The organism is Flavobacterium akiainvivens, assembly GCF_001278115.1.
Classification (GTDB): Bacteria; Bacteroidota; Bacteroidia; order Flavobacteriales; family Flavobacteriaceae; genus Flavobacterium; species Flavobacterium akiainvivens.
Genome location: NZ_LIYD01000005.1, coordinates 4,121,078 through 4,283,812, shown reverse-complemented (window position 1 = coordinate 4,283,812; position 162,735 = coordinate 4,121,078). Strand labels below are relative to the sequence as shown.

Sequence of the window (162,735 nt, the reverse complement as noted above, 5' to 3'; positions counted from 1 at the left end):
CGCAGTCCCAGTAGGCAGCTATCTGCTTACTGTTCACTGTGACTGTGAACTGGATTGTGGAGAATATCGGAGTCGAACCGATGACCTCCTGCGTGCAAGGCAGGCGCTCTAGCCAGCTGAGCTAATCCCCCGTTTTTCAGTCAGCAGTTACCAGATAGCAGTTTGCAGTTTGATAACGTGCTCACTCTAACGTGATAATCACTCAACTTCTAAAATTTCCTAAAAGATTCGAGAAACTAGTAGTCCCGGGCAGACTCGAACTGCCGACCCCTACATTATCAGTGTAGTACTCTAACCAGCTGAGCTACGAGACTATGTTTATTTCAAGCTCTCTCTTCTTTTTAATTTTTTGAACTAACAGCGAGAGTAGTATTACTCATCTTTATATCTAAGACTTAGAGACCGTGTCTCTAGAAAGGAGGTGTTCCAGCCGCACCTTCCGGTACGGCTACCTTGTTACGACTTAGCCCCAGTTACCAGTTTTACCCTAGGCAGCTCCTTGCGGTCACCGACTTCAGGTACCCCCAGCTTCCATGGCTTGACGGGCGGTGTGTACAAGGCCCGGGAACGTATTCACCGCATCATGGCTGATATGCGATTACTAGCGATTCCAGCTTCATGGAGTCGGGTTGCAGACTCCAATCCGAACTGAGACAGGCTTTATAGATTCGCTCCCATTTGCATGGTGGCTGCTCTCTGTACCTGCCATTGTAGCACGTGTGTAGCCCAGGACGTAAGGGCCGTGATGATTTGACGTCATCCCCACCTTCCTCACGGTTTGCACCGGCAGTCTTGTTAGAGTTCCCGACATTACTCGATGGCAACTAACAACAGGGGTTGCGCTCGTTATAGGACTTAACCTGACACCTCACGGCACGAGCTGACGACAACCATGCAGCACCTTGTAATATGTCCGAAGAAGGATCTGTTTCCAAACCTGTCATACTACATTTAAGCCCTGGTAAGGTTCCTCGCGTATCATCGAATTAAACCACATGCTCCACCGCTTGTGCGGGCCCCCGTCAATTCCTTTGAGTTTCAGGCTTGCGCCCGTACTCCCCAGGTGGGATACTTATCACTTTCGCTTAGCCACTCAGCATTGCTGCCGAACAGCTAGTATCCATCGTTTACGGCGTGGACTACCAGGGTATCTAATCCTGTTCGCTCCCCACGCTTTCGTCCATCAGCGTCAATCATTTGTTAGTAACCTGCCTTCGCAATGGGTATTCCATGTAATATCTAAGCATTTCACCGCTACACTACATATTCTAGTTACTTCACAAACATTCAAGCCCTACAGTATCAATGGCAATTTGACGGTTGAGCCGCCAGATTTCACCACTGACTTATAAAGCCGCCTACGGACCCTTTAAACCCAATGATTCCGGATAACGCTTGGATCCTCCGTATTACCGCGGCTGCTGGCACGGAGTTAGCCGATCCTTATTCTTACGGTACCGTCAAGCCTCTACACGTAGAGGGGTTTCTTCCCGTACAAAAGCAGTTTACACACCATAGATGCTTCATCCTGCACGCGGCATGGCTGGTTCAGGCTCTCGCCCATTGACCAATATTCCTCACTGCTGCCTCCCGTAGGAGTCTGGTCCGTGTCTCAGTACCAGTGTGGGGGATCTCCCTCTCAGGACCCCTACCCATCATAGCCTTGGTATGCCGTTACCATACCAACTAGCTAATGGGACGCATGCTCATCTTACACCGAAAAACTTTAATAATCACCTGATGCCAGGCAAAAATACTATGGGGTATTAATCCAAATTTCTCTGGGCTATCCCCCAGTGTAAGGCAGATTGCATACGCGTTACGCACCCGTGCGCCGGTCTCAAGGCCCGAAAGCCTCTACCCCTCGACTTGCATGTGTTAGGCCTGCCGCTAGCGTTCATCCTGAGCCAGGATCAAACTCTTCATCGTATATTTTTAATATTTTTACGATCTTTATTCTAAGCCTTAATTCGATAAAAGCAAAGTAATAATTACTCTCTCTTATGCTGTCAATCCAATATGTCTATGAACGTGTCATTCTTATTTCTTTCGCTTAACTTTTTAAACCGTGTGGCTTGTTTCGTTTAGCGGCTGCAAAAGTACAACTCTTTTTGAAACCGGCAAGCTTTTTGAGAATTTTTTTTCTCTTTTTTTTCTTACCGTTTAAAGCTTCACTTTAACCTCTCATTATGTCCCGAACCTCTCAGTTTGGGAGGGCAAAGATAAAATCTTTTCCCCTTTAAATCCAAGCTTTTTTAAAACTTTTTTTTAAACTTTTTGGCTAATTCCAAAACCTCATTCTTTATAGTAACTCAGCTTTTCTGTTAACCAATCCGTCTTTCAATCTTTCTAAGAGCGTCGCTGTTGTAGCGGGTGCAAAAGTAGTAACTTTTTCTTTACTTCCTAATCTTTCAACAACTTTTTTCAAATTTATTTTTTTGAAGACTTTTCTGATGTAAAACCAGCTTTGCCGTTGTTTTCAGTAAGTGTAGAACGTTGCTTGATTGCGGGTGCAAAAGTAACACCCTTTTGCACTTTCGCAAACTTTTAAATAACTTTTTTTAAAACTTTTTCTTAACATTCTGATAATATGAACACTTAGGAAAACAAGGTTTTTACAGATTCACTAAAAATCGTACTTCTTCTCTACGGAATATCGTAAAAGTTCAGTCTTGCCTTGTAGATTGAGTTTTTTAAGTATGTTTTTCCGATGGGTATCTACCGTTGTTTTACCTATATATAATAGGTCTGCTATTTCCTGAGACGTTTTACCTTCCCCAACAAGCTTTACAATTTCAAGTTCGCGCTTACTTAATGGAATATCATCCTGCCCAGGTTTAGCAACCTCTTTAATATTAACATCAAAAAAAGTTCCACCTACAGCTACAGACCGTATTGCCTCAACCAATGTTTTAAGGGAAGCATTCTTCATAACATAACCAGATGCCCCTGCCGCCTACATTTGTTCAACTGCATCATCTTGGTCAAACATGGTAAAAGCCACCACCTTACACTCCGGCACTTCACTCTTTATATATTTAGTAGCAGTAATACCATCCATCTTAGGCATCCTTATATCAGTAAGCACCACATGAGGTCTCTTAAGGCGCACAAGCTCCACAAGCCTTTCACCATCGTTAGCTTCACCTATAACATTAATACCATCTTCATATTCCAGGAATACTTTAATCCCGTCAATTAAGGACTGATGGTCTTCGGCAAGAATAACATTTATCATATATAAGGTATAGTAATGGTAATCATTTTTTCATTGTGAACATCAACCGAAACACCTTCCCGCGAAACATCAACGTCGTTACAAATGCTTTTTAGGGCTAAAATAGTATCAGGCATAGCTGCACTACCCTTTATTTGTAACGATAACACCGCTAAATTACTCTTTTGGGCGATATTAATTTCAACAACTGCCTTTTTTTGAATAATAACAACATCACTTAGCAACCGTTGTATGAGCAAAAAGAGCAAATATTCGCAGGATGAACTGATTTTACCCGAAAAACCAAGCGCCTTAAACTGAATTTTATGACCACTCAAATCAGACGCTTTTCTAACCAACTGCCTGATAATCTCAAATATAGCCTCACAGCTATGGTAGCTTACAGGATTGAGGAGCTTAACCCTGTTGTAAGCATCCTGCATCATGCCTACAAAGTTTAGCGTTTTTTCATCCACAGGCGAATTTCGCTCTGCATTAGACTCAAAACCAAGCCGTAACGCCGTTAAAGTACTGGCAAAATCATCCTGGATTGCACCTATTATTACATTTTTTTCATTATGATGCGCCTGCATCATATGCAATAAACAGATATTAGAAAACTCTGAAAACTGAAAATGCATGGTGTTTACCAGCCTCAAAGCGGTAATATTACGCCTGTAACCGGAGATTTTCTGAAAGGAGAAAACCACTGTTAGCAATAGCAAAATAAGGGCAAAGCCCAACATATATAGCTGATTCACAAAATAATATTTAGCAAATCAAATCTACTGTTGCGCCACGATAAAAAAATCCCCATAAATGGGGATTTTACAATATTTAAAAAATGATTAATCTTTTGTTAGCAACTTGATAGCCAGTAATACACCTATAAACAACAGGAACGCCAGCAAAATCCAGTAGCTACCCTTGTAATACTTCTTGTGCAACGGCAGGTCTTTTCTGTACACATATATCATTACCGCTACAAAAACTACTATAAAAACGCCTGCAAATACAAGCTGTCCGGTTGTAAACATGTTGAAATCTTTTTGCAAAGCTACAACTTTGGGCGCGTAATAACCGTAATTTTAAAAATTAAAATTTAGCATCATGAAAAAACAGTTAGACTCTGTAAATCAATTTCATAGCTCATTTGGGCTGGGCATTAGCGATGTACCTAAAGCCACCCTTGGAGACAACATTAACCTGCTGCGTTTTAACCTTATGAAGGAAGAAAACGAAGAATACCTGGAGGCAGCACAACGCGGCGACCTTACCGAAGTAGCTGATGCTCTGGGAGATATGCTCTACATTTTATGCGGAACTATACTGGAGCACGGCCTGCAATACAAAATTGAGGAGGTTTTTGACGAGATTCAGCGTAGTAATATGAGCAAGCTTGGCGAAGACGGCAAACCGGTATACCGCGAAGACGGCAAGGTACTTAAAGGCCCCAACTATTTTAAGCCCGATTTTAGTAACATACTGAATATGTAACGGTTACATGACCAATATTTTCTTACGCATACAAGAGCAACTGGCCGCAAACCTGCCTTTTGCCGTTTACTCAAAGCCTGGAAGCGAGGCACTTACAGGTGTTTTTCAGGTTACTGAAGGCAACTTCACAGTGACCGACCATACTGAAAGCGGCTTTATATTTGCCCCGTTCAACCAGGGTTCTACAGCATTTATCCCTCATAATCAGTCAGATATAATTACATCTGAGTTAAAACCGGAGGATGCCCCCGCCCTTTCAAACGGACTGGAACCCAATCCGGATTACGGCAAGAAACACTTTGAAAACCTTGTAAACCAGTGCATTACAACTATTAAGTCGGGCGAATTTGACAAGCTTGTCGCATCGCGAACGGAAATTGTTGAAAATGAATCAATTGACATTATCGCCCTGTACAAGCGCCTGCTCTACACCTATCCTAATGCACTCAGGTACTGCTTTTTTAGCCCCGAAACCGGCTTGTGGATGGGTGCCACACCCGAGCAACTCATTAAGGTTGAGGCCAATACCCTGCATACCGTAGCCCTGGCAGGTACCCAGCTTTATAGTCCCGAAAAGAAAGCCGTATGGCAGGACAAGGAAAAACAGGAACAACTATTTGTTACACAATACATTACAAATACACTACAACCATTCACAACAACAATCTCAGCTACAGAGCCTTATACCTTTAGGGCAGGGAATTTAGTGCATATAAAGACTGATATTTCAGCCGAAATAGCCTCACAATCAACACTTAAGGAGGTAATAAGCGCCCTGCACCCCACCCCCGCCGTTTGCGGCCTGCCAAAGGCTGAAGCCATGGGCTTTCTTATTGATAATGAAGATTATAACCGCGAATATTACGCCGGCTACCTGGGCGAACTCAACCATGATTTTGCAACCGGGCAGCCTAAAACCGACCTATTTGTCAACCTGCGCTGCATGAAAGTAACTGATAATAAGGCACATCTATACATTGGGTGCGGCATTACCGCCGACAGCGACCCCGAAAAAGAGTACATGGAAACCGTCAACAAAAGCATGACCATGAAAAAGCTGTTTTAGAAAATCAAAAACACAGTAATTTCTTACACTTTAATATAATTTTAACGCTAATTCTTCACTTTCGGACTTCGAGATTCAAAATCAGGATTCAGGTTTTTAAAAATTATAATGCGCTAAAAAAACACTTAATTTTTCACTTTTGGGTTTTAAACTATTTTCGAAACCCAAAAGTGGAAAAATTTTGAAACCAAAATTTCTTCCCACCTTAAAAAAGTGCTGCCTCAAAAAAATTCACGATATATCGTGAATTTAGTCGAAAGAATGAAAGTCAAAAGTCAAAAGCCGGACATCGGACATCCAACTTTCGACTTTTGACTTTGACACTTTCCTCCTTATGACTTCTTCCGTATCTTTGCACCATGAAATTAGACATACTTGTATTTGGTGCGCACCCGGATGACATAGAGCTTGCCTGTGGCGCCACCATAGCTAAAGAAATAGCATTGGGCAAAACAGTGGGCGCGGTAGACCTTACCCGTGGCGAACTGGGCACACGCGGCACTGCCGAACTAAGGGATGAAGAAGCCGCCGATGCTGCCCGCATACTGGGCCTTAGCGTTAGGGAAAACCTGCGTTTTCGCGATGGGTTCTTTACAAATGATGAAGCCCACCAGCTTGAAGTAATTAAAATGATACGCAAATACCGCCCTGATGTGGTTATTGCAAACGCCATAGACGACCGCCATATAGACCACGCCCGCGCCAGCAAGCTGGTTAGCGATGCCTGTTTTCTCAGCGGCCTGCGCCGTATTGAAACCGGGATTGACGGCACGCAGCAGGAAGCCTGGAGGCCCAAAACCGTATACCATTATATACAGTGGAAAGATATTGAGCCCGATTTTGTGGTAGACGTTACCGGATATATAGATACCAAGGTGGCAGCGGTTATGGCTTACAAGTCGCAATTTTATGACCCAAACAGCGCCGAACCCGTTACACCCATTGCCACAAAAAACTTTCAGGAAAGCATTTTATACCGTGCTGCAAACCTGGGCAGGCTTATAAATACCGAATATGCCGAAGGTTTTACGGTAGAAAGGTATGTGGCAGTGAGCAGTTTAGGAAATTTAATTTAAAAAGTGTAGATTTTGCTTGCAAAACCCGCATAAGCGTTATATATTTGCACTCGCAAAACAAATGGTGATTGTAGCTCAGTTGGTTAGAGCGTCGGATTGTGGTTCCGAAGGTCGTGGGTTCGAGACCCATCATTCACCCTTAAAGCTGAAAAGCCGGAGTATTTACTCCGGCTTTTTTTATATAAAAAAAAACGACTTCTCACTTAATCTCATAGGCTATCAATCACAATTTGATAATATTTTTTATTAATTGAGTCATATTCTAAACTACCTTCTTCTAACTGCATATACTCAGAATAATTTGCACTATACTCGCCCTCCTTATAATCATAATTATAGTAATAAGACTCTATTGGAAAATCAGCTACTTTCCCATCTACTTTCACATCCTCTTTTCCATTATCATCTTGTTTAATTTTATAAGCAAATTTTAGCGCATCTTTTTTAGTTGCCCCTATCGGACTACTTCCCATTAATATTAAAACCTTAGCTTTTTTATATTTTGGCAGCAACTTCTTATATTCATAGATATGCTTTATGTTGGCTATGTAAGGTTTTTGCTCTAAAACGGGCAATTCTTTCTCTGCTCTTTCAGCATAAATACATGCCAGCGAATCTTCCCCCATTTTAAAATAACATAAAGCTAAAAAATATGAGGTTTTTGAATGTTTTTTAATACGATATGATTTTGAAAAACTAATCGCAGCATTTTGATAATCAGACTTATTATACAAGCCTAACCCCTTCTTAAACTCTTGCTTATGATCGTTATCGAACATAGCAAAAAAGATAAAAACATAAAGGATTGATTTCATACATTATAATTTAAATTGAATCTTCAACCGGTTGATCTTTAATAGTTTCATTCGGAAATTGACGTTTTTGTTCATAGTGCGATCCTGATTCCGTATCTAATGAAACAGCCTGTTCAGTCCCCATTGCATAACCTATCAACAAAATACCCAGCAATAAAAACAATAATCCAGGTGAACTACTTACAAGCCCACCTTTTAAGCCTTTATAATCGGCCGAAAACTTAAATTCACCTTTAACACCATCCTTAATAAGTTGATAGCCTAATTTAACGGTGAAAAATCCAAGTGTAAAACAAACTATTTTTATGATGGCATTACACAGCACACCTATAGCCGAAAGAGTAAATTCATCCATTATTTAAGAAATACGTTCATACCAAACTTACAAAACATGAAATCAAATACAATCCCTATAAATAGGTATTTTAACAATACTTTTACTTAAAATCCAAACAATAAACAGTTACTAAACATCTAATTATCAGAAAATAACTTAAAAACAACCATCGCATAATTTTATAAGATTTTTAGTATAAATTAATCAATGTAAGTGGTAATTTAGCAATAACCAAAACACTAACACCATGGACTACACAGCTTTAGAAAATGATTTTGAATGTGCGTGCCAGGATGTAATCACCACATTAAAGAGTAGCTACAAAACCAGTTACAGCGCCGGCGGGGCCGCAAAGCTTGAGGCTTTCCTCAACCTTATAAAAACAGAATTTGATACTGCAGAGGCTAAATTTATTGACACCAACAAGCTTACAGGCAACACCGAAGCGCTTAAGCGTGTGCGCGATATTGCCAAAAAACACGCCAAAACCTGCCTGGAATACTATGCCAGGGTACAATAACCCCCTGTGAGCCTGCAAATTAAACCCATTACACAATTTTAATAATTTTGAGTTTAATTTTATAACTTTCTTACGTCTGCTCTGTTTTTATTTTGTAATCCGAAAATTTTTTAAACGGAATGTAAAATAAATGGAATTGAAATTTAAAGAGTTTGAAAAGCGGCTTGAAAAAGCATGCGGCAATGTGCACCGGGATTTTAGCAAAAAGTACAATAGCGATATTTACCTTTCGGCAGGCGGCTCTAAGCTGGAGGCTTTTATAAGCGATTTACAGCAGGAGCTGGAAATTACCGCCACCACATTCTTAAAAGAAAACAACCTTGAAAAAGATGCCGAAGCCCGCAAAAGGGTTTTTACAATGATTAAGTTTCAGGCAAAAAGGTGTGTAGAAAGTTTCAGCCGCATTTAATTTTAAGCTGCACATCAGGTAATTGAACCAAAAAAAGTTTACATTTGCTTACTATATAAATACCCTTATTAGGGTATTTTTTTTGCGCATGCCCCGGCCAAAAATTTATTGGCACGCTCTTTGTAAACCGATTTTAACAAGTAGACTTTGTTAAATATCAATCAAAAAATCAAATACAAAATTACCATGAAAACACGTACACTATCAATTGCTCTTGCCCTGGCGCTTGCCACTACACTTTCTAACTGCGGTGGCACCAAGGTAGAAAGGGTTAGCGAAAACAGCGTAACCGACCTAAGCGGCCGCTGGAACGAGACCGACTCAAGGCTTACCGCCGAAGAAATAACTGCCGAACTTATGGACCACGCCTGGTACAGCACCTTTGCATCTGAAAATGCAGGCAAAAAACCGGTTCTTATTGTGGGCCTTATTACAAACAAGTCGCACGAGCAAATAGCTACCGAAACCTTTAGTAAAGATATAGAGAAGGCCATTATTAACTCAGGCCGTATGAAACTGGTTCAGGCCGGCAACATGCGCGAGGAAATAAGGGCCGAAAGGGCAGACCAGCAAAACAACGCCAGCCAGAGCACCATGAAAAAATTTGGCCTTGAAAACGGCGCTGATTTTATGATACAGGGCACTATAAACTCTATAGTAGACCAAAATAAGAAAGAAAAAAGCGTGTACTACCAGATAGACCTTGAGCTTACAAACATCCAGACCAACGAAAAAGTATGGATAGGCGACAAAAAAATCAAGAAAATGGTTAGCAAGTAATTGCAGTTACCCCAAACCAGCTTATGAAGGTTTTACAGCACATTGCCGTTATGGGCGCCGGGCTCTTGCTTGCGGGCAGTATTCAGTCGTGCAGTACTTATAATATGAAGTCGGCAGAGATTGAAACAGACCTTTTAGCGGGCAACTATCCCGGCGCGCTTGCCCATGCCGGCAAAAACAAGTTCCTTAAGAAAAAACGCAACGAGCTGCTCTTCCTTATGGAAAAAGGCCGCCTGGAGCACCTTAACGGAAACTATGAAGAAAGCAACCGCATTTTTGAACAGGCCTACATTATAATAGACGACAGGATAAAAACAAACGCCGGGCAGGCGGTAGCCGCAAAGCTTACCAACCCCATGGCCGAGCCTTACAAAGGCGAAGACTTTGAAAAAGTTACCCTGCATTACTACAAGGCGCTCAACTACATTCGCCTGGGGTTGCCCAATGAGGCGCTGGTTGAGGCAAAGCGCATCAACATAAAGCTTGATGAGCTTAACCTTAAGTATCCAGAGGGTAAAAAGAACAAGTACCGTGTAGATGCCTTTTCGCTTATAATTGAAGGCCTGCTGTATGAAAACACCGGCGATATTAACGGCGCGTTTATATCCTACCGCAATGCCTATGAAATTTATGCGGCAAACGGCAACAGTTATTATGGCGTTCCGCTGCCGGAGCAGCTTAAAAAAGACCTGCTGCGCACCAGTAAGCAATTAGGCTTTACACAGGAGTATAACGAGTATGCCGCCAAATTTGGCCTTCCGGCAGAAGTGGCACAAAAACAACCCGCCGAAGCCGTTATTATTTGGGAAAACGGCCTGGGCCCTGCAAAAGACCAGATTATGCTAACGCTGTCGGGCACGGGCGATTTCTTTTATGCCAGCTATATGGAAGACGGCAAGGTGATAGACATACTGCTCCCCATTCCGCTGGGCACAGATTTAGGCACGGTTAACGCCCTTGCCATACCCAAGTACCGCAAGCGTGATAATTATTATACCCATGCTACCCTTGTGGTAAACGGCAACGAGGTGCCCATTGAGCTGGCACAGGATTTTTACCCCATTGCCAAAGAATGCCTAAACGACCGTATGCTGCGCGAAATACTGGATATGGCGTTGCGCTTTGCCGCCAAAAAAGGTGCAAGCATGCTGCTGGGTGCCATTGCCGAAGGCGTGGCCGGCGGCAGTAACGATAAAAAAGAAGAGCGCACCAGCAGTAAGGGCGTAGAAAAAAAGGAAGACAAAACCGATGCCAATGATATAGGCAGGCTTATTGGCGATATTGCCGGTGCCGTTACCGAAAAGGCCGATACCCGCAACTGGCAGTCGCTGCCGGCTACAATAAACTATATAAGGGTGCCGCTGCAACAGGGCAACAACACTTTTACCATAAAAAAGTATGGCAAAAACGGGTATGATACCCAAACCATAACCATACCTTACAAGCCGGGCCTGCAAATTCTTAATTATGCCGATATAAGCCACAGGGCTGTGCCTGCACCTGCAACTGCACAACCTGCCGTTAGTACAGAATAATTGTAAACCAATACCAGACGGATTATGAAAAAGTTAGTATTAGTATTTGCTATACTGTTTGCGCTACCCGCCGTGGCACAAACAGACAACGGCTGGGAAGAATGGCAAAAAACCAGCTGCTACAGCCACATACAGTTCCGCCTTAAGTTTGTAGAGCAGCGCGGCGAGCAGTATGTATGGAAGGTGCAGTTTAAAAACACCTACAGCAACCTTATATCGTTTAGCTACCATGTAACCGATGAGCCCGGCGATTACAGTCTCACAACACACCGCAAGGTTTTAGAAAAAGGCGCCACAAGCGGCGAGGTAGAGGTGTTTACCGCTAAAGAAGATATTTTCCTGGTGGTAGACAAGGTTAGTTTTTCGGCATATCCCACAAATTATGTAGATTGCGACCAGTAACCTAAAGATATTTTTTAAGTAACCGGAAATATTTATACTTTTACACATTGTAAAAATATTTCCGGCCTTAATGAAGATTTTAAAGTATATTTTCCTGCTCCTTATATTATCGGCGTTTGCCGTGGTGGTATTTATAGCCACCCAAAACGGAAAATATACCATTACCCGCCAAAAGGTAATTTTTGCACCAAAGGAAACCCTCTTTGGTTATATTAACGATTACCAGAACTGGGAAAACCTTAACCTGCTTACCGGGGCAGACACCACAGCTACCTATAACTATTCTGATAACACCGCCGGAACAGGCGCTTTTATGTCATGGCAAAAAGGCGATACTGATGGTACCATAAAAACCATTGCTGCAGCTAACGACTCTATATCACAACTTGCAAAAGTAAACGGGCTTGAAAGCGACTTAAAGTGGTTTTTTAAAGATACACTGGGCGGCACTAAGGTATCAGTCACTATAGAAGGCCAGCTTACCTTTGCCGAGAAAGCCCAGGCACTGCTTAACAGCGAGGCCATAAACACCACCTACAGCAACAGCGCGGCAAAAGGCCTTGAAAACCTTAACACCTATTTAGTATCAGACCTTAAAAAGTTTGATATTAAGGTAGCACAGGCATTGGTTAAAAAAACAGGCACATTTTACCTGGGGCATACCGCCACCACCCTGCGCAAAGACATAAGCAAAACAACACAGGAATACTTTAAAAAGCTACAGGGCTTTTCTGCCAAAAACAAGATTGTTACCACCGGAGAGCCTTTTGTCCTGTACAAAAACTACAGCCACCAGCGCGATACGTTAACGTATACTGTTTGTATCCCTATTAAAGATGAACTGTTTACATCGCCGGGCAGCGAGTTTGAAAGCGGCAAGCTGGAAGCCTTTAACGCCCTGAAAACCACCCTTACCGGAGATTATAGCCACCTGCCTAAAGCATGGCAGGCCGCACAAAAGCACATTGCCGAAAAGGCATTGCCCGAAAATACTGCCCTGCCGTATGTGGTTAATTATGCAAAAAACATAAAGCACACCCGCAGACCATCTATGTGGGTAACCGATGTATATGTACCCGTAGGCCCGGCAATAACCCCTACCCTCCCGGCAGATTCTACAGCGGTGGCAGCACCTGTTTTAAGGGTAGTATCGCCCGCAACAAGGCCTGCTACAACTCCGCCAACCGGCACTACCCAAAAACCAAAAACCACAACCGCACCGGCGGGTACTGCCCCAAAACCGGCAACAACAAAACCTAAAACCACACCTCCTGCTACCCCGGCACCAAAACCGGCTACGGAAAACCGTAAAACCGAAAATCCAACTGAAGAGTTCTAAAAACCGACTAAAGGTGTTTTTATATCGGCAAACTACACTATTGTAGGGGTAGTCTTTCAAATATCATTTTTAACATATTAAACATTAGTTAAAGTACGCAATAGTCTATAAATCAATATTATTACTCTATATATTTACGGTCACTACCATAAAAAACATAGAGTATGAAAATGAATTTAACACTCGCCGCCCTCTTGTTTTGCATGATGGGCATTAAGGCCACAGCACAGGACCAAAGCGATGAAGGTGCTACTACAATTACTACCACAACTACAACCGAAACCACTACAGTAAAGAAAAAAAATGCCAGGGAGGAAGAAAACATCCCTACGGTAGCGCACACGGTGCAAATGGGCGAAACCGTAATGCTTATCTGTAAAAAGTACATTGTTGCCCCGGATGACATTTATAAATTAAACCCTGAAGCGGTAGATGGCATTAGCCCCGGCATGGTGCTGCGCGTTCCGTCAGAAAAAAAGGTTGATGCCAGGCCGGCTAAGTCTAAACCGGTCGATACTTCTGTAACATCGCGCACAGCCAAAAGAGATGAGGAGTAGGAATTTACGTGTTTTAACGTAAAATTATAAATACAAAAATACTTTATAAGCCGTTACAAAAGTTACCTTTGTAACGGCTTACTTATTTAAAACACACATGAAATACCTGTTAACTATAGTTTTATGGGCGGCTTTTGCCCTAACACCTGCCTGGGCGCAGGAGTATAAAAAGCACACCGTGGCTAAAGGAGAAACCATTACGGCCATTGCCCAGAAATACAAAGTTACCCCCTATGACATTTACAAGCTAAACCCCGATGCCAAAAACGGCATTAAAGAGGGCGGCACACTGCTTATACCGGGCCTGGCCACAAAGCCTGCCAAAGAAGAAAAAGAACAGCCTACCAAGGTGGCTAACAGCATACACGAGGTTCAGCCAAAGGAAACCCTGTATGGCATAGCAAAAAAATACAACGTAAGCGAAGACGACCTTAAAAAGGCCAATGCAGAAGTACTTAAAGACGGGCTTCAGCCCGGGCAGCAGCTGGTTGTACCTATAAAAGGCAGCGGCGTGGCGGCACAGGTTAAGATTGCCGAAAAGCAGCAGGCTAAAAAGAACGAGCCGTCTTACTTTTTTCATACTGTGGAAGCAGGCGAAACCAAGTACAGCATTGCCAAAAAATACGGCATGACCCTGCAACTGCTTGAAGAGCTAAACCCGGAGGTTAAAGAAACCCTGCCGTTGGGCTTTAAGCTGAAGCTGGATAAAAACTCGGTTATTGAAGAGGCTGAAGTGAGCAGCAAGCCTGCACCTGAGCATAAAACAGAATATGTAGAATATGAGGTTGAAGCTAAAGAAACATTTTACAGCATAGGCAAGGCAACCGGCCTTACCGAAGCCGAGATTGTTGCCCTTAACCCCGATGCTAAAGACGGCCTTAAAGAAGGCATGGTGCTAAAACTGCCCGCTCCACAGGGTGTGGCAGCAACACCGGGCAGCAATGCACCCGCACCGCGCGGCCTTGTGGCTACCCTTAAAAAAGACAACGATAAAAAACTGGCACTGCTTATACCGTTTAACCTTGCCCGTATGGAAAACGATACGGTTAAGAGCAAAATGCTGCGAAACGACAAGTTCCTTAACATGACGCTTGATTTTTATGCAGGTGCCCTTGTGGCTATAGACTCGGCTAAAACGCTGGGGCTGCCGCTTAATGTGGTAATTTTAGATGCTAACGAAACATCTAAAAGCAGCGATGTGGCTACCCTTAAAAGCCGCCTTAACGGTGTAAACGCCATAATAGGTCCGTTTTACCAAAACAATGTAGAGGCTGCCGCCGGGCTGTTTCCGGGTGTGCCGGTAATATCGCCGCTTAGCAAAGACCTGAAGTCGGGTGCTACAAACCTGTACCAGTCAATCCCTTCGGCCGATGCACAGCGCAAGGCATTGCTGGATTACCTTACGGCTAACGGCGCTAATGTGGTTGCCATTACCGATTCTAAGAAAACCAGTGCGCGCGACTTTATAAAATCAAACTATCCTAAAGTAAGGCTACTTGAAGGCAGCATAACGGCCGATAATATTAAGAGCCTGCTGGTTACCGGCAAAAAGAACTATGTGCTGCTGGATACCGAAACCCTTACCTCTATAACCGGCGTTACAAGGCTGCTTATTGAAGCACAGGCTCAATATGATATTCAGCTTGCCGTGCCGGAGTTTACCGATAAGTATGAACACAATGAGGTGCCGCTGGAAAGGCTTATCAAGCTTAAAACCCTGTATGCCGCCGCAACTAACGACAGCCAGGGAGCGCAGTACAACCAGTTTGTAAGGGCTTTCCGTGCCAAAAACGGCCACAACCCTTCGTCTTATGCCACCCGTGGTTTCGACGTTACGTTTGATGTTATAACCAGGCTGTTCCAGAAAGATGATTTTGGCACACTACAGCACAATGTAGTGACCGACCAGGTGGCCAACAGGTTTAACTACATAAACGGTAACCAGAATGCGGGTATTTACATCCTGCAATACAACGAAGGCAATATTATTTCTAAAGTAAACTAACATGACCAGCAAAGTAACCTACCTTGGCGATTTACGCACATCATCTGTACACACGGCATCGGGCAGCGAAATACTGTCTGACGCACCGGTAGACAACAACGGCCGCGGCGAGGCATTCTCTCCCACCGATACCGTTGCCAATGCCCTTGCCAGCTGTATGCTTACCGTTATGGGCATCAAGGCCCGCGATATGCAGGTAGACCTTACCGGCACCACAGCCGAGGTTACCAAAACCATGCAGGCATCCCCAAGGAAAATATCGGGTATTAAAGTAGTCTTTAACATGAAAAGCAATGCCGATGATAAGGCCCGTACTATTTTAGAACGCACCGCCCTTACCTGCCCCGTACACTTAAGCCTGCACCCGGATATAGAAAAAGACATTACTTTTAACTGGTAAGGCTTACAACAACTGTTAAAGAAAAAACGTACACTTTAAGAGTTTTTGTTACAAAAATCACTTTTTTACTCGTGTTGCGTTATAAAAATATTCATATTTTAAATTATTTTATGCCCTACAGGCATATTTATAGAGGTAAATTAAGTTTTTATTAATAAAATTAGTTTACATTTGTCACATCGACAGAAATTTAATGCAACTAAAGACTGCCTTATAAGGTAAGGGGGTTACCTCATAAAGCAATTTAAAGGTTTTTAGAACATTTGTTTATTATATTTCTTCATTCATCCGGCTCCCCTGCAATTAGCAGGGGAGTTTTTTTTACTACTATGGACGCCCAGAAAGAATTCCTTATAAAACTTGCACATACTAAAATGCCCTTTGGCAAATACGAAGGCTATTACCTTATAGATTTGCCCGAATATTATATAGTGTGGTACAGCAACAAGGGCTTCCCGCCCGGCCAGCTGGGGCTCATGATGCAAACCGTGTATGAGCTTAAGCTAAACGGCCTCGAAAACCTGGTGCGCAACATAAAGCAGCAGTACCCAAAGCGGTGAAGTAATGTAGCAATTTATCAATACCTTAATGTAACATATTAAGAACTGGCAAAAAGCCCGGTTAAATTTGCCATATCAAAATCCGGACTGGCAACCAATTGTTACATGAAATAATCGACACATTAAATAATTGCCTGCGGCAAATTGCTACATTGAATAATTGATATATTGGTAAATTAATTTTCGTACTTTTGCCACGTTTTTTAAACAGCAACAACACAACAACAGGAGGAATTATAATGAATCAGACTAAGTACATTTTTGTTACCGGAGGCGTTACATCTTCCCTTGGAAAGGGAATCATAGCGGCTTCGCTGGCAAAGTTGCTACAGGCCAGGGGCTACAGGGCCACAATCCAGAAATTTGACCCGTATATTAACGTAGACCCGGGCACACTAAACCCTTATGAACACGGCGAATGCTACGTTACAGACGATGGCGCCGAAACCGACCTTGACCTGGGCCACTATGAGCGTTTTCTAAACGTTCCTACCAGCCAGGCTAACAACGTTACCACAGGCCGTGTGTACCTTTCGGTTATAGAAAAAGAACGCCGTGGTGAGTTTTTGGGCAAAACCGTACAGGTAGTACCCCATATAACAAACGAGATTAAAGAGCGCATGCAGCTGCTGGGCAACAGTGGCGATTATGATATTGTAATTACCGAAATAGGCGGTACCGTGGGCGATATTGAGTCGCTACCTTATATAGAGTCGGTTCGCCAGCTTATATGGGACCTTGGCGAAAGCAACAGCCTTGTAATACACCTTACCCTGGTGCCTTACCTTGCCGCTGCCGGAGAGCTTAAAACCAAGCCTACACAGCACTCGGTTAAAACACTAATGGAAAGCGGTATTAAAGCCGATATCCTGGTGTGCCGTACAGAGCATGAGCTATCGAGCGACTTAAGGCAAAAGCTTGCCCTTTTCTGCAACGTAAGCAAAGAGAGCGTAATACAGTCTATAGACGCTTCTACAATATACGATGTGCCTAACCTTATGCTTGAAGAAGGCCTTGACAGGGTGGCGCTTAAAAAACTGGCGCTTCCTGAAAAGAACACGCCGGACTTAAAACAGTGGAATGAGTTCCTGTTTAAGCTTAAAAACCCTAAGCACACCGTAAACATTGGCCTTGTAGGCAAGTATGTAGAGCTTCAGGATTCTTACAAATCAATACTTGAGGCATTTATACACGCCGGTTCGGCTAACGAAACCAAGGTTAACGTTATTAGCGTTCACTCAGAATTCCTTGACGAAGATAACGCTGCCGAGAAATTCCGTGGGTTAGACGGTATACTGGTTGCCCCGGGCTTTGGAGGCCGTGGTATTGAAGGTAAAATAGAAACTGTGCGCTATGCGCGTGAAAACAACATACCGTTCTTTGGTATTTGTTTAGGTATGCAAATGGCGGTTATAGAATATGCACGCAACGTGCTGGGCTGGAAAGAAGCCAACTCTACCGAAATGAACGAGCACACCCCATACCCTGTTATAAACATTATGGAGGAGCAAAAAAATATTACCGATAAAGGCGGCACAATGCGCCTGGGTGCATGGAAATGCCACCTTGAAGATGGCTCACTTGCAAGTAACATATATGGCGGCAAAACTGATATTTTAGAGCGCCACCGCCACCGTTATGAGTTTAACGGCGAGTATGTTAACGAGTTTAAAGATGCCGGGCTTACACTATCGGGCATAAACCCCGATACTGGCCTTGTAGAGGTTATTGAGCTTAAGAGCCATCCGTATTTTGTTGGCGTACAATACCACCCTGAGTATAAGAGTACCGTAGCCAACCCGCACCCGCTGTTTGTAGCGTTTGTTAAGGCTGCCGTGGCTAAAAAGAGCGTATAAATTCCCGCCAATTTGGGAATCTGCCGAAAGGCATATAGTAAATTAAAAACTAAATGGAAGAAAAAAAGTTAGACTTAAAAACCATTATCGGGTTTGGTGTAATCATGCTGCTTTTGCTGTGGATGATTTATAACAACACAGCCGATCAGGAAAAAGAAGCCGCTGCTAAAGAAAAACAGGAGCAGATTGACAAGGCAAAGAAAAAGGATATCCCTGAGCCTGCCACTGCACAAATAGCACAGGATTCGGTTTCGGCTGATTCGCTTAAAAATGCAAAGCTTAAAAGTACGCTGGGTGCTTTTGCCTACAGCGCTACCCTGCCATCGGCTAAAGACACGGTTACTACCATTAAGAATGACCTTTTAAGCCTTTCTGTTTCTAACAAAGGTGGTTATATTAAAGTGGCCAACCTTAACTATGAGCAGTTTGAAAAAGGCAGCAACAAAAGGGTTGAGCTTATTAAAAACAATAATGCCGATTTTAACCTGCAGTTTAAAACCGCAGACAACCGCATACTTAACACCCGCGACCTGTATTTTGAGCCTAAGCTAACTAAAGAGGGCAAAAACCAGGTACTAACCATGAGGCTTAAAGCCGGTGAAAACCAGTTTCTGGAGTACCGCTACACCCTTAAGCCAGATGAGTTTATGCTTGATTTTTCTATCCGCACACAAGGGCTTGCTCAGGTTATAGACACATCTAAGCCGGTAGACCTTGAGTGGAAACTGAAATCATACCGCAACGAAAAAAGCATTTCGTTTGAAAACCGTTATACCGACCTGATTTATGAATATGAAGAAGGTAAGGACAACAACCTGGGCCAGGGCAGCAGCGAGAGCGACAGCGCCGAAAAAGTAAGCTACATTGCTTTTAAGCAACACCTGTTTACATCTATCCTGCTTACAGATACACCGTTTAAAACGGCCGACTTTAAGCTGGACAACCTTGTAAAAGACGAAGAAAAAGACACAGTATATACCAAGCAGTTTGCTGCTAAAATGCCTCTTGATTTTAAAGGTGGCGAGCTTAGCTACAACATGAACTGGTACTATGGCCCTACTGACTACAAAATACTAAACGACTACGACAAAAACCTTGACGAGATTGTACCACTTGGCTGGGGTATCTTCGGGTGGATAAACAGGTTTATCTTTATCCCTGTATTTACGCTGCTTGCCAAAATACTGCCTTATGGTATTACCATTATAGTGTTTACCATACTAATCAGGCTGGTTATGTCTCCGGTAACGTATAAGTCGTACCTGTCTCAGGCCAAGATGAAGGTACTGCGCCCTGAAATCCAGGAAATAAACGAGAAGTACAAAAACGACGCCATGAAAAAACAGCAGGAAACCATGAAGCTGTACAGCACTGCGGGCGTTAACCCAATGGCGGGCTGCTTACCGGCGCTTATGCAAATACCGGTATTCTATGCGCTGTTTCAGTTCTTCCCGTCGTTCTTTGACTTAAGGCAGCAAAACTTCCTTTGGGCGGCCGACCTTTCGTCTTACGATTCTATTTACAAGCTGCCGTTCCGCATTCCGTTTTACGGAGACCACGTGAGCCTGTTCCCTATCCTGGCATCGCTGGCCATCTTCTTCTATATGAAAATGACCACAGGCGACCAGACTATGGCAGCGCCACCACAGGAAGGCATGCCGGATATGAGCAAGATAATGAAGGTTATGATTTACATCTCTCCGCTTATGATGCTTATATTCTTTAACAGCAACCCGGCCGGTTTGAGTTTGTACTACTTTATCTCTAACCTTATTACAATAGGTATTATGTATGTTATTAAAAACCACATTGTAAAGGAAGATAAAATACACGCCCTGATTGCCGCTAACAAGAGCAAGCCTAAAAAGCAAGGCCGTTTCCAGGCTAAAATGCAGGAAATGATGGAGCAGGCACAGGAGCAGCAAAAAAACAAGCCTACAAGAAGAAAATAACACACAGATATAACATCCGCCCCGGCGGATGTTTTTCTTTTGTACAATACGGCGGGCTTTGGCACGTTTTTTATGTATACATTTAACAAAACACCAAAAATGAAACTACGCTTAGTAACTGCATTACTTTTATTGGCTTCGGCCGCCTTTGCACAAAACCAAAACGATGCCGCCGGAAAACGCCACGGCCAGTGGAAAGGTACTTACGAAAGCAAGCGCACCCGCTATGAGGGTACTTTTGACCATGGTAAGGAAACCGGCACCTTTAAATTTTATAACGATGATGCCAAAAGCACCCTTGCCGCCACACGTGTTTTTAATGCCGATGGCTCATGCTACACTACTTTTTTTGATGCAAACGGCAAAAAGGTAAACGAGGGCAAAGAGGTTAACAAAGAGCGCGAGGGCGAATGGAAAATGTATTTTAAGGGTAAAGACATGGTTATGCAGCTTGAAAACTACAAAGCCGGAAAGCTTGAGGGCCTTACCAAAATATTTTATGACAACGGAAAAGTAGCCGAAGAAATCAGTTATAAAAACGGCCTGCGCAACGGCAGCTACAAAAAATATATGTCTACCGGCAAGCTTAAGGAAGAAAGCACCTATAAAGACAACAAGCTGCACGGCGCTGCTACTTTTTATGATGATGCCGGTGCTTTAGCCGCCAAAGGCCAGTATACTGAAAATGTAAAAAGCGGCAAATGGCTGTATTACAAAAACGGCAAGGTTGAAAAAACGGTAGACGAAAGCAACAACAAAATACAGTTGCAGCACACAAAGCGCAAATCTGAATAATTTGTTGTAACTTTGCATCGAAGTTTTTAGATATATAAGTATGAAACGTGTAGTGGTTGGGCTTTCGGGCGGAGTGGATAGTAGTGTTGCAGCTTATCTTTTGCAGGAGCAGGGGTATGAGGTTATTGGCCTGTTTATGAAGAACTGGCACGATGACAGCGTTACCATATCTAACGAGTGCCCGTGGCTGGAAGACAGTAACGATGCCCTGCTTGTAGCCGAAAAACTGGGCATACCTTTCCAGACCGTAGACCTTAGCGAGCAATACAAAGAGCGTATTGTAGACTATATGTTTAACGAGTATGAAAAAGGCCGCACACCAAACCCCGATGTGCTGTGCAACCGCGAAATCAAGTTTGACGTTTTTATGAAGATTGCCCTTAGCCTGGGCGCTGATTATGTTGCTACCGGCCACTATTGCCGTAAAGATACCATAATTAAAGACGGGCAGGAAGTGCACCAGCTATTGGCAGGTGTTGATGGCAATAAAGACCAGTCGTACTTTTTGTGCCAGCTGTCCCAAGAGCAATTGGGCAAAGCGCTTTTCCCTATCGGGGAATTGACCAAGCCGCAGGTGCGCGAAATAGCTGCTAAAATGGAACTGGTTACGGCTGAAAAGAAAGACTCACAAGGGCTTTGCTTTATCGGTAAAGTACGCCTGCCGGAGTTCCTTCAGCAGCAGCTACAGCCTAAAGAAGGCATAATATATGAGGTAAATGCCGATATAGATACCTATAACGAGGCCACCCCCGAATTTACATCAGTAAAAGAACAACTGGCTTTTGAAGCCAAAAACATAGCTTACACGCCGCAAATGGCTAAAGTGGTAGGCAGGCACCAGGGTGCGCATTACTACACCATAGGGCAACGCAAAGGCCTTAATGTGGGCGGCACCAAAGAGCCACTATTCATCATTGCTACCGACGTTGAGCACAACGCCATTTACACCGGCCAGGGCCACAACCACCCGGGGCTTTTCCGTAAAGCATTATACATACAGGAAAGCGAAATACACTGGGTGCGCGAAGACCTTGCCCTTAAAGACGGCGAAACCATGGAGGTTCAGGTACGCATTCGCTACCGCCAGCCGCTGCAAAAAGCCACGCTGCATAAGTTTGACAACGGCATGTATATTTCCTTCGAAAACCCGCAAAGTGCCATTACCGAAGGCCAGTTTGCCGCATGGCACATTGGCGAGGAGCTGATAGGCAGCGGGGTTATTTCTTAAGCTCATAAAATATTGTAGCCTCGCTTTACGCGGGGCTTTTTTGTTATATTGCACAACCAACAATCACATCATGAAAAAAATCGCAGTCCTCTCTCTTGTATGTTTTGCGTTTAGTACCCCAAATACCGACTGCAAAAGCGTACATACAGGTAAATTTCAAATTGAAGCTCTTGAAGGCATATACATCATAACCCGCACAAAAGACACTCAAACCGAAGAAGTGACAAATAGGGGGCTAATATCACAATTCAAAATAAAATGGCAGTCAAGCTGCTCTTACATATTGTATGACCGCCAGGTACTTAAAGGCACTGATATAGTTCCGAGAGGTTCGGAATTCGACACGCTTTATTGTAATATTTCTGATGTTAAAGAGTTTACCCATAAAGTAACCTGCAAATTTAAAAACACCGAACCCGGCAGCATTATCCTCAAAAAAGTCAGGTAATATGAAAACAATGCTCTACAACCTCCATACCCATTCTTACACCGCAAACCCCAATGTTTTTGAGGTAGTAAACCGCTACCCTTATGAGGCTATAGACGTGCCCTACTACTCCACCGGCATACACCCGTGGCATATAGATATGGCTCAGGCAGATGCCCACCTCAGCATTATAGAACAGCGCCTGCAAGACCCAGCCTGCCTGGCTTTGGGCGAGTGCGGGCTGGACAAACGCATCGAAATCCCGCTCGAAATCCAGATACAAATTTTCGAAAAACAGCTTTTATTGGCAAAAAAATATAAAAAGCCCGTAATTTTGCACCTCGTTGCCGCTTTTCAGGAATTGGTTGAGATCAAAAAACGGCTGGGTGTAGATGTCCCCATGATTGTACACGGCTTCAGCAAGAATGCACAGGTGGCCAAGCAATTGCTGGACAATGGTTTTTACCTCAGCTTTGGCAAGTATCTGCTGTGCAACCCAGAACTGGGCGAAGTGTTTGCCGGTGTGCCAAGTGACCGGTTCTTTTTAGAGACCGATACCATTGAAGAAGGTATAACTGAGGTATACGCAAAAGCCGCTTTGGCACGAAATATGAATATAGATGCCCTAACCCAACAGGTGGGCAATAACTTTAAAAGCGTTTTTAAAAATGGCTAAATGGCAGGAAAGGGCAGAGCTTTTGTTTAAAACAGAAGGCCTTGAGAGATTGAAAAATGCACACGTAATGGTAGTGGGTCTTGGTGGCGTAGGCTCTTTTGCAGCCGAGTTCCTGGCACGTGCCGGTGTGGGTACCATGACAATTGTAGATGGCGATACTGTAGACATTACCAACATAAACCGCCAGCTGCCTGCGCTGCACAGCACCGTGGGCCAGCCCAAGGTTACCATTGTGGGCGACCGCCTTATGGATATTAACCCGGAGCTTAACCTTATCCGTGTGCAGGAGTTTTTATCGCCCGACAGGGCTTATGAACTGGTTACGCCGCAGTATGACTATGTACTGGATTGTATAGACAGCATTACGCCTAAGCTGAACCTTATCCTTTCGGCACGCCGCCAGAAGGTAAAAATAATAAGCAATATGGGTGCGGGCGGCAAGTATGAAGCCGGTAAGGTGCGCGTAAGCGATATCAGTAAGACCGATGTGTGCCCGCTTGCCAAAACAGTGCGCAAGCGCCTGCGTAAAGAGGGCGTTACAAAGGGTGTAAAAGCCGTATATTCGGTTGAAACGCCGGACCAGACCAGCCTTAAAATGACCGACGGCAGCAACTTTAAGAAGTCGTTCTTTGGCACAAACAGCTGGATACCCGCCGTTTTTGGCCTCCACGCTGCCGAAACGGTGGTAAAGCACCTTATTAAACCATCAGATAAACAATAAAAAAGAGCGCGGGTGGCCGAAAAAAAGAAAAATTACTGTTTAAATTGCTTTTTTTTAGACACAAAGACCACTAAGTTTTTCACAAAGTTCACCAAGTTTTAGTACTGAAACTATTTAGAAGTACACAAAGCTTTGTGGCCTTCCGCCGAATGCGATTTTCATTGTGCTCTTTGTGAAAAAACTTTGTGGCCTTTGTGTTAGAATTTCTCCACTATAATCCTCAGATTGACCGCATTCAACTGAGCCGCTTTTTACATATTTTGCGTGTAGTAGTTGTAGTCTTTTATAATGGTATCAATAAAATCAAGGCTGTTTTTACTTGTTGATTTTATACCTGTTACAGCCTCTACCTTACTTTGCAGGCGCTGCAGCGTGGCAAAATCGGCGGCACGGCGGCTGCTGTCCAGCGTTTCTTTAATAATACGCACATCATTATCCGTAAGCTTTATAACCAGCGGGTACGTTGGTACATAATCGCCCCCCACCTCGCGCAGTATGGTGTGGTCTATAGTAACATCATTTTTAAGCGATATTATGCCCGTACCGGCAGCCATATCGCCCAGGCGCTGTGTTTTTTTTGTGGCTACAAGTGCTATAATGCCCACCACAACCATAAAATAAACAATCTCCAACGGCCTGAACAGCCAGCGGATAAGGTAATCGCCAAAGCCCGCCTGGTAGCCATCGAGCTTTATAACGCGCATTTTCATAAGCTTCTTGCCCACCGTTTGCCCGTCCATAAGGCTTTCAAGCACAATGCTGTAAAACATTACCGGCAAAAACAGCAGCGAGCTTATGGCCATAGCGCTCCACTGGTTTATATCCCTTAAATAATCGCTCAGCCCCGTTTCCTCAATTATTATGTAATACACAAAGGTTATATAGCAGGCTTTTATCACAAGGTCTATAAGCGCGGCCAGTATGCGTTCGCCCACAGTAGCCGTATTAAAATTTATATTAACATTTTGCGTGGTGGTTATAGATAGTTGTGACATATTTTATATTTTAGCCTTTGTATGAGAGAAGTGGCATTCATAAAACAAAATAAAGAAAAATGGCTTGAATTTGAGCAGGCAATTTTTGGTAAAGCTAAAAAAAATCCTGATGACCTTGCCAGCCTGTACATTCAGCTGGTAAACGACCTCTCTTATGCGCAAACCTATTACCCCAAAAGCAAGACGGTAACCTACCTTAACCACCTTGCCGCCATTACCTATCAAAAGATATATAAAACAAAGCGCGAAGACACCAACCGCATTGTGCACTACTTTAAAACCGAAGTACCGCTTATAATGTATGAATACAGGCGCTATGTGTTGTATGCCTTTTTGCTGTTCTTTACGTTTGTAGGCCTGGGTGTATTGTCTTCTACCAAAGACGATACGTTTATAAGGCTTATACTGGGCGACGGCTATGTAAACATGACACTTGAAAATATTAAGGAAGGCAACCCGGTAGCCGTTTATAAAAGCGGTAGCAACTGGGGCAGCGCCATAGGCATAACGCTTAACAACCTGCGTGTGGGTGCCATTATGTTTACAACGGGGCTGCTTGCCGGCCTGGGTACGTTTTATTGCCTGTTTCAAAACTCGGTTATGCTGGGGGCTTTCCAGTATATGTTTTATGAGCAAAAAGTTTTTTGGGCCAGTGTGCGCGGCATCTGGATTCACGGTGCCATGGAAATCTTCGGTATGGTTATAGAAGCCGCTGCCGGGTTTATACTGGGCGCCTCAATACTATTCCCTAAAACCTTCTCAAGGCTTACGTCTTTTAAAACCGGTTTCAGGAACTCATTAAAAATATGGTTCAGCACCATACCGTTTACCATTGCCGCCGGTATGCTCGAAGGCTTTATTACCCGCTACAGTATAGATATGCCCAACTGGCTTAGTGTATTTATAATACTGTCTACCCTTAGCATTATAAGCTGGTACTACCTTGTATACCCGTTTCAGGTAAACCGAAAACTAAAAAAATTATCAGCCGCAGCGTTATAAAACCATCAGCCTTGAAATTTAAATTCCTCATACTTTTATACATTACTTTTCTTTGCGGGCTACCGGCCGGTGCACAGGAATATGCCCCTATAGAGGCAGCTGACACCCTTTATGAAGAAGAATATTATCCTGAAGACGTAGTAGACTCTGTTGTACCAAAAGAATCAGATTACACAGTTATAGATGCACCTGTTTATAAACAGCGCACCTTTAAAAAAGACTATAAAGAAAAATACAACAACAGCGATTTTAATTATACCGAAGAGCAAACCAAAGAACGTTCTTTGTTAATGCGTTTTTTAGAATGGCTGTACCGTGTGCTTAGTGGTGGGTTTATAAGAAATGAAGATGGCTCTACCAGTGGCGTGGGTATTATATGGTATATTTTTGCCGTACTGGTAATACTAGGGGTGGCCTATATCATTGCATGGGCCATAATGGGCAAAGAAAGCGTATGGATTTTTGGCCGTGGCCGAAAAGGCATCAGTGTATATGATGTAGATGAGGAAAACATACATGAAATGGACTTTGCCACACTTATAGACCAAACCCAGCGCGAAGGCAACTACAGGCTGGCGGTAAGGTATTACTACCTGTGGCTACTCAAAAAACTTTCATACCGCGAGGTTATAAGCTGGCATACAGATAAAACCAACAACGATTATTATTACGAAATTAAAGACCCCGCCCTGCGCGATGACTTTAAATACCTGTCCTACGTGTATGACCACAGCTGGTATGGCGAATTCCCGATAGATAATACAAGTTATGCCAAAGCAGAAAAAGCATTTCAGCAAACCCTGAATAAATTATAAGCATGAAAAACAAAGAGCTGATAATAGTAGGGTCGGTTGTAGCATTTTTAGCTATAGTGCTTACCGTGGTTGAAGCCCTGAAGCCAAAGCCAATAGACTGGACACCCACGTTTTCAACCCGCGATAAAATTCCGTTTGGGCTTTATGTGCTGGATGCCGAAGCCAACGATTTATTTAAGGGCGATTCTGTTGAACGCTTCTGGATGTCGCCTTATGAGTATTTCGATCCTAAATACAACTACAACACCAAGAGTTATAACGTAAAAGGGGCATTCCTTGAAATTAGCAATGCCGATGAGATAGACGAGGAATCGGTTAAGGAACTTATGTACTTTGCCGACCATGGCAATACCGTAATGCTGAGCATGAAAAGCTTTCCAAGACAGCTGCTCGATACGTTAAATATTGGTATGTCTTACCTCAACATACTGCGTGATTCGGCCAAAATAAACCTTGTTACCGCCCCGCGCGACCACTACTGGATTAAAGACGGGCTGGGCACCGGCTATTTTAGCAGCCTGCCGGGTGCCGACAGCATTACCGTTTTAGGCCACCAAAGCATAGGCCTTGACGACCTGCCCAACTTTATTGAGGCTAAATTTGGTAATGGCCGTTTCCTGCTGCACACACAGCCATCGATTTTTACCAATTACTACCTGCTTAAAAACGATAATTACAACTATGCCCAGCAGGTGCTTTCTAAAATACCCCGCGGCACTGTTTACTGGAAAAACCAGCAGGCAAACAGCAAGTATTTTGAAGACCCGGGCAGCAAGTTGCGCTTTATCATGACGCAGCCGGGGCTTAAATGGGCCTGGAGGCTTGGCTTGTGGGGGCTTTTATTCTTCATAATTTTTAACGCCAGGCGAAAACAACGCGTGGTGCCGGTTATACCGCCGGTGCACAACACCACTATAGATTTTGCCAAGACAATAGGCAACCTCTACTACCAGGAGGGCGACCACCACAACATTGGCGAAAAGAAAATTGTGTATTTCCTGGAGCACATCCGTACTGAGTATTTAATAGACACTTCCACCCTGGATGATGCCTTTATAGAAAAACTGCATTTAAAAACCGGCAAGCCCGAAGAAGATATAAGGCACGCCGTAGAAGTTATAAAAACATTCCGCCGCAACTTAGAAAATTCAGAAAAAGACCTTGTGGCCATTAACAACGCTATAGAAAAATTAAGGTTATGACAGAAAACGAAAACCTGAACGGCAACCCTGAAGAGGGCAACAACATAATTGAAAATAACGAAACACAAACCCCTGCCCCTGCTGCCCCTGAAACAGATATAACAGCAGGCAGCCTTAACTTTGGTTCAAGGCTTGACCTGGGTGCGCTGCGCACCAGCATAGAGGCCGTAAAGCAGGAAATAAGCTCGGTTATTGTAGGCCAGCACAAAATGATAGACCAGCTGCTGGTAGCCATACTGGCAAACGGCCACGTGCTGCTTGAGGGTGTACCGGGAGTAGCTAAAACCGTTACAGCAAAACTGCTGAGCAAAACCCTTACGCTTGATTTTAGCCGTATACAGTTTACGCCAGACCTTATGCCGAGTGATATATTGGGTACATCGGTATTCGACCTGTCTAAATCGCAGTTTACCTTTAAGAAAGGCCCTGTGTTTGCAAACTTTGTACTGATAGACGAAATTAACCGTGCCCCTGCCAAAACCCAGGCCGCCCTTTTTGAAGTAATGGAAGAGCGCCAGATAACTGTGGAAGGCACTACCTACCCGCTTGAAGCGCCGTTTTTGGTTATTGCCACACAAAACCCTATTGAGCAGGAAGGTACCTACCGCCTGCCCGAGGCACAGCTTGACCGTTTCCTGTTTAAAATCACGATAGACTATCCTAAGCTTGAGGAGGAGATTGCCATACTGCAACGCGAAAATGCCCTGCAGGACCGCAGCAAGCTGGAGAATATTGCACAGGTGCTTAGCCAGGCCGATATTGTAAAATACCAGGGCATTGTAAAACAAATTGTTATAGAGCCACAACTTATTGAATATATAGCCAAGGTGGTTACCGGCACACGCGGCAATGCATTTTTGTACCTGGGCGCTTCGCCAAGGGCATCTATTGCCATACTTAATGCTGCCAAAGGCTATGCTGCCATAAGGGGCCGCGACTTTGTAACGCCCGATGATATTAAAGATGCCGCCATACCGGTACTGCAACACCGTGTTATGGTAGCGCCTGAGCGCGAAATGGAAGGCCTTACCAGCGAACAGATTATAAGGCAGATTATAGATACTGTTGAAATACCCCGCTAATGAAGTGGCTGCAACGCATATACATTAACAACCTTACCTGGTATATTTTTTTAGGCATACTGGTGCTGTTTGCCCTGTCTTATATTTTGCCCATACACAATGCGGTATGGCTGGTGTTTTACCTGTTTTTGGGGCTTACAGCCATAGACTTTATATTGCTGTTTGCCACCAACCAGCGTTTTGCAGGTTCGCGCCAGGCACCGGAAAAGCTTAGCAATGGTGATGAAAACCCCATAACAATCCGCCTTGAAAGCGGCTATGGCTTCCCGGTAACGGTTACAGTTATAGATGAGCTGCCGTTTCAGTTCCAGGAGCGTAATTTTAAGGTAAAGCGCACCATTACACCGGCAGGCAACACCGCTTTTGAATATGTACTGCGCCCGTTTGAGCGTGGCGAATATTTCTTTGGCAGGCTTAATGTATATGTAAGCTCTCCCCTTCGTTTGGTAAGCCGCAGGTTTATCTTTGGCGAAGGCCAGATGATGCCCGTATACCCGTCTTACATACAAATGCGCAAGTATGACCTTATGGCCTTTAGCAACCGCCTTTTTGAATATGGCATCAAAAAAATAAGGCGCATAGGCCACACCATGGAGTTTGAGCAGATTAAGGAATATGTTTCGGGAGATGACATCCGCACCATTAACTGGAAGGCTACTGCCAAGAAAAACCAGCTTATGGTAAACCAGTTTCAGGATGAGCGTTCGCAAAACGTATACATGGCTATAGACAAAGGCCGTGTTATGAAAATGCCTTTTAACGGGCTTAGCCTGCTGGATTATGCTATTAACGCCACCCTTGTACTGGCCAATACCATTATTAAAAAGAACGACAAGGCCGGTATGTTTGCTTTTTCAAGGCGTGTTGAAAACCGTGTGGCTGCCGACAGGCGCAGCGGGCAGATGCAAAAAATACAGGAAACCCTGTATAACATTAAAACCGACTTTTTTGAAACCGACTACGGCCGCCTGTATGCCGATATTAAGCGTAACATTACCCACCGCAGCCTCATACTGCTGTATACCAATTTTGAAACCATGGACGGGCTTAAGCGCCAGCTGCCCTATCTGAAAGGCATAGCCAAAAGCCACCTGCTGGTTGTTATCTTTTTTGAGAATACAGAGCTTGATACCCTTATCCATAAAAAGGCAAACAGCGTACAGGAAATTTATGACCAGGTTATTGCCGAGAAGTTTGCGTTTGAAAAAAGGCTTATTGTTCAGGAGCTGAAGAAATACGGCATACACTCGGTGCTTACCAAGCCGGAGCACCTTACGCTTGATACCATTAACAAATACCTTGAAATAAAGGCACGCGGCATACTGTAGTTAATCATACGGCACCACATCGGGCTTGCCCACCTGGAAATCAGGCAGTATAAAATCGTTATTCTGTATGGTATTAGTACGGAATAAATTATCGCCATGATCGGGTATTGTGGGATAAAACGCAAACGACAGCTGGAAGCTGTTAAATATAAGGTAGTCGTTATACAACAATACCCCAAGCCCAAATTTTGTATACAGGCGGCTGTTGTACAGCTTGTTTTGCTCATCGCCTATTACCCCTGCCGTAAAATTTACAAACGGGTTTACCCTAAAGCCCAGCACATTCCACGGGCTGTAGGTTTGCGCCTGCAGGTTTATCACCGCTTTTTTAGTTCCCACAAGGGTACGGCTGTCAAAACCGGGTATGCCCTTATCTCCGTTAAGGTTAAGCTGGTCGGTATAAATAGGCATACGGTTATCGCCCATAACAATAACGGGGTTGGCAAAAAGGCGGTAACGCCACTCGCCCATATTTTTAATATTGGTAAAGTAAAGCCCTTCAAACCGCAGGGTGGTTTGCTGCGTGAGGTCGCCATAATAAAAGCTGCCCACCTGTAAATTAGCACTCAGGTAGCCCCATTTATAATAGTTACCAAAAGCATACCGCGCCCCCAGGTAAAGCCGGTTCTGGTTGTTTTTACTCTGCACCCCCGCCGTGACGGAATATACCTTACCTATGGGTATATCTTCTACAATATCATAGTTAAAAAGAAATTTATCCTGCACGAACTTTCGGGAGGTTAAACCCACACTGGCCATATAAAAATGCTCGTTGCTGTAAAAGCCAATGGAGTCATACTCAAATGTAGGCACTTCGGTATAGGCGCGTTTAAAATAGCGCGCTGTGGTAACCAGCCTTGTGGTACGTTCGGCTTCGGTATTGCCCTCATAAATTTTAAAGGCATAGCCACCCCAAAAATCCTGCGCCTGGCTTTTAAAGTTTTGCCAGTTCCACTGCTGTTGGGCATTGGGCAGGGTATCGCGCACAAACCGCGACTCATAATAAGCACCACCTGCCCACCGGGTATAGGCTGAGAAAAACTGGCGCTCAAGCCCCACGCTTTTTAAGGAGTTATCAGAATTCCAAATCTGGTAGGTTACCGTGCCGTTTATGTAGCTGTTTAAAATATTGGGCACGGTGTAGCGCGCCAGGTAGCTGGTTTCGCCGGTGCGGAAACGCTTGTCAAAATCATTTTCAAACTGGTGACCCAGGCCAAAAAAGTTACGTTCGGTTAACCGTATAGAGGTGCCCGAGCTTGACGCCGAACCATTGGGTATAAGGCTCCAGGAATCGAGCACACGTATGTAAATATCAACCGAATCGCGGCTTGTAGACACATCACGCGGCTGTATGTTAACACGGCGCACATAGCGCTGCGTACGTATTAAACGTTCGCTATCGAGCACTAAAAGCGAATCGAGTGGTTCGCCCTGTTCAAAAAGCAACAGATTGCGAATGGTAAACTGCTTGGTTTTAAGGTGTATGGCGTTACCGGTTTTGTGTATCCAGGTATCGGGCTTGCGGCTGGCATCTGTAACCGAATAGCCAAACGGGTCGAGGGTTTCAATAATAATCTTCCGCACCGGCCTGCCCTGGTAGTTTTTGTATGTGGTAAGCATTTCGGGCGCTTTGCTCTCAATTTCCTTACGGGCCTTTACAGGGTCTTTTTCCTTTACGGGCCTAAAGATAAGCTTGTGTAAAAACTTGGTAAACCCGCGGCGTTTGCTGTAGTTTTCCAGCTTTTTATACATCTGGTCGTGCCGCACCTTAACCGAATCGGGCACTTTAGGGCTTTCTATTTTAGGCGGCTGGTTTTTATTGGTAAGGGTATCCTGCGCGTGCAGGGGGGCAATGGCAAAAAAAGCCAACAGGAGGAGCAGCCTGAAATGTAGAGCCATTGCGGTGTTACGTTTGTGTTTTACGGGCGAAAAGTATGAAATAATAGCTTAATAAAAGCCTAAAGAATGTGGCAGTAACCGCGTTTTACCACAGTTTTAACAGCAAGGGCCATAAAAACAAAAAGCTCCCCGTTTTGGAGAGCCATTGTTTAATCGTTTATCTTTCTACGTAAGCCAGGCATGCCTGAAGCTCAGGTTTTGATTGTGTAAATTTGTACAGCCATTTAACAAGCTGTTCTGCATCATAAGGCAAAAGTACTTTTAGCGCCTTTTCAACTTCTTTACAAAAAAGCTTTGGGTCAAAACTTACGTTTTCCAGCACTTTTTTTGTATAACCAAACATAGATGTCGGCATGGTAATTAAATGAGGTTTTAAGGTTATAAGGTGGTAAGAACGTTTCGACAAAATTATGGAAAAAATTTTATTTCCCACAAAAATATTCGCAATTTTTAGCGTGTTAAATTTTTATAACCGTATTTTATTAATAAATATTTAATTTTTATACGCACGCAGCATTTCGCGCTTACCGGGTGGGCCGGGCAGTTTTTGGGTTGTAAAACCGGCTGCCTGCATGGCTTTTTTAATCACGGTGCGGCATGCATATGTAACAAGAACGCCATTTTGCCTTAGTGCAGTATACATTTTGGCAAAAATTTCTTCACTCCATAAATCAGGTTGAGACGGGTAGCCAAAAGCATCAAAGTAAATCAGGTCGTACTTGTTGGCAAATGTAATATCCTCAAAGCGCAGCTGCTGCTTGTTTAACACAAAATTGGGGGCAAGTTTAACATCTTCGCCCCAGTTTGCAGCGTGCATTTGCGTAAAAACCTCCTGGTGTTGCGGGCTGAGCACAGCAGCATAGTTCATTAAGGCCACTTCTTTGGGGGAAACAGGGTATGCCTCTACCCCGGTATAGTAAATTTGTTGGTTGTTTTTTTGCGATTCAAGAAAGGTAATAAACGCGTTGAGCCCGGTGCCAAAACCTATTTCTAATATAGATACAGGATTACCCCCGGTAAGCTCAAGGCCATTTTTAATAAATACATGATATGCCTCCTGTACCGCCCCGAATTTAGAATGGTAGGTTTCATTCATTTCGGGCAAAAAAATAGTTACAGAACCATCTTCTGTCTTTATGATTTCCCTTTTCACTACTTAATATACAGTTTCTTTATACGCGGTATAGGCCCTTCGCACTTGCCCTCGTGGCATTTTATACAGGCAGTAACGCCATCGTTAAAATGCTTTTGGGCATTGGCCGGGTCTTTATAAATCTGTTCCTGTGCTGCAATAAATCTGGCTGCCTGCTCCTTAAAAAACGCATCGTTCTCACTGGGGTCGGTCATGGCGGCAGAATGTATCTTGACAATATGCTTGGGGAACTCCCCCACCGGCCGGCCTTTTGTAATACGGTCTTTCAATTGCAGGTTTTCGGCATACATTTGTTCCATAAGCGAAGCCAGCTCGCTCATTTCATACATAACAAACTCCTTTTTATCGGCATTTGCCTTGCAGGCAGCAACGCTGTCTTTTGCAACCGAATCCGTTTTTACAACAGGCTGCTGTGCTTCCTTTTTACACGAAGCCAGCACAAAAAGCGCCGCAATTGCAGCTATACACAGTTTCCTCATTTATTTGCTAATCAAAACACCATCGGCAAGAAAGCCGTACGTAACCTCGGGTTTGGTAATTTTTGCAATTTCTTCTTCGCTCTTGCCACCGTCTTTGGCATAGTGCCTAAGCTGCGACACGCTAATTTCGCTCACAAACGCCTTACCGCTTACCACAGCATCCTGGCCTGCGGCATTAAGCGGCACGAAGAATGCATAGTCTTTAAACTTAACAAAAGACTCTTTACCATCAGGCAGCTCCAGGCTCATCCAGCAGCCTTTCTTTTTGCACACATCATTAATATGTGTAGTAAACTTTACGTTTATAGTATCGCCTGATTTAAGATTGTTGTATCTTTTAAGCATCTGCTCCTTGGTAAGGGCTTTTTCAGCAGAAATCTTATCGCCAAAAGAAGCGTAATCTACCTGGGCAACCTTAACCGGTTCATTTGCTTTTATTACCTCAGCTTTTTCTGCTTTTTTCTCTTCAGTGGCAGGAGCCTCGGGTTGTGGTTCTAAAGGCTCAGCCTTTGTATGCGAAACCGTATCGCTGTCAATATGTGCCGTATCTTTAGGTCCTTCAATTACGGTTTCTTCACTTTTAACTTCGGTCTCATTTTTTTTGCATGAAGCCAGGGCGAGGAGCGCTGCGCAGAGTATGATTGATTTTTTCATTTGTAACGAAAATTAAATTATATGTGACAAATTTATGCAGAAACTTTATTTAACGCAACGCAACAACGGGTTTTATGATACTTTATTTCAGTATCTTAAATTTTTAAAGGGCACTTTTTACCGCTAAAAACCCCCTGCCGATTTTTTTTTGGTTAAATTTGCTAAACACAACTAACTTTTTAAACCGTTGCAACCCTGATGAGTGAAAACAAAACACAAGCCTTTGATATAAAAAAGGCCGCCGAATCGAAAATAGCAAATGTTGATTTTGAAAACCTTGCCTTTGGTAATATTTTCACTGACCATATGCTGTATTGCGATTATAAAGACGGCGAATGGGGCACACCGGTTATTTGCCCTTATGCCCCAATAGAAATGGATCCTTCGTCGAGGGTTTTCCACTATGGGCAGGCCATTTTTGAAGGCATGAAAGCCTATAAAGATGAGCAGGATGACATCTGGCTTTTCCGCCCGGATGAAAACTTTATACGCTTTAATAAATCGGCCACACGCCTTGCCATGCCCGAAGTGCCCGAAGAGGTATTTATGGAAGGCCTTAAGCAGCTGATTAACATTGATAAAGAATGGGTGCGCAAAGGCAAGGGCAACTCGCTTTACCTGCGCCCGTTTATGATTGCCACAGGCCACGGCGTTATTGCCGCACCAAGTGCACAGTACCGCTTTATGATTATACTTAGCCCGGCCAAGTCTTACTACACCGGCGAGGTTAAGGTACTTATTGCCGAACACTTTAGCCGTGCTGCAAATGGCGGTATTGGTGCTGCAAAGGCTGCCGGTAACTACAGTGCGCAGTTTTACCCTACCCGCCTGGCCAACCAACAAGGCTACCAGCAGGTTATATGGACAGACGATGCCACACACACCAAGCTTGAAGAAGCCGGTACTATGAATGTGTTTTTCCGTATTAACGATACACTGTACACCGCCCCTACCAGCGAAAGGATATTAGACGGTGTTACCCGCAAGAGTATTATTGACCTTGCCAAACGCGAGGGCATTAACGTAGAGGTGCGTTCAGTTTTGGTAGACGAGCTTCTTGCTGCTGCCAAAGACGGTTCGCTTAAAGAAATGTTTGGCGCCGGTACTGCTGCCGTGGTTAACCCTATTGTGGGCTTTAGCTACCAGGACACCTACTATGAGCTGCCTAAGCAGGATAAGCCGCTATCGCTTGAAATTAAAGATAAACTGACTAACATACAGTACAAGCTTGCCGAAGACACTTTTGGGTGGACGGTGAAGATATAACTGTTTATGGTTTATAGTTTATGGTTCATTGTTTTTGAACTGAATATAACACTGATAATGAAAAATATAAATCCGCGGGCAACTGCGGATTTTTTATTTATAGCATAAATTATTAAAATTCCAAAAGGCTCAAATAAGAAATATGGTTTACCTTTGAGGTTATTAAATTCTCTACTTATGGTTTATAAATTTAGGGCTATACTTGATGCCGAGGAAGACATTTTCAGGGATATTGCCATCCTGGAAGACGACACGCTGGAAGACCTGCACAATGCACTAATTAACGCTTTTGGGTTTGACGGGCTTGAACCGGGCTCTTTTTACACCTGCGACGACGAATGGACCCAGGGCGAGGAAATTCCGCTGTTTGATACCGGCGATACCCCGGGCGAAATGAAAACCATGGCTGATTATCCGCTAACCAGCATACTGAACCGCGAAGACAACAAAATCATTTACGTATATGATTTTCTTAATATGTGGACGTTCTTTGTAGAGCTTGCCGCTATTGAGGAGCCTGAAACCGGCGTTAGCTACCCCGACCTGCTTTTTGCACACGGGGAAATGCCTGCAAACGCACCAGACCACGCTTTTGGCGCCGATGGCGAGGAAGATGACCTGTATGGCGAATTTGACGATGATTATGACGACGAAGACCTTGATATGTTTAACGACGACAACTTTGAGGATTTTAGTGATGACCATAGGTGGAATTAAAGTAGGTGCTGAGGCGCTTAGGTTCTTAGGGACTTAGGTTTCCACTCATACCTTTAAAAACTCCAAATTCATCAATAGTAATCCCTCCTCAAAAATGAGCAACTTCAGGAATCTGCTTATCTGGCAAAAAGCAATGGCATTGGTTACCCGAATCTATACCGCTACAGGCAGTTTCCCAAAAGAAGAAATGTTTGGGCTTACTTCACAAATCAGGCGTTGCGGTGTATCTATCCCCAGCAATATTGCAGAGGGTTATGGCAGGAGTGCGAATGCCGAGATGATACGCTTCCTGAACATTGCAACAGGCTCGCTTTTTGAATTACAAACGCAGCTTGAAATAGCTTATAATGTAAGCTACATAAGTGAGGAAATATTTAACAACCTTATTCAGGATACGAGGGAATTAGAAATTATGCTCGTATCTTTTACAAATAAAATTAAACAACGAAATTAGGGTATGAGTAAGCGCTAAGAACCTCAGCGCCTCAGTACCTCAGCACCTTTAAAGAATGATCAACTTATTCAACACCCAGATAGACACCCTTTCGGTACACCGCGTAGGGAACAAAAGCCGTAACGAAGAACTTTTTATATCAGAACAGCCGTATAACGTTACAGACGAGATACTGCCGCTTATAAAAGAATATTTTTTCCGCCCGTTTAGGGATAAGGAAGAGAACTACTACCAGTTTGCACACGATGTGCATTTGGATTACCACGATATGTACAACCTTGCCACAGAGGTTTTCAGCAACCCGTCTACAGCGCATGAGGTAAGCAAGAAAATTACACGCCACCTGTATGAGCAGTCTAACCACCCGCACATTAAAAACGGCGAGGTGTATGTGGCTTATCTTACAAACGTATCGATAGATAACACTCCTGTAGACGCTATTGGCATCTTTAAGAGCGAGATAAAGACCGATTTCCTTCAGTTTGAAGAAAAGGGCGCAAGCCTGGAGATGATGCTGCAACAGGGTATTAACCTGAACAAGCTTGACAAAGGCTGCCTTATTTTTAACTATAAAAAAGACGACGGTTACAAAATACTTACCATAGACAACAACCGCTATGATGCCCGCTACTGGCTGGAGCATTTCCTTAGCGTAGATGCGTTTCAGGATGAGAACTTCATGACCAAAAAGTACATGAAGTTTGTTCAGGATTTTGCAAAAGACGTGGTACTTCCGGCAGAAGACAAAAAAGAGGAAGTACTGTTTATGAACCGTTCGGTAAACTACTTTGCCAAGAACGACGAGTTTGAAGAAACGGCTTTCCTAAACGAGGTTATTGATAACCCTGACCTTATACCTGAATTTAAGAACTACAAGGTAGAAAAAGCGCCTAAGTACAGTATTGAAGACGTTACGAGTTTCCCTATTGCCAATGCGGCCGTGAGCGATGCCCGTAAAAAAATCAAGAATGTTATAAACCTTGACACCAACATACAAATTAAACTGGACTTTGTTAACCCTGAAAGCGCCGAGAAATTTGTAGAAAAAGGCTGGGACGAGGAAAAACAAATGTACTACTACCTGGTATATTTTAATAAAGAACAAAAAGCATAATGAAGAGCCGAAAGGCTCTTTTTTTGTTAGCTTTACAGTACAAACGCAATAACCATGACACTACACGAACTTATAACCAATAAAGCCTTTAACAATAAAGTAGCCACGCTTGTCGCACATTACAGCACCCACCATACTGATTTTACACATAAGTATGATAATGATGCGCTAACCGTTTACCTTAACCATGGCAACATACCGGCCACTATTGTTATACATGAAGACGGCAGACTTAACTATAGCTACTTCCATAACGGGATGCCAAAAAAGGCAAACTTTAAAAACTGTACGCCTGAAGATTTTGAGGCCCTGCTGGATTATGCCTTTAACTACCTGAAAGACGGCGGCAACAGCATTATAGAAACCGAATGGTTTGAAGCCCTGGAAAAAGCATAAAACAAAACAGCCGCACTTCAATTGAAATGCGGCTGTTTTTATTTTTAACCACCCCGCCCTGCGGGCACCCCTCCGCTGGAGGGGAATGGTGGACGCAATTAAGCAATCTTAAAACGCTTCCTGTCGTTTTCGTTAAGGTAAATTTTACGAAGGCGAAGGCTCTTAGGCGTTACCTCTACATACTCATCTTTCTGGATGTACTCAAGGGCTTCTTCAAGAGAGAATTTGATAGCAGGGATAATCCTTGCTTTATCATCAGCTCCTGATGAACGTACGTTGGTAAGTTTTTTGGTTTTGGTAACGTTAACCACCATGTCATCGCCACGGCTGTTTTCGCCAATAACCTGTCCTTCATAGATATCCTCGTTAGGGTCTACAAAGAATTTACCACGGTCTTGTAGTTTATCAATAGAGTAAGGAATAGCCTTACCGTTTTCCATAGAGATAAGAGAACCGCTCAAACGCCCAGGAATTTCGCCTTTAAACGGCTGGTATTCAAGGAAACGGTGTGCCATAATAGCCTCACCTGCAGTAGCAGTAAGCAGTTGGTTCCTAAGGCCAATAATACCACGAGATGGTATGTTGAACTTAACAATCATACGCTCGCCTTTAGGCTCCATACTTAGCATTTCGCCTTTACGGATGGTTACAAACTCAACCGCACGGCCCGATAGGTTTTCAGGAAGGTCGATTGTCAATTCTTCAACCGGCTCGCATTTAACACCATCAATTTCTTTGATGATTACCTGCGGCTGGCCAATTTGCAGCTCATAGCCTTCACGCCTCATGGTTTCGATAAGTACAGACAAGTGCAGTACGCCACGGCCAAATACCATGAACTTATCAGCACTGTCAGTCTCGTTTACACGAAGGGCAAGGTTTTTTTCAAGCTCTTTGTTCAACCTGTCTTTAATGTGGCGCGAGGTAACAAATTTACCTTCTTTACCAAAGAAAGGAGAGTCGTTTATGGTGAAAAGCATACTCATTGTAGGCTCATCAATTGCAATAGAAGTAAGTGCTTCAGGGTTTTCGAAGTCGGCAATGGTATCGCCAATTTCAAAACCTTCAAGCCCCACAACGGCACAAATATCGCCGGCTACAACCTCTTCTACTTTTTTACGGCCAAGGCCTTCAAAAACGTGAAGCTCTTTAATTTTAGACTTGCTTATTTTGCCATCGCGCTTAACAAGGCTTATGTTCTGGCCTTCGCGCAGTGTGCCCCTTTGCAGGCGGCCTATGGCTATACGGCCGGTAAAGCTGCTAAAGTCAAGAGAGGTAATAAGCATTTGCGGTGTACCTTCAGAAACTTTAGGTGCAGGCACGTGCTTGATAACCATATCAAGAAGCGGCTCTATATTTTCGGTCTTAACCTTATAATCCTCGCTCATCCAGTTTTGCTTGGCAGAACCATATACTGTAGGGAAGTCAAGCTGCCACTCTTCAGCGCCAAGCTCAAACATAAGGTCAAACACTTTTTCGTGCACCTCTTCAGGTGTACAGTTTTCTTTGTCTACTTTGTTGATAACCACACAAGGCTTAAGGCCAAGGTCAATCGCTTTTTGAAGCACGAAACGTGTTTGTGGCATTGGCCCTTCAAAAGCATCTACCAGAAGGCAAACACCATCGGCCATGTTTAGTACACGTTCTACCTCACCACCAAAGTCGGCGTGGCCCGGGGTATCAATAATGTTGATTTTGGTTCCTTTGTAGGTTACCGATACGTTTTTAGACGTAATGGTAATTCCGCGCTCGCGCTCAAGGTCGTTATTATCCAGTATCAGGTCTCCGGTGTTTTCGTTTTCACGGAAAAGCTGGCAGTGGTACATGATTTTGTCTACCAGGGTAGTTTTACCGTGGTCAACGTGCGCAATAATGGCAATGTTTCTTATGGCTGACATCTTCTGTTTTTTGAAGCCGCAAAGGTACATATTATTTTGACAAAAAAAACTTTAATTATGAGACGGTTAGCTTATTTTACAATAATATAAATAACAGGGCAAAAACAGGTAACATGACACCCCCTTATCGATAGTATTTTTATATAGATATCCTATAGATATGACCCAAAAAGTGTTAAAATATCTACAATTTGAAGATTTGTGCATTTTTTAGATATTAAAATTGCGATACATTTTCTGTAAGTTTAAAAATAACACATTGTTTCACAATGAATTAATACAGTAACCATGCGGCTTCCCAAACAAGGTACTATGCCTGCATAATGTTATAAAAAACAAACAACAAATTATAAATCAACTATTTAGAACCACACAAAACTACCACCATTTTATTTTTTGTTTGGTACGTTTGTTTAATATAACTACCAGGATTATGAACAAAACCAAAAGCGTATTCAATATTAAAGACCTTGAAAACCTTACCGGCATCAAGGCCCATACCATTCGTATCTGGGAAAAACGCTATAGCATATTAACCCCTGAGCGGGGAGATAACAATACACGCGTGTATGACACCCACGCACTGCAAAAACTGCTCAACATAAATACACTTAATAAATTTGGGTACAAAATTTCGGTAATAGCAAAAATGGAAGAAAGTAAAATACCATTAATGGTGCGCGAAATACTTTCTAAAAAAACAGTTTACTCTCATGCCATAAACAGCTTTAAGGTGGCCATGATGAATTTTGACGTGCCGCTTTTTTTTAGCACCTATAATGCCCTGCTCACAAACAAATCGTTTCGCGATATATTTTACGATTGTTTTTTACCCCTGCTGGAAGAAATTGGCGCACTGTGGCAAACCGACACCATAACCTCCGCACACGAGCATTTTATATGCAGCCTGATAAAACAAAAAATAGCCAGCAATACCGAAGTACTACAGGAACAGGAACCCGCCAAAACCGACAGGACCTTTGTACTGTACCTGCCCGATGACGAAATACACGAAATAGGCCTGCTCTTTATCAACTACGAACTGCTGCACCAGGGTTTTAAAACGGTATACATAGGCGAAAGCATACCGGTAGAAAGCCTGGCCGACACCAACAACTATTTTGACAACATAACCTTTGTTACCTATTTAACCATAAACCCGGAACCGGCACTGGTATCGCCCTATGTAAAAGCACTTAAAGAATCGCTGCTTTTAGAAGACAAAGAAAATGAGCTGTATTTTTTTGGAAGGAACACCATGCACATAAGCCCTTCTTTGCTGGACGAAAAGATTAGCACCTTTAACGATATCCGCAAATTTGCCGAAGAGCTGCATTTTATATAATACAACCACACACCGTTTTGCAAGGCTAAGTTTAGTACATTAGCAGCAAAACCCGCCTTATGATTAAAACTTTACTTATACTGGCCACAATACTGTTTGCCCTGCCCCTTTCAGCACAGGAAATTGTGGATTGCAAAACCAAAACCTTTTGGTACATACCCGGCACCGGCACCACTAACTACAGCCTGCTGCTGCCTGCCAAACCCAAGACTACAGACCACCCACAGGTAATTATGCTAAACAACAGCCTTGTACAGTACCTGCTGGTTAGCACCAAAGATTTTATTAAGGCCGGTGAGGATAATGACGAGGTAGACCTGCTGGTGCGCTATGTTACCTATGAATCGCAGTATATGGCCGATACCTATAAAGGCGACTTTAATATGCAGCTGCAAATGGAGCAACTGCCCAACGGAAAAAAGGCGCTGTACTGGTATTTTGACGTACCCAACAGCGGCAAGGACGAAGCCAAAAGGCAGCACTTTATAGAAGTTATAACCGGCGATACTATTTTTGGGCTGGCCGCTACCCAGTTTGAAGGCCAGGAGCCCGAAACAATCAGGAAAAGCCTTGTACAACTAATAAGCACTTTGACAGAGGTTAAAAACAAAGACAGCCTTTGCAAATAAAAAACCCCGCACTTGCGCACGGGGCCTTCACTACAAAAATATAAACACTTTTAAAATACAATCTCGCTATTTAGGGTAACACTGCTAATGTTAGCCTCATTAAGCGTATAGGTATACACGGCGTGGTCTGCAATGGCAAACATTTGGTTACCGCGGATAATTACATCGTGGCACTGTTTATTTATGCTGCCCACCAGGTGCGGATAATCAGGATAGGTAATATCAAAAATTTTAATCTCATCATCGCACACCACAAGGTAGTGGCTGTAGAGCCCCATACCCTTGGGCTGGGTTAGCACGCGGCTGTTTATAAGCTGTGGGTTGGCAGGGTCGGCAATATCATAAATCATAAGGGCATTAATGGTGTTACCGCAGCCGGCATTACTGTGCAGGGTTACAAAGGCGTGGGTTCCGTTGCTCACTACCGGGTCGCACGCTGTTACATGGTGTGCCTCACCCACATACAAAGGGTCTTCAGGGTTGGTAACCGAATAAATATACATACCCGTGCGCGAACCTATATACAGGTTATCGGCATCACTAAAGAGGGTTTCTATATCAAAGCCCACCTGCACCTGGTTTACTTTTACTGGCCCCTGCGGGTTAAGCAGCGAAAATACATTAAGGTAGGAATGGTCTACCGTGTAGAGGTAATCTCCCTTAAGGGCAAATATAGCCAGCGAGCCGCCCTGCCCGTCTCCGGGCATGCCTGCATTGTTTGTTGAATCGTCTGAGCATGATACCGCAATAAAAACGGCCATCATTATTATGTATAGCTTTTTCATAGTTACAGCGGTATCCAGTCTATTATTATTTCATTTTCCTGAAGGCTTGCCCAGCTCCAGTCCGGCGCCTGTTTTTGCGGAAACACATTGGCATTGCGCTTTACCACCGTTACCGTATTATTGGCATACACCATGGTAACAAGGTCGGTTGCCTGGTTTATGTACAGCGTGGTGCCGCGCACGGCAAGATCTGTAGCGCCGGGTACTTTTAAAAAAGCAATTTCGTTTGGTGTGCCGGCATCGTTATAGGCATAGATATGGAAACCCTTGTTTACATCGGACACAAACAGCAGGTTATCTTTTACGTATATCTTGCCCGACTTAACCATGGGCTGCGGCGTGGTAACTTCAACCGAAGCTTCAAGCTGTTGGCGGGTCATGGTAACGGCCTGGTAGTTGCCCTGGTTGTTTGCCACAGGGCCGTCATCGTCAGGGCAGCTCCAGCAGCAACTACCCAGCAGCATTGAGACACAGGTCAACACTAAGAGTTTTAAGTATTTCATAATAAGGTTGGTTTTACTTAAAGATACAAAACAGACATATTGGTTGCGTGGGTGTTAAAAAATTTACAATTACATAACTTTTACACTATTGCAATGCAGGCATAATAATTTTGTAAATTTACCTAAAAACCAAACCATGAATTATACTGATAAGATGCTGAAAGACGGCTCGCTGGCCGATAAGGTAATTATTGTAACCGGTGGCGGCAGCGGCCTGGGCAAAGCCATGACAAAGTATTTTATGGAACTGGGGGCAGCCGTAGCCATAACCAGCCGCGACCTCGAGAAACTGAAGGCCACCGCCGCAGCGCTTGAAACCGAAACCGGCGGCAAGTGCCTGGCCGTGCAGTGCGACGTGCGCAATTATGATGAAGTGGAAGCCATGCTGCAAACCGTTACCACCCACTATGGCAAAGCCGATGTGCTGGTTAACAACGCTGCCGGCAACTTTATATCGCCTACCGAAAGGCTATCGGCCCATGCTTTTGATACTATTATAGATATAGTGCTAAAGGGCTCTAAAAACTGTACCCTTGCACTGGGCAAGCACTGGATAGACACCAAACAACCCGGCACTATACTAAACATTGTTACCACCTATGCCTGGACGGGCAGCGCCTATGTGGTGCCCAGCGCCACAGCCAAGGCCGGCGTGCTGGCCATGACCCGCAGCCTGGCGGTTGAGTGGGCCAAGTATGGCATACGCAGCAATGCTATTGCCCCGGGGCCCTTCCCTACCAAAGGCGCATGGGACAGGCTCTTGCCGGGCGACCTTAAGGATAAATTTGACCTTGCCAAAAAAGTACCCCTGCAACGCGTAGGCGACCACCAGGAGCTGGCCAATATAGCCGCCTACCTGGTTAGTGATTTCTCGGCATATGTAAACGGCGAGGTTATTACCATAGACGGCGGCGAGTGGCTAAAGGGTGCCGGCCAGTTTAACCTGCTGGAGGCCATACCCGAGGAGCTTTGGGATGAGCTGGAGGCCATGATAAAGGCAAAGAAGAACAAGTAAGCCCTTTAAGTCGAAGGTCAAAAGTCTTAAAGTCTAAAGTCAAGGGCCTTAAAGCCGGTAGATGGATAGCCCGCTATGGGCTTTTTGACTTTAGACTTTAAGATCAAATTCACGATATATCGTGAATTTTTTTTGAGGGATACAGAAATCCGGGACAGGTTTTCTTAAGGGCAATCCACAAATATAGCCTTTTAAAAAATTCACGATATATCGTGAATTTCAGGAGTGCAGGTTTCAAAAATCATCCCACAAAAAAACGAAAAATGCCTAATCATTTTTTGCATAAGGTTCAGCCTGCTCAAAATTGCAAAAAAAGTTCTGCCTAAAAATCCAATTTCAAAGTCCAAAAGTGAAATATTAGCCCTTTTTACGGGGTTAAGAAAGTGTTAAAGCGTAATTTTCACACGATTTTTTATCGCCATTTCTTTTTTATTTAGATTTGATTTAAATAAATTTGCACCACAATTCTTAATAAATCTAAATAAACAATCATGAAGAAAAATTTACTTATGGCTGCTGCACTACTTACCGGCGCTATGTCTTTTGCACAAGACTGTCCGGCTGTAGCCACAATAAATGAGGATTTTAGCGATTTTACTGCGGGCACAGGTTGGGCCGGCGAAAACTGCTGGAACAAAATAGCCCTTGGATTTGCAGGCGGCGGCGGTATGGTATATGCTGACGCAACAACCGAACCGGCTAACATATACATTAACTACTATTCAGCTGGTGCTGTCGGTGCGTTTTCATATCTTATTGGCCCTGAGATTTCTACATTTAACGGAGAGCACGAGCTTTCATTCAGCGCATGGAAAACAGGCCAAAACGGCTCTATACCTGCAGGTACAGTTACTATACAGGTAGGTACAATGACCAGCCTTACTGACGCTACTACTTTTGTAGCCCTTGAAGGCGCTTCTTTTACACTAACTTCTGCAGTAGGAGATACAACTGATGAAGTTGAAACATTCAACAACATTGTAATCCCTTCAGCACCAGCAGGAAGCCACATTGCTTTCAGGCTATCTTCTGATACTGCCCACAATGCACTTGCTATTGATGATGTAGTATGGAGCGAAGTTGAAACTACAGAGCCTGAGTGTGAAGCAGTTGCAACCCTTGACGAAAACTTTAACGACTTTACAGTTGCATCTCCCCCATCTGCCCTTGTAGCCCAAAACTGCTGGACTTCAAGCGTTGGCGGCGGCCTTATCTATATGTCTGGCGCTGATGGCGATAACTATGTAACATTCTATACAGCTGGTGTAGCAGGCAACTCTGGTTTCCTTGTAACTCCTGAGCTTACAGCAATCAACACTACATATGCCCTTAAATTTGATGCAGGTACGGTAACCCCTACATCTGAGGTATCACTTCAGCTTGGTACGCTTTCTGCCCTTAACGACTTCGAAAACTTTGAAGAAGTAGGTGAGCCTATTGCACTTACATTCAACGCTGGCGCAGGTGATACTTATGAAAACATTACATTCCCTGCTGTAGATGGCCAAAAATACATTGCTTTCAAATTTACAGGCACAGGCGATCACCATGCTGCATTTATAGACAATGTAACCTGGACAACTACATCATCTTCAGTAGATTTCAACAAATCTGCATTTAGCATCTACCCTAACCCTGCTACAGGCAAAAACGTTACTGTTGCTTATAATAACGACAATGCTGAACTTGTAAGCATATTTAACCTTGCAGGTGCTAAAGTTTTTGAAGCTAAAGCTAACGGAACTTCTCAAAACCTTGACCTTAACGGCCTTTCATCTGGCATGTATATAGTTAAAGTACAGTCTGGTAACGCCAGCACTACCCAAAAGCTTATCCTACAGTAATTCCAACTAAAAATAGCTTTAAAGCCACGCCCTGTGCGTGGCTTTTTTATTTTGGGGTGTTAACAATTTAGGCTTTCACAAACCATAAATAATTGTATTTTTACGGTTCCAAAAAACGAACTCCAAAATGGGTAAAATAATAGCTATTGCCAATCAAAAAGGCGGTGTGGGCAAAACCACAACAACAGTAAACCTTGCTGCCGCCCTGGGCGTACTCGAAAAGAAAGTTTTGCTTATAGATGCTGACCCACAGGCTAATGCAAGCAGCGGACTGGGTATAGATGTAGAAGCTGTAGAGATAGGAACCTACCAGATACTGGAACACAGCAACACCCCTGATGAGGCTACCGTAGAGTGTACCGCCCCTAACGTTTGGGTTATACCGGCACACATAGACCTTGTGGCTATTGAAATTGAACTTGTAGATAAAGAAAACAGGGAATACATGCTTAAAACAGCGCTTGAAAGCGTTAAAGACAAGTATGACTATATCCTGATAGACTGTGCGCCCTCTTTAGGCCTGCTTACACTTAATGCCCTTACAGCCGCAGACAGCGTGGTTATACCCATTCAATGCGAGTATTTTGCACTGGAAGGCCTTGGCAAACTGCTAAATACCATAAAGAGCGTACAAAAAATACACAACCCGGCGTTAGATATAGAAGGCCTCCTGCTTACTATGTATGATGCCCGCCTAAGACTTAGCAACCAGGTAGTTGAAGAGGTACAGAAACACTTTAACGATATGGTGTTTGATACTATTATTCAGCGTAATATAAAGCTAAGCGAGGCGCCAAGCTTTGGCGAAAGCATTATAAACTATGATGCTACCAGCAAAGGGGCCAGCAATTACCTGCACCTTGCAGAAGAAATTATAAAGAAAAACAGTAAAGTAGGTTTATGACAAAAGCAATAAAAAAGCAAGCCCTTGGAAGGGGATTATCAGCATTACTAAAAGATCCTGAAAATGATATTAAATCAGTTGAGGATAAGAATGCAGATAAGGTTGTAGGCAATATTATAGAGCTTGAAATTGAGTCGATTGAAATAAACCCGTTTCAGCCCCGCAGCAACTTTAACGAAGAAACACTGCAGGAACTAAGCACCTCTATTAAAGAACTGGGTGTTATACAGCCTATTACGGTTCGTAAAATGGAGTATAACAAGTACCAGCTTATATCGGGCGAGCGCAGGCTGCGTGCCTCTAAACTTGCAGGCCTTACCCACGTACCGGCATACATCCGTATAGCTAACGATAACGATTCGCTGGTTATGGCACTTGTAGAAAACATACAGCGCCATGACCTTGACCCTATTGAAATAGCCCTTTCTTACCAAAGGCTTATAGACGAAATACAGCTAACGCAGGAGCAAATGAGCGACCGTGTGGGCAAAAAACGCTCTACCATAGCCAATTACCTGCGCCTGCTTAAGCTTGACCCGGTTATACAGACCGGTATACGCGATGGCTTTATATCTATGGGCCACGGCCGCGCCATAATAAACATTGAAGACCAGGAAGCACAGGCCGATATTTACCAGAAAATTGTAAGCAGTAACCTATCGGTACGCGAAACAGAGGCTTTGGTAAAAAACTACCACGAAGGGCTTAACCCTACCGAAGCTGCTAAAGCTATTGAGGCTAAGCCAACAAGCTTTAACATTGCCGATGAAGAGAAAAAGGCATTTACCAGTTTCTTTGGCGCAAAAGTTGATGTAAAGGTAGATCGTAAAGGAAAAGGAAAAATTACCATCCCTTTCAGCTCTGAAGAGGATTTTAACAGGATTATAAAACTGATACAGGGTTAGTGAAAGGCTTTTTATCCATACTTACATTATTACTGCTTATACTTTCAAACAGGGTTAATGCCCAGAATGACAGTATAAAGGTGGAAGTAATAAAGGTGGACTCCACTAATATAAAACCGTATGTATTAGACCCGCTTTCGCCCAGCAAGGCTGCTTTTTACTCGGCTGTAATACCGGGGCTTGGGCAGGTATATAATAAAAAATACTGGAAAGTGCCGCTTGTTTTTGGCGGTATGGGCCTCAGTATTTACTATTATGCTTTCAACAATAAGGAGTACCACCGCTATCGCGATGCCTATAAAGACAGGCTTGCCGGCAGGCAGGTTGAAGGCGTGCTTGCCGGTATAGATAACGACAGGCTGCTGCGCGGGCAGCGTTTTTACCAGCGCAACCGCGATTTATCGGCACTGTGTATTGCAGGTGTTTATGTACTGAATATTATTGATGCCAATGTAGATGCCCACCTAAAGCAGTTTAACGTAAACGAAAACCTCTCGTTTAGCCCGGGGATTGTTCCAAGCGATATAAATTATAACTATGCACCGGTACTCGGCATGAGCTACCGTTTTTAATATTATGAAGATAGCATTATTAGGATATGGCAAAATGGGCAAGGTAATAGAACGTATTGCCCTTGAACGCGGCCACGAAATAGTACTAAAAAAATCATCAGGCAGTGATTATGCCGGCCTTGAAAATGCCGATGCAGCCATTGATTTTAGCATTCCTGATGCCGCTGTGGGTAATATTTCTACCTGCCTTAACGGCAATATCCCCGTGGTTAGTGGTACTACCGGCTGGCTTGAACACTATCACGAAATGGTACAGCTGTGCGAAGAAAAAGGAGGCGCCTTTATTTATGGCAGCAACTTTAGCCTTGGTGTAAACATTTTCTTTGAGCTGAACAGCTACCTTGCCAAAATGATGGAAAACCTTAAAGACTACAAGGTTACCATGGAAGAAATTCACCACACCCAAAAACTTGATGCCCCAAGCGGCACAGCCATATCATTAGCCAAAGACATTATTAACCATTCTGACTATGCCGGCTGGGCTATTGAAAGTCCTAAAAAAGATGATATTTTTATAGATGTTAAACGGATAGAAGGCGTTCCGGGCACACACACCATAACCTATGACAGCGCTATAGACCGTATAGACATTACCCATACCGCCCACAGCCGCGAAGGTTTTGCCCTTGGCGCCGTTGTAGCTGCCGAATGGCTGGCCGGTAAACAGGGGGTGTACAGCATGAAAGATGTACTTGGCCTGTAACAAGATAGCTTATATTACTACATATACTAAAAAAAACAGACATGGATTTATTACAATGGTTTTTATTTTTCCTGGCGGTACAGGTAATACACTTTGCCGGAACCTGGAGGCTGTATGAAAAAGCCGGCCGCAAGCGCTGGGAAGCCCTTATACCGGTATATAACGCTGTTGTGCTTATGCGCATCATACGCCGCTCTCCCTGGTGGACAATTTTACTGTTTGTGCCTATAGTAAACCTTATCATGTTCCCTGTAGTATGGGTACAGATACTTAAGGCTTTTGGTAAAACATCGGCTACTGATTATATACTTGGTGTAGTAACGCTGGGTCTTTACATATTTGTAGTAAATTATGATGACAAAGCCACTTACAACGGCGATTTGGAGAATAAGGAAAGTACGCTAAGCTCGCTGCTTTTTGCCATTGTGGTAGCTACTATTGTGCATACCTATGTAATGCAGCCGTTCCAGATACCTACCCCATCGCTTGAAAAAACACTACTTGTAGGCGACTTCCTGTTTGTGAGCAAGTTTCACTACGGTGCCCGTACGCCTATGACTACCATAGCGGCACCTATGGTACACGATACCATTCCGTTAATCAACAAAAAATCATATTCAGACTGGCCACAACTACCTTACTTCAGGTTCCCCGGCCTTGAAAGGATTGAAAAGAACGACATAGTGGTATTTAACTGGCCTATTGATACCGTTACACGTTTCAGGGACAGGAATACCGTGGGGCTACGCAAGCCTATTGATAAAAAATCAAACTACGTTAAGCGCTGTGTGGGTACACCCGGCGATACGTTCTCACTTAGGGATGGTATTGTATTTATAAACGGGCAGGAACTTAAGCTGAGCGACAGGGCGCAGGTGCAGTACATGCACAAAGTATACACCAAACAAGGTGTGGGTGCTGCCTTTAACCAATATGGTATAAATGAGTCGTACAGGTCTTACCACTTCCCGGCAAACCTTACACAAGAGCAACTGGTAGCCATACAAAGCTATGCCAAAGGCGGCTACAGAGACAACACTACCGGCGAATATGATATTACTACAGGCCCTGACGGTATACCGCAGCAGGTTTTAGAGCAATACAAAATCCCGGCTGCCCAAGGCCAGCTATACAATGGTGTTATTAAGGCCAACATGACGCTTGCCATAGCCGCCGAACTAAAGAAAACTGCGGGTATTGACTCGGTTGTGCGCGACGTATCTAAAGAAGGAGAAGGTTTAAGGATTTTCCCTCACACCCAGCCTACATGGACGGTTGACAACATGGGCGACATTTATGTGCCTGAAAAAGGCAAGACCATACAGCTAACTACCGAAAACCTGCCATTGTACAAAATGGTTATTGAGGAGTATGAAAAAAACAAGCTTGAGGTTAACGGCCGCGAAATTAAGATAAACGGCAAAACCACAAACAGCTACACCTTTGCACAGGACTACTACTGGATGATGGGTGATAACCGCCACAACTCTGAAGACAGCCGCTACTGGGGCTTTGTGCCCGAAGACCACATTGTGGGCAAGCCGGTATTTGTATGGATGAGCCTTGACCAGAATGTGCCGTGGGGACAGATAAACAAAAAATTCCGTTGGGACAGGATGTTTACTACCGTAAACGGTACAGGCAAACCGGTATCTTACTTTAAGTATTTTGTTATTGCCGTTGTAGCCTGGTTTGCTTTTGATTTCTTCAGGAAGAAAAAGAAAAAGACCGCTGAAAACAGTTAATTTGGTTATTTGGTAATTCGGTTATTTGAATTGTAGCTGATGTACATATATTCATTTGAAAAGCTTGAAGTTTGGGTAGAAGTAAAGGAATTTGCAAAAAGAATTTACACCTTAACTTCAGGCTTTCCTGATTCTGAAAAGTTTGGGCTAATTTCACAATTAAGGCGGGCTTCAATATCAATTTGTTCTAATTTGGCTGAAGGCTCTGCAAGGAGTTCTTATAGAGATAAAGCTCATTTTAGTACTCTTGCATTTAGTTCGGCTGTAGAAGTAATAAACCAGTTGATCATCTCTTTTGAATTAGGATTTATTTCTGATGTTCAATATTCTGAAGCCAGATATTATTTAGAAAGTATAACAAATAAACTGAATGCTTTAAAGAGATACCAGATCAGCCAGATCAAATAAACAAATTACCACATCAACAAATAAACTTTAATGAACATACTCATACACCCCACCTATTTTCCGTCAATAAGCCACTATGTAGCCATGGCACAGGCCGATACGGTTACATTTGAAGTAGAAGACAACTTCCAGAAGCAAACCAACCGCAACAGGATGTACATTTACAGCCCTAACGGCATACAGCTGCTTAACATTCCGCTAAAGCATAATCCCGTTGCCGGGCACCAAAAGTTTAAAGATACTAAGATAGAGCAGGCGTTTGACTGGCAGAAACAGCATTTTAAGTCGCTTGAAGCCGCTTACCGTACTTCGCCCTTCTTTGAGTATTTTGAAGACGATATAAGGCCTGTATTTGAGAAAAAACATACTTACATGATGGACCTTAATTTCCAGATAATGGAAATTTTGGCTAACTGTTTAAAAATGGATTTCAGTTACGGCAAGACTACCGAGTATTTTCATGACGTGGATAACCTTACCGACTACCGCATTTTAGCCAATGGTAAGAAAGACACGGCACAGTTTGAGCCTTATACCCAGGTTTTTGAAGAAAAACACGGCTTTATAAACAACCTGAGCATACTCGACCTGCTTTTTAACGAAGGCCGTTACGCACTTGATTACCTAAAGCAACAAACGCTTTAATCTTCCTCTTTTGTAAACCCAAGGCGGGTCATGATTGGGAAATGGTCAGAGTTTATAAACTTTGAGAAGGTTTCGTATTTTTTTACCTCTATATTTTCATCGGTAAAAATATAGTCTATCCGCGCCGGATAATATTTGTAGTTGTACGAACGCCCAAAGCCTCCTCCGGCTTCTTCAAAAGCATCGTTCATATTGCCCTTAACACTGCGGTACACATAGCTAAAGGCACTGTTATTAAGGTCGCCGCAAATAATCATGGGGTGATGGCATTCGTTTTTATGCTGCTGCACAATTTCGGCCTGTAGCTGCTGGCGCTTAAAGGCCTCACTTATACGGTAAAAAATAACCTTGCTCTTTTGCTCATCAATATTTTCATGAATATCAGGGCTGATTTTTATAGATTGCAGGTGCATGCTGTACACCCTTATGGTGTCTTTACCCTTTTTAATATCGGCATATACCACGTTATTGGCAGAGCCGGGAAACTGTATATCACCCGTGCCTATTATGGGGAAACGGGAATATATAGCCTGGCCTGATTGTTTATCGGGTGTATAAATAAAGCTGTGCTTGTATTGCGAGAAAGAGTTATTCCCTACCTTGTTATACTCCTGCAGGCACAAAACATCGGGGTTTTGCTCTTTTACAAAGGCGGGTATTTTTTTGGCAATATCTGTATCGGGCAGCCAGTTATACAGGTTAAACAGGCGCACGTTATAGCTCATCAGTGTAAAATCACCGCTAACGGGTTCCCTGTCTTTAGATGAAAAACGGTACAGCTTACTCACAAACGTAATACCCAGCAAAAGTACAAGGCCGGAAAGCAGCATTTGCCTTTTGAACTGTAGCAGCCAGTACACAAAAAAGATAGCATTAAACACCAGCATAAGCGGCATAACCAGCGTAAATACCGATAGTATAGGGAATACCTTCGGGGCCATAAACGGCAGGATATACGAAATTACGGTTAATACAGTAAGCACTATATTAATCCATAAAACTACCCTATTAAACCACGAAAGCTTTTTCATTTGCTGACAATAACGCTCAAATCTACTTAATTATTTGCCAACTTTAAATAAAAAATCCTTCTCCTCTTTGGTGAGGCTGTCATAGCCCGACTTGCTTATTTTATCAAGAATTTCATCAATTTGCTTTTGTGTCATGTCTTTAGGCTTGACAGTAGAAGCACGTTGCTGTGGCTGCGGGTTTTTATGTACTTTCTTAAACGGTGTTGATTTTCTGGGCTTAAAAAGGTTTACAAAAAAATCAATCACTGCCGATACCCCTTTGCTAAGGTCGGTTCCCTGTTTAAGCAGTACAATATACAGGTAACCAAACAAAGCACCACCCAGGTGGGCAATGTGTCCACCCGTGTTTTCAGCAGAAATATAGATAAGATCCAGTGCCAGGAACACCGCTGCTATGTGCCATAGTTTTACACTACCAATAAGCATAAGCCTAACAGAATACTGCGGAGCATAAACAGCCGTACTAAACAATATAGCCATTATAGCAGCTGAAGCTCCAACCATTTTGCTCATATCGCGCTGAAGTCCGGGCAACACATTGTAGCTTAGTATAAACAACAACCCCGCAAATATGGCTGAAAGTATGTAAAGCCCAAAGAACTGTTTTTGTGTAAAAAAAGTTAAGAACAGCCTCCCCGCAAAAACCAACATCATCATATTAAAGAAAAGATGTAATGGCCCACTGTGTAAAAAAGCATAAGTAAAAAGTGACCAGGGTTTCCATATCAGGTCGGCCGGTTTAGATGATATACTAAAAAAGTCATCCCCGCCAATAATACGCCAGTCAAATGAAGGTAATTGTACCCCTGAAAGCTGCAAAATGCTAAATAAAATTACCGGTATAAGAAACAGCCCTACATTCCAAAAAATAAGGCGCTGCACAATACCACCTATCCTGTATTCTGTTTTAAGTTCGTCTATAAAGCCCATAGTTAATTCCAGCGATTGTGGTTAAAATTACCCTTACTCCAGTTCCACATCATTATAAAGCCTATTAAAGCGCCACCCAGGTGGGCAAAATGCGCCACACCATCGCTCCACCTGCCTCCAAAAAAAGACTGGCCTTTTAAGCCTAAATACAGGTCGAGGCACAACATACCCGGAAGAAAGTATTTAGCCTTAATAGGGATGGGTATAAAAAGCAGCCTGATATCATTATTAGGAAACAGGCAGGCAAAAGCCACCATAACACCGTACATTACCCCCGATGCCCCAAGCATAGTGCCGTTTAAAGCATGAAGAAAATTGAAATATTGCCTCTCAGTAATATATTCCATCCATTCCGGGTTGTATTTATCCTGGGATGCCAATGCAATGATGTCTGCTTTATTAAATCCTGCCTGCGTAAGGGTGCCCATTACATCCTGGTACAAAATATAATCAATACCCAGGTGAAATGCGGCGGCGCCTACCCCACAGGAAAAATAAAAGAATAAAAACTTTTTTGTTCCCCACATATATTCGAGCAGGCTGCCAAACATGGCCAGTGCCAGCATATTGAAAAGAATATGCATAATACCGCCGTGCATAAACATATAGGTAAGGGGCTGCCACACCTTAAAATCAGGCCCTGCAGGAAAATGGAGTGCAAGATATTCTATGGCCGGGCCACCCAAAAAAATGGTGCCCACAAAGAATATGATATTTATAATAATTAACTGCTTAACAGTTTCGGTAACCTGCATCATATAGCAAAACGTTTATCAAGGTCTTCTACGCTTATGGTAATAAACGTAGGCTTATTAAATGGCGATACATCGGGCTCTTTACAGGCAAAAAGGGCGTTAACCATGGTTTCCTGCTCCTTTTCGGTAAGTTGTGTACCTGTTTTTACCGCCAAACTCCGTGCCATAGATTTGGCAATGCTGTCGGTTTGGCTAAAACTACTGTCCGGCACCTCCTGTTGCAGGTCATTCAGCAGTTCTTCCAGCAAGATTGACACCTCGCTTTCTGCCACATTTACAGGCAGGCCATTCACTACAATATGGTCGTTGTTTATTTCGGCAAATACAAACCCCGTGTTTTCAAGGGCCTCTTTAGTATCGGTAATAATTGCAAGCTCCTGCTGGTTGTAGTGCAGCACAAGCGGAAAAAGCAACTGCTGGCTGGCGGCATGCTGTACGGTTATGTTCTTAAGAAATTGTTCATACAACACACGTTGGTGCGCCCTTTTTTGGTCTATAATCACCATGCCCGATTTTATAGGGCTCACAATATACTTCTTGTGAATCTGGTAGGTTTTATATACTGCCTGTTCAACTTCGCTATCATTAAAAAGCGAACCGGTAACTTCTTCCGACTCAAAGTTGATCTCGGCAATCTCCTCCTGCGCCGGGCTGGTAACTATGTACAGGCTTTCCCATGAAGGCTGTCGGTCTTTTTTAAAAGCCGGCACTCCGCTAAATGAAGATGATGATGAAAACGAACGGGAGGCTGCGCTTTTAACCGGATCTTCGGCAGCAAACGGGTTGTAATTACGGTCAACTTCCACCATAGGGATAGAAGCTTCCTTGCCTTCGTAGCTGTAAGGTGTATCAAGATTGGCATCACGATCAAAATCAAGTACCGGGGCAATATTAAACTGGCCTAGGCTGTGTTTTATGGTACTGCGCAGAATGGCATACAAGGCATGCTCATCGTCAAACTTAATCTCGGTCTTAGTGGGATGTATGTTGATATCAATTGTATTGGGCGGTACATCAAGATACAGATAGTACCCAGGCTGGCAACCGTCTTTCAGCAAGCCTTCATAAGCCGCCATAACGGCATGGTGCAGGTAGCCGCTTTTTATAAAACGGTCGTTCACAAAAAAGAACTGCTCGCCCTTGTTTTTCTTGGCAAACTCCGGCTTAGTAACAAACCCGGTAATTTCTACTATCTCAGTGCTTTCCTTAACGGGAACCAGTTTTTCGTTAGTGCGACCGCCAAAGATGTTTACTATGCGCTGGCGCTGGTTTCCGGCAGGCAGGTTAAACATTTCACTACCGTTGTGATACAGTATAAAGCCTATATTATGGTGCGCCATAGCAACACGCTCAAACTCGTCTATTACATGGCGAAACTCTACCGTATCACTTTTCAAAAAGTTGCGGCGTGCCGGTATATTAAAGAACAGGTTTTTCACGGCAAATGAGGTACCTCGGGGCAATACAGCAACATCCTGGCTGGTAAATTTACTGCCCTCTATAACCAAGTGTGTGCCCAGTTCGTCCTGCTCCTGGCGGGTTTTAAGCTCTACATGGGCAATAGCGGCAATGGAGGCCAGCGCCTCTCCCCTAAAACCTTTGGTGTGCAGCGCGAATAAATCCTCAGCATGGCGAATTTTACTGGTAGCATGGCGCTCAAAGCACAGACGTGCATCGGTAACGCTCATGCCCTTGCCGTTGTCTATAACCTGAATTAGGGTTTTACCGGCATCCTTTACAATCAGTTTTATCTCAGTACTGCCGGCATCGACCGAATTTTCGAGCAATTCCTTAACTACCGAGGCCGGCCTTTGCACCACCTCTCCGGCGGCTATCTGGTTGGCAACGTGGTCTGGAAGAAGCTGGATAATACTGGACATTGTAAGTAAATTGCTGTTTTTAATGGAAACTCAAAGATAAGATTTTTTGAGCGACCACTAAAGGCTGTACTCCTAAAGTTATTTACAACAAAAAACCCCGCTTTTCAGCGGGGTTTCATATTCTTAAGCCTGTCCTGCAGGACCAAAACTCAATGGAACTTGCGGGTGATCCGTATCGCTTATAACGCCGTGGGCAGTTTCAAAACGGTGGATGTTCTCGCCTAAAGCCTTCAGCAGGCGCTTAGCATGCTGGGGCGTTAACACAATGCGTGATTTAACTTTCGCTTTAGGTACTCCGGGCATAATGCCCACAAAGTCTACCACAAACTCTGATGCCGAATGGTTTATAATGGCAAGGTTACAATATGTACCCTCTGCCGTTTTTTCATCAAGCTCAATGTTTAACTGGCCCTGTTGTTGCTTGTTATCACTCATTGTTATTAGTAGTTATATTCCTCTTTAGGAGTTAAAAGCTCATTGTACTCTTCTTTAGAACCCACGATAGTGTTATCATAGTCCCTCATACCTGTACCTGCAGGTATCCTGTGGCCCACAATTACGTTCTCTTTAAGTCCTTCAAGGCCGTCAACCTTACCTGCTACAGCAGCTTCGTTCAGTACTTTTGTAGTTTCCTGGAACGATGCAGCCGAGATAAACGACTTGGTTTGAAGCGATGCCCTTGTAATACCCTGTAGTACCGGTGTAGCCGTTGCAGGAACAACGTCCCTGGCTACAACAAGGTTCTGGTCATTACGCTTAAGGATAGAGTTCTCATCCCTTAGCTGGCGCGGCGTAATAATCTGGCCGGCTTTAAGGTTTTGAGAGTCTCCTGCATCTTCAACCACTTTCATACCATAAAGCTTGTCGTTCTCTACAATAAAGTCAGCGGTGTGCGCAAGCTGGTCTTCAAGGAACAGGGTATCTCCCGGATCTTCAATTCTTACTTTACGCATCATCTGGCGGATAACAACTTCAAAGTGCTTGTCGTTAATTTTTACACCCTGAAGGCGGTAAACCTCCTGGATTTCATTAACAAGGTACTGTTGTACTGCACTTGGCCCCTGAATCCTAAGGATATCCTCTGGAGTAATAGCACCGTCAGAAAGTGGCATACCGGCCTTAACAAAGTCATTTTCCTGTACCAGTATCTGGTTAGAAAGCTTCACAAGGTATTTTTTGATTTCGCCAAATTTAGACTCAATCACAATCTCGCGGTTACCCCTCTTGATTTTACCAAATGATACCACACCGTCAATTTCAGAAACCACGGCAGGGTTACTTGGGTTACGTGCTTCAAGAAGTTCGGTAATCCTTGGAAGACCACCCGTAATATCGCCCGCTTTAGACGAACGCCTTGGTATCTTAACAAGTACTTTACCAGCCTTAATTTTCTCGCCGTTATCTACCATAAGGTGGGCACCCACCGGAAGGTTGTAAGAACGGATAAGCTCGCCATCGTTACCATATATAAGAAGCGTAGGGATAAGTTTTTTATTCCTTGCTTCAGAAATTACTTTCTCCTGGAAGCCTGTCTGTTCGTCAATTTCAACAATGAATGACTGGCCCTGCTCGATGTCTTCATAAGCTACCTTACCGGTAAACTCAGATATAATTACACCGTTATACGGGTCCCACTTACATATTACAGCTCCTTTATCTACAGTATCGCCATCTTTTACAAAGATGCTTGAACCGTAAGGAATGTTGTGTGTATTTAGAACTATACCGGTATTAAGGTCAACAAGTTTAAGCTCTGTAGAACGTGAAATCACGATATCTACCTGCTCGCCTTCGTTGTTTTCACCTTTAACGGTTTTAAGGTCTTCTATTTCAAGACGGCCTGCAAAACGTGTAATGATGCTTGATTCTTCAGACATACCACCCGCAACACCACCAACGTGGAATGTACGTAGTGTAAGCTGTGTACCAGGCTCACCAATAGACTGTGCAGCAATAACACCTACAGCCTCACCTTTTTGCGTCATCTGGCCAGTTGCAAGGCTACGGCCATAACATTTGGCACAAATACCCTTAGTAGCCTCACAAGTAAGTGGCGAACGTACTTCTACACTTTCTATAGGAGCAGCATTTATAAGCCTTACTTCGGCTTCTTTAATTTGCTCACCGGCAGCTACCAGAATTTCATTAGTAAGCGGGTTAACTACATTTTGCAGTGCCACACGGCCTAATATCCTTTCGCCAAGCGTTTCAACAATCTCTTCGTTATTTTTAAGTGCTTTAACCTCAATACCCCTAAGAGTACCACAGTCAACAGAGTTTACAATAACATCCTGAGATACGTCTACAAGCCTCCTTGTAAGGTAACCCGCGTCAGCCGTTTTAAGAGCCGTATCCGCAAGACCTTTACGGGCACCGTGCGTAGAAATGAAGTATTCAAGAATCGAAAGGCCTTCCTTAAAGTTAGAAAGAATCGGGTTCTCGATAATTTCACCACCACCGGCAGTTGATTTTTTAGGCTTAGCCATCAAACCACGCATACCTGTAAGCTGGCGTATTTGTTCTTTACTACCCCTCGCCCCTGAGTCAAGCATCATGTACACCGAGTTGAAGCCCTGCTGGTCTTCGCGGATGTTTTTCATGGCAAGCTCAGTAAGCAATGCGTTAGTAGATGTCCACACGTCAATTACCTGGTTGTAGCGCTCGTTGTTGGTAATAAGACCCATGTTATAGTTCATGGTAATACCTTCAACCTGCTCATTAGCTTCAGCAATCAGTTCCTGCTTGCGCGGAGGGATAATAATATCACCAAGGCTGAATGACAAACCACCCCTGAAGGCAAATTTGTAGCCCATGTCTTTCATGTTGTCAAGGAACGCAGCCGTTGTAGGCACGTCTGTCAGGCTAAGAATTTTACCAATAATATCCCTAAGCGATTTTTTGGTAAGGATTTCGTTAATATAGCCTGCCTCTTCCGGCACCACCTCGTTAAACAGTACCCTACCGGCTGTAGTCTGGATAATTTTCCAAACAAGCTCGCCGTTTTCATTAAAGTCTTTTGCACGAATCTTAACACGGGCGTTTAGTTCAAGCCTGTTTTCGTTAAGTGCAATGTTAACTTCTTCAGCAGAGTAGAATGTAAGGCCTTCACCTTTAATAGTAAGCGTTTCTGTAGAAAGACGCTCTTTAGTCATATAGTAAAGACCCAGTACCATGTCCTGAGAAGGAACGGTAACCGGTGCACCGTTAGCCGGGTTAAGGATATTGTGCGACGCAAGCATAAGCAGCTGCGCCTCAAGAATAGCCTCCGGGCCAAGCGGAAGGTGTACCGCCATCTGGTCACCGTCAAAGTCAGCGTTAAACGCCGTACATACAAGCGGGTGCAACTGGATTGCCTTACCTTCAATAAGTTTAGGCTGGAATGCCTGTATACCAAGCCTGTGAAGGGTTGGGGCCCTGTTTAGCAGTACCGGGTGTCCTTTAATTACATTTTCAAGGATATCCCATACTACGGGCTCTTTCTTATCTATTATCTTTTTGGCCGACTTAACCGTTTTAACAATACCGCGCTCTATAAGCTTACGGATAACAAACGGTTTGTAAAGCTCGGCAGCCATATCTTTCGGAAGGCCACACTCATAAAGCCTCATTTCAGGGCCAACAACAATTACCGAACGTGCAGAATAGTCAACACGCTTACCAAGAAGGTTTTGACGGAAACGTCCCTGTTTACCTTTAAGTGAGTCAGAAAGTGATTTAAGCGGCCTGTTAGATTCAGTCTTAACGGCAGATGCTTTCCTTGTGTTGTCAAACAGCGAGTCTACAGATTCCTGAAGCATACGCTTTTCGTTACGAAGGATTACCTCCGGGGCTTTAATTTCCATCAACCTCTTAAGACGGTTGTTACGGATAATTACCCTACGATAAAGGTCGTTAAGGTCTGATGTTGCAAAACGTCCACCATCAAGCGGCACAAGAGGGCGAAGCTCTGGCGGGATAACAGGTATAACTTTAAGTATCATCCACTCAGGGCGGTTTTCCCTGTTAAGGTTACTCTCACGGAATGATTCTACAACCTGTAGCCTTTTAAGGGCTTCCGTCTTACGCTGTTTAGAGGTTTCTGTATTTGCACTGTGGCGCAGTTTATAAGACAATGCATCAAGGTCTATCCTTGCAAGCAGGTCCATAATACACTCAGCACCCATCTTGGCCACAAACTTGTTAGGGTCAAGATCATCAAGATACTGGTTGTCAGCCGGCAGGCTGTCTGCAATGTTTATGTACTCTTCTTCTGTAAGGAAGTCAAGTGCATTAAGTGTTTCTCCATCCGGCCCTTTGGCAATACCCGGCTGTATAACTACATACCTTTCATAGTATATAATCATGTCCAGCTTTTTAGAAGGCAGGCCAAGAAGGTAACCTATTTTATTAGGTAATGAACGGAAATACCATATATGCGCAATAGGCACCACAAGGTTAATGTGGCCCACCCTGTCGCGACGCACTTTTTTCTCGGTAACTTCAACACCGCATCGGTCACAAACAATTCCCTTGTAACGAATCCTTTTGTATTTACCACAAGCACATTCAAAATCCTTTACAGGACCAAAAATACGCTCGCAAAAAAGGCCGTCCCTTTCCGGTTTGTGGGTACGATAGTTAATGGTTTCAGGTTTTAAAACCTCGCCCCTTGATTCAGCCAGGATAGACTCAGGCGATGCAAGGCCTATTGAAATCTGGTTGAACCTTTTTACGGTGTTTTTATCTTTTAATTTTGTCATGATATCAATCTATCAATTTTATTAAAAAGTATAGAAAGGGAATGGCACCATGGGCACCATTCCCGTTTAGGAAATTATTCTTCTAACCTGATGTCTAAGCCAAGGCCTTTTAGTTCATGCATTAATACATTGAACGATTCTGGCAAGCCCGGCTCCGGCATGGTTTCACCCTTAACGATTGACTCGTAAGTTTTAGCCCTACCGATTACGTCATCCGATTTAACAGTCAGGATTTCACGAAGCGTGCTCGACGCGCCGTAGGCTTCAAGAGCCCACACCTCCATCTCACCAAAACGCTGGCCTCCAAACTGTGCCTTACCACCAAGTGGCTGTTGCGTAATAAGCGAGTATGGACCAATAGAACGCGCGTGCATTTTATCGTCAACCATATGCCCAAGTTTAAGCATGTAAATAACACCTACAGTTGCAGCCTGGTGGAAACGCTCTCCTGTACCACCATCATATAGATAAGTGTGGCCAAAACGCGGTATACCGGCTTCATCTGTAAGGGCATTAATCTGGTCTAAAGATGCACCATCAAAAATTGGCGTTGCATACTTCCTGCCCAGTTTAAGGCCTGCCCATCCAAGAACGGTTTCATATATCTGCCCAATGTTCATACGCGATGGTACGCCCAGCGGGTTAAGAACGATATCTACAGGTGTACCATCTTCAAGGAAAGGCATGTCTTCCTGGCGAACAATCTTGGCAACAATACCTTTGTTACCGTGGCGTCCTGCCATTTTATCACCCACCTTAAGCTTACGCTTCTTGGCAATGTACACTTTAGCAAGCTTAAGGATACCGCTTGGCAGTTCATCACCCACAGTAATTGTGAATTTCTCCCTCCTTAGCGCACCCTGAAGGTCGTTAAGCTTAATTTTATAGTTGTGGATAAGGTCGTTAACCATAGCATTGGTTTCGTCATCCGTTGTCCACTGGCCTTTTGTAAGGTGTGCAAAATCTTCAACTGCATACAGCATCTTCTGGGTATACTTCTTACCTTTTGGAAGTACTTCTTCGCCAAGGTCGTTCATTACACCCTGAGATGTTTTACCGTTTACAATTTCAAACAGCTTTTCAATAAGCCTGTCTTTAAGCTCGTTGAACTTCACTTCAAAGTCCATTTCAAGCTTGGTCAAATCATCTTTATCTTTAGTACGCTTGCGCTTATCTTTAACCGCACGTGCAAAAAGTTTTTTATCAAGTACCACACCGTGAAGTGACGGAGACGCTTTTAGTGAAGCATCTTTAACATCACCTGCCTTGTCGCCAAAGATGGCGCGAAGCAGTTTTTCTTCAGGGGTTGGGTCGCTTTCACCTTTAGGGGTAATCTTACCAATAAGGATATCGCCAGGCTTAACCTCGGCACCAATCCTGATCATACCGTTCTCATCAAGGTCTTTAGTAGCCTCTTCAGATACGTTAGGTATATCGTTGGTAAGTTCTTCGTTACCCAGTTTGGTATCCCTTACTTCAAGAGAATAATCGTCTACGTGGATAGACGTGAAGATATCATCACGCACTACCTTTTCAGAAATAACGATAGCATCCTCAAAGTTATAACCTTTCCATGGCATGAACGCTACCTGAAGGTTACGGCCAAGGGCAAGTTCACCGTTTTGTGTAGCATAGCCTTCACATAAAACCTGGCCCGGCACTACCCTGTCGCCTTTCCTTACGATAGGCTTAAGGTTAATGCTTGTGCTCTGGTTCGTTTTACGGAACTTGATAAGCCGGTATGTTTTCTCGTCCGGATCAAAGCTTACGCTACGCTCGCGGTCGGTCCTGTCATATTTAATAGTAATCTCGTTAGCATCTACATACTCTACAGTACCATGGCCTTCGGCGTTAATAAGTACACGAGAGTCTGAAGCTACCTGGCGCTCAAGGCCCGTACCTACAATTGGCGAATCAGGACGTAACAACGGTACGGCCTGGCGCATCATGTTAGAGCCCATCAGCGCGCGGTTGGCGTCATCGTGCTCAAGGAACGGAATAAGCGATGCAGAGATAGAGGCAATCTGGTTAGGCGCAACGTCAGTATAATGTACTGCCGATGGGTCTACAACCGGGAAGTCGCCTTCCTCACGCACAATAACCCTGTCTGTAGTAATGGTACCATTATCATCCATTTCAGTGTTAGCCTGTGCAATCATCTTGCCTTCTTCTTCTTCGGCGCTTAGGTAAACCGGCTCGTTAACAAGGTCTACTTTACCATCGGTTACCTTGCGGTAAGGCGTTTCGATAAAGCCCATCCCGTTTACTTTGGCATATACACCAAGAGATGAGATTAGACCAATGTTCGGACCTTCAGGCGTTTCGATAGGACAAAGACGGCCATAGTGTGTATAGTGAACGTCTCGCACCTCAAAACCTGCCCTTTCCCTTGAAAGACCACCCGGTCCAAGTGCAGACAGCCTGCGCTTGTGGGTAATCTCAGCAAGTGGATTGGTTTGGTCCATGAACTGAGAAAGCTGGTTAGTACCAAAGAACGAGTTGATAACAGACGACAAAGTCTTAGCGTTAATAAGGTCGATAGGTGTAAACACCTCGTTATCCCTTACGTTCATACGCTCGCGGATAGTCCTGGCCATACGGGCAAGACCTACACCAAACTGTGCCGAAAGCTGCTCACCTACCGTACGTACACGACGGTTAGAAAGGTGGTCAATATCATCAATCTCTGCCTTAGAGTTTATAAGCTCAATAAGGTACTTAACAATAGTTATGATATCCTCTTTGGTAAGCACCTGCTTATCCATAGGGATGTCAAGGTTAAGTTTTTTGTTCATCCTGTAACGGCCTACATCACCAAGGTTGTAGCGCTGGTCTGAGAAGAACAGTTTATCTATAATGCCACGTGCAGTCTCCTCATCAGGTGGTTCTGCATTACGCAGCTGACGGTAGATGTGCTCTACGGCTTCTTTTTCAGAGTTTGTAGGGTCTTTTTGCAGCGTGTTGTGGATAATGGTATAATCTGCCTGATTATTATCCTCTTTGTGCAACAAGATTGTTTTTACGTTAGAATCAATGATTTCCTCAACGTTATCTTTATCGATAAGGGTATCACGGTCTAATATAATCTCGTTACGCTCAATAGACACAACTTCTCCCGTATCTTCATCTACGAAATCTTCATGCCATGTATTAAGCACACGTGCGGCAAGCCTCCTGCCTATATATTTTTTAAGCCCTGTTTTAGAAACCTTGATTTCTTCAGCCAGGTCAAATATTTCAAGGATATCCTTATCCCTTTCAAAGCCAATGGCACGGAAAAGGGTGGTTACCGGAAGTTTTTTCTTCCTGTCGATATAAGCATACATAACATTGTTAATGTCTGTAGCAAATTCAATCCATGAACCTTTAAAAGGAATTACCCTTGCAGAGTAAAGTTTTGTTCCGTTAGCGTGGAACGACTGGCCAAAGAATACACCGGGAGAACGGTGAAGCTGCGATACAACTACACGCTCTGCCCCGTTGATAACAAATGTACCGCTTGGAGTCATATAAGGGATAGTACCCAAATACACATCCTGTACAATTGTTTCAAAATCTTCATGCTCAGGGTCGGTACAATAAAGCTTTAGCCTGGCTTTTAGCGGCACGCTGTATGTAAGGCCCCTGTCTATACACTCCTCAATTGTATAACGTGGTGGATCAACAAAATAATCAAGGAACTCCAGCACAAACTGATTGCGGGTATCAGTAATCGGAAAGTTTTCCATGAAGGTGTTATAAAGACCTTCGTTGCCCCTTTCATCCGATTTGGTTTCCAGTTGGAAGAAATCCCTGAACGATTTTATCTGGATATCAAGGAAATCAGGATAACTTGGGATGTTTTTTGTAGAGGCAAAATTTAATCTTTCAGTCTGATTTGTTATCATCAATGGACAAAATTATGATTAAAGTAATTCTAATAAGCGCGTATAAAATGTTATTATACGAAAAATGGTTTAGGCCTTTGAGAGTTCTTCTCAAGGCCTAAACCTAAGGTTTTATACCGATGTAAGCTTATTTAAGCTCAACTACTGCACCAGCTTCTTCTAGAGCTTTCTTAAGGCCTTCAGCCTCATCTTTAGAAACACCTTCTTTTACGTTAGCAGGAGCACCGTCTACAAGGTCTTTAGCTTCTTTAAGACCTAGGCCAGTAAGCTCTTTTACAGCCTTAACAACACCAAGCTTAGAAGCACCAGCGTCTTTAAGAACTACAGTAAATTCAGTTTGCTCTTCAGCAGCAGGAGCATCACCACCAGCAGCAGGGCCAGCGAAAGCTACAGCAGCAGCTGCAGGCTCAATGCCATATTCTTCTTTAAGTATTGTAGCAAGTTCATTAACCTCTTTAACTGTAAGGTTAACTAGTTGTTCTGCGAATTGTTTCAAATCTGCCATTTTTCTATCGTTTTAAATAGTTTGTAATATATAATTTATAAATGCGTTCTCGCGGTGGTTGTTACCTTTCAGATAACGTTTTAACAAGGCCTGCAATAGTGCTACCGCCTGATTTAAGGGCAGAAATAACATTCTTAGCAGGAGACTGAAGAATACCGATGATTTCGCCGATAACTTCTTCTTTAGATTTAAGTGATACAAGGGCATCAAGCTGGTTGTCTCCAATAAATACAGCCTCATGGATGTAAGCACCCTTAAGTACAGGCTTATCAGATTTTTTGCGGAATTCCTTGATAACTTTAGCAGGAGCGTTACCGTTCTCTGCAATAAGTATAGCAGTATTACCTTTAAGGATTGAAGGAAGGTCGCTGTAGTTGTTTTCAACATTCTCCATTGCTTTTTCAAGCAGGGTGTTTTTTACAACCTCTAGTTTAATACCTTCTTTGAAACAAGCCCTCCTAAGGTTTGAAGTAGTTTCTGCATTCAGTCCTGATATATCGGCAATGTAAACAACATTCGACGCGGCAAGCTGTGCAGTTAAATCTTCAATAACTTTTGATTTTTGCTCTTTAGTCATAATAAATATTCTTTAACTACCAATTATACCGCTTTAGGATCTAAAGCAATAGCAGGGCTCATGGTGCTTGATATGTGGATACCCTTAATATAAGTACCTTTAGCCGCAACTGGTTTTAATTTGATTAATGTTTGGATAATTTCGTGAGCGTTCTCAGCAATTTTGTCAGCATCAAAAGATACCCTGCCGATACCAGCGTGTACTATACCGGTTTTATCAACTTTAAAGTCAATTTTACCCGCTTTAACTTCCTGAACAGCTTTACCAACTTCCATTGTTACAGTACCGGTTTTAGGGTTTGGCATAAGGCCACGAGGACCAAGAATCCTACCAAGAGGACCAAGCTTACCCATAACTGCAGGTACAGTAATAATTACATCTACATCTGTCCAGCCGTCTTTAATTTTTTGAAGATAGTCATCTAAACCTACAAAGTCTGCACCGGCAGCTTTAGCTTCAGCTTCTTTATCAGGAGTAACAAGAGCAAGAACCCTTACATCTTTACCTGTACCATGAGGAAGTGTTACTACACCCCTTACCATCTGGTTAGCTTTACGAGGATCTACACCCAGGCGAACCGAGATATCTACTGATTCATCAAATTTAGCAGAAGCAACCGTCTTGATTAATGCAGAAGCATCTTTCAGAGAGTACAGCTTGTTCTTCTCAATTTTAGAAGCAGCGTCTTTTTGTTTTTTTGTCAATTTTGCCATTTTCTCTTGTCTTTTAAACGATTAAAAAGGAGCTGTTCCTGATACAGTTATACCCATAGACCTTGCAGTACCGGCAACCATGCTCATAGCTTTCTCAATAGTGAAAGCATTTAGGTCAGCCATTTTGTCTTCTGCAATAGCCCTGATCTGATCCCAAGTAACGCTTGCTACTTTCTTACGGTTTGGTTGACCTGAACCTGACTTGATTTTGGCAGCATCCATAAGCTGTATTGCAGCCGGTGGAGTTTTTACAACAAATTCAAACGATTTGTCTTTATACACGGTAATTTGTACCGGTAATACTTTGCCGGGCTTATCCTGAGTCCTAGCATTAAACTGCTTACAGAACTCCATGATATTAACGCCAGCAGCTCCCAAAGCAGGTCCAACCGGTGGCGACGGGTTCGCAGCACCTCCCTTAACTTGTAGTTTAACTACTTTACTAATTTCTTTAGCCATTTCTTTAAAGATTTAGCACTTTCTCCAATTGGAAGCGAAGAAGTGATTTATAATATGTGTAACTAAAATTATACTTTTTCAACCTGCATAAAGCTCAACTCAAGCGGCGTCTTCCTTCCGAAGATTTTCACCATAACCTCAAGCTTACGCTTCTCTTCATTAACTTTTTCAACAGAGCCATTAAATCCGTTAAACGGACCATCGATTACCTTAACTGTTTCACCAATTGTAAATGGTATAGAAACGTTATCTGTTTTAACCGAAAGCTCATCAACCTTACCAAGCATCCTGTTTACTTCAGTAAGCCTTAATGGAACCGCGTCTCCGCCTTTGGTTTCACCAAGGAAGCCTATAACACCGGTTATAGACTTTATAATATGCGGAACCTCTCCGGTTAGGTTAGCCTCAAGCATTACATAACCAGGAAAGTATACCCTGTCTTTACTTATTTTTTTTCCATCTCTTACCTGCACCACTTTTTCAGTAGGCACAAGCACCTGAGATACATAGTCAGAAAGTCCGGCTTTGCTTATTTCAGTCTCGATATAGTTTTTAACTTTATTTTCCTGACCGCTTACCGCTCTAACTACATACCACTTTTTGACATTGTTATCAGTCATCGTAATAAAATTAACCTTTTAGTAATGTATATATTTTAGCTACAATAACTTCAAAGCCTTTATCAACTCCAAAAGTAACCAGGGCAAATATTACCGAAAAAACAGCTACAATAATGGTAAGGCGCTGCACTTCTGCCCACTCAGGCCACGTTACATTGTCTTTCAGCTCAGTAAATGCATCTGATATATAATTAGTAATCTTTGCCATTTTCTTTCTGTTTTAAGCACGGGTGGAGGGATTCGAACCCCCATCAACGGTTTTGGAGACCGCTATTCTACCCTTGAACTACACCCGTTTGTTTAAAAGCCAGCCGATACCGAAGCAACGGACTGGCTTTTATATATTTAAAAATAATTAGTCAAGAATTTCAGTTACCTGACCAGCACCTACTGTACGACCACCTTCGCGGATAGCGAAACGAAGACCTACACTTAGAGCGATTGGGCTAAGAAGCGTAACCTCAATTGTAAGGTTATCACCTGGCATAACCATCTCAACACCAGCAGGAAGAGAAATAGTACCAGTTACGTCAGTTGTACGAACGTAGAACTGAGGGCGGTAGTTATTGTGGAATGGAGTGTGACGTCCACCTTCTTCTTTCTTAAGGATATAAACTTCAGCTTTGAAGTGAGCGTGAGGCTTAACAGATCCTGGCTTAATGATAACCATACCACGACGGATATCAGCTTTATCGATACCACGTAGAAGCAGACCTACGTTGTCACCAGCTTCACCACGGTCAAGGATTTTACGGAACATCTCAACACCTGTAATAGTAGATGTAAGTTTTTCAGCACCCATACCAATGATTTCAACCGGATCACCAGTGTTAGCAACACCTGTTTCAATACGGCCAGTAGCAACAGTACCACGACCTGTAATTGTAAACACGTCTTCAACCGGCATTAGGAATGGTTTTTCAACGTCACGAACAGGAAGTTCGATCCAGTTGTCAACAGCATCCATAAGTTGCATTACAGTATCAACCCATTTTGGCTCACCGTTAAGTGCACCAAGAGCAGAACCCTGGATAACAGGACCATTATCACCATCATACTGATAGAATGAAAGAAGGTCACGAATTTCCATTTCAACAAGCTCAAGAAGCTCAGCATCATCAACCATGTCAACTTTGTTCATGAAAACAACCATACGAGGCACACCTACCTGGCGACCTAGAAGGATGTGCTCACGAGTTTGTGGCATAGGACCGTCTGTAGCAGCAACAACAAGGATAGCACCGTCCATCTGGGCAGCACCAGTAACCATGTTCTTAACGTAGTCAGCGTGACCTGGACAGTCAACGTGAGCATAGTGACGGTTAGCTGTAGCATATTCTACGTGTGAAGTATTAATAGTAATACCCCTTTCTTTTTCTTCAGGAGCATTGTCAATCTGATCGAATGATTTAGCTTCAGAAAGACCTGCATCAGCTAGAACTTTAGTAATAGCAGCAGTCAAAGTTGTCTTACCGTGGTCAACGTGCCCGATAGTACCTATGTTAAGGTGCGGCTTTGACCTATCAAAAGTTTCCTTTGCCATGATTTAATAATTTAATCTTAGTTTATAATTAGTGTTCAAATTCTTCTAAACGTTGAGCCAATGACGGGATTTGAACCCGTGACCTCTTCCTTACCAAGGAAGCACTCTACCCCTGAGCTACACCGGCAATCTTAATTTACTTTAACACAGTTTTTAGCTTTAAAGCCGCGCGAAATTAAAACTAATAATTCAATCGTCAAAATAAAATTTTGTGGGGAGAGCAGGATTCGAACCTGCGAAGGTGTAACCAACGGATTTACAGTCCGTCCTCGTTGGCCGCTTGAGTATCTCCCCGCCTTACATTTTGTATTTCAAAAAACATTTTCTTGAGCCGATAGAGGGACTCGAACCCACGACCTGCTGATTACAAATCAGCTGCTCTAGCCAGCTGAGCTACACCGGCAAACTCAATAAAAAAGCCCGCTATTTCTAACGGACTGCAAATGTATATAATTTATCTTTTAATCAAAACATTTTCTTAAAAATTTTTAATCTTAAGAATGTGCCCTGATTTTTTGCTTTCTTTTCATTAGTAAACGCTCCATGCTATCTGCCGCAAGCTCAACTGCCTCCTCAAAACTCTTACATTGTTTTTTTACAACAAACTCATCTCCCGGCACATTAATTTTAATCTCTGCTATCTTATTTTGTTTCAGGTTATTATTATCAACCTTAAAAAATACGTCCGAAAAAACAACCTTGTCATAATACTTATCAAGCTTATCTAACCTGCCTTGTACATAGCTAACCAATTTCCTGTCAACTGTAAAGTTAACTGCATGAACATTCACTTTCATAATAAAAACAAATTTGTGGTTGAACAATCAGGAACCATTTCGGTTTCGCGGATGAGCATCCTTATACACCTCCTTTAACTGAGCAAGACTGCTATGGGTATATATTTGTGTAGATGATAAACTTGCGTGCCCTAATAATTCCTTTACTGAATTTAAATCGGCCCCGTTGTTTAAAAGGTGCGTTGCAAAAGTATGCCTTAGTACGTGCGGGCTCTTTTTTACCTTAGCGGAGACAACACTAAAGTAACGATTTATTAACCTGTACACAAAAGATTCGCTTACTTTTTTTCCACCCGAAGTCAAAATTAACATATCGCGATCCACTATATTTTCAAGCCCTGCCCTTTTATTAAGATACTGCGCCAATAAACCAGCTGTTACCGGCAACACCGGCACTATACGCTCTTTATTGCGCTTACCCAAAACCTTTATTGCAGCATTAGAAACATCATAAGAAGACACCTTAAGACCAATAAGTTCAGCCCGGCGCATACCGGTAGCATAAAACAACTCTATAATTAAGCGATTACGAACACCCTCAAAATCATCAGGATAAGCATTAAAATCGACTACATCAGCCAATTCCTTTTCACTAAAAGGAATCTGCACTTTTTTCTCTGTTTTTAGTGATTTGTGTTTTTGCATGGGGCTAACTTCAATTACCCCTGCCTTTAACAAAAACCTGTAGAATGATTTTAAGGAAGACATTTTACGGTTAACCGACTTGTTAGCAACACCATTATCTACCAAAAGTATTACCCACCCCCTAACCTGCGCATACACCACTTCCTCAAGTAGCGCGCCGGCATCATCCTGCTGTATAAACTGCTCAAAAGCAGCAACATCATCAAGATAAGCCCTGACAGTGAGCGGGGAATAATTTTTCTCCTTAGATAAATAATCGCGATATGCCTGTTTACTTTCAACCATAAAAAAAACCGTTAACAGCAAAATTAAGCTTTTGCGGCTAACGGTTTATGTATTTTAAATACAAAAGTATTAGATTTCTACAGCGTTTCTAAGACCTTGTACATAAGCTGCTTTTTGAATCTCAGCCCTTCTGCTTACAGATGGCTTCGTGAAAGCCTGACGGCTCCTTAGCTGACGAACAACGCCGGTCTTGTCGAATTTACGTTTGTAACGCTTTAGCGCCCTGTCGATATTTTCTCCGTCTTTAATAGGTATAATTAACATAGCTTGACACCTCCTCTCATTAAGGCTGCAAACTTATAAAATTATTTCTATACCAGCCAAATAAATTTTTATTTTGTTGACCATACAGTATAACTGTGCGGTGGCGCCTGTATTTTAACCCAGCTATCGCCCTGAGTAGTAGGCTCCCAGTTAGAATGCCCGGTGTAGTCTTTAATAACAGTATTGTTCCAGTTTGTATCTACCCAGCGCTCCTGCCAGCTGTCGCTATTATTAATGTATACTATAAGTCCCGGCGAACCATTGCGGCGCGCCACATACTCATCATTATCAGCATATAAATAGGTAGTGTTGCCACTTGCATTATTATTATGTATCCAGATCAGGTTGTTGAGCTTGTTTTTATCCAGCCATTCCTCATAATCCCTGTAAAAAATACACGGATATCCCTCATGTGTAAGTATATAGGCATACGCCAGTAACTTGTTGTTATATATCTCATTAGTATCGTGGTTGGTTACAAACGTTACCGATCGCATAGGGTTACGCTTTAGCAGCATGTCGCCATTAAGCTGCGTGAGGTCGTTATTATTAAAGGCATCACGCATTTTGTAGTAGCACGCAAAGTCAAAAGCACTGGCTTCGGCCTGGTTAGCCCACCATTCAAGGGTTGCCGCGTTGCCGTCCCAATATTCACCTACAGAAAAGCCTCCCACTGCATTTTTAAAGTTTTTAACCACCCAGGGTTCAAAGCCTTTAACCATATCAAAGCGCCAGCCATCAAAGCCCATAGTATTCTTATAGTACTTAGCTATAGAGTTGGTATTGTTATACATCCAGTCCTGCACCCAGGTTTTATCATGGCAAAGGTCCGGGAAACCACCAAAGGTACCGGCATCGCTGGCATGGATATCATTAGGATGAAAATCATTATAAGACCGTGCAAACATGCCCGATGCCGGCTGGAAATCAGTCCACGTGTTGGCACCGGTGTAAGGGTTGTATTGTGAAGCACCGCCACTACAGTGGTTTACTACAATATCGGCAATTACGCTCAGGTCGCTGTTGTGTGCCGTGGTAATAAGCGACTGGATTTCAGACAGTGAACCAAAACGGGTTTCGGTACTGCCCATCTGGTTATAACTACCAAAATCAAAATAATCAAACGGGTCATAACCCATTGAATATCCGCCGCTTTGGCCTTTTGTTGCAGGCGGCAGCCAAATTGCATCTATACCTGCCGATGCCCACGAAGGCACCTTGCCGCTAACGGTATTCCACCAGGTGCCACCACCGGGGCAGTCCCAGTAAAAAGCCTGCATCATTACCTTAGTGCCTATAGACCGCTGATTACTGTACTGGCTTTGGCCGGTTTCCTGACGGTTTAGCATTTGTTTTTCGTCTACATCGGCCTCATTAGAGCAGCCCCAAAATAGCATAGCGAGCGCCGCTGTTGTAATTATGTATTTCATAGATAAAAGGTTTGGTTATTACCTAATTTATAAAATACTGCATCACAAAATATTGAATTAACACCCAAAACACAACTACAACGTTATAGTGTTGAAAAGTTTTAAAACAAAAAAGACTTCCCTTAACAGGAAGCCTTTACAGTTGCATTCAATTATTAAATATTAGTCTTTCAAGATGTTACGCGATATTACAAGCTTTTGTATCTCGGTGGTACCTTCGCCAATAGTACACAACTTAGAATCCCTGTAAAACTTCTCAACCGGAAAGTCTTTTGTATAACCATATCCACCGTGAATCTGCACCGCTTCATTGGCCACTTTTACGCATACTTCGCTGGCATACATCTTGGCCATAGCACCCGCTGTAGTAACCGGTTTGTGGTTGTTTTTAAGGTGAGCCGCCTTATGCAGCAACAGTTCCGAAGCCTCAATTTCAGTGGCCATATCAGCCAGTTTAAAAGCAATTCCCTGGAAATTACTTATAGGCTGTCCAAACTGGTAACGTTCTTTGCTGTACTTAAGTGCAGCCTCATAAGCGCCTTTAGCTATACCTAACGATAGCGCACCAATAGAAATCCTGCCTCCATCCAGTATCTTCATGGCCTGTATAAAGCCCTCTCCTACCTCGCCAAGTCGGTTAGCATCCGGAATTCTGCAGTTGTCAAATACCAGCTCTGCCGTTTCACTGGCCCTCATTCCCAGCTTGTTCTCTTTTTTACCACTACTAAAGCCTGGCATGCCTTTTTCAAATACAAAGGCAGTCATGCCACGGCTGTCACCTTTCTCACCGGTACGCACAATAACAACGGCTACATCGCCTGATTTTGCGTGGGTTATAAAGTTTTTTGCTCCGTTTACAATCCAGTGGTCGCCGTCTATTACGGCAGTAGTATTCATGCCCCCGGCATCACTACCGGTATTGTGCTCTGTTAAGCCCCATGCACCAATAAACTCGGCAGTAGCCAGCCTGGGCAGCCACCTGCGTTTTTGCTCTTCATTACCAAACATTAATATATGATTCGTACACAAAGAGTTATGTGCCGCAACAGATAACCCTATCGATGGATCTACCTTCGAAATTTCTTCAATAACAGTTATGTATTCATGATAGCCAAGGCCGGCACCACCATATTCTTCAGGAACCAAAACGCCCATGTAGCCCATATCGCCCAGCTGTTTGAACAATTCAACCGGAAAGTGCTGGGCCTCATCCCACTCCATAATATTAGGTGCAATATTCAGGGCAGCAAACTCCCTGATTGATTCGGCTATCATAGCCTGGGTATCATTATTCTCAAAAACGGTTTGCATTTTAGCTTTAAATTTTAGTATTCCAAATATAAGCTAATTATTTTTGATTTTAATGTAAAAATATCGTTTATTTTTAATAAATCTTCAAAGTTCCGAATTTTACCTTTTGTATTACGCTGTTTAATGATAGCCCGGGCGATTTCCTCATTAAAATAAGGGAAGCGAGCAAGCTGCTCTAAAGTACCTGTATTTACATTAACTTTAGTAACATCCGGGTTAGTACCTACGTTAAAACCTTTTTGCAAACCGGCTATAGCTTTGGCAGAAAATCCTTCAAAATCAGCCATTTGTTCCATGCTCACAAAAGCACCAAGTGCAGCACGGCGGCGTAATATCTTTTTAGCGGTATTAGGCCCAACCCCATATATTTCGGTTAAATCTTCCTCAAGGGCTTCATTGATATCCTTTGGCGGACCGGTGGGCTCAGATTTCTTTTTAGTTGGCTGATAGCCACCATTCTGATACTTCCTTACAACCCAGTCAGGAAATTTAAAATAGGGAGATATTTTGTTCAGAAGGCCATCAGAAACCCCGGTAACCTGCTTAAAATCAGCCACAGTATTAATCCATTTACCCGAATCCCTATACGCTTTAAGGCGGTTTACCTGTTCCTTTGTCATGCCCAGTTCACGGCCTTTTTGTTCACTTATAAAGTTAGGATTAAAAGACTCTATGACACCTTTATTACTTTTAGTCAACTCATAATCAGCAACATCTGTTTTAGCCACATCCTGCCCCTGCTTTTCTACCCAATCAGGAAATTTAAAATAAGGTGCTATTTTTCTCAAAAGACTATCAGAAACACCTGTAACCACCTTAAAATCAGTAGCCGAGTTAACCCACTTACCCGATTTTCTATAGGCCAAAAGCCTGTCAATTTCGGTAGTGCTCATACCCAGGGTATATCCCTTGTAATCAGTAATATAATTAGGATTAAACGGATAAATTGTATCTCCCTTAGTGCGATTTTTAGCTTTGAGGGCATCAATTTTATCTTGGTGCGCAAGCCATTGTTTTTCGGCATCAAAAACATTTGTTGTAGCAGCACCTGCACCCGAAGTAATGAGATAATACCCTAATTGTATGAGTATTACAACCAAAAAAAGCGCTACAATACCTGTGCGCTGGCTCTTGGAATACCGGTAAAAGTGAGGTGATTTCATGAGGAGGCCAATACCGTTACAAATCAAAAACCGAACTGCGCTTTGTGTACACCATATCCTTGAGCCTCAGCCAAAAAGCCAGTGTTATATATACAGCAAACCACAAACCGGCCGTTACAAATGATATGTAAATAAAGAAAAGGCGCACGTTTGTAGCACGCATCCCCAGCTTATCGGCCACGCGCGATGCCACCGCAAACCCGTGACGTTCAAAGAAATGGCGTATGTTTGTTACTAAAGACATTGTTTGTTTCAGGTTTAAAGTTTAAGGTTTAAAGTTGCTCCCTCAAACCTGAAAATCAAAGATATAATAAAATATCATCGCTTCAAAATTTCGAGGCCAATAGCACATTGCATACAGCGTTTATGGTTGCAGTACTCATTTTTAAGCTGTAAGAGCGCCTGGCTGTCATAAGCATTTTCCACAGGCATCTTAAAGTGCTTAAACTTATCCATAACTGTATTATTTTCAGGGGCTAAGAGCTGCATCAGGGCCAGTAATTCTTCAGTTATCTCCTTACCTGTGGCTTTGGCATAGGCAAACTTAAACGGTACTATAGTATTGATAATCAGCAGGTCCATAAACGATTTCGACAGCGCCTTCCGCTTCTTCGGGCTTTCTTTATCAAAGCGGTAATGGGTAGCCCAATACGGTGCCGCCTGAACATCAAACACATCGTAAACAGCTTTTAAATCACTGGTTTCTATTACTTTAGAAAACAGATTTTGACGGCTATGATACAACTGCCCAAACTGGCTCAGGCGTATGGTAGGGAAGTTATCAGGCCGGTGACGGAAAAACTCTACCGGTGTAACATACTCGTTTTCAAGCCTGTGCTTGTGCATAATGTAGGCATAGCGCTGCTGTAAGTCCCTGGCATACAGGTCTTCAAAATCACCGGCCAGCAATCCGGCACGGCCAAAAAGCAATGCCTCAATGTTCTCAGGCTCAAAGCTTTCCTTTCTTATCACACTGAATGGCAACGACTTAACCACCTCAAAAAACGACGGCCCATTGGTATTCAGTCCAAAATTTTTAGCCAGGAAACAGCACAAAACCGCTTCCCAGTCGCCACCTAAATTATTAGCTAACTGCATGATGGGCAATGCTTTGCGCTCCAACCGTTCCAGGAAAAGCCGTTCTTTCCAGTTGTTTACAGTAAAAGCCTCAAGGCCAGCCAATTCCTTCTCACAATTTATCCATGTTTTGGCCGCAGCCAGCACATTATAGTTTGCAACAAGCACGCTATCTACCTGATTTTTAAGCACTAAAACCGGTATTTCACTACCATCTTTGCGTAGCACTTCGGTGTCATATTCCCAAACCACGTATAAGATTACACTGTCATAATTAGGGTCGGTTTCATGATTGTGCAGGTAACAGTCAGATGATTTAAGGTGTATTTCCACGTTGCCTGCCCACTTTTGTTTTCCTACAATTATTTGCGCATTAAAAAAGTCAGGCCCTGCCAGCTGCAAATACTGCCCGGGATGGATAACCTGCAACGCCTCGCCCTGCACAGTATTAAGGTTCAGCTGGTTGAACTTTTTAAATTGCCACACATGGTGCAGAAAATCCTCTTTCATCGGGTTGGTTTAGCCCACTAATGTACAAAAATGCGATTAATATTCGCGCCAATTTTTCACACCGGAAAATTGTAGGAAAACGTAAAAAACAGCAAAATTGATCAAAAAGCTAATCAATTAAAAATAAGCAACATATAAAAAAAGACATGTTTAATATTTCACTTTCGGAGTTTGAGTTACGCTATTTTGCACATAAAAAGTATTGGCAGTTTTGCCGTTCGATTTTTAATCGTTTACGGTGTGAAATATTAAATATGCCATCAGCGCAATTCAAAAAATCACATCCTTTATATTTGTAGTATGAAAAATCTTTTTTACCTGCTCCTGCTGCTGCCCCTTTTTGCCGCAGCCCAAAAAAAACCAAATGCCGTTAAAGTTACCTATAAGCGTTCGTACCTTGGCTCAATCCAGGAGCCTGATAACCCCATAATTATTTATAGCGATGCCAGGCAAACGTTTGTAACGTCTAAAAAAGCAAGCCAGCGCCCCATGCCAAGCCCAACGGAAAGCACCCTGGTTAACCACGCCGACAGTACTTATATCCAGCTGGCCGTTTTAAATAACGAGTATATGCTGGCTACCAAAGACTCGCTTTCGCTGAAGCGCCAGACTTTTGAGCTGCTGCCTGATACAAAAAAAATACTGGGCTACACCTGCCACAAAGCCAAAACCATCATCAACAGCAATACCATTGAGATTTGGTATACCAATGACCTTGGGCTTAAAGGTGCCCCGTCAGTTTTAGGGCAGGAACTGGGCCTGGTGCTGCAAACCGTGCGCAACGGCAACTTTGAGGTACTGGCCACCGAGGTTAAGAAGGAGAAAGATGTTTCAGCCTACCTTGATGTACTGCTGCCCAACCAGAAAATGCTGGATATGCTTACCTACCGCGACCTGATCTGGAAATCACGCTTTACCACCATACCCGTTTTTAAAGATGAGATTATTAACTTTTCTGATGCATCAAAATCTAACGATAGCATACTGCGCTTTGCCAACGGCACCATTGCCCTGCGCAAAATAAAATTCCCAGAGGTAAAGCCCCGCAGCCAGGTGTTCATAGACCTTACCGAACAGTCTAACGGCGATGCTTACGACCGTACCGGCACCGTGTTCCTTATACCCGAAGATCAAAAGCAGTCGTTCCTTGACGGACTCAAGAACGGCGCCGCTATCCTGCCCGCCTACAACAACGGTAACGGCAGCACCTACCCCGGCGTGGTGCGCACCACTGGCTTTACCCCAATCATAGAGCTGATGCGCTTTTTTACCCCTTTTGGCGTAAAGCAGTACAACACCCTGCAGCTTAAAGACAAGGTTTGGCAGGAGGCTGTACCGTACCGCCAGGATGTGAGCGAACTGGCACCGGCCTTTAGCGGGAAAGAACTGTGGGTGGGTGTGTTTATTGGCAATTACGATAAAGGCGGGCACAAAATAAGCCTTAATATTACCCACCATAACGATGAAATCCAGTACAACAAGGCCAACCTGGTGTTGCCGCTGTTTAATACCGTAAACGTTATGGAAATGGCCGGGCAGGGCTACAGCACCATGTTTAGTTCGCCAAAAGGATTGGAAGTAACTTTTACCCTTGATAAGGATGTGAAGAACGCCCGCCTGCGCTACATTACCACCGGGCACGGCGGCTGGGAAAACGGCGACGAATACCTGCCCAAAAAGAACACTATTACCCTCGACGGAAAGCTTGCCTTTGCCTTTGTACCTTGGAGGCAGGACTGCGGCACCTACCGCCTGTACAACCCCGCCAGCGGTAATTTTGAAAATGGCCTTTCATCAAGCGACTACAGCCGTTCTAACTGGTGCCCCGGTACCGTTACCAATGCCGAGTTTATCGACCTGGGCAACCTTAAAGCCGGCACCCATACCCTAACCGTTACCATACCACAAGGCGCACCAGAGGGTACTAACTTCAGCGCATGGAATGTATCGGGGGTGTTGTTGGGGGAGGAATAGTCCTTTTCGATTGTTGGATGGTTCGATTTTTGGATGGTTCGATTTTTGGATGGTTCGATTGTTCGACAGGATATAGGAAGCTATTGGCATTCCCCTCCTCCGGAGGGGCGCCCGTAGGGCGGGGTGGTTTTTATTAAATTGAAAAGAAGCACCGCNAATGATAACAAAATGCTTTTTTAGAAAGAAGCCCACCCCGGCTTCGCCACCCCTCCGGGGGAGGGGAATGCCACTCTGCTATAAAAGAGACCTTCAACAAGCTCAGGCTGACTGATTCAACCCACACTAGTGGTACAGACTCAGGCCTGTCACGCTGTTCCCATAGCTATCGGGAGTCGAAGCACGTCCTCTCGAATAATCCAACAATCGAATAATCGAACCATCCAAAAATCCAACAATCGACTAAACTACACTTTAAGCCTCAATTGCCCATCGCTAAGCAAATACAGCTTGGCACAGGCACGGGCATCGCTGAGGGCTTCGTGGTGGTTAAGGGCAATGCCGTTGCGGTCGCTGCAATATTTAAGGTTGGCTTTGGGATAGCCCTTTGCACGGTATATTTTAACAGTGCATTCCCAACGGTCGGCAAGTTCAAGCTCGTCATAATACAGCCCATACCAGCGCATGGTCTTAGCCAGCACATTACGGTCAAACGATTCGTTATGCGCCACAATCTTACGGCCAAACAACCGCTTTTGTATTTCGGGGAACAGCACATCAAACGTAGGCACTTCTAACGTATCGGCAGGCTTAATGCCGTGCACCATAATATTGCGGTACCAGTACTCGTTATCGGGCGGCTGAATCAGGGTGTGGTATTCTTCGGTAATCAGGCCATCCTCCACCGTAACAATACCCACAGCACACGCACTGTGCGCATGGCCGGTAGCCGTTTCAAAATCTATTGCCGTGAAGGTCATACTACTAACATTGTTTCGTGTGTAACAAATTTACAGCTTTATTGTGAAAAAACCACAGCAGAAAAAACAGTAACGTTACAGGGGTTTACAAAAAACACAGTAAATTTAAGGTTCTTTTTAGTCTATTAAACTACTATACTATGCAAAAGCCAAAATATATAATAAAAGCCTTACGCCTTTTGTGCATAGCCCTGCTGCTTGCCTTAAGTGCGTGCGAAAAATATGAAAGTTCAATACTCGACGGCACTTATACCATAAAACAAATGTCAGTCGACGGTAAAGATATTATGCCCAAACTGTGCTCGTCAAACTTTGGGTTCCGTTCGCGCCCCAGCGAGGCCTGGTTTAACGGTTCGGCACTGTTTGAAAAAGACCACCATGCGCAGTGGGTACAACTTACAGAAGGCAAGGTAGATTCCATCGAAATAAAATCGAAAATCGCAATGCTCAACGGCCGTTACAAAGTAGTAATGAGCAAAAACCACAATAAAGCCCGCCTTGACCTGGTAAGCAAAAATGTGCGGATAGAATCGTATAAGATTGTAGATTGATCGATTGTTGGATTTTTCGATTGGTCGACAGTACGTTTTTCAGGCTCCGTCATTGCGAGCGCAGCCTGCGGAGCGCGGCAATCTTAAGACATAAAAAATCTGCACCGAAGTGATTTTTGTCATTTGCTTTGCCAGTTCGGGTAAACCCTCGTGTCGAACGAAGCGCAGCGGAGTTGAGGAATCTCCCAATAATAAAAAAATCCCGCCGAAGCGGGATTTACTATTTTATAGAACTGATAATATCGTGCTTGGTAATAATATGGTATTTACCTTCACCAAGGTCTACCAATACCGCCTGGTTGTCTTTGCTGAAAAGCTTGCTTACCTCGTCTATAGATGTTGCGCCCTTAACCACAGGGAACGGCTTACCCATAACCTCCCTAACCGGCTTATCGGCAATATCCTTATCCTCCACATAACTACGGAACAGGTCGGTCTCGTCAAGGCTGCCCACAAAACCATCTACATCAACCACCGGAATCTGGCTTATTTTATACTTGCGCAGGCGGTCTATGGCGTGGCTTACCAGCTCTTCGGTACGCACCGTTACAAGCGGCTTATCGCTGTGGTCTTTAATAAGGTCTTCAGCCTTGGTAATTTCATCGTCAAGGTAGCCGCGTTCGCGCATCCAGTCGTCGTTAAACATCTTGCCCACATAGCGGCTGCCACTGTCGTGGAAAAGCACCACCACCACGTCTTCGGGTTTAAAATGCTCCTTAAGCTGTAGCACGCCCTTTATGGCCGCACCGGCAGAGTTGCCTACAAAAATACCCTCTTCAAGCGCCAACTTTCGTGTATACACAGCAGCGTCTTTATCGGTCACTTTTGTAAAGCCGTCTATCAGGCTAAAGTCAACGTTTTTAGGCAGTATGTCTTCGCCTATGCCTTCGGTAACGTAGCTGTAAATTTCGTTCTCGTCAAAAATACCCGTTTCGTGGTATTTCTTGAACACCGAACCATATGTATCCACACCCCAAATCTTCACGTTAGGATTGTGCTCCTTTAGGTATTTCGCTACACCGCTGATTGTTCCGCCGGTACCTACACCCACTACAAAGTGTGTAATTTTGCCTTCGGTCTGTTCCCATATTTCAGGGCCGGTTTGCTCATAGTGCGCAGCGGTATTGCTTAGGTTATCATACTGGTTTACATACCACGAGTTAGGTGTTTCCTCTGCCAGGCGTTTGGATACCGAGTAGTACGAACGCGGGTCGGTAGGCTCTACATCGGTAGGGCACACTACTACCCTTGCACCCACGGCACGAAGGATATCCATCTTTTCCTTACTCTGCTTATCGCTTATAACGCAAATAAGCTTGTAGCCTTTAACAATAGCGCCCAGGGCAAGGCCCATGCCCGTGTTACCACTGGTACCCTCTATAATTGTTCCGCCCGGTTTAAGGCGGCCATCGGCTTCGGCATCTTCAATCATCTTTACAGCCATACGGTCTTTAACCGAGTTGCCGGGATTAAAGGTTTCTACCTTGGCCAGTACGAGGGCATCTATATCCTCTGTAAGCTTATTGAGTTTTACCATTGGCGTGTTGCCTATGGTTTCAAGTATATTTTTAGCGTATTTCATAGTTGTATTATTTGGCTAAAGCCAATAAACGATGCAAAGATACGGTTCTGCGGCGAAAAATGTTATGAAAAGAAATTCCAGATGATACCAAAGCGTACCGTAAAATCACGATACGGGTAGTTTGGCGCCGAATAATAGTTGTACCCCGTCATACTGCTGTTAAAGTGTTCTGCCTTTAAAAACAACCTGAATTCCTGAATTTTGAGGTTCAGGAAGAAATCAACCGTTGGGAAATTACCTATCTTTCGCTCCCTCTGAACGTAAAACTCACTAATAAGCGGATTGTAGTCGTTCATATAATACTCCGTAAAATAATTTAGGGTAAAGCCGCTTTGTATTTGCAGCGCATTCTGGAACCAGCGGTCGTCATAATAAAACGTACTGCGTATTAAAAATTCCGGCACATTTAGCACTGCATCATCCTGCTGCACGTTTTGGTACAGCACGGTATTATCAAGCCCAAAATACTTCAGGAATTTAAAATCCCTGCCGGCTTTAACCGAAAAATAGCTTATGGTATTACCGTATTGTAACGGTTTTACCAGCAATGAATCAAATTTTTCAATACCTGCAACCGGATTGGTATTCTCAAAAAACAGGTGGTCTTTAAGCAGCGTATACTGTGCCGATATATCTACCCACTTAGTCTTTGCCTCTACCTGCAAGCTGTTTATTTTCTCATTATTAAAATTATTGAACCAGTTGTACTGCTCATAATCACTTTGGTAAAGCCTGTAATTCAGGTCGGGCAGCTTGTTCATATTCTGGAAACGTGCCGAAACTTCGTTCCTGTCATCAAATTTATAGCGCGCCTGCAAGTCTATATTAGCCAGGCTTTGGTCGGTAATCGAATTGCTCAGCAAGGCAGTACCCTTCCAGTTTCCTTTCTGGTAGGTATAGCGTGCACCATAGGTATTTATACGGTCGTTAATAGCATTAGGAATTTCCGGCTGCCCGTCTGACCCTAAAATTATGGTACGGTAAAAATAGTTGTAGTTATAGTCTTCAAGGTAAAACTCAATGGCACCAATGGTTTCGTTACTATAAGCCGCCCCCACAAGGTTGTACATACGGTTGTACCTTGTTTTCTGGTAAATGTCAGATGTTATAGCCGGGCCAAAACGGGTGCTGGGCGTGGGCTGGTCAAACTCAAAAAACTTATGCTCATAGTTAAACTGATGATGAAACACAATGCTGTTTAGGTTGGTTTTATTAAGCCTGAAGTAGTGGTCAAAAAAGTAACGGTTACCCTTCATTACAGATGTAGCATCCCTAAAATACACATCAAGCCCCTCGCGCTTGTCATAAGGCGGTTCGCTCAGTTCAAAGTTAGGGATATCCTCTACGGTAATACCGCCGTTTTCCTGGTTACTAAAATCCTGCCCGGTAAAGTGCGCCTTTATACGGTAGCGCATATCGGTAGTATTATAGCTAAAGCCCATCCTGAAATTACCGTTACTGGCAATAGAGTTAAGGTATTTGCCAATAGAGCGTATGCCCTTGTAGCCTATAAAGAGGTTAAAGTTTTGCGACGTGTTAGCCGAAAAAGTTGCATCAAGTATTTGCCCCTGCTGTATTACTGAGCGGTACATAAGGTCAGTATAAGGCGTGGCAACATGGTAGTAGTTTATATCGTCTACTTCCTGATAGGCAAAGTGCTTGGCCTTAAAGCCAAACTCAGGGAAAGGGTTAAACTTGTTAAGCCCATAAAACAGGGTATTATAAGTATGCCCCTCATTAGGGAAAACCAGCAGGCCAAAGTTGTCTTTGCGCAGGTAATTGGTTTTATAATCCTGCTGTATGGTAAGGGTGGTGTCTACCTGTATGGTATCATTTTGCAGCGTAATAATACGATACATATCTATAGTAGCCACGGTATCTTTTGGTACCGGTGCATTAGGCATATTACTTTTGAGGGTATCGTTAGCCCTGTTAGGTAATCCGGCCTGTTGCCTGCGGCCTTTTTGCGAAAAAGCCAATACCGGCAGTAATAAAACAAGCAGTAATATAAGTTTCTTTAACATAGTACCTTTAACTGGAAACAAAGATACTTTTTCTAACCTATTATTAAAAAAAAGACCCGCTTTTTGCAAAGCGGGCCTTAAATATTTAACTTTTGTAAGTTATCTTACTGTTTTGTAAGCTTATAAACCACTTGGTTTGATGGTCCACAGTTACCGGTTACGTCATTTGTAAACGCAAGGTAAAGCACTGTATCATCTTCAGTATCGTAAGCCTCACTTGTTGTAGCCGGGCCAAAAGTATAAGGAGAACCCTGAGTACATACACAGTTACCAGAATTAGTACCTGAAACAACTAAACCACACTTAAGCTCAAACGCAAAGTTATTACGGGTTGTGCTACAGAAGTTAGGGAAGTTATAGGTAGTAAATATCCTTACGTTAGGGTTAGCCGGGTCTACAGTAACTGCACGTACAGCACCATCTTCAAGTACAGGACCATCTGCACCCGCTTCAGTAACCTGCTCAAGAAGGTAGTTACCTACTCCAAAAGTAGAAGGCACAGGGCATGACCTGTAAATAGTAACAATAGTTTCATCCCTGTCTACAGTAAAGCTACCGTCAGTTACTATATTAAGTACAATAGTTTTGTTTTCGCCTTCAGCAAGCTCATCAAAATTACCTGTAATCTTAATTTGTGCATTATACTCGCCTGCAGGTATTACATAAGTAGACTGGTCAATAGTATATTCTACACCAGCTATAGCTGTAGATGACTCGTCAACCTGAACGGTAAACGTTCTTGGCTGGTCTGAAACCGTAGTCGAATTAACAACTACATAGCCAACGTTTTCTCCTTCTGCAGGGCCAACTCCTATATTTTGTGTAGCAACATCAAAAGCAAGCATTGTCTGGCCTCCGCGGTTATCAAATACAACCTTATCCTCTTCGCACCCAGTAAGTACAAGGGCCGAAAAAAGCACTAAAGCAACAGATTTAAATATATTTTTCATTCTTACTAGTAGATTTTAATTAGTTACTGTAACCTGGGTTTTGTACAATGCCCGGGTTAGCTACAGATTCTTCAAACGGAATAGGCATTGTCCACCTATAGTCAGTATTAGGAAGTGTACAGGCGTTGTTGAATGAACAATCCTGAGGATCCCTTGAAACGCTCTTACCTGCTTTAACACCAAGACGCTTAATATCAATATACCTGTGGCCTTCAAAAGCAAATTCCCTCCTTCTTTCGTCAAGAACCATACCCCATGCACCTTCAGATGTTGTAGGAGCAGCAAGGGTTGTAGTAGCGCGGGCTGTCCTTACAAGGTTAACCTGTGCAGCAACATTAGCATAATCGTTAACGCTTGCATAGTATTCAGCCCTTATAAGTACCATTTCACTAAACCTGAAAAGCTGTAAGTCACCATTAAGGTTAGCACCTTCTGTAAGCTTATATTTACCTACAGGAAGAACATCCTGAACAAGATAATCACTATAAGAAAGCTCACTATAGTTAGGAGCTACAATAGCAGACTCATCTACAACCAGAAAACGGCGAACGTCACCCGGAAGGTACTGGTTAAACAGGTCGCGGCCCACTTCAAAGAAAGGAGAACCTGATACTGTATTGTTAACTGATGCCCAGTACTGGTAGAAGTTACCGGTTGTAGTACCAGCAGCAGGAATTCTTTCAAGTTGCCATATAGCCTCGCTGTTAATAGAGTTTGTATCCAGGAACATACCAAGGTATGCAGCAGAAGCAGGAAGAATAAACTGAGGTATAGCATCAAGTTGGTCTACATACTCTTTAGCCTGTGCATACTGCTCCCTGAAGGCAGCTATACGTGCCCTCATGGCAAGTAGCGTATACTGGTTGATGTAGTTAAGGCCACCGGCAGGCTGACCTATTGGAGTAATATTAGCAGTTGCAAAGTCAAGGTCGCTTAATACAAGTGCCCAAACTTCACCTGCAGTAGCCCTTGGAAGTTGGGCAGTACTTTCAGGAACAAAATCAATTGCAATTACACCAAGAGCGCTGTCATCTGCCATATCAGGACAAAAATAGCTCATAAGCTTAAGGTGTCCATAAGCCCTTAGTGCATGTGCCTGTGCAAGTATATCATTCTTATCGGCTTCATCATCGCTACCGGCTTCAACTTCTACAAAATCAGCACCAACAATAAGCCTGTTAGCAGCATTTATAAGAGAATAGTAACTTACCCATATAGTAGCCGGGTCGCCTGTGTTATTGTTAAGAAGGAAAGCAAGGTCGCCACCTGTACCCTGCCCACCGTTGTTAGCACCAATAGATGCTTCATCAGTAAACAGCGATGTAAAGTAAATATCAGATTCACCCGGTACAGCACCATAAACCCCTATAAGGCCAAGTTCAAGGTCCGCCACATTTTCATAGGTATCTTCAGGCGAAAGTTCGCTTGGCTGCGTAATATCAATTGCATCTTCACAAGAAGTGAAAGCAAGAGATGCCAAAACAAAATATAATATTCTAAATTTATTTTTCATTTTTCTTCAATTTTTAAAATTCTACTTCTAATCCAACAGATAGAATACGAGGGGTAGGATATTGATAAACGTCAGCAGCACGGTTACTTTCAGCATCCCATCCTCTCCACTTTGTTAGTGTAAACAGGTTTTCTGCTTGTAGGTAAACCCTTGCGCCAGACAAGAAGGTCTTATCAAGAAGGTCTTTTTTAAACTGGTAACCAAGGCTTGCATAACGTAGCCTTACATATGAAGCATCTTTAAGATACCTGTCAGAGAACTCATCTGTACCCTGGTTAGTGTAACGCAGTGCAGGTATATCAGTTACCCTGTTATCAGTAGTCCATGCATTAAGAAGGTCTGCAGACTGGTTCATCACACCAATATCTGTAGGATCCTGTAGTGAACTAAGGTCATAGTCATACCTCCATATATCAGCTACATAAGAGAACTGAGTAGTTAAGAAGAAGCCTTTGTAGCTTGCATCAAAACCAAAACCACCCTGGAATTTAGGGAAGAATGTCTTACCTGTAAACCTTTTATCAGTTTCCGGATTAGGGTTTTCTGTAAGGTTACCTTCAGCATCATAGAATAAAAGGTTACCGTTAGCAGGGTTAACACCAGCATAAGGAATTGAATAGAACTCGTTTAGCGGGTGGCCTTCTGCAAGAATTTGAAGGTCACCTTCTACACGTCCTGATTCGTTAGCTATATCAAGTACTTTGTTTTTGTTATAAGAACCGTTAAAGTTAAGTGTTAATTTAAAATCATCGTTCCTTAAAACATCATAAGCAAGCTGAAGTTCTACACCCCTGTTTTGCATTGATCCATAGTTACCAGGTATACCATAAGTACCGTTAACACCTGAAAGAGGCAGGGTTAAGAAAAGGTCATCTACAGTTTTGTCATAAAGCTCTACAGTACCCCTAAGCCTTTGCTCAAATACTTCCCATTCAACACCTAAGTTAAATTGTTTAGTAGTTTCCCATTTAAGGTCAGCATTACCCAACTGTGCAAGGCCGTAACCCGGCATGTTAGCATAGCTTGGAGATATAAGGCCATATAGTGTACGAGAATTGTTTGCAGCACTATAAATACTTTGGCCAATAATGTTTTGGTTACCTACAGTACCATAAGAAGCCCTTACTTTAAGAAGGTCGAAACCTGCATCTTCCATAAAGTCTTCCTGGTCTATATTCCACCTACCAGAAACTGACCAGAATGTACCCCAACGGTTAGTAGCTGCAAACCTGTAAGAAGCATCACGACGCACAGTAGCACCTACACCATATTTTTGGCTATAGTCATAATCTGCAGTTGCAAAATATGAGAAAAGACCAGCACTACCTTTACCTGCACCTACACTTGGTATGTAGAAGTTAGGAGTTGCAGGGTTAAACGGTATATAACCGGCACCATTACCCGGCTCAAATACTTTAGGGTCAAGGCCGTTCTGAGTGTAGCTAAACGTTTTGAAGTGAGATTTGTAGTATTCTGTAAATGCAGCTACATCAAGAGAGTGTTCGCCCCAGCTTTTGCTGTAGCTAACGTTTGTATTTACGTTAAACGACACATCGCGAGAGAAAGACTCTCCCTGGAAACCAAGATAATCCTGACCATCAACCTGGTAAAGTAACTCTGTAAATGAAGCAGGGCTAGATACAGTAAGACCATTGATTTCAGTAAAGTCAGTACCAAAACTACCACCAATAGATAGGTCATCAGTAATTTTATACTTACCCTGGAAGTTAGCAAGCGCTTTAATCTCGTTAGACCTGCCTATGTAAGTATCAAGCTGGTTTAAAAGTAAAAGCGGTGTAAGGCTTAAACCTGTACTACCAATAGGGTTAGTTTCATCTGGGCTTGAGCCGGTTTGATACCACTGAAGCAATTGGGCACCACTCTGGTACATACCAGGAGTTAAATATGGCAAACCATTGTTTGCACCCACTACAGGGTTAATGTTTACTGCACCCTCACCTAACCTTGAAGCCGTATTGCTTACAGAGTAGTTGAAAGTAAGAGCGGTAGTATATGTAAATTTATCGTTTTTACTTTTACCACTAAGGTTATTCCTAAAACTAAACCTTTGAAGGCCTGTGTTTTGAAGAATACCTTCCTGATCAAAATAACCTATTGATGTAAAAGAAGCAAGATTTGCACCACCACTGGTTAAGCTAATTGTATGGTTTTGAGAAACACCTGTCCTGAAAAGCTCATCTTTCCAGTTAGTACTTGTGTTATAATTAGCAATTTCCTCATCTGTTAACTGCGTACCATAACCCCTGCCGTATGCTTTTTCAAGACCAAGTAACTGCCTTGAATTCATAGTACGGTATTTGTTATTTTGCATTTCGGTAAAGCTTGTTACACCCTGGTAAGTAACTTTAAGCGGAGCATCAAAACTACCTTTTTTAGTAGTAACAACAATTACACCGTTAGCACCCCTGTTACCATAAATAGCAGTTGCACCGGCATCTTTAAGAACCGAGATAGACTGGATATCATTAGGGTTTAAGCTCCTGAAGTTATCAACATTCAATGGAATATTGTCAATTACATACAAAGGCTCTACGTTACCGTTAATAGAACCATAACCCCTAAGAATTACAGTACTGTTAGCACCCGGCTGACCAGAACCTGTAGAGATGTTAAGACCCGGAACCTGTGCCTGTAGCGTTTGTATAAACGAGGCATTTGGCCTACCACCTATCTTCTCTGCAGTTACAGTAGTAATAGCATCGTTAGAAAGTGGCCTTGAAGTAGTTTTATAGTTAGTAATAACCACTTCTTTCAACTCTTCAACCATTGTCTGGTCATAAGTAGTTAAATCAGTTACCTCAACCGACCTGGTAGTGTTAACATAAGTAAAAACAAGTGTTTGTCCTTTAGCAACAGAAATTTCATAGTGCCCGTTCAAATCTGTCACAACAACAGTAGAAGGACTTTCTTTAACAAGAACTGAAACACCTGGTAACGGCATACCATCACCGTCAGTAATAACGCCCGAAACCGTTTTTTGCTGCGCAAACGCAAACTGAACAAAAAACGCCAGTAAAAGCGTAAAAATCCAAGTAAACTTTGATTTCATATTAAAATTAATTTGAGTTAGTTAAGCTGCAAATCTATTAATTAATTTTAAAATAACAAATATTTAAGACAGCAATATCCTTTAAATTATTTAAATTTTTCTCACTGTAAACAGTAAAACCACAATAAATTTTTAACAATTGCATTCATAAGCATCAATTTTTTTAATAAAAAAAAGCAAACACAAATTTTAACACTTGCGTTTGCTTTTAAGATGCTTAAATATGAAGCAGGTTGCGTAGTTTTTAAATAAAAAGCATAACTTTTTATTTTATAGCAACTTTTTTAACCTGCTGTTGTGTGCCGTTTACTATTTTAACAAAATAAACCCCAGATGACAAGCCTTTAACATCTACAGAAGATTCATTTGTTGTTAAAGCCGCATTTCTAACCTGCCTGCCCTGTATATCATAAACCGAAAGAGAGGCATTATCCTGCAACGAAACATCTGTAACCGATACATTAATTACATCTGTAGCAGGGTTAGGCCATACATTAAACAAGTCTGCCCTGTACTCTGCCGCATTACCTATATTATCTGTAATACCAGAAACAATTACTGAGAATTCCTGAGAAGGAACAGCCCCTGTACCCGGATTTTGAAGTGTAGTTCCTTTATGAGAAACAGTAACAGTATACCACTCAACATCAGGAGAAGCTATTTCAACTTTTTCTATGTTATCTACAGTATTATCTCCTTTTACCGCAGCAGCAGTTGGGCTGCTTCCCAACCTCCATGGCATATAAGTATTATCATTTCTTGTAACCCTTATATCAAGGTCGTTTATCAAAGCCTTGGTATTACCCAAGCCCTGGTTAGCACCTACAAACTTCGCAGGGTCTGTCCAGGCAAGTGTAGCAATTAGCGGTTCGTTACCTGCAGCAAGAACACTAAATGTAAATTCTTCGCCCGGCAAAAGCGTTAACTCCTGAATAACCGAAGTATCACCTGCACCGCTTATAATCTGGGCCATACGCTTTGTATTTAGCAATCCCCAGCCAAAACGCGCATCTGGCCCGTCTGCACTACCACACTCATCAGCAGCATGGGCTACAAGCCCCCTAAGGGTTGCAGACTTCATGAAGTTGCCATCGTTTTGGTTATAGAAATGCTCCTGAACAAGCAAAAGAGAACCTGTTACACCAGGACAAGACATAGAAGTACCACTTATACTACTTGATGCTGTATCGCTTGTATTCCATGAAGAAAGCACGTTTGAACCTTTAGTAACAATATCCGGTTTAATACGGTTATCATTAGTAGGCCCAAAACTACTAAAGCCCGCAAGTGTTACACTTGATGGGCCTGTATAACTGCTTACCTGGTTAACAGCACCTACAACTATAGCATTTTTAGCCATTGTCCTGTCCGTAAGGATATCATAGTTAGAACTGTTAGAGTTATCATTACCCGCAGAAAAACATGGTGTATAGTATTTTGCACCAAAAGTAACCTCATCAACCTGCATAGCTTCTTCACGATATTCTCCCCTCCAGCTTGCAGGTATCAAATCAAAGTTATAACCATAAGAGTGGTTTGAAAGCAACAAGGCTTCTACAGCCGCCTGCTGTGCCATTTCAGCATAGTCATTATCATAACTATACACAAGGGCAAAAGCATCTGTTGCCATACCTTTTGCACCAGGCGTGCTTACACCCGCGCCAATCATAGTACCTAAAACGTGTGTTGGGTGGTAGTGGTTAGGTACCGGTGTACCATCATTAACAGCCAGTCTTCCTACAAAATCGTCGTGCGTAGCCCTTGGGTAATCTCCGTCCCACATACCTACCACCATAATACTGCCGGTAAGGTTAAGGCCAAGGTCTCCGCCCGGCTGTAGTGAATTAGTGCGCGATGTAAGGGCCGACCCAACGTTATCTGTAGTAAGATAAAGAGGGTTACCATCTACAACATCTACTAATAAAGAAACACCTTTATCGTCACTGATTTTTTCAGGCCAGTTATAAATTTTAGCTTGCTTAAGTGCTTCAGCACGCTTTGCTTCATACTTTGCAGTATACTCTGCAGAAAGTTCAAGCAGGCGCTTTACATCTGTGCCCTTCCTTATTTTAGCTTTTTGCTCTTCGGTTTTTTGTGCATAGGCACTAACACCAAAAGACATTCCGGCCATTAACAACAGTACGGAAAGTGTATTTTTTTTCATGACAGTTATAAAAATTATTGATAGTTAATAGCGTTTTAAAACAAATGTTAGAAAAACAGGCAGTTGAATTAAAACAGTTTAGCAAAAATATAAATTATCTGAGATTAACATACAATAATTTTAATTTTAACTTAACAGATTTTAACTTTGTTTACTTTTTAAACAAAAACATTATGCTGGCTCTTAAATATTCTACTCATTTATATGAAACCGGAACAGACGAAGCCGGACGCGGGTGCCTGGCCGGCCCTGTAACTGCAGCAGCCGTTATATTGCCCGATGATTTTGAGATGCCACGGCTTAACGATTCTAAGCAGCTTAACGAAAAAATGCGCTATGAGCTGCGCCCGCTTATAGAAGAAAAGGCTTTGTGCTACCATGTAGTACACATACAGCCCAATGTAATAGATGAGATAAATATACTTAATGCCAGCATACGCGCCATGCAGGACTGCATTAAGCAGCTTACCCCCCAACCGCAGTATATTATAGTAGACGGCAACCGTTTTAAGCCGGTTAAAAACATTCCGCACAGTTGTATAATTAAAGGAGACGGTAAGTACCTAAGTATTGCCGCAGCATCGGTACTGGCAAAAACATACAGGGATGACTATATGGAGCGCCTGCATGATGAATTCCCAATGTATAACTGGAAAAACAACAAGGGCTACCCTACCGTTGCACACCGCAATGCCATTAAGCAATATGGCACCACACCACACCACCGCATGAGCTTTCGCCTGTTACCCGAACAGCTTCAAATTGAATTTGAAACCGGAAAATAACTCCTATATATTATAGTGTGATTTTTTCGGCGGGTTGCAACTTTACAATTTCGGCTTCAAACAGCTGCGAAAAATAAGCCAGTATCTTATTTTTCACTTCCTGCTCATCTACATGGGCAACACCCAGTTCTACATTTAAAGATGTTACACCCTTGCCCCTAATGCCACATGGAATAATATTATCAAAATAACCCAGGTTGGCATTTACATTAAGTGCAAAACCGTGCATAATAACCCAGCGCGATGCCCTTACACCCATGGCGCATATTTTTCGGGCAAAGGGCGTGCCCACATCAAGCCACACGCCGGTTTCGCCATCACTACGTTCGCCTCTAAGGCCATAGTCTGCCAGCACCATAATCATGGTTTCTTCCAGCAGGCGCAGGTATTTGTGTATATCTGTAAAAAAGTTTTCAAGGTCAAGCACAGGGTAACCCACAATCTGCCCCGGGCCGTGATATGTTATATCGCCCCCCCTGTTTACTTTATAGTATACGGCATCTTTTTCGGCAAGCTGCTTTTCATTTATAAGCAGGTTACTAAAATCGCCGCTTTTGCCCAGTGTATAAACGTGCGGATGCTCAACCAAAAGCAGGTAATTAGGGGTTTGGGTAGCAGTACCCTCCCTCCTGTTGGCTATTTTAATATCTACCGTTTGCTGAAAAAGGGTTTCCTGGTAATCCCACGCTTCTTTATAATCCATTACACCCAGGTCCTGTAGCTCTACTATCTTATTCATTGCATTACATCTAAATACATTACAAAGTTACAAAATACTAAGCCTGGTTTTACAAAACAAAAAGCCGCACCTTGTGGCACGGCTTTACATTATTTTTTAATAGGGGGTTATTCAAAAACAACCTCAAGATCCATAGACTTAGGGTTATCCATATAATCTACAAGCTGATACACTACGGTAACAGTCTTTTTATCATCGCTTATTTTACCTGCTTTGTTAGATACTGATTTAATTTTCTTAGGAAATTTGTAGTTAACCGTATATGTAGAGCCTTCAAATGCCTGGTACAACTGGGCCATTATCTCATTCTCCTCCTCTTCTTCTTTCGGTGGCACCTCAGCTACGGTTTTCTTAAACTTTTTACCGTCATAAGAATAGGTAATAGCAGGTTCGGCATCATCAAGGCCCATATCCGGCATACCTTCTTCCTGCATACCCTGGGCAGCGCCTTTTAAAAAGCCTTTCTTAAATTCAGATGTACCGTTCATCATGTTAACAAGTTCACTGGCATTTTTAAACTTGTTGTCAAATGTTATTTTAAGTTCGCCGCTTTCGCTGTCCATAAGCAGGTGCCCTTCAAGGTTTTGAAGCGCCTTAATCCTGTCCTGCTCAGCTTTGGGCAGTTTGGCAATACTATCAGCCTTGCCTTTAAACACCTCACGGAAGTTAAAAGTAGAGTCAATACGCTCTTTTTTATCGCCCATTTGGCCGCCGGCCATAGCCATTAGCTGTTCGCCGTCCATTTCAAGTTTCATAACACCACTGCCGTCTTCGCTAAAAGTAATGGTTTCATTAATATTACATGAGGTGGTTAAAAACCCAACAAAAGCGCCAAGCGCCAGTAGTAATCTTGTTTTCATTATTGATTAGTGTGATTATTTAATGCCAAATATATACTTTTTAAAATTCCTGTAACATATCTGTTTGATAATTTGGCCTCATTGCTTATTTATACGGATTAACATATCTTTGCACGCTTAAAACATTAAATAATCATGCAGCTTTCAGAACAAGAAATTATCCGCAGAGAAAAACTGGACGCGCTGAGGAACCTCGGCATTAATCCATATCCCGCTAACCTGTATCCGGTAGACACTACAAGTAAACAGGTTAAGGAAAACTTTTCTGAAGGCAAGAAGGTGGTTTTAGCCGGCCGTGTAATGAGCATGCGCATACAGGGCAAGGCTTCTTTTGCCGAGCTTCAGGACAGCGATGGCCGTATACAAATTTACGTTAACCGCGATGAAATTTGCACCGGCGAAGACAAAACCCTTTATAACGAGGTGTTTAAAAAACTGGTAGACCTTGGCGACTTTATAGGTATTGAAGGTAAGCTGTTTACTACCCAGGTAGGCGAAAAATCGGTTTGGGTAGAAAACTTTACCCTGCTTAGCAAAACCCTGCGCCCGCTTCCGCTACCAAAAACAGATAGCGAAGGCAATGTATTTGACGGTTTTGCCGACCCAGAGCTGCGTTACCGCATGCGCTATGTAGACCTTGTGGTTAACCCGCAGGTTAAAGAGGTATTTGTAAAGCGTACAAAGCTGTATACTGCCATGCGTAACTTCTTTAACGATAAAGGATACTTTGAGGTAGAAACCCCAATACTACAGTCTATTCCCGGTGGTGCCAGCGCAAGGCCGTTTATAACACACCACAACAGCCTTGATATTCCGCTTTATATGCGTATTGCCAATGAGCTGTACCTAAAACGCCTTATTGTGGGCGGATTTGACGGTGTGTATGAGTTTAGCAAAAACTTCCGTAACGAGGGTATGGACCGCACCCACAACCCTGAGTTTACGGCTATGGAAATATATGTAGCCTATAAAGATTACAACTGGATGATGGAGTTTACCGAAAACCTGCTGGAGCACTGCGCACAGGCGGTTAACGGTACTACAGAAGCCACCTTTGGCGAACACAAGGTAGATTTTAAAGCGCCTTATGCACGCGTAACCATGACCGACGCCATTAAGCAATTCACCGGCTTTGACATTACCGGAAAATCCGAAGAAGAGCTTTATGAAGCTGCAAAAGGTATGGGTATTGCCGTAGACGAAACCATGGGCAAAGGCAAGCTTATAGACGAGATATTTGGCGAAAAATGCGAAGGCAACTTTATTCAGCCTACATTCATTACCGATTATCCTATCGAAATGAGCCCGCTGTGTAAAAAACACCGCGATAACCCTGAACTGACTGAGCGTTTTGAGCTTATGGTGTGCGGCAAAGAAATTGCCAATGCCTACAGCGAGCTAAACGACCCTATAGACCAGCGCGAGCGTTTTGAAGCGCAACTGAAACTAAGTGAGCGTGGCGACGTTGAAGCCGCACAGTTTATTGATAATGATTTCCTTCGTGCGCTGGAGTATGGTATGCCGCCAACAAGCGGGCTTGGTATAGGTATGGACAGGCTTATCATGTTCCTTACCAACAACCCAAGCATACAGGAAGTGCTGTTCTTCCCGCAAATGAGGCCGGAGAAAAAAGGCCCTGAGCTTACCGAAGATGAAAAAGCCGTTGCCGAACTTCTTAAAGCTGCCGGACAGCTGGCCCTTGATGCACTTAAAACCCAGGCTGGCCTGAGCGGCAAGAAATGGGATGCCGCAATGAAAGGCCTTTCTAAACACGGGCTTGTAAAAGTTACCGTAGAGGGCGACAGCAAAACGGTTGAATATAAAGGATAAACCCTTAAGTAACAATACAAAAAAGCCTTTGAGTTTCTGCTCAAAGGCTTTTTTATTTGCTGCAAACCACAGGCATCAAAAAAAATTAACACAACCCGTAATTAAACTTTTTATTTTACTGAATGTCTTATGGATATAACAATTAAAAAATAAAAAATATGAAAACGTGGATTGTAGCAATGGCAATGATGATGGGGTTAACAATGAGTGCACAGCAGCACAACAGGAGGCATGATGGTGAACATGGCCCACGCAAAGAACACCGCGACCCATTTACCCCCGAACAAAGGGCTGAACTTAGGGCTAAAAAACTAACCCTGCAGCTTGACCTTACTGATAAGCAGCAAACCGAACTGCAAAAAGTATTTACCACCCAGGCTAAAGAGAGGCAAACCGCCATGGAGCAGCATAAAGCCAACCGCGAAGCAGGTAAAAAACTTAGCCCCGATGAACGCTTTGCAATGCAAAACAGGAAGTTAGAAAATCAGATTTCGGCTAAGCGCGAGCTAAAGAAAATACTAACAGAAGACCAGTTTGCAAAGTTTGAGAAGATGAAGCACAAGCGCCATGAGAAAATCACAAAGCGTGCTAAAAAAATGAAAAAACACCACAGGAGATAATTTTTTAGTGTTAAAGTTTTGTGATGTTTTACAAAATAGTTAGATTTGGCTTTATAAACACTAAACAAATACCGTTTATCATGAAAAAAATAATTGCTTTATTCGTTCTTATGCTGGGTGTTAGCTTTACGGCAAGCGCTCAGAAAAAAGCCGTTGCCAAACCTGCCCAGACTAAAGAGCAGAGGGCACAGGCAGCTGAAATTCAAAAGGGTGCCCAGGCAGATACAAAAGCCCTTAATGAATTTGTAAAACTATCTGATGACCAGATGGTAAGTTTCAGGGGCCTATTTGAGTACAAATACCGTAACCTTGCAGAAGGACTTAGCGATGAGCGTAAAAAAGCCCTTGCTGAAACTATTGAAATGAAAATAAACGCTACACTTACACCAGACCAGGTTACTAAGCTTAGCCAAAACCCTACGCTGCTAAACCAGCTTACAGGTAAAAAATAATTTCTTTATTAAAAGATAATCTGAGCCGCTTACAAAAGCGGCTCTTTTTTTTAAATTGCCATAAATAATTTACTATCAAACCTTTGCCGCAAGCAACAAAATAATTAGATTTGACTTAATAATTTTTTAACCACCCGCTATGAAAAAGATAATTGCTTTATTTATTGTTATGCTTGGCGTTAGCTTTACAGCAAGCGCCCAGAAAACGGCTAAGCCTGCCGTTGCTGCCAAACCTGCTGCCGTAGCCGACAGCAAAGAATCTAAAATACAGCAGGCAGCTGTTAACGATACCAAAATCCTTAATGAAACCGTAGGCGGCCTTACAACAGCGCAAATGCGGGACTTTAAAAGCCTGTTTGAGCAAAAGCACCGTTCGCTTTCAGACGCTCTCACAGACGAGCGCAAAAGCTCAATTTGGCAGGCTATAGATGCCAAAATAAAAGCCACATTAACACCAGAGCAGCTTGAAAAACTAAACAGTAAGCCGGAAGTGCTTAAAAAAATTACGCACTAAGAAGTTTATTGAATAAACAAAAACACCCCTGAAATTTCAGGGGTGTTTTTGTTATGTATTGCTACAACACTACAATGTATCTGCTACTTTTTCTATTGCCTGCAGTGTAAAGTTAAGGTCATCATAAGTCAATGCATCAGTAATAAACCACGTTTCATAAGCCGATGGTGCTATATAAACCCCTTCAGCCAGCAGCCCGTGAAAGAACTTCTTAAAACTGTCATTATTACCATAGCCTGCCGTTGCAAAATCAGTTACCGGCCTTGCATCAAAATGTACCGATATCATACTGCCCACACGGTTTATGGTAAAGGCAATGCCTTTCTTTTCAAGTATGTTCCTTATACCCGTTTCAAGGTACGATGTTTTGGCATCAAGCCTTATAAATATTTCGGCATCGGCGTCAAGGGCTTTCAGCATTTCAAAACCGGCAGCCATAGCCAGCGGGTTACCGCTTAGTGTTCCTGCCTGGTATACCGGCCCAACCGGCGCCAGGTAATTCATAATCTCGTTACGGGCAGCAAAAGCCCCTACAGGGAGCCCGCCGCCTATTACCTTGCCAAACGCTACAATATCAGCCTTTATGCCAAATAATTCCTGCACACCACCTTTAGCCAAACGGAAACCCGTCATTACCTCATCAAAAATAAGCAATGTACCATTAGCATCACACAGGTTTCTTAAGCCTTGCAAAAAGCCCTCAGCGGGGGGCACACAACCCATATTACCTGCAACAGGCTCTATAATTATGGCCGCTATTTCTTTAGGGTTAGCCTCAAACAATGCCCTTACATTATCAAGGTCGTTATAGGTAGCCAGCAGCGTGTCTTTAGCCGTGCCCTGCGTTACACCCGGGCTGTTTGGCGTACCAAAAGTTATGGCACCACTACCCGCCTGTATCAAAAACGAATCAGAATGCCCGTGATAGCAGCCTGCAAATTTTATAATCTTTTCCCGGCCGGTGTAGCCACGTGCCAGGCGAATAGCACTCATACATGCCTCTGTACCGCTGTTTACAAAACGTATTTTATCAATATTGGGCACCATGTTTACCGCCAGCTTTGCAATCTCGGTTTCAAGCGCGGTTGGCGTACCGAAAGACGTACCTTTTTTAGCTTTTTCAATAACGGCATCTACCACAGGTGCATAGGCATGGCCTAAAATCATAGGCCCCCATGAGTTGATATAATCTATAAGGCGGTTGCCGTCTTCATCATAAAGATAGGCGCCTTTTGCTTCTTTTATAAAAATTGGTGTGCCCCCCACGGCTTTAAAAGCCCGTACCGGAGAGTTTACGCCGCCGGGTATTACCTGCTCTGCTTCGGCAAAAAGGCGGCTGCTGCGTTCGTATAACATAAAATCTTTATTTTACTTTTAAAACCTGCCCTATAGAAAGGGCGTTTGTAGTAAGGCCGTTAAGCTGCATAAGCTGGTCTACGGTCAGGTTGTGCTTTTTAGAGATAGAATACATGGTATCGCCCTTAACCACTTTGTATTCATTTGCGCCTACAGATGCTTCTTCTTTAGCGGCCTGGCTGGCAACAGTAGGCGCCGGTTTAGGCGCACTCACTACCGCAGGCTCGTTCTTAACTTTAGGCTCATATTTTTTACTCAACACCTCAGCGTCATATTGGGCAAGGTCATAGCGCTCAATAAGGCCGGTTAGCTTTTCAGGATATTTTGGGTCGGTAGCATAGCCCGCAGCCCTAAGCCCTTTAGCCCAGCCCTGATAATCGTCTTTATCAAGCTTAAACAAAGCGGCATAGCGCCCGCGTGTGGTAAGGAACTGTGAGTGGTCTTCAAAAGACTCAGATGGCTTTGCATACTTACGGAAACACTCCTGTGCAGAATCATCATCATGGTATACCTTATCCCCGGTCCAGTCGGTATGGCATTTTATACCAAAATGGTTGTTTGCGGTAACGCAAAGTGTACCCTTACCTGCACCGCTTTCAAGTATACCCTGCGCCAGCGTAATACTGGCCGGTATGCCATGCCTGCGCATATTGTCTTTGGCAATATCTTTATAGGTATTAATGTATTCCTTTACAAGGTCGGCATACACGGTGGTTTTAGAGGTAGACTCCAGCACCTCTACCTGCCTGTCGTCTTTTTTATTGTTTGAAGCGGTTTCGGTTTTAGAAACGTGTGTAGTACGGGTTTTTTTAGGCTTATTTTTAGTAGTCTGGATGTGGGCTTTGCGGCTGCCGCAGCTTGCAGATACAGCACCGATGAGTAGTAAAACACAAATTTTCCTTAGCATTATATCACGTTTTTATTACAGGTAGTTTTTTTCTTATTAGTTCGTTATTCATTCCCGCTATGCCCTGCAAGCCGCCCGTATGTATGAGCAAAATGCGCGCGCCCTGCGGAAAAAGGCCTTTGTTAACCCTGTCTATAACGCCAAAAAACAGCTTTGCCGTATACACCGGGTCCAGCAATATGCCGGCCTTCTCAAAAAAATCATTCATAAAGATAATAAGCTCGGGTGTTACCTTGCCGTATCCGCCAAAATGATAGCCTTCAACCAGCTGCCAGTTGCCTATTTGGGCAAATTTAAGGATATCAGCCGATAAACCCGCCCCTTTTAACACCGGAAAGCCCAGTACCTGCTGGTGTGGGTTAGCGCTGTTTATAATACCGCTTATGGTGCCACCTGTACCCACAGCCACGCAAACGTGTGTAAATACATCATCTTCAGGCGTTAGTATTTCTTCGCAACCTTGTATGGCAAGTGCATTAGTACCACCTTCCGACAGGATGTACACATCGCCATATTTGGCTTTAAGCGCTTCAATAAAAACAGGGTCGGTTTTTTGCCTGTAGGCTTCCCTGCTTACAAAGTTAAACGTCATACCGCAACCCTTTGCAAAAGAAAGTGTTGGGTTATCCCCAATTTTATTAACCAGTTCTTCTCCCCTTATTACGCCTATGGTTTTAAAGCCATACTCCTTGCCTGCGGCAGCTGCGGCGGCTATATGGTTGCTGTAAGCCCCGCCAAAAGTGAGCAGCGCAGTTTTACCCTCAGCCTTAGCCTGTAGAATATTATACTTAAGCTTACGGAATTTATTACCCGAAATATGCGGGTGCAGCAAATCTTCACGCTTTACGGTAAGCGTTATGTTGTGTGGGAGTTGTATATCTATCTCCTGGTTCATACTGCAAAATAACACATAATGGCTACCAAAGGCAAGCCCACATATTATTTATTGCCATTTGGTAAATCTTTCAATTTACTTTTTACATACTTTTGATAGCATATTTACTACCCAATGTTTCTATACATACTACTTTCTATACTACTATTGCTTATTGCAGCAGTTTATCTTTTCTTTCAACATCCAAAATTTGGCAAAAAGGCTAAGGGCCAGAGGTTGCAGCACATACTGGCCTCACCACATTATCGGGATAACGAGTTCCAGAACCAAAGCTACACACCCAACCTGAGCGAAGGCGCCACAATGTTTAAAGTATTCGTAAAATTCTTTTTTGGGAGGGATAAGCGTAACAAGCCTTCGCAACCTATACCATCGCAAAAGCATGACCTTAAAAACCTTGACCCCAACCAAAACCTGCTGGTGTGGTTTGGGCATTCGTCTTACTTTATACAAATAGATGGCAAAACAATACTAATTGACCCGGTACTGAGTGGCTATGCTTCACCTATTGCAGCCACAACAAGGGCATTTAAAGGCAGCGATATTTACAAGGCAGAAGACATGCCTGAAATTGACTACCTGTTTATTAGCCACGACCATTGGGACCACCTGGATTATGATACCGTTATTAAGCTAAAGCCAAAGGTTAAAAATGTAGTGACTAGCCTTGACAACGGCGCACACCTGGAATATTGGGGCTATAACGCCGCTATTATTCAGGAAGGCGACTGGAATGATGTTCTTAACCTTAAAGACGGCTTTACGGCCACTGTAGTGCCCGGCAGGCATTTTTCGGGGCGGACGTTTATACGCAATAAATACCTGTGGGGCGGCTTTGTACTGCAAACACCAACGCATAAACTGTTTTTAGGCGGTGACAGCGGTTATGACACCCATTTTAAAACCATTGGCGAACAGCACGGCCCATTTGACCTGGCTTTGTTAGAATGCGGGCAGTATAACGAATACTGGCACCACATACACATGATGCCCGAAGAAGTGGTTACCGCCGCGCAGGAACTACGTACCAAAAAGCTGATGCCGGTGCACTTTGCAAAATTTGCACTTGCCCTGCACGCCTGGGATGAACCTATTATCCGTGTAAGCGCTGAGGCTGAAAAACAGGGCATGCCACTGATTACACCCCTGATTGGGCAGCTGGTTAACCTGGAGCAGGATATTATTTTTGAGAAGTGGTGGGAAACAATGGAACGCGGATGACACAGATTTTTTATTCTTTCAACCTGTTATTGTGCCGCCTGATTCGCAACTTAGCCTCATTCCAGTCTACGTAATCTTCCTCTTTAGCATTAGCCATTCGGTTTAAAACAATGTCCTTATGCCATTCTGGTATATTCTCTTCCATATTTTTAGTCCTTAATAATCAGCACCGGTATTTTAACCTTATGCCTAACAGCATCTACGGTAGTGCCAAAAATAAGGTCTTTAAAGAAGTTGTGGCCATGTGCACCCAGTATCAGGATATCAAAAGTGCCATTTTCATTAATGATTTTTGGTATTTGCTTTTTGGGGCTGCCAAAGCTTAGCTGTACCGAAACCTTGTATCCCTGTTCCTGTAAACTTTGCTTGTAGCGCTCTAAAAATTCTTTATCGGTATTGGTTTCAAAATCCTGTGCCTGCTCGCCGTGCACCATAGCGCCAACGGTTTCTACAATATGCATAAGGGTATAGTTTGCGCCCCTGCCCCCAAGCTGCAATGCCGAAGCCAGCGTTTGGCTGTCGGTTTTACTAAAATCAAGGGCTATGGCAATATTTTGGTACATGTGGCGCTCAGGCAGCTCATGCAGCACGGCAGGTGTAAGGTGCAGGCCGGGCGTATTTTTAGCCCTGCTCTTCAACACAAACGGTTCAATGGCTATATACACCAGCATACCCGCGGTAAAGGCCACTACGGGCACTACAACACCCCAAATAAGCACAGGGTTATCGGTCTCGGTTATCCAACCGTGTAATTCATCATATACAAGGCGGGCATTGAGCCCCACAATAACCAGCGCTATGGCCCAGGCAGCCGCTTTTGTCCACGGGCCTATGGCAAACTCTTTCATACGGGTTTTATCGCTCACAAAATGGATAAGCGGTATTATGGCAAAGCCCAATTGCAAACTCAATACCACCTGGCTAAATACCAACAGACTCCCGGCTGATTCTTCGCCGTAATAGGCAATGGTTAAAAACGCCGGTAATATGGCTATAAGGCGCGTAACAATGCGGCGCACCCACGGCTGTATGCGCAGGTGCAGGTAGCCTTCCATTACAATTTGACCTGCAAGCGTGCCCGTTATGGTACTGCTTTGCCCGGCGGCAATAAGCGCCAGCGCAAACAGTATAGCCGCCCAGTTACCCAGCATAGGTTCCAGAAGTTTATGTGCATCCTGAATATCGGCCACATCGTGGCGGCCTATGGTAAAGAACGTACTGGCTGCAAGTATTAATATAGCGGCGTTTACAAAAAATGCCAGGTTAAGCGCTATAACAGAATCGACCAGGTTATATTTAATAGCCTGTTTTATACCCTGAAACGTGCGGTCGAACTTACGGGTTTGCACTAACGATGAGTGCAGGTACAGGTTGTGCGGCATAACCGTAGCACCAATAATACCTATGGCAATATACAGTGCCTCCATGCTTGGCATGGTGGGTACAAGGCCGGTTACCACTTCACCAATATCGGGCTTGGCAAAAAACATTTCTGCTAAAAATGAAAGGCCAATTATGGCAATAAGCCCTATAATAAACGCCTCCATTTTCTTGATGCCTTTGTTCATAAGGAACAGCAGCAGGAAGGTATCAAACATGGTTATGCCCACCCCCCACAGCATGGGCAGGTCAAACAGCAGCTTAAGGCCTATGGCCATACCCAATACTTCGGCAAGGTCGCACGCGGCAATGGCAATCTCGGCTAAAAACCACAGGAACAGGTTTACCGGCTTGGGGTAGGTTTCGCGGCTGGCCTGTGCCAAATCACGTCGCGCTACAATACCCAGCCTTGCGCTAAGCCCCTGTAGCAAAAGCGCCATAATGTTACTCATGAGCAGTACCCAGAGTAGGCTGTAGCCAAAACGGCTGCCCCCCTCAATATCGGTAGCCCAGTTGCCGGGATCCATGTAGCCCACGCTAATCATGTAGGCGGGGCCAAAAAATGCCAGGAACTTTTTCCATGGCGACTTGGCCTGGTTTACACTTACGCTTTCGTGTACTTCTTCAAGCGAATGGTTGTTGCTGTGTGGTGCCATGCGCTTATACGGTTTTTACAAAAAGGTTAGATGCTATTTTATTAGAAACAGCCACATCGCGACCGTTTACACGCAGTTGCAGCGAGAGGTCAAAATCTTCTTTAGATACCACCTCTAAGGCTGAACCAAGGGCAATTTGCTGTTTGTCGAGATACTGAAGAAAGGCAGACGAACTGTCTTTAACCCCCACACATATTACTTTTTTACCCACGCCTATTTCACTAAGCAGTTTTTTATCCATCTTGGGCAGCTTGCCGTTACGGTCAGGAATCGGGTCACCGTGCGGGTCTTCGGTAGGAAAATCCAGAAACTCCTCAAGCTTATTGGTTAGCTTTTCAGATTTTATGTGCTCCAGCTGTTCGGCTACATCGTGCACCTCATCCCAGCTAAAGTCGAGCTTTTCAAGCAGGAATACTTCCCACAGGCGGTGCTTGCGCACAATCATAAGTGCGGTAAACAGGCCTTCATCGGTAAGCGAAACACCCTGGTATTTTTTATAGGCTACAAGCCCTTTATCGGCCAGCTTCTGTACCATATCAGTAACCGAAGACGGCTTGCTCTCCATTTCGGCAGCAATGGCGTTAGTGGTTATACTTCCTTTTGGGGCATTGGCACTAAGGTGGTATATTATTTTGAGGTAATTTTCTTCAGAATAAGTCATTTGCAAACAATACAATATGCACAAATATACACATTATCTGCAAAATTAAAAATAATTTTTAGACAAGCCTAAATTTAGTCGTGGCTGGGTATGGCGGCAATCAGTTTTTTAGTGTACTCCTTTTGCGGATGGGCATACAGCGCATCGGCCTCATTCATTTCCTCAATCTGCCCCTTGTTCATAACCAGCACCTGGTCGCTCATGTATTTTACCACGGCAAGGTCGTGCGAAATGAAGATATACGTGAACCCGAAATTCTCCTTTAATTCATTCAAAAGGTTAAGCACCTGCGCCTGTACAGAAATATCGAGCGCTGAAACCGACTCATCGCATACAATAAGTTTTGGCTGCAGGGCAATGGTGCGCGCAATGCCTATACGCTGGCGCTGGCCGCCGCTAAACTCGTGCGGGTAGCGGTTGTAATGCTCCTCCCCCAGCCCTACGCGAGTAAGGATTTCTATGGCTTTTTCACGGCGTTCTTTATCATTAGCATACAGCTTGTGTACCTTCATAGGCTCGGTAATGGCCTGGCCCACGGTTAGGCGCGGGTTGAGCGACGAATAAGGATCCTGGAAGATAATCTGTATTTCGCGCCTTAACTGGCGTATTTCCTTCTGCGAAAGCGTGGTGAGGTCTACACCGCGGTACAAAATCTTACCGGCAGTAGCCTTATCAAGCTGTAGTATGGCATTACCCAGCGTGCTCTTACCGCAGCCAGATTCGCCCACAAGGCCAAGGGTTTCGCCTTCGTAAATTTTAAAGCTTACATTGTTCACAGCTTTAAAACTCTGGCTTTTGCCAAACAACCCGGCAGACGACAGGTATTCCTTCTCCACATTCACTACTTCTAGCAGTGGCGTTTGGGCGTAGAGTGCTTTATGCTTTTCAGCCCGCATTTCAGGCGTAACTTCCATTTCCTGAACGGTGCCGTTAAGATAATCCTGTATGGTAGGCAGGCGTTTTAAGCGCACATCAAGCGATGGGCGCGAACTTATCAATGCCTTGGTATAGGTGTGCTGCGGGTTGCTAAAAATATCCTGCGCACTGCCCTGCTCTACTATATCGCCCCGGAACATAACAATAACGCGGTTGGCAATATCGCTTACCAGCGCCAGGTCGTGCGATATGAAAATTATGCTCATACCCGTTTCCTGTTGCAGCTCTTTCAGCAGCAGTATTATTTCCTTTTGCACGGTAACATCGAGCGCTGTGGTGGGTTCATCGGCAATAAGCACTCTGGGCTTACAGGCAATGGCCATGGCTATCATTACGCGTTGCTTTTGCCCCCCTGAAATTTCGTGCGGGTAACGGTTGTAAATAGCAGCAGGGTTGGGCAGCTTTACTTTTTCAAACAGTTCCAGCACACGGGCTTTTATTTCCTTTGCCGAAAGCTGCGTATGCTCCTTTAGGATTTCCTCTACCTGGTAGCCGCATTTTAACGACGGGTTAAGCGAGCTCATGGGCTCCTGAAAAATCATAGCAATATCATTACCCCTCAAATTGCGCAGTTCTTTTTGGCTTAGCGCCGAAACATCTTTACCCTCAAACTCAATTTTGCCTTCGGTTACCTGAAGGATGCCTTTTGGCAACAGCCCCATTATAGCCAGCGAAGTGACCGATTTGCCCGAGCCGCTTTCGCCCACAATGCCCAGTATTTCGTTCTGGTTCAGTACAAAATCGCTGTTTTTTACAATGGGCTGCCATTGGCCTTCCTTTCGGGCCGAAATGGTTACGTGGCTGATGCTGAGCAGTGGGTTCATGCGGATAAAATTACATAAACTTTTTGTGTTTTTTAGCAAAACCTTACAATCTGAAAGGCAGTTACATTCCGTATACTTATGTATACAACATTAGTTTTTTTAGTACATTTGCACTGACAAATCCAATGAAGAAGATGGAAGAGGGATTACAAAAACCCAGCCCGCTTTTTCCGGTTATAGCATTTCACGGAGTGCTGGAAACACTGGAAAACATAGCCACTAATGAAGAAGGCTACAGGGCTGATTATGCAAAGGCACTACTGGACCATGCCAACCAGTTTCCGGAGCTGCGCGAGGGGATTACTGATTTTTCGTTACTTGAAAAACACAAGCAGCTTATTAAAAACCTGCTGGCCGACCTGTTCCCCACGGCACTTACCAACAACGAGATTAAAGCGGCCACCATGCCGTTTTTTAACCTTACCTTTAACCGTACAGCCCGTTTTGACAAAATATTAAACGAAGCCGGTGTAGACTTTGGTATGTCTATACGCAATTTTGACGACCACCAGTTTTATGTTTTCTGCGGCTGTTTGGTGCTTAATTTTTACTACGGCTACCACCTTGATTTCAGCACGCCGCTGTTTTATGATATTCCTGATGCCGATGGCATAATGAGGCACTACCGCATTTTGTATAATGCCGATTTTATGGATATTATACCTACCGAAAGAGCGGTAAAGCTTACAAAGGAAGATGTAGACCTGCTGATTGACAATTTTGACGACCTTGAGCTTTGGAAAGAAAAATTCCCTGAAGGGAGCTGGATTACCAAAGGCTTTGGTATAGTAAGCCTGTTTGATGCTACTACCGAAAGCGCCATTAGCAACCTGAAAGGCAACCTGCTGGCTAATGACGATTTTAATGAAACTACCGAAGGCAATATTGAGTCTATTTTCCGCTCCATATACAAAATACCTGATTTGCGTATTGGCTTTACCGAAGTTAATACCGAAGACAACGTTTTTACCGTAGCGCCTTTTGGCAATATAAAAAGCCATATTCTTACTGATAAGAGCGAGATTGAATGCAACAGCGTACTGTGCAACGAAACGCTTGATGATATGCTTACCAAGCGCAAATACCTTATCATTAGCGATGTGGAACGCTACAGGAATGAAAACCCTGATGAGTCGGAATTTTTAGACCACCTGCTGTCTCAAAACATACGCAGCTGCATATTGGCACCGGTACTTAAAAACGACAAGCTGTATGGCTTTATAGAAATGGTATCGAGCCGCCCGCAGGAGCTTAACAGTATAAATGCCAATAAGCTTGACTACTTGCTGCCGTTTATTACCGATACTATTGAGCGCTATTATGGCGAGCTTCAAAATGAGATTGACGCTATAATTCAAAATGAATATACGGCCATACACCACAGTGTATACTGGAAATTCAGGGAAGAGGCGCTGTCTCACATAAGCAACAAAAGCAACCGCGATGCCTACAAGGAAATCGTGTTTAGGGAGGTATACCCGCTTTATGGCCAGATAGACGTTAAAGGCAGCAGCACGGCGCGTAATGAAAGTACCGAAAAAGACCTTGCCCTACAGGTAACCAAGCTGCTGGAGCTGTTCAGGTTTATATTTAAGCAGGAAAAACTACCGCTTATTGAGCAGCACATTTATGAACTGGAAAGCATAGAGGAAGACCTTAAAAAAGAACTTAAGGCTGATACTGAAGCTACCGTACAGGGCTATATTTTAAATGAAGTACACCCTGTGTTGCAGCATTTTGATTCGCCAAACGGCGAGGTGCACGACAAGATTGCCACCTACTTTAAAACGCTGGACAACAAGATAAAAATGGTGTATGACAGCCGTAAGGATTTTGATGAAACCCTGGGGCTTATAAACAAACACATGGCTAATGTGCTCGATGAGAAACAGGCTGATGCCCAGAGTTTCTTTCCGCACTATTATGAGCGCTTTAAAACCGATGGCGTTGAGCATAACCTGTACATAGGCGCCAGTATAGCACCCAAGCACACCTACAGCCCACTGTATCTTAACAACCTAAGGTTATGGCAGTTGCAGGTAATGTGCGAAATGGAAAACGAATACTACAAGCTAAAGCCCAGCCTGCCTTATGAGCTTGATGTAACATCGCTTATACTGGTGTTCAGCAGCCCAATATCAATACGTTTCCGTATGGATGAAAAACGCTTTGATGTAGACGGCACTTATAATGCCCGCTATGAGGTGGTTAAAAAGCGTATTGACAAAAGCAACATAAAAGGCACCAAGGAGCGTATTACCCAAAAAGGCAAGATAACCATTGTATATACCCAGAAAAAAGAAGAAACCGAATACAGGCGCTACATACAGTTCCTGCAGCACAAGGGTATGCTGGGCAATGTTATTGAAACTTTTGATGTAGAAGACCTGCAGGGTGTAACCGGCCTTAAGGCACTTCGGGTATCGGTTAACTACAGCGGTAACGACCGCCAGGATGGCACTTATACGTATGAGGACCTCCTGAAAGAACTTTCGGAAAGCAAGTAAAGTCAACCCGTTATAAATTGAAAATCCCGCCTTGTGAGCGGGATTTTTTATGCAATATGTTGTAGATACTATTCAGTAACCGCTTCTTTAATCCTGCGTAGTGCTTCGATAAGAACATCTTCGCTGGTGGCGTAAGAAAAACGGATGCAGCTTGGGTTGCCAAAGGCATCTCCGGTAACGGTAGCTACGTTAGCGTGCTCAAGCAGGTACATAGAGAAGTCGTCAGCATTTTTGATTTCAACACCCCTTAGCGTTTTACCAAACAACGAAGACACATCAGGGAACACGTAAAACGCACCCTCCGGCGTGTTGATTTTCATACCCGGGATTTCTTTAATAAGGCCTACTACAAGGTCGCGGCGGCTGTGGAATGCAGCAACCATGTCTTTAAGAACAGATGGGTCGGCATCAAGGGCAGTAATGGTAGCGCGCTGCGCAACACTGTTAGCACCACTGGTTACCTGGCCCTGCATTTTGGTACAAGCCTTGGCAATAAACTCAGGGGCACCTATATAGCCTATCCTCCAGCCGGTCATGGCAAATGCCTTAGCCACACCATTTACGGTAATGGTACGGTCAAACATGCCCGGTATGGTAGCTATGCTGCAAAAGTTGCCGCTAAAGTTAATGTGCTCGTATATTTCGTCAGATACCACATATATCTGAGGGTATTTCTCTAAAACTTTGGCAAGGGCAGTAAGCTCAGCCTCGTTGTAAACCGAACCGCTTGGGTTGCACGGCGAGCTGAACATCATCAGCTTGGTTTTTGGCGTAATGGCCGCTTCCAGCTGCTCTGGGGTAATTTTAAAATCACTCTCTACAGAAGTAGGGACCTCAACAGGGTTTGCCTCAGCCATTTTAACCATTTCGGCATAGCTTACCCAGTATGGCGCAGGTAGCAAACACTCATCGCCCGGGTTTAGCATAACCTGGCAAATGTTATAAAGCGACTGCTTGGCACCCGTTGAAACCACAATGTTTGCAGGCTTGTAATCAAGGTTGTTGTCGCGCTTAAACTTGCGGCAAATAGCATCTTTAAGCTCGGCATAACCGTCTACAGGGCTGTAGGTGCTGTAGTTATCTTGAATGGCCTGTATGGCGGCCTCTTTAATAAAATCGGGCGTATTGAAATCGGGTTCGCCAAGGCTAAGGCTTATAATGTCTTTACCCTGGGCTTTAAGTTCCCTGGCTTTTGCTGCCATGGCAAGCGTTTGCGATGTAGATAAGTTGTTGATCCTGTCTGAAAGCGCGTTCATTTTATATCTGTGTTATTTATATTGTTTTAGCCACCTGTTTATTTCTAACCCAAATAGCTGTACTGTTATTAGCTCTAAAACCAGCATGGCAATAATAGCCATTACTATAGGCAATACCTGTCTTTTTTTAGCGGTTTTATTATAAAGCGCAGCTATTGTAATGTGTACCAGCCCCGCCATAACCGTAAAAAGCAATATTGCCATATCTCCGCCAGAAACACCGGCCTGGCTGTAAAAAACCAGGGCAAAGATAATTATAGAAATTATAATATTAACTATAACAGGTTTCATTACAGTGCTTTTATATCATTTGCGTTTGTTTTGCGGTACTTATTAACAACAAGGCTTACGGCTGTTATAAAAATAACGGCAGAATATTACATATAAAAGGTGCTGACATATCCTTAAAACTACACCGTTGCAGGCTGCATGCCCAGTTCTTTAAGGTGCTTAAAGTGTGCGGCTATGGCGCCCCTCATGCTCTTAAACTCGTGGTAAGGCAGGTTGTGCTCCTGTGCGGTTTCCTTTACTATTTTAGAAATTTTGCGGTAGTGCACGTGGCTTATGTTAGGGAAAATATGGTGCTCAATCTGGTGGTTAAGCCCGCCGGTAAACCAGTTTACAAAACGGTTCTTCGGTGCAAAGTTAGCCGTGGTGTACAGCTGGTGAATGGCCCATGTGTTTTCCATTTCGCCCAGTTCGTTAGGCTCGGGGTTATCGGTTTCTTCTACAATATGCGCCAATTGAAATACCACACTCAAAATAAGCCCGGCGGTGTAGTGCATTACAAAGAAGCCTAATAGTACCTTCCACCAGGTAATGCCTATAATAATGGGTAAGGCAATCCAGATGGCTATGTAGATTATTTTGGTAATAACCAGTATGGTCCACTGCTTTATAGGGCTCTGGAACTCGCCATAGCTCAGCCCGCGCTTTATGTAACGGCGCATTTGCTTAATATCGGTAGTTATGGCCCAGTTAAAGGTTAGTAATCCGTAAAGGAAAATAGAATAGTAGTGCTGAAACTTATGAAACCTGTGCCATTGAGCATTTTCGCTAAAGCGGATAATGCGCCCGGCCTCAAGGTCTTCATCATGCCCATGTATGTTGGTATAGGTATGGTGCAGCACGTTGTGCTGAATTTGCCAGTTGTTTACGTTTCCGGCAAGTAAATACATACTGCCGCCCATAAGCTTGTTAAGCCACGTTTTGCTGCTGTAAGAGCCGTGGTTGGCATCGTGCATAACATTCATGCCTATTCCGGCCATGCCCACGCCCATAACCACGGTAAGCAGCAGCTGCGCCCACCAGGGTAAATTTAACGTTAGCAGTACAAAATAAGGCGCCAGGTACAGGCTGAACATAACCACCGTTTTAAGGTGCAGTTTCCAGTTGCCGGTTCTTTTTATGTTATTATCCTTAAAATAATCGTTAACCCTTTTGGTGAGGGTACGGAAAAATTTTACAGAGTCGGTTTTAGAAAATATAGGAGGTGTAACGGTCATGTGCTTAATAATGTGGCTTCAAAGTTAACTATTAATGTTAAGGTACAGGCTATGTTAAACGGGAAATTGACAACTGAATTGCTTACTTTTGTCAAAAATTTAAAACGATGGAGGAAATCCTTAAGTATTTTCCGAATCTTACAGAAGAGCAAAAAAACCAGTTTGCCGCGCTTAAAGGCCTGTATGAAGAATGGAATGCCAAAATAAACGTAATTAGCCGTAAGGATATAGACGAGCTCTATACCCGCCACGTGCTGCATTCGCTGGGCATTGCAAAGGTTATGGCGTTTGAGCCGGGTGCAAGCGTGCTTGATGTGGGTACGGGCGGAGGGTTTCCGGGCATACCACTGGCCATACTTTTTCCTGAAACCAATTTTTACCTGGTAGATGTTATTGCCAAAAAAATAAGGGTGGTACAGGAAGTAGCAAACGGCCTGGGCCTTAAAAACGTGCGCGCCGAGCAAAAACGCGCCGAAACCATTAATGAGGAGTTCGACTTTATTGTAAGCCGTGCCGTTACCAATATGCCTGATTTTGTAAAATGGGTGCGCGGCAAGGTAAAAAAAGACCAGAACCATGCCCTGCCAAACGGCATTTTATACCTAAAAGGCGGCGACTTAACAGAAGAGCTTTCGGTTTTCCAGAAGGTTACAATCTATGAATTGCCTGACTATTTCTCAGAAGACTTTTTTGAGACCAAAAAGGTGGTGCACTTGGCGATGAAATACAAGGTTAGCTGGTAATTTGGTTATTTGTTAATTTGGTAATTCAGTTATTTGTGAGCTACACAGATCGAATTACCGAATAACCGAATTATATTTTTTTCCAAATAACCAGATTAACAAATAACCAAATCATCAATTACTTCAGTCTCTCTAACACTCCCTTGCGTTTTACAATGTTCTTGTAGTCCCATTGTATATTGCGGGCTTTTTGCAGCCAGCGTTGCAGGTCTGTTGTATCAACCTCACCTGCCGATGTGTAGCGTTTTTCGGCGGCTTTAAACTTGCCTTCGTTTTGCAGGCCCGGTTCGTCAAAACTTTGCCCGCTCCAAAACAGCAGGCGTACGCTGCCCTTCAGTTTGCTATAACCCGCCACAGGGTTGCCGTCTAAAAACCAAACGGGGTGCGCGTGCCAAATTTTACTTTCGGCTTCCGGCAGTGCGCGGTTTATTTCGGTAAACAGAATATCGCAAATGGCTTTGTCTGCTTCGGTTTGTGCGGCGTTATAATCAGGTATGGTTTGCATAGGCAATGTTTTAAAGCATCCTGTAGGCATTTACAAATGCAAGAACCGATATTATAATACCTATCATAAAAATGGTGTAGGTAATACGCAGCATGGTATATTTACGGTTAAGCACCCTTCCTAAAAAGTAAAGGTCTTTTATCATGCTGCTGTACAGGTAGTCGCGGTCGCGCATAAGCTCTTTCATGGCCCAGTCAAACTCTTCAAGCGGCATTTTATAAAAGTTGCCAAAAAACAGCAGGTTTACCTTGCGGTTGGTAATATCTTCACGCGTAAAAGTGCCGGTGGTAACTTTGGGCCTTGTAGAAAGTATGGCAAAAATAATAGACAGCGTGGTAAACAAAATAAGGATAAAAGTAGGCATAACCAGGTGGCTGTTGCCGGGGCTGTCTAACTTAGGGATAAGCGTTGTAAGCGATATAGATATAATAATAGAGTTTACCTGTAGCAATATGTTAGCCTTACTATCGGCAATATCGCTAAGGCGGGTGTGGTTGTTAAGCGTTACCCGAAACATGGTTTCCACCCCCCTGTCGGGCCGTTCCTGCTTCTCCTCTTTTTCTTTTTTCTTTTTGTCTTTCTTTTTCTTGGCATTACTCAGGTTGTAAATCACTTCCTGTAATGCTGCAATATTGGCATCTTTTTGTATCTGCAATACATTTTTTGCATAGTTAGTGTAGTACCGGTGCTTGTGCAGCAACAGCAGCCTGTTAGCCACCGCCCACTCAATATCGCTAAAAACCTGCCCCTGTACTATACGCCATTCTTCACGCAGCAGCTCGCTTATTGCTAAATAATTGGGGTCGGCAAAGTGTGCACAATCGGCATCTTTAATAATATTTTCAAGATTATCCTGCGGGTCATAATGCAGCTGTGTAGCCTCTATAAGCTTTGCTACCTTAGCTGCTTTTTCAGGTGCATAACCTTCCTTTTCTAAAAAAGCCTTTGCCATTGCGCCGCCTCGCACCTCATGGTTATCGCCCCCATCTATATAGCCCAGGTCATGAAACCATGCGGCAAGCGCCAGCAGCTCCATCTCATCTTTACTTACCCCTTCGGCCTGTGCAATGGTTGCTGCCGCATGCACCACACGCATGGTATGGTTAAAATTATGGTAAATATAATCAGGAGATAGCTTATCTTTGAATACGCTGAACACGTGGGCCTCGGCCTTTTCAATAATATCCATGCAGGAAAATTTTTATACCACCAAATTATGAAATTCTTTTGGGTTAAACGCAAGGCATTGTTAAATATTGGCTATGGGGTATCTATGGCTGTAATTTTCCTGCTAACGGGGTGTGCCACACACCATGTGCAGTATGGGGTTAATGCAGGCCCGCCGGCCGATAGCACAGCCCAAACCCCTGCCGTTCACCGGTTTTACCTGGTGGGCGATGCCGGCTATGCCAATGCGCCGCATGCGCAAAAACTGCTGGGCATAATCAGGCAAAAGCTGGATAAGGAAGGTAAAGATGCCACCCTTATGTTTATGGGCGATAATATTTATCCGCTGGGCATGCCAAAAGAAGGCGAAGAAGGCCGCCGGGAAGCCGAGGAATCGCTGCTGGCGCAAATAGCCATTGCCAAAAATTTTAAAGGCAAAACCCATTTTATACCCGGCAACCACGATTGGTATAACGGGCTTGACGGGCTTAACGAGCAGGAAAAATTCATAAAAAAACACATTGACCAGAAAAAGGTGTTCCTACCCGGAAATGGCTGCGGTATTAACGATATTTCGGTAGGCGACAGCATCACCCTTATTACTATAGACAGCCAGTGGTTTATAGAAGACTGGGACCACTACCCTATTATAAACGACGACTGCCCTATTAAAACGCGTGAGCAAATGTTTACCGAGCTGGAAAGCCTGATTAATAAAAACCAGGACAAAACCATACTGCTGGCCATACACCACCCGCTTATGAGCAACGGCACACACGGCGGGCAGTTTAGCATGCAAAAGCAGCTTTTTCCGCTTAGCGTTAAAATACCGCTGCCGGTTATAGGCACTATGATGAACCTGGCGCGCAAGGCTTCGGGGGCCAGTACACAAGACCTGCAAAGCCGGGTGTACAGCACACTAAGCAACCGCATTAAAACCCTTATACAGGGCCGCAACAATGTGGTGGTTTTAAGCGGGCACGACCACAACCTGCAATTTTTACACAAAGACAACATTAACCAGGTTATTAGCGGCAGCGGCAGTAAAGTAGAGGCCGCCCGCGCCATAAACCCCGATGATTTTAGCTATGGCGGCACCGGCTATGCTACACTTGATGTATTGCCCGGCGGACTGGCGCGCGTAACTTACTTTGCCCTTAAAGGCGATGGTGAAGAAAAAATATTTGAGCGCACCATGCTGCAAAAAAGCAAGCCTGTGCTAAAGGAATACCCTGATACATTCCCTACCACCATAACCACATCAGTCTATACACCGGAGATGACTAAAAAGAGTGGCTTTTACCGCTTTTTATTTGGCAAACATTACAGCGATGTATACAGCAGGCCGGTAACGGTTCCTGTGGCGGAGATAGATACCCTGCACGGTGGTTTTGAACCCGGGCGAATGGGCGGCGGCCACCAGAGTAACTCGCTGCGCCTGGTTGATAAAAAAGGCCGTGAGTTTGTAATGCGCGGCGTTAAAAAGAGCGCTACGCGTTTTCTTCAGGCGGTGGCATTTAAAGAGAAATATGTAGGCGATGAGTTTGAAAATACCTTTGCCGAAGACTTTTTGTTTGACTTTTATACCACAGCGCATCCCTACACACCATTTGTTGTAGATAAGCTTGAGGAAGCCGTGGGCATACTGCACACCAATCCTGAGCTGTATTATATACCCAAACAAAATGCCCTTAAGGAAAACAACGAGCTGTATGGTGATGAGCTGTACATGGTAGAGGAACATCCTGGCAAGGAGTTTAAAGACCTTGAGAGCTTTGGCAAAGCCGATGATATTGAGGGGACTGACGATGTACTGGCCAACCTGATTAAAAGCCCTAAGTATACCGTTGATGAGGGCGCTTACATTAGGGTAAGGCTGTTTGATATGCTGGTGGGCGACTGGGACCGCCATGCCGACCAGTGGCGCTGGGCACGTTATGACGGTAAAGACAAGGTGGTATACAAGCCCATTCCGCGCGACAGGGACCAGGCGTTCCCTAAATATGACGGGGCGCTGCTATCTGTAGTTATGAATGTACCCGCGCTACGCCACATGCAAACGTTTAAAGATGACATTCGTAATGTAAAATGGCTTAACCGCGAGCCTTATGCGCTTGACCTCACCATGATAAAAGAGGCCGGCGAAGCGCAGTGGCTACAGGAGGCCCAATACCTTAAAGAACACCTTACCGATGAGGCTATTGATAAGGCTTTTGCCAAACTGCCACAGGAACTGCAGGACAGCCATATTGAAACCATAAAGGCCAACCTTAAGACCCGCCGTGAAAAACTGGCCGACTATGCCGTGGCATACCGCAAGGTGCTGCTTAGCACAGTAATGGTTACGGGTACTGATAAGAAAGAGAAGTTTGTTATTACCCGCCTGCCCGAAGGCCACACTAAAGTGGAGGTATACAGCCTTAAAAAAGACGGCGGGGAAAAGCTTACAGAACACACGTATTCTAAAAAAGAGACTAAGGAAATTTGGGTATACGGCCTTGATGACGATGATGTATTTGAGGTAAAAGGCGACCCCGATAAAGCCATTATGCTGCGCCTTATTGGCGGCCAGAACAACGACACATATACTGTTGAAAACGGTAAACGCGTGCGCATATACGACTTTAAAAGCAAGAAAAACAGTTATGCTGTAGACGGCAAAACCCGCCTTATGCTTAGCGATGATTATGAAACCAACAGCTACGACCCTGAAAAACCGGCCTACAACGTATGGGCCGGCTATCCGCTGGTGGGCTATAACCCCGATGATTTACTAAAGCTGGGGGTATTGGTAAATTATACTGTAAATAACTTTAACCGCAGGCCTTATTCGCAAAAGCACAGCATAAGGGCCAATTACTTTTTTGCCACACACGGCTTTGAGCTGGGCTACCGCGGTACGTTTATGAATATTGCCAGCCGCTGGAACTTTGCACTCGATGCGCTGTATACCAGCCCTAATTTTAGCATAAACTTTTTTGGATGGGGTAACGAAACCGGCAATGACGATGATGACCTGGGTATGAATTACAACCGTGTAAAGCTACAGGTATTCAGGGTGGCGCCGTCGTTTTTTAAAGAGGGGCGCAACGGCAGCTTTGTAGAATTTAAAGCCCCGTTTGAAACCATAGAGGTCGACGGTACAAACGGCCGTTTTATAAACCAGCCCGGCGCCATTGCCGAAAGGCTGTTTGAACACCGCCAGTATGGCGGGCTTGAAGCGCTGTATAAATTTGAGAATTTTGACAGCCGTTCGCTGCCATCGCTGGGTATGCAGTTTTATGTGCAGGCAGGCTACAAAGTAAGCCTTGACGAAATTGAAAGGCGTTTCCCTTATGCTGAGGCAGGTATAACCTTTGTGCACAAAATTACATCAGACAACGCCCTTGTATTTGCTACTACGGTTAAAGGCAAGGCCATTTTTAATAACAATTTTGAGTTTTACCAGGCGGCAACCCTTGGCGGAAATGAGCTGCGCGGCTTTAGGCGCGAGCGTTTTACCGGCAGGCATTTTGTGTACCAAAGCAGCGATTTAAACTATACCATAGGCAGTGTAAAAAGCTTTATACCGCTTAAGTATGGCCTTGCAGCCGGATTTGACTACGGGCGTGTGTGGCTGCCGGGAGAAGAAAGCGAAAAATGGCACACCAGCAGCGGTGGCGGCTTTTGGGTAAACGGCGCCGATATGCTTACGCTAAAAACACAATTGTTTTTTAGCAGCGACGGCCCCCGCCTTGCGGTAAATTTAAACTTTGGTTTATAGGTCAGATAGTTTTACCTCATACAGTTTACCACCTGTGCCGTTGTCTTTTTCATCGGCAATAAGCAGGGTGTTGCTGTCTTTAAAGCATATTCCTTCTTTTTGTGTAAGGTGGCCCAGGTTGAGCTGCTTAACGGTTGCTTTGGCAAAATCGCCATTGGCAAAATCAGTAAGCAGCCATACGTTTTCGCCGCTTATAAGTACCGCTTTAGTTCCATCAGGGCTTATATCGGCCCCGGCTATGGCGCAACGCTTGTAGTTGTCGCAGGTGTTCATGGTGCCCAGTTTTGTGGCCGTATGGCTACCCGGCGCATCGGGCACTTTGTACAGGGTTATGGTGCCGTCAAAACCTTTGCTGCGGTTTTTGGTAAACAGGTAAAAATTGCCTTTGTATTCAAAAAACGCCTCAACATCAAACAGTAGTCCGGCCTTTTTTGGCGGAAATTCAGTTTGGTCAGGATATTTAAATTCTATTTTATACAACAGGCTGTCGGGCTTATTAGCCGCCACTTTATAAATAGCCAGGTCTTTGCGGTCGTTTTCGTTATTGCCAAAATCACCTATGCAAATATTGCCCTGCGCATCAGACGCAAGGTCTTCCCAGTCTATGTTTTTAAATTCCTGTGTGTATGATTTTTCAATACTGCCGTCTAAACCCAGGCGGTACAGCTTGTTTTTATTGCCACTGTCCTCTATGGCATACAGCTTGCCGTTTATATATTCAAGCCCTGACACCTCTTTAAGCGGCAGCGAAGCTATTTCCTTAAGTTTATTTTCTTTTGTGGCAGAACAGGCGGTAATAACAGCAAGTAAGGCAATAAGGTATTTCATGGCGTTGCATTTTGTGTAAAAGTAGTAAGCTTTTTAATACAAAGCGCTACTATTAAGTATGATTTAATAAAAACAAAAAACCACCGGTTTCCCGATGGTTTTTCCACTACTAAAAAAATCAAAGTACTTAAAAAAGTGGTGCGTCATACCATGCTGTCTTAGAGTTGCAGGTTACAGAACCTGAATTTGAAACTCCTTCAATAACGAGCCTCCACTTATAACATGCAAATGTAGCCGACGGGCTTACACCTGTAACCTGTGGGGCATTAGTGCCTATATTGCTGTAAATTACATCGTTTGTAAAAGCTACTGCGTTTCCGGTTGTGCTGTTAAAATCATCACAATCTGAAAGTTGCTGTATTTCAACCCTTGCCTTGTAATTACCTGATGGCGAATTAGTAACCTGGGCTGTAAAAGTAAGTGTGCCGGTGCCCGGGCCATTTGTTGTTTTTAGTGATGCAGCCGCCGATAGCTTTTTAACGCAGCTTGTGTTTAAAGCGCCATCTGAAGGGAATTCTGAAACAAGCATTTCCCTTGCCGGAGAATATGATGTTTTATAGTTAGCAAGTTCTTCGGTATCGGTATCGGCTGAACAGGCAACAAAAAGAGAAAGGAACGGAACAAAAAGTAGTAATTTTTTCATTGGTATAAACTGGTAATTTTTATGTCGTTTGCATTATTTATACGGCAAACATACAGACCTGTTTTTTAACGTAATTAAATTATAGATGAAAAACGTTTAAATGAATATTTTTTACGATGAAGTGCAGGTATAGCGCTGTTAATCATGCGTTAATTGAAGTTAATATGCGTTAATTGTATAGCGCAGCCCAAAGCATATTGGTAATTTTAAGGTAACTAAAAAGCCTTTGATTATGATGAATCCCGCTTTAAAATATATGCTGTTTACCGGTGTTGCCGTTACGCTTTTTGCATCGTGCGATACCCGTACAAAAGAACAGAAAGCCGAAGACAAACTCCAGGCACAGCACCCCTACAACCATAAGCTGCAGGGCCCCGGGCTCGAAACGCATGAAAACCAGTTTTACATAAGCCGCGGCAAACCGGCACTGGGTGCAAAAATGGAGGCACAGGCCGCAGCCGGCGAGCCTACCGAAGTAAAAATGGCGGGAGACACCCTGCAAAACAACAAGTAATATGCAAACAAGCATTGCAAAGGATAATTATAATGAGGCTACCGAACTGCGGGCGCTTTTTGAAACCCAGCTGAAAGAGCTGTACTGGGCAGAGGGCGTTATGGGCAATATGCTAAAGGGCATTATTGTGCAGGCCACAAGCAAAGACCTTGTGCAGCTGCTGGAAAAACATACCGAGCAGACCCGCGGGCATATTATGCGCCTTGAAGATGTGTTTTATGCCACAGGCACCACACGCCAGGAATTGCCTTATGAAGCCCTGCAATGCCTTATTAAAGAGGCCGAGGGGCTTATACACACCACACAACAGGGTGTGGTGCGCGATGCAGGCATAATTGCCGTGCTGCAAAAAATAAAGCATTATGAAATAGCCTGCTATGGCACCATTCGCGCTTATGCCATTGCCCTGCGCGAAGAAAGCATTATTATGCTGCTGGAGCAAACCCTTGAAGAAGAAAAAGGCATGGACCTGCTGCTTACCGGCATTGCCGAAAGCCATATTAATATTGAGGCAGCAGATAAAGAGATATAGTTATGGATATGCAAACAAAACCTTCGCAATTTCCGCCGCAGCACCAAAGGCAACCCGGTTTTGAACACGACATGAACCCCGAGCCGGAAATTATTAGCGACAGCTATAAAGCAAGCGGCAGGCTTTTAGGCAAAGTTGCCCTTATAACCGGTGGCGACAGCGGTATAGGGCGCAGTGTTGCCGTTCACTTTGCCCGTGAGGGGGCTAATGTGTGCATTGTGTATTATGACGAACACCGCGATGCCGAAATAACCAAACGCCTGGTTGAGGCCGAAGGCCGCAAATGTATAATTATGAGCGGCGACCTTAAAAACGAAGACTTTTGCCGCAAGGCAGTTATACATACCGCAGAATATTTAGGGGGTATAAATATACTGGTTAACAATGCCGCAGTGCAGTTCCCTCAAAAGGAATTTAAAGATATAACCGGCAGCCAGGTGCGCGAAACGTTTGAAACTAACATACTCCCGTTTTTTTACATGACGCGCGAAGCGCTGAATTACCTTAAAGAAGGCGACAGTATTATTAACACCACTTCGGTTACGGCATACCGCGGCAGTGTGCACCTTATAGATTACAGCAGTACCAAAGGCGCCATTGTGGCATTTACACGTTCAACAAGCGGCATGCTGGCCGAAAAAGGCATCCGTGTAAACGGTGTAGCCCCGGGGCCTATATGGACACCCCTTATACCTGCCAGTTTTGAACCGGAGCATGTAGCAAAATTTGGCCAGGACACCCCTATGAAGCGTGCCGGGCAGCCCAGCGAGGTAGGCCCTGCCTATGTATTTTTAGCCAGTACAGATGCCAGTTATATTACCGGCCAGATTATTCATGTAAATGGTGGGGAGATGACGGAAAGCTAAGCCATTTCAGATTTAAGAATTTAGATTTCAGATTTTTTGAATTAAACTTAAAACTAAAATATAGTACCATGGAAGATAACACAAACAGCCGTGTGGGCCAGCAGGCCAACAGGCAACCGGAAAGGAACGAGTTTAAAAAAGGCCCTCACCAGTCTTATGACAATATGCCGTATGAAGACCCGGCCATTACCAACCCTGTAGAATTGGCCAGCTATCCGCCACCGGCAGAGAAGGTATCGGCGGCAGATATTGAAAATGAAAACGAAATCCACGGTATTAATACCAAGCGCAACCCGGTTAGGGAAGGCCGCAATATTATTAGTACCGATAATAACCCCGAGAGGGATGGGTTTATGTAATATCTGATTGAAAAATTGAATGATTTAAAGATTGAAAATTATTTATAAAACCACAAAAAGGGCGCTGATTGGCGCTCTTTTTACATTTATAACAAAATAATGCAACTATATCGTTTTTGCGATATTATTATTTTAAGGCTTTTGTATTGAAATATTTACAAATATTTATTACCTTTACTGTAATAAAATCAACTGTTAGAATGGCAACCGATGTTAATTACGGCCAGGGCCTGGAGGGTCAGGGCGTACCAGCACAAGAAGGATTTTTTGGCAACCCTTATTATGAAGAACCTGCCGATGTAAATCCTGATGAACTTGCCACCTTCCCCAAACAGGTGGCAACTACTGGCCACCACCAGCACCATAGCCACCTGGTTAGCCACAGGACACCTGTTAGGGATGGTAGAAACATTACCCGTACCGATAACCACCCAACACGCGGCGGTTTTATGTAAAAAACTATTCACCTTTTTTTAAAAAAGTAAGCCACCCTTTCAGGTGGCTTATGTATTTTATGTGGTTTTGTTTATTTCCTGCTGCGGGGCTGCGCAGCTTCTTTAGGCATGGTGGCAGGCTGCTCTGTTTTTTGCGGTGCAGCTTCTTTAGTATCGGCCTGGGTTGTGGCTTCCGGGGCTTTTTCAGGAGCCGGGGCTTCAGGCTGGGTTTGGGTTGTTGTAGTAGTGGTTTCGGGTTGTGGCGCGGGTTTGGCGTTAACTACTTCATAAGTAGTGGGGTCTGGTTGCTTAATGTAGCTTTGTGCTGAGGCTATGCTAACGGCAAATAGCGCAAACAGCGATAGTAGACTCTTTTTCATGGCTTTTAGTTTTAAAAATTTATATAAAATTAACCCCTGTTTAGCGCCCCAACTGTTGTAGTGGTGCTAAGCTTAGGCTAAAAACTGTTAAAAATGGTAAGGCTATGCTAATTATTGCCAAAATGCTGTGGGAAGCACTATATTTGGGGCCTGAACACCATCTGCCTATAGCGGAGGACAATAACAATTTTTACAAACTATGAGAAAAGTATTTACAGTAATTGCCGCTCTTGCGGTTAATGCAGCGGCTTTTGCCCAGACTATTGATTTTAAGATGGACTACAAGCAAAACAGCACCTATACCCAAAAAATGGATATGGATGTGATGATGGACATAGGCCAGGAAGGCCAGGGCAATATGGAACAACCTCTTGCTATGGCGTTTATCTATACCATTAAAACAGATAAGGCTGCTGCCAATGGCGATATACCTTTTACCGCCAACATGAAAATGGAAAACGATATGATGCCTAATGCCGAAGAATTTAACAATAACAAGTTTGTGGGCCATTTTAGCAAAGGGGCCCCTGTATTTGACAAGGTAGAAATGGCCAGCGTGCCTGCCGAAGCGCAGGAGCAACTAAAAGAGGCTTTTTCAAAGGTGCTGAGCCAGTTTCCTACTGAGGCTAAAAAAGTAAAAGTGGGCGAAAGCTTTACTTATAACAACCTGCCTGTAAGCATGGGCGGTATGGATTTTGGTGGTAAAGATATGGTTATTACCTATACACTTAAAAAAGTTGAAGGCAACAAAGCTACTTTTGATGTACTGCTTGACAGCCCTCTTGAGGTTAGCACCCAGGGTGTAAACATGAAAGGTAAAATGAAAATGACCGGTACCATGATTTATTTAACTGATGCTAAATATGTACCGTCTCAGGACCTGGATATAGACGCAACTTTTAGTATGGCAGAAGCCGGTGTAACAGTGGGCATGAAAGGCAAAACTATTATGACCACTACTGTAGCGCCTAACTAAGTGTTTTACTATACAATAAAAAAGCCGCCTGAAAATCAGGCGGCTTTTTTATTTTTGTTCGGCGCGTTGCCAGGCCATGGTTATAAGGCCTTCGTTGCCCAGTACTTCCCAGTACAACAGGCCGTCTTTAAAATACACCAGCATCTTTGTGCCGCTGTATTCATCTGCCAGGTATTGTTTTTCGCCTTCCTGAACAAACACATAGGTACCTATAGAAAGGTCTTTACTACCAATCTGGTACTGCATGCGCCTGCCCGAAATAAACAACAGCGACCCCTGCATGCCGGGTAGCCTTTTTTTAAACTGTTCGGCCAGGGCTTCTTTGGTTTGGCCTTTTTCTTTGGCAAATTCGTCGCTAACCTGTACTTCGCCGGTTTTAAGGTCGGCCAGGTTGCCCATAAGGCTTATTTTGCGCAGGGTCCAGTCGCCCAAAAGGTCTTCTTCGGTAATGGCCTGTGCACTTAGAGTAAACCCTGCAAACAGGGCAAACAATACTATCAGTTTTTTCATTTATCTTTTTTCAGGTACATGGTTATGGGGTTGTGCCCGTTTATGGTAAGTTCTAAAAAATTGTCTTTTATAGCTACAAAAAACACCATTTCTTCGGGAACCTTTACAACTAACGTTTGCTTATCCTCTTTATTGCTAAGGGTGTACTGTACCTCCTGTGATTTCTCGCCCTCTGCCATTATTACTTTTCCGCCGGGCTTAAAGGTCATGGTGTTCGATTTAAGCTGTTCGGCCACAGCCCCGGTAAGCTCCTCTTTTAATTGTTTGACTTCTTCAGGGCTTAGGGTAGTGCCATTGCCGGCGGTAACCTGGGCGGTTTCAAAATTGAAAAATACGCCATCCATTTCAAATTTTGCCATGTGCCATTTGCCCAAAAGGCCTTCTTGGGTAATGGTTTGCGCCTGCGTGGCAAATGCAACAAACAAGGCTATTAGTATAAACTTTAGCTTCATGTTACTTCTTAAATGATATGGTTACATTGCCGTCGTCTTCATTAGCATAAAAAAAGGTAATTACAGTGGCGTTTTCTAACTGCACCTCATATTCATCAGTGCCATCTCCAATAAACGTTTTGCCGTTTTTTACAATAAGCTCATAGGTATGCTGTTCTTTCTCTTTACCTACGAGAAACGTAATGCTGTTTCCTTTATCAAAAGTAACACTAAGCGGAAAAGGGTGCTCGCCCTTAATGCCCTGCTCTATTTTTTGAATCTCTTCCGGGCTGTAGGCATCTTCATAGCCCTCGGTAGTTGTAACCTTCCCGGTTTCAAAATTAATGAGTACGCCGTGCATGGTGGAGGTGCTCAGCTTCCAGGTGCCCAGCAGGTCTTTTTCGGTAAGGGTTTGCGCCTGCGTGGCAAAGGCAATAAACAGTGTAAGGGTAAAAAGTAGTTTTTTCATATTCAATTTTATATTTGTACGGTACTATAAGTTGAGACAGTGCACCCAGCTATATTATTTTACTTCTTTATCAAAGATTAATACTACATCCCGCTTGTTATCTTTATCTGTAATTTCGAGTTTTCCTTGAGAAATGCTGATAGTAAAATCAGTTTCTTTAACCGGGCTTTTTATAATAGTCTTACTATTTTTTTCTTCAATAACATACACTGATTCAGTAGTTACTCCATGCCTGTTAAATTTAAGCTTACTTCCTTCAATAAAAGCTATACTCACAGTATTAAAATTTGTCTTTACAAGGTCTAAGACTTCCTGTTTAAAGGCTTGTTCTGTTTTATCCAGTTTTGCAAGTAATTCTTTTGTATCATCAGAAATTAAAACCTCTAAAGTTATTACGTTAACGCTACAGCCCAAAATTTCTGCGTGTGTAGGCTTCCACTCACCCAGCAGGTCTTTTTCGGTTATTTGCGCACTAAGGCTAACGGCTGCGAGCAGTGTAAAAAGGATAAGAAGTTTTTTCATAAGGCCAGTATTTGCTGCTAAGATACGCATTTTACACACCCGCCACGCTTAATTTTAAAACACCCTAACACCCTAACAACCTAACATCTAAATCATTACATTTGAAATAATCAACCAACCAATTGTTTTTTATGGACACAGTTACCTACCTCCTTATAGGGATGCTGCTCATATTGCCCTGGGCAGCCATTTACCTGCTAAAACCCGCACTTCGCAAAAAAATGCTGCGTACCAGCCTTATGGGCGGTCTGGCGGGCTTTATTGCCGAATACTGGTATTTTAAAGATTACTGGCACCCACCCACCCTGCTTGGGCAAACGGTAGTGAGCATTGAAGATTTTATTTTTGGCTTTAGCGTTACCGGGCTTGCCGCCGTTATTTATGAGGCGTTTTTTAACATCAACATGCAGCCGGTCGGCAAAAAGCGCAAAAAACTGTTTGGGCAGCTTTTCCTGGGCGGGGTGGCCGCCATGATGGTGTGCAACGTGTGGCTGGGCATAAACTCTATTGTAGTGAGCTGTATTACGTTTTTGGTATGTACGGCGATCATGATATACATTCGGCCTGATTTGGCCCGCAGGGGGCTTGTAAGCGGCCTGCTGATGCTGGTGGTGGTACTGCCGGTGTATACCTTTTTGTTTAACCTTTTAAACACTACCTACTGGGATAAATACTGGCTGCTGGCCCAAACCAAAATGGGCGTTACCGTACTGGGCCACATACCGGTTACCGAACTGTGCTGGTATTTTAGCTGGGGCTGTATGGCAGGCATATCTCACGCGTTTGCAAGCGGAAGCATCAGGGTTAAAAATACCGCTACTGCACCGGCCAAACAAAACAGCAGCGTGGCGGTGTAACAAAACAGAATATTAGGATACTTATTGGGTGTTCAGTGTTCAGTGTTCAGTGTTCAGTTGGCAGATGGCAGGTGGCAGATTGCAGGTGGCAGGTGGCAGGTGGCAGATTGCAGCAATCGAGCAGTCGAAACATCGAACCATTGAGCAGTCGAACCATCGAAACATCGAACAATCGAAATATCGAACAATCTAATTATCCAATAATCTAAAATTCCAACAATCTAAGAAAAATGATAGCACACGAAATTGATTACCATATTTATGGTGAGGAAATGCAATATGTAGAAATTGAGCTCGACCCGCAGGAGGCTGTTGTGGCTGAAGCCGGCAGCTTTATGATGATGGACGAGGGCATTGCCATGAACACTATTTTTGGCGATGGCAGTAACCAGAACGAGGGCTTTATGGGCAAGCTGTTTAGCGCGGGCAAGCGCCTGCTTACGGGCGAAAGCCTGTTTATGACGGTGTTCCTGAACCAGTGGCATGGCAAGCGCAAGGTGAGCTTTGCATCGCCCTATCCGGGTAAAATTGTCCCGCTTGACCTTACGGAATTTGGCGGTAAGTTTATTTGCCAGAAAGACGCCTTTTTATGCGCCGCAAAGGGTGTAACGGTGGGCATTGAGTTTAGCCGTAAGCTGGGCCGCGGGCTTTTTGGCGGCGAAGGGTTTATTATGCAAAAGCTTGAGGGCGACGGCCTGGCCTTTGTGCACGCAGGTGGCACCCTGGCACGCAAGGAGCTACAGGCCGGCGAAGTGCTAAAGGTAGACACCGGCTGTATTGTGGGCTTTTCCCCTACGGTTGATTATGATATTGAGTTTATAGGTGGCATTAAAAACACCATTTTTGGCGGCGAGGGCTTGTTTTATGCCACGCTGCGCGGCCCCGGTGTGGCCTATATACAATCGTTGCCGTTTAGCAGGCTGGCGGGCAGGATTTATGCTTCTGCACCACAGGGCGGCGGGCAGCAGCGTGGCGAAGGCAGTATACTGGGCGGCCTGGGCAACCTGCTGGATGGTGATAACCGTTTTTAGTGCTGCTGCACCAGCTTATTAATTATAGGGCATCCGGCTTGTGTTTGGTAAAACATGGGCCGGGTGTTTGTGTATATGATGCAGAAGGTATAACGATATGACAAACCCTGAGAGAAAAACAAAAATAAAAGCCTTTCTAATTTCATTAATTTATGTTGGGTTAGGCACATTGGCTGTAATGTGTACTTATCCACCTTATTATGGAAATTGGGTGTTAATCCTGGCCATTGTAACATTACCAGTTAGTATATTTGGTTTTTCGGTAATGCTGGCAGGTAAATATTATATATATTCACTGTTAATTCAGGTAATTGTTTTCTTTATTTTCAACAGAGTGGTTTACAGGTTTCTGTCAAAAAATATGAGAAAAACAAAGGGTACTATTTAAGGTTAGATGTTTTTACAAGATACCTAGATACATTTGATAGGACGGCACAAGCAGGATGCTTGCGCCAGCGGGAGCTGTTGAGTACAGAAAACGGTTTATCATTTATTATCAAATTAAAAAATGAAGAGATTTATTTTACTTAGTTTAAGTATAGGATTACTAAGTTGTAATAACCCTACATGCTTTGATTATGAAAATATGTATAAGGCAGATTCGTGTGTTGTAATAGTAAAAGAAATACCGAAAGATGTATATACCTCCTCATTTGACTACAAAGGAATTCATCCCTTTACCAAAAAACAATGCTCATGTAAATCAAAAAAAAATTATCGAAGGTGGGCTGACTACTCTCCATACATAAGTATTGGCGATACACTCATCAAAAGAAAAGGTGAATTGGTTTTTAGCATTCATAAAAAAGATACCATTTTACATTTTACTTACCAATGTGGAGGAAAAGGGCGTAAATAGATATTTTTATGTTTAAGAAATTTATGGTACATAGATTATGAATACTATTTATAATTCTTCGGACTTATCCCTGAACCAAAATTATATTTACAAAATTTCAAAGAACAGACCGGTTTTGAAAACTTCAGGAAAAATTGGGTTGAAAAATTGTGATGTGAGAGAGGAAAATTGATGCTGCAAAGTTAAGAATATTTTCAAACAAAACATAAAATTATTTTCTAAAAATTTTTGAAGCAAAATTCGAGGGCAATTTTGCAAGTTTTAAACTTGGTTATTCGACCCAAAACTTTACAACATTTCAACCTTCAACTTTAAAACTGAATATAGAACTCCGAAAGTGAAAAATTAGCGTTAATTTCATGTTAAAATGTAAGTAATTTCTGAGTGAGATAATGCACTTAAAGTAGGGTATCTTAAAATTTTTAGTAAGGCGATGCTAAAATGCGGTTAAAGCGGGGTTAATTAATGCTAAATGAGCCGGTTAGCCCATAAATAGGCCGTAATTTTAGGTAAAACAACTAAAAATGCATTAAAGATGAAAAAGTTATTCTACACGCTGGGCGCCCTGCTGGCTTTTGGCATAGCCTCAGCACAGACCGATACCGTAAAAAGCCCCACAAATCGCACCAGGACCACCACTACAGACCGCAGCACTACCGACCCACAGAAGTCTACTACGCTGCCTAACAGCAACATGAAGAAGGGGCAGACCACCACACCGGCCAATACGCCGCCTAATAACAGCCTGCCCACCACCACCAGGCCAAACGAGGCGCAACCGGGCAGTACCACGCAGCCCACACAACCGGGAGTACCTGTACCTCAGACTACTACGCAGCCACAGGTGCCTACTACTACCCCACCCACAACAACCCCACCTACTACTACACCGCCGCCAACCACCACCCCGCCCACTACAACTATGCCACCGGGAACACCCCAAAGGCCTTAAGCACACATATAACACACTGAATTAAAAAGGGTTGGCAATTGCCAACCCTTAGTTATTTTTACCAGCTGCCCCCGGCACCGCCGCCACTAAAGCCGCCGCCGCCGAAGCCTCCGCCAAAGCCGCCACCGCCGGATGACCCACCGCCCCAGCCTCCGCCGGAACTGCCGCCACCCCAGCCGCCACTGCTGCGGCCCAGGCTGCTAAGTATCATTATATCAAGAAGATCTGACCCATCAAAGCCACGGTTGCCACGGCCACGGCCTCCGCCGCCACCTCTTTTAGACGCAATTGCTATGATGATGATTATGGCTATAATGACCATAAACACAAAAATGCCCCCCATGCCATCGCCTGAATTGCCTTTACGGGTTCCTTTGTACTTGCCGTTCAGCATTTTAAAGATGGCATCGGTACCGGCATTAAGGCCTCCGTAGTAGTCGTTTTGTTTAAAATAAGGGATTATAACCTCGCGGGTCATTTCGCCTACCTCGCCTGCCGTCATGCGGTCTTCTACCCCATAACCCGGTGATATCCAAATCTTTCGCTCATCTCGCGCAAGGATTATAAACACACCGTTATCATCTTTTTCGGTTCCCCCCACACCCCAGGCATGGCCCCATTTGGGTGTAAGGATACCAATATCTTCGCCTTTAAGCGACTCGATTATAACGATAACTATCTGTGTAGTAGTGGTATCGGAGTATTTAACCAGCTTGGTTTCCAGCCTGCTTTTATCGCTTTCAGAAAGCAATTTGGCATAGTCGTACACACTGGTCTGAAAATCAGGTTTTTTAGGTATTTCAAACTGTGCCATAAGTGCCTGGGGCACTAACAGAAAAGCAAGCAATACACTGTATATCAATTGTTTCATTATCCTCTTGAGATTGTATCGGGCAATTCGTTTTTATCATCATCAGCATACGGAAAGTAGGTTTTAAGCCGGTCTCCCGCCCTTAAAATACCTTCAGACAACCCCTGGGCAAAGCGGCCTTCCTTAAAGTGGGCAATCACAACATCTTTGGTACAGTCCCAAAAATCAGGCTCTACCGCCCTGTCTATACCCTCATCGCCTACTATTGCAAAGGTATGGTCGTCTATACCCACATAAAACAGCACCCCGTTGCGGGCTGCCGTTGCCTGCATGCCTAAATGCTGAAAAACCTCCTGTGCCCTTTCGAGCGGAGGTTTTTCGCTATGGTTTTCAACATGAACCCTTATTTCCCCTGACGTATTTTTTTCAGCCTGCTGAATGGCAGCCACTATAACCTGCTCGTCCTGAGCCGTTAAGAAATTTTCCGTTCCGGGCATAATATTAGTTTTTAGAATTTAACCTGTACCGGTTTATCAGCACCTTCAACGGCCTTAAAGAATGGTTTCTCTTTATATTCACCCAGGAACATAGAGTTAGGGAACCTAAGGATGTAGTTGTTATAGGCCTCAACCACTTCATTATAGCGCGTGCGCTGGGTTTGAATGGTGTTCTCAGTAGAGGCAAGCTCATCCTGTAGTTTAAGGAAGTTTTGGTTGCTCTTAAGCTCCGGGTATTTTTCGATGGTAATGTTGCCAATTAACTTATTTACAGAGCCCATAAGGTTAGCCTGTGCACTGCTGAAGGCAGCAAGCTGCTCCGGAGTGGCATTAGCCGGGTCTACCTGTACAGAGTTGGCCTTGCTCCTGGCTTCGGTAACTTCAACAAGCGTGCTTTTTTCGAAGTTTGCTGCACCCTTAACGGTTTCTACAAGGTTACCTATAAGGTCGTTACGGCGCTGGTAGGCCGTTTCAACGTTACCCCACTCCTTGCCAACCTGCTGGTTCTTGTCAATTGCACCGTTCTTGATGTTCATAGCCCAAAAGAAGCCAATTACAACTATTGCACCGATAACTAATACCGGTATAATCCATTTTTTCATTTTAGTGTTTATTTTTAGTATTAAAGTTCGTTTTTAAGGTTTAAAAGCGTGGCCTTTATAGCTTCTAATTTACTGATAATCTCAAACTTATCCATGCTTTTCTTTTTACCTTCCTTAAGGTGCACCTTGGCCCCTTCAAGCGTAAAGCCGCGCTCTTTAACCAGGTGGTATATAAGTTGCAGGTTCTTAACGTCTTCGGGGGTAAACATGCGGTTGCCCTTAGCGTTTTTCTTAGGTTTGAGTACATCAAACTCCTTATCCCAAAAGCGTATGAGAGAGGCATTTACATCAAATGCCTTAGCGAGTTCGCCTATGCTGTAGTATCTTTTTTCCGGAAGGTCTAAATGCATTTAGTCTAACGATTGGTTTTCCTGGTTAGCTAATTTAGAAATTAAAACGTATTCTTTTGCAGAAATGTTGCCATAATAGAAGTTAAGCGGGTTAACCACCTCGCCATTTTTATGCACTTCATAATGCAGGTGGGGCGCTTCGCTGCGGCCGGTACTACCCACATAGCCTATAACATCGCCACGCTTAACCTTTTGGCCGGAGCGCACTGCAAACTTGCTCATGTGGCCGTAAAGCGTTTGGTAGCCATAGCCATGGTTAATAACCACGCGGTTTCCATAGCCCGACATTTTGTTATCGGCAGCGCTCACCACGCCGTCTCCTGTGGCATAAATAGGTGTACCGGTACGGGCACTGAAGTCCATCCCGGCGTGAAATTTACGTATTTTGGTAAACGGGTCGCTACGGTACCCAAAGCCCGATGCCATCTGGCGCAGGTCTTCGTTCTTAACAGGCTGGATTGCAGGTATTGCTGCCAGCAGCTTGTTTTTATCTTTGGCCAGTTTGGCTATTTCGTCAAGCGATTTGCTTTGTATAACCAGCTCTTTTGCAAGCACATCAAGGCGTTTTGTGGTGGCCTCAACCAGTTCAGAGTTGTTATACCCTTCAAGAAACGAATAGCGGTTAACCCCGCCAAAGCCTGCCTTGCGCTGCTCTTCGCTTATGGGGGTTGAGTTAAAGTAGGTGCGGTACACGTTATTATCGCGGTCTTCTATACTGCTCAGGGCCTCTTCCATAAGTTTAGACTTGCGGCTCAGCTCGTTATACTGCATTTTCATGTATTCTATTTCGCGGGCCTGCAGGCGGTCTTTAGGCGTTTCAAAAAACGGGGTGTTAAGCAGTATTACAAAACACAAAAAGCCAAACAGCGCAGCAGCAGCCAGAAAAAGCACCGCATAGCCCAGCTTTGTGCCCTTTTTTATCTTAATCTTCCGGAACGCAAGGTTTTCGGAATCGTAATAGTATTTTACTTTCGCCATGTGCTAAATTATCCTATTTTTGCAGCTTATGTCCTGAAACTGTGCTGCGGTAAAGTAGTGAACAGACAAATGTAATAAATATTACACGTTTGCCATAGTTTTTGCAGCAAAGCGGTAAAAGGATGTAACGTAACCATTAAAAAATAATTTCTCACAGAGATGAAATCCCAGGATATAAGGAAGCAATTCCTGCAATTTTTTGAAGACAGGGGCCACCTGATTGTGCCAAGTGCACCAATAGTAACCAAAGACGACCCTACCCTGATGTTTAACAATAGCGGTATGGCGCAGTTTAAGGAGTTTTTCCTTGGAAACGGCACGCCTAAAAGCAAGCGTATTGCCGACACCCAGAAATGCCTTCGCGTGAGCGGCAAGCATAACGACCTTGAGGATGTGGGCTTTGACACCTACCACCACACCATGTTTGAGATGCTGGGCAACTGGAGCTTTGGCGATTACTTTAAAAAAGAAGCGATAAACTGGGCATGGGAACTGCTTACCGAAGTGTATAAAATTCCGAAAGACATACTGTACGTTTCGGTATTTGAAGGCAGCCCCGAAGAAGGTGTGCCTTTTGACCAGGAGGCTTATGACATCTGGAAAACCCTGATTGACGAAGACCGTATTATACTGGGCAACAAGAAAGATAACTTTTGGGAAATGGGCGACCAGGGTCCGTGCGGGCCGTGTTCAGAAATTCACGTAGACATCCGTTCTGCCGAGGAAAAAGCACTGGTATCAGGAAAAAGCCTTGTAAATAACGACCACCCACAGGTTGTAGAGATATGGAATAACGTATTTATGGAGTTTAACCGTAAGGCCGATAAAAGCCTGGAGAAACTCCCTGCACAGCACGTAGATACGGGTATGGGCTTTGAGCGCCTGTGCATGGTACTACAGGGCGTACAGAGTAACTATGATACCGATGTATTTACGCCGCTTATCAGCAAGATTGAGGCTGTAACCGGCACTAAATATGTATCTAAAAACGCTACCCCTGAAGAGGAGAAAGTAAACATTGCCATCCGCGTTGTGGCCGACCACGTTCGTGCAGTAGCCTTTGCCATTGCCGACGGCCAGCTGCCAAGCAACACGGGTGCAGGATATGTTATCCGCAGGATATTAAGGAGGGCTATTCGCTATGCGTTTACCTTCCTGAACAAAAAAGAGCCGTTTATTAACGAACTTGTTGCTGTACTGGCTGCACAGATGGGCGATTTCTTCCCGGAAATCAAGGCACAGCAAAACCTTGTTACCAATGTAATTAAGGAAGAAGAAGCTTCGTTCCTTCGCACACTTGACCAGGGATTACAGCTGCTTGACAATGTCATAGCAGAAACCCAGGGCACACAGGTTAGTGGTGCCAAGGCGTTTGAACTGTATGATACTTTCGGTTTCCCTTTTGACCTTACACAGCTAATTGCCAAAGAAAAAGGATATTCGGTTGATGAAGAAGCGTTTAACACTGAGCTTCAAAAACAAAAAGACCGCAGCCGTGCTGCCGGTGAAGTAGCTAAAGACGACTGGGTTACCCTTGTTGACGGCAACACCGAAAGCTTTGTGGGCTACGACCAGCTTGAAAACCAGGTTAAAATTACCCGCTACCGTAAGGTCGATTCTAAAAAAGACGGTATTTTATACCAGATAGTGCTTGATGCCACGCCATTCTACCCTGAAGGCGGTGGCCAGGTGGGCGATAAAGGCACACTTGTTTCAGGCAGCGAAACCATTGAGGTGCTTGACACGAAGAAGGAAAACAACCTGATACTGCACATTACCAGGAAGCTTCCGCAGGATGTAAACGGCAGCTTTACCGCTACGGTTGATGCCAGCCTGCGTGCTGAAAGCCAAAGCAACCACACCGCCACGCACCTGCTGCACCAGGCACTGAGGAGCATACTGGGCACACACGTAGAGCAAAAAGGCTCGCTGGTTAGCCCGGGCTACTTAAGGTTTGACTTTTCGCATTTTGCAAAGGTATCTCCGGAAGAACTTCAGCAGGTAGAAGCCTTTGTAAACGCCCGTATACAGGAGCACCTGCCGCTTATTGAGCGCAGGAGCATTCCGTTTAAACAAGCGGTTGAAGAAGGTGCCATGGCACTGTTTGGCGAGAAATACGGCGACAATGTGCGCGCCATTAAATTTGGCGAAAGCATGGAACTTTGTGGTGGTACCCACGTGCAAAACACCGCCGATATATGGTATTTTAAAATAATTAGCGAGAGTGCTGTAGCTGCGGGTATACGCCGTATTGAGGCCATTACCGGCAATGCCGTTAAAGGTTTCTTTGCCGAGCAGGAAAAGGCGCTTGACGATATTAAAACAATACTAAAGAACCCACAGGATACGTTAAAAGCTGTAACATCGCTTCAGGATGAGAACGCCAAACTTAAAAAGCAGGTAGAAGCCCTTTTAAAAGACAAGGCCAAAAACCTAAAAGGCGAGCTTGTGGCTGAATTACAGGAAGTAAACGGGATTAAATTCCTTGCCAAGCAGGTAGACCTTGATGCTACCGGCGCAAAAGACCTTGCTTATGAACTGGGCGGTACAGGCAATAACCTGTTTATTGTACTGGCTACTGTAACCGATGATAAGCCTATGCTAACGTGCTACGTTTCTAAAGAGCTTGTTGAGGCTAAAGGCCTTAACGCAGGGCAGGTAGTGCGCGAACTGGGTAAGTTTATCCAGGGCGGCGGAGGCGGACAGCCGTTTTTTGCTACAGCAGGAGGTAAAAACCCTGCCGGTATTACCGAGGCGCTTAAGGCTGCCGAAGGCTATGTAAAATAAACCGAAATTGCTATGAAAAAGATTTTTGGAATATTAATGGTTGCCGCACTGGCTTTTACATCTTGTGCAGATGATGACCTGCCTTACAACCCCGGCGAAGAAACCGGGGAAGTTTTACTGAGGCAAATGGTGGTTACACCTGCATCAGGGCAAAGCATTACATCGCAATATACTTATGATGGCGACAGGATTACGGCAGTTTCGCACAGTAACAGCACTAACGAGAGTTATTCTTATGCTACAAATGGTGCGTTAACCGAAGTGCGTTATTATGAAGAGGGCAACCTGGTAAGGAAAAGCACCTTTGAATATGCTGCTTCGGGAGCATTTAACGCTGTAGTGCATATGTATTATGATATTGCAAACCCGGCTAACAACCATGCCGAAAGGTTTACCTATGCCATAGCCGGACAGGATATTACCGTTGTAAAATACACAGGCGACGAGCAGTCTCAAACCGTAGAAGACCAAACATTTGTTCTCAAGGTTATAAACAACAACATAACCGCTATTACCGGAGATATTGAAGCCAGTTACAGTTTTGACTTTCAGGCATCGCCGTTAAGCAATGTGGCTGATTTTGGCGTTATGTACCTGGCCGACCTGCAGGGCGGTATAAACAATGTAATTACCGCAACCGAAGAAGGCGTGCAAACCACTGCAAATTATCAGTACACATCAGACGGTTACCCGGCCCAGGCTACGGTAACTACTGCGGGGCAAACCTATACAGTAACCTATACTTATTAGCATGAAGAAGCTTTTTGCCATAGCAGGGCTTGTGCTTTTTGCTGCCTGCCAGGAAGACGATGCCGTTGAGCCCGTTTATAACATTCCGGAAGATGTGTATGTAACCCAGATGACGGAAACCCTTGGCGGTACTAACATTACGCACACGTATACCTATGATGGCAACAGGCTGCTTACCGATACTGATTCTCAGGGCTATGTAAGGGAGTATAGTTATGTAAACGGGCTGCTGGTTCAGGAAGACGTTTACCTTAACAGCGAACTTGCCGAATACACTATTTTCAGCTATACATTTAATAAAAAGCTGGCACAGGCCATACACATAACTTCTAACGGAGATGGTACCTGGAGCGGGCTAAAAACCACTTACGACCGTAATACAGACGGCACAATAAGCCTTGAGCAATATCAGGGCGATGAAATTGGCCAGTATGATTTTATTAAAGAAGGTACACTAACCCTTACCAATGGCAATGTAACGGCTGTTTCGCTTACTAATGAAGACGAAGATGAGGAGGACGAAATTATACCGTTTCCGGTAGTAACCACTATTACCTACAACGGCAGCAAGGCCCCTTTTAAAAATGTTTTTAGTTATGAAGGGCTTTACCTGGCACAGCTTCAAGGCGGGCCAAACACTATAGCTTCGGTTACAACCGTAATAACCACACAGGGCGAAAACGGCCCCGAAGAAACCGGCACTACCATAACTTACACCTACCAGGAAGGCGCTAACGGCTACCCGGCACAGGAGTCGCACAGCAATGGTGTGGCAAGGCAGTATATTTACAACTAAACCGCAGCACTATGCAGTTTACCACGCAAATACCCATACAGGCCGGAAGTCCGCAGATTGATTACAATTCGCGCATACTGTCTTTAGGTTCATGCTTTGCAGTAAATATGGGCCAAAAGCTTGATTATTTTAAGTTCAGGAATAGCACCAACCCGTTTGGCATACTGTTTCACCCCCAGGCAATAGAAACATTTATTAGCCATGCTGTAAACCAAAAAGAGTTTACCGAGGCTGATATCTTTTACCACAACGAGCGCTGGCATTGTTTTGACGCGCATTCTGACCTTAGCAGCCCCGATAAAGACACAATACTACACAACCTTAACCACGCAATTTTAAATACCGCAGAAACCCTTAAAAACGCTACCCATGTAATAATTACACTGGGCACAGCATGGGTTTATCGCAACACTGCAAGCAGTAGCCTGGTAGCCAATTGCCATAAAGTACCACAAAAAGAATTTGATAAAGAACTTTTACCGGTTGAGGCGATACAACAAAGCCTGAAAGACATAATAAACCTTATAGCCGAAATAAATAATAAGGCAACAATTATTTTTACCATATCGCCGGTAAGGCATATAAAAGACGGTTTTACAGAAAACCAACGCAGCAAGGCACACCTCATTACGGCATTGCATACTGTACTGAACACTGAACACCGCACACTGAACACTGCCTATTTCCCTGCTTATGAAATAATGATGGATGAGCTGCGCGATTACCGCTTTTATACCGAAGACCTTGTGCACCCAAGCCTTACAGCAATCAATTACATTTGGGAACGCTTTGCACAGGCATGGGTAAGCCCGGCATCGCAACCTGTAATGAAAGAGGCCGATGCCATACAAAAAAGCCTGCTGCACCGCCCTTATAACCCTGACGGGGCACAGTACATTGAGTTTAAAGAAAAACTAAGCGCACGTATACAAAAACTACAACAGCAGCACCCGCACATACAGTTTTAAAGGCGTTTGTTCCAGCTTTTGCTTAGCCACAGCTTCATTTCGCTGCGTGTATTAATGCGCTTGGGCATGTGCTGGTAAATAAGTATTTCCGCACGGTTAAACGAATCCTGGCTTATAAGACCATAAAGCATCATAAACCGGTTGATAAAATCAAGCACCTGATAGCCGTTTGTACGGTCTATGCAGTCTTCAGAGCCATGTAATATATGGCGGCAGCTTTGCTCGGCTTCACTCCACCGATAGCTGAATGTGAGGGCATTCTTTTCAAAATCGGGCATAAGTAGTACCATTAAATTATTGACAATTAGCCAGTAATTTAATAAGGAGGATGTGGTGTAAATATATAAAAAATTTCAATACACCCACTATTGGGCACGGCTGCAAATTAATGTAACCTCAACCTCGTCATACTCAAGATAAAGCTTTTCATTTTTGTAGGACACATAAAACATATCTTCATTATCTTCTTCATCATAATATATATAAATAACATTTTGCCCGCCGGAACTTGTCAGCTCATATTCGGCAGTAACCGGCTGCTTAACGGCCCGGTTTTTGTTCTTTATATACCCCTTGAGGTAAAAATGAATAAGTTACACCTGTATAACCGCGGGCATTTTTAAGGGCATCTTTCTTTAAGCCATCAGTACTTTTGTTCTTTTTCTTAGCCCATTCAAGGGTTTCAGGCGAAAGTGTTACTTCCATGCTTTGCATATCAACAGTAAGGTCGGGTGTTGTAATAACATCTACTTTCCAGGTTCCCAAAAGTTCTTTAGAGGCAATACTTTGCGCAAATGCGGCCACGCCGCACAGCAGGCTGTACAGGTAGAACAGTTTTTTCATAAAAATTGTGTTTTGTGTTTCTTCCTTTTTTACAAATCGATGTTTTAACCTAAAACACTGATTTACAAAGCCAAGATATAGCAATTAAACTTCTGAGCCAAAATAATTTTAACATTTATGCAACTCTCATATCAATATTTGATATTTTATCGATAAAACGTATATAAAATTGTCTTTACACTTTAAAACCCTTGCAGGCTCTAAGTTTAAGTAATATTTATTTTATGGGTACGCACTATTTTTATTCGGTTAAATAACATAAATTTGTTAAGCATCCGTTAAAAAAACAGACAACAATAGTATTCACAACCTCAAAATTTTTAACTCTATGACGCTTACAGAGATTACTACCGCCATGAAGGCCTACAACAACATTATTAATGACGGCAATGCCCTTGTAGAACTGTACAAGCAGGGCTCTTATTTTGACTATATGAAGTCACACCTGCACACCTCTGATAATGTACATGCTTACCCCGGGATAAACGACAAAGGCGAACTTATATTTTTTGTGATACCAAGCCATTATGACACAAGCAGTACAACAGACATTACTAATTATATAGCCGTTTGCCCCATACAGCACTGGCTGCTGGGCGGTGGCAATGTATTGCCTGTGTTAGTAGCCCAGGAAATGTGCGAGCGCTGGATAAACGATTACGAAACCTGGATACCGGCACAGGTGCCTACTACAAACGGTATGTTCCTTGCATTTAAAATACCTGCCGAAGACTTTGAAACCAGCACCGTGCGCGTTAACCTTGCCCTTAAAAAGCGTGCTGCTGCTACAACCGGGCTTGCAGCCGATGTTGTAGTAACTAACATGAACGATACCGAAGTGTATAGCTATGATTTTGCTCATACAGTACCACCTATGCCTCAAACACTTACTAATTCATACTATTTACTGTCTTTAGTTTAGAAATTTATTATGGATATATACGAGTTTAGCATTTTACTTCAGTATCTATCCCCTTTGGCTCTTATAATAGGACTAACAGTCAGTGTATTTATTTATAAAAGATTAAATACGCTGACTAAAAGTCTTATGTGCTATATGGGTTTCATGCTTACCATTGAAGCTCTAAGCTATATTATAGAGAAGTGGAGTGACAACAATATGATCTTGTTACATATTTACAGCTTTGTCGAACTCAGCTTTATGCTCTATCTCTACAAAAAAGAAATGTTCAGAAAGCCACAACGGTTTCTTACTATACTGGGCATTGCAGGGCTATGTTATATTTTTGCAGAAATGCTTTTAATTTTTGTTTTTAAAGGGTTATCCTTAAAAGATTTTTCGCCTTATGCAAAAGTGGCAGACAATTTTATAATAATTCTTTTTGCATTGGCATTTATATCTGAAAGAGTAAACCATTTTCAGGAAAAAGAGTGGGGTAATTTCAGGCTAAACATAATATTTTTAGTGTTTTTTACTATCAACACGTTGTTTTTCCTGCCGTTTAATTTTATGGTCAATGCCGGCACCATAACTAAGTTTTATTTCTTTGCGGGGCATTTAACCATATTGGCACTATTTTACCTTTATTTGACATTTGAGATAATTAACAATAGTTTCAATAAATTAAAAAAAGGACAATAATTTATTCAAATTATAACTAAAGACAGGATAACCTCCTGTCTTTTTTATTACTGCAAACAGTAGTATATTACATATTATAAAACTACATTTGCAGTTATCAGGGATAAGGCCGACGACCCCTTACACCCGCTTATTACAATGACTCCACGCGAAATTTCTGAATTACTGGCAGATTGCACGCCGGTAATTTTAACTATTGGCCTCGTTGCCGGCTGTATTAATTTTAAAAAATTAGGGCCTTTACAAAAATTAGTAATGGCTTACCTGGCACTTATGTTTGTTACTGATTTACTTAGTGACTACATAGGCTACAAATGGGGCAATAACTTTATAATGCTGCACATTTACAGTCTTACAGAACTGGGTTTTATGATATACTTATATCAAAAGGTTATGTTCAGGAAAAGGCATTTGCCACTACTTATACTGGGAATACTCGGGTTGGTATACATAACCGCAGAAATAGCTTTGCTGTATGTATTTAACCAAATTGTGGTAAAAGACTTCCAGCCGTATGCCAAGGTGGTAGATAACTTTATAATAATACTTATGGCACTGGCTTATATGCAGGAACGCATGAATCGTTTCCGCGAGCAGCAATGGGGCAATTTCAGGCTAAATATGGCGTTTTTGGTCTATTTTACTGTGAATACAGTATTTTTCCTGCCTTTTAATTTTATGGTAAATGCCAGCAGCGATGTTAAGTTTTATTTCTGGACCGGCCATGTATCATTACTTATACTGCTTTATTCTTACCTTGGGTTTAAAATGCTTAAAATCCCTTCAAAGGCAATGCTTGCATAACTATAGCAGCTAAGATACCTGCATATAGGCACTTTATGTAGTTTTACCAGTCTTTATTGTATTTAAAATAGTACTTTTGACACCAGAAGGTGACCTCTTCATTCTATTTAATTATCTTAATTGCTTCATTATGGAGAAATGGCAGGACCCAAACGTTATTGCGCTTTGGATTGCTATAAGTGTGGTAATGGTAGTTACCATACTCTTATTTGTTGTTAAAATTATGCATTCCGGCTATAAACGCATGATGCAGGCTAACCTACGCCAGGCACGCCTGCAGGTGGAACATCAAAAAAAACTGGTGGAAACCGCACTTGTAGCCCAGGAACGCGAACGCACACGCATTGCTGCCGACCTGCATGACGGGCTTATAGGCCGCCTTACCCTTGTGCGCATGAAAAGCCAGGTGGGTGCCACACCTGTTGAGGTTGAAGGCCTGCTGGGCGACAGTATTGCCGAAGCCCGCCGCATATCGCACGACCTTACCCCCCCGCTGTTGGATTTTAGCCCCATGCACGATTTGCTGGATAACCTGCTCGACCCATGGCAACAAAAGCTGGATATCACTTACAGGCCTGATATACGTGCGCAAATAGACCTCACGCCCGAAAACAAAATACAGCTGCTGCGCATAGCCCAGGAACTGCTTACAAATGTTATAAAACACAGTGGTGCAACACAATTGCAGGTAACCTACCGCCAAACCGAAAAAAGCATTATCTTGCTGTTTAAAGATAATGGCAAAGGCTTTGACACCACCATCCTAAAAAACGGACTTGGACTTAACAGCCTTGAAATGAGGGCACAATACCTAAATGGGCGCTATCTGCTACGGTCGGCACCGGGCAAAGGCACACGTGCCGTTGTAGCCGTTAACCTTGCCGCATAACCAATAATCAACCTTAAATGCCTTCCTCTTGTGGGATTACACACTTATGGAAACCATAAAAATAACCATAACCGACGATGATGCCCTTATTGTTAGCCTGTTGCAAAACTACCTGCAAAGCCTTGACGGTATAGAAGTGCTGTTTACAGCCGGCAGTGGAGACGAACTCCTGCAAAAGCTAACAGATGCCACCACCCTGCCCGATGTTGCCTTATTAGACCTTAAAATGGCCGGTATGGATGGTATAGAAGCTACCGAGAAGCTTAAACAGCGCTGGCCGGATATTAAGGTTATTGTAGTATCATCGCACTACCAGAAATCGTTTATGGGTTTTATGCTTAAAACAGGGGTATCGGCATTTTTACCTAAAGGAATATCGCCGGTTGAGCTGGTTACTATTATCCGCACGGTGCAACAGCAGGGTTATTACTTTAAAGATGACCAGCTTGCCGCACTGCGCACCCAGATACCTACTAACGCCCCACGCCCCGCCCTTAGTGACGAAGAAGGGCTTAGCGAACGCGAAGTAGAGGTACTAAAGCTTATCTGTCAGCAAAAAACGGCCAAAGAAATTGGCGACCTGCTTTTTATAACCCAGCGCACCGCCGAAGGGCATAAAAACAACCTGTTTGCCAAAACAGGCGCTAAAAATATAGCAGGCCTGGTTATTTATGCCATTCAGCACGGTATAATACGTGTAGATGAGTTGCCGGTAATTTCGTGAGAAAGCTTTTAAGCTACTGAGCCTCTTAGCTACTAAGCTTTTAACCATATCAAAGCCTTAGCAGTATCCACGTAAAAATACCTGAATTGATAAAACAGGTAATTTCTACCATACCCACTCCTTGCCACTGCCCTACTTTTGTCTTGTTAGGATGAAGCAATAATGATAGTCCCGGTGCTTAAAAAGTGTAATTCTTTTTTTGAGTTAATAGAAAAGCCAGGCACGGGACACATTCTAAAAAAGCAGGGCAGGAGTAATAAGGTAATTCGTGCTATTTTAAAATACGCCCCTTATCATACTAAAGAATTACTCATCTCAGGTCGTCGTCTCCTCCTGTCCGCTTTTTTACCAAATTTGGTTTAAAGTAAAGTATATATTCAATTTTTACGTCGTTGGAAGCAGTGGGTTTTGGTAGTCCCGCTGCTTCTTATTTTATATACTTTCATTATTTTAATCTCCCTAAACCATCCTGATTCAGTGTGTTATATTCTTCTTAATTACATTTCTGTTAAGACATATAAAACGGTTTATTACATAACTTTAAGTATAATCTAAAACCTGAGTATATGAAAAAGTTAACAATAAAAACCAGTATTACAGCCATTCTTGCCATAGCAGGACTGCAAATGGCCACAAGCTGCAACAGCTGTGCCCATAAAGATAACCCTGAAACCCAAACCACATCCGCAACCCACGATACGGTTTATATTGACACCTGTATGTCTCCAAACGATTCGCTAATCCGCGAAGGCGCGTCAGGTATGTATGTGCCTGTGGGCAGGGGCAATTCTACATCAGCAACCGGTAATGGTGGCTCTGTAGGTGGTAAAGCTCCGGCAGCCGGCACAACTAAAGCCCCTAAGCAGCTTTCGCAGGAAGAAATAGATAACCGTGTAGAAAACAGCGGCAGCAGTACAGCCTATAAAAACGGTAAGCCGGCTAACAGCGGCGGTACTTCAGGCAGCGGCCAGGGTACAGGAACCGGCAGTACCGGAAACAACTCACGCGTTACAACCAAAGAAGACCAGCTAAAAAATTAAGCCTGTTGGCATTTACCTATGGCAACAGAAAGTATAATACTTTGCAGCAGGCGCATTGCCGAAAAACACCTTAAAGTGGCTGTGGCCGAAAGCGCTACAGCCGGAAGGCTTGCTACGGCATTTGCACTTACGCCAGATTCCGGACAGATATTTCTGGGCGGATTGGTGTGTTATGATGCGTGTACAAAAGAGGAATTGCTTAATATACCTCCTGAAATTATTGAAAAATTTACAGCTGAGTCGGCAGAGGTTACCCAACTGCTTGCCGAAAGGCTTACCAAATTTTTTAAAACCGATGTTGCCATAGCCATAACAGGCCTCACATCACCCGGCGGCAGCGAAAAAGAAGATAAACCTGTTGGCACCATGTTTATACACATTAAAATACCCAATGGCGTGTACTGTGCCCACCGCGAGGTTTTTAGCGGCACACCGGAAACCATAATAAACAAAGCTGTTGCTCGTACAGGCGAACTGTTGTGCAACCTGCTTGACTCCGTAAGCACAACATCAGTTTAAACAACATTTTACTTATGCTACCCTGGTATGAAATAGCGCTTCGCCTTGCCCTTGCTGCCATTTTAGGCGGAGCTATAGGCATTGAACGCGAACGGAAAGACTGGGCTGCCGGACTGCGCACCCACATGATGGTAAGCATGGGGTCTGCCCTTATTATGCTGGTATCTTCTTTCGGTTTTCAGGATGTAATGGGTAACGAATATGCTGAGCTCGACCCCTCAAGGGTAGCAGCCCAAATTGTTAGCGGCATAGGTTTTATTGGTGCAGGGGCTATATTGTTTTTAAAACCGGCAACTGTACTTGGCCTAACCACAGCTTCCGGTTTATGGACGGTAGCCGGAATAGGCATGGCAACCGGCGGCGGTATGTATTTCGCAGCTGTTGTGGCAACCGTTTTTGCTATACTTATACTTTGGGCCTTGCAGCCCATTCAGCGTATTTTTACAAGTAAAAACCAAATGAAATCGCTTAGGATTGTAGCAAAGGGCAAGACTGAACCAAAGGAAATCATCAACAAATTACTGGAAGATGAAGATGTTGATTTTTCTAACTTTTCGATATCGCGCGACTCTAAAAACCTGATAATTGAGCTTATACTTGATAAACCCGGCAATAAAAAACTACTTAAAACAACAGAGCTCCTTCAAAAGGAGCCCTTTATCAAGAAAATATCCTGGGATAAATAATCACGTAAATATAGCAGTGGTTTCCTGTTGCAGCTTTTTTGGGGTGCCTGTTTCCATATAGCGTTTAAAGCCCATAACATCGTTACGCACCATTTTTTCGAACACAGGGTTTAAAAGGCTTGCCACCTCATGGCCTGTATGCCCCAGCGGCGCATGATAAGAAAACGTAATGTGCACATAAGTGCCCAACTCTCCTGCATCTTTAAACTCTACCTTGCCGGCATGGCGCACAATACTACCCTGTAAAGACCTCCACCCAATAAAACGGTTGGGTTCTTCGGCAACAATTTCGGCCTTCCAGCCTATTTCGCTGCCAAAGCCGGGCATGCGTACTTTCCATTCGCTAAGGGTATCGCTAAAAACGGTTACACTTTCCAGATGTTCCATAAACAGGGGCAGGTTACCCAAATGCCTCCAGAAGTTATAAACCTCATTCATGGGGCGCTTTACAATCAAACGGGTATGGATGTTGATATTGCCATCGTGGTGTTTTGCAGTTGCTTTAAGGTTAAAGCCGTCTGGCCTGCTGTCAATAAAGCCTTTAACACCGCGGTAAATCATAAACCCTGCAGCGGCTATTTCCAGTATGCTTTTCTTTTCGCGCTTCAGGGCATCATACAGCAGGTAAGCCCCGCCAATTACTGACACAGCCCTTTCAATATCGCCTATTGTTTTTTCATTCTTTATAACCGAAAGTTCGTTTAGCTTTTCCATACCGCAGGATTTTAATGTACCTAAAAATACTAAACCCCTGCCGCAAATCATTGTGGTTTAACAATGTTGCAACAAAAAAGGCTGCCTTTGCAGACAGCCTTTCGTAAATGTTATTTTATCCTACCAGAACCAGAAGTCATTCCCTCCTTCTTTTTTACCGCCAAACTTATCAAGCTTAAAGGTTAATGAGAACATTACATAGCGCTTAAGCACTGTATTTTGCTGGTCTGTAATTGAGGTTGCCGATATAGTTCTTGATGTACCCAGGTTTTGGTTTAGCAAGTCATATACCTTAACCTTAAACAGCATCCTGTCGTCAAGAAAGTTGTATCCTAAACTTGTATTCCAAAGGAAAAAGTCTTTCTTAAACCCTGCACCAAGCTGAGAGTTGTAGTTATAACCAAAATCGTTACCAAATACAAAGTGCTTAGGCCAGTAGCTGGTGGTTTGCAGGTTTAGCCTGTGCGTATAGTTTGAGGCATTACCCGATACATAATTTGTATAATCAATTGTATTGTAGCTATATTGATAAGACGGGTTAATAACCAGCAGATCGCCATATTCATAGGTAAAGTCTACCCTTGGAGATAATGTAAACCTCCTGCCGGTATACAATGTATTATTGGTAAAACCTTTCTCCAGGTTATAGCTGTTATTCATCCTTAAATTAAACCTGTAGTTATGGGCATCATTTTTAATACTTTTACTCCAGCTACCTCCAAACCAAAGTCTGTATGTGCCTGATATGTTTGAATACGTCGTAGTACTCTTCGCCGTTTCATCTATATCCTGCCTGTACATAATCTGGTTATCAAAATAGGTACCACCACCACTAATTGTCCAACCTGAACGGGTTGCATAATCATAATCGCGCAGGCTTATATTGAAGTTATGATACTTTTCAGGATCAAGGTCAGGGTTACCTATTGTAGTTGACAGCGGGTTGCTGATATCTTCTACAGGCAGTACCTGGCTTGGCGTTGGAAATTCTGTATTATACCAATATCCTATCCATAAATATTTTGACTTAGTAAAGCTGTAACGCATACTTGCTTCTGCAAACGGCAACACAAAATTCCTGTCAAAATTGTAGCTATTGCCCATATATTGCGAGCCGGCATCAAATTTAGACATCCTGGCACCTCCCGAAAGGTTAAGCCACATTTTTGATGTATTGGTATATAAACCTGCGCTTGGCATAAAACTGTTAACCTTGCTCGACATATAGTTGGTAAGGGCATCATTATAATCAGAAAAATTACCGGTACCCTCATCAAAATCAAAACCCTGGCGGTCTTCAAGCCAGCGTTCCAGCTGGTATTCTGCCCCTACCCTTAACTGAAGCGAATCGGTAATGGGTTCGGCATACTCTAATTTTGCGGTATAATTATCGGTAGCCTGGCGGTTGTAGCGCACCTGGTTACGGTCGTCAACAATCACGCTTTGCGTGCCGTCATTATCATAAGTATATCGGTTTGTAATAGAGTTATTAAACGCAGCGCCATCGTCTTTTCGGTTTTCGTTACTAAACTCAAAACTTAGCGACCTGCCTTTTTTAGCCGCAAATGATTTGTTCCATACCAGATAGCTGCTAAAGCTGTAGTTATCGTTTTCATTAAACGTGCCTGAATCGCTGTCGTTTAGCAGCCTGCCATCGGCAATGCGCTCGCTAAAACTGTTTGAATTATTGCTGTTCTTGCTGTTTGCTTTTGTAAACTTAGGCGCATAGTAAATTTGCTGTGTAGAGTCTATCTTTACATTTAGCTCTGTACTAAAGTTATGTGCATATTGCTCACTCCTGGTATTTGATTCAGACCGTGACCTGAAACTCTGGTCAAGGGCCTCATCGGGCGTAGTGGGGTTTTCAGCTAATGGTATAAAATTAGTCCTGTTAGAACGGTTGCTGTTATCATTAGTAGCCGAAGTATAAAAGTAACTTGCACTTCCATCAAATCCTTTTGCCCATTCATCGGCATAATTAAGGCCTACAATATTGCTGCGGGTTATACCGTTGCTGCCGCCAAACTGCATGCCGTTTATACCAAAACTACCGTTATCATTCATCCATATTGACGTGTTTCGGCCACCGCCCATACTGTCAAATATTTCGTTCATACTAAAGCCAGTACTGTTTATATTATTGCTCGATGCCAGTAAGCTAATCTTGGTAGGCCCGTTAAAGTAATTAATCAGCGCGCTGCTTTCATAACGTTCATCGCTACCGTAGCCCCCCATGAGTCGGCCAAACCAGCCCTTGTTTTTATCTTCGTCTATAGTAAGGTTTATACTGGCATTCTCGCCCGTGCCTTTCTGGCCCGAGAGCTCTTCCTGCTTGGTTTTGGTATCGGTTACCTGCACTTTATTAATAATTTCGGCAGGCAGGTTTTGCAGGGCTACCTTGCCATCTTTATCAAAAAAGGGCTTGCCGTTTACCAGTATCTGGTTTACTTCTTTTCCGTTAACGGTAATCTTGCCTTCCTGGTCTATTTCAACCCCCGGCAGCTGCTTTAAAAGCGCCTCTACGTTAGCATCAGGCCGCACTTTAAACGATGCCGCATCAAACTCAAGGGTATCCTGCTTTATGCGGATGGGTGGTATTTCAGACTGTATAACCAGTTCATCCATCTCTGTACCGCGTTCGGCCAGCTTAATAGTGCCAAAATTTTTATCCTGGTCTATTACATCAAACTGTTCTTTGTGTTCTGCCTTGCCCATAAACGCTATTTTTAGAAATACCGGCTGGGTTATGGCGCGGGTTTTAATTTGCCAGTTACCGTTTTTATCTGTAATGGTGTAATCTATCAGCGTTGAGTCTTTTGCAGATGTGAGGTACACCGTGGCAGCTTCAAGATTGGTGTCGTCGCTGTCTAATACTTTTCCGGATAGGGTAACATTTTGGCTGAAACTGAACGTACTACAGGCTAAAAACAGTAGCACCGTTAAGATTTTGTGCATGTAAGGTAATTTTATTGGTTATTGGTAAGGTTTATCTTATAACAGCATTATAAGTGTTTTATTATGGCATTAGTAGCACTTTGGTCATTTTTGTTTCATTATATGCAGTAATTTATTTAATCTTTTTTACTTTTTCCGCCAAAAGCGTCAAGTTTATAAGTAAGCGTAAACATTACATAGCGTTTTAGCACCAGGTTTTCCTGGTCAGTTGTAACCGTAGGCCCCACATTGCGCTGCACACCATTGTTCTGGTTGAGCACATCATATACTTTTACCTTAAACATTAGCTTTTCGTCAAGTACACTGTAGGCCAGCGCGGTATTCCAAAACAAAAAGCCTCTCCTGAAATTATCGGGCACCTGCGGGTTGTAAGTATAGCTTAAGTCATTAGCAAACATAAGGTTTTTAGGCCAGTAGCTGGTAGCCTGCAGGGCAAACCGGTGTACCATACTACTTGAGGAGTTTACGCTGTAGTTTTGGTAATCATACATACTAAAGCTCATGCTATAGGTGGGCGTAAGGTTAAAATAATCTGTATAATCATAAGATATAAAAGCACTTGGTGTAAGCGATAACGACCTTGAGTTATACTCCCGGCCGTTAAGAAACCCTTTGTTACTGCCGTAGTTACCAAACAGGTTCAGGTTTATGCTCAGGGTCTTATCGTCGCGGTTTATGTATTTGTTCCAGTTAATACCCAGGTTGGCATTCATAGCACCCGAAATATTACGGTAAGAGGTCTCGGTCTGGGCACTTTCATTAATGGTAGTAAAACGCACTACCTGGTTGCCAAAAAAGGTAACACCACCCATAATGTTATAGCCCGCCTTACTGCCCCCTCCGCCAAAATTGCGGTAATTAAGCCTGAAACTATGGGTAGTACTTGGGTCAAGGTCCGGGTTACCCACCGTTGTATTCAGCGGGTTGCTTAAATCCCTAACCGGCAGTATCTGGCTACCCTGCGGGAAGTTAGCGGAATAATTATAGAAAAAGTCTAACGATTCAAATCTTTCAAACTTATATGCTGCACGCATAGATGCTGCCGGCAGCAGGTAATTTTTAGTGAAGCTAAAGCCCGTGCCCAGATAATCAGAAAAATTCCTGAATGCCGAATAATTTACCCCGGCATCAAGGTTTATACTGTATTTCTTCTTATCAAGCATTAAACCTACCTGCGGCACTACCGAAAACGTATTGCTGGACAGGTAATTAGAAAGCGAATCATTATAAACGGTATACCGTCCGGTTACGGGGTCAAAATCATAGCTTTGCCTGTTGTTTACACTTTTATCATTACCTAAATCAGCGCTTATTGATAACCGGAGCGAATCAGTAACCGGTTCAAAGTATTCTAATTTAACGCTATAGCTGTCGTTGCTGTTATTGTTGTACAGTACCTGGTTTCGGTCATCGGTACTGGTTTGCATAGTGCCGCCGCTATACGTATAACTGTTTGTTACTGAACGGTTGTTGTTCTCGGTATAGTTACTACGGTTATTATGGGTTAGTACCGCGCTTAGCCCCCTGCCCTTTTTGGCTTTAGAATACTTGTACAGGTTTACTGACCCCGTAAAGCTCTTACCATTGTTTTCACTATAGCTTTGTGCCTCGCTATCATTTAGTAACCTGCTGTCAGACAGCCTCTCTGACATACTTTCTGATACAGAATTGCTCTTGCCTTCAGAGGTACTAAAGCGCGGCATATACATAATATTGGTTGTAGAATCTATCTTAAAACGAAATTGCCCGTCTACATTATGGCTGTAATTAGAGCCTTTTGAAGATGAAGACTCGTTACTGCGGTAGGTGCTGTCAATAATTTCGCCGGTTACAGGGTCTGTCTCTTCGGGGGTATAGTTTATCGATTCGCTACGGCTGCGGTTTTCGTGCTCATTAATACTATTACTATAACTTATTGTTGATTCTGAATCTTTTATCCATTCATCAGAATAATTAACCCCCGCCGAACTCGATACCGAAAGCCCGTTGCCACCACCAAATCCGCCAATAGCACCACCTACAGCCCTAACACTCCCCCGGCCGCGGCCTCCAAAATCCATACCCAGCCCAAAAGAATTTATATTATTTGATGAACCCGTAAGGCTAATGCGTTGCGTATCATTAAAATAATTGGCAAACAGGGCTGCCTCATACCGGCCGTTAGTACCATAACCGGCGGCAATAGTACCAAAAACACCTTTCTTACGGTCTTTTTTAAGGGTAAGGTTTATGCTGGCATCCTGGCTCTTGGCCTTTTGCCCAGTCATTTCCTCCTGCTTGGTTTTCAGGTCAGTAACCTGTACTTTATCTATAATTTCAGCCGGAAGGTTTTCAAGCGCCACGGCCCCGTCTGTACCAAAAAACGGTTTTCCGTCAACCAGAAACTGGTTCACTTCGCGCCCGTTAAAGGTTATTTTGCCATCATTGCTTATGCTTACCCCCGGCAGCTTCTTAATTAGTTCTTCTACTTTAGCATTAGGCCTGACTTTGAATGACGCCGCATTAAACTCAAGCGTATCATTTTTAATTACAATAGGCGGAATTTCTGCTTCAATAAACAACTCATCTAATTCAGTGGGCTGTTCTTCAAGCTTTAACGTACCAAAATCACGGTTTTCCGTTCCCGGATTAAGCTTTTGCACGTAAGTGGCCAGGCCGGTGTAAGCCACCTTAAGGTTAATGGTATCTTTTGGTTTTAAAGTCTTTAGCTCCCAGTTTCCTTTTGAGTCAGATACCGTATACTCTACTACTGTTGAGTCTTTTACTTTTGTGAGGAATATGGTTGCCCCATCAAGCGGGGCGTTAGCCATATCGGTAACTTTTCCTTTAAAAACCACATTTTGCCCAAAGGCAACAGCGGTACAGAGCATGAAAATCAGGCTGATAGTAAGGCGCATAGAGGACTGGTTGGTAAGGTTATTCTTTAAAACAGCAAAAAATAAGTTTTATTACGCAAACCTCCAACCATTTAAACAAAAAATCCCGGGAACAGCCCGGGATTTATGGTATTGTAATTATTTCTGCCTGAAATATATATCTATCGGAACGCCGTTAAAGTCAAAATGCTCACGCAGCTTGTTCTCTATGTAGCGCTTGTATGGTTCTTTAACATACTGCGGCAGGTTACAGAAAAACACAAACTGCGGCGTAGGCGTAGGCAGCTGCATACAGAATTTAATCTTGATGTACTTGCCTTTGAGTGCCGGTGGCGGGTTGTTCTCTATTATGGGCAGCATCAGCTCATTAAGCTTGCTTGTAGCAATACGCTGGCGGCGGCTTTCAAACACCTGTACCGATGTTTCAAGCGCTTTTAGCAGCCTTTGCTTGGTTAATGCCGATACAAAAAGGATAGGCACATCGGTAAACGGCTGTAGCTCTTCGCGTATTTTGCGCTCATAATCACGGGTAGTCATGGTGTCTTTTTCAACCAAATCCCACTTGTTTACAAGTACTACCACACCTTTACGGTTTTTTTCGGCAAGCCAGAAAATACTCTGGTCCTGGCCTTCAAAACCACGGGTGGCATCTATAACCAGTATGCAAATATCACTGTGCTCAATAGCCCTAACCGAGCGCATAACACTGTAAAATTCAAGATCTTCCTTAACCTTTGCCTTACGGCGGATACCCGCAGTATCTACCAGGTTAAACTTAAACCCAAAGCGGTTGTAAGTAGTATCTATGGCATCGCGTGTGGTACCGGCAATATCAGTAACCACAAGGCGGTCTTCGCCAATAAGTGCATTAATAAACGATGATTTACCTGCATTTGGGCGGCCTACCACTGCAAAACGGGGTAGTACCTCAGCATCAGGGTCTGGTGCCTGTGCCTCCGGAAGCAGCTCTACAAGGGCATCAAGCAGTTCACCTGTGCCGCTGCCACTCATACCGGCTATGGTGTAATATTCGCCAAGGCCAAGGTTGTAAAACTCCACGGCATCTTTTTCGCGCATGGCGTTATCTACCTTATTTACAACCAGTAACACCGGCTTGGTTATTTTGCGAAGCAGCTTTGAAACCTCCTCATCCATAGGGGTTATGCCCTCTTCAACATCTACCACAAACACAATTACGTCGGCCTCATCTATGGCCAGCTCTACCTGACGGCGTATTTCGCCCTCAAAAATATCGTCGCTACCTTTAATGTAGCCCCCGGTGTCTATTACCGAAAACTCTTTTCCGTTCCATTCGCTCTTACCGTAGTTCCTGTCGCGCGTAACGCCGCTTACAGAGTCTACAATAGCTTCCCTGCGCTGTATCAGGCGGTTAAAAAATGTGGACTTGCCCACATTTGGACGCCCTACTATAGCTACTATATTGTTCATCAGCTAAAAATTTGATGCAAAAGTACTTTTTAAGTCTCAAAGTCCAAAGTCTTAAAGTCCAAAGTTTTACCGTCGATGCATCTTTCGACTTTATGACTTTTGGCTTTATGACTGGTATTTATTTCTGGTTATACCCAAACCTTTTCAGTTGGTAATTATTTGACCTCCAGTCTTTAACCACCTTAACAAACATTTCTATGTGAATTTGTTTGCCAAAGAATTTCTCAAGGTCTTCGCGGGCCTGTATGCCTACTTTTTTAATTGCGCTTCCTTTATGACCTATAATGATACCTTTTTGGGTGTCGCGCTCTACCATAATTACTGCCCTTATGCGAATGATATTATCATCTTCCAGAAACTCTTCTGTCTCAACCTCAACGGCATACGGAATTTCCTTGTCATAATTCAGCAGTATTTTCTCACGGATGGTCTCGTTTACAAAGAAGCGTTCCGGCTTATCCGTCAGGGCATCTTTAGGGTAATACGGCGGCGACTCAGGCAAAAGCTCCAGTATACGGTCAAAAACCGCCTGGACGTTGAAGTTCTCCAGGGCACTTATGGGGTAAATTTCGGCGTTTGGCACTTTTTCTTTCCACATATCCACCTGTTCTTCAAGCACTTCCTGAGTAGACTTATCAATCTTGTTAAGCAACAGCAGTACCGGTACTTTGGCCTTAACTATCTTGTTGAAAAAGGCCTCGTCCTTAAGGTCTTTTTCACCGGTTTCTACCATATACACCAGTACATCGGCATCTTCAAAAGCAGTCTTTACAAAGTCCATCATACTGGTTTGCAGCTCATAAGCAGGCTTAATAATGCCTGGTGTATCGCTTAGCACCACCTGAAAATCCTCCCCATTTACAATGCCCAGTATGCGGTGGCGCGTGGTTTGCGCCTTACTGGTAATAATAGACAGCCGCTCGCCCACAAATGCGTTCATAAGCGTGCTTTTACCCACGTTAGGGTTGCCTATAATGTTTACAAATCCTGCCTTATGTGCCATACAATCAACGCTTTATGGTAAATAAAAAAGCCTCCCCTTTTGGGAAGGCTCTTAGTAGCGGGAACAGGACTCGAACCTGTGACCTTCGGGTTATGAGCCCGACGAGCTGCCTACTGCTCTATCCCGCGATGTTTCGAGTGCAAATATACGACCGTTTTCTAATAAACCAAGCCTAATTGCAATTAATTTTATTTTTTATCATTTTTTTATGCCGAAAATTTTCAACCTCAATAATTTACAGCCTCCTTTTTTTCGGCAAAAAAAGGCTTAATTTTTCACTTTTGGAGTTTGGATTTACGGTGTGAAATATCAAAAACGGCTGTAAACAAAAAACTCCCGGCAAAATCACTGGGAGTTTTTTGTTTTTAGGATTAAACTATCCTGTTATTTTTTTTCATAGACAAACTCTATAACAGTACCATCGTCTTCGGTAAGCAGGTGCAACTCTTTTGCATTAAGCTCTACCTGAAAATCATCTACCGAACCATCTTCACGATAGGTCATAACAATATACTGTATGCCGTCTTCTTCTTCAATAGTATAATCGGCCGTATCTGCTGTTTCAAGATGTACTACTACCTCTTTGCCTTTAAACTCCATATAAGATGTTTTAAACCCTTCAAGGGTTTCCATAAGGCTTTGCTTAAGAGATGTTTTAGTGGCTTCGTCAAGGTTAGCCCCTATCTCTTCCTCAAAAGTTACATCGCCCTTTTTAAGGTCCAGTATAATGCCACCCATATTAAAAGCCGTCATGTTCCAGCGGCCCTGCAGGTCTTTTTCAGTTACCTTTTTTTGGGCCTGTGCACCAACTGCCATTACAAATAATGCAACTACAGTAAAAATGTTCTTTATCATTTGGTTATAATTAATTGTATCTCAAAGTTAGAAAAAAAATCGTGCACACCACATCTCTAACCCATTTATAGCATTGCAGGCTATAGCCTACTTTTCAAACAGCAATACAATGTTACCACCGTTTTCATCATCGGGCACTAAAAAATGCAACTGCTTGTTTTTAATAAAAATCTCAACCAGGTCATCGTCCTGTACCTCAGCATCGGTTAGGTATTGCTTGCCGTCTTTTTCAATAATCTTGTAGGTAGAATTGCCCACATTATCAATATTGCTTTCAAGTTTGTACCCACTCTCAAAAGCCATATAATACTCTGCCACACCGGCCATAGATTCTAACAAAGCTGTTTCAGCCATCTCTAAATCCTCTTCCGTCATATCTGCTTTAAGCTCCTCAGACGGTATAAATTTTTGCTTCTTAAAATCTATAGTACCCATATACATGCCTATAGAAGTAATGGTCCATTTGCCAAGCAGGTCTTTTTCGGTAAGTTTTTTTTGTGCGGTAGCGGCTGTAGCTGTAGCAACTACAAGCAGCAGGGTTAACAGGTGTTTCATGGTTTAAGGTGTTAATTGGTTTGTTTTTGATATTTATAACTTCATGTTACTTCACTTTTTTATACACCATTTCATAGCCTTCTTCATAATTGCTTACGTGCAGCTTTCCATCTTTTATGTCAACCACATACGTAATTTCGCCCTCTTCATCAGTAATAGTCAGCTCATCTTCCTCAAAGGTTTCCAGCTTATAGGTACCGCTGTATACATCTTCGCCAAACTGCTGCTGCACCTTGCCCTGCTTAAAATCCAGGTAGGCATTGGCATACTGCTTAACCAGTATGCGGTAATCGCGTTCGCTTTCTGTAAGTTCTGCTGCCGAAAGGCTCTTTACATAACCGGCATCCAACACAAAAGTGCCCTTTTCGGCATCAATTATAGCCGAGCCATCATTACAGCTTACCAGCTTCCACCTGCCGGCAATGTCTTTCTCGGCAACCTGTGCAGTAGCGCTCAGGGCGGTAACAAACAGGATTAACAGGTATAGCAATTTCATTGTGTGCTATTCTGCTTTGGCAAAAACAAACTGCATCCCATCTTTCTCGTCCTGGTAATGCATTTTGCCGTCTTTAATGTATATGCACTGTACATCTTCTTCGCCTTCAATCCTCACGTAGGTTTTACCGTCTTTAAACTCAAGCAGGTATTTTTTAGCCTCACGCTCACCATCAGACAGTATCGTTAAAACACCATCATTAAACTCAAACCTGCTCTCACGGCTCCATCGCACTACACCTTCATAAGGAGTACATCTGGTTGAATACGTTTTATTCAGGCCTTCGCTTTGGTCCTTTTTTATCCAGGTATCTTTTTCTACATCTATTATAGCAAAACCATCATCATAGCTTACCAGCTTCCACCTGCCCTCCAGGCTTTTATCTGTTACCTGTGCAGTGGCGCTTAGGGTGGTAACAAACAGGGGTAAGAGGTATAGATACATTGATTTCATTGTTTACTCTGCTTTGGCAAAAACAAACTGCATCCCTTCTTTCTCATCCTGGTAATGCATTTTGCCATCTTTAATGTATATCCACAGTACATCTTCCTCATTTTCAACACCCATGTAGGTTTTGCCGTCTTTAACCTCAAGCTTAAATACTTTCGATTCGCGCTGACCGTCGTTAACAGATGTTATGGTGCTGTCTTTAAACTCAAACCTAATCTTTTTGGCCGATGCCATCATTTCTTCATAAAAGCTGTTTCCGCTGGTGTACGTCACCGCAGGGGTTTCATCTTTTATTACCCACGAGCCCTTTTCAATATCAATTTTAGCCTCATGGTTATCTACAAATATTATTTTCCAGGTGCCCTGCACCTCAGCCTGTGTTACCACCTGTGCCTGTAGCCCAAGGCCACACAATAATGCCAGTATAAAAAGTAGTTTTTTCATTAGTCCTGTTTTACCATTATGGTTTCTGCGTTAACCGATTCATCTTTAAGGTGCAGCTTGCCGCCCTCAATAAAAACCTGCGCCCTTTGTATATCAAAAGGCATAATAACCATGTAGGTCTTGCCGTCTTTTTCCTCAAGCCTAAAGGTAGAAGGCTGCCCTTTTACCCCTTTTATAGCCGTTATAAGGGTAGAATCTTTTATAGAAATAGTAGTGCCCACAAGCGCATCGGGCACTTTGTTGCCCATGTTTTCCATTTTTTGCTTGGCATTTTTAGCCCCCTCATTAGCCCTTAGCTCGTTTTTTACAAAGTCTATGGTAATATCAGGGTCTTTCATTTCTACCATTTTCCAGTTACCGGCAAGGTCGGCCGCCTTGGGGTTTTTATTGTCCGAACCGCATGATACCAGCAGCAATACCGCCAGCAGGGTATATATAATCCTTATCATTGTCAGGTTACTTAATAGGTTTGTAAATCATTTCCATACCCACACCGGCATCAGCCAGGTGCAGCGCGTTGTCTTTAATAAATACCTGCGGCACGGTAGTGGTATCCTGGTCTACCGTCATGTATGTTTTACCGTCTTTATCCTGTAGCGTAAAGCTGCCGCTGTGCTCCTCGCCCATTACGGTTTGGCTGGCGGTATTGCCTTTTATGGTAAGTACGGCTTCCTGGGCCTGCAGCACAATATCATTATACTGTTCTTCTATAGATACTTTATTTTGTACATCGTCATTAACTTTCCAGGTGCCCTTAACAATGTCTATAGATCCGTTATTATCATTATATGTAACAAGGCGCCATTTACCCTGTAGTTGTTCCTGTGTAATAGTTTGCGCATGTAGTGCAACAGCAGCCAGCATAAACCCGGCTGTAAGCAGTAATTTTTTCATAGTATTTTTAATTATTAACCTTTTTATAAGTAAACACTCCTTGGTCTTCATGCTTTTTTAGCATTAAATTATCATCCTTAAACCAAATTTCGAGTATCATTTTGCCCTGAGGCATAACCACTTCAAGAGTTACAGGTGTAGTGGCTTTAATTTCATAAGGCCCCTGGTCTATACCTGTTTCTCCTTTTTGCGTAATTTTTGATGTAAGTAATACATCATCAAATACAAGACTGCCCTCCATATTGCCCACGCCTTGCATCATCTGCTCTTCGGCCATGGCACGGTATTCCTGTGTAATATCATCTGCCAATTCGCCAGACAGCGTGCATTTTTTATTTACCAAATCCAGAGCCATCCCGGGAAATTCGACAAACACCATTTCCCACTTACCTTTAAGCATTTCTTTTGTGACCGCCTGTGCTCCGGCAGTAGCTATATTAATAAGAAGCAGTAGAAGAAACAGTGGCCCTTTCATAATATCAGGCTTTCTTTAAAACCATTTTGTCGCGGCTTTCCTGGCCCGTCATTTCAAGTTTGCCGTCTTTAAGGGTTACTTCCTGCACCCTGCTTTCGCCACCGTCCATGGTAACCACCATTAGCAGCGGAGTGCCCGCTTTAAGCTCATAAGTAGCCTTATCGTCTTTGGTTTCGCCACCCATAGACTGAGAAAATACAGCTTCAGCGCCTTTAAATGTTACACTAAACCCGGCGCCGCTGTCTATCATTTCCTTCAGCTGCCCTTCTACGGCTGCCACATATTCAGCGCCCAGCTCTTCTTTCATTTTCGGGTCCATGGCTACCGTTTTTTTCTCGAAGTCAATGCCTATGCCTTCGGTTTCCATAAATACTACATTCCATTTTCCTTCAAGGGTTTGCTGTGTAATGGTTTGTGCGTGTGCAGTAAGGCCGGTAATTGCCACAAACAGCAATAGTAATTTGCTCATGAATGAGGATTTTAATTAGTTTATATGCGTTAAAAGTATCAAAATAACTGACACAAACCGTATATGGCACACTTTTTTCTTATAACTTGAGTAACACCAAAAAAAGAAAAAACAACAATGATTAAAAAAATACTGGTTGCCCTGGCAGCCTTAGTAGTAATTGTATTAGCGTTTCGCTATTGCGAATTTAAGGACGACGAGGCCCGCACTGTAATGGAAGAAACCACCCTGATACAGCAGCAAATAGAAAACGTGGGCAAGCTAGTGGTTACCGAAGGCCATTTTAGTGAAGTGATTACCTATAAAGATACCCAAAAGCGATTTGGGTTTTATAACGCCGAGAAAAAAGCCATTGTAATTGTAAATGCCGATGTAACGGTGGCGTATGACCTGCACAAGGTAACCTATAATATTGACGATGTTACCAAGGTTATTACCATAACCAGCCTGCCGGAAGCAGAGATTAAGATAAGCCCCGACCTAAAGTATTATGATATTGTAGAAGATAACTTTAATGCGTTTACCGGAAACGACTACAACAAAATAGCCAAACAGGCCAAAGAAAGCATTGCCAAAAAGATTGAAAAATCTACCCTGAAAACCAATGCCCAAAACCGCCTGGTAAGCGAACTGCAAAAAATACTGATACTTACCAACACCATGGGCTGGACCCTGCAATATAAAGGCGAAGCGGTTACTAATGATAATATTACCAAAGTAGCGCCTTAACAGCTTTTTATTTAGCCACTAATTACACTAATTGCTCCAATTAATTTGTGTTAATCAGTGTAATTAGTGGCTAAAACAAAAAAACGCCCCAATCATGGGGCGTTTCAGTTTAATTCACTTTTTCTTTTTCAAATATAAGTTCAAGGCCGTCGTCTACAAGGTTTGCTACTGCGGGACGGCTTGTTTTTACGGTGTCCAGATACTGTAAAACGGCGTTTACAGCCTCATTATTGCCGGCGCGGTGCTGTAGTTCGGCAATTTCAACCGCCAGCAGCCAGTCGCCGTTGTGCTTTTGTGTAAGTATGTCAAAAACCTCAGCAACGGTTTTATCTGCCGGTTTGCCTTCGCGGATGTTGCGTATGTTTTGGTACAGGTCTTCCAGCTCTTCCCTTTCAGCCGACTTCTTAGCCTTAATGGTTTTAGAACTTGGCACGTGGCTTACCAGGTCAAAGCTCTTAACATCTGCCGGCCCGGAGAACGCCGATGTTACCTTTTTGCCAACTGCCATATCATAAATGCCCCACTCCGGCTGAAACAGCACGGTATCGTTATGGGTAACGGTACAGTTTTTAAAGCTAATCAGTATAATTTTGCCCTGCAGGTTGCGGGTTCCTGTAATAATCTCGCCGCTTACGGTTATGTCGCCCTCAAACTCAAGGGTAACGCGCAGGCCTTCATAAATATCATAGGCCATAAGGTCGCGCGGGCTCATGTCTTCAATAGCCAGGTTAATGCCCTTTAGCTTGCCTACCGGGCTGCCAAAGCCCTCTGCATGGTAAGATGTATCGTGCCCTACAAGCTCCTTCTCACGGTAAGACAATGCTGTTTTGCCTGTGGTTTGCAGGTACACAGGCTTGCCCTCGCTTTCTATAACATTAGTAAACACACCGCTTATTTGCAGGCCGGTACTAAGCTCTACCGTGCCCAGCGCCTTGCTGTTAATCAGCTTTTGCACGCTGCTAAGGCCGCCGGTGCGCAGCGCCATTTTATTGGCAAACTCCTCAAGCACCAGGCTAAGGTGTGTAAAATCGGGCGTTACAAACAGCTGCGGCTGCGGCTTGGTAATATCAAAACCCTGATAGGCCGCATCTATGCTATACGGCTGTTTTTTTACATTATCGGTCATGCACCAGGCGCTTTCGCCAATAGACGACAGCAGCCCTGCGCCATAAATCTTAGGGTCTTCAACCGTGCCAATTAGGCCGTACTCAACCGTCCACCAATGCAGGTTGCGGATGAGCGCCATTTCGCTGGGTTCAACCGGCTTGGTTTGCAGGTCGTCTACCAGCTTTTCTACGGCTTCAATCTCATCCTGTGGCGTGCCTTCGGCTTCTTTAAGTATCGATAGCAGGCGGATGGCCTCATACACCTCATAATCATGCGCCGACGATATGGCCTTGCAGCCTATTTCGCCAAAACGGCGCAGGTATTCGGCATATTCAGGATTGGCAATTATGGGTGCGTGCCCGGCGCCTTCATGAATAATATCGGGTGCGGGAGTGTATTCTATATGCTCCAGCTGTCGGATGTCGCTGGCTATAACCAGTACGTTATATGCCTGGAACTCCATAAACGCATTAGGCGGAATAAAACCGTCTACCGCAACGGCAGCCCACCCTATTTCTTTAAGGATGCGGTTCATGCCATACATACTGGGTATGTTTTCTACTTCTATACCCGTTTTTTTAAGGCCGTCTAAATAAGAGCTGTGGGCCACACGGCTAAGGTAATCTACATTTTTGCGCATAACATACCGCCACACCGCCTGGTTAATGGGTGTATACTCATTATAATCCTGCGGTTTTATAAACTGCCTTAAATGCTGCGGTAGCTTATCTAAAAGCGGGTTGCTCTCAAAAGGTGTACTCATTGTTGCCTTAGCTTTTTATTTAGGGTAAAATTAACGATTTCTCAGCAAATATTATTAAATCGTAAACTTTTTCTTTTAATAAGCGCCCGGCTAAAGATTATCTTACAAAATATATAAAAGTAATAAAGCCACGCAAGTGCGTGGCTTTACAGGACAAAGTAATAATGAATATGCTTTTTGTTATGCTCAGGCTCTCCTCACAACCTGATAATAACGCAATTCATTATATTTTCAATATTTTTCTGATTCAAAAGTAATAAATGAATGCTTCACAATGAAATGTTTTTCGGTAAAAATTATCTATTTATCGGTAAATTTTTTCTATAGCTTTATAACTTTCTCAAAACCAGCACCTTTTTCTGAAACAATTTTTACAAAATAAATTCCACGTGCACGTGCACTTATATCAAGGCCTGCACTATTGCCGCTAATTTTTACAGATTGCAGCAGCCTGCCCTGCACATCATACAGTTCTGCATACCTTAAATCGTGCACTGATGTTATGTTTACAACATCTTTTACCGGATTAGGATATATTTTTACACTACCGTCTGTACCAAACCCATCTATACCCAGTGTAGAAAACAGCGTTGTAGCCTCGTCTGTTATTATAGGCCAGTTATAGTCAAAATAAATTTCTGCCTGCTGGGTTACATCACTATTTACTGCAAGCGTATTAAGCGTTTTAATTTTAAACACCACATTGCCCTTGCCCCCGTTTGCCGCCAGGTTAATATCGTCAAAATAAAACTCAACCTTATTGCCGGTTATGCGCACCTTTACATCGTGGCTCGCATCAATTAGCCGTAGCGAACTTACATCAAACTCCTGCTCGTCTATCATATCCTTAACCACCACAAACGTTGCCGGATAGTTACCTGTATTCTCAAAATTAATATTATAGTGCAGGTACTGCCCTATTTGTTCAGGATGTACGGTTTCTCCTTCAAGACAGGTAATATCGTTAGGGTCATAAGCTCCTACAACAATTTGCTTCATTGCAAAAGTATTATTAAAAGGGGTTTCATCTCCCGTAGCAGGTGAAGCTAAAGCTGTTAAGTCAAGCGGATCATCTATATTAACCGCCGGGGTTTCCATAGGGCTGTTAACATTTAA

163 protein-coding genes, 8 tRNA genes and 1 rRNA gene (1 of these 172 running past the window's edge) are annotated in these 162,735 nt (G+C 43.5%); 76 read left to right on the top strand and 96 right to left on the bottom strand.

Going from position 1 to position 162,735, the window contains the following annotated elements; all coding sequences use genetic code 11:
- Positions 1-57: 57 nt before the first annotated feature.
- From AM279_RS19300 to AM279_RS19275, 8 genes are all read right to left on the bottom strand, one after another.
- Positions 58-131, bottom strand: a tRNA-Ala gene (locus AM279_RS19300).
- 109 nt (positions 132-240) lie between these two features.
- A tRNA-Ile gene (locus AM279_RS19295) sits at positions 241-314 on the bottom strand.
- Between the two features lie 100 nt (positions 315-414).
- A 16S ribosomal RNA gene (locus AM279_RS19290) occupies positions 415-1,929 on the bottom strand.
- 373 nt (positions 1,930-2,302) lie between these two features.
- A complete protein-coding gene (locus AM279_RS20990; RefSeq protein WP_262494139.1) occupies positions 2,303-2,428 on the bottom strand; it encodes a hypothetical protein in 126 nt (41 codons plus the stop codon).
- A 198-nt stretch (positions 2,429-2,626) separates the two neighbouring features.
- The gene (locus tag AM279_RS21025) at positions 2,627-2,932 is read right to left on the bottom strand and encodes a LuxR C-terminal-related transcriptional regulator (protein ID WP_316948721.1); all 306 of its coding nucleotides are present in this window, start codon (positions 2,930-2,932) and stop codon (positions 2,627-2,629) included.
- 24 nt (positions 2,933-2,956) lie between these two features.
- Positions 2,957-3,238, bottom strand: a complete 282-nt coding sequence (locus AM279_RS21020; RefSeq protein WP_316948720.1) for a response regulator — start codon at positions 3,236-3,238, stop codon at positions 2,957-2,959.
- Positions 3,235-3,978 (bottom strand): hypothetical protein, encoded by a 744-nt coding sequence (locus tag AM279_RS19280; protein WP_143090322.1) that lies wholly within the window; start codon positions 3,976-3,978, stop codon positions 3,235-3,237. Before AM279_RS19280 ends, AM279_RS21020 begins: the two co-directional genes overlap by 4 nt.
- Before the next feature lie 87 nt (positions 3,979-4,065).
- Positions 4,066-4,254 carry a hypothetical protein gene (locus AM279_RS19275; RefSeq protein ID WP_054409673.1) on the bottom strand — a complete coding sequence of 63 codons (189 nt, stop codon included), beginning with the start codon at positions 4,252-4,254 and terminating at the stop codon, positions 4,066-4,068.
- 73 nt (positions 4,255-4,327) lie between these two features.
- Here AM279_RS19275 and AM279_RS19270 point away from each other — a divergent pair, with 73 nt between their 5' ends.
- The 4 genes from AM279_RS19270 to AM279_RS19255 all read left to right on the top strand — a co-directional run bounded on the left by AM279_RS19270 (position 4,328) and on the right by AM279_RS19255 (position 6,995).
- Complete coding sequence (locus AM279_RS19270) at positions 4,328-4,714, top strand: pyrophosphohydrolase domain-containing protein (protein ID WP_054409672.1); 387 nt, start codon at positions 4,328-4,330, stop codon at positions 4,712-4,714.
- Positions 4,715-4,721: 7 nt separating this feature from the next.
- Positions 4,722-5,780 carry an isochorismate synthase gene (locus AM279_RS19265; protein WP_054409671.1) on the top strand — a complete coding sequence of 353 codons (1,059 nt, stop codon included), beginning with the start codon at positions 4,722-4,724 and terminating at the stop codon, positions 5,778-5,780.
- A 359-nt stretch (positions 5,781-6,139) separates the two neighbouring features.
- On the top strand, positions 6,140-6,856 hold the full coding sequence (gene bshB1, locus AM279_RS19260; protein WP_054409670.1) for a bacillithiol biosynthesis deacetylase BshB1: 717 nt from the start codon (positions 6,140-6,142) through the stop codon (positions 6,854-6,856).
- 63 nt (positions 6,857-6,919) lie between these two features.
- Positions 6,920-6,995, top strand: a tRNA-His gene (locus AM279_RS19255).
- Between the two features lie 70 nt (positions 6,996-7,065).
- Here AM279_RS19255 and AM279_RS19250 read toward each other — a convergent pair.
- Entirely contained in the window at positions 7,066-7,671 is a 606-nt protein-coding gene (locus AM279_RS19250) for a hypothetical protein (RefSeq protein ID WP_054409669.1), read from the bottom strand.
- A 10-nt stretch (positions 7,672-7,681) separates the two neighbouring features.
- A complete protein-coding gene (locus tag AM279_RS19245) occupies positions 7,682-8,026 on the bottom strand; it encodes a hypothetical protein (protein ID WP_054409668.1) in 345 nt (114 codons plus the stop codon).
- A gap of 229 nt (positions 8,027-8,255) precedes the next feature.
- Here AM279_RS19245 and AM279_RS19240 point away from each other — a divergent pair, with 229 nt between their 5' ends.
- From AM279_RS19240 to AM279_RS19160, 17 genes are all read left to right on the top strand, one after another.
- Positions 8,256-8,528, top strand: coding sequence for a hypothetical protein (locus AM279_RS19240; protein ID WP_054409667.1), 273 nt, complete (start codon positions 8,256-8,258; stop codon positions 8,526-8,528).
- Positions 8,529-8,658: 130 nt separating this feature from the next.
- The gene (locus tag AM279_RS19235; protein ID WP_054409666.1) at positions 8,659-8,937 is read left to right on the top strand and encodes a hypothetical protein; all 279 of its coding nucleotides are present in this window, start codon (positions 8,659-8,661) and stop codon (positions 8,935-8,937) included.
- A gap of 186 nt (positions 8,938-9,123) precedes the next feature.
- Positions 9,124-9,717 carry a penicillin-binding protein activator LpoB gene (locus AM279_RS19230; RefSeq protein ID WP_054409665.1) on the top strand — a complete coding sequence of 198 codons (594 nt, stop codon included), beginning with the start codon at positions 9,124-9,126 and terminating at the stop codon, positions 9,715-9,717.
- Between the two features lie 23 nt (positions 9,718-9,740).
- Complete coding sequence (locus AM279_RS19225; RefSeq protein WP_054409664.1) at positions 9,741-11,252, top strand: COG3014 family protein; 1,512 nt, start codon at positions 9,741-9,743, stop codon at positions 11,250-11,252.
- A gap of 24 nt (positions 11,253-11,276) precedes the next feature.
- Entirely contained in the window at positions 11,277-11,654 is a 378-nt protein-coding gene (locus tag AM279_RS19220) for a hypothetical protein (RefSeq protein ID WP_054409663.1), read from the top strand.
- Between the two features lie 70 nt (positions 11,655-11,724).
- Positions 11,725-12,993 (top strand): GyrI-like domain-containing protein, encoded by a 1,269-nt coding sequence (locus AM279_RS19215; RefSeq protein WP_054409662.1) that lies wholly within the window; start codon positions 11,725-11,727, stop codon positions 12,991-12,993.
- Positions 12,994-13,157: 164 nt separating this feature from the next.
- Positions 13,158-13,550 (top strand): LysM peptidoglycan-binding domain-containing protein, encoded by a 393-nt coding sequence (locus AM279_RS19210; RefSeq protein WP_143090321.1) that lies wholly within the window; start codon positions 13,158-13,160, stop codon positions 13,548-13,550.
- Positions 13,551-13,647: 97 nt separating this feature from the next.
- A complete protein-coding gene (locus AM279_RS19205; RefSeq protein ID WP_054409660.1) occupies positions 13,648-15,555 on the top strand; it encodes a LysM peptidoglycan-binding domain-containing protein in 1,908 nt (635 codons plus the stop codon).
- 1 nt (position 15,556) lies between these two features.
- Positions 15,557-15,955 carry an OsmC family protein gene (locus AM279_RS19200; protein ID WP_054409659.1) on the top strand — a complete coding sequence of 133 codons (399 nt, stop codon included), beginning with the start codon at positions 15,557-15,559 and terminating at the stop codon, positions 15,953-15,955.
- A 329-nt stretch (positions 15,956-16,284) separates the two neighbouring features.
- On the top strand, positions 16,285-16,515 hold the full coding sequence (locus tag AM279_RS19195; RefSeq protein WP_054409658.1) for a DUF3820 family protein: 231 nt from the start codon (positions 16,285-16,287) through the stop codon (positions 16,513-16,515).
- Positions 16,516-16,754: 239 nt separating this feature from the next.
- Positions 16,755-18,371: a CTP synthase gene (locus AM279_RS19190; RefSeq protein WP_054409657.1), complete on the top strand. Its 1,617-nt coding sequence runs from the start codon at positions 16,755-16,757 to the stop codon at positions 18,369-18,371.
- Positions 18,372-18,424: 53 nt separating this feature from the next.
- Complete coding sequence (yidC, locus tag AM279_RS19185) at positions 18,425-20,323, top strand: membrane protein insertase YidC (protein ID WP_054409656.1); 1,899 nt, start codon at positions 18,425-18,427, stop codon at positions 20,321-20,323.
- Positions 20,324-20,422: 99 nt separating this feature from the next.
- Positions 20,423-21,118 (top strand): toxin-antitoxin system YwqK family antitoxin, encoded by a 696-nt coding sequence (locus AM279_RS19180; protein ID WP_054410426.1) that lies wholly within the window; start codon positions 20,423-20,425, stop codon positions 21,116-21,118.
- Between the two features lie 40 nt (positions 21,119-21,158).
- On the top strand, positions 21,159-22,346 hold the full coding sequence (gene mnmA, locus AM279_RS19175; RefSeq protein WP_054409655.1) for a tRNA 2-thiouridine(34) synthase MnmA: 1,188 nt from the start codon (positions 21,159-21,161) through the stop codon (positions 22,344-22,346).
- A gap of 70 nt (positions 22,347-22,416) precedes the next feature.
- Complete coding sequence (locus AM279_RS19170) at positions 22,417-22,794, top strand: hypothetical protein (RefSeq protein WP_054409654.1); 378 nt, start codon at positions 22,417-22,419, stop codon at positions 22,792-22,794.
- Positions 22,795-22,804: 10 nt separating this feature from the next.
- Positions 22,805-23,449: a TatD family hydrolase gene (locus tag AM279_RS19165; RefSeq protein WP_054410424.1), complete on the top strand. Its 645-nt coding sequence runs from the start codon at positions 22,805-22,807 to the stop codon at positions 23,447-23,449.
- Complete coding sequence (locus tag AM279_RS19160) at positions 23,442-24,170, top strand: tRNA threonylcarbamoyladenosine dehydratase (RefSeq protein ID WP_054409653.1); 729 nt, start codon at positions 23,442-23,444, stop codon at positions 24,168-24,170. The genes AM279_RS19165 and AM279_RS19160 overlap by 8 nt, the downstream gene beginning before the upstream one ends.
- A gap of 251 nt (positions 24,171-24,421) precedes the next feature.
- Here AM279_RS19160 and AM279_RS19155 read toward each other — a convergent pair whose 3' ends face one another.
- Positions 24,422-25,165, bottom strand: coding sequence for an RDD family protein (locus AM279_RS19155; protein WP_054409652.1), 744 nt, complete (start codon positions 25,163-25,165; stop codon positions 24,422-24,424).
- Positions 25,166-25,186: 21 nt separating this feature from the next.
- Between AM279_RS19155 and AM279_RS19150 the strand changes: the two genes are divergently transcribed.
- From AM279_RS19150 to AM279_RS19130, 5 genes are read left to right on the top strand one after another with little or no spacing between them, the layout of a single operon-like run.
- A complete protein-coding gene (locus AM279_RS19150) occupies positions 25,187-26,167 on the top strand; it encodes a stage II sporulation protein M (protein ID WP_054409651.1) in 981 nt (326 codons plus the stop codon).
- A gap of 11 nt (positions 26,168-26,178) precedes the next feature.
- A complete protein-coding gene (locus tag AM279_RS19145) occupies positions 26,179-26,982 on the top strand; it encodes a DUF4129 domain-containing protein (protein WP_054409650.1) in 804 nt (267 codons plus the stop codon).
- 2 nt (positions 26,983-26,984) lie between these two features.
- The gene (locus tag AM279_RS19140; protein ID WP_054409649.1) at positions 26,985-28,184 is read left to right on the top strand and encodes a DUF4350 domain-containing protein; all 1,200 of its coding nucleotides are present in this window, start codon (positions 26,985-26,987) and stop codon (positions 28,182-28,184) included.
- Positions 28,181-29,266 (top strand): AAA family ATPase, encoded by a 1,086-nt coding sequence (locus tag AM279_RS19135; RefSeq protein ID WP_082344265.1) that lies wholly within the window; start codon positions 28,181-28,183, stop codon positions 29,264-29,266. The genes AM279_RS19140 and AM279_RS19135 overlap by 4 nt, the downstream gene beginning before the upstream one ends.
- Entirely contained in the window at positions 29,266-30,594 is a 1,329-nt protein-coding gene (locus AM279_RS19130; protein ID WP_143090320.1) for a DUF58 domain-containing protein, read from the top strand. The genes AM279_RS19135 and AM279_RS19130 overlap by 1 nt, the downstream gene beginning before the upstream one ends.
- Here AM279_RS19130 and AM279_RS19125 read toward each other — a convergent pair whose 3' ends face one another.
- From AM279_RS19125 to AM279_RS19105, 5 genes are all read right to left on the bottom strand, one after another.
- Positions 30,595-32,493: a BamA/TamA family outer membrane protein gene (locus tag AM279_RS19125; protein ID WP_054409648.1), complete on the bottom strand. Its 1,899-nt coding sequence runs from the start codon at positions 32,491-32,493 to the stop codon at positions 30,595-30,597.
- A gap of 157 nt (positions 32,494-32,650) precedes the next feature.
- A complete protein-coding gene (locus tag AM279_RS19120; protein WP_054409647.1) occupies positions 32,651-32,848 on the bottom strand; it encodes a hypothetical protein in 198 nt (65 codons plus the stop codon).
- A 138-nt stretch (positions 32,849-32,986) separates the two neighbouring features.
- The gene (mnmD, locus tag AM279_RS19115) at positions 32,987-33,646 is read right to left on the bottom strand and encodes a tRNA (5-methylaminomethyl-2-thiouridine)(34)-methyltransferase MnmD (protein WP_054409646.1); all 660 of its coding nucleotides are present in this window, start codon (positions 33,644-33,646) and stop codon (positions 32,987-32,989) included.
- On the bottom strand, positions 33,646-34,125 hold the full coding sequence (locus AM279_RS19110) for a hypothetical protein (protein WP_054409645.1): 480 nt from the start codon (positions 34,123-34,125) through the stop codon (positions 33,646-33,648). Before AM279_RS19110 ends, mnmD begins: the two co-directional genes overlap by 1 nt.
- Complete coding sequence (locus AM279_RS19105) at positions 34,126-34,779, bottom strand: DUF4920 domain-containing protein (RefSeq protein WP_082344264.1); 654 nt, start codon at positions 34,777-34,779, stop codon at positions 34,126-34,128.
- A 198-nt stretch (positions 34,780-34,977) separates the two neighbouring features.
- Between AM279_RS19105 and AM279_RS19100 the strand changes: the two genes are divergently transcribed.
- The 5 genes from AM279_RS19100 (at position 34,978) to AM279_RS19080 (ending at position 38,726) form a co-directional block, all read left to right on the top strand.
- Complete coding sequence (locus AM279_RS19100) at positions 34,978-36,045, top strand: branched-chain amino acid aminotransferase (protein ID WP_054409644.1); 1,068 nt, start codon at positions 34,978-34,980, stop codon at positions 36,043-36,045.
- A gap of 177 nt (positions 36,046-36,222) precedes the next feature.
- Complete coding sequence (locus AM279_RS19095) at positions 36,223-36,762, top strand: IS1096 element passenger TnpR family protein (protein ID WP_054409643.1); 540 nt, start codon at positions 36,223-36,225, stop codon at positions 36,760-36,762.
- 94 nt (positions 36,763-36,856) lie between these two features.
- Complete coding sequence (locus AM279_RS19090; protein ID WP_054409642.1) at positions 36,857-37,216, top strand: four helix bundle protein; 360 nt, start codon at positions 36,857-36,859, stop codon at positions 37,214-37,216.
- 55 nt (positions 37,217-37,271) lie between these two features.
- Entirely contained in the window at positions 37,272-38,330 is a 1,059-nt protein-coding gene (locus AM279_RS19085) for a nucleoid-associated protein (RefSeq protein WP_054409641.1), read from the top strand.
- Positions 38,331-38,384: 54 nt separating this feature from the next.
- Positions 38,385-38,726, top strand: coding sequence for a hypothetical protein (locus AM279_RS19080; protein ID WP_054409640.1), 342 nt, complete (start codon positions 38,385-38,387; stop codon positions 38,724-38,726).
- A 98-nt stretch (positions 38,727-38,824) separates the two neighbouring features.
- On the opposite strand, the gene typA is transcribed toward AM279_RS19080, so the two are convergent.
- Positions 38,825-40,624, bottom strand: coding sequence for a translational GTPase TypA (gene typA, locus AM279_RS19075; protein WP_054409639.1), 1,800 nt, complete (start codon positions 40,622-40,624; stop codon positions 38,825-38,827).
- Positions 40,625-41,057: 433 nt separating this feature from the next.
- Here typA and AM279_RS19070 point away from each other — a divergent pair, with 433 nt between their 5' ends.
- Both AM279_RS19070 and AM279_RS19065 read left to right on the top strand, forming a co-directional pair.
- Complete coding sequence (locus AM279_RS19070) at positions 41,058-41,969, top strand: MerR family transcriptional regulator (RefSeq protein ID WP_054409638.1); 912 nt, start codon at positions 41,058-41,060, stop codon at positions 41,967-41,969.
- Positions 41,970-42,028: 59 nt separating this feature from the next.
- On the top strand, positions 42,029-42,598 hold the full coding sequence (locus AM279_RS19065; RefSeq protein WP_054409637.1) for a hypothetical protein: 570 nt from the start codon (positions 42,029-42,031) through the stop codon (positions 42,596-42,598).
- Positions 42,599-42,648: 50 nt separating this feature from the next.
- Here AM279_RS19065 and AM279_RS19060 read toward each other — a convergent pair whose 3' ends face one another.
- Both AM279_RS19060 and AM279_RS19055 read right to left on the bottom strand, forming a co-directional pair.
- The gene (locus tag AM279_RS19060) at positions 42,649-43,383 is read right to left on the bottom strand and encodes an LVIVD repeat-containing protein (protein WP_054409636.1); all 735 of its coding nucleotides are present in this window, start codon (positions 43,381-43,383) and stop codon (positions 42,649-42,651) included.
- Between the two features lie 2 nt (positions 43,384-43,385).
- Complete coding sequence (locus AM279_RS19055; RefSeq protein WP_074961404.1) at positions 43,386-43,886, bottom strand: hypothetical protein; 501 nt, start codon at positions 43,884-43,886, stop codon at positions 43,386-43,388.
- Between the two features lie 136 nt (positions 43,887-44,022).
- Between AM279_RS19055 and AM279_RS19050 the strand changes: the two genes are divergently transcribed.
- From AM279_RS19050 to AM279_RS19010, 9 genes are all read left to right on the top strand, one after another.
- Entirely contained in the window at positions 44,023-44,901 is an 879-nt protein-coding gene (locus tag AM279_RS19050; RefSeq protein ID WP_054409634.1) for an SDR family oxidoreductase, read from the top strand.
- Between the two features lie 491 nt (positions 44,902-45,392).
- Complete coding sequence (locus AM279_RS19045) at positions 45,393-46,745, top strand: T9SS type A sorting domain-containing protein (RefSeq protein WP_054409633.1); 1,353 nt, start codon at positions 45,393-45,395, stop codon at positions 46,743-46,745.
- Positions 46,746-46,872: 127 nt separating this feature from the next.
- Positions 46,873-47,649: a ParA family protein gene (locus AM279_RS19040; RefSeq protein WP_054409632.1), complete on the top strand. Its 777-nt coding sequence runs from the start codon at positions 46,873-46,875 to the stop codon at positions 47,647-47,649.
- Positions 47,646-48,554 (top strand): ParB/RepB/Spo0J family partition protein, encoded by a 909-nt coding sequence (locus tag AM279_RS19035; RefSeq protein WP_054409631.1) that lies wholly within the window; start codon positions 47,646-47,648, stop codon positions 48,552-48,554. Before AM279_RS19040 ends, AM279_RS19035 begins: the two co-directional genes overlap by 4 nt.
- Positions 48,554-49,126, top strand: coding sequence for a DUF5683 domain-containing protein (locus tag AM279_RS19030; RefSeq protein ID WP_054409630.1), 573 nt, complete (start codon positions 48,554-48,556; stop codon positions 49,124-49,126). The genes AM279_RS19035 and AM279_RS19030 overlap by 1 nt, the downstream gene beginning before the upstream one ends.
- Positions 49,127-49,130: 4 nt before the next feature.
- Positions 49,131-49,829 (top strand): 4-hydroxy-tetrahydrodipicolinate reductase, encoded by a 699-nt coding sequence (gene dapB / locus AM279_RS19025; protein ID WP_054409629.1) that lies wholly within the window; start codon positions 49,131-49,133, stop codon positions 49,827-49,829.
- 41 nt (positions 49,830-49,870) lie between these two features.
- On the top strand, positions 49,871-51,574 hold the full coding sequence (gene lepB / locus AM279_RS19020; protein ID WP_054409628.1) for a signal peptidase I: 1,704 nt from the start codon (positions 49,871-49,873) through the stop codon (positions 51,572-51,574).
- Positions 51,575-51,613: 39 nt separating this feature from the next.
- A complete protein-coding gene (locus AM279_RS19015; RefSeq protein WP_054409627.1) occupies positions 51,614-51,982 on the top strand; it encodes a four helix bundle protein in 369 nt (122 codons plus the stop codon).
- A gap of 30 nt (positions 51,983-52,012) precedes the next feature.
- Positions 52,013-52,627: a WbqC family protein gene (locus AM279_RS19010; protein ID WP_054409626.1), complete on the top strand. Its 615-nt coding sequence runs from the start codon at positions 52,013-52,015 to the stop codon at positions 52,625-52,627.
- On the opposite strand, the gene AM279_RS19005 is transcribed toward AM279_RS19010, so the two are convergent.
- The 26 genes from AM279_RS19005 to AM279_RS18880 all read right to left on the bottom strand — a co-directional run bounded on the left by AM279_RS19005 (position 52,624) and on the right by AM279_RS18880 (position 77,748).
- Positions 52,624-53,658 (bottom strand): endonuclease/exonuclease/phosphatase family protein, encoded by a 1,035-nt coding sequence (locus AM279_RS19005; protein ID WP_054409625.1) that lies wholly within the window; start codon positions 53,656-53,658, stop codon positions 52,624-52,626. The genes AM279_RS19010 and AM279_RS19005 overlap by 4 nt on opposite strands.
- A 30-nt stretch (positions 53,659-53,688) precedes the next feature.
- Positions 53,689-54,588: a rhomboid family protein gene (locus AM279_RS19000; protein ID WP_054409624.1), complete on the bottom strand. Its 900-nt coding sequence runs from the start codon at positions 54,586-54,588 to the stop codon at positions 53,689-53,691.
- A 2-nt stretch (positions 54,589-54,590) separates the two neighbouring features.
- Positions 54,591-55,346, bottom strand: a complete 756-nt coding sequence (locus AM279_RS18995) for a rhomboid family intramembrane serine protease (RefSeq protein ID WP_143090319.1) — start codon at positions 55,344-55,346, stop codon at positions 54,591-54,593.
- Complete coding sequence (gene mutL, locus AM279_RS18990; RefSeq protein WP_054409623.1) at positions 55,343-57,223, bottom strand: DNA mismatch repair endonuclease MutL; 1,881 nt, start codon at positions 57,221-57,223, stop codon at positions 55,343-55,345. The genes AM279_RS18995 and mutL overlap by 4 nt, the downstream gene beginning before the upstream one ends.
- A 123-nt stretch (positions 57,224-57,346) precedes the next feature.
- Positions 57,347-57,658: a DUF3467 domain-containing protein gene (locus AM279_RS18985; RefSeq protein WP_054409622.1), complete on the bottom strand. Its 312-nt coding sequence runs from the start codon at positions 57,656-57,658 to the stop codon at positions 57,347-57,349.
- Positions 57,659-57,663: 5 nt separating this feature from the next.
- Positions 57,664-61,962, bottom strand: coding sequence for a DNA-directed RNA polymerase subunit beta' (gene rpoC / locus AM279_RS18980; RefSeq protein ID WP_054409621.1), 4,299 nt, complete (start codon positions 61,960-61,962; stop codon positions 57,664-57,666).
- A gap of 74 nt (positions 61,963-62,036) precedes the next feature.
- Positions 62,037-65,849: a DNA-directed RNA polymerase subunit beta gene (rpoB, locus tag AM279_RS18975; protein ID WP_054409620.1), complete on the bottom strand. Its 3,813-nt coding sequence runs from the start codon at positions 65,847-65,849 to the stop codon at positions 62,037-62,039.
- Between the two features lie 127 nt (positions 65,850-65,976).
- A complete protein-coding gene (rplL, locus tag AM279_RS18970; protein ID WP_054409619.1) occupies positions 65,977-66,354 on the bottom strand; it encodes a 50S ribosomal protein L7/L12 in 378 nt (125 codons plus the stop codon).
- 61 nt (positions 66,355-66,415) lie between these two features.
- Positions 66,416-66,931, bottom strand: coding sequence for a 50S ribosomal protein L10 (gene rplJ / locus AM279_RS18965; RefSeq protein ID WP_054409618.1), 516 nt, complete (start codon positions 66,929-66,931; stop codon positions 66,416-66,418).
- Between the two features lie 23 nt (positions 66,932-66,954).
- Positions 66,955-67,644: a 50S ribosomal protein L1 gene (rplA, locus tag AM279_RS18960; RefSeq protein WP_054409617.1), complete on the bottom strand. Its 690-nt coding sequence runs from the start codon at positions 67,642-67,644 to the stop codon at positions 66,955-66,957.
- A 21-nt stretch (positions 67,645-67,665) separates the two neighbouring features.
- Positions 67,666-68,103 (bottom strand): 50S ribosomal protein L11, encoded by a 438-nt coding sequence (gene rplK, locus AM279_RS18955; RefSeq protein ID WP_054409616.1) that lies wholly within the window; start codon positions 68,101-68,103, stop codon positions 67,666-67,668.
- A 68-nt stretch (positions 68,104-68,171) separates the two neighbouring features.
- On the bottom strand, positions 68,172-68,723 hold the full coding sequence (gene nusG, locus AM279_RS18950) for a transcription termination/antitermination protein NusG (protein WP_054409615.1): 552 nt from the start codon (positions 68,721-68,723) through the stop codon (positions 68,172-68,174).
- 10 nt (positions 68,724-68,733) lie between these two features.
- Positions 68,734-68,931, bottom strand: a complete 198-nt coding sequence (gene secE / locus AM279_RS18945; RefSeq protein WP_054409614.1) for a preprotein translocase subunit SecE — start codon at positions 68,929-68,931, stop codon at positions 68,734-68,736.
- A 17-nt stretch (positions 68,932-68,948) separates the two neighbouring features.
- Positions 68,949-69,019 (bottom strand) — tRNA-Trp (locus tag AM279_RS18940).
- A gap of 59 nt (positions 69,020-69,078) precedes the next feature.
- Positions 69,079-70,266, bottom strand: a complete 1,188-nt coding sequence (gene tuf, locus AM279_RS18935) for an elongation factor Tu (RefSeq protein ID WP_054409613.1) — start codon at positions 70,264-70,266, stop codon at positions 69,079-69,081.
- Between the two features lie 55 nt (positions 70,267-70,321).
- Positions 70,322-70,393 (bottom strand) — tRNA-Thr (locus AM279_RS18930).
- An 85-nt stretch (positions 70,394-70,478) separates the two neighbouring features.
- A tRNA-Tyr gene (locus AM279_RS18925) sits at positions 70,479-70,560 on the bottom strand.
- 35 nt (positions 70,561-70,595) lie between these two features.
- Positions 70,596-70,669 (bottom strand) — tRNA-Thr (locus AM279_RS18920).
- Between the two features lie 91 nt (positions 70,670-70,760).
- Entirely contained in the window at positions 70,761-71,063 is a 303-nt protein-coding gene (gene hpf / locus AM279_RS18915) for a ribosome hibernation-promoting factor, HPF/YfiA family (protein ID WP_054409612.1), read from the bottom strand.
- 27 nt (positions 71,064-71,090) lie between these two features.
- Positions 71,091-71,993, bottom strand: a complete 903-nt coding sequence (locus tag AM279_RS18910; protein ID WP_054409611.1) for a tyrosine-type recombinase/integrase — start codon at positions 71,991-71,993, stop codon at positions 71,091-71,093.
- Between the two features lie 69 nt (positions 71,994-72,062).
- Positions 72,063-72,257, bottom strand: a complete 195-nt coding sequence (gene rpsU, locus AM279_RS18905; RefSeq protein WP_054409610.1) for a 30S ribosomal protein S21 — start codon at positions 72,255-72,257, stop codon at positions 72,063-72,065.
- Between the two features lie 68 nt (positions 72,258-72,325).
- A complete protein-coding gene (locus AM279_RS18900; RefSeq protein ID WP_054409609.1) occupies positions 72,326-73,687 on the bottom strand; it encodes an alpha-amylase in 1,362 nt (453 codons plus the stop codon).
- Between the two features lie 162 nt (positions 73,688-73,849).
- On the bottom strand, positions 73,850-74,998 hold the full coding sequence (locus AM279_RS18895; protein ID WP_054409608.1) for an acyl-CoA dehydrogenase family protein: 1,149 nt from the start codon (positions 74,996-74,998) through the stop codon (positions 73,850-73,852).
- A gap of 14 nt (positions 74,999-75,012) precedes the next feature.
- Positions 75,013-76,161: a ComEA family DNA-binding protein gene (locus tag AM279_RS18890; protein ID WP_054409607.1), complete on the bottom strand. Its 1,149-nt coding sequence runs from the start codon at positions 76,159-76,161 to the stop codon at positions 75,013-75,015.
- 16 nt (positions 76,162-76,177) lie between these two features.
- Entirely contained in the window at positions 76,178-76,405 is a 228-nt protein-coding gene (locus AM279_RS18885) for a PspC family transcriptional regulator (protein WP_054409606.1), read from the bottom strand.
- A gap of 74 nt (positions 76,406-76,479) precedes the next feature.
- Positions 76,480-77,748, bottom strand: a complete 1,269-nt coding sequence (locus AM279_RS18880; protein WP_054409605.1) for a DUF2851 family protein — start codon at positions 77,746-77,748, stop codon at positions 76,480-76,482.
- 300 nt (positions 77,749-78,048) lie between these two features.
- Between AM279_RS18880 and AM279_RS18875 the strand changes: the two genes are divergently transcribed.
- Positions 78,049-79,722, top strand: coding sequence for a PNGase F N-terminal domain-containing protein (locus AM279_RS18875; protein WP_054409604.1), 1,674 nt, complete (start codon positions 78,049-78,051; stop codon positions 79,720-79,722).
- A gap of 404 nt (positions 79,723-80,126) precedes the next feature.
- On the opposite strand, the gene AM279_RS18870 is transcribed toward AM279_RS18875, so the two are convergent.
- On the bottom strand, positions 80,127-80,639 hold the full coding sequence (locus AM279_RS18870; protein WP_054409603.1) for a 3'-5' exonuclease: 513 nt from the start codon (positions 80,637-80,639) through the stop codon (positions 80,127-80,129).
- Between the two features lie 140 nt (positions 80,640-80,779).
- Between AM279_RS18870 and AM279_RS18865 the strand changes: the two genes are divergently transcribed.
- A complete protein-coding gene (locus AM279_RS18865) occupies positions 80,780-81,190 on the top strand; it encodes a hypothetical protein (protein WP_054409602.1) in 411 nt (136 codons plus the stop codon).
- 220 nt (positions 81,191-81,410) lie between these two features.
- On the opposite strand, the gene AM279_RS18860 is transcribed toward AM279_RS18865, so the two are convergent.
- The 6 genes from AM279_RS18860 to AM279_RS18835 form a co-directional block, all read right to left on the bottom strand.
- Entirely contained in the window at positions 81,411-82,772 is a 1,362-nt protein-coding gene (locus AM279_RS18860; protein WP_054409601.1) for a pyridoxal-phosphate dependent enzyme, read from the bottom strand.
- 62 nt (positions 82,773-82,834) lie between these two features.
- Complete coding sequence (locus AM279_RS18855; RefSeq protein WP_054409600.1) at positions 82,835-84,796, bottom strand: putative porin; 1,962 nt, start codon at positions 84,794-84,796, stop codon at positions 82,835-82,837.
- A gap of 104 nt (positions 84,797-84,900) precedes the next feature.
- Positions 84,901-85,746 (bottom strand): DUF4843 domain-containing protein, encoded by an 846-nt coding sequence (locus AM279_RS18850; RefSeq protein WP_054409599.1) that lies wholly within the window; start codon positions 85,744-85,746, stop codon positions 84,901-84,903.
- 19 nt (positions 85,747-85,765) lie between these two features.
- Complete coding sequence (locus AM279_RS18845) at positions 85,766-87,259, bottom strand: RagB/SusD family nutrient uptake outer membrane protein (protein ID WP_054409598.1); 1,494 nt, start codon at positions 87,257-87,259, stop codon at positions 85,766-85,768.
- 13 nt (positions 87,260-87,272) lie between these two features.
- Positions 87,273-90,329, bottom strand: coding sequence for a SusC/RagA family TonB-linked outer membrane protein (locus AM279_RS18840; protein ID WP_054409597.1), 3,057 nt, complete (start codon positions 90,327-90,329; stop codon positions 87,273-87,275).
- Positions 90,330-90,594: 265 nt separating this feature from the next.
- Complete coding sequence (locus tag AM279_RS18835; protein WP_054409596.1) at positions 90,595-92,493, bottom strand: S8/S53 family peptidase; 1,899 nt, start codon at positions 92,491-92,493, stop codon at positions 90,595-90,597.
- Between the two features lie 173 nt (positions 92,494-92,666).
- On the opposite strand from AM279_RS18835, the gene AM279_RS18830 reads away from it, so the two are divergent.
- Positions 92,667-93,278, top strand: coding sequence for a ribonuclease HII (locus AM279_RS18830; RefSeq protein ID WP_054410416.1), 612 nt, complete (start codon positions 92,667-92,669; stop codon positions 93,276-93,278).
- 10 nt (positions 93,279-93,288) lie between these two features.
- Here AM279_RS18830 and lipB read toward each other — a convergent pair whose 3' ends face one another.
- Together lipB and AM279_RS18820 are read right to left on the bottom strand one after the other, a co-directional pair.
- Complete coding sequence (lipB, locus tag AM279_RS18825) at positions 93,289-94,017, bottom strand: lipoyl(octanoyl) transferase LipB (RefSeq protein ID WP_054409595.1); 729 nt, start codon at positions 94,015-94,017, stop codon at positions 93,289-93,291.
- Positions 94,018-94,124: 107 nt separating this feature from the next.
- Positions 94,125-94,877, bottom strand: coding sequence for a MucBP domain-containing protein (locus AM279_RS18820; RefSeq protein ID WP_054409594.1), 753 nt, complete (start codon positions 94,875-94,877; stop codon positions 94,125-94,127).
- A gap of 135 nt (positions 94,878-95,012) precedes the next feature.
- Between AM279_RS18820 and lysS the strand changes: the two genes are divergently transcribed.
- The 4 genes from lysS to AM279_RS18800 all read left to right on the top strand — a co-directional run bounded on the left by lysS (position 95,013) and on the right by AM279_RS18800 (position 98,293).
- On the top strand, positions 95,013-96,707 hold the full coding sequence (gene lysS, locus AM279_RS18815) for a lysine--tRNA ligase (protein ID WP_054409593.1): 1,695 nt from the start codon (positions 95,013-95,015) through the stop codon (positions 96,705-96,707).
- A gap of 158 nt (positions 96,708-96,865) precedes the next feature.
- Positions 96,866-97,327, top strand: coding sequence for a DUF4890 domain-containing protein (locus tag AM279_RS18810; RefSeq protein WP_143090318.1), 462 nt, complete (start codon positions 96,866-96,868; stop codon positions 97,325-97,327).
- Between the two features lie 80 nt (positions 97,328-97,407).
- Positions 97,408-97,779: a hypothetical protein gene (locus AM279_RS18805; RefSeq protein WP_143090317.1), complete on the top strand. Its 372-nt coding sequence runs from the start codon at positions 97,408-97,410 to the stop codon at positions 97,777-97,779.
- Positions 97,780-97,918: 139 nt separating this feature from the next.
- Positions 97,919-98,293: a hypothetical protein gene (locus AM279_RS18800; RefSeq protein ID WP_054409590.1), complete on the top strand. Its 375-nt coding sequence runs from the start codon at positions 97,919-97,921 to the stop codon at positions 98,291-98,293.
- 69 nt (positions 98,294-98,362) lie between these two features.
- Here AM279_RS18800 and hemL read toward each other — a convergent pair whose 3' ends face one another.
- From hemL to AM279_RS18785, 3 genes are read right to left on the bottom strand one after another with little or no spacing between them, the layout of a single operon-like run.
- Positions 98,363-99,649: a glutamate-1-semialdehyde 2,1-aminomutase gene (gene hemL / locus AM279_RS18795; protein WP_054409589.1), complete on the bottom strand. Its 1,287-nt coding sequence runs from the start codon at positions 99,647-99,649 to the stop codon at positions 98,363-98,365.
- 7 nt (positions 99,650-99,656) lie between these two features.
- The gene (locus AM279_RS18790; protein ID WP_054409588.1) at positions 99,657-100,556 is read right to left on the bottom strand and encodes a glucosaminidase domain-containing protein; all 900 of its coding nucleotides are present in this window, start codon (positions 100,554-100,556) and stop codon (positions 99,657-99,659) included.
- Positions 100,557-100,560: 4 nt separating this feature from the next.
- A complete protein-coding gene (locus tag AM279_RS18785) occupies positions 100,561-101,451 on the bottom strand; it encodes a 1-aminocyclopropane-1-carboxylate deaminase/D-cysteine desulfhydrase (protein WP_054409587.1) in 891 nt (296 codons plus the stop codon).
- Positions 101,452-101,565: 114 nt separating this feature from the next.
- On the opposite strand from AM279_RS18785, the gene AM279_RS18780 reads away from it, so the two are divergent.
- Complete coding sequence (locus AM279_RS18780) at positions 101,566-102,672, top strand: MBL fold metallo-hydrolase (protein ID WP_054409586.1); 1,107 nt, start codon at positions 101,566-101,568, stop codon at positions 102,670-102,672.
- Between the two features lie 149 nt (positions 102,673-102,821).
- Here AM279_RS18780 and AM279_RS18775 read toward each other — a convergent pair whose 3' ends face one another.
- From AM279_RS18775 to AM279_RS18765, 3 genes are all read right to left on the bottom strand, one after another.
- Complete coding sequence (locus AM279_RS18775) at positions 102,822-104,708, bottom strand: Nramp family divalent metal transporter (RefSeq protein ID WP_054409585.1); 1,887 nt, start codon at positions 104,706-104,708, stop codon at positions 102,822-102,824.
- Between the two features lie 4 nt (positions 104,709-104,712).
- Positions 104,713-105,369 carry a metal-dependent transcriptional regulator gene (locus tag AM279_RS18770; protein WP_054409584.1) on the bottom strand — a complete coding sequence of 219 codons (657 nt, stop codon included), beginning with the start codon at positions 105,367-105,369 and terminating at the stop codon, positions 104,713-104,715.
- A 74-nt stretch (positions 105,370-105,443) separates the two neighbouring features.
- The gene (locus AM279_RS18765) at positions 105,444-107,129 is read right to left on the bottom strand and encodes an ABC transporter ATP-binding protein (RefSeq protein WP_054409583.1); all 1,686 of its coding nucleotides are present in this window, start codon (positions 107,127-107,129) and stop codon (positions 105,444-105,446) included.
- Positions 107,130-107,254: 125 nt separating this feature from the next.
- On the opposite strand from AM279_RS18765, the gene AM279_RS18760 reads away from it, so the two are divergent.
- Positions 107,255-109,636, top strand: a complete 2,382-nt coding sequence (locus AM279_RS18760) for a GAF domain-containing protein (RefSeq protein WP_316948719.1) — start codon at positions 107,255-107,257, stop codon at positions 109,634-109,636.
- 68 nt (positions 109,637-109,704) lie between these two features.
- Here the strand turns inward: AM279_RS18760 and AM279_RS18755 are convergent, their stop codons facing one another.
- The 3 genes from AM279_RS18755 to AM279_RS18745 all read right to left on the bottom strand — a co-directional run bounded on the left by AM279_RS18755 (position 109,705) and on the right by AM279_RS18745 (position 112,397).
- A complete protein-coding gene (locus AM279_RS18755; protein WP_054409581.1) occupies positions 109,705-110,892 on the bottom strand; it encodes a pyridoxal phosphate-dependent aminotransferase in 1,188 nt (395 codons plus the stop codon).
- A gap of 12 nt (positions 110,893-110,904) precedes the next feature.
- Positions 110,905-111,183, bottom strand: coding sequence for a hypothetical protein (locus tag AM279_RS18750; protein ID WP_054409580.1), 279 nt, complete (start codon positions 111,181-111,183; stop codon positions 110,905-110,907).
- Positions 111,184-111,302: 119 nt separating this feature from the next.
- Positions 111,303-112,397, bottom strand: a complete 1,095-nt coding sequence (locus AM279_RS18745) for a fatty acid desaturase family protein (RefSeq protein ID WP_054409579.1) — start codon at positions 112,395-112,397, stop codon at positions 111,303-111,305.
- 107 nt (positions 112,398-112,504) lie between these two features.
- On the opposite strand from AM279_RS18745, the gene rsmG reads away from it, so the two are divergent.
- Positions 112,505-113,140 (top strand): 16S rRNA (guanine(527)-N(7))-methyltransferase RsmG, encoded by a 636-nt coding sequence (rsmG, locus tag AM279_RS18740; RefSeq protein WP_054409578.1) that lies wholly within the window; start codon positions 112,505-112,507, stop codon positions 113,138-113,140.
- Positions 113,141-113,258: 118 nt separating this feature from the next.
- Here rsmG and AM279_RS18735 read toward each other — a convergent pair whose 3' ends face one another.
- Both AM279_RS18735 and AM279_RS18730 read right to left on the bottom strand, forming a co-directional pair.
- Complete coding sequence (locus AM279_RS18735; RefSeq protein ID WP_054410414.1) at positions 113,259-113,645, bottom strand: DUF1801 domain-containing protein; 387 nt, start codon at positions 113,643-113,645, stop codon at positions 113,259-113,261.
- A gap of 10 nt (positions 113,646-113,655) precedes the next feature.
- Positions 113,656-114,834, bottom strand: coding sequence for a Pycsar system effector family protein (locus AM279_RS18730; RefSeq protein ID WP_054409577.1), 1,179 nt, complete (start codon positions 114,832-114,834; stop codon positions 113,656-113,658).
- Between the two features lie 27 nt (positions 114,835-114,861).
- Here AM279_RS18730 and AM279_RS18725 point away from each other — a divergent pair, with 27 nt between their 5' ends.
- Positions 114,862-118,575: a metallophosphoesterase gene (locus tag AM279_RS18725; RefSeq protein ID WP_054409576.1), complete on the top strand. Its 3,714-nt coding sequence runs from the start codon at positions 114,862-114,864 to the stop codon at positions 118,573-118,575.
- Here AM279_RS18725 and AM279_RS18720 read toward each other — a convergent pair.
- A complete protein-coding gene (locus AM279_RS18720; protein WP_054409575.1) occupies positions 118,570-119,403 on the bottom strand; it encodes a hypothetical protein in 834 nt (277 codons plus the stop codon). The genes AM279_RS18725 and AM279_RS18720 overlap by 6 nt on opposite strands.
- Before the next feature lie 127 nt (positions 119,404-119,530).
- Entirely contained in the window at positions 119,531-120,046 is a 516-nt protein-coding gene (locus AM279_RS18715) for a hypothetical protein (RefSeq protein ID WP_054409574.1), read from the bottom strand.
- A gap of 232 nt (positions 120,047-120,278) precedes the next feature.
- Between AM279_RS18715 and AM279_RS18710 the strand changes: the two genes are divergently transcribed.
- The 5 genes from AM279_RS18710 to AM279_RS18690 all read left to right on the top strand — a co-directional run bounded on the left by AM279_RS18710 (position 120,279) and on the right by AM279_RS18690 (position 122,772).
- Positions 120,279-120,560, top strand: coding sequence for a hypothetical protein (locus tag AM279_RS18710; RefSeq protein WP_143090316.1), 282 nt, complete (start codon positions 120,279-120,281; stop codon positions 120,558-120,560).
- 1 nt (position 120,561) lies between these two features.
- On the top strand, positions 120,562-121,092 hold the full coding sequence (locus tag AM279_RS18705; RefSeq protein ID WP_054409572.1) for a YciE/YciF ferroxidase family protein: 531 nt from the start codon (positions 120,562-120,564) through the stop codon (positions 121,090-121,092).
- Between the two features lie 2 nt (positions 121,093-121,094).
- On the top strand, positions 121,095-121,958 hold the full coding sequence (locus AM279_RS18700) for an SDR family oxidoreductase (RefSeq protein WP_236688532.1): 864 nt from the start codon (positions 121,095-121,097) through the stop codon (positions 121,956-121,958).
- 68 nt (positions 121,959-122,026) lie between these two features.
- Positions 122,027-122,317 (top strand): hypothetical protein, encoded by a 291-nt coding sequence (locus AM279_RS18695; protein WP_054409571.1) that lies wholly within the window; start codon positions 122,027-122,029, stop codon positions 122,315-122,317.
- Between the two features lie 200 nt (positions 122,318-122,517).
- Positions 122,518-122,772 (top strand): hypothetical protein, encoded by a 255-nt coding sequence (locus AM279_RS18690; protein WP_054409570.1) that lies wholly within the window; start codon positions 122,518-122,520, stop codon positions 122,770-122,772.
- Positions 122,773-122,843: 71 nt separating this feature from the next.
- On the opposite strand, the gene AM279_RS18685 is transcribed toward AM279_RS18690, so the two are convergent.
- Entirely contained in the window at positions 122,844-123,131 is a 288-nt protein-coding gene (locus tag AM279_RS18685; protein WP_054409569.1) for a hypothetical protein, read from the bottom strand.
- Positions 123,132-123,330: 199 nt separating this feature from the next.
- On the opposite strand from AM279_RS18685, the gene AM279_RS18680 reads away from it, so the two are divergent.
- A complete protein-coding gene (locus tag AM279_RS18680) occupies positions 123,331-124,107 on the top strand; it encodes a hypothetical protein (RefSeq protein ID WP_054409568.1) in 777 nt (258 codons plus the stop codon).
- Positions 124,108-124,155: 48 nt separating this feature from the next.
- On the opposite strand, the gene AM279_RS18675 is transcribed toward AM279_RS18680, so the two are convergent.
- Genes AM279_RS18675 through AM279_RS18660 form a run of 4 tightly spaced genes read right to left on the bottom strand, consistent with a single transcriptional unit; the run spans position 124,156 to position 126,039 of the window.
- On the bottom strand, positions 124,156-124,617 hold the full coding sequence (locus AM279_RS18675; protein ID WP_054409567.1) for a DUF2147 domain-containing protein: 462 nt from the start codon (positions 124,615-124,617) through the stop codon (positions 124,156-124,158).
- Positions 124,614-125,069 (bottom strand): hypothetical protein, encoded by a 456-nt coding sequence (locus AM279_RS18670; protein ID WP_054409566.1) that lies wholly within the window; start codon positions 125,067-125,069, stop codon positions 124,614-124,616. The genes AM279_RS18675 and AM279_RS18670 overlap by 4 nt, the downstream gene beginning before the upstream one ends.
- Before the next feature lies 1 nt (position 125,070).
- Positions 125,071-125,517: a DUF2147 domain-containing protein gene (locus tag AM279_RS18665; protein WP_054409565.1), complete on the bottom strand. Its 447-nt coding sequence runs from the start codon at positions 125,515-125,517 to the stop codon at positions 125,071-125,073.
- 54 nt (positions 125,518-125,571) lie between these two features.
- Positions 125,572-126,039, bottom strand: coding sequence for a hypothetical protein (locus AM279_RS18660; protein WP_143090315.1), 468 nt, complete (start codon positions 126,037-126,039; stop codon positions 125,572-125,574).
- A gap of 131 nt (positions 126,040-126,170) precedes the next feature.
- On the opposite strand from AM279_RS18660, the gene AM279_RS18655 reads away from it, so the two are divergent.
- From AM279_RS18655 to AM279_RS18635, 4 genes are all read left to right on the top strand, one after another.
- Entirely contained in the window at positions 126,171-126,896 is a 726-nt protein-coding gene (locus AM279_RS18655) for a lycopene cyclase domain-containing protein (RefSeq protein WP_054409563.1), read from the top strand.
- A gap of 230 nt (positions 126,897-127,126) precedes the next feature.
- The gene (locus AM279_RS18650; RefSeq protein WP_054409562.1) at positions 127,127-127,927 is read left to right on the top strand and encodes a TIGR00266 family protein; all 801 of its coding nucleotides are present in this window, start codon (positions 127,127-127,129) and stop codon (positions 127,925-127,927) included.
- A 508-nt stretch (positions 127,928-128,435) separates the two neighbouring features.
- A complete protein-coding gene (locus AM279_RS18640) occupies positions 128,436-128,786 on the top strand; it encodes a hypothetical protein (protein WP_054409560.1) in 351 nt (116 codons plus the stop codon).
- Between the two features lie 535 nt (positions 128,787-129,321).
- Positions 129,322-129,738, top strand: a complete 417-nt coding sequence (locus tag AM279_RS18635; RefSeq protein WP_054409559.1) for a hypothetical protein — start codon at positions 129,322-129,324, stop codon at positions 129,736-129,738.
- 58 nt (positions 129,739-129,796) lie between these two features.
- On the opposite strand, the gene AM279_RS18630 is transcribed toward AM279_RS18635, so the two are convergent.
- The 5 genes from AM279_RS18630 to AM279_RS18610 are packed head-to-tail and all read right to left on the bottom strand — an operon-like array spanning position 129,797 to position 132,976.
- Positions 129,797-130,609 carry a TPM domain-containing protein gene (locus AM279_RS18630; RefSeq protein WP_054409558.1) on the bottom strand — a complete coding sequence of 271 codons (813 nt, stop codon included), beginning with the start codon at positions 130,607-130,609 and terminating at the stop codon, positions 129,797-129,799.
- Entirely contained in the window at positions 130,609-131,046 is a 438-nt protein-coding gene (locus tag AM279_RS18625) for a TPM domain-containing protein (protein WP_054409557.1), read from the bottom strand. The genes AM279_RS18630 and AM279_RS18625 overlap by 1 nt, the downstream gene beginning before the upstream one ends.
- Before the next feature lie 11 nt (positions 131,047-131,057).
- Positions 131,058-131,648 (bottom strand): LemA family protein, encoded by a 591-nt coding sequence (locus tag AM279_RS18620; protein WP_054409556.1) that lies wholly within the window; start codon positions 131,646-131,648, stop codon positions 131,058-131,060.
- Positions 131,649-131,668: 20 nt separating this feature from the next.
- Complete coding sequence (locus AM279_RS18615; protein WP_054409555.1) at positions 131,669-131,998, bottom strand: MerR family transcriptional regulator; 330 nt, start codon at positions 131,996-131,998, stop codon at positions 131,669-131,671.
- The gene (locus AM279_RS18610) at positions 131,999-132,976 is read right to left on the bottom strand and encodes a M23 family metallopeptidase (RefSeq protein WP_054409554.1); all 978 of its coding nucleotides are present in this window, start codon (positions 132,974-132,976) and stop codon (positions 131,999-132,001) included.
- Between the two features lie 159 nt (positions 132,977-133,135).
- Here AM279_RS18610 and alaS point away from each other — a divergent pair, with 159 nt between their 5' ends.
- The 4 genes from alaS to AM279_RS18590 are packed head-to-tail and all read left to right on the top strand — an operon-like array spanning position 133,136 to position 138,277.
- Positions 133,136-135,763, top strand: a complete 2,628-nt coding sequence (alaS, locus tag AM279_RS18605) for an alanine--tRNA ligase (protein WP_054409553.1) — start codon at positions 133,136-133,138, stop codon at positions 135,761-135,763.
- 12 nt (positions 135,764-135,775) lie between these two features.
- Positions 135,776-136,513: a hypothetical protein gene (locus AM279_RS18600; RefSeq protein ID WP_074961402.1), complete on the top strand. Its 738-nt coding sequence runs from the start codon at positions 135,776-135,778 to the stop codon at positions 136,511-136,513.
- Position 136,514: 1 nt separating this feature from the next.
- Positions 136,515-137,309 carry a hypothetical protein gene (locus tag AM279_RS18595; RefSeq protein WP_054409551.1) on the top strand — a complete coding sequence of 265 codons (795 nt, stop codon included), beginning with the start codon at positions 136,515-136,517 and terminating at the stop codon, positions 137,307-137,309.
- Positions 137,310-137,320: 11 nt separating this feature from the next.
- The gene (locus AM279_RS18590; protein WP_054409550.1) at positions 137,321-138,277 is read left to right on the top strand and encodes a GSCFA domain-containing protein; all 957 of its coding nucleotides are present in this window, start codon (positions 137,321-137,323) and stop codon (positions 138,275-138,277) included.
- Here the strand turns inward: AM279_RS18590 and AM279_RS18585 are convergent.
- Both AM279_RS18585 and AM279_RS18580 read right to left on the bottom strand, forming a co-directional pair.
- A complete protein-coding gene (locus AM279_RS18585) occupies positions 138,274-138,567 on the bottom strand; it encodes a hypothetical protein (RefSeq protein WP_054409549.1) in 294 nt (97 codons plus the stop codon). The two genes, AM279_RS18590 and AM279_RS18585, sit on opposite strands and share 4 nt — an antisense overlap.
- Positions 138,568-138,817: 250 nt before the next feature.
- Positions 138,818-139,120, bottom strand: coding sequence for a hypothetical protein (locus tag AM279_RS18580; protein WP_054409548.1), 303 nt, complete (start codon positions 139,118-139,120; stop codon positions 138,818-138,820).
- A 328-nt stretch (positions 139,121-139,448) separates the two neighbouring features.
- Between AM279_RS18580 and AM279_RS18575 the strand changes: the two genes are divergently transcribed.
- From AM279_RS18575 to AM279_RS18535, 8 genes are all read left to right on the top strand, one after another.
- Positions 139,449-140,042 carry a hypothetical protein gene (locus AM279_RS18575; protein WP_054409547.1) on the top strand — a complete coding sequence of 198 codons (594 nt, stop codon included), beginning with the start codon at positions 139,449-139,451 and terminating at the stop codon, positions 140,040-140,042.
- A 144-nt stretch (positions 140,043-140,186) separates the two neighbouring features.
- Positions 140,187-140,723: a hypothetical protein gene (locus AM279_RS18570; RefSeq protein WP_074961422.1), complete on the top strand. Its 537-nt coding sequence runs from the start codon at positions 140,187-140,189 to the stop codon at positions 140,721-140,723.
- Positions 140,724-140,978: 255 nt separating this feature from the next.
- The gene (locus tag AM279_RS18565) at positions 140,979-141,527 is read left to right on the top strand and encodes a hypothetical protein (RefSeq protein WP_143090314.1); all 549 of its coding nucleotides are present in this window, start codon (positions 140,979-140,981) and stop codon (positions 141,525-141,527) included.
- Between the two features lie 130 nt (positions 141,528-141,657).
- Entirely contained in the window at positions 141,658-142,416 is a 759-nt protein-coding gene (locus AM279_RS18560; RefSeq protein WP_054409544.1) for a sensor histidine kinase, read from the top strand.
- A gap of 46 nt (positions 142,417-142,462) precedes the next feature.
- Positions 142,463-143,140 carry a response regulator transcription factor gene (locus AM279_RS18555; RefSeq protein ID WP_054409543.1) on the top strand — a complete coding sequence of 226 codons (678 nt, stop codon included), beginning with the start codon at positions 142,463-142,465 and terminating at the stop codon, positions 143,138-143,140.
- 566 nt (positions 143,141-143,706) lie between these two features.
- Entirely contained in the window at positions 143,707-144,180 is a 474-nt protein-coding gene (locus AM279_RS18545) for a hypothetical protein (RefSeq protein WP_054409541.1), read from the top strand.
- Positions 144,181-144,198: 18 nt separating this feature from the next.
- Positions 144,199-144,699, top strand: coding sequence for a CinA family protein (locus AM279_RS18540; RefSeq protein ID WP_054409540.1), 501 nt, complete (start codon positions 144,199-144,201; stop codon positions 144,697-144,699).
- A gap of 14 nt (positions 144,700-144,713) precedes the next feature.
- Entirely contained in the window at positions 144,714-145,385 is a 672-nt protein-coding gene (locus AM279_RS18535; RefSeq protein ID WP_054409539.1) for an MgtC/SapB family protein, read from the top strand.
- Here AM279_RS18535 and AM279_RS18530 read toward each other — a convergent pair whose 3' ends face one another.
- The 15 genes from AM279_RS18530 to AM279_RS18460 form a co-directional block, all read right to left on the bottom strand.
- Positions 145,386-146,099, bottom strand: coding sequence for an SRPBCC family protein (locus AM279_RS18530; RefSeq protein WP_054409538.1), 714 nt, complete (start codon positions 146,097-146,099; stop codon positions 145,386-145,388).
- Between the two features lie 120 nt (positions 146,100-146,219).
- The gene (locus tag AM279_RS18525; RefSeq protein WP_054409537.1) at positions 146,220-149,054 is read right to left on the bottom strand and encodes an outer membrane beta-barrel protein; all 2,835 of its coding nucleotides are present in this window, start codon (positions 149,052-149,054) and stop codon (positions 146,220-146,222) included.
- 116 nt (positions 149,055-149,170) lie between these two features.
- Positions 149,171-151,951 (bottom strand): TonB-dependent receptor, encoded by a 2,781-nt coding sequence (locus AM279_RS18520; RefSeq protein ID WP_054409536.1) that lies wholly within the window; start codon positions 151,949-151,951, stop codon positions 149,171-149,173.
- Positions 151,952-152,068: 117 nt separating this feature from the next.
- On the bottom strand, positions 152,069-153,379 hold the full coding sequence (gene der / locus AM279_RS18515; protein WP_054409535.1) for a ribosome biogenesis GTPase Der: 1,311 nt from the start codon (positions 153,377-153,379) through the stop codon (positions 152,069-152,071).
- A gap of 118 nt (positions 153,380-153,497) precedes the next feature.
- Positions 153,498-154,382: a GTPase Era gene (era, locus tag AM279_RS18510; RefSeq protein ID WP_054409534.1), complete on the bottom strand. Its 885-nt coding sequence runs from the start codon at positions 154,380-154,382 to the stop codon at positions 153,498-153,500.
- Positions 154,383-154,437: 55 nt separating this feature from the next.
- A tRNA-Met gene (locus AM279_RS18505) sits at positions 154,438-154,510 on the bottom strand.
- A 256-nt stretch (positions 154,511-154,766) separates the two neighbouring features.
- On the bottom strand, positions 154,767-155,237 hold the full coding sequence (locus AM279_RS18500) for a hypothetical protein (protein ID WP_054409533.1): 471 nt from the start codon (positions 155,235-155,237) through the stop codon (positions 154,767-154,769).
- 87 nt (positions 155,238-155,324) lie between these two features.
- A complete protein-coding gene (locus AM279_RS18495) occupies positions 155,325-155,792 on the bottom strand; it encodes a hypothetical protein (protein WP_054409532.1) in 468 nt (155 codons plus the stop codon).
- A gap of 46 nt (positions 155,793-155,838) precedes the next feature.
- The gene (locus tag AM279_RS18490; RefSeq protein ID WP_054409531.1) at positions 155,839-156,288 is read right to left on the bottom strand and encodes a hypothetical protein; all 450 of its coding nucleotides are present in this window, start codon (positions 156,286-156,288) and stop codon (positions 155,839-155,841) included.
- A gap of 6 nt (positions 156,289-156,294) precedes the next feature.
- A complete protein-coding gene (locus tag AM279_RS18485; RefSeq protein WP_143090313.1) occupies positions 156,295-156,741 on the bottom strand; it encodes a hypothetical protein in 447 nt (148 codons plus the stop codon).
- A gap of 3 nt (positions 156,742-156,744) precedes the next feature.
- Positions 156,745-157,182, bottom strand: coding sequence for a DUF2147 domain-containing protein (locus AM279_RS18480; RefSeq protein ID WP_054409529.1), 438 nt, complete (start codon positions 157,180-157,182; stop codon positions 156,745-156,747).
- Positions 157,182-157,631: a hypothetical protein gene (locus AM279_RS18475; protein ID WP_054409528.1), complete on the bottom strand. Its 450-nt coding sequence runs from the start codon at positions 157,629-157,631 to the stop codon at positions 157,182-157,184. Before AM279_RS18475 ends, AM279_RS18480 begins: the two co-directional genes overlap by 1 nt.
- A 7-nt stretch (positions 157,632-157,638) precedes the next feature.
- On the bottom strand, positions 157,639-158,076 hold the full coding sequence (locus tag AM279_RS18470; protein ID WP_054409527.1) for a hypothetical protein: 438 nt from the start codon (positions 158,074-158,076) through the stop codon (positions 157,639-157,641).
- 7 nt (positions 158,077-158,083) lie between these two features.
- The gene (locus tag AM279_RS18465) at positions 158,084-158,551 is read right to left on the bottom strand and encodes a hypothetical protein (RefSeq protein ID WP_054409526.1); all 468 of its coding nucleotides are present in this window, start codon (positions 158,549-158,551) and stop codon (positions 158,084-158,086) included.
- A 4-nt stretch (positions 158,552-158,555) separates the two neighbouring features.
- Complete coding sequence (locus AM279_RS18460; RefSeq protein ID WP_054409525.1) at positions 158,556-159,020, bottom strand: hypothetical protein; 465 nt, start codon at positions 159,018-159,020, stop codon at positions 158,556-158,558.
- A gap of 117 nt (positions 159,021-159,137) precedes the next feature.
- Between AM279_RS18460 and AM279_RS18455 the strand changes: the two genes are divergently transcribed.
- On the top strand, positions 159,138-159,749 hold the full coding sequence (locus tag AM279_RS18455) for a DUF4230 domain-containing protein (protein WP_054409524.1): 612 nt from the start codon (positions 159,138-159,140) through the stop codon (positions 159,747-159,749).
- A gap of 109 nt (positions 159,750-159,858) precedes the next feature.
- Here AM279_RS18455 and AM279_RS18450 read toward each other — a convergent pair whose 3' ends face one another.
- Together AM279_RS18450 and AM279_RS18445 are read right to left on the bottom strand one after the other, a co-directional pair.
- A complete protein-coding gene (locus AM279_RS18450; protein WP_054409523.1) occupies positions 159,859-161,619 on the bottom strand; it encodes an aromatic amino acid hydroxylase in 1,761 nt (586 codons plus the stop codon).
- Between the two features lie 321 nt (positions 161,620-161,940).
- Positions 161,941-162,735, bottom strand: the 3' portion of a protein-coding gene (locus AM279_RS18445; RefSeq protein ID WP_054409522.1) for a T9SS type A sorting domain-containing protein. The gene runs 1,536 nt beyond the window's last position; the window shows 795 of its 2,331 coding nt (coding positions 1,537-2,331); its start codon lies off the right edge, out of view — the gene reads right to left on this strand; the stop codon is at positions 161,941-161,943.

Coding starts and splice junctions, on each gene's coding strand:
- AM279_RS21025 (WP_316948721.1), bottom strand. CDS start 2,932: ATGAAGAATGCTTCCCTTAAAACATTGGTTGAGGCAATACGGTCTGTA.
- AM279_RS21020 (WP_316948720.1), bottom strand. CDS start 3,238: ATGATAAATGTTATTCTTGCCGAAGACCATCAGTCCTTAATTGACGGG.
- AM279_RS19275 (WP_054409673.1), bottom strand. CDS start 4,254: ATGTTTACAACCGGACAGCTTGTATTTGCAGGCGTTTTTATAGTAGTT.
- AM279_RS19270 (WP_054409672.1), top strand. CDS start 4,328: ATGAAAAAACAGTTAGACTCTGTAAATCAATTTCATAGCTCATTTGGG.
- AM279_RS19265 (WP_054409671.1), top strand. CDS start 4,722: ATGACCAATATTTTCTTACGCATACAAGAGCAACTGGCCGCAAACCTG.
- bshB1 (WP_054409670.1), top strand. CDS start 6,140: ATGAAATTAGACATACTTGTATTTGGTGCGCACCCGGATGACATAGAG.
- AM279_RS19250 (WP_054409669.1), bottom strand. CDS start 7,671: ATGAAATCAATCCTTTATGTTTTTATCTTTTTTGCTATGTTCGATAAC.
- AM279_RS19245 (WP_054409668.1), bottom strand. CDS start 8,026: ATGGATGAATTTACTCTTTCGGCTATAGGTGTGCTGTGTAATGCCATC.
- AM279_RS19240 (WP_054409667.1), top strand. CDS start 8,256: ATGGACTACACAGCTTTAGAAAATGATTTTGAATGTGCGTGCCAGGAT.
- AM279_RS19235 (WP_054409666.1), top strand. CDS start 8,659: ATGGAATTGAAATTTAAAGAGTTTGAAAAGCGGCTTGAAAAAGCATGC.
- AM279_RS19230 (WP_054409665.1), top strand. CDS start 9,124: ATGAAAACACGTACACTATCAATTGCTCTTGCCCTGGCGCTTGCCACT.
- AM279_RS19225 (WP_054409664.1), top strand. CDS start 9,741: ATGAAGGTTTTACAGCACATTGCCGTTATGGGCGCCGGGCTCTTGCTT.
- AM279_RS19220 (WP_054409663.1), top strand. CDS start 11,277: ATGAAAAAGTTAGTATTAGTATTTGCTATACTGTTTGCGCTACCCGCC.
- AM279_RS19215 (WP_054409662.1), top strand. CDS start 11,725: ATGAAGATTTTAAAGTATATTTTCCTGCTCCTTATATTATCGGCGTTT.
- AM279_RS19210 (WP_143090321.1), top strand. CDS start 13,158: ATGAAAATGAATTTAACACTCGCCGCCCTCTTGTTTTGCATGATGGGC.
- AM279_RS19205 (WP_054409660.1), top strand. CDS start 13,648: ATGAAATACCTGTTAACTATAGTTTTATGGGCGGCTTTTGCCCTAACA.
- AM279_RS19200 (WP_054409659.1), top strand. CDS start 15,557: ATGACCAGCAAAGTAACCTACCTTGGCGATTTACGCACATCATCTGTA.
- AM279_RS19195 (WP_054409658.1), top strand. CDS start 16,285: ATGGACGCCCAGAAAGAATTCCTTATAAAACTTGCACATACTAAAATG.
- AM279_RS19190 (WP_054409657.1), top strand. CDS start 16,755: ATGAATCAGACTAAGTACATTTTTGTTACCGGAGGCGTTACATCTTCC.
- yidC (WP_054409656.1), top strand. CDS start 18,425: ATGGAAGAAAAAAAGTTAGACTTAAAAACCATTATCGGGTTTGGTGTA.
- AM279_RS19180 (WP_054410426.1), top strand. CDS start 20,423: ATGAAACTACGCTTAGTAACTGCATTACTTTTATTGGCTTCGGCCGCC.
- mnmA (WP_054409655.1), top strand. CDS start 21,159: ATGAAACGTGTAGTGGTTGGGCTTTCGGGCGGAGTGGATAGTAGTGTT.
- AM279_RS19170 (WP_054409654.1), top strand. CDS start 22,417: ATGAAAAAAATCGCAGTCCTCTCTCTTGTATGTTTTGCGTTTAGTACC.
- AM279_RS19165 (WP_054410424.1), top strand. CDS start 22,805: ATGCTCTACAACCTCCATACCCATTCTTACACCGCAAACCCCAATGTT.
- AM279_RS19160 (WP_054409653.1), top strand. CDS start 23,442: ATGGCTAAATGGCAGGAAAGGGCAGAGCTTTTGTTTAAAACAGAAGGC.
- AM279_RS19155 (WP_054409652.1), bottom strand. CDS start 25,165: ATGTCACAACTATCTATAACCACCACGCAAAATGTTAATATAAATTTT.
- AM279_RS19150 (WP_054409651.1), top strand. CDS start 25,187: ATGAGAGAAGTGGCATTCATAAAACAAAATAAAGAAAAATGGCTTGAA.
- AM279_RS19140 (WP_054409649.1), top strand. CDS start 26,985: ATGAAAAACAAAGAGCTGATAATAGTAGGGTCGGTTGTAGCATTTTTA.
- AM279_RS19135 (WP_082344265.1), top strand. CDS start 28,181: ATGACAGAAAACGAAAACCTGAACGGCAACCCTGAAGAGGGCAACAAC.
- AM279_RS19130 (WP_143090320.1), top strand. CDS start 29,266: ATGAAGTGGCTGCAACGCATATACATTAACAACCTTACCTGGTATATT.
- AM279_RS19125 (WP_054409648.1), bottom strand. CDS start 32,493: ATGGCTCTACATTTCAGGCTGCTCCTCCTGTTGGCTTTTTTTGCCATT.
- AM279_RS19120 (WP_054409647.1), bottom strand. CDS start 32,848: ATGCCGACATCTATGTTTGGTTATACAAAAAAAGTGCTGGAAAACGTA.
- AM279_RS19110 (WP_054409645.1), bottom strand. CDS start 34,125: ATGAGGAAACTGTGTATAGCTGCAATTGCGGCGCTTTTTGTGCTGGCT.
- AM279_RS19105 (WP_082344264.1), bottom strand. CDS start 34,779: ATGAAAAAATCAATCATACTCTGCGCAGCGCTCCTCGCCCTGGCTTCA.
- AM279_RS19100 (WP_054409644.1), top strand. CDS start 34,978: ATGAGTGAAAACAAAACACAAGCCTTTGATATAAAAAAGGCCGCCGAA.
- AM279_RS19095 (WP_054409643.1), top strand. CDS start 36,223: ATGGTTTATAAATTTAGGGCTATACTTGATGCCGAGGAAGACATTTTC.
- AM279_RS19090 (WP_054409642.1), top strand. CDS start 36,857: ATGAGCAACTTCAGGAATCTGCTTATCTGGCAAAAAGCAATGGCATTG.
- AM279_RS19085 (WP_054409641.1), top strand. CDS start 37,272: ATGATCAACTTATTCAACACCCAGATAGACACCCTTTCGGTACACCGC.
- AM279_RS19080 (WP_054409640.1), top strand. CDS start 38,385: ATGACACTACACGAACTTATAACCAATAAAGCCTTTAACAATAAAGTA.
- typA (WP_054409639.1), bottom strand. CDS start 40,624: ATGTCAGCCATAAGAAACATTGCCATTATTGCGCACGTTGACCACGGT.
- AM279_RS19070 (WP_054409638.1), top strand. CDS start 41,058: ATGAACAAAACCAAAAGCGTATTCAATATTAAAGACCTTGAAAACCTT.
- AM279_RS19065 (WP_054409637.1), top strand. CDS start 42,029: ATGATTAAAACTTTACTTATACTGGCCACAATACTGTTTGCCCTGCCC.
- AM279_RS19060 (WP_054409636.1), bottom strand. CDS start 43,383: ATGAAAAAGCTATACATAATAATGATGGCCGTTTTTATTGCGGTATCA.
- AM279_RS19055 (WP_074961404.1), bottom strand. CDS start 43,886: ATGAAATACTTAAAACTCTTAGTGTTGACCTGTGTCTCAATGCTGCTG.
- AM279_RS19050 (WP_054409634.1), top strand. CDS start 44,023: ATGAATTATACTGATAAGATGCTGAAAGACGGCTCGCTGGCCGATAAG.
- AM279_RS19045 (WP_054409633.1), top strand. CDS start 45,393: ATGAAGAAAAATTTACTTATGGCTGCTGCACTACTTACCGGCGCTATG.
- AM279_RS19040 (WP_054409632.1), top strand. CDS start 46,873: ATGGGTAAAATAATAGCTATTGCCAATCAAAAAGGCGGTGTGGGCAAA.
- AM279_RS19035 (WP_054409631.1), top strand. CDS start 47,646: ATGACAAAAGCAATAAAAAAGCAAGCCCTTGGAAGGGGATTATCAGCA.
- dapB (WP_054409629.1), top strand. CDS start 49,131: ATGAAGATAGCATTATTAGGATATGGCAAAATGGGCAAGGTAATAGAA.
- lepB (WP_054409628.1), top strand. CDS start 49,871: ATGGATTTATTACAATGGTTTTTATTTTTCCTGGCGGTACAGGTAATA.
- AM279_RS19015 (WP_054409627.1), top strand. CDS start 51,614: ATGTACATATATTCATTTGAAAAGCTTGAAGTTTGGGTAGAAGTAAAG.
- AM279_RS19010 (WP_054409626.1), top strand. CDS start 52,013: ATGAACATACTCATACACCCCACCTATTTTCCGTCAATAAGCCACTAT.
- AM279_RS19005 (WP_054409625.1), bottom strand. CDS start 53,658: ATGAAAAAGCTTTCGTGGTTTAATAGGGTAGTTTTATGGATTAATATA.
- AM279_RS19000 (WP_054409624.1), bottom strand. CDS start 54,588: ATGGGCTTTATAGACGAACTTAAAACAGAATACAGGATAGGTGGTATT.
- AM279_RS18995 (WP_143090319.1), bottom strand. CDS start 55,346: ATGATGCAGGTTACCGAAACTGTTAAGCAGTTAATTATTATAAATATC.
- mutL (WP_054409623.1), bottom strand. CDS start 57,223: ATGTCCAGTATTATCCAGCTTCTTCCAGACCACGTTGCCAACCAGATA.
- AM279_RS18985 (WP_054409622.1), bottom strand. CDS start 57,658: ATGAGTGATAACAAGCAACAACAGGGCCAGTTAAACATTGAGCTTGAT.
- rpoC (WP_054409621.1), bottom strand. CDS start 61,962: ATGACAAAATTAAAAGATAAAAACACCGTAAAAAGGTTCAACCAGATT.
- rpoB (WP_054409620.1), bottom strand. CDS start 65,849: ATGATAACAAATCAGACTGAAAGATTAAATTTTGCCTCTACAAAAAAC.
- rplL (WP_054409619.1), bottom strand. CDS start 66,354: ATGGCAGATTTGAAACAATTCGCAGAACAACTAGTTAACCTTACAGTT.
- rplJ (WP_054409618.1), bottom strand. CDS start 66,931: ATGACTAAAGAGCAAAAATCAAAAGTTATTGAAGATTTAACTGCACAG.
- rplA (WP_054409617.1), bottom strand. CDS start 67,644: ATGGCAAAATTGACAAAAAAACAAAAAGACGCTGCTTCTAAAATTGAG.
- rplK (WP_054409616.1), bottom strand. CDS start 68,103: ATGGCTAAAGAAATTAGTAAAGTAGTTAAACTACAAGTTAAGGGAGGT.
- nusG (WP_054409615.1), bottom strand. CDS start 68,723: ATGACTGATAACAATGTCAAAAAGTGGTATGTAGTTAGAGCGGTAAGC.
- secE (WP_054409614.1), bottom strand. CDS start 68,931: ATGGCAAAGATTACTAATTATATATCAGATGCATTTACTGAGCTGAAA.
- tuf (WP_054409613.1), bottom strand. CDS start 70,266: ATGGCAAAGGAAACTTTTGATAGGTCAAAGCCGCACCTTAACATAGGT.
- hpf (WP_054409612.1), bottom strand. CDS start 71,063: ATGAAAGTGAATGTTCATGCAGTTAACTTTACAGTTGACAGGAAATTG.
- AM279_RS18910 (WP_054409611.1), bottom strand. CDS start 71,993: ATGGTTGAAAGTAAACAGGCATATCGCGATTATTTATCTAAGGAGAAA.
- rpsU (WP_054409610.1), bottom strand. CDS start 72,257: ATGTTAATTATACCTATTAAAGACGGAGAAAATATCGACAGGGCGCTA.
- AM279_RS18900 (WP_054409609.1), bottom strand. CDS start 73,687: ATGAAATACATAATTACAACAGCGGCGCTCGCTATGCTATTTTGGGGC.
- AM279_RS18895 (WP_054409608.1), bottom strand. CDS start 74,998: ATGCAAACCGTTTTTGAGAATAATGATACCCAGGCTATGATAGCCGAA.
- AM279_RS18890 (WP_054409607.1), bottom strand. CDS start 76,161: ATGAAATCACCTCACTTTTACCGGTATTCCAAGAGCCAGCGCACAGGT.
- AM279_RS18885 (WP_054409606.1), bottom strand. CDS start 76,405: ATGTCTTTAGTAACAAACATACGCCATTTCTTTGAACGTCACGGGTTT.
- AM279_RS18880 (WP_054409605.1), bottom strand. CDS start 77,748: ATGAAAGAGGATTTTCTGCACCATGTGTGGCAATTTAAAAAGTTCAAC.
- AM279_RS18875 (WP_054409604.1), top strand. CDS start 78,049: ATGAAAAATCTTTTTTACCTGCTCCTGCTGCTGCCCCTTTTTGCCGCA.
- AM279_RS18870 (WP_054409603.1), bottom strand. CDS start 80,639: ATGACCTTCACGGCAATAGATTTTGAAACGGCTACCGGCCATGCGCAC.
- AM279_RS18865 (WP_054409602.1), top strand. CDS start 80,780: ATGCAAAAGCCAAAATATATAATAAAAGCCTTACGCCTTTTGTGCATA.
- AM279_RS18860 (WP_054409601.1), bottom strand. CDS start 82,772: ATGAAATACGCTAAAAATATACTTGAAACCATAGGCAACACGCCAATG.
- AM279_RS18855 (WP_054409600.1), bottom strand. CDS start 84,796: ATGTTAAAGAAACTTATATTACTGCTTGTTTTATTACTGCCGGTATTG.
- AM279_RS18850 (WP_054409599.1), bottom strand. CDS start 85,746: ATGAAAAATATATTTAAATCTGTTGCTTTAGTGCTTTTTTCGGCCCTT.
- AM279_RS18845 (WP_054409598.1), bottom strand. CDS start 87,259: ATGAAAAATAAATTTAGAATATTATATTTTGTTTTGGCATCTCTTGCT.
- AM279_RS18840 (WP_054409597.1), bottom strand. CDS start 90,329: ATGAAATCAAAGTTTACTTGGATTTTTACGCTTTTACTGGCGTTTTTT.
- AM279_RS18835 (WP_054409596.1), bottom strand. CDS start 92,493: ATGAAAAAAAATACACTTTCCGTACTGTTGTTAATGGCCGGAATGTCT.
- AM279_RS18830 (WP_054410416.1), top strand. CDS start 92,667: ATGCTGGCTCTTAAATATTCTACTCATTTATATGAAACCGGAACAGAC.
- lipB (WP_054409595.1), bottom strand. CDS start 94,017: ATGAATAAGATAGTAGAGCTACAGGACCTGGGTGTAATGGATTATAAA.
- AM279_RS18820 (WP_054409594.1), bottom strand. CDS start 94,877: ATGAAAACAAGATTACTACTGGCGCTTGGCGCTTTTGTTGGGTTTTTA.
- lysS (WP_054409593.1), top strand. CDS start 95,013: ATGCAGCTTTCAGAACAAGAAATTATCCGCAGAGAAAAACTGGACGCG.
- AM279_RS18810 (WP_143090318.1), top strand. CDS start 96,866: ATGAAAACGTGGATTGTAGCAATGGCAATGATGATGGGGTTAACAATG.
- AM279_RS18805 (WP_143090317.1), top strand. CDS start 97,408: ATGAAAAAAATAATTGCTTTATTCGTTCTTATGCTGGGTGTTAGCTTT.
- AM279_RS18800 (WP_054409590.1), top strand. CDS start 97,919: ATGAAAAAGATAATTGCTTTATTTATTGTTATGCTTGGCGTTAGCTTT.
- hemL (WP_054409589.1), bottom strand. CDS start 99,649: ATGTTATACGAACGCAGCAGCCGCCTTTTTGCCGAAGCAGAGCAGGTA.
- AM279_RS18790 (WP_054409588.1), bottom strand. CDS start 100,556: ATGCTAAGGAAAATTTGTGTTTTACTACTCATCGGTGCTGTATCTGCA.
- AM279_RS18785 (WP_054409587.1), bottom strand. CDS start 101,451: ATGAACCAGGAGATAGATATACAACTCCCACACAACATAACGCTTACC.
- AM279_RS18780 (WP_054409586.1), top strand. CDS start 101,566: ATGTTTCTATACATACTACTTTCTATACTACTATTGCTTATTGCAGCA.
- AM279_RS18775 (WP_054409585.1), bottom strand. CDS start 104,708: ATGGCACCACACAGCAACAACCATTCGCTTGAAGAAGTACACGAAAGC.
- AM279_RS18770 (WP_054409584.1), bottom strand. CDS start 105,369: ATGACTTATTCTGAAGAAAATTACCTCAAAATAATATACCACCTTAGT.
- AM279_RS18765 (WP_054409583.1), bottom strand. CDS start 107,129: ATGAACCCACTGCTCAGCATCAGCCACGTAACCATTTCGGCCCGAAAG.
- AM279_RS18760 (WP_316948719.1), top strand. CDS start 107,255: ATGAAGAAGATGGAAGAGGGATTACAAAAACCCAGCCCGCTTTTTCCG.
- AM279_RS18755 (WP_054409581.1), bottom strand. CDS start 110,892: ATGAACGCGCTTTCAGACAGGATCAACAACTTATCTACATCGCAAACG.
- AM279_RS18750 (WP_054409580.1), bottom strand. CDS start 111,183: ATGAAACCTGTTATAGTTAATATTATAATTTCTATAATTATCTTTGCC.
- AM279_RS18745 (WP_054409579.1), bottom strand. CDS start 112,397: ATGACCGTTACACCTCCTATATTTTCTAAAACCGACTCTGTAAAATTT.
- rsmG (WP_054409578.1), top strand. CDS start 112,505: ATGGAGGAAATCCTTAAGTATTTTCCGAATCTTACAGAAGAGCAAAAA.
- AM279_RS18735 (WP_054410414.1), bottom strand. CDS start 113,645: ATGCAAACCATACCTGATTATAACGCCGCACAAACCGAAGCAGACAAA.
- AM279_RS18730 (WP_054409577.1), bottom strand. CDS start 114,834: ATGGATATTATTGAAAAGGCCGAGGCCCACGTGTTCAGCGTATTCAAA.
- AM279_RS18725 (WP_054409576.1), top strand. CDS start 114,862: ATGAAATTCTTTTGGGTTAAACGCAAGGCATTGTTAAATATTGGCTAT.
- AM279_RS18720 (WP_054409575.1), bottom strand. CDS start 119,403: ATGAAATACCTTATTGCCTTACTTGCTGTTATTACCGCCTGTTCTGCC.
- AM279_RS18715 (WP_054409574.1), bottom strand. CDS start 120,046: ATGAAAAAATTACTACTTTTTGTTCCGTTCCTTTCTCTTTTTGTTGCC.
- AM279_RS18710 (WP_143090316.1), top strand. CDS start 120,279: ATGATGAATCCCGCTTTAAAATATATGCTGTTTACCGGTGTTGCCGTT.
- AM279_RS18705 (WP_054409572.1), top strand. CDS start 120,562: ATGCAAACAAGCATTGCAAAGGATAATTATAATGAGGCTACCGAACTG.
- AM279_RS18700 (WP_236688532.1), top strand. CDS start 121,095: ATGGATATGCAAACAAAACCTTCGCAATTTCCGCCGCAGCACCAAAGG.
- AM279_RS18695 (WP_054409571.1), top strand. CDS start 122,027: ATGGAAGATAACACAAACAGCCGTGTGGGCCAGCAGGCCAACAGGCAA.
- AM279_RS18690 (WP_054409570.1), top strand. CDS start 122,518: ATGGCAACCGATGTTAATTACGGCCAGGGCCTGGAGGGTCAGGGCGTA.
- AM279_RS18685 (WP_054409569.1), bottom strand. CDS start 123,131: ATGAAAAAGAGTCTACTATCGCTGTTTGCGCTATTTGCCGTTAGCATA.
- AM279_RS18680 (WP_054409568.1), top strand. CDS start 123,331: ATGAGAAAAGTATTTACAGTAATTGCCGCTCTTGCGGTTAATGCAGCG.
- AM279_RS18675 (WP_054409567.1), bottom strand. CDS start 124,617: ATGAAAAAACTGATAGTATTGTTTGCCCTGTTTGCAGGGTTTACTCTA.
- AM279_RS18670 (WP_054409566.1), bottom strand. CDS start 125,069: ATGAAGCTAAAGTTTATACTAATAGCCTTGTTTGTTGCATTTGCCACG.
- AM279_RS18665 (WP_054409565.1), bottom strand. CDS start 125,517: ATGAAAAAACTACTTTTTACCCTTACACTGTTTATTGCCTTTGCCACG.
- AM279_RS18660 (WP_143090315.1), bottom strand. CDS start 126,039: ATGAAAAAACTTCTTATCCTTTTTACACTGCTCGCAGCCGTTAGCCTT.
- AM279_RS18655 (WP_054409563.1), top strand. CDS start 126,171: ATGGACACAGTTACCTACCTCCTTATAGGGATGCTGCTCATATTGCCC.
- AM279_RS18650 (WP_054409562.1), top strand. CDS start 127,127: ATGATAGCACACGAAATTGATTACCATATTTATGGTGAGGAAATGCAA.
- AM279_RS18640 (WP_054409560.1), top strand. CDS start 128,436: ATGAAGAGATTTATTTTACTTAGTTTAAGTATAGGATTACTAAGTTGT.
- AM279_RS18635 (WP_054409559.1), top strand. CDS start 129,322: ATGAAAAAGTTATTCTACACGCTGGGCGCCCTGCTGGCTTTTGGCATA.
- AM279_RS18630 (WP_054409558.1), bottom strand. CDS start 130,609: ATGAAACAATTGATATACAGTGTATTGCTTGCTTTTCTGTTAGTGCCC.
- AM279_RS18625 (WP_054409557.1), bottom strand. CDS start 131,046: ATGCCCGGAACGGAAAATTTCTTAACGGCTCAGGACGAGCAGGTTATA.
- AM279_RS18620 (WP_054409556.1), bottom strand. CDS start 131,648: ATGAAAAAATGGATTATACCGGTATTAGTTATCGGTGCAATAGTTGTA.
- AM279_RS18615 (WP_054409555.1), bottom strand. CDS start 131,998: ATGCATTTAGACCTTCCGGAAAAAAGATACTACAGCATAGGCGAACTC.
- AM279_RS18610 (WP_054409554.1), bottom strand. CDS start 132,976: ATGGCGAAAGTAAAATACTATTACGATTCCGAAAACCTTGCGTTCCGG.
- alaS (WP_054409553.1), top strand. CDS start 133,136: ATGAAATCCCAGGATATAAGGAAGCAATTCCTGCAATTTTTTGAAGAC.
- AM279_RS18600 (WP_074961402.1), top strand. CDS start 135,776: ATGAAAAAGATTTTTGGAATATTAATGGTTGCCGCACTGGCTTTTACA.
- AM279_RS18595 (WP_054409551.1), top strand. CDS start 136,515: ATGAAGAAGCTTTTTGCCATAGCAGGGCTTGTGCTTTTTGCTGCCTGC.
- AM279_RS18590 (WP_054409550.1), top strand. CDS start 137,321: ATGCAGTTTACCACGCAAATACCCATACAGGCCGGAAGTCCGCAGATT.
- AM279_RS18585 (WP_054409549.1), bottom strand. CDS start 138,567: ATGGTACTACTTATGCCCGATTTTGAAAAGAATGCCCTCACATTCAGC.
- AM279_RS18580 (WP_054409548.1), bottom strand. CDS start 139,120: ATGAAAAAACTGTTCTACCTGTACAGCCTGCTGTGCGGCGTGGCCGCA.
- AM279_RS18575 (WP_054409547.1), top strand. CDS start 139,449: ATGACGCTTACAGAGATTACTACCGCCATGAAGGCCTACAACAACATT.
- AM279_RS18570 (WP_074961422.1), top strand. CDS start 140,187: ATGCTTACCATTGAAGCTCTAAGCTATATTATAGAGAAGTGGAGTGAC.
- AM279_RS18565 (WP_143090314.1), top strand. CDS start 140,979: ATGGCTTACCTGGCACTTATGTTTGTTACTGATTTACTTAGTGACTAC.
- AM279_RS18560 (WP_054409544.1), top strand. CDS start 141,658: ATGGAGAAATGGCAGGACCCAAACGTTATTGCGCTTTGGATTGCTATA.
- AM279_RS18555 (WP_054409543.1), top strand. CDS start 142,463: ATGGAAACCATAAAAATAACCATAACCGACGATGATGCCCTTATTGTT.
- AM279_RS18545 (WP_054409541.1), top strand. CDS start 143,707: ATGAAAAAGTTAACAATAAAAACCAGTATTACAGCCATTCTTGCCATA.
- AM279_RS18540 (WP_054409540.1), top strand. CDS start 144,199: ATGGCAACAGAAAGTATAATACTTTGCAGCAGGCGCATTGCCGAAAAA.
- AM279_RS18535 (WP_054409539.1), top strand. CDS start 144,714: ATGCTACCCTGGTATGAAATAGCGCTTCGCCTTGCCCTTGCTGCCATT.
- AM279_RS18530 (WP_054409538.1), bottom strand. CDS start 146,099: ATGGAAAAGCTAAACGAACTTTCGGTTATAAAGAATGAAAAAACAATA.
- AM279_RS18525 (WP_054409537.1), bottom strand. CDS start 149,054: ATGCACAAAATCTTAACGGTGCTACTGTTTTTAGCCTGTAGTACGTTC.
- AM279_RS18520 (WP_054409536.1), bottom strand. CDS start 151,951: ATGCGCCTTACTATCAGCCTGATTTTCATGCTCTGTACCGCTGTTGCC.
- der (WP_054409535.1), bottom strand. CDS start 153,379: ATGAACAATATAGTAGCTATAGTAGGGCGTCCAAATGTGGGCAAGTCC.
- era (WP_054409534.1), bottom strand. CDS start 154,382: ATGGCACATAAGGCAGGATTTGTAAACATTATAGGCAACCCTAACGTG.
- AM279_RS18500 (WP_054409533.1), bottom strand. CDS start 155,237: ATGATAAAGAACATTTTTACTGTAGTTGCATTATTTGTAATGGCAGTT.
- AM279_RS18495 (WP_054409532.1), bottom strand. CDS start 155,792: ATGAAACACCTGTTAACCCTGCTGCTTGTAGTTGCTACAGCTACAGCC.
- AM279_RS18490 (WP_054409531.1), bottom strand. CDS start 156,288: ATGAAATTGCTATACCTGTTAATCCTGTTTGTTACCGCCCTGAGCGCT.
- AM279_RS18485 (WP_143090313.1), bottom strand. CDS start 156,741: ATGAAATCAATGTATCTATACCTCTTACCCCTGTTTGTTACCACCCTA.
- AM279_RS18480 (WP_054409529.1), bottom strand. CDS start 157,182: ATGAAAAAACTACTTTTTATACTGGCATTATTGTGTGGCCTTGGGCTA.
- AM279_RS18475 (WP_054409528.1), bottom strand. CDS start 157,631: ATGATAAGGATTATATATACCCTGCTGGCGGTATTGCTGCTGGTATCA.
- AM279_RS18470 (WP_054409527.1), bottom strand. CDS start 158,076: ATGAAAAAATTACTGCTTACAGCCGGGTTTATGCTGGCTGCTGTTGCA.
- AM279_RS18465 (WP_054409526.1), bottom strand. CDS start 158,551: ATGAAAGGGCCACTGTTTCTTCTACTGCTTCTTATTAATATAGCTACT.
- AM279_RS18460 (WP_054409525.1), bottom strand. CDS start 159,020: ATGAGCAAATTACTATTGCTGTTTGTGGCAATTACCGGCCTTACTGCA.
- AM279_RS18455 (WP_054409524.1), top strand. CDS start 159,138: ATGATTAAAAAAATACTGGTTGCCCTGGCAGCCTTAGTAGTAATTGTA.
- AM279_RS18450 (WP_054409523.1), bottom strand. CDS start 161,619: ATGAGTACACCTTTTGAGAGCAACCCGCTTTTAGATAAGCTACCGCAG.